This is a genomic window from Novosphingobium panipatense (assembly GCF_900182875.1).
GTDB lineage: Bacteria > Pseudomonadota > Alphaproteobacteria > Sphingomonadales > Sphingomonadaceae > Novosphingobium > Novosphingobium panipatense.
Genome location: NZ_FXUI01000005.1, coordinates 109,806 through 294,556, shown reverse-complemented (window position 1 = coordinate 294,556; position 184,751 = coordinate 109,806). Strand labels below are relative to the sequence as shown.

The window sequence follows — 184,751 nt, the reverse complement described above, 5'->3', positions numbered from 1 at the left end:
CGTTCCAGCAGGGACGCCCCGACGCCGACCCGATGTTCTCCGGTCCTGCGCGGTCCTCCTTCCGGCGTTACCCCGCACTCGCCAGCGGGCGATGAGCTGCGCCCTCCTCCCTCCCTGGGACGGGCGGCGTTACGGTATGACCGGAATGCGTGTGGGCGTCGGCGTGGGCCGCGGGACCGGCACTATGCGCGGCTGCGGCGGTCGTCCCGGCGGATAGGGGCCCGCGCCCTGCCCCGGACGCAATCCCGCATCCTCGCTTCCCCGACCGGTCGCGCGGTCCAGCAGTTCGCTGCCGGCAGCGGGCGGTGGGCCTTGGGGACCGTAGTCCGGCGGCACCGGCCCGTCAGGCCCGAACTCGTCGCCGAAGGGGGCCTGATCGGGGCCGCCGCCGTCTGGACGGACCAGATTGCCGTTCTCGTCGGTGTAGTAGTAATCCTCGGGACTGCCCTGCATCGCCTCGTCATCCGGCTCCAGCTGCCACTCGGGAAGCTTGAGCTGGGTGTCGAACTGTTCGACGGGGCGCTTGGCGACCGCGACCTTCATGAAATCCGCGAAGGCGCGCGCCGGGGCATGACCGCCCGAGAGGCCGCCGACCCGCTTGGCGTCGTCGCGGCCCATCCACACCCCGGTGGTCACCCCGCTGGAGAAGCCCAGGAACCAGCCGTCCTTGTTGGAGCTGGTGGTGCCGGTCTTGCCCGCGACCGGGCGGCCGATCTGCGCGGCGCGGCCGGTGCCGGTGGCGACGGCCGTCTGCAGCAGGTCAGTGATGCCGGCAGCGACGTAGTGCGGCACGAGCACCTGCCCGCGCACGGACTTGTGTTCATAAAGCAGCTCTCCGGCGGTGGTGGTCACCTTCACGATGCCATAGGGCTCGACCGACGTGCCGCCGGCCGAAACGGCGGCGAAAGCGCGGGTCATGTCGATCACACGCACTTCCGACGTGCCCAGCACCATGGCGGGTTTGGTGTTGATAGCGGTCGTGATGCCGAAGCGGCGCGCCATGCTGGCCACGGTGCCGAAGCCCACTTCGTTGCCCAGCTGCGCCGCAACCGTGTTCTTGGAATAAGCGAAGGCGGTGCGCACGTCGATCGCGCCTGCAAAGTTGCGGCCGTCGTTCTGCGGGCTCCAGCCCTGGATCGTCACCGGCTCGTCAACGACGCGATCCTCTGGCGTGTACCCGGCTTCCAGCGCGGCGAGGTAGACGAACAGCTTCCACGCGGATCCGGGCTGGCGCAGCGCGCTGGTGGCGCGGTTGTAGTTCGAGTTCACGTAATCGGTGCCGCCCACCATCGCCAGGACCGCGCCGTCGCGGTCAAGGCTGACGAGCGCGCCCTGCGCGCCGCCGGGCACGTTGCGGGCAACGGCCTTGGTCGCCGCGTCCTGCATGGCAGGGTCCAGCGTCGTCCAGACCTCGATCGGCTCGTTGTTCTCGGGCAGCAGCAGGTCGAGCTGCGGCAGCGCCCAGTCCGTGAAGTAGCGGACCGAGTTCTGGCCCTTCTCGCGCACGATCGCGACATCGGAGAAGTCGATCGATTCGGCCTCGCCGCTGCTGATCACGCCTTCGCGGGCCATCAGCTTGAGCACGACACGGCCACGCCCCTTGGCGGCGTCGATGTCCGCCGTGGGCGAATAGTTGGAAGGCGCCTTCACGAGACCCGCGATGATGGCGGACTCCGCCGTCGAAAGTTCAGTCGCGGGGTGGCCGAAGAACTTGCGGCTCGCGGCGTCGATGCCGTAGGCGCCGCCGCCGAAATAGACCTTGTTGAGGTACAGTTCGAGGATCTGGTCCTTGGTGAACTTGCGCTCCAGCGCCAGGGCCAGCACCATCTCGCGCGCCTTGCGGGTCCACGACCGCGTGTTGGTGAGGAAGATGTTGCGCGCCAGCTGCTGCGTCAGCGTGGAGGTTGCCTTGGCGCGGCTATCCGTTGAGAAGGACACGTAGACGGCGCGGGCCAGGCCGACGGGGTCGATGCCCGGATGGCTGCGGAAGCGCCGATCCTCGACCGAGACGATCGCATCGCGCATGATGACGGGAATTTCGTCGTAAGGCAGCCACTTGCCGTAGCTTGGCCCCAGCGAGACGAGTTCACGTCCGTCGCGCGCGCGGACCACGATCATCTGGCCGTTCTGGCTGCTCTTCAGCGCGCCGTAGTCCGGCAACTCGCGCATCGTGAAGAATACGGCCGTTGCCAGGAAGATGGCGCCCAACAGCGCCAGCGAGCCGCCCCAGACGATGACGCCGCGTACCACGCGGCGCCAGAGGGGCTTGCTGGGGGTCTTGGACGATGAGCCGCGGGGCGCGCGGCTGCGGCCGGAATTGTTGGCCATTGGTAGAATGCAAACCCCAATGAGGACGGAAGTGTCGGGTTGCTCCTACACTTTGCACGCCGATTTGTAACCCGGAGTGAATACCCCCGGGTTCGCGGCGATCACTCCTTCGGCTGGAAGTCGAGCGAGGCGCTGTTGATGCAGTAGCGCAGGCCGGTCGGCCCCGGACCGTCGGGGAAGACATGGCCCAGGTGTCCTTCGCACCTCGCGCAGGTCACTTCGGTGCGGATCATGCCGTGCGAGGTGTCGCGGTGCTCCTCGACCGCCGCATCCGCCACCGGCGCGGTGTAGCTGGGCCAGCCGCAGCCGGAGCTGTACTTGGCGTCGGATTCGAAGAGCGCCGCGCCGCATCCGGCGCAGGTGTAGAGGCCTTCCTGCTTGTTCTTGTCGTACTTGCCGGTGAACGCCCGCTCCGTTCCCGCCTGGCGCAGGACGTGGTACTGTTCGGGCGAAAGGCGTTCGCGCCACTCGGCATCCGTGAGATGGATCTTGTCGGTCATCGGGGAAACTCTCCTTCGAGGTCCCAATATGGGAAGACAGGAGCGTCCATACCAGATCGCCCGCCCCGGATCGATCGCCCGATCGGTCGACGCTATGGTGTTGAACCGCCTTTTCTGCGATGGCGCCTGCCTTATGTCCCAGACCACTCCTACCGCGCCCAGCGTCGTCGACCTTGCCGAAGCGCTGATGGCCTGTCCCAGCGTCACCCCCGCGACGGGCCCGGTGTTCGATTGCCTGGAAGGCCAGCTCGCACCTCTCGGCTTCGAGGTGACGCGCTTCCTTGCGGGCGAAGCGCCGGACGGGCCGGTGGAGAACCTTTTCGCCATCCGCCGTGGTCCGGCGGGCTCGCGCCACTTCGCCTTCGCCGGTCACCTCGACGTGGTACCGCCGGGCGAAGGGTGGACCAGCGCCCCCTTCCAGCCCGAACGCCGCGGCGTGGGCGAGAACGCGCTGCTTTACGGTCGCGGCGCGGTCGACATGAAAGGCTCGATCGCCGCCATGGTCGCCGCCGTGGCGCAAATCCCGGCCGAAGCGGGCACCGTCAGCTTCGTCATCACCGGCGACGAGGAAGGACCGGCCCTTCACGGCACCCTCGCGCTGATCGACCTGATGAAGCAGAAGGGCGACATCCCCGACCTCTGCCTCGTCGGGGAGCCGACCTCGGTGAATCGGCTGGGCGACATGATGAAGGTCGGCCGCCGCGGCTCGGTCAACATCTGGCTGGAGGTCGACGGCGTGCAGGGTCACGTTGCTTACCCCCACCTCGCGGACAACCCGATCACGCGACTTGTGGCGATGCTTGCCGAACTCGACGCGCTCGTCCTCGACGAGGGAACCGACTGGTTCCAGGCCAGCAACCTGGAAGTCACCGACGTTTCCTGCGGCAATCCCGCCACCAACGTCATTCCCGCCAGGGCCAGCGCCCGGATCTCGATCCGCTTCAACGATCTGCACACGGGGGACAGCCTTTCCCGGCGCGTGACGGACATCGCGCAGAAGCATGGCGGCAGCGCCCGTCCCATCGTTTCGGGCGAAGCCTTCCTCACCCCGCCTGGCGCGTTCTCGGCCATGCTGGCGGAGGCGATCCGCGCAGAGACGGGCGTGGACCCGGAATTGTCGACCAGCGGCGGCACGTCGGATGCCCGCTTCCTCAAGGACTTGTCGCCGGTCATCGAGTTCGGCCTGTGCAACGCCACGATGCACAAGCGCGACGAAGCCGTGGCGATCGCCGATCTGGACGCTCTTGCGCGCATCTACCGCCGCGTGACGCTGGCTGCGCTTGCCGGCGGCTGAGATCGGACCGGCAGAAAACGGCAGTTCATCGCGGCCCGGTGCGGATCGGGCCGGCAAAACCGCGTCCGGCGTCGTTGACCCCTTGCGTCACGATGTTAGGTTCCGCGGCAATTTCATTACGAGGTGTGAATGGGCAGGCGGCTGACGCTCTTTATCATGGTGGGTATGGTGCTCGGCATCGTTGTGGGCTGGGCCTTCCATGCGCTCCTGCCCGAAGGCGACCCGCGCATCGCTCAGTGGGCGGATTACTTCAAGCTGCTGCCGGACGTCTTCCTGAAGCTCATCAAGATGATCCTCGCACCGCTCGTCTTTGCGACGATCGTGACGGGCATCGCCGGAATGGGAGACAGCACCGCGCTGGGGCGCATCGGCGGCAAGGCGCTCGCCTGGTTCATCACCGCCAGCCTGATCTCGCTCGGGCTCGGTCTCATCCTCGTGAACCTGTTCAAGCCGGGCATCGGAGTCGGCCTGGAGACGGCGACCGACATCGGTGACCTGCACACGGCCGAACTGACGCTCCGCCACTTCATCCTCGAGATCTTCCCGGCCAGCCCGTTCGAGGCAATGGCCGAGAACCACATCCTGCAGATCCTCGTCTTCTCGCTCTTCGTCGGCGTGGGCCTGACTGCCATCGGCGAGAAGGGCGCGCCTATCGTTCAGGGGGCCGAAGCCCTGGCCCAGCTGATGCTGCAAATCACCGGCTACGTCATGCGCTTTGCGCCCTTCGCGGTCTTCGGCGCCCTGGCCGGCGTGATCGCGACACGGGGTCTGGGGATCATCGTCACTTACGGCGTGCTGGTCGGCGAGTTCTACTTCGCGATGACCCTGCTGTGGGTGCTGCTGTTCTGCATCGGCGGGCTGTTCCTGGGCAAGCGCATCGTCACCCTGTTCCGCTACATCCGCGAACCGCTGCTCCTCAGCTTCTCGACCGCCTCCTCCGAGGCGAGCCTGCCCAAGCTGTTCGAGCAGCTTGACCGGTTCGGCGTCCCGCGTCGCATCTCGGGCTTCATCCTGCCGCTTGGCTACAGCTTCAATCTCGACGGCTCGATGATCTACATGAGCTTCGCGGCGATCTTCATCGCGCAGGCCTATGGCATCGACGTGCCGGTGATGACGCAGATCCTGATGCTGCTCACCCTGATGGTGAGTTCCAAGGGCATTGCCGGGGTTCCCCGCGCGAGCCTCGTGGTGATCGCCGCCACCCTCACTCAGTTCGGGCTGCCGGTCGAAGGCATCGCCCTCCTGCTGGGCGTCGACACTTTCCTCGACATGGGCCGCTCGGCCACCAACGTGGTGGGCAACGCGGTGGCAACCGCCGTCATTACCCGCAGCGAAGGCATGCTCCAGCCGCTGATGGATCCCGACGCGGACGTGCCCCACGCGCCCGCACACACGGTCGCCGCCGGCCGCCGGGGCCTCAATATCGATCCCGAGCAGTACGAACGCTGAGACCGCCCCGGATCTGGTCCGGGGCGTGAGCGGCGCCTTACTTCTCCAGCTTCACCGGCACGAACGGGCCCATGCCGCAGCCCCCCATGCGCTGCCACGAGCCGCCGAACTGCTGCAGCGGGTAGATGATGTCCTGACGGCACAGCTGCGTCAGTGAGGTCTCGTAGGTGAAGGTGTCGGCCGCCTTCAGCCCGTTGCAGGTGTTCGGCAGCGTCACCCGCCAGACCCGGCTCCCGATCCCGCTGATGAAGTCAATCGTGCGGTCATCGCGGATCCGCGTGTTGCTGAACTGGTGAAGGGGAAGGCAGTCCTCGGCCGGTCCGAGGGCCTGCGCGGCCGGGCTAGGAGGAGGCGTGTCCCGGGGGCCCTCCGGCGTACAGGCGGCAAGGGCGGCGGCGCTTAGCGCCAGCATCACGGCGGCAGGCTGCTTCATGGTTCTCTCCTCTCGCTGCGCGAACGATCCGGCAGGCCGATTGGCTCCCGGAACGCCCGCCTTGTCAAGGAGACGAAGACCTCAGGCTGCAGCCTTCTTCGCGCCCTTGCTCAGGACCTTGTCCCGGAAGCCGCAGAGGTCCACCACCGGACAGCGCCAGCATTCCGGCGTCCGGGCCTTGCAGATGTAGCGCCCGTGCAGGATCAGCCAGTGATGGGCGCCCACCCGGAACGGCTGCGGCACCTTCTTCTCGAGCTGCTTCTCGACGGCGAGCGGCGTCTTGCCCTTCGCCAGCCCGGTCCGGTTTCCGACGCGGAAGATATGCGTATCGACCGCGAAGGTTTCCGCCCCGAAGGCGCAGTTCATCACGACATTTGCCGTCTTGCGACCGACACCGGGAAGCTCGACCATGGCGTCCCTGTCAGCCGGAACCTCTCCGCCGTACCGGTCGACCAGTATCTGCGAGAGCGCGATGACGTTCTTCGCCTTGGTGTTGAACAGGCCGATCGTCTTGATGTGCTCCTTCAGCCCCTCCTCCCCAAGGGCGACCATCTCGGCCGGCGTGCGCACTTCGCGGAACAGCGCACGCGTCGCCTTGTTCACGCCCACGTCCGTTGCCTGCGCCGACAGCGTCACCGCGACCAGCAACTGGTAGGTGTTGCCGAATTCGAGCTCCGTTTCGGGCGCCGGGTTGGCTTCGGCTAGACGGCGAAAGAACTCGAAGATCTGGTCCTTTTTCAACGCCCCGCTCCTAGAGGCCAAGGACCTCGGGCATGGTGTAGCGGCCGGGCTGCTTCCCCATGAGCCACTGCGCGGCCCGGACGGCGCCCTTGGCGAAGATGCCCCGGTTCTCCGCCAGGTGCGAGAACGAGAGCCGCTCGTTGTCAGCCAGGAAATGAACGGTGTGATCGCCCGCCACCGAGCCGCCCCGCAGTGCCGCGAACCCGATCGTGCCCGCCTCCCGGCGGCCGGTGATGCCGTCCCGCCCGCGAACCGCATGATCCGCCAGCGAAACCTCGCGCCCCTTCGCGGCCGCCTCGCCCAGCAGGAGTGCGGTGCCCGAAGGCGCGTCCACCTTCATGCGGTGATGCGTCTCCACGATCTCGATGTCCCAGTCGTCGCCAAGCCGCGCGGCCGCCTCGCGCACCAGATGCGCCAGCAGGGTGACGCCGAGCGAGGTGTTGCCGGTCTGCAGCACCGGGATCGCCTGAGCCGCGGCATCGATCAGCCAGTGGTGGCGCTCTTCAAGACCGGTGGTGCCGATGACGATAGGCAGGCCCGCCGCCATCGCGGCATCGAGGTTGCCCTCCAGCGCGGCGGGACTGGAAAAGTCGATCAGCACGTCGGCCGCCTGCGTGATGGAGGAGACGTCCTCCCCCTTGTCGACGCCGCCCGCGAACTGCTCGCCCGCCTCGCCGATGGCCGCGGCGATCGCCTGCCCCATGCGCCCCTGACTGCCGATGATTCCAATCCGTGCCACGTTCACTTCTCCGTCGGCACCTCACGCTACCCTTGTTTCAGCAGCGCTCGTGCCCCAATCTTACCCCCGCGAATGGCGCACAATGGCCCTTGAAACAAGTTCGGGCTGAGGAGAAAGGCTAAGTCTTGGCTGCAATCCGCAACATCGTCATCCTCACCGGAGCCGGCGTTTCCGCCGAAAGCGGTATCGACACCTTCCGTGACGCCGGCGGCCTGTGGGAACAGCACCGGGTGGAAGACGTCGCCACGCCTGAAGCCTTCGTGCGCGATCCAGATCTCGTGTTTCGCTTCTACGACATGCGACGCGCGGCCATCCAGACCAAGGAGCCCAATGCCGCGCACGTCGCGCTGGCGAGGCTCGACCGCGAATGGCCGGGCGAGTTGCTCATCGTCACGCAGAACGTGGACGATCTTCACGAGCGCGCCGGGGCGAAGCGGGTGCTGCACATGCATGGCGAACATCTCAACGCCTGGTGCCTCGCCTGCGACGTGCGGTCGCGCTGGACCGGATCGCTGATCGACCGCCCGCCCTGCCCCCGCTGCGGAGAAAGGGCGCTGCGCCCTGACGTGGTGTGGTTCGGCGAGATGCCCTACCGGATGGACGAGATCTTCGCCGCGCTGCGCGAGGCCGACCTGTTCGTCTCGATCGGCACCTCGGGCGCGGTCTATCCCGCAGCCGGCTTTGTTCGCAACGCAAGGGAACTCGGCGCGCGGACGCTGGAACTCAACCTGGAACCCAGCCAGGGCACCGCATGGTTCGACGCCGCTCGCCATGGCCCCGCCACCCGGCTGGTGCCGGAGTGGGTCGAGGAGGTTCTCGCCGCCCCGCGCGGCTGATGCTGCCAGCGCGCCTATCGGAGCTTGCAACCCTTGCAGGCGGGATCCTTGGCGATCTTGAGGCTGCGCATCGACGGCGCCATGCCGTCAATCAGGTGCAATGTACCGAACTGCGGCACGCCCAGCGCGGCATGGCCTTCCAGCAGCACGCGCATGGCGTGCATGGCTGCGAAAGTGCCGACCATGCCCACCATGGCGCCCAGCACTCCATCGGCCGCGCAGGTGTCGCAATCGGCAGCATCGAAGGCGTCGCCCACGAAGCAGCGATAGCAGGGCTGGTCCGCCAGATGCCCGGCGAAGTTGGCGACCTGCCCCTGGAAGCGGCCGATTGCCGCCGTCGTCAGAGGGACGTGCGTCGCTACGCAGGCATCGGACACGGCAAGCCGCGTCGCGAAGTTGTCACAGCCGTCGATTACGAGATCGGCAGCGCCGACAAGGTCCGCCGCGTTGACCGTATCCACTCTTGCCCGGACGGCCTCGACCTTGAGTTCCGCATCGAAGCGTCTCACCCAGTCGGCCGCCGCTTCCGCCTTGGATCGCCCGAGGTCTGAGGTGGCGAAGATGGTCTGGCGCTGGAGATTGCTGGCCTCGATCACGTCGTCGTCCACCAGGGTAAGCCGGCCGACACCGGCTGCGGCGAGGTACTGCAGCGCAGGGCTCCCGATCCCCCCGCAGCCGACGAGCACAACGTGGGCACGGCTCAAGGCGACCTGGCCGGCGCCGCCCACTTCGGGAAGGACGATGTGTCGCGCGAAGCGGTCAAGGCGGGCGGCAGTCAGGGTCATCGTGAACTCTCATCCTGTGAAGGCGCTTCCGGGAGGCGCTCGCGAACAAAGCCGTGCATCCCGAACCACCATTGGGTTGCGATCACCCCGCCCTTGGCGGGCTGCAGCATGCCCAGCATCATGACGATGGCCAGCGGCACGGCGATGGCAAGCATGGCGACAGGCCCCAACTCGTAATCGACAGCCAGCGCGATAATCAGAGGCGCCATGAAATGCCCGGTGACGATCATCGCGATATAGGCAGGGAAGTCGTCCGCCCGTTGCGGGAGAAGATCCAGTGCGCAGGCGGAGCATTGCGTCTGCGGCTTCAGCCACTTGCGGAACAGCCGCCCCTCACCACAGCGGGGGCAGCGACCGCGGATGCCGCGAAGCGCGGCCTGTGAAAAGGAGGCGGGGTTCATCGTCCCGCGGTTACAGGAAGGACAAGGCCCGGTGAAGCCGCAAACCATCGCCGCCATGCGCCCCCTGCGCCACGACATGAGGTCCGCTCAGGCGAGAAGACAGACAGGGGCCGAGCGCATGCCCGACCCCTGTTGATAATGTCGTGGAAAGCCTGCCGATCAACCGGCAGAACGGGGGAAAACGCGATCAGCTCTCCAGCTGGCGCAGGAGCGAACGGACGTCCCCGTCCATATCCGCATCGCGCGTACGCAGTTCCTCGATGAGGCGGACGGCGTGGATGACGGTGGAGTGATCCCGGCCGCCGAACTTGCGGCCGATCTCGGGGTAGGAACGCGGCGTCAGCACCTTGGCGAGATACATCGCGACCTGTCGGGGACGAACCACGGCGCGAGCGCGCCGCTTCGAACTCATCTCCGTACGATCGATACGGTAGAACTGGCAGACGGTGCGCTGGATCTCGTCGATCGTGATACGGCGGCGGTTCGCGGACAGGATGTCGGTCAGCTGCTCTTCGGCGAGCTGGAGCGACACGGCCTGACCGGTCAGCTGCGCATAGGCGATCAGCTTGTTGAGGCCGCCGACCAGTTCGCGAACATTGCGGTTGATCGTACGTGCCAGGAATTCGATCACATCGGCCGGCACCTCGATGGAGGCGAAGCGCTGCAGGCGGTTCTCAAGAATCGAACGGCGCAGTTCGATGTCAGCCGGCTGGATGTCGGCGACGAGGCCCATCGACAGGCGCGAGAGCAGGCGCGGCTCGACGCCGTCGAGTGCCTGGGGCGCACGGTCGGCGGCGAACACCAGTCGCTTGCCTTCCTGCAAGAGGGCGTCGATCGTGTAGAGCAGCTCTTCCTGCGCAGAAGCCTTGCCGATGATGAACTGGATGTCGTCGACCAGAAGGAGGTCGAAGCCGCGCAGTCGCGCCTTGAACTCGATCATCTGGTTTTGGCGAAGGGCCTGCACGAACTCGACCATGAAACGCTCGGCCGAGCAGTAGAAGATCCGCGCATGCGGATGAGCGGCGAGATAGGCATGGCCGATCGCGTGAAGAAGGTGCGTCTTGCCCTGCCCGGTGGCCGCCTTGAGGTACAACGGCGAGAACTGCGGCGTCTCCGTCGCGGCCATGCGCTGCGCTGCGTTGCACGCCAGCACGTTCGAGGCGCCGGTCACGAAGCTCGAGAAGGTCTGCGAGGCGTCAATGCCGGCCGGGCCCTGCCCCAGCGAGGCGAACGATTCGCCGGCAAGCGCCACCGAAAGCGGATCCGCCACGCCCGCGGCCGAATCGTTGGCCGGGGCGCTCGCGGGGCGACCGCCGCTGCCAAGGCGCAGTTCGGGAAGCTGACGGCGACCCGGGTGGACGAGGATGCGCACGTGCCGCACGTCGGGACGCGCGATCTTCCAGGCGAGCGAGAGGCGATCCGCAAACCGGTCGTTCACCCAGTTCGCGGAGAACTCCGTCGGCAGGTAGAGGTCCAGCGTACCGGTTTCCTTGCACCAGTTGCCCGGCTGAATCGGCTTGATCCACTGGCTATGCGCCTGCTGGCCAAGATCCTTGCGGAGACCCTGACTGATGTCAGCCCAGTCCGCCGCCAGGTTTACGGCTTCCTGATCCTCTTCCATCGCCACTCGCACTGCCTTCGACTTCCTGTTCAAGTTCATACCTTCGGCCATGGGACTCACGGATGGGTGTCCTGCAGACGTGTTCGACATCGTTTTTGAACCCCCTAGTTCGCGTGATCCCCACCTGCTGCGACAAGCCGGGCGCCATTTTCACAGAGTAAAACTCTCCCAACCGCGAACACCTGCCCGCGGCCGTAGTTCTACTCTGAATCGCTGTTTGCCCGGCCAGTTCCGCAACGGCCGGGAACCCTTTTAGGAACCGCTTTGCACTGCAGGCAAGACGGCCCTCCTCAAATAAAAAAAATTATGAAGGTTGACTTGGCAGGAGTGGCGAAAAACCGTCGCCAAAGCGTAATAAGCCATATTTTCAAATGCTTACGCGATGCAGCAGTCCGAATCACAAGCTTTTCGGCGGTTTAACGCAGAGCACATTGCGCTGCAGCAAAAACGAGAACGGAGCCGAGGTCGCAGGACCCCGGCTCCGTTCTCGTTACGTCCTGAGACAGGTGTCTAGCAACCTGCCTCCAGATGCGAATCGCCTCTCGATCAGAGAGCGGCGACGCGCTTCGTCAGACGCGACAGCTTGCGCGAAGCTGTGTTCTTGTGAAGCACGCCACGAGCCACGCCACGAGCCAGTTCCGGCTGTGCTTCCTTCAGGGCAGCGGCAGCGGCAGTCTTGTCACCACCGGCCAGTGCGCTTTCAACCTTCTTGATGAAGGTGCGGATGCGGCTGACGCGGTTGGTATTGATCTCGGCGCGGCGCTCGTTGCGACGGATGCGCTTGCGGGCTTGCGGCGTATTGGCCATCGAATTTCCTCTGTCTGGGCGGCCAACACGTGACTGGGCGGCCCCATTGCCTAACGAATCTGCTGGCGAGCGGACTCGCCGGAAAGCGCGCCCCTTACAGTTGAAGCACGATTGCGTCAAGCCGAGGGGGCCTGCGCAAACGGCTCATTTCTGGCACTTGCGGCACCAGAATGTGCTCCGCCCACCCTGCACGAACCGCAGGACAGGCGCTCCGCAGGAACAGGCATCGCCTTCGCGACCGTAGACCCGCCACGAAGCCGCGAAGTACCCCAGTTCCCCGTTTGGCTGGGCGTAGTCCTTGATGGTCGAGCCGCCTGCCGCAATCGATTCGGCAAGTACCTCCTTTATCGCCGGCACGAGCCGCTCGAGCGCCGGCCGGCTCACGCGGCCGCCCGGTTTGTCGGGACGGATGCCGGAGCGGAACAGCGCCTCGCAGACGTAGATGTTGCCGAGGCCCGCCACGATGGCCTGATCCAGCAGAAGCTGCTTCACCGGTGCGGTCCGCCCCGCAAAGGCGCTGCGCAGGTGCGCGGCGGTTAGTGCGTCCCCAAGCGGCTCCGGCCCCAGCGCCGCGAAAGGCCCCCACGCATCAAGCCCCGGGGTGGAGACGAGATCGACAGAACCGAACCTGCGGGCATCGTTGAGGGCCAGAACATGACCGGAGCCTGTCTCCAGCACGAGATGGTCATGCCTGTCGGGCGCTTCGGGTTCGATCCTCCAGCGCCCGGACATTCCGAGATGAAAGACCATGGTCTGCTCACGATCGGTGTGGATGAGGCCGTACTTGGCCCGGCGCCCGAGCGTGGTGACGCGAGCCCCGGTCAACGACTGGACGAGGTCGGACGGGAATGGCCGCCGCAAGTCCAGCCGGTTGAGCGAGACACGGGCGATACGCTCTCCCTCCAGGAAGCGGGCGAGACCGCGCACGGTCGTTTCGACTTCGGGTAATTCTGGCATGAGGGCCTCAGATAGGTACGGGCGCGCTCACGTCCAAGCGTCAGAGGAAATGCCCGGTACGGTCGCGCTTCGTCTCCAGATAGCGGGCGTTGTGCGGGTTAGGCGGCAACTGGTGCGGCACCCGCTCGACGACCTCGACGCCAACCTCCTGCAGGGCGGCAACCTTGGCCGGATTGTTCGTCATCAGCCGAATCGCGTGAACGCCGAGCAGTTCAAGCATACGCGCCGCGACCGGGAAGTCGCGCGCCTCCGTAGGAAGGCCGAGCCTGTTGTTCGCGTCGACCGTGTCGTAACCGAGGTCCTGCAGGCTATAGGCGCGCAGCTTGTTCACAAGGCCGATTCCGCGGCCTTCCTGACGAAGATACAGGAGCACGCCCCATCCGCCGTTCTCGGCTTCCTTCGCCATCGCGCGCAGGGCGGCTTTCAGCTGCGGCCCGCAATCGCACTTGAGACTGCCGAGGATGTCTCCCGTCAGGCACTCGGAATGGAGCCGCACCAAGGGCGCGCGCTCGCCGTCCTGAGAGCCGATCACCAGAGCCACATGCTCACGCAGATCATCGAGCGCCCGGAACGCCACGATCTCGGCGCTCTCAGTGGCCTCCACCGGAAGGTGAGCGCGGGAGGCGATTCGCAGGTGGCGCGTGTCCTTCCATTCCGCCAAGTCCTCGCTGGACACGGCCTGCGCTTCCCCTTCCGGCGCGGGTTCGAGCAGGTAGGCCGGGAGGATGCCCGCAAGCCGCGCCAGTTCCATCGCTGCGCACGCCGCGGCGCGATCAGGAATGGGCTCGGCCACAAAGGGGCCCTTCATCGGATACGCGAGGTCAAGGGCGGGATCGGCAACGGCACGGGCGGCTTCAAGATCGAACGGCTCCGCCGCGCGGATCAGGACGGGCGCTTCGGGAACCGCAGCCTCGCGCTGGTTGGCCAACTTCAGCGTCACCGCGCGCGCCGCGGATATGAGCATGCAGGGCGCGCTTACCCCCTCTGCGAACGCGGTTTCCGCCGGCAGCAGCCGCAAGCCGGCCACGTCCACCGGCCACCCGTGCCGCAGCGCATCAAGCGCCAGTGCCACCCGGCGCGGTCCCGGCCCCGGCAGGGCGGAGGCAGCGGTCTGGCTCAGAGCTCGAACTCCGTGATCAGCGGCACATGGTCGCTGGGCTGCTCCCACCGCCGCGTCTCTTCCACGAAACGGTGCGCGCGCGCCCGCCCGGCCAGTTCGGGCGATGCCCACATGTGGTCCAGACGTCGGCCCTGGTCCTTCTGCCGCCAATAGCTGCGGTACGACCACCAGGAGTAGTTCCGCTCCGGCGCCGGGATGAAGCGCCGGCCGAGATCCTCCCATCCGTGCGCATCCTGAAAACGCCTGAGCGTCTCCACCTCGACCGGTGTGTGACTCACGACCTTCAGCAGGGCCTTGTGGTCGTAGACGTCGCATTCCAGCGGTGCGATGTTGAAGTCGCCGACGATCAGCGTCGGGCGGTCAATCCGGTCGGCCCAGCGCGTCATGCGTTCGAGAAAGTCGAGCTTCTGGCCAAACTTGGGGTTCACCTCGCGATCGGCGACGTCCCCGCCGGCGGGGATGTAGACGTTCTCCACGATGAGCCCCTGGCCAGCGCCGAGGAGTTCGACCCCAATGTGCCGCGCCTCACCGTTGTCCTGCCAATCGTGCTTCGAGAAGTCCCGGAACGGCACTTTCGAAACGGTGGCGACGCCGTGATAGCCCTTCTGCCCATGAACCGCCCGGTGAGTGTAGCCGAGGCGCTCGAACATAGCATGCGGGAAGAGGTGCTCGGCAACCTTGATTTCCTGCAGACAGAGGACATCGGGCGCCTGTTCGGTCAGCAGCCGTTCGACCTGATCGATGCGCAGGCGAACGGAATTGATGTTCCAGGTGGCGATCTTCATGAGGCGGCTTTAGGCACCCGTGGAGGGAATTGCCAGAGGCTGTGCCGCCTATCCCGGACCCGACCGGAACGACAGCCGGCGAACCCCGAACGCAGAAAACCCCCGAGCCGGGGGCAGAGGCTCGAGGGTTCCTGTAAGCGTTCGTCACGCTAGTATCAGACCGACCACTCAGGAGGCGCGGGCAACAGGGGGGAAAACCCGCCTCAAGCCGTTCTGACCCTCCCTATGTAGGGTGCTTCGCCTTGCTGCCAAGTGAACGAGATTCAGAAAAGTGTCGCTATCTGTCGCGAGGGCCGAACGGCTTGCGCTCGGCCGTGCGGCATCATCGACGGTTGCGCGGACGAGGGTCGACCCAGCGGAAATCGGCATCCGTGACCGGCACGCCGTAGCGCTGGTTGCTGAGGCTGATCGTCGTCCGCTTGTTCTGCGAATCGAGGGCTACCCAGTACGACAGTTCCAGACCGCCCGGGGCCGAGGCCTTGCGCGTGAAGATGAGCGTGATGATCCCGTATTCGGGATGCGAGCGGTCGCGCACTTCGATGCTGATGACGTTGGGATTGCCGGTGCTCAGCACTTTACCGAACTTCGCCACGTCACGGCTGGGATCGAGCAGCGCGCCGAGCGGGCTGTTCTTGATGGGCCAGCGCTGGACCTGCCGCACGTCATAGTCGATGAGCGTCAGGGCCTTGCCGTCCCCGACGATGAGCATGTTCGCGCTCTTCTCGTACTGGAAACGGATCTTGCCGGGGCGCTTCAGCGTCAATTCGCCGCGAACGGTCTGCCCGGACCGATCGGTCTGGACGAAGTTCGCCTTCATCGAATCGATGCTCCGGAGCGCGGCGACCGCCTGATCGAGCTGCCTTGCTTCAGCCTCACCGGCGGCAAGCGCCGGAGCCGGCGCAAGGACGGCAGGAACGGAAAGCGCGGCCAAAACGGCCGCGCCTACACAGGATCGAAAGGTTTTCATCGTGTGGTTCATGGTTTTCCCGTTGGGTCCACCGCGTTGAACCGGCAGTGAACCTTACTTGATCTTGGCTTCCTTGAACTCGACGTGCTTGCGCGCGACGGGATCGTACTTCTTGAAGCTGAACTTTTCGGTCGTGTTCCGGGGATTCTTCTTCGTGACGTAGAAAAATCCGGTGTCGGCGGTCGAGACCAGACGGATCTTGACGGTTGCGGGCTTCGCCATGGCGGTTTCCTGTACTCTCTAAGTTTCAGCCGCCCTGGCAGGCCGGCGTTTCGACAAACCACAGAGGGCGGCACCGGAGCACCGCCCTTTCAAGGTTGCGGCCCTTGCTGGATCAGGGCGGCAAAGTCAAGTGCGGGAGCGCAAATCAGGAGAGCGGGAATGGCGGGATCGGCTGAATAAAGCCGAATTCTTCAGGCTGCAGCTTTCCTTCCAGAGGCGGGAACTCGTATTCAGGCGGGCTGCATTGCGTGTCCGGCAGGCGGTCCAACAGATCGCGAATCAGGGTCAGTCTTCCACGGCGCTGATCGTTGAAATCGACGAGCGTCCAGGGGGCCTCTGTCGTGTGAGTCGCCTTCAGCATCGCCTCACGGGCGCGCGTGTATTCCGCGTACTTCTCGCGGGCTGCGATATCGACGGGTGACAGCTTCCAGCGCTTCAACGGATCTTCCAGCCTTTCAGCCAGACGCTCCTCCTGCTTGTCCTGATCGCAGGCCAGCCAGTACTTGAAGAGGAGGATGCCATCCGCGATCAGCATGTGCTCGAAAACGGGCGCGTCGCGCAAGAACGCTTCCACCTGCGCCTCGCTCGCATAGCCCATGACCCGTTCCACTCCCGCACGGTTATACCAGGACCGGTCGAACAGCACGATCTCGCCGCGCGTAGGCAGATGCGTGATGTAGCGTTGGAAGTACCACTGCCCCTGTTCTCGTTCGCTGGGCGCGGCAAGGGCAACGGTGCGGCACTGGCGCGGGTTTAGCTGGCCGGAGACGGCTTTGATCGCGCCGCCTTTCCCCGCAGTGTCGCGCCCCTCGAAAATGACGACGATCCGCGCGCCCGTGACCTGCGCCCACCGGGCGGCGCCGACAAGCTCCCGCTTCATCGGCTCGAGCAGCTTCTGATAGTCCTTGCGACCGATCTTCCTTGTCGAGTCGTCCATCGTGCTCAGGCCCGGCCGAGAAGGATCAGCGCCACGGCGCCCGCAACGATACGGTACCAGGCGAAGGGTGCGAAGCCGGAGCGGCTGACGAAGGCCATGAAGGCCTTGATGACGACGAGAGCCACGATGAACGAGACGACGAAGCCGATGGCGATCTCCGTCCAGCCTACGGGACCGGCTCCGGCCATCAGGGTTTCGTGATGCTTCACGAGTTCAAGCGTTGTCGCCCCCACCATCGTCGGAACGGCGAGGAAGAAGCTGAATTCGGCAGCCGTACGGCGCTCGATGCCCATGGCCAGCGCCCCCATGATCGTCGCGCCCGACCGGCTGACGCCCGGAACCATCGCCAGGCATTGCGCAAGCCCGACGCCAAGACACTGGCGCGCCGGCAGTTCGGCCACGCCCGTCAGCGGCCCCTGCCGGGCCACCTTCTCAACCCCGAGAATGGCGATGCCGCCGATGATGAGCGCCCAAGCGACGACTCCCGGTTCGCCCAGCAGCCCTTCGATCCAGTCATTCAGCAGCAGACCCAGGATGGCCGAAGGGATGAAGGCGAGGAGGACGTTGCGCACGAAGCGCAGGGACGACGGGTGCCATTTGAGCAGCCCCTGCCCCACCGCCCAGAACGTGCGCCAGAACTGCACTATGACGGCAAGGATGGCGCCAAGCTGGATGACGATGTTGAACGTCGACCACTGGCTTGCGTCATACCCGAAGAGCCGGGTGGCAAGGATGAGGTGCCCGGTCGAGGAGACCGGCAGGAACTCGGTGAGGCCCTCGACGATGCCGAGGAGTATTGCGGTTAGTGTCAGATCCATGGACCGCAGGTCATGACGCCCAAAGCGGCCAAGTCAACGCCGGACGCACTTTGGATCGCAATAAGTCGCGAATGGCCTGAGAGCACCGGGGCCGTCAGGCATCGCTGTCACCAGCGGAAACGAAGACGGCGGCAGACATTCGCCCGCCGCCGTCCTGTTCATCCACCGGTCCTGCCGGCGAAAGAATGCTTTCCCTTACCAGATGCGCACGCGCTCCTTCGGGGGGATGTACAGCTTGTCGCCCGGCTTCACGTTGAACGCCTTGTACCATTCGTCAAAATTGCGAACGACGCCGTTGATGCGGTACTGCGGCGGCGAGTGCGGGTCGGTCACGAGGTACTGACGAGCCTGCGCCTCGCGTACCTTGGAGCGCCACACCTGCGCCCAGCCCATGAAGAAACGCTGGTCGCCGGTGAAGCCGTCGATCACGGGCGCTTCCTTGCCGTTGAGCGAAAGCTTGTAGGCGCGATAAGCCAGGCTGAGGCCGCCGACGTCACCGATATTCTCGCCCATGGTGAGGCGACCGTTCACGCAGGTCTTGCCCTCATCGAACGGGCAGAAGGAGTCGTACTGGGCGGCCAAGCGATCCTGCAGCTTTTCGAAGGCTGCCTTGTCCGCCGGAGTCCACCAGTCGCGCAGGTTGCCCGTGCCGTCCGACTTGGCGCCCTGGTCGTCAAAGCCATGGCCCATTTCATGCCCGATCACCGCGCCGATACCGCCGTAGTTCACCGCCGGATCCGCCGAGAGGTTGAAGAAGGGCGGCTGCAGGATCGCCGAAGGGAACACGATCTCGTTCAAGGTCGAGTTGTAGTAAGCGTTCACCGTCTGCGGCAGCATGCCCCATTCCGACCGGTCGACGGTCTGGCCGATGCGGTTGACGTTGAAGTTCGTGTCCCACTTCTGCGCCGCGATGCCGTTGGCGAGCGGGTCCGTCGCCGAAAACGTAAGGCCCTCATAGGTCTTGAACTGGTCCGGAGCACCGATCTTCGGCGTGAAGGCGTTAAGCTTCTTCTCGGCCTCCACACGCGTTGCGGGGCTCATCCAGGCCAGGTCCTGGAGGTTGGCGGCCATGGCCTTGCGCAGGTTCGCCACAAGCTCGGTCATCGCCGCCTTGTGCTCGGCCGGGAAGTAGCGCTCGGCGTAGATCTTACCGACGAGTTCACCCGCCATGCCTTCGACCGCCGCGATGCCGCGCTTCCAGCGAGGGCGCTGCTCCGGCTGCCCGGAAAGCGTCTTGCCGTAGAAGTCGAACGTCGCCGCGTCGATGTCCGAAGGGAGCGCCGCCGCGTTGCTGCGCAGGAAGTGCGCGGTGAGGTAAGCCTGCCAGGTGGCCACCGGAGTGCTTTCGATCAGCTTGACCACTGCGGGCATGCCCGGTCCGAACTGGGACTGGGCCTTGGCCGGATCGACGCGCGCCGCCTTGAGTTCCTCCGCTGTAGGGGGGATCTCGCCGATGATGAAGTAGCTTGCCTGTCCTGCACCCAGCGCGTTCAGGAACGCACGCACCACGCCCGGCGAACCCATCGCCTCGAACTCGGCCACTGGCACCTTGTTGTAAGTGAGGTCGGGGTTGCGTGCGGCCGCGCGGTCCCAATCGGCCTTCGCGATCTGAGTTTCGAGAGCGAGCACCGACTGGGCGGCGGCCTGCGGATCGGCGTAGCCGGCCTTGCCCAGCAGGAAGGTCAGGTAGCTCTTGTACTTGTCCCGAAGGGCGACCGAACGCTCGTCCGTCTTCAGGTAGTAGTCGCGGTCGGGCAGGCCCATGCCGGACACGTTGGCATAGACGGCGTAAATGTCGCTCTGCTTGTCATCCGCGCCAACGTAGATGCTGATCGGCGACGCGTAGCCGGGCGCGCCGAAGAGAGCCGCCACGTCAGCCGGCTTCTTCGCGGCCTTGATGCGATCGAGGTAAGGACGCGCCGGAGTGAGGCCGGCCTTGTTGATGGCGTCCACATCCATGAACGCGGTGTAGGCTGCGGCGATGCGTGCAGCGTCCGTCCCGGCTGCCGGCTTCGAGGCCACCAGTTCGTCCATGATGGAGCGCACGCGCACTTCCGAAAGGTCGTTCAGTTCCAGGAACGAACCCCAGCGGGTGCGGTCGGCCGGAAGTTCGACGGTCTTGTTCCAGACGCCGTTCACATAGGCGTCGAAGTTGTCGCCGGGCTTCACCGAGGTGTCGATCCACTGCGTCTGGACCCCGAACTTGCCCCAGTCGGCCGTCGGCGCGAGAGCGGGCTTGGCAGCCTGTGCTGCCGGGGCCGTGTCCTGGGCGATGGCAGGAGCATTGGCGGTGAGGACGGAGAGTGCGACGCCTGCAAGAAGCGCTTTCCCGGAGATGCGGAACATGTCGTAGCCTTTTTGGAAAGAAATGCGGCAAGAAGATTTCGCTGGGTCCAAGCGGCCCCACACTAACGCGCAACTTAGTTGCATATAAACGCAATGCCAGAGAAAACTGCGTTGACTTCGGAGTGAACCTGCATCCCCCAAGGGGCGCTATCCCCGCGTGGGTAGCGCCTCATTGTCGAATTGCAGCGAGGCGAGACGAGCGTAGAGACCGGCGGCCCGGATCAGCGTCTCGTGCGTGCCTTCCTCGACGATGCGACCGCCGTCCATGACGACGATCCGGTCGGCCCGGCGAACGGTCGCGAGCCGATGAGCGATCACCAGCGTCGTACGGTTCGTCATCAGGGTTTCGAGCGCCTCCTGCACCAGACGCTCGCTCTCGGCGTCAAGCGCGCTGGTGGCCTCGTCGAGCAGAAGGATCGGCGCATCGCGCAGCAGGGCGCGAGCTATGGCGATCCGCTGGCGCTGACCACCGGACAGCCGCGCCCCGTCCTCTCCGAGGAAAGTGTCCAGGCCCTGGGGCAGGGCGCGCAGGAAGCTCTCGGCGTTGGCGGCCCGCGCCGCGTCCCATATCGCCGCATCATCCGCCTGCCAGTTGCCGTAACGCAGGTTGTCGCGCGCGGAAGCGGCAAACAGCACGCCCTCCTGCGGCACGAGGGCGATGCGCTCGCGGACCTCGGCCGGATCGGCAGAGGCCAGGGGCACGCCGTCGATCTTCACGACGCCCGCCTGCGGATCGTAGAACCGTTCCGCTAGCTGAAACAGCGTCGACTTGCCCGCGCCGGACGGCCCGACGATCGCCACCGTCTCGCCGGGTTCGACCGTAAGGTTGAAATCGTGCAGCGCAGGCAGTTCGGGCCGGGCGGGGTAACGGAACGTCACCCGCTCGAACGCGAGCTTGCCCCGTGCCGGCCGCGGCAAGGCAATCGGCCGCGCCGGGGCGGCAATGACCGGCCTCTCATCGAGGAGCTCCGCCAGGCGGCTGGCCGCGCCGGCTCCACGGACGAGGTCACCGTAGACTTCCGTGAGCGAACTGAAGGCCCCCGCCACGATACCCGCCGTGACGACGAAGGCCGCGATGGTGCCCCCCGTGATCGTACCTTCGGCAACGCCGATGGCGCCTTGCCACATGATCGCCGTGATCGACCCGAAGATGAGGAACATGATGACGGCGGTCATGATCGAGCGGATCAGGATGCGGTGCCGCCCGGTCTGGAACGTGCGCTCCACCGCCGCCGCGAACCGTTCATGCTCACGCGGTTCCTGGTTGAACGCCTGCACCACGCGGATAGCACCAAGAGCCTCGGCCGTCAGGGCACCGATGTCGGCTACGCGGTCCTGACTTGTGCGCGAGACGACCCGCAGTTTGCGGCCGAAAGCCGCGATGGGCAGGATGATGACGGGAATGGCCACGATAAGGCCCGCCGTCAGCCGGGGTTCGAGGGCGAAGAGATAGATGACGCCGCCCAAGGCCATGATCGCGTTGCGCAGCGCGACCGAGACGGTCGTTCCCACGATCTGCTCGATGATCGCGGTGTCCGCCGTCATTCGCGACGAGATCTCCTTGGGGCTGTTCTCTTCGAAGAAGCTCGGGGCGAGGATCAGGAGATGGCGCTGCACCCGCAGCCGGATGTCGCCTACCACTCGTTCTCCCAGCCAGGAAACGGAGTAGAAGCGGACGGCCGTGGCCACGGCGAGCACCGTCACGATCGCCATGAGCATGAGAAACCACCAGCGGATCGCCTGCGGGTCGGCACCTTGCGCAAACCCCTGGTCGATGATCTGGCGAAATCCGTAGGGGATCGCGAGGGTCGATGTCGCGGTGACGGTCAACGCCACCCCCGCCGCCGCCATGCGCCCCGGGTACTTGAGCATCTCACGCCAGACCATGCGCAGCGGCCCGAGGCTGCGGCGCGGCTTCGGCTCGTCGGTGGTACCCGCTGCGAGGGAATTGCCTTGCGTCCCGTCCATACGCGCGCCCTTACAGACTCCCGGGCCAGAGGAAAAGCCTCGTTCACAGTACCCGGGCGCCTCTGCCAGGCAACGGCACGTGCCCCCGGCTCACCGGCAACCGCGCGAAACGCGTTTGCCGCATTGCAGCAATCCGCTATAGCCGTCCGACATAGCCGAGGCTGCGGGGCCACGCCTTAGCCGGAGGCAGGAGAACGAACTTGCTCTATAACGCTTACGAGCTGCAGCGCGCCATGCTGAGCAGCGCGGCCGCATGGGCCTCGGTCGGGGCTGAACTGCTCAGCAATCCTTCCCTTCCGTTCGGCTACTCGGGCGTGGGCCCGGTCATGGCCTCCGCCCTCGACGTCTTCGCTCATGCGGCTGCGCCCCGGGGCAAGCCAGCCTTCGGCATCGAGACCGTCACGGCAGGCGGGAAAGTGCAGCCCGTCACCGAGGCGATCGTGATGCACCGCGCCTTCGGCAACCTCCTCCGGTTCGAGCATCCGGGCCTGAGCGCTGATGCGCCTCGCCTTCTGATCGTCGCACCCATGAGCGGCCACTACGCCACGCTCCTGCGGGGCACGCTGGCCCGCATGCTCGAAAGCGCGGTCGTCTACATCACCGACTGGGCGGACGCGAAGATGGTCCCACCCGAGGCAGGCCGCTTCGACCTTGACGATTATATCGATTATCTGGTCGCCTTCCTGGAACATATCGGCCCCGGCACGCATGTGCTTGCGGTCTGCCAACCCTCGGTCCCGGCCTACGCCGCAACCGCCATCATGGGCGCCAAGGACCATCCCTGCCGGCCGGCAACGCTGACGATGATGGGCGGCCCGATCGACACGCGCGAAGCTCCCACCAGCGTCAACGACGTGGCGATGCAGCAACCTCTGTCCTGGTTCGAGCAGAATGTCATCGCAACGGTGCCCATGACCTACCCGGGCGCCGGGCGCCGGGTCTACCCCGGTTTCCTCCAGCTCGCGGGCTTCATGGCGATGAACCTGGGCAGCCACATGATGAGCCACTACGGCATGTTCAAGCATCTGGTGGAAGGTGATGGCGAAAGCGCCGCCGCTACCAAGGCCTTCTACGACGAGTACCGCTCCGTCTGCGACATGACCGCCGACTTCTACCTGCAGACCGTCGAGCACGTATTCCAGCGCCATTCGCTCCCTAAGGGTGAATTCGTGCACCGGGGCGAACGGATCGATCTTGGCGGGATCAGGGATACCGCGCTCCTCGCCATCGAGGGGGAGAAGGACGACATCTCCGGCATCGGGCAGACGCGGGCCGCGTTGCACCTCGCTGGCCAGCTCCCGGACCAGCGCAAGAAGTACTACCTCGCCGAGGAGGTCGGCCACTACGGCATCTTCAACGGAAGCAAGTGGCGGACGCGCATCGCGCCTGTCCTTGAGGACTGGATAGCGCAGCATAACAAGGCGCCGGCGCAAGCCGCGAGCTGACGGCATGGGCGCTTTCGACGGCCATTTCGAGGCGGGACGCGCCGGCTTTCCTGCGCCGAACCGCGCCCGTCTTGCGCTCGCCTTGCGACAGGAAGATGGATTGGAACGATTGTCTGTGCTACCTGCGGGCCATGGATCGGGCGCAAAGTAGACGCAAAATTCTGAAGGGCGGGATCGCCGCAGGTATCGGACTAACATTGCCGGGTCGCGTTTTCGCGACGGAGGGCGTGTCGATTCCGGGGGAGAGCGCTGCAGGGCTTGCAGGGCAGTTCTCGACGGGATTTGCGTCTCTTCCGGCGTCGCCCTCGGGTCAATCGCTTTACCAGCGACGGCTGCTCGAAGTGGCCTCGCGCCAGGTTGCGCGGGTGCGCAATCAGCTCTGGCGAGCGGACCTTGTAGGTATCGTCGACTTTGCCCAGCCGTCGTGGAAGCCGCGGCTCCACTTCGCCAATCTGGAAAACGGCACCGTCCGCTCGTTTCTCGTCGCGCATGGCCGCGGGTCCGATCCCGCGCACAGCGGCTGGCTCCGGAGCTTCTCCAATGTCCCCGGCTCCGAAGCGACCTCCCGCGGGGCTTACCTGACAGCCGAATGGTACAAGGGGAAGTACGGCACCTCGATCCGCCTCCTCGGTCTGGACGAGGACAACTCGATGGCGCTCCCTCGTGCGATCGTGATGCACCCGGCGTGGTACGTCGACCCCACCATGATCGAGAAATGGGGCAAGCTCGGCCGAAGCGAGGGCTGCTTCGCCATGAGCAACGCGGACTTCAATGAGGCCCTCTGGCACCTTTCCGGCGGCCGACTTCTGTTCGCTGACCGCATCGGCGAAGTCTGACAACCGGCACCCGCCGCAAATCGGTGCTGCTCGTGCCCGTTAGACAGGCTCCCGCCGCGATGATACGGGGTGACAATGGACAACAGCCTGACCGGCCTCAAGCGCGAGGCTCCAACCGACGCCCGCCAGGTACGCTCGCGCAACGCGCTCACTTCGGCTCTGCTCGCGCTGCTGGAGGAGAAGCCGTTCGACCAGCTTACAATCCGTGAGATAACGGCACGCGCGGGTACAGGCTACGCCACGTTCTTCCGTCACTATCCGACCAAGGAGGCGCTGCTTGCCGACGTGGCGGCTCACGAGATCGAAGATCTGCTGGCGCGCGCCATTCCCGCTCTCTACGCGGCCAACAGCTTCGAATCGACGCTCGAGCTGTGCCGGCATGTCCACGAGCACGCAATGCTGTGGTCGGCACTGCTGACCGGCGGCGCGGCCGGAATCGTCCGGAAGGAGTTCATCCGCCAGGCGCTCGGCCTCGCCGCCACTACGCTTGCCTCTCATGAGTGGCTGCCGTCGGACCTGGGCACGATCCACGGCACTGGTGCTACGATAGACATACTGGCCTGGTGGCTGACGCAAGGAGACAGCGCGCCCGCGTCGAAGCACACTCCTGACGAAGTGGCGACGATCCTTCATCGGCTGGTGATCGCCCCGCTGATCGGCGACACGGTAGAGCGTCACGCGGCCGCTCTCTGATGACGGACGCTGACCAGCCGGTCGCCGCCGGTGAGATCGAAGGCGCGGCGTGGCCCGAATTCGGCTGGATCGACGATGTTCGCGGCGCGCTCGCGGATGCTTTCGCCCAAAAGCGACCGGCCGCGCTGGCGACCCTCTTCCAGGTCGCGGGAAGCGCGCCGCGCGGCCCCGGCGCGCAGATGCTGTTCGCGCCGGGCCCTGACGGAAACCTGACGGCGAGCGGGTACTTCTCAGGCGATTGCATCGAGGGCGATGTCGCCAACCACGCCGCGCAGGTTCTTGCCGATGGCGTGCCCCGGCGCCTGCACTATGGCATGGGCAGCCCCTGGATCGACCTGCGCCTGCGCTGTGGCGGCGCGCTGCACGTACTGGTTGAGCGGATAACGCCCGACAGCGCTGCGGCCACCGCCCTTCTCCGGGCCGCAGCCGAGCGGCGGTCCTGCCGGTGGATCACGGACGGCCTTCGCCAGACCCTCGGCGACGGCAATGGGCCGCTGCTCGATCTCAAGCAGGAGCCATTCCAGATCGCCCGTCGCCACGACCCCCGCCGTCGTCTCATCGTCTCCGGCGGTGATCCGGGCGCGCTGGCGGTCGCGCGGCTCGGGGCCATGGCGCAGTTCGAAACCATTCTGCTGCGTCCCGGCGGCCCGGACGCTGCGCCCCCCTTTCCCGTTTCGCAGTACCTGCGGGAGGAGCCCGCTGACGCTCTTGCGCGGCTGAAGGTGGATCGCTGGACCGCCTACCTCGGCGCGACGCACGAGGATCACCATGATCTCGGAGGCTGCCTGGCAGCGCTGCGCGGCGGAGCCGGTTACGTGGGCATGATCGGCGCCAGATCGCGCGCGCCCCAGCGTATCGCTGCCCTCCAGGCAACGGGAGCCTCGGCGGAGGAACTGACGCGACTGCAGCTGTCGCCTGGGATCCCGGGCCTGGGCAAATCGCCATGGGAAGTGGCGACCGGGATCGTCGCCGAGATCATGCAGGCGCTGAACCCGGATCGCGAACGCGCTTGAGATACGTCGCCCTCGTCCTCGCCGCCGGGCTGGCCACGCGCTTCGGTGGCGACAAGCTGTCAGCGCCGCTGGAGGGCGAACCGCTGCTCTTCCACGCCATTCGCGCCGCGCGTGCCGCACCCGTCGATCGGGTAATCGTCGTCACCCGTCCGGGTGTGGAAACGGGAGAGTGGCCCGGCAGCCCACGTGTGGAGACACTCGCGCTCGAAAGCCGCAGTCTCTCGGAGACGCTGAAGGCTGGGATTGCCGCAGAGGCCAGCGCTGACGGCGCCTTCGTCTTTCTCGGAGACATGCCCCGCGTTCCGCCCGAACTTGCCGGTCAGCTGGCGGGCACCATCGGATCTGCCTATGCCGCACTGCCCTGCCGCCACGGCACTCCGGGGCACCCGGTCCTACTGTCCCGCGCCGCCTTCCCCGCCATCGCAAGGCTGGCCGGGGACGAAGGCGCGGGTCGGCTGCTGCGCGGCCGGGATGATGTCGTCCGCGTGGAGTGGGACAGCCCTGCGATCCACTTCGACGTGGACCGCCCTTCCGATCTTGCCCGCGCGTGACCTCGACCCGGTCCAGTCAGGGCCTCAGCTCGACCAACCGACGCACCTGCTCCAGCCTCGCCCGGGCAAGCGCCACGCTCTCCTCCGCCTGAGTCAACAAGTCCGTGAGGCCACGCTCCTGCCGTGGTGGCGCCCGGTCACTCACGCCATGCAGGAACAGGCGCACGGAGAAGCGGATGTGGCGCTCTACGGTGGAGGGCTCGAAGCGCTTTCCCCACGCAGCATTGCTGGCGGGGCCACCCACGACGAGATTGAGGAACGCCTGCGCCGCCTCTTCCGCTTCGGCAAAGTCGCGTTCAGCCCCGCCCAGATGCAGCCGGAACAGATCGGCGAGGTAGAACAGCGTCGGCTCCGTGCCGAGACGGACATTTTCCATTGCGATTTCCGGCATGGAAACGGATTCGGCATTGGTCAGCCGCAGCAGGCGCAAGCCTGCGGGACTCAGGACGTTTTCGACCAGAATCGTGCCGATGCGCACAAGGGTGTCCTCCAAATCGTCGGTCTCCTGCGCACGCAAGGTTTCCACCGGGACCAGCCACTCCTCAATGGCGCGATTCAGCGCCGCTTTGAACAGCGTTTCCTTGTCGCCGTAGCGGGCATAGACGGTGCGTTTGGCCATGCCGGCAGCGGCGCAGACCGCGTCGATGCTGGTGCCGGCGAAGCCTTTTTCAAGAAACAGGTCTAGCGCCTTGTCGAGCAATTCCTCGTTGCTCAGCGACGGCCGCCCTGGGCGACGGCGAGCCCCTGCGGGCGTGCTTTCGATGATGCCGCTGTCAGGCACTGGCAACGCCGTGTCTCCCTTTGTTAACGCTCTGCCGAAGCCCTAGCGCGCGGGCGGCGCTCCTGCAATTCACGTTTTGAAACGCATCAGGTATTTAAAGCTATATTTCTTACGTGACTTCTTTTCAATGAAGGGGTATTGAAACGGCATAGGTGACATACGTGACGTATCCTCGAAAAGGGGAACGCCCTGCCTTTGGAGAGGTATGCCGTGGCACTTGAGACGTTTGACCTTACGCCGCGGATCGGCTCGGAAATCCGCGTCGACAAAGCCGCCCTGCTGAGCGGCGAGCATGCGCAGGAACTCCGAACGCTGTTGACGGCGCGCGGTGTTCTCGTGCTGCGGGGTCTGCATCTGGATGACGAGGAGCTGCGCACCGTCGCTCGCTCCCTCGGCGATCTCAGGCTCGGGTCCGCCAAGCGCGGAGCCGACGGGAAGATCCTGAAGGAAGGGGACGGCGGGATCCTGAAGGTCAGCCTGGACCCGAAGGTGAACCCGGACTACGCGCGGTTCCTCTTCGGCAACCTTCTGTGGCACATGGATGGCACGTACGAGCCGATCCCGCCCTTCGCCACGCTGTTCACGCCCCACCGACTCTCCCGCGACGGCGGCGACACGATGTTCGCCAGCACTTACGCGGCGTTCGAGGACCTGCCGCGAGACGAACAGGACTACCTCAGCACCCTGCGGGTGGTTCACACCATGCAGGCGGCCTTGTTCCCGGCCAAGCGGGACTGCACTCCCGAAGAGTTCGCCATCTGGTGTTCCTACCCGCAGCGCTCGCACCCGCTGGTGTGGCAGCACAAGTCAGGGCGCCGCTCCCTCGTCCTCAGCACCTCCGCCTCTCACGTAGAGGGCATGCACGCGGCGGAGAGTCATGATCTGCTGCAGCGGCTCATGATGCACGCGACGCAGGAGCGATACACCTATCGACACACGTGGTCTTTGGGTGACCTCGCGATCTGGGACAACACCGGCACCATGCACCGCGCGATGCCCTTCGAGGCGGGCAGCGCGCGTGAATTCCATCGATGCACGCTCAACGGCGAGGAACCCATTTTAGCGCCGCGACCGCTCGCGCACGCGGCCGCCTGAAAGCAGGACGGAAGGAGAGAGACTGATGCAGGTCGGCATTCACTTGGGCTACCAGAACCTTCATGGTCTGCCGGATTACGAATTCTTCCGCCGCGAAACGCGACTGGCGGTGGAGGCGGAAGCCATGGGCTTCGACTTCGCGGCGCTGGTGGAGCACCATTTCACCGACTACGCCGCCTGCCCGGATCCACTTCAGGCCCTGAGCTGGATCGCGGCGAAAACCAAGACCATCAAGCTGATGCCGGCGGCCGTCATCCTGCCCTGGAACGATCCGCTGCGGGTCGTCGAGAAGGTGGCGATGCTGGATGCCCTTTGCGAAGGTCGCCTGTACCTCGGCATGGGGCGCGGCGCGGCGCGGCGGGAGTTCGAGAAGTTCGGCGTCGAACTCGCCGACAGCCGAGAGATGTTCGACGAGGCCGCGCTCATCATCATGAACGGCCTGGAGACTGGCATCGTCGAGGCGGACGGCAAATGGTACAGGCAATCCCGGACCGAGATCCGCCCGCGCCCCGAAGGCTGGAATCGCGACCGCTGCGTCATGGTCTCCATGTCTCCGGGCTCTTGCGAAGTGGCGGCGGACTACGGCCTCAAGGCGCTGCGCTTCAGCCAGGGTGACTGGTCGAAGGCGATGCCGGAGATCAACGCCTATCGCGACACCTTCAGACTGAAACACGCGAAGGCCGCGCCGCCCTTCATCATCTCCGACTTCATGGTCTGCTTCGAGGACCGGGCCAAAGTGACGGAGTATACCGACAAGTACTTTGCCGCGCAGTTCCTGCAGGTGGCGAACCACTACGAATTCATGAGTCCGCACTTCAAGGAGCTGCCGAGCTACGCGACATACGCCTACATGGGCGACATGGCCGCCGCGCGCGGCGGGCCCGACAAGGCCTACAAGGACTATGTCGGCGGCAATCTCATCGGGACTCCCGAAGAGCTCTACGACAAGCACCTCGAACGCAAGGCGATGGTGGGCGACTACGAGATCATCGCCAACTTCAGCTTCGGCGGCATGCCTTACGAAGATGTGTACGAGCAGATGAAAGTCTTTGCCGACAGGGTCATGCCGCTGCTCAAGGCAGAAGAGCCGGTCCTCGCGTAAAAGAGCACCCGGAGAGGAGAGGAGCATGACCGAAATCACGGGGCGAACGGCCGTCATAACCGGAGGCGGCAGCGGGATCGGCATGGGTCTGGCACGGGAATTGGCGCGCCAGGGCGCGCGTGTCGCCATAGCCGACATCATGGTCGCCAATGCCGAGGAGGTGGCCGCTTCTATCCGCGCCGAAGGCGGCGAGGCGCTGGCGCTGGAGTGTGACGTCTGCGACCGCGACTCGATCCGTGCGATGAAAGCGGCGGTGGAGGTGGCATTCGGCCCTGCCCGGCTCCTTTTCGCCAACGCGGGCGCCACCTCTTTCGACCCGCTGGTCGAGATGAGCGACGATGACGTGGACTGGATCCTGCAGGTCAACCTTCACGGCGTGATGAACACGACCCGCGCCTTCCTGCCCGGCATGATCGCAGCAAAGGAGGGGCACATCTGCGCAACCGCCTCGATGGCGGGCCTGCTGCCCGGGTGGATCCCCGTTCACGCCCCCTATTCGGCAGCAAAAGCGGGCATCATCGGCCTGATGATGAACCTCGGCCTGGAACTGGCCGAGCACGGGATCCATACCACAAGCTACTGCCCGGGCGGCGTGGCGACCGGCATGAAGGACAACAACGCCCGCTACCGCCCTGCCCGCTTCGGCGGCCCCGGGGAGGAGCAGCTTGAGGTATCGGAGGCCTCCAGTGTCGCGCATTCCCACGACTTCTACACACCGGAAGCCGTAGCCCCCATGGTGCTCGACGCGGTGCGCCACAACCGCGCCTTCGTGTTCGATCATCCGGATCAGCGGGCGCACTTCCGCCGTACCTATTCGGGAATTGTCGAAGCCTGCTACGATGCGGCAGACGAGTGGCACGCGAGTCACGGTACGCCGAAGGCCAACCCCGAAGGCGCCCGGCTGGTGCACTCGCAAGGGAGAGAGAAGCTATGGCAGAACTGAATGTTCGCCCGTTGATCGACGACCGGGATTTCGGCGTCCGCATCTCCGGCCTTACCCTTGAACAGACGAAAGACGATGCGGTGCGTGCCGGCATCAACGCGCTGTTCACCAGACATGGCATGATCGTGTTCGAGGACGTCGACCCTTCATCCGCCATGCACGTGGCCCTGTCGAATGTCTTCGGACCGCTCAAGGACCACCCCAGCAAGGCCGTGCCGCGGGTAGACCAGGACGGCATGCCGGGAGTGATCGACATGGTCTGCGAACCCTGGCCGGAGGGGCGCATCGCGATCGGTGGGCGCGAGGTTACGCAGTGGCTGCCCTGGCATTTCGATCATGCCTACAACAACGAACTCAACCGCGCGGGCGTCCTTCGCGCGATCGACATTCCGCCTGAAGGCGGGCTGACCGGCTTCGTCGACGGCGTGGAGCTTTACCGCGCCCTTTCGCCGGACCTGCGGGATGCCATCGAAGGGCGCAACGTCCTGTACCGCATGAACGTCATCATGAACGATTTCCACTTCGGCGCGCCGGAGGGTTACCGTTGCCTTGCGGAAAATCCCAGTTCAGCGGCGGTGATGGAGGCGGCGAAGGACACGCCTCGCGCTGTGCATCCCGCAGTCTGGGTGCGCGACAGCGGCGAAAAGGTGCTCCATGTCTCGCCCTGGATGGCCGAAGGCATCGAAGGCGACGAAACGCCGGAAGGCGACGCCCTGCTCGACCGCGTGAGCCGCGCTATCTTCGAGCGTGCGGAAGAGCTCTCGTACTGGCATCGCTGGAAGCCGACCGACATGCTGATCTGGGACAACTGGCGGGTGCTTCATGCCGTCAGCGGGCATGATCCCCAATATCGGCGCCGGATGCAGCGCACCACGATCAAGGGCGACTACGGCCTCGGCTACTTCGAAGGCGGCGCATCGAACGACAACAGGATCCTTGAACGCACCTATTGACAGGCCGCTGCCCCGCCTCAGGCTCTTCCGGTCTCGTTGGAAAGCAGGGCGGGGTCTATGCCTTCTGCCCGCCAGGTCGCCATCCAGCGGCCTTCCGGCGGCGTTTCGAAGAGAACCTTGCGATGCCCCTCGGCGGCGTACCAGCCGTGGTGCCGCATCTCCCCCTCCAGTTGGCGCGGACCCCAGCCGGCATAGCCAAGCGCCATGATCCAGTGAGCGGGGCCACGCCCTTCAGCGATGGCACGCAGCACGTCCATCGAAGCGGACAGCGCGCAAAGCGGCTGCACGGCCAGCGTGTCGCTCCCGCCCCAGTCCGTCGAATGGAGGATGAAGCCGCGCCCCGGCTCCACCGGCCCACCGTTCATGATCTCCCGGTTCGGGGACACGCCAGGATCGAGGCCAAGTTCCTCCAGCACGTCGTGGAACCGCACGCCCTCACGGACATGGCCGATGCCGATCCCAAGAGCGCCGTTCTCGTCGTGGACGCAGATCACGTTGACTGACCGCTCGAAGCGCGGGTCAAACATGCCAGGCATGGCAAGCAGGATGCGTCCGGAGAGGTATTGTTCCGTGGTCACCCTCATAATCTAGGCATATGCGCCGCCACGGCAAGAGCGAGGGGAGAGAGCACTTTGCCGATGCGACATAGCAGCCTATGCCCTTCCAGAAGAGGAGCCCGCACTTCATGACCTTGCTTTTCGATCTGCCTGACACCCCTTCCGTCCCGGTGCTGGGGAACACGGCGGCCTATCCGGTCCGCCGCGTGTTCTGCGTGGGGCGCAACTATGCCGCGCATGCCCTGGAGCTCGGCAATGCGGTGGACCGCGAGGCGCCCATCTGGTTCACGAAGGCCCCCGCCGCCCTGTGCCTGTCGGGTGCGACCATCCCGTATCCCCCCGGGACCCAAAACTGCCACTACGAAATGGAACTGGTCGTGGCGATCGGCGCCCCGGCATTCCGGGTGGCGCCGGAGCAGGCGATGGAGGCGGTCTTCGGCTACGCCTGCGGGCTCGACATGACGCGGCGCGATCTCCAAAACGCCGCCAAGGGCAAGGGCTACCCCTGGGATACCGGCAAGGACTTCGAGAATGGCGCGATCATCGCAGCCATCACGCCCGCCCGGCAGTTCGCGTTGAAGGATCAGCGAATCGCGCTCAGCCAGAACGGCAGCATTAAGCAGGACAGTGTTCTGGCGGACATGATCTGGTCGATCCCCGAACTCATCGCGGACCTCTCCCGGCTCTACCACCTCGCTCCCGGTGACCTGATCTACACCGGCACCCCTGCCGGTGTGGGCGCTGTGCAGGCCGGGGACGTGCTCGTCGGAACGGTCGAGGGCCTCGAACCGGTTCGCCTGGAAATCGCCGCCGCCGAATGAGGGTATGGCTCGGGCATGTCCCGGCGGCTCTCCCAGCAGCTCTCCCCCAGGCCGGTCCCACGGCGGCTGCTCTCCTGTTTGCGCCTGCGGGCAAGTTTGAGATCACGACGATGCGATATCTGACAGCCACCGCCTTCCTCGCCCTTGCGCCGGCGGCACATGCGGCCGACGAAGCGGATGCGCCCCCCCGTGAGCCCATCGTGGTTACGGGTACCGGCCTGTCGGAAGGACCGGCAACGCCTGCCTACGACGTCCAGAGGATCGAGCGCGAGGCGCTCGTGTCAAGCGCATCCGGGCGAATCGAGGACGTCCTGTCGTCAGTCGCAGGTTTCCAGCAGTTCCGCCGGTCCGACAGCCGGGCGTCCAACCCTTCCAATCAAGGCGTGACGCTCCGGGCGCTGGGAGGCAACGCTTCGAGCCGGGCGCAGGTGCTTCTGGACGGCGTGCCGGTCGGCAACCCCTTCTTCGGCTATATTCCGCTGAGCGCCCTTTCGCCCGATCGCCTGAGCGCCGTGCGCGTCACGCGCGGCGGCGGCATGGGCGCGTTCGGTTCGGGCGCCGTTTCGGGCACGATCGAACTGGAAAGCGCCGGCCCGGACGAACTCGCGGTGATCGGCGGGCAGGCGCTCGTGAACGACAGGGGCGAAACGCAGGCGTCGGCCACGCTTGCCCCCCGTCTCGGCCAGGGCTTCGTGGTCGCCGGTGTGCAGTGGGATCGAGGCAAGGGCTTCTGGACCACGCCCGAGGATCAGCGAGTCCCCGCCAGCGCACGCGCCCGGTACGAGAGCTGGTCGGCATCGCTGCGGGCCGTCGCCCCTCTCACGGATACAGTGGAAGTGCAGGCATCGGGCCTCGCTTACGATGACCACCGCACCCTGCGCTTCCATGGCGCGGATTCCACGTCGTCGGGACAGCAGGGTTCGCTTCGCCTGGTAGGGCGGGGTGACTGGCAGTTCGACGTTCTGGGCTTCGTGCAGGCGCAGGACTTCTCCAACGTGGTGATCAGTGCCACCAGCTACCGCAAGACGCTCGATCAGGCGAAGACACCGACGCTGGCGGTCGGCGGCAAGGCGGAAGTGCGCCCCCCCATCGGCCCGGACCACGTCCTGCGCATCGGCACGGACATCAAGCTGTCGAGGGGCAACCTTGTCGAGATGCCGTACAACGCCGGTACGGGCGCGCGAACCGCTTTCCGCCGGGCCGGCGGGCGGCAATCGGATCTTGGCATCTACGTGGAGGACGACTGGACCGTTGGACGCCTCGTCCTCACCGCAGGCGGCCGCCTAGACCGGTGGACGATCCGTGACGGTTATTACCACGAACTTGCCGCGTCCGGCGCCGTGGCGCAGGACACCCGCTTCGCCGACCGTGATGGCTGGAGCGGCAACGCGCGCGGCGGCGTGGTGTGGAATGCAAGCTCGGCGGTCTCGCTGCGCGCAGCCGCATATACTGGGCTGCGTTTGCCGACCCTCAACGAACTCTATCGGCCGTTCGTCGTCTTTCCCATCACCACCCGCGCCAACGCGGACCTCAAGCCCGAGCGCCTGCGCGGCTTCGAGGCGGGCGTGGATCTCCGCCCGGTTCCGGAATGGCAGCTCTCGCTGACGGCGTTCGACAACCGACTGAAGGATGCGGTTGCGAACGTCACGCTCGATGCCACCACCCGCGAGCGCCAGAACGTCGACGCCATTCACGCGCGGGGCCTGGAGGCCAGTACCGAAATCCGGCTGGGGCAGGTCGACCTCTCCGGTTCGCTGTCCTGGACGGACGCTGAAGTAAAGGCACGGGGAGTGCAGTCGGCCCTCGACGGCCTTCGGCCTGCACAGGTGCCGAAACTGGCCGCCAGCGCTACACTGGCCTGGACTCCGGTTGAGGACTGGCGCCTTGCGGCGACGCTGCGCCACACCGGGGCTCAGTTCGAGGACGATCTGGAAACCGATGTCCTGCCGGCGGCGACGACGCTCGACCTTTATGCCCAGGTTCCCGTCACCGGCTTTGCCTGGCTCGTCCTGCGCGCCGAAAACCTGACCGATGAGACCATCGTCACGCGGAACGCGGGGGGCTCTCTCGATCTGGGACAGCCGCGCACCCTGTGGGCGGGGCTGAGGCTGGGCTTGCGCTGAAGATGAGAGTGAGGCACCGCGACAGCATGGCCTGTGTGTCCTTCCCGAACATTCGCGGCCGGTCGCAGTCGATCGCCCGTTCCGCAGCCTTGACCGCCCGGCAGGACTGACGGATGGCGCGCCTTACCATCAACGCACGGCCGGTCGCCTTCGACATGGATCCCCGCACGCCTCTGCTGTGGGCGCTACGGGACGGAGCGAACCTGACCGGTACCAAGTACGGCTGCGGCGTCGGTGATTGTGGCGCCTGCACCGTGCTTGTGGATGGCGCGGCGCTGCGCTCATGTCTGGTGACCCTGGCCGAGTGCGAAGGCCGTGTGGTCGTCACGATCGAGGGTTTGTCCCGGGACCGCTCGCACCCCGTACAGCAGGCGCTGGTGGCCGAACAGGCGATCCAGTGCGGCTTCTGCACCCCCGGCCTCGTCATGAACGCGGCCGCCCTTCTGACCGCGAATGCGAACCCGAGCGAGGCGGAGATAAAGGCTGCGCTGCCGAACCTGTGCCGCTGCGGCGTCCAGCCCCGCCTCGTCCGCGCCATCCAGAGAGCCGCCTCCATCAGTCGCCGTGAGGAGACGATCGACGCCGCGCCGCCGCCTGGCGGTTCGGGCCGCATCCCGGCTATGACGACCACTTTCCAAGGAGACACGCCATGAAAGCCACGATCTGGCACAACCCCAAGTGCGGCACGTCGCGCAAGACCCTCGAGATCCTGGAGCAAACCCCGGGCGTCGAGGTCGAGGTGATCGAGTATCTGAAGACCCCGCCCAGCGCCGAAAAGCTTGCCCAACTCTATCGCGATGCGGGCATGACGCCCCGGCAGGGCCTCCGCACGAAAGGCACCGACGCAGGCGAGCGCGGGCTGCCCGATGCCGATGATGCCACCGTGCTGGCGGCCATGGCGGCCGAGCCGATCCTCATCGAACGGCCCTTGGTCGAAACCGCCAGGGGCGTACGGCTGTGCCGACCGCAAGACACGGTCCATCAGATTATCTGACCGGCTGTCCCCATTCACCCACCGCATGCCCCCTTCCATCGCCTTGCAATGACGGGGACAATCTGCCACCGCAGGCGGTCCGTGACATGATAAACTTGCGAGAGCTTCCCTCAGCATGACCAGTACCGAGCTTGCCCGAGAGCCTCTGCCCCAGCGGATCATGCGCAAGATCAAGCACGGGATGGGTCCCTGGGGAGTGTTCCTCGAAGGCTTCATCCGCAATCCGGTGATGGTCGGCTCGATCGTCCCGTCCTCGCGCTTCACGATCAACCGCATGCTCGCTCGCGTCGATTGGGCGAACACCAAGCTTTTCGTCGAGTACGGTCCGGGCGTGGGCACCTTCTGCCAGCCTGTGCTCGACAGGCTGCCGCGTGAGGGCACGCTGCTGGTGATCGACACCAACCCGCTCTTCATCGACTACCTGCGCCGCACGATCACCGACAGCCGCTTCATCGCGGTTCACGGCTCGGCCGCCGACGTCGAGGAGATCGTTCGCGCTCACGGGCACGAACAGGCGGACTACGTGCTGTCAGGCCTTCCCTTCTCCACTCTTCCCGACGGTGTAGCCCCGGCAATCGCGGCGGCCACGCATCGCGTCATCCGCGAAGGCGGAGCGTTCCTCGTTTACCAGTTCCGGCGGAAGGCGCGCAGCTACATGGCGCGGCACTTCCACCGAATAGACGAAAAGTACGAGGCCCGGAATGTCCCGCCCTGCTTCCTCTGGTGGGGCTGGAAGGACGCCGATTGAGCATCGGAGGGCACGCACCGCGTGCCCTTTTTTCTGGGCTCAGTCGATCAGGTCGGCCATCGTGCCAGCGGGAGCACCCGCCAACTGGCGATGGACCTGCGCGATCACCGCTACGAAGTAGAGCGCCATCAGGCTGGTGAGCACGGATTCGAGCGCCGCAGCCACGAAGCGCGCCGCCTCTGCCGGTGCCAGCAGTGCGACCGGAAGCGTCAGCACGTTCGCAAAGATGAGCAGCACGATCATGGCGATCACCAGGAGAGCGTAGAAGCCCAGCAGGCGCGCCGTGTGCCCTCGTGTCAGTTGCCAGGAACGCGCCAGCGCCGAGAAGGGGTTGCTCATATGCTCGACCGCCACGACCACAGCGGTCAGCGACAGCCGCACTGCAGCAACCATCCCGATCAGCATGACGACAGCCAGGCCGATGACGCCGCCAACCGCGCCTCCGACTGCTCCAAGGATGCCCGCCACCAGCAGGACGGCTATGACGAGTGCCAGCGCCGTCAGGATCTGGGCTCCGAGGTACGGCAGGATGCCGCGCGCGCCGATGCGAATCGCCTCTCCCACGGTTGGACGTCGCCCGGTGTCGAGAAGCGTCAGCAGCGCCAGCGTACCCAGCGCCTGAAGCAGCGCCATCGGTATGAGCACCGGCGCGATCGACAGATAGTATTCCCGAACCATCGCGATCATCTGCGCCTCGTTCATCCCGGCTCCGGTCTCCGGGGGCGGGAAAAAGATCGCGAAAACGAGCTGTGGGAGGAGGAAGAAGACCCCCGCCACCGCGATCACGACTTCGCGATTGGCGGATACCGCCTGGGACGCTCTTGCCCATGCCTGGCTGCTGTCGAACTTCATCACCTGCTCCTGATACCGCCGGAATGAGCCGGCGGTCTCGAATACACTTGATAACCGCAGGGAATGACGCCACGCAACGCGCCATGAGTGTTCCCTCCACGCTTCCCGATGAATTGGCGGGTGATATCGAACTGCGCATCTCCACCGAGCCGGTGCCGTACCGGCAGGCTCTGGAAGAGATGACGCTGCGCAATGCGGCCATCGCCGCCGGTGAAGCGCGCGAACTGATCTGGCTGCTCGAACACCCTCCGGTCTATACCGCAGGCACCAGCGCCGCCCTGGACGAACTTCTCGACCCCCGCTTCGAAGTTGTCGAGGCAGGGCGCGGCGGTCGGTACACTTATCACGGGCCGGGCCAGCGCGTGGGCTACGTCCTGCTCGACCTCAAGAAGCGCGCGCGCGATGCCCGTGGTTTCGTGCACGGCCTTGAAGGCTGGGTGATCGAGACGCTCCGCGACTTCGGTGTGGAAGGGTTCCGTGCGGAGGGCCGCATCGGCATCTGGACCAGGGATATCGACGGAAGCGAGGCAAAGGTCGGCGCCATCGGCGTGCGCATCCGCAAGTGGGTGACGATGCACGGCTTTGCCGTGAACGTGAACCCCGATCTGGCGCATTTCACAGGCATCGTTCCCTGCGGCATCGAGGAGTTCGGCGTCACCAGCCTCTCGCGCCTTGGCAAGGATGTGGATTTCGCGGCGTGGGACGCGGCCCTCGTGGCGCGCGCGCCCGCGTTCCTTGCCTCTCTGGAAAGCCCCTGCCCGCCCACAACGTCTCCGGAGGAGGACGCATGAAGACGGCATACCGCCTGATCCTGCCGCTGGCGCTCTGCGCCCTCGGCGCGACCGCCTGCAAGAAGGATGACCAACCCAAGGCGGCGGCGGGCGGCGAACTGCTGCCGCGTTCGGTCAGCGACGACATGCTCCCCTATGACACCGTTCGTTCCCAGCCGTCGCTGTCAGATCCGGACGGCGGCCTTGGCATACCGGAAGTCGGCGGTCCGCGGGTGTCCGCCACTGCCGTCGTCGAAGATGAGGACGACAGCGGCCCTGTCGAGGAGGCGCCGCCCGTCATCGACATCCCTCCACCGCCCGCACAATAAGGCAGGCCGCCGGGGCGGCCCGCCCTTGCAGCTGTCAGAGCGCCTTGTCGTAAATCGCGTATTCGCGGTTCACGCGGCTCTGGATGGCGTCCGCGATGGCCACCATGCCCTGGTTGTCCTCCAGAATCCAGCCGATCTCCCCGCGGCTCGCGCCGAACTTGGCGACCGCCGCGCGGCGGATGTACTCGATCATCATGAAGGCCAGCTGGCTTGCCAGACGTGAGGACTGCAACTTCTTGCGAACGCCCATCAGAGGCACCCGCATGTCCGCCCTCTTCGGCTTGCGCAGCCACAACAGCAGCTTGAGAAGACCAAGGAGCGAGGGTTTCCCGTTCCGCCTGTTCACCCGCATCTGGACGCCGTTCAGGTCCGGCAGCGTCATCATGAAGGCAACAGGCTCGCCCTCGTACTCGGCGATCAGGATGAGTTCGGGATGCACCAGCGGCTTGAGCGCCTTGCCGATGTGCTCGATCTCCTTGTCAGTGAAGGGAACGAAGCCCCAGTTGTCAGCCCAGGCGTCGTTGAGGATGTCGCAGATAATGGCGGCATCGCGCTTGAAATGCTTGAGGTCCGCGCCCCGCACCACGATCTTCGCGTTCTTCTCCCCTGACGCGACGATCCGCTGGATCAGGGGCGGGAAGGACTTGGTAACGTCGAGTTCGTAGGTCGAAAGGGTTTTCACGCGGCTGTAACCCGCGCGTTCGATCCAGCCCTGATAGGCCGCGTTGTGATGGGCCATCATGACCATCGGCGCATGGTCGTGACCCAGGACCTGAATGCCCGGCTCTTCCCAGACCGAAAGGTTCATTGGCCCAAGAGCGCGCGTCATGCCCTGACTGCGCAGCCACTCTTCCGCCGCCGCGATCAGCGCGCGCGCCGTTTCCTCGTCTTCGGCCTCGATCGCGCCCCAGTTGCCGGTACCCGGCCCCATCCCCTGCTCCGGCGGCTGTTTCAGCGCCAGTTCATCGATGTGAGCCGAAATACGACCGACCACCCGGTCCCCCCGCCGCGCCAGGTACATCTGGACCCGGGCATGGTCGAAGAACGGGTTTTTGCTGGGGGTGAACTTCGCCAGCTCCTCTGAGCGAAGATTCGGTACCCAGTTTTGATCTGACGCATTGAGGCGATAAGCGAGATCGACAAAAGCGGCGATGTCGGCCTTGCTGGAGACGGGAGTGATGACTAGTTCGGCCACGATGCTGCCTTTGTTCTGGCGTAAGGACGATGAAGCGCGACGTGCTGCCGCTGGCGGTCCGTTGTCAAGCCGGACCCGGTGGCGACTCGTGGTGGAGCCGCTCGTCGCGCGGGCTTATGCCCGGAAACACTTTGGAAATCTCGTAAGATGAATGCCCATAAGACGATCGAACTGCCCACTGCCCTGCTGCGCGACTCGGCGCAGGGGTCGACGTGGCATTCCCAGATACCGGACGACAAGGCGATGCTGCGCGCAGCCGTCGAGCTGACGCGCGACATCGCCGTGGCCCGTCCCGGCATTTACTGGCCGGACATGATCGCAAGCGCGCTGCTCGGCTATGCGGCGCTGGCAGCCGCCATTCTGGTCGACAACACGGCTGCGGCCGTGTTGCTGGGCGTGGTCTCGTCGCTCGCGCTCTACCGGGCGCTGCTGTTCATTCACGAGCTGACTCACATGCACAAGGATGCCCTTCCCGGCTTCCGCTTCGGCTGGAACCTGCTGGTGGGCATTCCGATGCTGATTCCCTCCTTCATGTACGAAGGGGTCCACACCCAGCACCACGCACGCACGCGCTACGGCACAATCGAGGATCCCGAATACCTGCCGCTGGCGCTGATGAAGCCGTGGAGCCTGCCCGTCTTCGCCCTGACCGCGATACTGCTGCCGCCGGCGCTGCTGATCCGTTCCGCGATCCTCGTGCCGCTCGGCCTTCTCATTCCGCCCCTGCGCACGCTGGTGTGGGAACGCGCCTCGGCCCTGGCGATCAATCCGCAGTACCGCCGCCGCAAGCCGGAAGGGGATTTTGCCCGCATGGTGTTCTGGCAGGAACTGGGCTGCTCGGCCTGGGCCATCGGCATTCTTGCCGCCAGCTTTGCCTGGGGATGGCGCCCGCTTGCCATCGCACTGGGCGTGGTTGCGCTCACCGCCTTGCTCAACCAGGTCCGCACGCTCGTGGCACACCTGTGGGAGAATGACGGCGAGGCGATGACGGTCACGGCGCAGTACCTCGATTCGGTGAACGTGCCGCCGCCGGGCTTCTTCGCCGCGATGTGGGCACCTGTGGGGCTGCGCTACCACGCCCTGCACCACCTCCTTCCCTCGATGCCCTATCACTCCCTTGCCGAGGCGCACCGCCGCCTGATGGGGCATCTCGCCCCCGGCTCCACGTATGGCAGGGCCAGCTACTCCGGCCTTGCTCCGCTCCTCGCCCGGCTGGCGCGCAGCACCATGACCGCCGGGCGCAGGCGCTGAGGGAGCGTTACTCCTCGGTCCGTATCAGGACGGTCTCACCGATGAACGCGAAAAGCACGAAGGGTGCCCAAGCGGCAAGAAACGGCGGATATCCGCCGAAGTTGCCCATGGCGAGCGCCGCATTGTCGAAGACGAAGTAGGCGAAGCCCAAGGCCATCCCGATTACGGCGCGAATGAGGAGCGCGCCGGAACGCGCGAGACCAAAGGCCGCAACCGCGCCGAGCAGGGGCATGAGCGCAGAGGACAGCGGGCCGGACAGCTTGTGCCACCAGGCGGCCTCAAGTTCGCTGGTGCGGCGCCCAGCGCCCTCCACCGCCTCGATCGAATGCGAAAGCGTGAAAAGGTCTTCCGCGTCCGGATCGACCTTCGACAGGAATATCTTGGCCGGCGTGATGCCCGGCGCCACGGTTGCCGATGGTGCCGTGGTCGTGGTGGTCGTTGCGACGTCGAAACGGGTAGGCTGGTGCAGCTTCCAACCCGGATCGGCGAACGTCGCCGTCGCTGCGCGCATCTGCTCGACGATCATGTCCTCGGCATCGCGGCGATAATAGGTGACGCCGTGCAGGGTCATGGAACTGCCTTCGCCGGACAGAGACTGCGCCAGCAGGAGATCCCGCCCGTCCGCCAGGTAGAGGTTCGCCTTCGGACTCGCGTTCCTTGGAATGGGTCCGTAATCCACCGCCTCCCACGCGCTCAGCGTACGGGCGGCTCGCGTGACTACGCGCTCATTGAAGGCGAAGCTCAAGGCGGAGATGATCAGCGCCGTCAGGATCAGCGGAGCAAGCACCTGATGCGCGGAGAGGCCCGCAGCCTTCATCGAGATCACTTCGCTGTTTTGGTTCAGTGTCGCCAGCGTGATGATCGTCGCCAGAAGCACCGAATAAGGCAGGAACCGCGCCACGAGCTGCGGCACGCGCAAACTGACGTATTGCAGGAGTTGCATCTGCCCGTTGCCCGGATAGGCCAGGATATCCCCGCTCTCTCCGAGAAGATCGAGGACCTGAAGCACCAGCACAAGCATGATCAGCACCGCAAAGATGCGGATCACGAAGAGGCGCGCCAGATAAAGCGTCAAAGTGCGGGAGGGAAAGAATTCTAGGTTCATCTCAGGTCTGGTCCGCAGGCGTCGGCAGGATCGGTCCGCGCCGGTTGCGGCGCAGCAGCGACTTGATCCGCTTCACGATCTTGTCCGAAGCGGTTTCCAGCCACCCGATCGCCTGCCCGCCCGGAACGTAGGCCACCCTCCAGTACATCCACAGGATGATCGCGCCGAAGACGAAGAAAGGGCCCCAAAGGCCAAGGATGGGGTTGATCCGACCGAGGGAGGCGACGTCGTTCGCGTACTGGTTCACCTTGTGGTAGGCGACAACCATCACGATGGACACGAACAGCCCCAGCGCCGACGTCGACCTCTTGGGCGGGATGGCAAGCGCCACGCCAAGCAGCGGCAGCAGCAGCATCATTACGACCTCGACCATACGGTAGTTGAAGTTGGCCTGGCTCGACGCGCGTTCCGCGGTTGGCGCGTCCTTGTTCCAGCCCAGCTTGAGCAGTTCGGGCAGCAGGTACTCGCGCTCCTGGCCTCCCCGCTCGCGGAACTTCTCGATCGCGGGGAGTTCGATGGGCAGATCATGGCGGGTGAAGGTGAGCACGCGCGAAGGCGAGCCGGGCTGATCCTGGATGATCTGCCCCTTCTCCAGCCGGAAGATGATGGTGTCCGGATTGTCCTTCAACGCCAGGAACCGACCTTCGCGTGCCGAGATCGAGAGCACCTGCCCCTTGTCGTTCGCGAGACGGGCGAAGATGCCCATCAGCTTGCGGCCGTCATCCTGACTTTCGTCAATCCGAAGGGCAATACGGTCCTTCAGCGCCGTGAACTCACCCACCTTGATGGAAGCGCCCAGGGCACCGGACTTCAGTTCGTAGTTGAGCTCTTCGTAGTAGTACCGGGCAAGCGGCTGCAGATAGCCGACGATCGCGAAGTTGCAGACCACCAGGACGAAGGTGATGATGTAAGGCACACGCAGCATGCGCGTGTAGCTGAGCCCCACCGCCCGCATGACGTCGAGTTCGCTGCTCGTCGCCAGTTTGCGGAAGGCCAGCAGGATGCCGAGCATCAGCCCCAGCGGAATGGCCAGGCTGGCATACTCAGGCAGCATGTTCGCGAGCATCTTGAAGACGACGCCCACCGGCCCGCCTTCCGTCGCAACGAAATCGAAAAGGCGCAGCATCTTGTCGAGCACGAGGAGCGATGCAGCCAGCAGGAATATGCCCAGCATCGGCATCAGCACGAGGCGAAAGATGTAGCGGTCCAGGGCGCTGATGAACTTCACTTAGGCGTCGTCACTCAACCGTTCTCCCCCGCCCTTAACGGCTTGCGCCGGGAGGGCAAAGCGATTTGTCGCACGTCGCACCACGATGCGGCGCACGTCCGGTGAGCGGTTCAACGTGAAGGAAGTGGGAAGGTTTCAGCCTTGGGGAAAAATCGCGGCGGCCGATCGGCTCACGCGCAGAGGGCTTTCAGGCCTTTTCGAGGGTGCATTGAAGGGGGTGCTGGTTCTGCCGTGCGAAGTCCATCACCTGGTTCACCTTCGTTTCGGCGATCTCGTAAGGGAAGATGCCGCATACGCCGACGCCCTTCTGGTGAACGTGCAGCATGACCCGCGTCGCCTGCTCCAGATCCATGTGGAAGAAGCGCTTCAGCACGAGGACGACGAACTCCATCGGGGTGTAGTCGTCATTCAGCATGAGCACCTTGAACTGGCTCGGCTTCTTGGGTTTGGCACGGGTCTTGGTCGCAATGCCGATCTGATGATCGTCGCCCGTGCCCTGATCGGAATCGCCGTCGCTCGCCTCTGCCGCGCGAATGAGCGCGTGCAGGAGTGGGGTCGTGTCGGAATCAGCGATCGGGGGAATCATGGTGCCCAGAATATCGTACCGACGCACCTGATAACAAGATGCGTCGGTTCATATTCTCGTTGGATGGTACACCCCGGCCGGTGAGGTGCTCACCGGCCGGGGTGTTCATCCGGAAAATCAGAAGGCCGACGCGGACCGCGCCTTTTCAACCGCGATGCTCATGCGGCCGGAAAGGGGGGCGAAAGCGTCGCTGAACAGCTTGAGCATGGCCTCGCTGTTCTTCGAACTGTAGGCCACGGCCGTGTCGAAGTTCTTGCGGACGAGATCGCTCTGCAGTTTGAAGAAGTCCGTGGGGGACTTAACAGCGGCAAGCTCCTTGATGTCGCCCGTCATCACCTCGAAGGCGGCACGGCTCTCGCTCACGAACTCCGTACCGAGGTCCTGAACGCCTTCCGCGAAGATCTTGCCTGATTCGACAGCGGCTTCGACATTGCCCTTGGCAAAGTCGCTGACTTCGCCAAGCACGCTCGTGCTCTTGTCGAAAGCAGCCTTGGCCTTCGCCTGCGCTTCGGTGATGGCTTCCTGGAAGCCGCTGAAGTTTGCGCTCATGTCCATTGTCGTTTCCTCGAGCATGAAATTCGAAAACAGTCCCTTTCGGACTGGCGGGTTCGGAGCGGCCGCAGGCATGGTCGGCTTGTCCCCGGCGAGGGCGGCGGGCGGAGCAGCTTCCACGGCCTCCTCCTTTTCGTCCTTCGAAAGAGCCTCTCCGGACGCGACCTGGAGCACGCTTGCCGCCAGAGGCACGGAGGCCACCGCAGCCGCTACCTGCTCCAGATCCGGCATGACGTCACCCGAAGGACCAGCCGGTTTCACGACCTTGCTGGCCTGTGACTCATCTGACTGGACCTTGCCGACCGGCAGGCCGGGCAGAGTCTCCCCCGACTGCGCAGCCGCCCTCGGGGGGCGTACCGGAGCCTTGGGTGCGGCACGAAGTTCGCGCATCTTGGCCGGTACGGGAGAGCGAGCGTTCTTCGGGTCTTCATTGTCGGCCATTGGATGATCCAGCCTCGTTGAAAACGTCAGGTGCTGCGTAGCGCACCCATGCCAGTCAAAACGATTCGTGAACCGCCTTGTTGCATCGCAAAATAGATTTTTGCAGGCGCGAAGTCAATTGCCGATTGCTGCACTGCACAAGGCGGCGCGATAGCGCTTCCGCACGAGGCCGGAGCGGATCACCGCAGCGCTACGTACCGACCGGGCGCTGGCTCGAGGACCTTGTCTCCACGCCCACCCGGACGCCGCTTTCCGGTGGCCGGAACCTGCACCGTGTCCCGTTCGCGCAGCCAATCCATCCAGTGCGGCCACCAGCTGCCGGGATGTTCGATTGCGCCCTGCACGAATTCCTCAAGCGAACCGGGCGCACGGTCGTTCGTCCAATACTGGTACTTGCCAGCGGACGGCGGGTTCACCACACCGGCGATGTGACCGGAGCCCGCCAGGACGAAGGTCCATGGTCCCGCGACGTAGCGCGTCAGCTTCCAGACGCTGCAGGGCGGTGCGATGTGGTCCTCCCGCCCTGCCTGGATATACACCGGCGTGGCGATGCGGTGGAGATCGATCGGAGTGCCGCACGCTTCAAGCGCATCCGGCACGGCCAGCCTGTTGTCGCGATAGAGATCACGCAGGTAGTCCCGATGCCAGCGCGCAGGCAGGTTGGTCACGTCTCCGTTCCAGTGGAGCAGGTCGAAGGCGGGGTAGTCCTCCCCCTTCAGATAGTTCTTTTCGACATAGCTCCAGATGAGGTCATTGCCTCGCAGAAGATTGAAGGTCGCCGCGAGATAACGGCCATCGAGATAGCCTTCCGGCGACAGATGCCCGAGAGCCTCGATCTGTTTGTCGTCGATGAAATGCTTGAGATCGCCGGCTTCCTCGAAGTCGATCTGCGCGGTGAAGAAGGTCGCGCTTGCAATCTTCTCGCCTTCGCCGTTCCGCGCAAGGATGGCGAGCGTAGCAGCCAGCGTGGTTCCCGCCACGCAGTAGCCGATGGTATGCACGGACGGGACTTTCAGCCGCTCCCGCACGGTGTCCACCGCTTCTATCTGCGCGGCGATGTAATCGTCCCACACAAGGTTTGCCATCGTCGCGTCTGCGGACTTCCAGGAGACCATGAAGACGGTGACCCCCTGGTCGACCGCCCAGCGCACGAAGCTCTTCTTTGCGTTGAGATCGAGGATGTAGAAGCGGTTGATCCAGGGCGGGAAGATCAGGAGCGGCGTCTTCAGCACCTTTTCCGTCGTCGGCGTATACTGAATCAGCTGGTACAAGGGCGTCTCGAAAACCACCCTGCCCGGCGTCGCGGCGATGTTTTCGCCAAGAACGAAGGCATCCGATCGGGTATGCGTCAGCTGCCCGCGCCGCAGGTCCGCCAGAAAGTTCTCGAAGCCGCGCACCAGGCTTTCGCCGCCGGTTTCCACCGCCTTGGCCAGCGCAACGGGATTCGTGAGCGGGAAATTGGCGGGACTGAGCGCATCCATCATCGCCCGGGTGGAGAAGACCAGTTGCGCCTTGCGCTGTTCATCCAGCCCTTCGACCCCTTCGGCCAGCCCCGTGACCTGCTCGCTCAGCAGGAGGTAAAGCTGGTGCAGGACGGCAAAGAACGGCTGACGGCGCCATTCGGGATCGGTGAAGCGGCGGTCCTCTCGCGGCAGCGCCGGCTCGTCCTGCTTCTCCGCACTGCGGGGACCGAGGCCGTATTGTCCGAAGACGGCATTGGCAAGCGCCACCCCTTCGTTCCAGAGCCTGTTCTGGATTTCCGGATCGGTCAGCGGCAACTGGCGCATCAGCGCCTCCGCCGTGCCGATCCACGCCACGGGGTCAGCGAAAGCCGGAGGGCGCTGCGTGGCAAGCTTGCCGATCTGCTCGATCTGGTAATCGGTCCAGAGCGACTGGATTCGCCCTGCGATCTCGGTCCACCGAGCCGACATCTCTGCCCCCGCAGACCCTTCCGCCGGCACCAGCGGCCCGACGAGCGTCGCCAGCCCCTGCATCTGCGCCTTCATCACGTCGCTGAAAAGATCGGCGTCGCTGGACATGGGCACTTCGCTCTCCTGGGAATAGCTTCTGATTTTGGCGAGCGGGAACGCCCCTGTCGACCCTTCTTGCGCATCCGTCAGCATGAAATCGGGCAATTATCTTTCGCCAGACCCCATTTGCGCGAACGGCGTAATCCCCTACAGGGGCGGGGCGGCGCTCCTGCCGCCAACGCTACTGGATATCAGAGGTCATGGAAGACGAGTTCTACCGCATCAAGCGACTGCCGCCCTATGTCATCGCCGAAGTAAACGCGATGAGGCACGCGGCGCGTCAGGCGGGTAAGGACATCATCGACCTTGGCATGGGCAATCCGGATCTGCCGCCGCCCCAGCACGTGCTCGACAAGCTGTGCGAAGTCGCCCAGAAGCCGAGCGCGCATGGCTATTCGCAGTCGAAAGGCATCCCGGGCCTGCGGCGCGCACAGGCGAACTATTACGCCAACCGCTTCAACGTGGAACTCGACCCGGAAAACGAAGTCGTGGTGACTATGGGCTCCAAGGAGGGCCTCGCCAGCCTCGCAACCGCGATCACCGCACCGGGCGACGTGGTGCTGGCCCCCAACCCCAGCTATCCGATCCACACCTTCGGCTTCATCATCGCCGGCGCGACGATTCGTTCCGTGCCGACCACGCCCGACGAGCATTACTGGCGCTCTCTCGACCGCGCGATGGCCTTCACAGTGCCGCGCCCGTCGATCCTGATCGTCAACTACCCGTCCAACCCGACTGCGGAGACCGTCGACCTCGCCTTCTACGAGCGGCTCGTGGCCTGGGCGAAGGAAAACAAGGTCTGGATCCTTTCGGATCTCGCCTATTCGGAGCTGTACTACGACGGCAACCCCACGCGCTCGATTCTGGAAGTGCCCGGCGCGAAGGACGTGGCCGTGGAATTCACCTCGATGAGCAAGACCTACTCGATGGCGGGCTGGCGCATCGGTTTTGCGGTGGGCAATCAGAAGCTGATTGCCGCACTCACCCGGGTGAAGTCTTATCTCGACTATGGCGCTTTCACGCCCATTCAGGCCGCAGCCTGCGCGGCACTCAACGGCCCCCAGGACATCGTCGAGCGGAACCGCAACCTCTACCAGAAGCGCCGCGACGTCATGGTGGAAGCGTTCGGTCGCGCAGGGTGGGACATTCCCCCGCCCAAGGCCTCGATGTTCGCCTGGGCCCCGCTGCCCCCCGCCCTGCGGGAGATGGGCAGCCTCGAATTCTCCAAGCAGTTGCTCACGCACGCCGAAGTCGCGGTCGCGCCCGGCGTCGGATACGGTGAGGACGGCGAGGGTTTCGTCAGAATCGCTATGGTAGAGAACGAACAGCGTCTCCGGCAGGCGGCCCGCAACGTGAAGCGCTATCTCACTTCCATGGGCGTTAACATTCCTTCATCCTGAAAAATCCCAACTGAAAGTTCAGGAGTTCTGCGGATTTATGGTTACCGCCGGAGTAAGGCTGTAAAAATATAGGTGTTGTTACAAAGTGTAAAAATACGTCATCTGCCCACCTAGTTTTTTGTCATGTCAAGAAATCTGGGGGGCAGATGACGGACACTTTCATGAGGCGGGAAACGCCTCATAGCTTTGTATGGCTTGGCTCGGGACGGATCCCGGCCTAATTTGATCTCACCTCATGCGGATGGACGCTCGACGTCAGAGGAGAAGCGTCGGGCGGCTGCATCGGCATCCTTCCCGCCGGTCCTCTCGAAGACACCGCGTGGGAGCGCCTTCTGGCGGTGCGCGAAGAGGACCGCCGGTTCATCCTCGTCATCACCCCTTCCACGGCGCATGAGGGTGCGGAACTCCTTCGCGTCGGCTTCGGAGAGGCCGTGGCTGAGGCGATCGAGGGCGGAGAATTCGCGGCGCGTGCAGGACGCCTGGCGGAACTGACCGGGTGGGTCCTTCGGCACCGGCGCCTCGGTGATCTTGAGCTCGATCTCGTCGCGCGCGAAGCGTATGGTCATGGCAAATCGCTCAACCTGAACCCGCGCGAGTTCGCCCTGATCTGGCGCCTTGCCGACGCGCCAGGCGAAACCGTGAGCAAGCAGGACCTCATCCACGATGTCTGGCGCATGGGGTTCGTGCCGGAGACGAACAGCATCGCTGTCCACATGTCCCGCCTGCGCCGCAAGCTCGGCTTCGTGGGCCTGTCGGGCATAATCGCAACTTCACCCAACGGTGGCTACTGCCTGATGCGGGCCGACGACGTTCCTCCCGCGCCAGACATTGCGTTCACTTCCGTTCAGCCTCCCCGCATCGCTCCTGCACAGGCCATGCTTTGACGCTCAGCGCTCCTCGTTGGGCAACAGAGCGGCGAGATCGGCGGGCGTATTGATGTTGGCTACGGGCGAGGCGGTCTCCACCTGCCTCGCCCCGATCGTCGTGGCGAACCGCTTCAGCGAATGAACTACGGGGCTCGAAAGCAGGGCCTCCAGTTGCGGAAGGGCTGCGGTCGGCCAGAGCCCGACAACCGGCTGTGCCGACAGACAGGCCGGGGCCTTCCCGAGCAGAACCGGCAAATCCTCGGGAAGCAGGGCGGCATCGACGCTGCAACTCAGCACGGCCTCATAGCCTTCGTCCGCCGCCAGCCGCATTGCGGCGGCCAGGCCCCCGAGCGGCCCCATGCCAGCGCGCGGCCAGTCCGGAACCGTGCGCGCCGGGGCCGTTTCGCGGCCGGTCACCACCACAAGTTCGCACCACCCGGAGAGCATGTCCACCGCGAGCGAGAGCAGCGTGCGGCCGCCGATCTCGGCCAGAGCCTTGTCACTGCCGAAGCGGGTTGATTGCCCGCCAGCCAGAACCGCTCCAAGAATCATTGCGAAGACCTTTCGGACAGACAGAACAAAACTGCCGCTTCAGATGCAGCCGGGGACGTGACAAGAAGCCAACGCTGGCGCCACCGGTTCCGCGCGGCCTCACGCGCACGCTCAACAAAAATACGGCGGATTAGCCAAAATGCCATTGCGCTCCCCGTGATCGGTTGCTAGGCGCGCATTCCTCCACACGGATGGCCCGATGGCGGAGTGGTGACGCAGAGGACTGCAAATCCTTGCACGCCGGTTCGATTCCGGCTCGGGCCTCCATCTTTCCCGTTCTTGAGAGCGACGGTTTTCCAGAGCTTCCCGCGCCGGCGTCAGCGGCGCTTCCTGAGCACCAGGTAAAGCGCACCCGGCCCGCCGTGTCTGCGGTGCGCGGCGCGGATGGCGACGATGTCCGATGCATGTTCGCTCGCCGCCAGCCAATCGGCCACTTTGGCACGGATCGCCCCTCGCGCAGAGCCGCGATCGGCGGCATCGACAGGCCGTGCTTTTCCGGTCACGAGCAGCACGACGCGCGCGCCCATCGCCTTTGCCTGGACCAGACCGTGCATCAGGCGCAGGTACGCCTGGTCAAGACTGGCTCCATGAAGATCGAGACTGAAATCGGGGACCAGCGTGCCTTTGGAGATGCGCTTTTCCCATGAGCCATCGAGGTTCACCGGACCTGTCGCCCCCAGCGGCTTCGGCGGTACGGGCTTGGGAGGTAGCGGCGGCGGCACTCGGCCCTTGACTTTGGCAGGCGGAGCCGGCGGCATCACATCGCCGGATGTCGGCGCCCCGTGCGCTTCGCCTCCTTGGGCCTCCGTCCTTGTGCGCCGGGCCTCGGAGGGGAGCGGCTTCACGGTCCGGACGACCTGCGCCCACACGGCCTGCTCCTGCGGTGTCAGGCGCCGCCCCTGCCGCGTTCCCCGGCTTGTCATCGCGCACCGAGCCGGCTGAGGACGCCCTTGGGCAGCAGCACGAGTGCGCTTCCCCGCCCGCTCATGCCGCCGGCGGTGACCCTCGCCTGATCACCTGCACCCCAGAAGGTGTCGAAGCGGTTGGCGCCTTTGATGGCGCCGCCAGTGTCCTGCGCGATCCACAGGCCGCTCGCCTCGCGCCTGTCGAGGTCAAGCCATACGGGCGCCCCGAGAGGCACGAAGCGGGGGTCGGCCGCCACCGAATTGCCGGCTCGCACCGGCACGTTCAGGGCGCCCAGCGGACCGTCGCCGGTCAGTACGCGGAAGAACACCCAGGAGCGATTGAGGTCCATCAACGCACGCCCTTCGGCCGGATGCTCCCGCAGGTAGCGCATGATGCCCTGCATGGAGGCGGGATAGTGGCCCGGCCCCGATCCCACGAGGCCCCGGTCACGCATTACCCCGCCGATGCCGATGTAAGGCAGCCCGTTCTGACCGGCGTAGCCGATCCGTGTCACCGTCCCGTCGGGAGCGACAAGGCGGCCCGAACCCTGCACCTGCAGGAAAAAGAATTCCACCGGATCCGCCACCCAGGCAATCTCCAACCCCTTGCCCGCGAGCGCCCCGGCGTTGATCTGCGCCCGATCGTAGTAAGCGGTGAAGGTGCCGTCCGGAGCATAGCGCCCCAGAGGCATGCGTCCGTCCGTAAGGGGCGGCGCATCCCCCGGGCGCGCTCGGACAAGGTCGCGCGGCAGCGCGTAGACGGGCACATCGTGGCCCGCCAGTCGCGTGCGCGATCCGGCGATTTCGGGCTCGTAGTATCCGGTGGTAAACGCCACTCCGTCACTCACTTGCGCCGTCTCGAAGAATGTGACGAAGAAGGCCGCCGGAGAGCCGGCACCCCAATTGGCCGCCGCAGTGCACGCCTGCCGCCAGTCGTCCGGCTTCGTCAGCGCGCTGACATCGGCACGACGGATGAGGCGGGGACAGCTTTCGCGAAAGGACGAGAGCGCGCCGGCGGCATCGCTCGGGGCCATCTGCAGCGAGGTGACAGGCGGCCCGCGCCGGACTCCCGCAAGCAGGGCGTTTTGCGGCGGGGGCGGAAGCTGCGGCTGTTCCACCGAAGGCTGCGGCGGCCGAGGCCCTCCCGTGGAGGGGACAATGCCCCCGCAGGCGGCCAGAGCGGCAGACAGGAGGCCGGCGGAAAATGCCTGAAGCCCTCGGCCAACGAGCCGCCTCACCCCGGATCCTTCCCGCACGATCACCCCTTCAGAAAGCAGAAGCCCCGCGCCAGGGGCGCGGGGCGAACAAGGATCGTTCGGTTAGCAGGTGTCGCGCAAGCGGATCAACCTTCGTCGGTTTCTTCCAGCAGCCAATCCGGATCAGCCGAGTTGACGGAGCGACCGAAGGTCCACACGTCGATCGCCTCGATGGCGTCGTCGAGCGATCCGGCCACGACCAAACCTTCTGCGTTGCGAGTCACCGCAGCGATATCGGAGCGGAAGCGCAGCGTGATGCGGGCGTGACCGTTCTCCACGCCAGCCGCGACGAAGGCGACTTCTTCGATGCGGATCAACCGGTTATCCAGCATCTCCCCCGCTTCAAGGCGCGCGTCCACCGCGCTGGCGAAGCTGGCATAAACGTCATTGTCGCAAAGATGGCGCAGTTCTGCCTTGTCGCCCTTCCAGAAGGCTTCGAGGATCATGCGATAGGCGCCGCGCGCGCCCTCCACGAAAGTTGCGGGATCGAAGCGCCGGTCAGCCTGCGCAATTTCCGCAAGCCCCCGCTCCACAGCCGGAGGAGCAAGCGGAATGGTGCGCTGCCGGGGCTGCTCGCCACGGGCGCGGTCATCGCTCCGCTGATCCGGGCGCGGCTGCGCTGCCACCCGCGGAGCACCCGGCTTCTGACCCGGACGGCCATCGAAGCGCCCCTGGATCGGCTCCTCCTCATGCTCGGCCCTGCGGCCAAGCACCGAGTAGAGCCGCAAGCCCAGGAAGGCTGCAATCATGGCCAGGATCACTATTTCCGGTGTCACGTCCCTAAATCCATCCTTCTAAGCACCATCCGGCGATCGTTCCCGATCATCGGAACGGCGGACCGGCTTCGATGGCAGGAAGTCCTGAAGACTCTCGCGCTTCGACCGGCCTCAGCGCCCGAACATAGCCTGAGATAGGTACGCTTTACAAATGAACAACGAATGACCCGTTCGTCCGGGGCATTTTTTCGCCGGGCGGAGGGGCTCTTCGAATCCGCTACTCCTTATCGAGACGAAGGCCTCTGCATTTTCCGGAAGCTCGGGTGTTCCACGCAGGCTCAAAATGCTTTAGGCGCGCCCCCTGACCTCTTTCAAATTTCCATTGCGGGACACAGACCAGATGGCCGACGAAGGCAACGTCATTTCCGACCTCAACCTTGACAACGGCGAAGATGCCGCGCCTGCTGCAGGCATCATCTCGCAGTACGTGAAGGACCTTTCGGTCGAGAGTCCCAACTCTCCGGAGAGCTTCTCCTGGCAGGAACAGCCGCAGATCGACGTCCAGTTCAACATCGGCGCGCGCGCGATCGAAGGCGAGGTCCACGAAGTCGAGCTCAAGATCATGTGCTCGTCCACGACTGGCGCCGGCACCGCCTGGGCCGTGGAACTGAGCTACTGCGGGCTCGTTGGCATGCGCAACCTCGAAGAGGGGCAGGCCCATGCGTTCCTGTTCGCCGAAGCCCCCCGCATCCTCTTCCCCTATGCTCGCCGCGTGATCTCGGACGCGGTGCGCGATGCAGGCTTCGCGCCGCTGATGCTCGAGCCCATCGACTTCAACGGCCTCTACCTGCAGCAGCTTCAGGCGCAGGCGCAGCAGGCCGAAGCCGGCATCGGCGAGCCTGCCGGCCACGCCTGATCCACGACCGGGCCGCAAGCCTCATGCGCAAACGCATCGAGGCTTCTCCCCTTGGTGAGGCGGGGTGGCGGGTCCGTGTGCTCGCGCCCCTCGCCGCCCGACCTGACGCGGCCCCACGTGACGCCAGCGACCGGCTCATCGCCGGAGCGAAGCGCGGGACGCCGGGTGCCGGCAGCCAGAAAGGCGTGACATGAACCTCGCAAAGGCGCTTGCCAGTGTCGGTGGGCTGACGCTCGCCAGCCGTATCCTCGGTCTCGTGCGCGACAGCCTGTTCGCCCGCTTCGTCGGCGCGGGCTTCGCGTCCGACGCGTTCCTGATCGCCTTCCGGCTGCCCAACATGTTCCGCGCGCTGTTCGCGGAAGGTGCCTTCGCATCGGCCTTCATTCCGATGTTCAACAAGAAGGTGGCCGACCCGGACGGTCCTGGCCTCCCCGCCGGGATCACCTTCGCCGAGCAGGCCCTTTCGGTTCTCCTGCCTGTCCTCATCATCATGACGGTCCTGCTGGAGATCTTCGCCTGGCCGTTGACCCTGCTGCTTTCCGGCAGCTTCAACGGCGTTTCCACCGAGCAGTTCGCCTACGCGGTGACGCTCAGCCGCTTCACCATCCCATACCTGGCCCTCATCAGCCTGGTGTCCTTGCTGGGCGGCATCCTCAATTCGCTCAACAAGTTCTGGGTGAATGCCGCCGCGCCGATCCTGCTGAACCTGACGCTGATCGTCGCGCTGCTGGGCTTCCACTCGGACGATCCGCTGATGACGGCGCGCAACCAGGCCATCGGCGTTTCCGTTTCCGGCGCCCTGCAGCTCGCCTGGCTCATCGCCGCCTGCCGTACGAACGGTGTTTCGATGCGGCTGCGCATGCCGGTTTGGAACGCCGACGTTAAGCGGTTGCTCAAGCTCATCCTGCCCGCCGCCGCCGGCGCGGGTGCCGTGCAGATCAACCTCGTCATCTCGACCGCTCTGGCCGCGTCGCTCCTGGCGCATGGCTCCGTCACGTACATCTACATGGCGGACCGGCTGAACCAGCTGCCGCTTGGCCTCATCGGCATCGGTCTGGGCACCGTCCTGCTGCCCACGATCTCGCGCCAGCTCGGCGGCGGCGAGGAAGCGGCCGCGATGGATACCCAGAACCGCGGGCTCGAGCTGGCGCTCCTGCTGACGCTTCCGGCAGCTGTCGCTCTCATCGTCTGCGGCGAGCCGATCGCGGCCGCGCTGTTCGGCTACGGCAAGTTCGACGCCAACGACGTGGCGCGCACGGCAGAGGCGCTCGCGGCGTTTTCGATCGGCCTGCCCAGCTACATCCTCGTCAAAGTGCTGACACCCGGCTACTACGCCCGGCAGGACACGAAAACGCCAGTGCGCTATGCCATGATTTCCATGGGGGCGAACCTTGTGGGCAACCTCATCCTCATCGTGCCGCTGCAGCACATGGGCCCGCCGCTGGCAACGGCGCTCGCCTCCACGCTCAATGTGGCGATGCTCTACGGCACGCTGGTCAAGCGAGGGCACTTCCGCATGGACGCGCGCCTCAAGCGAAGAGCGCCCCGGCTCGCGCTGGCCGCTGTCGCCATGGGGCTCGCTCTTTGGTTCGGACAGGGTCTGATACTGCCCTACGTGAGCGGCACCTGGCTGGTGCGAGGGCTGGCATTGACCGCGCTCGTCTCGGCAGGTGGCCTCGTCTATGCGGCGGCCACGTTCGTATCCGGAGCATTCACCCGCGCGGACCTTGCGCTGCTGCGTCGGCGGCGCTCGAGCGGCCCTTCAGCCTAAGGCTTCCATCCGCGATCGACTGTGCTATGAGCCCACGCCATGCAGACTCGTTCGCCCCTGAACACGCGCATCGCCCGCCAGGCCTGGCGATGGCGCGCGCCCGTGACCCGCTGAACGCACCTTTGCATCGCGCCCCACGGCGCCTTTCTCAAAACCCCTGACAACTGACTAAGGACGCGACCATGCGTATCGTCTCCGGCATCCAGCCCACCGGCAACCTGCACCTCGGCAACTACCTGGGCGCGATCCGCAACTGGGTGAAGATGCAGGACGAGGTCACCGCAAGCGGCGGGCAGTGCCTCTACTTCCTTGCCGATCTTCACGCGATCTCGATGCCGCACACGCCCGCGGAGCTCGCGGCCAACACCCGCGAGATGGTGGCGGCGCTGGTCGCCTGCGGCATCGACCCGGATCGTTCGATCCTGTTCAACCAGGCGCAGGTTCCGCAGCATGCCGAGCTGCAGTGGCTGCTGAACGGCACCGCGCGCATGGGCTGGCTGAACCGCATGACCCAGTGGAAGGACAAGGCCGGCAAGAACCGCGAAGGCGCCAGCGTTGCCCTCTTTACCTACCCCGTGCTTCAGGCTGCCGACGTCCTCCTTTACCAGGCCACGCACGTCCCGGTGGGCGAGGATCAGAAGCAGCACCTGGAGCTTGCCCGCGACATCGCGCAGAAGTTCAACAACGACTTCTGCCCCGAGGAAGCGCCGCTGTTCACGCTGCCCGATGCGTTCATTCCGCCCGAAGCGGCCCGCATCATGTCCCTGCGCGACGGCTCCTCGAAGATGAGCAAGTCCGACCCCTCCGACATGAGCCGCATCAACATGACGGACAGCGCCGACACCATCATGCAGAAGGTCAAGAAGGCCAAGACCGATCCCGAGCCGCTGCCAGCTGAGGCCGCCGGCCTGGAAGGACGCGCCGAGGCCCGGAACCTCGTCGCGATCTACGCGGTCATGGCCGGCACCACCGTCGACGCGGTGCTGGCGGAGTTTGGGGGCGAAGGCTTCGGCAAGTTCAAGCCGGCACTGGGCGAATTGCTGGTTGAGACGCTTGCGCCCATCAACGCTCGCTTCCTGCAACTGCGGGAAGACAAGGCCGGGCTCGATGCGATCCTGCGCAAGGGTGCCGAAAAGGCGCGCGCGCTGGCGGTGCCGACGCTTGACAAGACCTACGAGGCGCTGGGCCTCGTTCGCGGCTGATCACAGGCGGCGCGGGTGCGGCCGGCACCCGCGTCAGCCGGCGAGCAATTTCTCCCGGCGCCGCATCCACGGCTCGGCCAGGGCGGCAACGGAGCCAAGCGCCTCGAGCCCGGGCCGGTCATGCCTGTGCTCCCCGGCGATCAGCAGCCCGAACACGCGCAGCACGCTCCATTCCGGGTACGGCCGCTCGACGAGCACGAGATGGTCGCCTGCTCCGACAGAGCCCTCTTCCAGAACGCGATAGTACCAGCCAGCGCGGCGCGATCGCACGACGCCCGCATTCACCCGCGCGCCATCAAAGCGATGGTCGAGCTTCCAGCAGGGCTGGCGACCCTGGCTCACCTCCACCAGTGCGGTGCCGAGCCGCCAGCGATCGCCGATGCAGACTTCCCCTTCGGTGAGGCCGCGCGTGGCGATATTCTCTCCGAAGGCCCCAAAGTTTGCCAGCAGCGGATGCTGTCCGATCGTCTCGGCCCAAAAGCCGTAATGATCGTGCGGGTAGTGATGAATCGCCTTGTCCGGTCCGCCGTGAACGGCGCTATCGGCCTGCTCGTCGCCTTCCAGCCCAAGCCGGCCCACCGCGACGTGCCCGACGGCGGGAGACTTGGCTATCGCGCTGGGCTGCCCGTCGCCGCGAAACGGGGCAACCTTTCCGCAAAGCACGGATAAAATTGGGAACGGACTCGTCATCGGGCAGCTTCCTACCTACATGACCTGCAGGCGATCAACCCGTGTTGCCCGCCCGGGCGGTGGATGTTCACGAGGACGCGGCAGAACGGTCCGTCGCGCGCTTGCGTCTGTTCAACCGCTGTTCAGGGCTGTTGATAGACGAAAAGATGGTTTCAAAAACGAAGGCCGCGCCAGAGTGGGGCGTCAGCGCTCTTCGCCTTGGTGGAGCAAAAATGATGACGTATCATTCCGGATCGCAGCTCGGCAGGCTGAGGATGGCCGCCGCCGCGCTGCTGCTGGTGGCGCTTGCCGCTTGCGCAACGCCCTTCAAGGCCGACGTTTCCCGTTTCACGACGCAGCTTCCGGCGCCGACCGGCCAGAGCTTCGCAGTCGTCGCCGACGATCCCAAGCTGTCGGGTGGACTGGAGTTCAACCAGTACGCTTCGCTGGTGCGCGATCGCATGGTGAAGCTCGGCTACACCGCCGTCGACGATCCTGCCCAGGCGACGCTCATCGTCCGCTTCGACTACGGCGTTGACAACGGTCGCGAGCGGGTGCGTAGCACCAACATCGGCCCGGCCGGACCGTGGGGCCCGTGGGGTTACGGCGGCTTCTACGGACGCAGCTGGGGTGGCTGGGGTGGCAGCTGGGGTGGCCCCTGGCGCTACGGCTGGTATGACCCGTTCTTCGACAACAGCATCCAGTCCTACACGATCTACACCAGCGGCATCGGCCTGAAGATCGATCGCGCGGTCGACGGCCAGCGGCTGTTCGAGGGCAAGGCAGAAGCCGTGTCCACATCCAATCGCCTGCAGTATCTCGTTCCCAATCTCATCGAGGCGATGTTCACGAACTTCCCTGGGAACTCCGGGGAGACCGTGCGCATTACAGTCGCGCCCGAGAATAAGTGACGCTTGTATTCTGACAGGCTCCCCCCTGCAAAGAGTGGGAGACACCGAGGGGCGGGTCCGCTGAAACAGTGCGGGCCCGTCCTTTCTGTGTTGCCGGATCGCTTCCAGGCAGCCACGGTGGACTGACGATGCACAATTTCATGGCCATCCTCTCGCAGCTTTTCTGGGGCGTCACGATCGGCGCTCTCAGCGCTGCTTTCGAAACGCTGGCGAAGGGCGCGATGATGCTGTGCGGCCTGGGCGGCGCGGGCTGGTACGGCCTGCGCTGGCGCAGGAACCGCCGCATGCGGATCCGTTCGCAGGACGCCGACAGGCATTCCTGACCCGCCACGCCGGCTCAGTTGCCGAGCGCGGCCACGCCCCCCGTGGAGCCGAAGCCGCCTTCGCCGCGCATGGTGGCGTCAAGCTCGTCGACCTCCACCCACGACGCCCGCGTCACGGGCGCGAGCACGAGTTGGGCAACCCGGTCGCCGCGACGGATGTCGAAAGCTTCCGCTCCATGGTTGATCAGGATGACCTTCAACTCGCCGCGGTAATCGGAATCGATCGTGCCCGGCGTATTGGGAACGGTGATGCCGTGCTTCAGCGCGAGCCCGGAGCGCGGACGCACCTGCACCTCGTAACCATGCGGGATCGCGAAGGACAGGCCGGTGGCAACGGCATGACGCCCGCCGGGGGGAAGGGTGACGTCTTCCGCCGAGACCACATCCATACCGGCGGCGCCTTCGGTGGCGTAGGCAGGCAGTTCAAGGCCTTTGCCATGGGGCAAGACCTTGACGAGGACGGGAACTTCAACGGGGGAATGCATCGGCGATCCTTTCGATGAGGACGCGTGCCACGTCCTCCTTGGGCATTTCTGGCAATGAGATCACGTCATCGCCCGTCACGATGTGGATGGTGTTGGAGTCCCCGCCCATCACATCGCCACTGACATCGTTGGCCACGATCCAGTCCGCCCCCTTGCGCACGCGCTTGTCGCGCGCGTAGCGGATCACGTCCTGCGTTTCAGCGGCGAAGCCAACCACGAGCCGCGGTCGCCTCAGCCCCTTGGCAAGCCCTGCAAGGATGTCCGGGTTCTCCGTCAGCTCGAGCGGCGGAACGCCCTGCCCGGTCTTCTTGAGTTTCTGGTCGGCTGATCGGGCAACGCGCCAGTCGGCCACCGCCGCGACCATGATCGCAGCATCGGCAGGCAAGGCGGCATCGACGGCCGCCGCCATCTCCAGCGCGCTTTCCACGTCCACCCGGTCGACCCCTGCGGGCGTCGGCAGGTTGACGGGGCCGGACACCAGAGTCACCCGCGCGCCGGCCTCCGCCGCTGCAGCAGCGATGGCAAAGCCCTGTTTGCCGGATGAACGGTTCGCGATGTAGCGCACCGGATCGATCGGTTCGTGGGTAGGCCCGGCGGTAATGAGGACATGCCTGCCGGAGAGGGGCAGCGGCTTCCCTGCCGGGACCCGGGGCGCCGTCGGGACCGGCGTGAGCCCTCTCCCGCCGTGGCCCAGGTGGCGGGCCATGCGATGCCAGATCTCCACCGGTTCAGGCAGCCGGCCCGGACCATATTCCCCGCAGGCCATCGTGCCTTCGTCCGGTTCCATGACATCCATGCCCGAATCCCGCAGCGTCTGCACGTTGCGCATGGTGGCCGCGTGCTGCCACATGCGCACGTTCATCGCCGGCACCGCCATGACAGGCTTGTCGGTGGCGAGCAGGAGCGTGGTCGCAAGATCGTCGGCCATGCCTGCCGCCATCCGGGCGAGAAGGTCGGCGGTAGCGGGGCAGACGACAACGAGGTCGGCCTCCCGACTGAGCTGGATATGCCCCATCTCCGCCTCGTTCTTGAGATCCCACAGCGTGGTGTGGACAGGATTTTCGGAGAGGGCCGCGAGCGTCATGGGTGTGACGAACTTCGCCCCCCCCTCCGTCAGCACGCAGGTGACCGAGCCGCCTTCCTTACGGATGGTGCGCACGAGTTCGCAAGCCTTGTACGCGGCGATTCCGCCGCCCACGATCAGCAGGATCCGAGGTCCGTTCATAGCTGCGGCTTTTGCAACAGCGTGCGGTGTGGCGCAATCAGTTTGGCGCTGGCTTCATGCGCGCCCTCAGGGCCAGCTGCCGCAAGGCCCGCGGCGCGAAGACGAGGCCGACGAACAGGGTTGGCGCGATCATGGCGCCCCAGTAGAAGTTGTCCCACCGCCCCGCGATCATGAAGGCGAGCCCGTAACCGGCGCCAAGCAGAAAGCCGACCAGACCGGAAGGGCTGCGCCACCCCAGCCATCCGAACGTCATCAGTACCACCGCCGGTCCGGCGAGAAACGGCGGGAGCCAGCGCAGGTTGCTGGATTGCACCACGTTGACCAGCCAGCCCGCCATGCCCCGCATCACCAGCCAAGGCGGCCCGTGCGCGTCGCTGGGCACGACCTCCCGCGCGATGATCGTCAGGTGCCAGGCCAGGCCGGCGAGGAACACCAGCGTCAGGAGGATCCAGGCAGCCGCTTCGTACCAGCTGCGCCGCCATACGGCGAACGCCGCCATCAGCAGCACGTAAGGCAGCGCCAGCTCGCGTATGGCGAGCGCCAGCGCCGCCGCCACGAATGCTCCTCTCCACGCTCCTTCCCGGCCGCCCCCTTCGGGACGATGCAAAGCAAAGGAGAGGGCGATGAGCCCACCGGCCCACAGTTCATGCAAGGGAAAGTAGTGACGGTTGAGCCCCAAAGATGCGGCCACGAAAACGAGCGCCGTGCCCAGGCGCTGCACGCGCCCCCGGTCCTCGGGCTCTTCGCCGAGCCGTCGCCACCAGGCGGCGACGATCGCCAGCATGAGCGCGATCGCCGCCGCCATCTGCCCCCCTCGCCCAGCGCGGCGTTGATGTAGGCCAGGGTCGGCAGGCGCACCGCCAGGCCGGGATTCACGGGGTAATGGCGGCTTCGCTGCTCGGGTACGATGAAGTCGTAGTAGTGTTCGCCCTTGCGGATGCGTTCCGTCGCCACCTCGTAGAGGGCGATGTCTTCATCGTAGGGCTTGGTAGCGTCGGAAAGGGAGGCGCCTGCGCGGTCCACCGGACCCTCGACCGCGCCTTCCCAGGGTGAGCGGGTGCCGGGCTTCATGGTCGGCGCGATCAGAGAGGCCAGCAGCACCAGAAGCAGCGCAGCCAGCGCCAGCCGGGCTGCCGAAGGCGAGAGCCGCTCGAGCCGGCCCTTGCCGATCATCACCCCAGCATCGTCAGATACGTCAGTCCCCAAGCCGCAGCACCTCCAAGTGTCGCCGCCAGAGCATAGCCGCCCCATCGGTCACTTTCGCGTGTACGACGCTCCCAGATGATTTCGATTTCGGGAAGGGGGGCCTGTTCCGGTGCTCCGCCCTTGGCGGGGAAACGCTCCTCGATGCGCCGCACCAGCGACGGGAGGCGCAGCAGAGTGTCCAGATCCTCACGCACCCGGTCGACGATCACGGCCTCGGGGCCGAGCTCGTCACGGATCCAGTCGCGCACGAAGGGGCTTGCAACGTCCCACATGTTGATGTCGGGATCGAGCGCGGTGGCGAGGCCCTCCACCATGACCATCGTCTTCTGCAGCAGCAGCAGGTGCGGCTGCACGGCCATGTCGAAGTCACGGGTGATGGCGAACAACCCGTCAAGCATCTGCCCGACCGAAAGCTCCGAAACCGGCTTGCCGCGCATCGGCTCTCCGACGGCGCGCAGCGCGGTCGCGAACTCCTCGACCGTGTGATAGCTGGGGACGTATTGAGCTTCGAAATGGATTTCAGCGACGCGCCGGTAATTGCCGGTCGTCAGACCATAGAGAATCTCGGCGAGCCACAACCGCGCCTGCCGATTGATCCGGCCCATGATGCCGAAATCGATGGCGACGATCGTGGGATGCTCCGGCCCGCCCTGCACAAACAGGTTGCCCTGGTGCATGTCGGCATGGAAAAATCCGCAGGAGATGGCCTGGGTGAGGAATGTAATCACCAGCCGGCGGGCAAGCGCGGGCAGGTCGTAGCCGGCCTCGACCAACCCGGCGATGTTGCTCATCTTGATGCCGTCGATCCACTCGACCGTCATCACCGAGCCGTTGGTGCGATCCCAATCGATGTCCGGCACGCGGTAATCGTCGATCCCGCGCATCGCGGCGGCCAGCTCGGACGCCGATGCGGCTTCGCGTCGCAGATCGAATTCGCGCGAGGTCCAGCGCTTGAGATTGTCGATCACCGCGCGCGGCCGCAACCGTGCCGCCTCGCCGCCAAGCGCCTCCAGATGTGCGGCGGCCCACTCGTACGTCTCCACGTCGCGCGCGAACTGCTCACGAATGCCCGGGCGCAGGACCTTCACTGCAACCGCTCGGCCGTCCGGTGTGACGGCACGATGCACCTGCGCGATCGAGGCGGCCCCGACCGGCGCCTCCTCGATCGTGGTGAACAGCGTCTCGAGCGAACGCCCGAAGGTGCTTTCGACCTGGTTGCGGATCAGCGCGAAGTCGACCGGCGGCAAGCTGTCCTGCAACGCCAGCAGATTGCGCGCCGGCCCTTCTCCCACCAGATCCGGACGAGTTGCCAGCGCCTGGCCGAGCTTGATCGCGGCAGGCCCTATGTCCTGGAAGGCGCCTGCATAATCCGGGTCTACAGGCTGGCGGGCACCAAGGCGGGCGACGCGGCACAGGCGCTTCACGGGCGCAGGCGCGTTACGGTCGTTCTCGATTCCGCGCAGGGCGCCGTGCCGCGCGAGGACGCGGCCCCACTTCAGGAGGCGCCAGATATGCTTTGCGGTGCTTGTCACCGGGTGATCAGACCTTCCAGCCCGAATGAATGGCGACGAGGCCGCCAAGGATTGGCTCGACCTTGGTGTGCTTGAACCCTGCCGCGCGGATCATGCCTTCGAACTCGGGCATGGGCGGGAAGCGGCGGATCGATTCGATGAGATACCGGTAGGATTCGGCGTCGCCCGCGATCATCGAGCCGATCTTGGGGACCAGCCTGTGCGAATAGGCGTCGTAGACTTCCTTGAAGCCCGGCCATTCCGTCGTCGAGAATTCGAGGCAGAAGAAGCGGCCGCCATACTTGAGGACACGGTGAGCCTCGGCCAGGGCCTTGTCGATGTGCGTGACATTGCGGATGCCGAACGCGATCGTGTAGGCATCGAAGAAGCGGTCAGGGAACGTCAGTTCCTCGGCGTTCTGGCGCGACCACACCAGCGTGTCGATGCCCCGTTCCATGGCTCGCTCGATGCCGACGTCGAGCATGTCCTGGTTGATGTCCGAGACAGTGACGGTCGCCCCCGCCGCTTCCATGCGGAAGGCGATGTCGCCGGTACCACCTGCCATGTCGAGGATCTGCTCGCCCTCGCGCGGTTTCACGCGGCGCACGAACTTGTCCTTCCAGAGACGGTGCATGCCTGCGGACATGGCATCGTTCATGATGTCGTACTTGCGCGCGACGGACGAGAAGACCGCGCCGACGCGGCCTTCCTTGTCCTCGGGGGCCACGTCTTCGTAGCCGAAGGAAACGGTTTCGCTCATCTTGCAGTCCTCTAGCCGTACGGCAGCCCGGGCGCCACCGGTTTTACCTGTGAAGTACACCCGCAGATCGCGCGCCGCCGCGCACCTCTGCCGCAGGCGAGGGGCAGCCGTCTACGAGCCTGCCGACAGAAACGCCCAGGCCAGTCCCGCGAGCAGGACGCCCTGCAGGAGGGCGATGGCGTGAAGCTGCGCGACGAAGGGTTGCTTGCGCGTTTTGTGGCGAAAGAGCCGGCGGGCGGCGTAAGCGCCTGGGCTTCCTCCAAGCACGGCAAGCGCGAGCAGCGTGGATTCCGAAATCCGCCGCCGCCCTCCCTTCGCGAAGGTCTTGTCGAGACCAAAGGCCGTGAACGCCGCAAGGTTGAGCGCCGCCACGGCCATGGCCGCAGCGTGAAGGCTGGATAACATCGCGGCTCAGAGGCGAGCGAAGATGGACAGCGCAAGGTTGATCCACAAGGCCAGCGTGAAAAGCACGCCCAGCACGAAGGCGCCGCCGCGGTGCGCCGGGTTGTTGTAGGTCATGTGAATGACGCTCTGCAGGACCCGCGTGGCCACGTAGCCCCACGCGAAGATCAGCGTCCAACGTCCTACCACGGCCATCGAAAACGCGGTGAGGCAGGCTGCGTAGAACAGCGTCGGCAGCTCAAACAGGTTGTCGTAGTGACGCACGGCCGCGCGGACCCGCTCCGGCTCCGGGTCGCCGATGTGCGCCCTGTAGTACCTCGGGTCCATCGTCTTCACCGCCCCGGCGCGGGCGCCGGCCATGCGGATGAACGCGACGAAAGTCAGCGCGACGACGGCGAGCATCGGCAGGAAGATCAGTGTGGGATTGTGCGACATTGGCGGCTCTCCTTGGTGACGGGCGCGCGGACGATGCCCGCACGGCGTATCCGCCGCAAGCGGCACCGCGCGCGGTATCGAAGCGAGGGCGCGTCAGTTCGCCGGAGCGTTAGGTTCGCGATGCAGCTTCTGCTTGGGCGTGCGGCTCGCGTAGTGATCGGCGCCATCCTTGCTGAAGGCGTAGATCTGCGTGAACGGCACGCGGTACTCTGCCGTCCCGTCAGAGACGATGACGTCGTTCCCCGCAACGCGCTCCACGTTGCCGATCGCGATGCCTTCATCATCCATGATAGGCAGCCCGTAGACGAGTTCCGCGCGCGTCACGTTGCGGACGGTCACGACGTTTTCATCAAGCAGCGCGCGTTCGCCCGCCTTGGTGTCAGCGCGGACGGGCTGCTGGGCGAGCGCCGGAGCCGCCATGCCAATGGCGGCGGCTGTCAGCAGGATCAGCGTAGTGTGCATGGCCTGTTCTCCAGGGTGTCTCCTGGGGAAATGCTCATGCGCAGCCCCGGTTTCCACAACCTGCCCGGCGCGGTCCGGAAAAAGGGGCTCAATCGGCACCGCCACTTCACGAAGGAAGCTGCGGCGCCGGGACAAAATGCTTACTCTGCGGCCACTTCGCCGAAGAGGCCGGGCTCGCTGCCGTCGTCCAGCAGATCCTCGTCGTTCGCCTTGGCCTTGCGACGCGAGTCAAAGTTCGCCCAGACCGTGTTCCAGTCGCCGCGAGTGGCGCCCTTCGAGTATTCCGTCGCGCGGGTTTCGAAGAAATTGGCATGCTCGACACCGTTCAGCAGCGGCTGCAGCCACGGCAGCGGATGCTCGTCGATCAGGTAGATCGGCTTGAGGCCAAGCTGCCCGAGGCGCCAATCGGCGATGTAGCGGATGTACTTCTTGATGTCCTTGGGGGTCATGCCCGGCACCGGACCCAGCTCGAACGCCAGGTCGATGAAGTTGTCCTCCAGACGGATGGTCGTCTGGCACTGGTCGGCGATGTCGTCCTTCACCGCCTTGGTCAGGCAGCCACGCTCCTGCACGAAGGTATGGAACAGCTTGATGATGCCTTCGCAGTGCAGCGATTCGTCGCGCACCGACCACGAGACGATCTGGCCCATGCCCTTCATCTTGTTGAAGCGCGGGAAGTTCATCAGCATCGCGAAGCTGGCGAAGAGCTGCACGCCCTCGGTGAAGCCGCCGAACATGGCGAGCGTGCGCGCGATGTCCTCGTCGTTGTCGACCCCGAACTTCTGCAGGTAGTCGTGCTTGTCCTTCAGTTCCGAGTACTCGAGGAACGCGCCATATTCGCTCTCGGGCATGCCGATGGTGTCAAGCAGGTGGGAATAGGCCGCGATGTGCACCGTCTCCATGTTGGAGAAGGCGGTAAGCATCATCTTGATCTCGGTCGGCTTGAATACCCGCGCGTACTTCTCGTGATAGCAGTCCTGCACCTCGACGTCGGCCTGCGTGAAGAAGCGAAAGATCTGCGTGAGCAGGTTGCGTTCATGCTCCGAAATGTTCTGCACCCAGTCGCGGCAGTCTTCGCCGAGCGGCACTTCCTCGGGCAGCCAGTGGACCTGCTGCTGGATCTTCCAGTAGTCGTAAGCCCAGGGATATTCGAAGGGCTTGTAGGTCTTGCGGGCTTCGAGAAGAGGCATGGCGCAGCTCCGGTGGATCGGCTGAATCTGATTCGCCAGCGCGCTCTCGCGCTCAGGCGGAGACTGCAGAGATAGTGAAGATCGCGCCGATTGGGAGAGGCCGAATCAAGTTATGTACAGGGTAGATATGGGGCCGGGTTTTTCCCGACACCCCAAGGTATAGTGGGTCAGCGCTCCGCAGCACCCCAAGCTCAGGCGTCCACCTCGGCGTAGTGGCTGGGCGGCTGGATCACTTCCATACGCTCCGACAGCAGCGGCCGGAACGAGGGACGGGACTTCATCACCAGATACCACCCGCGCGCCTGCTCATGGCTCGACCAGTCGAGGCCGCCCAGGTAATCCGCCACCGAAAGCTGCGCCGCGGCCGCAAGATCCGCCAGCGTCATCGTCGCGCCGGAAAGCCAGGGCCGGTTGTCGATCAGGTAATCGATGTAGTCGAGGTAGTCGTGCGCCAGCTTCATCGATTCGCGCAGCGCCTTCGCATCGGGTGACTGGCGCAGGACGAGGCGCTTCTTCATGCGTTCCAGCAACAACGGCCCCGAGACGTCGTGGTAGAAGTTCTCGTCGAACATGGCGATCAGGCGACGGATCTCCGCCCGCTGCTGCGCCGTGCCGCTGATGAGCGGGTTGCGGTCCACCGTTTCCTCGAAATACTCGCAGATCGCGCGACTGTCGGAGAGGACGAGCGCCTTCTCCGTTTCCCGGATGACGGGCGTGCGACCGGCCGGGTTCATCGCGAACAGGCGATCCTCGCCTTCCCAGGGACGTGCCGTCTGCAGTTCGTAGGCGATGCCCTTCTCCGCCATGAGCAGCCGGACCTTGCGACTGAAGGGGCAGAGGGGAAACTGGTAGATGTGCCACATGATGATTTCCGAATGCCGAACCGGGACGCGAAGGTCTATTTCAACATGGCGGGAATCAGGTGGATAAGTCCTCGCTCCATCCTCGCGGAACATATCGCGAGGGCGCGTTGCCTCTCGATTGACCCGCGCCTTTCCCCTCGACAGCCTCCCATGGAAAATCATGATCAGGGAGAGTTGCCATGGTACTAAAGTCCGTCCGCCTCGGATCAAACGATCTGGCCAGAAGCCGTGCGTTCTATGACGCCACCTTTGCGGCGCTGGGGCTTCCCCCCTGCTCCACCCCGGACCAGTACCCTGTCGTGATGTGGGATCTGGATGGCACCCGCTTCGTGCTTGGGCCGGCTCGCGACGGGGAGCCCTGCACACCCGCCAATGGCGGCACCATCATCTTCGAGGCACAGGGCGACGAAGCGGTCAGGGCCTGGCACGCGGCCGGCCTTGCGCGGGGCGGGACCTGCGCCGGTGCGCCCGAACCCAAGCCCCAGGCGCGCGGCGCTTTCGGCGCTTACCTGCGTGATCCCGACGGCAACAAGCTGGCGGCCTATCACGGCCTGTCCATGGGATAGGGCGCAGCCTCGCTCCCGGCGGCGGGGCGCGGCAGCGGTTGCGTCCGGCCCTCCCGGCTCCTAGAAGCCGCCCGCTGCGGCAGAAGGACCGAAACGTGACGCTTCATACCTGGTGGATCTTTGTGGCTGCCACCTTCGTCATCTCCGGCACGCCGGGACCAAACATGCTCCACGTGCTGGCCCGCAGCGTCGAGATGGGAGCGCGGCGCAGCGTTGTCGCCATGGCGGGCTGTCTCAGCGCGATCTTCCTGCTGATGGCAGCCTCTGCCGCCGGATTGACCACGCTGCTGCTGGCCCTGCCCGGTTCGTTCGAGGTGCTGCGCTATGCGGGCGTGGCCTACCTGATCTACATCGGGATCCGGTCCTGGCGCGCGCCGATCGCTTCCGCGCAGCCGGACGATGCGCCGCTGCCGCCGGCCCTGTCCAACCTCGCGCTGTTCCGGGGCGGTTTCGCCATCGCTATCAGCAACCCCAAGGCCATCCTTTTCGCGGCGGCCTTCTTCCCGCAGTTCATCGACCCGACAAGACCGCAGGCCCCCCAGTTCGCGATCCTTGTCGGAACCTTTGCCGTCATCGAGACCGCGTGGTACTGCACTTACGCGCTTGGCGGACGCTCGCTGAAGCGCCACCTGACGAAGCCTGCGATGAAACGCCTGTTCAACCGCGTGACCGGCGTCTTCTTCATCGGCTTTGGCCTGGCCCTGCTCGGCGCCAAACGGGTCTGACCGTCAGTCCGGGCGGGCCAGCAGGAAGACGGCGTGCTCTGCCCGAAAGTTTGCCGCCGCCGCGCTGCACTGGGCGTCGCCGGACAGGAACCACTGCCCCTCAACCGCGATACCGCGCTCCTTCAGCAAACCGCGAAAGTCATTGATCGTCAGGTGGTGGATGTTGGGCGTCTCATACCAGGCGATCGGCAAAAGGCGCGTCACCGGCATCCGTCCGTTCCACAGGAGCGAGGTGCGCACCCGCCAGTGCGCGAAGTTCGGGAAGCTGACGAAAGCCTTGCGGCCGATGCGCAACAGCTGCTCCAGCACGACGTCGGGGCGCATCGTGGTCTGCAGCGTCTGCGAGAGGATGGCGTAATCGACCGACTTGTCGGGATAGAACGACAGGTCGGTGTCCGCGTCTCCCTGAATGACCGAGAGCCCCTTGGCCACGCAGGCGCCGACATTGAGCGCGTCGATCTCCATGCCGCGCGTCGCGCAGCCTGAACCATCGCGCAGGGCCTGCATCAGAGTGCCGTCACCGCAACCGACGTCCAGCACGCTGGACGACGCCGCCACGTTGTCGGCAATCACGGCAAGGTCAGGACGCAGGCCCGCTTTCATGGCGGTGTTCATCCGATGAACCCCTCGACGACGCGATCGAGGGCCGGAACGTCGAGCAGGAAGGAGTCGTGGCCGAACGGAGCGGACAGTTCGACGAAGCTCACCGGCAGACCGGCTGCATTGAGCGCATGGACCACGTTGCGCGATTCCGCCGTGGGATAGAGCCAGTCCGTATCGAAGCTGACAAGGCAGTAGCGCGCCTTCGATCGTGCAAAGGCGTTCGCCAGCAGGCCGCCATGCTCCTCGGCAAGGTCGAAGTAATCCATGGCCCGCGTGATATAGAGGTACGAGTTCGCGTCGAAGCGGTCGGTGAACGAAAGCCCCTGATAACGAAGATAGGATTCGATCTGGAAATCGGCGTCGAACCCGAAGGTCTTTTCCTCACGGTTCTGCAGGCGCCGCCCGAACTTCTCGGTCAGCCCCGCCTCGGACAGGTACGTGATGTGCGCAGCCATGCGCGCGACGGCAAGCCCCTTCTCCGGCCCCTTGCCATGGGCGTAGTAATTGCCCTCGCGCCACTCCGGATCGGCCATGATCGCCTGGCGGCCGACTTCGTGGAAAGCGATGTTCTGCGCTGAGTGACGCGCCGTGGAGGCGAGAACCAGCACGGCACGGGTGCGCTCGGGAAAGTTGGCCGCGAGGCTCAGCGCCTGCATGCCGCCCATCGATCCGCCCACCAGCGCATGCAGGCTGTCGATGCCCAGCGCGTCCAGAACGGCGATATGCCCCTTTACCATGTCGCGGATGGTGATGACCGGGAACCGCATACCCCAGGGCAGACCATCAGGACCCTGGCTCGCCGGCCCGGTCGATCCCATGCAGGAGCCGATCACGTTGGCGCAGATGATGAAAAAGCGATTGGTGTCGATGGGCTTGCCGGGACCGACCATGCGTATCCACCACCCCGGCTTGCCGGTCTTGGGATGGTTCGAGACGACGTGCTGGTCGCCTGTCAGGGCATGGCAGATCAGGATGGCGTTGTCCTTGGCCGCATTGAGCGTGCCGCAGGTTTCATAGGCGATCCGGGCACCGGGCAGGCTCTGCCCGCCGTCCAGCACCAGCGGCAGGTCGAGATCGAGGAACCGGTTTTCGATAGGAAGAGTAGGGGCCGTCGCCATGATGGGAGACCCAATAGAGCCTCAATCGGCCTCTGTCATTAGCCGCCGCGCTGGGTTATGGGGCCGCCCGTCATGAGCGAAACGATCACCACCTCGACCGCCGGCGCGAAAGCCCCCACCCCGAAGCCGTGGATCGAGGGTATTCACGCCTATGTTCCCGGCAAGTCCAAGGGCAAGGACGGACGCCCGCTCATCAAGCTGTCCGCCAACGAGAACCCGCTGGGCACTAGCCCTGCAGCGCTGGCCGCGAAGGCGCAGGCACCGGCCCTCTACCCCGATCCTGACAGCGCGGCTCTGCGCGCCGAGCTGGGTGAGCGTCACGGCATCGATCCGGCGCGGATTGTCATGGGCACCGGCTCGGACGAACTGCTGAACCTCATCGCACAGGGCTATGCGGGGCCGGGCGATGAAGTCATCTACGTGCGCTACGGGTTTTCCGTCTACGACATCGCCGCAAGGCGCTGCGGCGCCACGCCCGTCGTCGCGCCGGACCGGGATTACGGGACCGACGTCGACGCCCTCCTCGCGCTTGTGTCGGAGCGCACGCGCCTGGTCTTTGTGGCGAACCCCAACAATCCCACCGGCTCCTACCTGCCCGCCGGTGAGATCGCGCGCCTGCACGCCGGCCTGCCCTCGGACGTGGTGCTCGTTCTGGATCAGGCCTACGCCGAATATCTCGCACCCGAGGACGAAGACGGGTCGCTGGCGCTTGCCGCCGCGCATGAGAACGTCCTCGTCACCCGCACATTCTCGAAGATCTTCGGCCTTGCCGGTGAACGCATCGGCTGGGCCACCGGCGCACCGGGCCTTGTCGCCACGCTGAACCGCATCCGGGGCCCCTTCAATGTCCCCAGCACCGGGCAGGCGATGGCTCTTGCCGCCCTTGCGGACCCGGCCTTCGTCGAGGCAAGCCGACAGCACAACCTCGAACAACGTGCCCGTTTCGTCGAAAAGCTGGAGGCGCTCGGCAACCACGGGCTTCGTCCCCTGCCAAGCCAGGCTAACTTCGTGCTGGTCCTGTTCGAAGGAGTCCTGACCGCCGAGGCGGCTTTCGAGGGGCTCGCCGATCGCGGCTACATCGTTCGGTGGCTGCCCGGCCAGGGCCTGCCGCAGGCCCTGCGCATCACTATCGGCACGTCCGAGGACATGGACGCGATCGCCGCAGCCCTTCGCGAGATGGCGGAAGACGCGAAATGACCTTTGCCAATATCGCCATCATCGGGCTCGGGCTGCAGGGCGGCTCCATTGGCCTGGCCGTACGCGAGTTCCTGCCGGAAAGCCGCACGCGCGGCTATGACCTCAGCGCGCAGCACCGCGCCCGCGCCGCGGAGCGCCGCCTGGTCGACGAGGTATGCACGACCGCTGCCGAAGCCGTCCGCGACGCCGATCTCGTCATCTTCTGCGTGCCGCCCGGTGTGATGGGCATCGCGGCCGAGCAGGTCCGCGCGGGACTTCCGGCCAATGCGCTCGTCAGCGACGTGGGATCCTCCAAGCAGGCCGTCGCCAAGGCACTGGGTGACGCTCTTCCGGAACATGTGGTGATCCCGGCCCATCCGGTAGCCGGTACGGAGAATTCAGGGCCGGACGCGGGCTTTGCTCACCTCTTCCGCAACCGATGGTGCATCGTCACTCCGCCCGCCAAGGTCGATATGGTGAAGCTGTCCGGCCTCGTCAGCTTCTGGGAAGCGCTGGGGGCCAACGTCGAGATCATGACGGCCGAGCACCACGACCTCGTACTTGCCGTCACCAGCCATCTGCCGCACCTGATCGCCTACACCATCGTCGGCACCGCCTCTGACCTCGAGGACGTGACGCAAAGCGAAGTCATCAAATATTCGGCGGGCGGCTTCCGCGACTTCACCCGCATCGCCGCCTCCGACCCCACCATGTGGCGCGACGTCTTCCTGTCGAACAAGGAGGCGGTGCTGACCATGCTGCAGCGCTTCACAGAGGATCTGACGGCCCTGCAGCGCGCCATCCGGATCGGTGACGGCGACCAGTTGTTCGATCATTTCGCCCGCACCCGTGCCATTCGCCGCTCGATCATCGAAGAAGGCCAGGACGACGCCCGCCCCGACTTCGGTCGCGGCGATCACGAAGGCCGGTAAGAACGGCGCGGCCGCGCCCCGGCGGTGGGCTTGCGCTTCAGGTGTTCAGGGCGTTGATGGCGGCATGGACCCGTGCCTCGACGTCGTCGCGCGGGAGCCCCGGGGCGATGCGCTCGCCCACCCGGAAAGTGATGGTCCCGGGCTTCTTCCAACGCCGATGGTAAAGGCGGCCGCTGTTGACCGCGACAGGAACGATCGGCAGGTCGAGAAGCTTGTAGAGCCCTGCGAAGCCCGACTGCAGCGGCGGCCTGGCTCCGGTCGGGACCCGTGTGCCTTCCGGGAAGATGGCGAGCGGCCTTCCCTGCGCTGCGAAACCGCGCGCGCTGGAGACCATCGCCCGCAGCGCCTTGGCGCCTTCCCCGCGCTGGACCACGACGGCCCCGTAGCGCCGCGCGGCCCAGCCCCAACCCGGTATCTCGGCCAGTTCGGCCTTGGGAAAGGGTGCGGGATAGAGCATCTGCGCCGGCAGATCGATCGCCTCGAAGAAGCTTTCATGCTTCAGGGCCACCAGAACGCCTTCGTTCGGGAACTCCCCCTCCACGACGATGCGGATGCCCAGTATCCAGCGCGCGCACCAGCGATGAAGCCGCGACCAGCCCCTCACGGTTCGCCGCAGCGGCTCGTCGCCGAAGAGGGAGGCCACGAAGCACGCACTGACCATGACGACAGTGCCGCCGTAGAACACCACATAGAACAGAAGCGAGCGCACCACATCCAGCGCCGTCGCTTTATCGGACTTCATCGAAATCTTTCCCAAAGGTTGAGCGCGTGGCGCGCCAGCAGCTTGTGGTATTCCAGAAACAGTATGCTGAAGCTGGGGTGCGAAGGCACGCCGTCCAGCTCGAGCCGGACGTCGGCCGGCAGCGCCCGCGCGATTTCCAGCGCGGCGCGGCGCATGTGCCAGTCCGCCGTGACGAGCCGTACGGACTTCGCTTCATGCTCGGCCACCCACTGCGCCGCCTCCACGGCGTTCGAGCGCGTGTCGTACGCGCGGTAGCCCAAAGTCACGCAGCAGCGCATCAGCTGCGGGGGCACCTTGAACTGGGCAGCGAACTCACGCGGGCGCACTTCGCGATCGACACCCGATACGAGCACGGCCGGGGACTTGCCCCGCGCCAGAACATCGATCGCGTGTTCGATCCGCCCCCGGCTTCCGGTCAGCACGATGATCGCGTCCGTCCGCACCGTTCCGGGCAGCGGACCGGGAAGCGCGACGGCGAACCATACGAACCCAAGGGCCCATATCAGCACGACGGAGGCTGTGAGACGACGGAACATAGGCGATCGCTATATAGGGGTTCGCGGATGTTACAGCATCTTTCGCAGGGCATGCAGAACGGTGAGGCGCGCGGTGAGCATGGCGAGCAGTGTCGCCAGCACCGGCACGGCCGCCAGCCACAACCAGTCGCTCCACAAAAGCGCGCCGTAATCCACCAGTCCCGCACCCAACCCCTCGAACCGCCGACCCAGCGCGAGCACGACCACCAGCGCAAGCGCGAGGCCGACAGCCCCGCCCCCTGCGGCGTCATACCCGATCGAGCGCTGGAACACCCGGGCGACCTGTGCATCCGTGCCGCCCAGCAGATGAACGATCTCGATCGTATTGCGGTTGGTGCCCAGCGCCGATCGCGCCGCCAGAAGCACCGCGGCGGCAAGGGCTACCGCCAGCAGCGCCACGACGACCATCGCCAGCACCTGCAGCGAGAGCATGGCCTCGAACACAGGCTTGAGCCAGTTGGACTGTGCATCGACCCGTGCGGAGGGAGCGACCTGCTCCACCCGCTGTGCGATCTGCGCCAGCTTCGCCGGCGTAACCGCACCCTCGAGACGTACGTCGATCAGGGAGGGAACCGGTATGCCCGGCATACCCGCCGCAGCCCCTGTCACGCCGGTTCCAAGCCACGGTTCTATCAAGGCATCGAGTTCGGCCTGCGGAACCTGCCTGAACCCTGCCACCCCCGGCATCGTTTCGATCGCCCTGATCGCCAGCGCCGCCTGCTCCGCGCGGACCTCCGGGCGCGGCTCGATGATCTGCACCGTCACCCCGCCTTCGATTTCAGCCCTGGCCGCCGACACGGCGTTACCAAGTGCGAGGCCGGCGGCGAGCGCGATGGCGGTCATCGCCACCATGATCGCGATGACCCACGGCATAGGCCCTGACATGCGCCCCTGCGGGATCAGCTCCACGCGGCCGCTTCCCGCCAGCCGGCGCATCCATCCCGGCCGCACGGTCACGTCAGCTTCCTTGGCGGATAGCGCAGGGCGCCCGTCGGATCGGAGAGACGCCCCTTGTCCAGCCGCATGATGAGGCTGTCGGGCACCTTGCGAAGCAGGTCCAGGTCGTGTGTCGCCACGACCACCGTAGTGCCCTGCCGATTGAGCATATCGAACAGCCGGATCAGCTTGGCCGCCATGTCCGTGTCGACGTTGCCCGTCGGCTCGTCCGCGACCAGCATTGCCGGGCGGGCGATCACGGCCCTGGCGATCGCCACGCGCTGTTGTTCGCCGCCGGACAGCGTCGCGGGCGGCGCGTCCATGCGGTCGGCAAGCCCCACCCATTCGAGGATGTCCCGCACGGGACCGGCAAGATCCTGCTCCGAATGGCCGGCCACCCGCAGCGGCAGCGCCACATTGTCATAGGCGGAAAGATGATCGACCAGCCGGAAGTCCTGGAACACGACGCCAACCCGCCTCCGCATGACGGGCAGTTCCGCGCGCGGCAGGGTGATCACATCGGTACCAAACATCCGGATCCCGCCTCGGGAGGGCCGCTGGGCAAGGTAAAGCAACCGCAGAAGCGATGTCTTCCCGGCCCCGCTCGCCCCCGTCAGGAAGTAGAAGCGCCCGGCATGGAGCGTGAACGTCAGGTCGCTCAACACCTCGCGATCGGTGCCGTAGCGCAGGCCGACATTGTCGAAGTGGATGATTTCGCCGTCTGCGGTCATGCTCTTGAAGGATCGTGTTGCAGTCGTACCGAACGGGCGACAAGCCTCTATAGCGAGACGCCTGCGCTCGCAAAAGGCATGTGGAAAAAAGGGTGGTCCGACGCGATGCCAGGATGATGGCGCTTGTCGTGCCCGGACAAGCCGTGCTTATGGGAAGGTCATGATCATAGCCTGTCCCGCCTGCTCCACGCGCTACGCCGTTCCGGACAGCGCCATCGGCGTGGAAGGCCGGACGGTACGCTGCGCGAAGTGCCGCCACAGCTGGTTCCAGCACAATTCGGAGGATGCAGGCCAGCCGGCGCCCGCTTCTGAAGCCCAGCCACCCGCAGCCCAAACGCCTTCCGCCCCGACGCCTTCCGCTCCGATGCCGACTGCTCTGGCGCAGCAGCCTGCATCGGGCATACCCGACACCGCCCCGCCTCCACGCCCGACGCCCCGACCCGCCGTCGTGATCCCTCGCGCCGCAGCCGATCCGGGGGAGGCCGCGCGCGATAACGCCCCGCCGCCGCCCCGTCGAACGAACCCGCCCTTCTACGACGACACCTCCAACAAACCCTACGCGGACGAGGGCCCGTCGAACTTCGACTTTTCCCCGCCATTCCGTCCCCGTCGCAACTGGAACCGGATCGGAACCTTCGCGGCGGTGGCCTTCGCTGTCGCGACGCTCGGGATTGCGACGGCGGTAGCCTTTGGCGGGCTGCCGGACTGGCTGCCGGTGCCCCGCCCGACCTTCCAGCAGGCGCAGCCCGACCTCAAGCTCGACTTCCCCCGCAGTCGGCAGGATCGCAAGCCGCTGCCGGACGGAACGGAATTCTTCAGCGTCAGCGGCACGATCACTAACATTGGCGCCCGTAGCCGGAAGGTGCCGTCGCTGCTCGTCGTCCTGCGCGACCGGCGCGAGACGGTAGTCTACGAGAAGGAAGTCGTGCCTGCCCGTCGGGAGCTGGCTCCGGGCGAGACGATCACCGTGAACGAGGCGCTGATCGATATTCCGAAGGCAGCCGCTGCGGCGGAGATCGGCTGGAAACCCGACTGATCGGGATGACCCGCGCCGCTGGGCGCGGCGTGACAAATCGTTCATTTGCCGCCAGCGGATCGCCCCCGCAAAGACCTTGAGAGGGCATCAACCCTCTCGAGGGCGATCAATCGTGAAGCGTGGGCAAGCTTGAAGCGCAAAAGCGGATGGACGGCAGGTCGGTTCCTCCCGAAGGCCGGCCGCGTGCCCGTCCTGCTCTGCATTTTCGGAGCCTGTGCAGCTTCGGCCGCGCAGGCGCAGGAGAGGAGCACGGCCGATGGCGCGATCTCCGTACAGAAACGCGCGCGTCCCGATCTCGATCCCTCTCCCCTTCGCTTCGGCGGGTTCGAGGCGCTTGTGTCCTTGGAGACACGGCTGACCTATGACGACAATATCTATGCCTCACGCAAAAATGTTGTCGACGACGCCCTGGCGGCGGTTGCAGGCGACGTATCCGCCCGCTCCACCTGGAGCCGCCATGCTTTGGCGTTCGATGCGTCTGCTGCTCTGACACGCGGGCTTTCCCAGGACGACGAGAACACCGGGACATATGAGGCGCGGGCATCCGGCCGGCTTGATTTGGGGGTGGGAAGCCAGGTCACCGCGCAAGCCGGGTACGCGCGTGCCTACGAACCTCGCGGTTCCATCGGCGACGTCGACCGGCGCGGCCCGCGAACAGCGTACGACACCGTCAATCTGGAACTTGCCGCCAGCCACGCCACAGGGCGCCTGACACTGGAAGCAGAGGCGGGAATGGATCGATACGTTTACGGCCGGCATCCGGACTGGGAGGAGGCGATCAGCGCCGCGCGCGATTATCACACGTGGAACATCGGCCTTCGCGTGGGCTACGCTGCCGCACCGGGCATCCTCGCCTTCGCGGAAGGCACGTACAACGAGGCCCGCTACCCTGACGACCTCGCCCGGTTGGACCGCAGTTCGGATGGCTGGTCCCTGCGCGGCGGTGTCGGCTTCGGGCTTAGCCGGCTAATTCGCGGGCGCGCCGCCATCGGCTATCAGGATCAGAGCTTCGCAGACCCGGTGTTTCCTCGCATCCGCGGGCTCGATTTCAGCGCGGAGATCGAATGGAGTCCGACCCGCCTTACCACCTGGTCGATCGAGGCACGACGCTCGATCCAGCGCTCTCCTCTCGTGAGCATCGCCGGCATCCGGCAGAGCCGCTACGGCGCCCGGGTGGACCATGAGGCGCTGCGCAACCTGCTTGTCTGGGCGCGGGTCGACTACACGACCAGCGAATACTCCGGCTCGGTCCGCGCTCAAAACGATCTGGCGGGGGGGCTTGGCGGAGACTGGCTGCTGAGCCGCAGGGTCAAGCTGTCCCTGGCGAGCAACGTCCAGCGAACCCGCAGTCACGGCGCGCCGCCGCTTCCCGATCTGGCCCGCGCATTCGACCGCAGCCGCACGACGGTGTCCCTTCGGTACGCCTTGTGATCGCGCTTCAAGGCCCGGGCCTTTCAAGCGGGTCCGGATGCAGTCCTGGCGGTGCCCCTCTCCGCGCCCCGGTCTCCGCCCGCAGCAGAGCCGTGAACTCCGCAGATGGCGCTCTCAGCCGCCCTTACGGCCGACAACCGACACTGCTCCCAGAGGCGCGCGGACGGAGGCGTGGTGTTCTCCGCGTCTTTACGGCCAGGTGCTCGCCTTTGCCGACCCTGGTGCCATAGCCGCGATCAGGAGCGTCACAGGCGGATACCGGGGATCGGCTCTCGAGACATCCGCCTCTGAAAAGCCGGGTGAGCGGACGCGCGGCACGCGCAGCGTCAGAAGTGGCGCTCCAGAACCCGGATGGTGTCGCCGGGCATGACCATGACCATTTGGTTCCCGCGCAGCCCGACCGATTTTTCCGGCGCATCGGCCGTCCTGCGCAGATTTACCCGCGCGGAGTTGGCCCGATAACCGAACCCCCCTGCGGCGGCCACGGCCTGTTCGATCGTCATGCCTGCGACGTACGGATACTGCCCCGGCCTCTGCACTTCGCCAAGTATGTAGTAGGGCCTATAGTTCAGCACTTCCATGCTGACCCTCGGATCGGTCATGTACCCATCCGCCAGGAGGGCTGTCAGCACGCCCGTCATTTCCTCGACGCTGCGTCCTGCCGCGTCGATCATGCCGACCAGCGGGAAGGCGATCCGGCCTGCGCTTGAAACGGCAAATTCGCCTGAAAGGCTGGGCTCGTTGTAGACGGTCACGCGCAGCCGATCCCCGGCACCGAGCTTGTACGCCCCCAGACTCATCCGGCTTTCAGCCGCACTGAGGGGTGGCGCACTTGAAGTGGCGCACCCCTGCACGAGCAGCCCCATCGCTCCTGCGGCGATCGCAAGGAACAGAGCGCCGTACGGCTTCAAGTTCACCGTCACTGCAAAAATCTCCTCGGGCTGTGTCACGTGCCGCAACGTCACGGCACCAAAAGCCTCATTCGACCTCCATACTCCAATTACAAAAATGAAAGTCGACGCACCGCTAAATACAGCTGCACAATTTTCGCTGAAGGATTCGATATCAGTACGCTTCTTGTGCCTGTTACATTTTTGAAAACCGTCAACTGATACTTGCGCTACAGCCGAAAGAGCGCCGACAAGCCACGCGATTCCGGCTGCCTGACATGGACCGGGAAACAGGGGTGGTAATCACGTGAATCAGTCCATTGTCCTTGCGCCCCCGCCAGGGCAGATCGCACCAACGGCGGGGACGCGCGTTCCGCACACCACGGCTGACCGGGTCGATGCAGGTGCGCTCATCGCCTTCCTGCGGCGTCGCTGGCCTCTTATGCTGGCGCTGACGCTGGGCAGTCTCGCTGCGGGGTTTGTCATCTCTGCGCGCCAGACGCCCACCTATCTGTCGACTGCGGACGTCACCCTGGACCCGAAGGTCGCGCCTGTAGCCCCGCTCACCGACGAGGACCGCCTTGCGGCGCAGGGCGCCATGGGCGAAACGTGGATCGACACGCAGGTGGAGGAGATGGCGTCGAGCCGCAACGTGGCCGCTGTCGTAAAGCGCCTCGATCTGGCTCGCGACCCCCGCTTTCTGGTCGAGGGCGCTACGCAAAAGCAAGCACGAGACGCCGCGATCGCATACGTGGAAGGCGGAGTGACGACAGCGCGCACCGGCGCCACGTACACCCTGTCCATCAGCTTCGAGAGCGAGGACGCCCGGGAAGCCGCACGCGTCGCGAACGCCTTTGCAGAGCAGTACACGCAAGGGTCAGTCACGGAAAAGGAAGCCGCCGACGCGCGGTCGCTGAAGGAAATCGGCAGCCGCATGGAGCAGGCGCGGCGGCAGGCTTCGGACGATGCAGCCGCGCTTGCGCGCTATCGGCTGGCATATAACCTGCCCAGCACCAGCGACCGCTCGCTGACGGAGCAGGAAATCTCCGCTTACAACCAGGAAGTGACGTCAGCACGGGCGCAAGCGGCCGAAGACGCCGCCCGGCTCGCGATCGCACGCCAGCAACTCGGTTCCGGCTCGAGCGGCGAAGACGTGGGTGAAACGCTTGGATCTCCCGTTATCGGTTCGCTGCGCCAGCAACAGGCCCTGCACGCCGCCGAGATTGCATCGCTCTCCAGCAAGTACGGTCCCCGCCATCCCGACCTGCAGCGCGCCCGCAGTCAGCTTCAGGCCGTGGATGCGCAGATCCGCGACGAAATCGGCCGGGTTATCTCCAATCTCTCCGCCAGGGCCGCCGTATCGCAGCGCCGGGCGGAATCGCTCAGCGGTTCGCTTCAGGCGTCCGAAGGCGCGCTGCGCCGCGACAATATCGCCATGGTTGCCCTGCAGGATCTGGAGCAGCGCGCGCAGGCCTCGCGCCAGCTGTATGAAAGCTATCTCGGCCGTCACCGTGAACTGGCCGCCCGCTCCGGCATCCGCAGACCCGAAGCCCGCGTGCTTCACCCGGCGCAACCAAGCGACGTTCCTGCCCGGCCGAACATCTTGCTGAACCTGACCCTCGCGGGAGCGATCGGGGTCGGCCTTGGCCTCATCTGCGCCCTCTTCGCCGAGCTGCAATTCAGCGGCTTCTCCAGCGGGGAAGAGGTCGAGCAGCGTCTGGGCCTGAACTATCTCTGCTCGATTCCGGAACTTGCTTCGGTCACAAGCCGGAAGGCGCGGGGCAACCCGGTCGACGCCGTGATAGACCAGCCCCGGTCGGCTTTTGCGGAGGCCTTCCGCAATCTTCGCACCTCCATCGCCTTTTCGGTGGAAAGCCCGAAGATCATCGCCATCACCTCTGCTCTGCCGTCAGAGGGCAAGACGACAGTGGCCTTGTGTCTGGCGCGGTCCATGGCGGAGGCTTGCGACGCCATCCTGCTGATCGACTGCGATGTGCGCCGCCGGGGTGTCAGCCGCTGGATCGGCAGCCCACGCGCGGTCGGCCTGCTCGAGGTCCTTCGGGGGGAGGCCAGCCTTGAGGAGGCAGTCGTGACCGACCCGCGCACCGGCCTTGCGATCCTGCCGCTCAGCGCCGCGCAGGAGGATCACGCCTTGCTCACCGGGCCTGCGATGGACGCGCTGCTGGCCAGAGCCGCACCGGCCTTCGATGCGATCATCATGGACACGGCACCGGTGCTGCCCATGGCGGATGCAAGGCTGCTCCTGGGCAAGGCGGATGCCGCCGTCATTGCCACCCGCTGGCGCCATACGCCCGAAGCGGCCATCCGCTCGCTCCTGCGGCTTCTGCCCGGCGGCGCCGTCGGGCTGGCCGGGCTCATCCTCACGCGCGTGAACGTTCGCAAACAGGCTGCCTTCGGCCTTGACGAGAACGCCTTCTACAAGGCGTACAAGAGTTACTATGCTTAATCTTCGGCCCGTCGCCGAGGGTGAGGACGATGCGCTTCTCGGCCTTGTCCGGCAGAAGTTTCGCCGGGTGGCGATCGTCCACTACTGGCTCGTCACCATGCGCGGCGGCGAACGAGTCATCGAACGGCTTCTGAGCATGTTTCCTGAGGCTGACATCTTCACGCACGTCTATGATCCGAGCCGGGTTTCGCATGCGATCGCGAGCCGGAAGGTGACGACGAGCTTCATCCAGAAGCTTCCCGGCGCGCGACGGCACTACCAGAAATACCTCCCCCTCATGCCTCTGGCGCTCGAACAGATGGACCTGCGCGGCTACGATCTGGTCATCAGCAGCGAGAGTGGCCCTGCGAAGGGCGTCATCACGGATCCCGACGCCACGCACCTTTGTTACGTCCACTCGCCGATGCGCTACCTGTGGGATCACTACCATCAGTATCGGGACACTGCCGGCGCCCTCAACCGTGCGGTCATGCCCTACCTGTTTCACAAGCTGCGCACGTGGGACGTGGCATCGGCGTCACGCGTGGACCGCTACATCGCCAACTCGCACTTCATCCAGCGGCGTATCGCCCGCGCCTGGCGTGTCCCCTCCACCGTGGTGCATCCACCGGTCGACGTCAGCCTGTTTGATCGGTCGGAGACGGTGGAGGACAGCTATCTGTGGGTCGGCCAGCTCGTCCCGTACAAGCGGCCTGATCTTGCCGTGGAAGCCTTCAACCGGCTGGGCCTGCCCCTGACGGTCGTGGGAGACGGTCCCATGGCGGCCGGCCTCAGGCGCGCGGCGCGCCCCAACGTGACGATCGTCCCAAGGCTCGATTTCACCAGCCTGCGCAGAGTTTACGCGCGCTGCCGCGGCTTCCTGTTCACCGCCGAAGAGGACTTCGGCATCGCGCCTGTGGAGGTCATGGCTTCGGGGCGCCCGGTGATCGCCTATCGCAAGGGCGGGGCACTCGACACCGTCATCGACGGGCAGACCGGCATCTTCTTCGACGACCAGACCGTGGCGTCGCTCATGGACGCCGTGTCGCGGTTCGAGGACTGGCTTTCCGGTTTCGAGCCGGAACTGGCCATGCTTCAGGCGAGCCGTTTTGCCCCCTCGGTGTTCGACGCGGGCATACTGCGATCGTTGCTCTGACCGGAAGGCTGGCTTTATGGAACTCACCGCCGTTGGCGCCCTTCAGCTGCTACTGGCGCTTGCCCTCTTCGGCTTCGGATCCCTGACCCCGCTCTTCGCGCTCGTCGTAGCGTCGACCCTGCTGGGCGGATCGGCCGCCGTGTTCCTGCCTGCGCTCGGCGGCTCATCGGTGTCCCCTGCCCACTTCGCGCTGGGTCTCCTTCTGCTGCGTTGTGTGCTGCCGGGGGGCGTCGCACCGGGCGCCATGAGAGCGGCGGTCGAGGGCAACGCGTGGCTCGTCCTTTTCGTGGCCTATGGCATTCTTGCGGCACTGGTGTTGCCGCGCCTTTTCGAGGGCGCGCTGGACGTCACGCCGCTGCGGGGGCAGCTTCGCGAACGATACGGATCGGAGACAGCCCGCATCCTTGCTGCCGCGCCACTTCGATTCACGGCTCAGAACCTGACCACGGCCATCTACATGGCCGGGACGCTAGGCATGGCGCTTGCCGCTCATGCCGTCGTACGCATGCCGCGCGGAAGCGAGGCCCTCGTCAGGACGGGAGCAACGCTCGCCCTCGTCCACGGGATCACCGGTTTCGCCAGTGTCGCCTTGCGCGACACGCCCGTCGACACCGCTCTCGGCTTTTTCCGAAACGGCGCCTACGCCCAGCTTGATCACCGTTGGGAAGGTTTCGTGCGTATGAACGGGATCTGGCCCGAAGCCTCCTCCTTCGCCGCATTTGGCGTCGGCTGGTTCGTCTTCAACTTCGAATGCTGGTTGAGGCGGGTGGAGCCACATCTGACCGGGCCGGCTGCCCTTGTACTGGGGCTCGCCCTCCTCGCCAGCACATCGACCACGGCCTACGTCGGCCTCGCCCTGTCCGGGGGGGCGTTGCTCGTCCGCGCCGCGACCACCCCGGGCCTCATCGCCCCCGACCGACTGGCCTGGCTTTCGCTGGTCGCGATCGGCGCCGTCATCGCCGTCAGCGCGCTGCTGGTGCTCGACCCGCTCCTTGCCGCCGCGATGCGCAAACTGCTCGAGCACACGACAGTTGACAAGGCCGCCTCATTTTCCGGACGGCAGAGGCTGTTCTGGGCCCGGCAGGGCATAGACGCCTTCGTCATCTCCCACGGGTTGGGCATCGGGCCCGGATCGTTCCGCTCATCGAGCCTTGCCACTGCGATCCTGGGGTCGACCGGCGTGGTCGGCGCGGTCGCGTTCCTGGCGCACCTTCTCAGGACCCTCGGTCCTCTTGCACTCTCGACTTACCGCCCTGTCGGTGACCGGCAATGCGACATCGGCGCCTCGGCGGCATGGGCGGTGCTTGTCGGCGCCGGCGTAGCGTCTGTTTCGGCGCCGAGCTGCGATCCCGGGCTGACTTTCGCCATCCTTTCCGGCTCCGCCATCGCGCTACGCGGCCGGACGCGGCCCCTGACGAGCAGCAGCGCTGCACCTGCAGCACCCGCGCAGGCGCCCGCCTGACACTTGGGACACCCGCGTCAATCAGGATGCCTGGGTGCCGATGCTGAAGCCCCGTGCAAACTGCACCAGTTCCAGGCACCGCCTGCGGCCCATGAACGTGAGGAGCACCGCAGCATAAACCAGTGTGCCCTGCAGGATGAGAAACGCGATGGGTAAAAGGGACGCCACGCTGTCGAACGGGCCCTGCGGCATCGTGTCGGCCGTGGTCCATACCACAAGAGCCATGACCACTGCGGCGCCCACGGCAGGTGCCACGCCAACCGCCACGTCCCGCGCGCGGATGCCTGCACTCCGCTGCAGGAGGACCATCTGGAGAACCATGGTGAGGTAGGCCCTGGCGACGTAGGCCGCGGCGAACCAGACGATGCCGTAGGGCGCCGCCACCAGGCAGAACAGCAGTGTGACCATAACCTGTGTGGCCGCCAGTCGTGCGATGATGCCTGCCTTGCCGAGCACGGTCAGCGCAGGATCCGCGAAGAAGTTGAGCACCACAGGCAGCGCAAGAAGGCACAGGACGCGGGCCACAGGGACGCTCTGCTCCCAATGCTCCCCAAAAAGCAGCGGGATCAGGCGGTCCGCCATCACGCCCACCCCGGCCATGGCGGGCAAGGCGATCATCGCGGTCAGGGACACCAGCCGAACATAGCAGCGCCGGAAGGCAGGCATATCGTGCTGCAGCTTGGCGAGCGTGGGCACCGACACCGTCGAAACCGGTGTAATGGCGCCCTGCGCAATCACGTCCATGGCCTTCCAGGCAGTGCGATACACCCCGACCGTGCCGGGACCGAGAGTACGGGCGAGAATCACGTCCTGCATGCGATTGAGCGTCACGATCAGCACTTGCGAACTGGCCACGCTCACACCCAACCGCCATTGCTCCCGCAGCGTTCGCCATGAGAAGGCAAACCCCGGTCGCCAGCGAAAGGCGCGCCAGGCCACGAGCGTCCCGATGGTTTCGCTGGCGAAGCGCTGGAACACCAGCGCCCAGACACCCCAGCCGGCATCGGCCGCCCACAGCGCAAGGCAACCGCCCACGATTCCCGCGCCGAGCGAGCGGGCCGCAAGCGCCCGATGGCCGAATGCGCGCAAGGTGCGGCTCATATGGGACGCGCCGGCCGCCGAAATGGGCACCACGAAGCCCATCGCCGCGATGACCGGCGCAGCCTCGGCGCTTCCCATGGCGCGCGCCAGTGGATGCTGCAGCACAAGGCAGGCAAGTGCCACGACAACGCCCATGCCCAGATTGGCCCAGAACACCGTGTCCACCAGCTGCGGCGTCAGCGCGGGTGCCCGGTAAAGGCTGCTGACAAGACCACCCTGCGCGACGATCTTGCCGACTTCCGCCACGGCGAGGCCAACTATGAAGATGCCCAGGGTTGCCGGATCGAGGGTCCGCGCCAGAGCCGCGAATACAAGGAAGCCAAACAACTGGTCGCCGGCTATGCGCGCGATGCTCCACCCGACGGCACGAGCCGCGCGCCGTCGCAGTGCCCCGTCGCGATTGTCCTCATGCTTTATGCTCATCACCCCTTGCGTAGAATCCCCTAAGATGCGAGGCAATAGAACATGCAAATACCCGAGGAAGAGATCACGTGAATGCGGGATTAAAATCCGTTAACGACTTGATCACGAGACTCGAAGCTCACCTGCTTGACGTACTTTCTCCCCATTCTACGTCATCGTTTGCTCTTATCGACTTCCCGAACCATGCCAATGTCGGGGATTCGGCGATATGGATCGGCGAACTTCAGCTTCTGCGCCGGCTTACCGGTGCGAACCCGGATTACGTCTGCGCGTTCCACAACTTCGATGAACAGGAACTGCGCGCCGCCGTCGTCCCGGAAGGGACGATCTTCCTCCACGGCGGCGGCAACTTCGGCGACATATGGAACCATCACCAGACGTTTCGGGAGGACGTGATCCAGCGGCTGCGGGACCGGAAGATCGTCCAGCTGCCCCAGTCCATCCACTACACCGACGCAGCGCGCATCGCGCAGACCGCTCGCGCCATCGCAGGTCACCCGGACTTCACTCTTCTGGTGCGGGACGAACCATCCCTGAAGCTGGCGCAGCGCCACTTCGACTGCGCGGTGCACCTGTGCCCCGACAGCGCCTTTGCTCTTGGCCGGCGGCGCCCTCCCCCTCCGGCAATGGACGTGCTCGCCATGCTGCGCACAGACCGGGAGCGCGCGACATCGGCCCCATGGCGCCCGATGGGACTGGCTGTCGAAGACTGGCTCCTGGAGGACACGGGGGCGGTTCGCCGGGCAAAGGCGGCAGGTGCGCTCCAGGCGTGGGTTCGCCTTTCCCCGGCGAATGCCCGCGCCCGCTCCTACGAGGCCGCCGCGCGGCATCGCGTGGAGCGAGGGTTCCGCCAGCTCGGCCGCGCCCGTGCGATCGTGACGGACAGGCTGCATGTCCATATCCTTTCGCTGCTGCTGGGCCTGCCTCACGCCGTGCTCGACAATCAGTACGGGAAGATCGGACGCTTCATGGAAGCCTTCACCGGAGAAACGCCACTGGTCATCCGTGCAGCGGACATCGAGATGGCGGCGGACTGGGCACGAAGGGCGGCACGCGCGCGGCAGGCGGCCTGAAGCTCTATCCTGCCTGCACAGCGCCTTTTGCTCGCATGGCGATGTCCTTCAGCACCCTGTCTACGGTCACATGGACGTGCGGTTCCAGTTGGAGAGCGATGCTCCACGCGACCAGCAACGAAACAAGGCACGCCAGAACCGATGCGGCCAGGACGCCAAGAGCTGAGAACGCAGCGAGGGCTGCACCGCCCGTATGGATATGCGTGAGGTAAAGGGGGTACGTCGTCATTCCCGCCATGCGCAATCCCTTCGCATGGCGCGCAACCCTGAGCTCAATCGCAGACCGCCATCGAAACGATGCTCCCACGGCTGCCGCAAGGATGAACCACACAGCATAAGGCACCAGCCACTGCGCTGACAGTTCGGCCCGGCTACCCATTTCCCAGCCCGCGGTCGTGCGGACCTGAACGGCAGCGGCACCCGCACAGACCAGGGCGAGCAGGCCGTGCCGGTGCGCGAGGGTGCCCGTGCCCAGCTGCGCGCAGAGCATTCCCAGCGCGAAATACACGCCATGGCTCACAAGCAGCAGTTCGGCCAACCTCCCGCCGGGCTGCAGCCCGCCGAAAGCCGCGCCAAACCAGTATCCGGCGCTCGCAAGCCCAAGCCCCCATGGCAGGGTCCGCAGCCCCCGCTCCGGCATGCCGGATGCAAGGATTGCGCAGACCGCCGCGTAGAACGCCAGTTCGATGGAAATGGTCCAGAACTGGCCCATGATCCACGGCCCGACCGGTGCGAAGGCCACCGTTTTCAGGCCCAGCATCAGGGCTGCGGCGGGCGGGGTACGAAACAGGAGCACCGCCAGCGGCAATGCGAGCGGCGTGGCGATGAGGATTGCAGGAAGAAGACGGGCGAGACGGCGCCTGGCAAAGGATCCGGGGCGCGCCCCCTCGGCCGAGTAAGCAATCACCGCGCCCGACACCACGAAGAACACCTGCACACCGATCCAGCCGCACCACGTGAGGCCGTAGCCGGGCGGATGCGTGACAGGCGCATCGATCACGTGGCGCAGGCTGCTGCCCGGGAGCGCCCAGGCCTTGAAGCCGAGATGGTAGATGACGACCAGCATCGCAGCGATGAGCCGCACGACGTCCAGACCGTGAACCGGTCTCCGCCGGGCGGGACAGGAAATATGCGCGGTGCTCATGACCGGACTTTGGAGGCATTCGGCGCGTGGCCAAGTTAACTCGCGGTCACGGCCTGAAGGATCGTGCGGGCCTGCGCCCGCCATGAATAGCTTTCCGCTTGCCGGAACCCCTCGCTCCGCAAGGCCGCGCCAAGCTCCGGTTCGTTGAAAACCCGCCGCACGCAGCTCAGGATATCCGCGCTGTCCAGCGGATCGCAGTAGAGCGCCGCGCGGCCGCACCGCTCCGTCATCGATGGAATGGCCGACGCCACGACGGGGCACCCCAGGCTCATGGCTTCGATGGGCGGCAAGGGCGAAGCTTCGTACAGGGAGGGAAACAGCAGGCACCCGGCGCGCCGGTAGTAGTCGGCAAGGGTGTCCAGAGATGGCACCTGGCCCACGAACTCCAGCATATGCGCCACGTCCGGCGCCACGCTCGACCGCACGGGCGCGAGGATGGAACTGCCGGCTCCGACAAGGACGGTGCGTATGCCGTCTTCCCGCGCCAATGTCTCGGCCACTTCAATGACGCGCTCCACGTTCTTGCGCCGGGACAGCGAGCCTACGTAAAGCACCATCCGCTCGCGCGCGGCGGGACTGGCGCGCTCCACCCGGTCGTTGCTCCAGCCACCGTTCTGCGCCGCCACGAACCGTCGCTGCGGTCGCAGCCGCTGCAACCGTTCGGCTTCGGTCGTGGAGACCGTGACGATCTGCTCAGCCCCGCGAAGAAGGAGCGGGAGGAGAGCACTGTGCACCATTCTGTAGCGCCGCGAATAGGCTTGCGGCTGCGACAGGTAGGACACGTCGTGAACCATGACCGACACGCCTCCACCGCCGAGCACCGACGCGACAGGCGCCGTGTTCCCCAGACAGAGGAGCCGCCTGCCGCTGACCATGCGCGGCAGGACGAACTGTTCCCACGCGTGACCCGCCGCACCGCCCCGACGCTCAACCGCGATGTACTTCAGAGAAAGGCCATCGAGGTCCGCCCCCGGCTCACAGGCGAGGGCAAGTGGCACACCGATCTCGCCGGCTCCGGCCAGCCGGTCCATTTCCGCCACGAGTTCGCGCGCGACCCGCTGCACCCCGGTCACCGGCTGCATCAGGAAACGCCCGTTGATCAGGATCGCGCGCGCACTCTGCGACATCGTTGCCCCCCACTCTTGTCGCAGCCTCATTGCCGCGCCGCCTGCGATGCAGGAAGCGCCTGCATGCCTGTCGCCCGTTAAAACCCTGCAAGTTCGACGATGCAGCGTCGAATTCGAAGGCCGCCGCCTTTAGGCTGCGCCGGGTGTTGCGGGGATGGCGATGCTGCCGATTTACATCAACGGGAAGTTCTACTCCGGCGGCCTGAACGGCGTACACCGCGTGGCGGACCGGCTCGTTCGGGAGCTCGACAGGCAGCTGGAGGGTGCGGGCGGCCCCAGCGTGACACTGCTCCTGCCAACCCGGCATTCCGGCACGTGGCGACCGGCCTTGCGCACCATCGCCATCCGAGACTGCGACGAGGCGCCCTCGCAGGTCTGGGAGCAGCGCCGCCTCCCCTTCTTGGCGGCCGACGGTGTGCTGGTAAACCTGGCCAATCTTGCCCCGCTGCGGCACCGGCGCAAACTGACCCTGATCCACGACGCGCAATTCCTCTTCCCAGACAGCTCCTATCCGCTGCGCCAGAGGCTTGGATATCGTCTGCTCGCACCGCGCATCGCGCGATCGAGCCAGGCCGTTCTCACGGTTTCCAACTACTCGCGCCGCATGCTCGACGTGATGGGGGTCTCTGCCGGGGCGCGTACCGGCGTCCTGTACAATGGTGCCGACCACATCCTCGATGTGGAACCGGACGTGCAGGTGCTTGCCGACCTGGGACTGGCGCCGCGCAGCTTCGCCCTGATGATCGGCAGTGGAAAGGCTTACAAGAACAACGCCGTCGTCCTTGCCGCCTTTGGGCGTCATGCACCGCCCGGAGTGCCTCTGGTCGTCGTCGGACCGGGCCGTGCGGAGCTGGAAGCGGCCGGCCTGTCCGTTCCGCCGGGAGTCATCTTCGCCGGCACGTGCGACGATCGCCGGCTACGGGCGCTTTACTCTGCGGCACGGTGTGTGTTGTGCCCGTCGCGGACGGAGGGTTTCGGTCTCCCGCCGCTGGAGGCGATGCTTTGCGGGACACCCGTGATCGTGGCGCCCGCAGGGGCCTTGCCGGAGATCTGCCGGGACGCGGCGGTCTATGCCGATGTCGACGATCCCTCCTCCTGGCGTGACGCGATCGCCGCCCTCGATCCTGCCGCCGCGCTGTTCGCGCAAAAAGTCCTCAGCGGCATGGACCGGGCGCGGCGGTTCACCTGGAGAAGAGCCGGCGAGCAGCTGCGCGACACCCTGCTGACGATGAGCGACGCCGCGCTGCGGGATGCGGCATGACCCGCCGTCCCCCGCGCGTCTCGGTCCTCCTGCCTTGCTACAACGGGGCGGCCTACCTGGAGGAGGCCGTCCGGTCGATCCTCCTCCAGACCTTCGCGGACTTCGAGTTGATCGTGGTCGACGATGGCAGCACCGACGCCACGGCGGACATCCTGGCCAGGATGGGTCGACGCGATCCGCGCCTGCGGGTGGTGCGGCAGCCCAACGGCGGGATTGTCGCGGCTCTCAACACCGCCATCGCCCATGCCCGGGGAGAGTACATCGCGCGCATGGACGCCGATGATGTCTCTTTCCCGGAGCGGTTCGCCTTCCAGGTCGCCTGGCTTGACGCCCATCCCGCAACCGTCCTCGTTGGCGGCTACGCCGTGGGAGACCCCCGACCGACGCCTGCCAGTGTCCGCACGACCGGGGGGCGCCACGCGCGCACCGATCTGGTGGTTTTCCCCCCACGCGTCGCCGTCTCGATGCACCCCCTCATCATGATGCGTGCCACCACGCTCAAGGCCATAGGAGGCTACCGTGAAGGGTATCGGCACGCGGAAGACTACGATCTCTTCATCCGCGCCGGCACGCTCGGCCGGATCGACAACCCACCAGTCGATGTCCTGTTCTATCGGCGACACGAGGGGGCGGTCTCGATCGCCAACGTGGAAGAGCAGGAGCGGTCGGCGGTTCGCGCCGAAGTCGACGCGATCGGGCGGGCGGGCCTCACATCCCCGCCACTGCCCCTGATCGAGGCCTACACACTCCTGCGCATCTTCCGCCGCTATCGCGCGGTTTCGCGGGAACGCGCTCGCGCCCTGCGCCCCCGCATCGTGGCCAGCCTTTTCCGGGTAGGGCCCCGAGCAGTGGCGGCAAGGCGGTTTCGCCGCCTGCCCCTGGTGATGGCCGCTGCCCTGCTTCGCTCCTTCAAGGCTGCCCGAGGGGCAGTTCCTCAGGCAGCCTGCACGGCCAGAGTGGCGGCGACCCAGTTTCCGCCGGCAGATGCTGTGAACGGCCCGGGATCCTGCGCGCCGTAGCCCACCGTCCAGGCGGTCGCGTTGGTGGACTGGCCGCTGGTGCTGGAAGCCCGGGCCGTGAACCCGGCGAAACCCGCAGGCCCGGAACTGACCGCCGCCGTACCGTCCAGCGCCAGCGCCGCGATGTAGAGGCCCGCCCCGGTCCAGGCCGGCGTCACGACCGGCGGATCGGCCGCAACCGCGTTGCCTCGCGCATAGGCGGAAACCTCAACCGAGCCACTTGCGCCCCGCACCCGCAGTACCCGCGCCACCGCCTGTTGCGGCGCCGAAAGCCCGAGGTTCAGCACCTTGCCGCCTTCGGTCCCGTCCGCCGTTCGCGTGAAGATAGCCAGCAGATGCTGGTTTGCGTTCGCTGCGTAGGCGGCCCGCTGGACCCAGCCACCCGCCGTGGCGTCGTCCCAGGCGATCGCGACCGTGCCGTCGACGCTCAGCACCGCAACGAGCACATCGCCCGCCATGACCTCCGCGGGCAGGTTCACCGCGAGGGTCGATGCATCGCTGGTGCTCCAGCTCTCGATCTGGTCGGCCACCGTGATCGCAGCGGCGGCCGCCATCGCCAGTGTGACAGAGGTCTCCGCAGTCGCGCCCGTGCTATCCGTAACCCGCAGGAGCACGCCGGACACGGTGCCCGCCTGCGTGGGTGTTCCCGAGATCACGCCCGTCGCCGGGTCAAGGACAAGACCGGAGGGCAGCGGCGCCGACCCCGGAGCCAGGGCGAAGGTGAAGGGCGCCTGTCCCTTGATCACCGCAGGGCGTTGACCGGCGTAAGGCAGGCCCTGCTGCGCCGGTGCGGCGATGTACCGGAGCCCGAAGGGGATCGCCGCATACGTGGCGAGGAGATGGGCGGCTCGGACCCCGGCATGGACTTCGTTGGGATGCACCCCGTCGGATGAGTTGGCCGTGAGCGCCATACCCCGCCCCGCCGCCGTTTCCGCGTCCGACAGGACGAAGTCAGGGTCGCTGGCCACCCGGTCCACCGCATCGAAGCAGGGAAGCCCATCGTCAGCCTGCGGATCGGAACGCAGCCACGCGTTCCAGGCATTGCGCGCCTTCTCCTGCGCCGCTGTAAACGACGCGTCGGCGTAGGCTTCCTGCCAGATCACGATATCGAAACCATAAGCCCGCAGCCGTGCCGCCATGTGACGCGCCTGCCGCTTCATCGTCTCCACCGTCGAATCGGCGGTCGCGTCGTCGACGACGGAGGTCTTGATGTCGTTGTGAGCGTAATTGGCGAAGAACACATTGGGCACGCCCGGTACGACGTAAGCGGCGGAAGGCCTGTCGAAGTCATTGTAATGCTGCTCCAGGCGATGGCCGGCGATGCCGATATTGCGGAACAGGACACCGGGCGCAGAGCGGTGGTGCATGGCCGCCGTGATGGTGCGGTTGTTCGCGCCGCCGGTCCCGAAGACGATGCTGTCACCGGCGCCGAGGAACGACAGCGTGGCAGCCTCGCTCGCGCCGAAGATGGCCTTGAGGGCTTGCCTGATCCGGACCACCTCCCCCTCCGCGGGTGCCGAGGAATAGAGGACGAAGGCGCGCCAGTCCGTCCTGCCGCCGTACTCGATCGCTTCGCCGACCTCGCCGCCGCCGTCCAGCCTCGCCGCGCTGGCCGGCGGATAAAGCACCTGCTGCTCGTCGCGATGCACCGTCTGCCCCGCAGCCGTGGAGACCAGCCCCAGCACGGACATGTTCGCCACGCCCAGAGCCTGCGCATTGGTCGTCGCGGCCGAAATCGAAACGCCCGAGATCATCGGCTGCATGGCCAGATTGCCGGCGATGCGGGCGCTGGTGAGGCCGTATTCCGTTGCTCCGGCGCCGAAGGCCCAGTAACCGCAGGTGGCGGCCTGTCCGGGCGTGCGCGCCACCATGAACACGGCGCAGTCATCCCGCTCCATGGTGAGGGACGGCGGGATCATCATGGGGCAATCGGTGTCGTAGTTGGTGATCGTCGGCCCGCCCTCTCCCAGCCAGAGCTGCGGCTGCGAGGACGCCTGCGGCTGCGTGAGATGCCGCCCGCTCCCGGTCTGGTCGTAGATCACGACGAGGCGCAGGGATGACACTCCTTGGAATCCGGCCGCCGCATCGGTGTCCAGCGCCTGACCTGCAAAGCCGATGTCGGCCTCCGCTCCATCGGACACTCGCCGCACCCGCACGGCCGGCCCCGCGTAATCGGCCACCATCCTCCCCAGCCCGTAAGCCGCGGCAAGGTTCGAGGCGGCTGGCAGCCAGGTTCCGGATGGCTGCGCCCGCGCGGCCTTGAGCGTCAGGGTGTACTCGGCCGCCCGCTCCGCCGCGCCGGCACCGGCAACCTCCCGAATTCGCGCAATCTGGGTTTCGCCGGGGAAGAGCGGTATCTGCGCTGCGAGACGCTCACCCGACAGGGAGAGGTTTGGATGGCTGCCGGTTTGCAGCGCCAGTGTCGAACCGGCGCCGAGCAGGCGTTGAAGGGTCAGAAGAGCACCGCTGCCAGTGACGATGCGCGTGATGTTGGCGATCCCGTTGCCACGGCCGCCGGACACGAGGCGCGCCATGCTCACGCCTCCGCGATAAGGTCGGCGGCAGTCGTTCCGGTGGCACGGACGAACAGCGCCCGCACGGCCACGTAGCTGGCATCGGGCAGGTTTCGGTACGTGACATCGGTTTGCCCGTCGACGCCGCGCAGGACGATGTCGCCGCCGGTGCCGACGTAGATTCCCCTGGGCACCAGCGCCAGCGCCTGAGTGTCATGAGGAACGATAGGATAAGGCGCGCGCGAAGGTGCGAAGGGCGCGTCGGAGTGACTCTCGAAAGGATCGGACATCGCATAGTTCCCGGATTGGAGAGGAGGAGCGCGCCGTTTTTCACGCCGCGATGTTTCCTTTATGTTCCAGCCAGGGCGATGTAGGAAAGTGGTTTCTTGCGTAGTCAGACGGTCAGATTTCCCGCCGCCCGCCGCGCCATCTCCTCCCGAACACTCTGCCGGGCCGCGCGGTCATAGGCGAGGGCCTGCTGCACTTGCGCCCTTGCATCGCCGGTATCGTCACGGGCGCGAACCGGGACCGCAAAGGGATCGGCGACACTGCGGACCTTGGCCGTACCGTCATCGACGGCAATGACCGGCGCATCGGCGAGGATCGCGAAAATCAGCGCATGAAGCCGGTTGGTGATCACCAGGGCAGCATTCCTGTACAGCCGGAAAAGCGCTTCGAGATCATACCCGTCGTGCACGCCGATTTTAAGGTCGGACCAGCGGCTCACAAGCCGGGCTGCGACCGCCTTGTCCATATGGGCCCGGGGATCATGGCAGGCGATCACGACATGCACGCCGGGCAGCGCGGTCACCGCCGCCCGAACGATGGCGTCAGTCGCGGCGCCTTCGAACGAACGGCCTTCGCTGCCATCGGCGCACGGGGCGATCACCAGCCATGCCTGCGCGCGGGGAGGCGCTTCAACCGCCGGACCGGTGCCCGTCTCCAGGAGCACCATGTCCGCGTGTACCGCGCAGTCCTTGTTCGGCAGGAGAGCCTTGAGGTTTTCCGTCGACGCCGTGTCGCGAACGTGGATCGTCTTTGCGGCGCCCAGGATGCGGCGCCACCAGAACCGATGATGCGCAGAGCGGATGCGGCTGATGCCGAGGCCCCGCGTCGTCAGGCGTCCTCCTCCCAACCTTGCGCTGATCACCGCCAGCCACAGGCCGAACAGCGCGGCGCAGGACACGTTGTCCCGCACGAGCTGGCCGCCGCCAAAGACGATCTCGGCTCCGTAACATCGACGGGCGCAACCCAGAATCCTGCGCCCGGCAATCAGTTCACCCCCCGCCGCCGCCACCTGCCTTTCGATTTCCGGAGGAAGCGCGGCCCAGCGGCGGACCAATCCTCCAGCTCCGCACGACAGTGCCAGGTTCTGCAGCAGAAGCTTCAGGTCCCCGAGATTGTGCAGGTCGCCACAGACGAATACCAGCCTTCGAGCCATCGGCCCTGCTCCCCCACCCTCGGCCGGAACCGTCGTCACATCTCGAGGATGCGACGCGGATCGACCCGGCCCCTCAGCCAGTCGAATATCGCAAGGGAGTTGCCGAGCAGCCGCCCGCGCCTGTCGATGGACCGCTCCGGTCGCAGGCTCCGCACCAGGTTGGACGCAAGATTCTGCAAAAGGAGCCGGTGCCCGAAACTTCGGCGGATTGTACCCTTGCGCCGCAGGTAGATGATGTTGGCGACCTGAGAGTACCCGAGCCGCTTACCTGACGTGCGTCCTCCCGTGACCCCCAGATGAACGCCGGTTACCGCGCCGGTCGAAACCTGCCGCCCATGGCGGCCGAGGCGCCTGGTGAAGTCGATGTCCTCCTGCCACCCATAAAGCGGCAGGTTCTCGTCGAACCGCATGCCCTGCGCGGCGCTCATGCGGATTGCCATATTGCAACCGTAGAGTTCGTGCCGGTCGCGCAGCTGGAGGCTGTCCCGAAGCGGCGCAGCGGCAAGGATACGCTGCGCTTCCTCGACGGTGAACCCGCCGCCGCGCACGCCGTCGGCGCGCAGTTCGCCCGTGATTCCCACAAGATCCCGATGCGTTGCGAAAAGCGCCTCCACGTTCGCCAGATAGTTGGGTGCGGGCACGAAATCATCGTCGAAGAAGACCACGATGTCGGCCGTGCCTTCGACCGCTGCCAGTGCCGTGTTGCGTTGACGGCAGAGACCTTTCGCGGCGAAGAGCACCCGCGCGTTGCAACGTGCGCTTTCCAGCCCGGCCACGTCATCCGGGCTCACCGCGATCACGAGCACATCATCGGCTGGACGGGTCTGGTCCGCCAGAAGGTCCACCGCCTGCCGCACCGCCTGCGCCCGTCCCACCGTGGCGATCACGACATGGATGATGGACACGCCTTGAATAGCCTCCGGTTGAATGCCGACCGCCAGAAGGTGCAGGAGGTCGTGCTCACGAAGTCGTGCTCACGACAATGCCTGCACCGCCTGTTATCCCGCTGGGGAGCAAGCGATAGGAGCATGGTTTCGAACCGTATTGTTAAAATGCCTTCACCATCTGCGAAGACGTGTCGGCTTCTGTTACTTAAGCGCCATCCCGCAGCATCTACGGCATCGCGGCAACCGTCCACGCCATGGAGCCGCCTTGAGCATGACTTCCCTGCCAGACGCTGCCGAAAGGACTCTGCCAAGGGGCAGGTCCTTGCCGGTTCCGCGGCGGGTGGTCCTCTTCAACGTCAAATACAGTCCGAATCTCGGCGACGGCCTGCTGAGCGAGTGCCTTGAGCGCGAACTGGGCCGCGCGTTGCCCGGCTGTGACGTCGTTTCCGTCGATCTCGCAGGCCGAAGGCACTATCCCCTCGTCCATGGGCCGGCACGCGGCGCCGTACTCGCCCTGCTTGAACGGTGCCCGGCATCGCTACGCCGCCTGCTGGCCGGAGCCATGCTGCACCTGCTCCTCGCCTTCCGGCTTCGCGCACACTATCGCCGGGCTCTCCGGGGTGCCGAGGCCGTCGTCGTGGGCGGCGGCAATCTCTTCACGGACGCCGATCTCAATTTTCCGGTGAAGATCTGGGGCGCGCTTGGCGAAGCGTCCCGCAAGAGCGTCCCCGTCGCCGTCTTCGCCGTTGGCGTGGCGCGCACGTGGTCACGCCCCGCCGCCAGGTTGTTCGGCGGGGCGCTCGGTCGCACAGCGATCGTGGCCGCCTCCGTCCGGGACGAGAAGTCGCGCGAAACCTGGTCCTCGCACTTTCGGGGGACGACGGCACCGCTACCCGATGTCGTGGTCGATCCGGGAGTGCTGGCGAGCCTTCATTTTCCTGTTGCCCTCCGCCGGAAGGGAAGCCGCAAAATCGGCCTTTGCGTGACCGACCCTCTCGCGGTTCGCTATCATAGCACCCGTGCGTCTGCGGCTAATCTGGAAGCATGGTATCCTGCGGCCCTGCAGTCCCTCGTGGCCCACGGCTTCGAGGTTGCGCTGTTCACCAACGGCAGCCCTGAGGACAGAGGATACCTCTACCGCCGGTTCGAGGAGTGGATCCGCCGCGCGAAAGGTCCGGTCACTCTCAGCCGCAGCTTCGACGATCCTGCAGCGCTGACCACTTTCGTCTCGGGGTGCGACGGCATCATCGGCCACAGGATGCACGCCTGCATCGCGGCGTTTTCCTTCGGTGTTCCCGCCGTCGGCTTGCGCTGGGATCCCAAGCTCGACAGCTTCTTCGACATGTCGGGCCGAAGCGCTCACATGCTGGACCCCGCCCGCGTCAGTGGCCGGGAAGCGGGAGAACGCATCCTTGCCGCGCTGGCCGATCCTTTTGACCCCCGGCCGCTCATCGCACGCGCGCAGGCACAGGTCGCGGGCCTCGCCGCCAGCCTGCAAACCATCCTGGCGGAACGAGCGCTGGCCCGCCGATGATCGAACGCATCGTCCAGATCAACGATCTCAGCGACCCCAAGGGCGGTGCCAGCAAGCTCGCCGTCGATGCGGCCTGCGCTCTCGCCGCGCGCGGTCACCAGGTGACCTTCATCACGGGGGATGAGGGTTGCAGCCCGCGTCTGGATCGGGCGGGCGTGGAGATCGTCGCGCTGGGACATGAGCGCCTGCTTGCGCGCGGCCGACTGCGCGGAGCGGTGACGGGGCTCTGGAACCGGGCGGCACAGGCCATGGTGCGCAACTGGATCGACGCCAATGATACAGGCCGCACGGTCTATCACCTTCACGGCTGGTCTCAGATACTCTCGCCTTCCGTATTCAGCGCCCTTGAGCCAGTTCGCGGACGCCTCGTTCTCTCGGCGCACGACTTCTTCCTCGCCTGTCCGAACGGCGCCTTCGCCTCGATGAAGTCAGGCGCAGTCTGTCCCCATGCCCCGTTGAGCCGAGCGTGTCTCACCACGCCGTGCGATCGGGATGGATCGGCGCAGAAGATCTGGCGCAGCGTGCGCCATCTTCTCCAGCACCACGCGTTCGATGCGCCCTCATCGCCGCCGATCCTCGCCATTCACGAAGCCATGCGGCCCTACCTTATCCGAGGTGGCATCCCATCGGGTGCGATCACCGCGCTACCCAATCCCGTCACCCCGTTCTCGAGCGAACGGATCAAGGCGGAGAGCAACAGGGCGGTGCTATTCGTTGGCCGCCTGGAGGAAACGAAAGGGCCCGATCTGGCGGCCGAAGCCGCCGCGCTGGCAGGGGCGCCGCTGACGATCGTTGGCGAGGGCCCGCTTGCCGCGAAAATCCGAGCGCGCCATCCGAGGGCGCAACTCCTTGGACGGCGCAGCCCGGAGGAGATCCGGGCGATCGCCAACGCGGCCCGGCTGCTGGTCATGCCCAGCCGCTACCCTGAACCCTTCGGACTTGTGGCGATGGAAGCGGCCTGGAGCGGGTTGCCCGTGCTGCTCGCGGATACGGCGCTGCTGGCACCGGACCTGGTGCGATGCGGCGCCGGACTCGCCGTGGATCCCCGCGATACCGCAGCCTTTGCCGATGCGATCCGACGCCTCGCCACCTGCGATGCCACGACACGCGCGATGAGCCGGGCAGCGTTCTACAAGACGCGCTCCCTCGCCTTAACGCCCGAAGCGTGGATCCAACGGATAGAGCAGGCCCTTTCGGCGCAACTGCCCCCGACCGGAGTTCTTCGTCAGACGACGAGACCGACTATCGCCACCCAGATCCCGAGGCTGACGGCTGCGGCCAGCACCCACCACTTCCACACGATCGGCTTGCCGCCGATCGCTGCCGAGTGGCGCGACAGCCGTTCGGGCGACGCAGGAGCAGCGGAGGAGCGCAGCCCGCCCGCTCCCTCGTCCGTGAATTCACCCTGGGACATATTCAACCGCTTTCGTCATTCCTCGCCGTAGAAACAACCCGAACACTCCTGAAAACGTTCCAAGCCTACCACGGCGGTCCGAAAGCGTCGAGCCGCGCAGGAGATGAGGGTGTCGGCCTCTCTCCACCTCTCGAACTCGCAGGTCTCGCGACAACACATGGCCACCTACAGCTTGGCGGCATTCGGCGCCTGCGCGGCCCTCCGCGTCAGCGACCTCCGAAACTGCGACCCGAAACGCAATCTTCAGCATTCCCCCTTATTCGTTGACGCATGAGGTCACCCAATCCCACCGCCCATCATCTGGTCACCGCCGCAAGAGCCATCCTGCCGATGGCGGCCGCCATTCTGGCCTGCGGCGTCGTCCATCTGGAATGGGCGGTGTCGACGGCGGCGTGCTGGACCCTCATTTGCGGCGTGATCCTGCTGATGGCCATGCCGCGCCTGAGGGCCGGCGATGGGCTTGGCTTCCTTGCGCTGTTCGTCACCCTGCTGGAATGCATCGGCGCCGCTTCCAGCGGCATCGCAGACGCGCAGCGCTGGCAGGCGTGCATCGCCGTGACAGGCGCCATGGTTCTCCTGCTCAAGGTACAGCATCTGCGGGCGCTCGCCCGGCAGGACGGCTACGTCCCTCTTCGCCACCTTGAACGCCGCAGCGCCGTGCTGAACCGCTCGCCCGCGCGCGGGTGCGACTCCGTCCCCCCTCGACGCTCGCGCTAGGCGGCCGCGCTCATCACCGGCGTGCCCAGCCCGGCAAAGCGCTCAACCACGTCGGCTGCGGCCTGGACGGGCTTCGCGTGCTGGAAGGTCGGCGCGCCACCCGGAAGCCAGGATAGACCTTCCATCGCACTGGCCATGCGCTCGCGCTGCCAGCCGACATAGGCGGCATGGCAGGCGAAGGCGCGGTCGATGGCGGCGATCGGATCCTCCTGCGGGGTGACCACGTCGCCGAAGTGCCACATCGCGTAGTCTTCACTGTTCCGCCAGGCGACGGCATGGGCATCGACGAACAGGCAGGGCCGCGGATAGACGAGGAACTCGTAGACCTGGCTGCTGACGTCCCCGACGTACAGGTCGGCGCCGAGGGTGTAACTCATGTCATTGCAACGCATGGAGCCGAGGTCCACTTCGACCTGCCCAGGCACGGCAAGGGATTGCCAGTGGCGTCGTCTGGCGGCGGACCACGTGCGCGCCAGCCGGACATGAGGCGCCACGATCAGGTTGTAGCGTCCGTCGGCGACCACCGCATCGACCAGCTTTTCTCCGAAAGCGTGGATGGAGGAATGAGCGGACGAGAAATGCGGATTGTAAAGGATCGTGCGGCGCTCGTTCCGGAACAGCGGCGGACGCTCTGCGGCACGGGCAAGGACGGTGGAAAGTTTGATGGGGCCGGTCACCGTACACTTCTCCGGCGGCACGACGCCGCTCTCGACCAGCCGGTCCCGATCCTTGTGGCCTGCGACCATGACGTGCTCGAACAGGCGGAAACGATCCTCGAACCCCACCGCACGGTCGCCCGCGCCATGGGGAATGTGAAGGATCGGCGGACAGGCACCCGAAAGCCGTTTCAGAAGCGTGGATGTGCGCTCGGCGCAGAGGATTACGGCGGCGCTCCGCACCCTCCCGGCCCAGGCTATCAGCCGAGCGCTCTTGTGCATGCCTTTGGGCAGGAGCGCGGCGCCGGCGGGCAGATCCATGACCACCACCTCGGGCAGCGGCTCGCCACCTGCCTGCTGCCGCGCCGCCTGCGCCTCTGCGTCGGTGGATACGAAAAGCCGCACGCAGCCGGGGTGCCGCCGCTCCAACTCGCAGGCCACAGGCAGGATATGCCCCAGCTGATGAACGCCTCCGATGGCAAGCACATGAACAGGACGGGATTGAAAAGCGGAACTGGTCGCGGACATCCGGCGCCCCTTGCCGAACCGAAATGTTTGCAGAGTGGGCGCATCATGTAGATTTGCCCATGTGATGATTAGCCGTTGCCCCGGCGGGCCAAAACTCGACGCCGGAACAGCTCCGGGTTATGGATGCCGCCTGATGCATATACTTCTAGTCGAGGACGACGCCGCCCTTGCCGCGCACATCATGGCCGGCGTTCGGGAGGCCGGGCACGTGGTGGAACACTGCGCGGACGGGCGCGACGCTCTCGTCCGCGCGACATGCGAATGCTACGATGCAATCATCCTCGATCGCATGCTGCCGACCCTCGATGGCCTCAAGATCCTCGCGGCGCTGCGGGCGACGGACGATGCGACGCCCGTGCTCATCCTCAGTGCTCTGGGGGATGTGGATGAACGAGTGCGCGGTCTGCGGGGCGGCGGGGACGACTACATGGCAAAGCCTTTCGCCATGTCCGAACTCTTGGCGCGGCTGGAAACCCTTGCCCGCCGCAACGCGCCCGTGGCCGAGACCACCAGCCTCCTGCGGGTTGCGGACCTCGAGATCGATCTGGCCGCTCACTCGGTCACCCGCGCAGGAAGACGCATAGCGCTCACTCTGCGGGAGCTGAGGATCGTCGCCTATCTGGCACGCAACGCCGGGCGCGTCGTCACCCGCACGATGCTGCTCGAGAATGTGTGGGACTACAATTTCGACCCCCAGACCAACATCATTGACCAGCACATCAGCAAGCTGCGCCAGAAGATTTCCGAGGACAACGAAGCGGAGCTGATCCACACCGTCCGGGGCGTCGGCTACATGATGCGCGGGGCATGAGGCGGCTTCTCCGCAGCTTCTCGTTCCGTCTGGCCTTGATCTATGCCGGGCTGTTCTGCCTGTCGGTCGCACTCCTGGTCGGCACGGGTTACTGGCTGCGGGTCACGGTCCCCATGGACGAGGTGCGCGGCAGGCTGGAGCGCGAGGCCGAGCAGTTGCAAACCGCCTATGGCCGGGGTGACCTGCCCCCGCTGGCCGCCGCGCTCGAACGCCGGGCCGCTCGCCTGGACGGCCCCATGGCCTTTCACGCGTTGCTGACGCCGGAAGGGCGAACGGTCGCCGCCAACCTTCCCAGCTGGCCGCTGCAACCGCGCCGGGACCTGTTGTTCATCGAAGCCGATGCCTTCGCGGACGGGGTGGAGATCGATCACACGGCGCTGGTCCGGGACATTCGTCTCCCGAATGGCGCCCGCCTCCTGGTCGGCCGCGACGTGGAAGAACTGATCAACGAAGGCGAGATCCTACGCACGGCCGCCGTGTGGATCCTGGGTGTCACGTTGCTTCTGGGGCTTGGCGGCGGTTGGCTGATGAGCCGCGCCATCGGCCGGCGCATCGAAGCCCTGACGGTGACGGTCCGTCAGGTGATGGAGGGAGATCTCACCGGCCGCGTCCACGTTCGTGGCACGGCAGACGATTTCGACCGGCTCGGCGAAACGCTGAACATGATGCTGCACCGCATCCAGACCCTCTTTCAGGCCGTGCAGCGCGTGTCGGACAACGCGGCTCACGAACTGAGAACCCCTCTTGCCCGGCTGATCGGTCGGCTCGAAGCGTTGGAGCACCTGGCGCCTGATGCCTCGCCGGCGCGGCTTGCGGCAGGAGACGCCATCGTCGAGGCCAACCGGCTGCAGCAGATCCTTTCCGCGCTCATGCGGATCTCGCGCCTGGAGAACGGGCGTCATCCTCTTCACCTGCAACGCACGGACGTCGTCCAGTTGCTGGAGGACCTGTTCGAGTTCTACCAGCCCGAGGCAGAGCGGATCGGGACAAATCTCATTGTCTCGGCCCGGCGCCCCCTTGTTGCCGATCTGGACCTCGATCTTGTCTTCCAGGCGTTGTCGAACCTCCTCGACAATGCCCTGAAGCATGCCGGCGCAGGGTGCCGCGTAGAGATTTCCGCCATGCGAGAGGCCGGGGGGCTGGTCCTGAGCGTCCGTGACGATGGCCCCGGAATCGCTGACGAAGACGCCGCGCGCGTGACCGAGCAATTCTACCGCGCTGCGAAGGCATCGGCCGTTCCCGGCGAAGGGCTGGGCCTGAGCATGGTTGCCGCCATTGCGCACGCGCATGGTGCGACGCTTGAGCTGGTTGCGGCACAGCCGGGACTTCGTGTCTCACTCATCATCCCGGAGCACCACGCGACCGGCGCGGAGCAGAGGGGCACGATCTGACGATCATGCTTCCAGGTGTGAACCCGCGCAAGTTCCGGCTATTTCCAAGTGCGGGTGATGATCGAGCCGACCTGCACAGTGACGGTCCAGCGGATCCGACACTGACCTGCTCCCGAAGACGGCCAGCGCGTTTGCCGCACCGACCGTTGGGGGGGAGGTGATCAGATCCGAATGCGGCATGATGCACGCCGCCACCGCGCTGATACCTACACACAGCGCTCCCGGTTCGCAGAAAACACCCCGCAGCCCCGCCCGTCATGCCCAAAGACTGCGCCTGACACCCTCAGACTCATACCCATACCGAGTAAATCAGGGTGTCCAGCAGCCGCAAACCAACGCCGAAAACCGGCAGAACTGCGCGCGTTCGCACAGGCCGGGTGCCCGAAGGCAATGATCAATGCTATTCAGAAACTGCCTGGTGCGGTCGAGAAGACTCGAACTTCCACGGGCTTTCGCCCACAACGACCTCAACGTTGCGCGTCTACCAATTCCGCCACGACCGCTAAATCAACGGGGAAGGATTTGCATCCGCCCCGTGGCAGGAGCGCGCCATTAGCAAGGGGATTGGGATCTAGCAAGCGGCTCGTGAAGATTATTTTCGAAAAAAGGCATTTTCTTTTCGCCCACTCCTGCGCAGCCGCTGCACGGACCGCCACCCCGGCTCAAAGCATCCGCCGCAGAACGCCGTCCTTGAGGATGAAATGATGGCGAAGGGCTGCAGCCACATGCCCCAGAACAAGCGCAAGCATCAGCCAACCCGCCGTCTCGTGGAACTGTGCGCCAAATTCCTGCAGCACGCTGCCCCGTGGGACAGGCAGCTTGGGCCATTCGAACAGGCCGAACCAGGAGATCGGGTACTTGCCACCCGACGACATGATCCAGCCGCTCAGAGGCATGGCTATCATGAGGAGGTACAGCAGCCCGTGGACGCTGTGGGCGAGCCCCCTCTCGAGCCGCCCCATCGTGGCGGGATAGGCAGGCGCCCGCCAGGTCAGTCGCCAGCCGAGCCGGATCAGGGACAGCGCAAGCACCGTCACGCCTGTCGCCTTGTGCACCGGCATGATCGGGACGACATCGCTCAAGCTTTCCTTGAGCAACCCGCCAGCAAGGTTTGCGACGATGATCACGGCGGTGATCCAGTGCAGGGCCCGCGCGCCCGCATTGTACTTCGCATAATCCATTCACAGGCTCCCCTTGCAGCAGAACCGCGCGGCTAACCCATGACCCTTTTCAGTGTCCACAAGTGAAGCACTGGAAAGGCGGGCCGGCAACACCTACTCCAGCCGGATGAGCCGTATCCCGCTGCGCCCGCGTGCCGCTTACCGCACCTTCGTACCGATCACGACGCGATGGCACGACAACGATGCCTATGGCCACGTGAACAACGTCATCTACTACGCCTTCTTCGACACGGCAGTGAACACCTGGCTGATCGAACAGGGTTTGCTCGACGTTCATGCCGGCGATCCGATCGGGCTCGTCGTGGAAACGGGCTGCCGCTATGCCGCGCCGGTCCACTTCCCGCAGACGCTTAAGGTGGGGCTGGCGGTGGCGTCCCTCGGCACCAGCAGCGTGACCTATCATCTCGGCCTGTTCGTGCAGAACGAGGAGTACGCGGCTGCGGAAGGCCACTTCACCCATGTCTACGTCGGCAGGGAGGACCGTCGGCCGGTTGCCTTGCCGTCACCATGGCGCCAAGCGCTCAGCGCTCTTCACGCCCACCAGTCCACCGCCCGGGGCGAGCCAGCGCGCTGCGCCTCCAACGCAACCTCTGGATAAAGCATCGGGGTTGCTTGCCCTGCCCCCCGTGGCTTTGGCAGGAGCCTCCGCGTGAGCGCCAACATCCTTATCGGCACCGCCCCGCGCGGCGAACCGGTCGAAATCGACATCAAGGAACTTCTTGCGACCCGCCTGCTTGTCCAGGGCAATTCCGGGTCCGGCAAGTCGCACCTGTTGCGCCGCCTGCTTGAGGAAAGCGCCTCCATCGTCCAGCAGGTCGTAATCGACCCGGAAGGCGATTTCGTGTCGCTGGCGGAGGAGTTCGGCCACGTCGTGATAGACGGTTCGGCCTATGGCGAAGCGGAGATCGCCCGGCTGGGGGCCCGCATCCGGCAGCACAGGGCATCGGTCGTCCTGGCGCTCGACGAGCTGGAAATTGACCAGCAGATGAAATGCGCGGCGCAGTTCCTCAACGCCCTGTTCGATGCGCCTCGCGAACAGTGGTATCCCGCGCTTGTCGTCGTCGATGAAGCGCAGATGTTTGCACCGGCTGCGGCAGGCGAGGTGTCGGAGGAGGCACGCCGCGTCAGCCTTGCCGCGATGACCAATCTGATGTGCCGTGGCCGCAAGCGCGGGCTGGCAGGCGTGATCGCCACCCAGCGCCTTGCCAAGCTGGCGAAGAACGTGGCGGCGGAAGCCAGCAACTTCCTGATGGGCCGCACTTTCCTTGACATCGACATGGTGCGCGCGGCTGACCTGCTGGGGATGGAGCGGCGGCAGGCGGAAACGATCCGCGATCTTGCCCGGGGGCAGTTCCTGGGCCTCGGGCCTGCGATCTCGCGAAAACCGGTGTCCGTCAACATCGGTGCCGTCAAGACCGGCGCCAAGTCGGTCACGCCGGGGCTGGCCCCGCTGCCCACTGCCACGACCGAGGAACTGCGGGAGCTTCTTTACGACAACCTTCATGTCGAACCGGAACGGACCGAATTTCATCGCCCCGCCCCCCGCGTGGATGATGCGGAGACGCTGGCGCGCCGGATTGCCGCGAACGAGCTGCTGGAACCGACAACCGCCCAGGCCCGCGAACGTGAGCGGGAGAGAGAGCGGAACGAGCCGGGAGCGGAGGAAAGCCGTGCGGCCATGATCGAAATCATGAACGCCATGGCCGAGGAGGATGACTGCACCTTCCAGTCCTCGACCACGCTGTTCCAGGACTTCACCATACGCTGCCGCATGAAGGGCATTTCAGTCCGGGGCCTTGACGCCACCATGTTCCGCCGTGGCTTCGCAGCGGCGCTTGCCGGCATCGAAAACCCGGACGATCCCCGTTGGGAAGACCTGATCAATCTGTCCAAGCATGTGCCCGACGACGCCCTGGCGCCGTTCTACGTCATCGCCAGAGCCGCGATGGACGGCAAACCCTGCCCGGACGACATGGATCTTGCCCGCATCTACGGCACCAGTTCCCCCCGCCGGGTGCAACGGCTGCTCGACTATCTGGAGAAGGACGGGCTGATCGTCGTGCGGACGGACTTTTCAGGCAAGCGCTCCGTCGCCTTGCCGGACCTCGGGGTCACGACCAGGCCGGAAGAGGCCTAGACCTACGCAACCACAGGCGGTGTCGCACAGGTATCCTTCCACCAGGCGGCCGAATCGCGTATCGGCGACGTATGGCCGAGATCATAAACCTGCGGATGGCACGAAAGGTGCGTGAACGGGCGGCACACCGGGCCGAGGCCGATGCGAACCGGGCAAGGCATGGCCGCTCGAAGGGTGAGCGGGAGCGGCTCGAAGCTGAACGCGCGCGGTCCGAACGCACCCTTGACGGCGCAAGGCTCGAGAAGGACTGATGCGGTCAACTTATCAGGAGGCCAGCGTGCGCCTTTATCATCTGGACGGCGGGGCTGAGGGCGGCGCCGTCAACACGCTGTTCTACGGCGCCCTGTCCGAAGCGATGGCGATCGCTGCCCGGCAGAGCGAGGATGTGCAGGATGGTCTGTTTATCGCCACTGACAACGACGTCGTCGCCTACCTCGACCTGCTGGACAGCTGACGCACCCGGGCTGCATCCAGATCTGAGCCCCTGAGTCGGGTAGCCTGCCCTCCTTCCTGAACCAACGCGCCGTTTCGCGGACCGAGCGCCTCCGGTCCATGTCTCGCGAGGCTCGATTGCTCCGGCGTGGATGCAGGTGCGGCAGCATCTCTCACGGCATCTGATACACTTCCTCCATTGAATGAGGCTGTTCGGCCTGGGGGGATCCGGTGCGTTGACGACGATGAACAAGACCACGTCACAAACGATTGCCGTGGCCCGTGTGCTCTGCATCGCTTGCGTTATCTACGTCCACGTGCCGCCCTACGGCACTGCGCTGACGGCAAAGCCCGATGTGCACGACCTCATCGTCTGGTTCGTGCGGGAGGTCGTGGGTCGTTCGAGCGTTCCCCTCCTCAGCATAATCTCGGGCTTTCTGGCGGCGCGGCTCTCTCAGGAGCGATCTTTCCAGCGCACTCTTGGCCGCAAGACGATGACCCTTCTGGTGCCGCTGCTGGCGTGGAACGCGATGGCCCTTGCGAAGGACATCACCTTCGCCCCGACCACAGCCATTCCGCACGCAAGCGATCTGCCGCGCCTCCTCCTGGGGTTCGACGGCTATCCTCGCGTCATCCCCCTCTACTTCCTGCGCGACGTGTTCCTGTGCAGCCTGCTGGCGACCGCGCTCCGCGTCGGTCTGCGCCTGGCGCCGTGGATGCTGATGGCGGCGCTCCTGGCGAACGCCGTCATGGATCTGGACGGGCGCATCTTCCTGTCGAGCGCAATTCCATTGTTCTACGCGATCGGGCTGGGACTGGGAGACCGGCAGTGGTCAGCCCGTGCGATAGAGGACTACCGGCGCCCCTGCCTTGCGATCGCGGTGACCGCCCTTGTCCTGATCGCGACGCTGCCGTTCATCGCGCCCGGCAGCATGATCGTGGACGAGGGAACCCCGCTCGCCGCGTTTCGGCTCATCGTGCAGCGAGCCGCCGGAGCGGTAGCCTTCTGGTGCCTCGCCGCAGAGATCGTGCGGCGGGGAGAGCACGCGCGGCCGCTGTTGCTGCTCGAACCGGCGATCTTCTTCGTTTTCTGCTCACATCCCCTGATCATCGGCCTGATCCGGCGCCTTCTGGCGCCGGAGGCCGAAGCGGCACAGGGGCCTATGACGACAGCCGCGTTCCTCGCTTCCCCGCTGATCGTGATTGCAGCTGGCCTGGCGGCGTTGCTGGCGCTGCGCCTTGGCGCGCCAGGCCTGTTACGGCTGCTCACGGCCGGGAAGCCGCCGCGCGATGATCAGCTTCGAGCATTGCTGCATGCCTTGCGTCCGGCTCGCACCACGAAGGCGACCGATCCCGGATAACCCTGTCAGAAACGGGCCTGGACGCCAGCCGCCAGGTAGTTGTCGCCGATGTTGACCTTTCCGTCGATGAACGGAACTAACGGCATTGCCGCCGTTCCGTAGGCGCGAAGGTCATTTCCGATGAACCGCGCGCCCACACCGAAGGCAAGCGCCATCGGCAGGCGATAGGTCGCCTCCACCTTGCCGAAGATCTTCGTTCCCGAATCGTCGCAATGCCCGTCGCCGACCCGCTCGCCGTCGGAGCGACGGAAGCACTGTGAATCGTCCTCGAAGTAGCCGTCGTGATCGCGCTTGTGGAAGAATACGCCTACACCCGGCGTAATGGCGAAGCCGCCATCCTCGATCACCGGCATACCCACGGCGAGTTCACCGCCCCAGCTGCCTTCGGAACGCGCGACATTGGCATCGGCGGTGATCGTGGCGGCCGCCGGCGTGGCGGCCACCGTGGCAAGAGCGCTTACAAGGAGGATAAGGTGGAATTTCATCAACGGGCTTTCATGCATTCTTCAGCGGATGAGCCCGGCTAGGATCCTTGCTCCACCGGGACAAGGGCGGGATGTTCCGTCCGTCCCATGACGGAGTCGCCCCGGCGCGTCAGGCCTGAAAGATCACCTCCGTATCCGTGTGAACCATCTGCGCGAGGCGTGCAGCGTCCCAGTTCGTCAACCGCACGCATCCGTGACCTTCGCGGCGAGCGATGGCCTGCGGGTCCGCTGCCCCGTGGATACTGTGATGCTCCCCCGGCAGGTCCATCCGAACCACACCGACCGGGCCATTCGGCCCCGCCGCCAGGTGTATCTCCTCTTCCCCAGGCTGTTTGCTCCTGCCTTGGGTAGGAAGCGGATCATGTGCACTCCCGGTCGTAATCGGGAACTGGGCGATAAGCGTGCCTCGCGCATCGTATGCTCGCAGGTAGCGCTCCGAGGTGTGGACCACCACACGCGCCGCCTGTGGCTGCGCGGCCGCGACGCCCAGTTTCTGAAGTGTCTCCATCCACCCGCGTCCGTCCTCTTCAGCCGCAGCGGGCGCCACCTTGGCGATGGCCGGTACACGGACGATACTGCCCGCGCCGATGCGAGTGCCACGACCGTTGAGGGCGACCAGCGTTTCAGGCGTCGTATGAAACCTTTCGGCCAGCGCCTCGGTGAGTGAGCGGTGGCCAGGTTGCTCACTCGGGGCCTGCTCGGCGACACCTGCCTGAAGCTTCGGCACCAACACTCCCTTCGCGAATGCATCGGGAATGATCACAAGGCTCGTGGCGGTGCTGCCCTGCCCCTTGAATAGGGCTTCCTGCGTGACGGCATCGAGCGTGCCGGTGACAGGAAGGCCGCGCGCCTCCTGGAAACCACGCAGGGCCATGCTGTAGAGCGGGCTCTGCGCTCCATCGATGACGCCCGGCGAAAAACCCATCCGGTCGAGGGCGACCTGAGCGCGCATCGGCAGGCTGTCGGCCGCTTCGGTCTCTCCGCCCCCGGGCGCGTCCGCGAAGGTCAGGGTATCGGCCCTCCTCGACTGCCCCGGCCGCGGCTCTTCGGTTCGGCCACAGGATGCAAGCAGGATGAAGCAGGAGAGGCTGAGAGGGACAAGGCGTTTCAAGCATCCACCATGTTGTGTTCTGACACATGGGAAACGTCCCGCCCTCCCGAAGGATGCCCATGAAAAAAGGGCGGTCCCCGCAGGGCCGCCCTTTTCCCGGATCTCGTCAGCGCCGATCAGCCTTCGCTGATGGTCGCCTTGACGATCTTGCCCGGCTCGCGCGGCGGCTCACCCTTGGGCAGCGCGTCCACGTGGTCCATGCCTTCGACGACCTGGCCCCAGACGGTGTACTGCTTGTCGAGGAACGTCGCGTCGTCGAAGCAGATGAAGAACTGGCTGTTGGCCGAGTGCGGGTAGCTGGTGCGCGCCATCGAGCACACGCCGCGCACGTGGGGCTCGGCGTTGAATTCGGCCTGGAGGTCAGGCTTGCTGGAGCCACCCATGCCGGTGCCGTTGGGGCAGCCGCCCTGCGCCATGAAGCCGGGGATCACGCGGTGGAACTTGATGCCATCGTAGAAGCCCTCGTTGGTCAGCTCCTTGATGCGTTCGACATGCCCGGGGGCGAGGTCGGGGCGCAGCTTGATCTTGACGTCGCCGCCACCGCCGTTGCCGGTGTCGAGCGTGAGGGTGAGGAATTCATCAGCCATTACCTGTCTCCTATAGCCGGCACCGGGGCGCCGGTCGGCTTGGGCCCCGATATAAGCCATGGCGCGCCAATGTCACGCCGCGACGCCCTGAACCGACACGTACCATCCTCCCGTTCGACGCGAATCAGCGCCGCTTCGGCAGGCTGGTCATCACGGCTCGGGGAAACTCGTGCAGCGGCTTGCACCATCGGTTGCAATTGAGGAACAGCCGCGTAGACCGCCTTCATGAGCGAAGCGGATCTCAAGGACGAAGAGCAGGCCGGCGAGGAGGAATCCGCGCGCGCCGAAGCGGCGGAGTCGGAGAGCCTGGATGAGGACAACCGGCTCAAGCCGGAGTTCGTGCGCAGCGTCAAGGAAGCGCTCGATCAGGAAGACGCCGACCGTGTCTACGACCTTGTAGAACCGCTCCACCCCGCCGACATCGCCGATCTCTTCGAGCTGGTGGACGAGCGCGAGCGCCTCACACTCGCCCGCGCGATCCGCGATCTCATGGGTGTGGAAGTCATCGCCGAACTCAACGATTGGGTTCGCGAGCTTCTCGTCGAAGCGCTACCGGCCGATGTCATCGCCGACATCGCCGAACAGCTCGACACGGATGATGCCGTCGCGATGCTGGAAGACCTCGACGAGGAAGACCAGCAGGCCGTCCTCGCCGAGATGGAGCCCGAGGACCGGGCCGCGATCGAATCAGCGCTGGCTTATCCAGAGGAGTCCGCCGGCCGCCTGATGAGCCGCGACTTCGTGGCAGTGCACGAATCGATGACGGTCGGAGATCTCATCGATTTCCTGCGCGAACACCGCGAATTGCCGACCGAGTTCTGGGAGGTGTTCATCGTCGACCCGATGCACCGTCCTATCGGCACCTGCTCCCTGTCCTGGATCCTGCGCACCCCGCGCCATATCCCGCTCTACGACGTCATGGCCCGCGATCAGACCCTGATCCCGGCGGCGATGGACCAGGAAGAGGTGGCGCTGCGGTTCCAGAAGTACGCCCTGATCTCGGCTGCGGTGGTGGACGCATCGGGGCGGCTCATCGGCCAGATCACCGTCGATGACATCGTCCACATCATTCAGGAGGAAGCGGGGGAGGACGCACTGCTGCTGTCGGGCGCAGGCGATGGTGACATCAACGAGCCGATCCTGCTGACCGTCCGCGCCCGCCTCACATGGCTGGTCGTCAACCTGGCGACGGCGATGCTGGCGGCTTCCGTCGTCGGGCTGTTCCAGGGTGCCATCGCCCGGTTCGCCCTGCTCGCCGTCCTTATGCCGATCGTTTCAGGAATGGGCGGCAATGCCGGTACGCAGACCCTCGCGGTTGCCGTGCGCGCTATCGCCACAAACCAGCTCACCGAATCCAACACGGTGCGCATGATTTTGCGCGAACTGCGGATCGCGGTGGCCAACGGCACGGCGCTGGGCCTGCTCATCGGGGTGGGAACATGGCTGATCTTCGGGAACCCGCTGCTGGGTGCGGTCATCGCCTCCGCCATGGTCATAAACAACCTCATCGCGGGATTGATGGGCATCCTTGTGCCCGTCACGCTGGACAAGTTCAACGTCGATCCGGCCGTCTCCTCCGCCGTCTTCGTGACCACCGCCACCGACACGATGGGCTTCTTCTCCTTCCTCGGCCTGGCGGTGCTGACGGGTCTGGCCTGACCGCACTCCCGATCCTATCTAGCGGCCATGCCGCTCCACATGACCAAGATCGCGTTTTCCGCCGAAAGTCCTGCTTCCCTTCGCACCTGGTTGGAGAGCCATCCGGACGAAGCGCTGATGACCACGCGCTATCTTCCCAAGCGCCACGAAGAGATGATCGGCGGTTCGCTGTACTGGATCTTCGAGCACGCGCTGATCGGCCGCTCCCCCATCATCGGCTTCGAACAGAGGCCTGACGGCCGCTGGCACATCCGGCTTGAGCCCCGGCTGGTTCCTGTCGTCACAAAACCCAAGCGGGCGCATCAAGGCTGGCGCTATCTCACGGAGGAGGACGCCCCGCGCGACCTTGCGGACGGCGAGACCGCCGGGGACGCGATGCCGCCCAAGCTCGCACGCGAACTGGCGCGGCTCGGGCTGGTCTGATCTGGCCGGATCAGGGTCTCCCCTGCGCGACCCACCAGCGAAGCAGGGCATGGGCCACGGCATGGCGCGGCGGGGCGCCAAAAGCGCGGCCGACCTCTCCGTTTTCCACCGCTTCAAGCGCATCGATCACATCGTCCCGCGTGAACCAGCGGACGTCCTCAAGCTCCGTTACATCGATGGTGATGGCCGGATCGTCCGCAAAGGCGTGGCACCCGATCATCAATGAGGACGGGAACGGCCAGGGCTGGCTGGCCACATAGGCCACGTCCCGGACCCTCACGCCGGCCTCCTCGAATACCTCGCGCGCAACCGCTTCCTCGATGGTTTCGCCCGGCTCCACGAAGCCGGCGAGGGCGGAGTAGCGCCCCGCCGGAAAGCGCGGCTGGCGACCCAGCAGCAGCTTCCCGTCGTATTCGACGGTCATGATCGTGACCGGATCGACCCGCGGGAAGTGCTCGGCCCCGCATCGGGTGCAGGTGCGCTGCCAGCCGCCCTTGGCAAGGACGGTGGGGTGGCCGCAGACCGCACAGAACCGGTGCCGCGAATGCCAACCGACCAGCGCCCGCGCTCCGCCATAGGCCGCCAGTTCGCCTGGATCGAGCACGTTCATGGCATTCCAGCTTGCCGGGCCAGCATGAGGGCTGCCCTCCGGATCAGGGGCCGGCACCTGCACAAAGCAGGCCGCATCCCCATCCAGCCCGAGGAACACCAGTTCCGCTCCGGGGCCGACATCGGCAAGGGTGCCCCAGGCAAGACCGCCACTGGCCGTCATCACGGGGTCGAGCCCGTCAAGCTTCAGAAGCCGCGCACGTGGGCCCATCAGCCCCGCGATGGCTTCGGGATCGGCGCGCACGTGATCGGCGCGATCGATATGTGAACCTGCAAAGGCAATGGGGGTCGTCGGGGTACGAAGCACGTCAGCGTCTCTCCAGAAGCGCGACGATGTCGGCTCTCAGGGCCTTCTGGAATTCGGGCAGCAGGTCGAACGCGTTGGGCGGCATGAACTGCACGAACAGCTGTGATCGCAAACCGTGGATCATGTCGACCATGCCGACGGTCCCGGCCGCTCCCGACCAGCCAAAGACACCCGCTTCAGCCCCGTGACCGACGCGGCCACCGGCGCCGAAGCCGCTTGGACCGCCAAAGGTCGCGGGCATCAACACGCCCTCGGGCAGCATGTTCGCTGTACCCACGGTCACCGCTTTTTCGCCAAGGACGCGCACGCCGTCGATGGTTCCGCGCTGCGCCAGCATGCGCAGGAATCGGTCGTAGTCGCGCGGGGTGCTGACCAGCCCCGCGCCGCCGAAGGGGAAAGCCGGCTTGTCGAGATAGATGGAGTTGCTGGCCTCATCGATCGGCACGAGCACCTTGCCAGCGGCGCCATAGTTCGTCGTAAGGCGATGGGCTTCGGCAGCGGGCACCTGGAACCAGGTGCTCGTCATGCCCGCCGGCCTGAACAGCGTCTCGTCGAGGTACTGGTCGAAGGGCTTGCCCGCGACCACCTCGATCACCCGGCCCATGAGGTCGAGGCTCATCGAATAGATCCACTGCGTGCCCGGATCGGCGACGAGAGGAACCTCGGACAGGGCCTGGGCGAAGCGGTCCAACCCCACAACCGCGGCCTGGCTGAACAGGCTGGGCACGGCCATGCGGCTGACCTGCCCCGGGACGAGACCCTTGCTCTCCATCAGCGCCTTGATCGGACCTCGCTGGATGATGGTGTAGCCGAGCCCGGAGGTGTGCGTCAGCAGGTGGCGCATCGTGATCGGGCGGGGCGCCGGATGAAGCGCGGTGACGGAGCCGTCGTACGTGTCCTGCACCATCATGTGCCGGAAGGCCGGCAGAACCTCATGAAGGGGCTGATCCAGGCCCATCCGACCCTCGTCGATCAGTTGCATCGCCGCCATCGCGGTGACCGGCTTCGTCATGGAATAGATGCGAAACAGACTGTCGGGCGTGATCGCGTCGGCGTCGGTGAAGCCTTCCGCGCCCCGCGCGACGAACTCCGTCGCGCGCCCGGGCAGCCCCAGCGATGCCACCATGCCCGGAAACTTCCCCGGCCCCACCCAGCGCTCGACCACGGCGCGCACCCCGGCCAGCATGTCCGGCCTCTCCAGCGCGTCGGCAAGTCGCGGCAGGACGGCCACAAGGCCCGCACCGAAGCCGGCCTGAGCCGCCATTCGCAAGATCATGCGGCGGTCCACCGCTGCCTTCATGCGCTCGATCATGCGTCCTCCTTCTGACCCAGCGCCAACCGCGCCGCCTTCGCAAATACCGTAGGCAATCCCGCCTCGTCCAACCGCTCGAGGGGCCACCACTCGCCCTCGCCCATGGCCTGCACGCGCGTACCGCAATGAAGGGCCACCTCGAGTTCGAGGGCAAAGTGCGAGAACACGTGGCCGACCCTGCCAGCGGTCCGCCACAAGCCCTTCAGCGGCTCCCCGCCACTTCCGTCCGCGCGCGCGTTCCAGCCGTCGTCCGGCAAGGCCCTCATGCCGCCCAGCATCCCGGTCGCGGGTCTTCGCACCAGCCATACCTCGGTTCCTGCCGCCCCGCAGTCGCGCTCGATCCAGAAAGCGCGTCCCTGCCGCACCGGCTTGCTCGTCTTCGGCGCCTTCACCGGATAGCGCCCGGGGTCTCCCATCGTTCGCGCAGCGCATCCGGCCGCAAGCGGGCACAGCAGGCAGCGCGGATTGCGGGGGGTACAGACGGTGGCGCCAAGATCCATCATGGCCTGCGCGAAGTCGCCGGACCGGCCATCAGGCGTGATGGCATCGGCTTTCTGCCGGATCAGCGGCCGCGCCGCCGGGATGGGCGTGTCGATGGCGGACAAGCGGCTGACAACGCGTTCCACATTGGCGTCCACAACGACGGCCCGCCGTCCGAAGGCGATCGCAGCCACGGCAGCGGCGGTATAAGCGCCAAGCCCGGGCAAGGCCCTCAGCCCCTCCTCCGTATCGGGGAAGCGTCCTCCACTGGCAGCCACTTCGCGCGCGCAGGCGAGGAGATTGCGGGCCCGGGCGTAGTACCCCAGCCCGGCCCAGGCTGCCATGACATCTTCGTCAGGAGCAGAGGCAAGCGCCGCCACGTCCGGCCAACGGGTTGTGAATGCGGCAAAGTAGTCCTTCACCGCGGCCACCGTGGTTTGCTGAAGCATCACCTCCGAAAGCCAGACGCGGTAAGGATCGGGGGCGGGCGTACCCGGTGGCGCACGCCAGGGAAGCGAGCGGGCATGGATGTCGTACCAGTCAAGCAGCAGCGTTGCGATTGCAGTATCCGAACTGGCGTCCATGCCGTTGCTATGGCATTGGATCGCCGGCAATGGAACGGAATAGCGGCAAACAACCGAATGAATTGAAAGCGCGCAAGCCGCGGCTGAAACCGTTCGAGCGCGCTCGCGGCGGGCCGGCGCGGCAGATCGCCGACCTCATGCCCGAAGTGGGCCGCACCGCGTTTCGCCGCTTCGGCTTCGTGCAATCCAGCGTGGTCTCCCGCTGGCCCGAGATCGTCGGCACGCGCCACGCCCGGGTCTGCGCTCCGGAATCGATCCGCTTCCCGCCCGGCGAGAAGAGCGACGGCATCCTTCAGCTCGTGGTGGTCCCCGCGCATGCGCCCGTGATCCAGCACGTGATCCCGGAAATCGTGGAGCGGGTGAACCGCTTCTTCGGCTACAATGCCGTCGCCCGCGTGAAGCTCCGGCAAGGCGAGGTTAAGACCCCGTCCGGCATGGGGCCGGGTGCTCGGCCCCGCCCTTCGGCCCCGCCGTCGCTCAAGCCGGTGCCCTTTGAACTGGGCGAATCGCTTCGCGACATCGGCGACCCGGAGCTTCGGGCCGTGCTCGAATCGCTGGCCCGCAGCATGACCGCCAGAGAGAACCAGGAAGACCAGTGATGAAGAAGATCGCGTTTCGTCTGGCAGCCATCACAGCCTGCGCCGTCCTGAGCATGGCTGCAGCCCCGAAGAGCACAGCTCCGGCAAAGTCCCCTTCCGGCGGCAGCTGGGCGCGCACCACGGCAATGACGGCGGACGGCAGCCACCGACTCGGCAACCCCGAAGCGCCGATCAAGCTGGTGGAGTTCGTCAGCTACACGTGCCCCCATTGCGCACACTTCCACAAGGAGGCGGATCCGGTCCTGCGCATGGCCATGGTGCCCAAGGGCCAGATCTCCGTTACCGTCACGAACTTCGTGCGCAATCCCGTAGACCTCACCGTTGCGATGCTGACGAACTGCGGTGATCCTGCCCGGTTCTTCGTGCGCCACAGCGCCTTCTTCGCGTCACAGGACAAGTGGCTCGCCAAGGCCCAGGCCACCACCCGCGAGCAGCAGCAGCGCTGGTACCAGGGTGAGTTTGCGGCACGGATGCGCGCGATCGCCGGGGACCTGGGCTTCTATGATCAGACCGGCGCCTGGGGCCTCACCCGCGCTCAGACCGACCAGTGCCTGACGGACAAGGTGATGCTTGAGCGGATCAAGAAGCAGCAGGCCGAAGTTCAGGCGCTGGGGCTGGAAGGCACGCCGAGCTTCACGCTTAACGGGCAGCTTCTTGACGGCCACGACTGGCAGACGGTGTCCAAGGCAATCGTCGACAAGCAGGCCGAGCTGCGCGCCGGGAACATCTGATCGTCCTTGCGGCTGTGGAAGACCCGGCCCAAACCGCCTGTTCCACGCTTCGTTTTCCAGCCCCTATGGGCTAGCCCCGCGTCACGTCCATGCAAAGGATTCGCCTGCCGATGACCCGCACCCGCTTCCGCTCCATCACGCTCGGCCTGCTTGTCGCGCCCCTGGCCCTCGGCCTTGCCGCCTGCGGCAAGAGCGACGAAGCGGCCGCTCCCACCTCCGGGGAGCCGGTCGCCAGGGTTGACGCTCCGGCCGGCAAGTCCTGGACCGATGTGGTCGAAAAGACCGCCGAGGGCGGCTATCGCGTCGGCAACCCGCAGGCGCCGATCAAGCTGATCGAATTCGCAGCCCTCAGCTGCTCGCACTGCGCCGAGTTCTCCAAGGAAAGCGCAGAACCCCTGCGCCAGACGTACATCTCCAGCGGCCGCGTCAGCTACGAGCTGCGCTACTTCATGCTGAATGCCCTGGATATCCCGGCATCCCTGCTCACGACCTGCGGCGCGACCGAAGCCGTCATTCCCCTGAGCGAGCAGTTCTGGGCCTGGCAGCCCAAGCTGTTCGAGAACATGCAGGCGGCCAGCAAGGAGCGCCTGGCGCAGCTGGATGCCCTGCCCAAGGACCAGCAGCTCGGCGCCATTGCCGATGTGGCGGGCATGACGGAATTCTTCGCCTCACGCGGGATCGCCCGCGACCAGGCCGCAGCCTGTCTCGCGGACACCGCCAAGGCGAAGGCTTTCGCGGATCAGACGCAGAAGGCCAGCGAGCAGTACAACGTCACCGGCACCCCCACCTTCGTCATCAATGGCAGCAATGTCGGTTCACTGAGCTGGAAGGAGCTTGAAGCCAAGCTCCAGCAGGCCGGCGCCCGCTAAGCCCAGGAATCCGACTGACTTCGATGCGTATTCACCGGCTGAAGCTGAGCGGCTTCAAGAGTTTCGTCGAACCCGCTGAACTGCGCATCGAACCGGGGCTGACGGGCATCGTCGGCCCCAACGGCTGCGGCAAGTCGAACCTCCTGGAAGCCATCCGCTGGGTGATGGGCGAAAGCTCGCCCAAGTCCATGCGCGGCGGCGGCATGGAGGATGTGATCTTCGCCGGCACGGCCCACCGCCCGCCCCGCGCCTTTGCCGAGGTGGTTCTGAAGGCCGACACAGTCGCAAGGGGCGACACGACGCGGGAAGAACTCGAGGTCGTTCGCCGCATCGAACGCGGCGCTGGAAGCGCGTACCGCATCAACGGCCGGGACGTGCGCGCCAAGGATGTCGCGCTCATCTTTGCCGACGCCGCCACCGGTGCGCACAGCCCTGCGCTCGTCAGCCAGGGCCGGATCGCTGCCGTGATCGCCGCCAAGCCGGCAGAGCGGCGCGCCATGCTCGAAGAAGCTGCCGGCATCGCCGGGCTCCATGTCCGCCGCAAGGACGCCGAGCAGCGCCTGCGGGCAACCGAAGCCAACCTGGCCCGGCTGGACGACATCATGGCCGGTCTGGACAAGCAGGTCGGCGCTCTCAGAAGGCAGGCCAAGGCAGCCGATCGCTACAAGGCGCTGACGGACCAGATCCGGCTGGCCGAAGCCCGCCTCCTGTTCGCGCGCTGGCGGGACGCCGCGGAAGCGGCAGACGCCGCCCGCAAGGATGCCGAGGCCGCCGAGGCCCGGGTCGCCGCAACGCAGGCGCTGGCCGCCAAGGCGCAGGCACAGCAGGCGCAGGCAGCCAAGGCTCTGGCCGCCGCGCGTGACGAACTCACTGACCGCCGGGACGACGCCAACGCGCAGGGCCATCGCCTCGCGACGCTCACCAGCCAGCTCGAAGCGGCCGAACAGCGGATCGCGGATCTTGAACGCCAGCGCGTGCGTCTGGAAGAAGACCGCCACGACGCGGATCGCCTGACGCGTGATGCGGCAGAAGCACTGGCCCGGCTGGAGCGCGAGCTTGCCCAGGGTGAGAAGCAGCTTGCCGCCGACGAAGCGCTGCGCCCGCGCCTGGCTAACGCTGTCGAAGGGGCGGAGCAGGCCTCTCGCGCGGCGGAGCTCGACTTGGCGCAGGCGACAGCGAAGCAGGCCGGCGTGGAGGCGGAATGGCGCATCGCCGAATCGGAACTGACCCAGGCTCGTAACCGGCAGGCCCGGGTCGCTCAGGACGCAGCGCGAATAGAGGCGCAGATGGCCGCGCTTGTTGATCCGGCCGAACTGGCGGCTGCCATCGCCGCGGCCCGTGGCCGCGCGGAAGCCGCCACCCTGCAGCTTGCCGAAGCCCGGGAGGGGCTGGAGGAACTGCAGGCGCGCAAGGCCGCTCTTCAGGCTGATCGCGACGCGGCGGCATCGGCCCTCTCTGGCGCCAGGGCCGATCTTACCGGCATCGAGCGGGAACACGCTGCTCTGCTGCGCGACCGGGACGCGCGCGCGAAGAGCGCGAAAGCCGCGCACGGTCTACCCGCCGCAATCGACGCGGTGCGAGCGGCGCCGGGCTACGAGCGTGCCGTCGCGGCCGTGCTGGGGCGCGATGCCAGGGCGCCGCTCGGCAGCGTGCCCGGAGCAGACGGCCGCTTCTGGACAGGGGCCGACGCGCCGCCGCGCGTGCCTGACGCCCTTGATGCTCATGTCATCGATTGTCCCCCGGCCTTGGCCGCGCGCATGGCTCTGGTCCACGTGGCGGATGAGGATGACGGCCGCACGCTTCAGCCGGGGGAATGGCTGGTGACGCGCGCCGGTGTACTGCGCCGCTGGGACGGTTTCATCGCGCGCGGCGAAGGCGCGGCCGAGGCTGCGCGGCTCGAGGCGGAAAACCGCTTCGCCGACCTCGACGCGAGGCTGCCGCCCCTGCGCGAGGCCGTGGCCGATGCCGAAGCAAGGCAGGCGGGCGTGCAGCAGGAACTGGCGGAGACCGCCGCCCGAGTCGTTGCGGCAGAACGTGCGATCGCCGCCTCTGCCGATGCGGAGCGCGGCGCGCTGCGCGAGGTCGACCGGGCTGAGGACGCGCGGTCACGCCAGCAGGCTCGCCGGGCCGAGCTGGACAGGACGCTTGCGGACATGGCCGAGCAGCGAGCCAACGTGGAGGCCGATTTCGCCGTGGCCGAGGCGAAGCGCGCGGCTCTGCCGGACCCCGAAGCGGGCCGCGACGCGCTCAAAGCCGCACAGGAGCGGAATGGGGAGGCGCGCTCTGCGCTCCAGCACGCCATGGCGGCTCTGGCCAGTCACGACCAGGCGCTTGCCGTCGGGCAGGAGCGCACGGCGTCACAGCGCGGCGATATCCGGGGCTGGCAAGCGCGCTCCGGGGACGCCGCCAACCGCCTCGCTCAGATGGCGGGCCGGCTTGAGGAGATCGAAGCCGAACGCGCGATCATGGCAGCAAAGCCGAAGGCGTTGCTGGAGCAGATCGAACAGGGTGAAGCGATCCGGCTGCGCCTGGCGGAAGAACTCGCGAAGGCCGAAGCGGCGGTCAGTGCCGCCACCGAACAGGCGGGCAAGGCGGATGCCGCTCTGGCAGCCTCGCAGGAGACGCTGGCCGCCGCCCGTGAAGGCCGCGCCGGCGCGCTGGCACGGGCCGAGCATGAGGACGGACGGCGCTCGGAGCTGAACCGCCTTTCGGGCGAACGCTTCCAGTGCCCGCCGCCGCTTCTGGCCGGAAAGTTTCCCTTCAGCCCGGCGGACGTCGGCACGGCGGAAGCCGAAGGCGCGGGCATGGACCGGCTCGTCGCGGACCGGGAGCGGATCGGCCCCGTCAATCTCGTTGCGGCTGACGAACTCGCTCAGGCGGAGGCGCAGCTTGGCCTCAGCGTCAGCGAAAAAGCGGAGCTGACGGAAGCCGTGAACCGGCTGCGCGGCTCCATCGGCAACCTCAACCGGGAGGGCCGGGAACGGCTGCGCGCCGCCTTCGAAGCGGTGGATGGGCACTTCCGCCGCCTGTTCACGCAGCTGTTCCAGGGTGGGCAGGCCCATCTCGCGCTCGTCGATTCGGATGATCCGCTGGAGGCAGGGCTGGAAATCTACGCTCAGCCGCCCGGCAAGCGGCTGCAGTCGCTGACGCTGCTCTCCGGTGGCGAGCAGGCGCTGACGGCGATCGCGCTGATCTTCGGCCTTTTCCTCACCAATCCGGCCCCGCTGTGCGTGCTGGACGAGGTGGACGCACCGCTTGATGACGCCAACATCGAGCGGTTCTGCGATCTGCTGGAGGCGATGACGCGCGAAACCGATACGCGCTATCTCGTCGTCACGCACAACGCTGTGACGATGAGCCGGATGCATCGCCTGTTCGGCGTCACGATGGTCGAAAAGGGAATATCGCGGCTGGTCAGCGTCGATCTGGGCGGCGCGGAAGAGTTGCTTGCCGCCGCGCAGTGAGGCTGTTCGCAGGACGCGCCCGCTTGCGCCGGCGCTGCGTCAGACGATGCCGGCGTTGCCCACCACCCAGCACGCCAGTGCCATGACCAGGCCGGCATCGCGGTTGGAACGGAAACGTGCGAGCGCGTTGTCGCCATCGGCAGGATCAAGCGTGACGACCTGGAAGCCCAGATGCGCCCCCATGGGCACGAGGGCCAGCAGCGCGACCCAGTCCGGCCGGGTCAGCCAGAATGCCAGCGCCCACAGCGCCAGCGCGCCGGTGTAGAAGCCCGCGACACCTCCACGTACCCGTGTGCCGAGACGGCGGGCGGAAGAGCGGATGCCGACGATGGCGTCGTCCTCGATGTCCTGGATCGCGTAGATCGTGTCGTAACCGATGCACCACAGGATCGAACCGAGGTACAAGGCACCCATTGCGAGGAGACCGTCGCTGCGGATCTCGATCCATCCCACAAGCACGCCCCAGGTGAACACCATTCCGAGCCACGCCTGCGGCCACCAGGTGATCCGCTTCATGAAAGGATAGCCTGCGACAAGGGCGAGGCTCGCCAAGGCGACGAGTTGCGCTTCCAGCCGCAGTTGCAGAAGCACGACAAGGCCGATGAGGCAGAGCAGCACCAGCCATGTCCAGGCGGCGGGCTTGCTGACCCGGCCACTTGCCACCGGCCGCTTGGCGGTTCGCGCCACACGCCGGTCGAGATCGGCATCGACGATGTCGTTGAAGACGCAGCCCGCCCCGCGCATCACGATGGAACCGAGCAGGAGCCAGCCAAGAAGCATGAATTCCTGTTCGCCGCCCGCGAGCAGCACGCTCCAGGCGCAGGGCCAGAACAGCAGCCACCACCCGATCGGGCGGTCGAACCGCGCCAGCATGGCGAAGTCGCGGAACGGCTGGGGCAGTAACGAGACCAGGCCGCGGTGCTGACTGTCTGGAACGAGCGCAGGTTCGATCATTATACGATGAATAGTGCAAAGCGGACGCCGTGTCATGCGCGAACGTGACTGGTGAACGTAGAGGCCCCGGCGTTGCATCGCCGCGTGCATGCCGCAAGAAGGGTTTTCCGAAGCTCCGCATCCTTGAGGAACGCCGTCCATCATGCCCGCTACACCCGCATGGCCACCCCGTTCGGCTCCCCGCCTCTTCGTCCCCGGCCCTCTTACTGAAGGAGAGCGGATCACGATCGAAGGACAGCAGGCACACTATCTGGGCAGGGTGATGCGGGTAAGCGCTGGCGACGCAGTGATCGCCTGCGACAACCGAACCGGCGAATGGGTCTGCGAAGTCGTGTCGGCGGGTAAGCGCGACGTCCTGCTCGATGTTCGCAAGTTGCTGCGTGCCCGGGAAGACGTGCCGGACTTCGTGCTGTGCGCCGCCCTGCTCAAGAAGCCGAACTTCGACCTCGTGCTGGAGAAGGCCACCGAGCTGGGAGTCTCCGCCGTGCAGCCGCTGATTACCCGCCGATGCGTGGCGGACAAGCTCAATCCGGAACGCGCCCTCACCATCGTGATCGAAGCCGCCGAGCAATGCGCCCGGACAGCACTGCCCCGCGTGGAGTCCGTCGTCCGCCTTGAAGCCATGCTGCGCGCCTGGCCCGATACGCGTACGCTGTTCTTCGCCGATGAGCAGGGCGGAGCACCCGCAGCCGCCACCTTCGCGGCAAACCCGGGGCCGGCCGCGCTTCTGGTAGGACCGGAAGGCGGCTTCGACGAGGACGAACGCGCGCTCATCCGTGCCCTCCCGCAGGCGCGCGCCATCACCCTTGGGCCCCGCATCCTGAGAGCCGAAACCGCCTGCATATCCGCCACCGCCTTGTGGATGGCCACGGCCGGAGACTGGGCTGTCGACGCTTTCTGAACCGCGCGGAACAAAAAACAGTGGCGCAGCCTCGCGCGCGGCTCTAATTCCGCGGCCATGAGCACCCGTGAGGTTTCGGATCGTGAAGATCCGACGATCGAAAGCCTGGATCAACTTGCCACGCCGATGGCTGCGGGTGAAAAGCCGCGCGAGGCTTGGCGCATCGGCACCGAACACGAAAAGTTCGTGTATGACACCGCCGATCATCACGCTCCGTCCTACGGTGAACAGGGCGGCATCCGCGATCTCCTCATGAACCTGACTGAGTTCGGCTGGGAACCCATCGTCGAAGGCGGGAACGTCATCGCGATGAAGGGATCGGACGGCACCGTCAGCCTGGAGCCCGCCGGCCAGCTCGAGCTCTCGGGTGCCCCGCTGGAGGATCTTCACCAGACCTGCGCCGAAACGGGGCGTCATCTGGCCCAGGTGAAGAAGATCGGGGAGCGGATCGGAAAGGCCTACCTCGGCCTCGGCATGTGGCCGGACAAGACCCGCGAAGAGCTGCCGATCATGCCGAAGGGCCGCTATGACATCATGCTGCGGCACATGCCGCGCGTCGGGTCGATGGGCCTCGACATGATGCTGCGCACCTGCACGATTCAGGTGAACCTCGATTATTCGAGCGAAGCGGACATGGTACAGAAGTTCCGCACCTCGCTGGCGCTGCAGCCGCTGGCGACCGCGCTGTTCGCGAACTCGCCGTTCACCGAGGGGAAGCCCAACGGCTTCCTTTCGTATCGAAGCCACATCTGGTCGGACACCGATCCGGCGCGCACCGGCATGCTGCCCTTCGTCTTCGAAGACGGCTTCGGTTACCAGCGCTATGTCGAATACATGCTGGACGTGCCGATGTACTTCGTCTTCCGCGAGGGCAGGTATATCGATGCGGCCGGCCTGTCGTTCCGGGACTTCCTCAGGGGTGAACTGTCGGTCCTGCCCGGCGAGAAGCCGCGCCTGTCGGACTGGCAGGACCATCTTTCCACCGCATTCCCCGAGGTTCGCCTAAAGTCGTTCCTGGAAATGCGGGGAGCCGACGGTGGCCCGTGGAGCCGCATCTGCGCCCTTCCCGCCTTCTGGGTCGGCCTGCTCTACGATCAGGGCGCACTCGACGCGGCGTGGGACCTGGTGAAGGGCTGGGACATGGAGGGGCGCGAGGCGCTCCGCTCCGCCGCACCGCGCCTTGGCCTCGATGCTCCGCTGCCGGGCGGCGGCACCCTGCGCGACATCGCCGGCGAAGTCGTCGGCATCGCCCGCTCCGGCCTGGCCGCGCGGGCACGGCTGAACGCTGCCGGCGAGAACGAGACCGGATATCTGGACCCGCTCGCCGAGATCGTGGCCAGCGGCAAGGTGCCCGCGCAGCGGCTTCTCGATCTCTACAACGGCGAATGGGCTGGCGACTTGTCCCGGATCTACGCGCTCAAATCCTTCTGAGCGAATCCGCCGCGCCCACGGCGGCCGTCACTCTCCTCACTCTGCGGGTTGCATTTGCGGCCCGCGGGGCAGCAGGAGGCGGCTCACAGCTCTCAGCGCGCGGGTGATGGATGCGTTTTCGCTCATCCAGGCGTGGTACTCGCGGTACTTGGAATCTTCGGCCAGAAGGTGTGCCTCTTCCGTCCGGGCGCGCCAGTAATAAATGCCGCTGACGACGGACAGCATGACCGTGTTTCGCACCGCGTCCGTAACCGACCCGTTAGTGACCAGAAACGGAACGGCGGAGGCCCACCAGAACAGGTTCTTGGAAAGGTAGGCGGGGTGGCGCGTGAAGCGGTACGGACCGTTCGTGAGCACGCCCCGATAGGTGAGGTTGGAAAAACGAAGGCCGAAAGCAAAGGTGGCCCAGGCGTACACGGCGGTCAGCAAGACCAGGAGCGCCGCCCACGCCCACAACATACCGTCGTAGGCAGCGGCCCAGTGTGCCCAGCCGCCGGTATTGACCTCGTAGCCGAGAACGTCCGCTCGTCCCATCGTGCCCCAGACGAACGGCGGATAGCATATAAGGGCAGCGACCCAGCCCGCCAGCAACGGATTTCCGCTGCGGATGTGCGCGTCGAGCGGCCGGAAGGTGAAGAGGTATCCTACGGTGCCGATCTGCACGTCGATGAGGAAAAGCCCCTCGATCAGGAGAGAAGCGAGCTCGACCGGCTGGTTCAGGACAGCGCTGAAATCCGCCTCGACGATACGCGCGAATCCTCCTGGCAGGATCGAGATCATGAAGGCGCCGAAGAACCCCTTGATCGCCCATGCTCGCCAGTGCCTGCGCACCTCCACCGCATCCCAGGCTTCCCGGCCGATCAGCATCGCTCCGAAATGCCACGCCGAGTCGCGCGGGTTCACGAGAACACGGTCGATCCACAGGACATAGGGAATGGAAAGCACGACGAGAGGTATGGCAGCGGAACCGATGACCTGCATGGCGAAGAGGTACTGTCCGTCCCAATACCAGCGGCACACCCAGTAGAAGCCCCCGATCAGTGCCCAGGTCGCCCATAGGGAGACGATCTTAGTTATTGATGTGTCCAGCGTCTCCGCAAATGCCCGCTGCGCGGTCCAGTCGATACCCGTGGAGGGACGCAGGTGAACCTTGTCCACGCACAGGGACCACAGCGTCATGGCCGCACCGGTGAAGAACAGAGTTGCCACCGATGCATAAGGGCCACTCAGCGGCGCCCGTGGCCCGGGCAATGACAGCCCCTCTGCGATCGAAGCCCAGTTGCGGCAGAGCACGATCCAGAAGGCCAGTGCGGCCAGCCCCGCAAGGCCGACGCCGGCAGAAACATCGCTGGCGGGCCGCGCACCGGTTTTTCTAAAGGCTGTGCTCATGAGAGCGGCCCTACCCGCGATAGGTTAAGGCACCGCAAACCCTCCTCACCGCAGGCGAGGAGGAGGCACGCGGCATCAACGATACGCCGTGATCCGGCCGGAGTCGTCAAGGATGTAGAGCGTCTGGTTCGCGACGACCGGAGCCAGCGATACCGCCTCATCCAGTCCAGTGAAGGGCGTCATCGCGCCGCTGGTGGGATCCACGGTCGCCACCAGGCCCTCCGAGTTCGCGATCCACAGCTTGTTGCCCGCCATTACGGGACCGACCCAGAAGATCGGACCCTTGCGCTTCTTGGCGTTCTTGTACCGATCGAGCTCGGTCAACCAGCGCACCTTCCCGGTGGAACGGGCAATGGCGAGGATTTCGGCATGATCGTCCAGCGTGAAGACCCAGTCCCCCACCACCGCCGGTGTCGAGATCCCCGCGAGGTTGAGTTCCCAGATCCGCTGGCCGGTGACGAGCTCGTACGCCGCCATGCGTCCGCCCTGTCCCAGCGCGTAAACGCGGCCGGCATCGATGATCGGGTCAGCGTCGACATCGGTGAGGCTGCCCACTTCCGTCGAGATCGAGGTGCGTGACAAGGCGTCGGACCAGACCTGACGGCCGTTCTCATAACGATAAGCCACGAGCTCGCCCGACGAGAAGCCCGCGATCACCGTGCCCTGCCCCAGCGCCGGAGAGGCGACGCCGAACACGCCGGACTGCGTCAGCGAAGCGGACTCCTGCCATACGGTCGCTCCATCGCCCGCATTGAGGGCGATGATCTGGTTGTCCTGCGTCATCACGAAGACCTGGTTGAACCCGATCGTCGGTGCACCGCGCAGTGGCCCGCCCGGCTTCTTGCTCCAGATCTGGCTACCGTCCGCCGCGTTCAGGGCCGCAACTTCGCCCAGCCCCGTCGTGACGTAGACACGATCGCCGTCGAAGCTGACGCCGCCGCCAAAGACGGAATTGGCGTTGTTGCCGCTGACGGAAACGCTCTTCGTCCAGATCTTTGCGCCGCTCTGCGCGTCGAAAGCGTGAACGGTGCCTTCGGTATCGATGACGAAAAGCTTGCCGTCCCCGACGACCGGTGCAGCCGCAAGGCGCGCCCGGTTCGACGATCCGGCGATCTGCACGGACCAGGCCTTCGTCGGGTTGTCGGCAAGGGCGAGGTGGCCGTAGGCCTTGCTGGCGGTGTTGCCTCCCTGCGCCCACGTGGGGTTCACCTGCGCGGGCGGCAGGATCACGGACACGGCGCCGAGCGTCGGATCGACCTTGGCGCCACTCTCGATCCGGGACAGGATCGGCACGCGCTCTCCCACGGTCGGCGTCTTGGCCGGCCCCTTGCCACCGCCGAAGACCTTGCAGCCGGAAAGACCCGCGACCAGCGCGAGGGCGATCAGCGGCATGACCTTGCGCGCACGGGGCCGCGAAGTCGTGTTGCGTGCTGCGTTCATGCGAATGTCCTCACGTGCCATATCTTATCTTCAGTTCCCGGCTTCCGCGCGCTTGACGATTTTGGCCGCCGCAGTGTCCAGAGGCTCACCCTGCTCATTCACCTGATCTTCCACTGCGTCCACGCCCAGCGTGGCGGCGAGCTGGCGCGCGCGGCTGCGCAGGCCGTTGTCGACCGCTTCGTCCTTGGCGATGGCGGAGAAAAGCGGGCCCGCCTGGCTGTCCTTGCCCTGCTTGAGGTATGCCATGCCAACCAGTTCAGCGGCGGGACCGAACCAGGGGTTCCCGGGAGCGGCCATGGGCTTCAACCGGCTGACGACATCGTCCGGCTTCATCGCGTCGAAATCAGCGGCTACCTGTCGCACCGTCGCAAGGTCGCGCAGCGGTTGCGGCGCCTTTTCGTCGGCTGCCACCTCACGGTAGATCTTCAGCGCATCCGCCTTGCGGTCCTGCTGCAAGGCGATCCCGGCAAGCATCAGCCGCGACGAGACGACCGTCGCGTCCGAGCCGCTGGCCGAAGCGATCGGGGACAGTTTTGCCTTGGCCGCGTCAAGATTGTTCGCCTGAAGGGCATCCATCGCCTGAACATAGGCCTCGGATCGCTGCTCACGCTCCTGAGTCTGGCGGTGACTCCAGTAGATCCAGCCGCCGAAGGCCAGGAGCGCGATAAGGATGAGCGCCAGCAGCGGCTTCCCGTAGCGGCTCATGAAGCTTTCGAGCTGGTCCTGACGCACGGCGTCATCGACTTCGCGCAGGAAAACGTCCTGCTGGGCCGCATTGCGAGCGGCGCCCGCAGGGTTGGTGGCGGAAGTTGTGTCGGGAGGCAGGGCCAAGATCGGGCGCTTTCTGCGGAAAATCGGGAAGGTTGCGGGCTGTTTAGCGAATGGGTGGTGCTTTTCAACGGGGATGTCGGTGCCCGGCTCCCGGTGAAGCAGCCCTGAATAGACTCTTTGTCAGGGAAAACGCTCCCGGCCCAGCGCGGCGGCGTAGGTTTGCACATAGGCACGGACCATTGCGTCCTCGTCGTAAAGCGCCCGGGCCCGCTCACGGTTTGCCTCGCCGATCGCCTTGCGCAGGGGCTCGTCCGACGCAAGCAAGGCCATGGCCCCGGCCAGAGCCGCTTCATCCCCGGGGGGTGTGATCGCCTGCTGATTCTCAGCCGCCACCATGTCCGCCACGTCGCCGACGGCAGGCGAAGCGACGGCGATTCCCGATGCCATCGCCTCCACGACGGAGATCGGAAACTGCTCACTGTCGGAGGACAAGGCGAAAAGATCGAACAGCCCGACCGCCCGCGACGGGTTCGGCACGAATCCGGGAAGGTGTACGCGGTCCGCCACCCCGGATGATGCCGCCTGTGCCAGGATCGTCTCGCGCTCCGGCCCCTCTCCGAGAATCACCAGATGCCATTCGGGCGGAAGGCCGGCGAAAGCCCGCACCAGCCGGGGGAGATTCTTGACGGCCCGCAATCCGGCCAGCGTCCCCACCCACTTCTGCCCCGGCGCCTTCGTCAGCCCTGGGACCATGCCCTCCATAGGCGCCCTGGCGTAGACCCCGGTCGGGATGCCATTGGTGATCAGCCGCACCCGTTCGCGCGGCTGCGCCCACCGCTCCAAGGCCACCGCTTCCAACCGCCGGGAGGGCACCACCAGCGCGCGGGCACCGCCAAGCGCCACGCGGCGAAAGAGATTGCGGCCGGGCTTGAGGCGCCGGGCTTCGTCCTCGTTGAAGCCGTCTTCATGATGCACCAGCGGCGGCAGCCCGAGCACGCCTGCCCATATGCGGTGCGCCAGCACCCCATCCATCGCGCCCCAGTTGTAGCTGAGAACGAGATCGAACCCCTTCATGGCACGGGCGAGGCGCAGGAGACGCCGAGGCGTCGGACGGCCCTGCAGGCTCGGGAAATCGGCCGGGAACGCGACGTCAAGATCGCGATCCAGGGCCTGCCTTGCCCCGAAGGCGCCGGGCTGGGCAGAAACAACCGTGTGCTCGATCGCTTGACCGAACAGGTTCATCAGGCGAACGGCGCGCAGTTCCTTACCGCCCGCCGCGAAGCTCGAATGAAGATGGAGGACGCGCAACGCCTCAGACCGCGCGGTCCAGCAGCCGCATTATGGCAACCACCGACTCCGGCTCGTCCAGCGTGGGAGCATGGCCGATGCCTTCGAGCGTCAGCGCTTCGGCTCCCGGGGCGCGGCTCAGCATCTTCGCCAGCGTCTCTGCGGAAAGGAGGTCGGACAGGGCGCCACGGACGACAAGGACCGGCACCCGCGCAAGCGCATCCCAGGCGTCCCACAGGTCGGGCTGCGCCTCGACGTCAAGGGCGATGATGGGCTCCGCAACCTTCATGTCGTAATCGAAGACGATGCGGCCGCTGCCGCTCACCGTCATCAGGCGCTTCGCGATGCCGATCCAGAAGTCGAGCGGCTGGTTGGGGTGCGCGCGTCCCTGAATGTCCTCCAGCCCCCGCGCGGCATGGACCCACGTCGGCCAGCTACGTCCCTGCCCCACATAGTCCTTGATCCGCCCCAGACCGGTCGGCTCGAGCGAAGGACCGACGTCGTTTATGACGGCGCCGGCGATCCGGCCGGGCAGCATGGTCGCCAGGCTCATCGCCACGAGGCCGCCGAGCGAAGTGCCGATCACCACGAACCGATCCAGGTTCTCCTGCTCGATCAGGGCGAGGACGTCCTCGGCGTACTGGGCGGGATTGTACGTGCCCGAATCCTTGGCGTACTCGCTGTCGCCGCGACCGCGCAGGTCCGGGCAGATCACCCGCCGCCCGGCCGCAACACGCGGCGCCAGTACGTCGAAGTCGCGAGCGTTCCTCGTCAGGCCATGGAGGCACAGAACGGGCAGGCGGCTGCCTTCGCTCCCGGGCCCCGGGTAATCTCGAAAGTGCAGTGTTAGACCGTCGCGGCTAGACCAGAAGCGATCTTCGAAAACCTTCATGCCGGGGCGGCAACCTCTTCGTTGGCAAAGACAAGTATCCGGCCGTCAGCAAAGCCGTTGGACGGCCACTATCGCGGCATGCCCTTCGATCCGCAACCCATCCTGCCCCGAAAGGCGCAGCACGCCGCTCTGCCATCAGCGGAGCGCCCAGCCCTGAACGCGCGGCATGGATTCCAGACGGTGGGGCCGGCCCGATTCACCCCATGTTAGGAGCGTGGTAGCAATAGCTGTGCCATGCAGGTGAAATGTTGAACCCGATCGGCTAACGAGCGTTAGCCCCCGCAAGATGCTGAAGAAACGCTGAGGGCGGGCAGTCGCACCAGGAAAACGGATTCGTGAGCGGACAACTCCACAGGGCAACAGGCCGATTCGAAGCCACGGCGGAGATCGTCTCCTACGAACCGGCAACGGGCGCGGAGATCTGGCGTGGCGCTGTCGCCGATGTTGACGAGACGGTCGCGCGCGCCCGGCGCGCCTGGCCGACATGGGCCGCACAGCCATTGTCGACCAGGATGGAACTGTTGCGCCGCTTCGCCAACGAAGTGCGCAAGGACGCCGAGGCGCTCGCCACGTGCATCGCCCGCGAAGTGGGCAAGCCGATGTGGGAAGCCCGGTCCGAAGTCGACGCCGTCGTCGCGAAGGTGGAAGTCTCGATCCGCGCCTATGCGGAACGGACGGCCCAGCGCCGGCTCGATTCCGCCCTGCAGGGCGTGATGGCCGTGCGCCACAAGCCGCATGGCGTGATGGTCGTGCTGAGCCCGTTCAATTACCCCGCACACCTTGCCAACACCCATATCGTCCCGGCCCTGATCGCCGGCAACGCCGTCATCTTCAAGCCCAGCGAGCGCGCTCCTGCCACAGGCGAGATGCTGACGCGATGCTTCCACCGCGCAGGCATACCGGCCGCAGCCATACAGTTCGCGCCGGGCGGACCGGCTGAGGGCGAGGCGCTCGTCGGCCATGACGGGGTGGATGGCGTCCTCTTCACAGGCTCTGCAGCCAACGGGATCGCCATCAACCGCCGCCTCGCCGCACGCCCCGACCGGCTGGTTGCGCTCGAGATGGGCGGAAACAATCCGATGGTGGTCTGGGATACTCCGAAGCTGACCGACGCGGCCGCGATCGTCGTGCAGTCCGCCTTCGCTACGGCCGGCCAGCGCTGCACGGCCGCCCGGCGGCTGATCGTCCGGGACACAGTGTACGACGCGCTCATCGGCGAAGTGAAAACCCTGGCCGATCGCCTCATCTGCGGAGGACCTTTCGACGAACCGGCTCCGTTCATGGGGCCCGTCATCGACAATGCGGCCGCCGACGGACTGACGGAGCGGTTTCTTCACCTGCTCAGTCACGGCGGTAAGCCGATCAAGCACCTCGTGCGCTATCATGATGGCCTTCCTTTCCTCAGCCCCGCGATCATCGACGTGACCGGGATGGAGGAACGGCCGGACGGGGAGATATTCGGCCCCATCCTGCAGGTCGTGCGCGTGTCCGACTTCGACGAGGCGATCGCAGAGGCCAACGCCAGCCGCTATGGCCTCGCCGCCTCGCTGATCGGGGGGACCCCGCAGGAATACAATCGCTTCTGGGCCAATGTGCGGGCCGGCATCATCAACTGGAATCGCCCCACGATCGGCCCCAGCCATTCGGCCCCTATGGGCGGCGTCGGCCTGTCGGGCAACAACCGCCCCAGCGGCTTCTATGCGGCGGACTACTGCGCCTATCCCGTCGCCTCGGGCGAAATGGACCAACCGCGCGCAGTGATCGGCGTCGGCCTTCGCTGACGGTCGCTACCTGCCGCTCGTCACCAGATCGACCTCGGTCAGGGCGCCCGACCGGCTCCTTGCATAAATCACGTAAGCCCGGCCCGCCTTCCGCCCGCCGAGCACATGGTCCTTGCCTTCGGTGCGATGAACGGCGGTGTAGCCAGCCGCCGTCGCCTTCGTGAAATAGAAGCTGAGCACATCATCCACGCCCACGGGAGTCATGAAGTTGACGACGCGCAGAGCGCAGTCTTGTCCATCGACTCCCGCAGCCTCCTGAACCGCGCCGCGCGGGTACACCGGCATCGCATCGGGCAATTTCGCCGCCCATGTGTTCGAATACTGCACGCTGGCGGAACAGTCCGTTTTGGCGAGCCTTGACTGCTCCGCCACCTGCGCCGCCGTTGCCGCATCCTGGGCAAGGGATACGCTTCCGCCGCCGACCGGCGCGGGCACCGGCCTGAGAGTGCCACCCGCGCTTTGAAGCGCCGCCTTGCGCGCCGCTTCCACCGCCTCGGGGGAGCGGTCCTGTGGCGGTATCGTCACCCGCCCGCCCTCGGCCGAAAGAGCCGCGCCCTGCTGTCCGGAAAGGTCGGGGTCGACCATCAGCGGCTCATTCAAGGCATCGGCAAGCGCCGGATCGCTCTCGGCCGGCACCGTCGCCTTTTCCGCCGGACCACAAGCCGCAACGCACAGCGCCCCCAACAAGGCCAGACCGGGTAACGGGGCTACGAGCTTCATGCGGACGATCCTTCTTCCTGCGCCTGTGTTCTTCGCGACGCTTCAGGAAGACGGCAAACCGGCGACGAACGCCAGCCCCGAGAACAAGGCGTCCCATCGCGGGATACCGGGGAAAAGAACGCGCTTCATACCTGCACATACGTCAGAGGGCGCCCGCAAGATGCGAGCGCCCTCTCCGTCCATGCGCTGATGGCAGGACGGTTCCCCCGCACGTCGCCGTTCGCGCGGGGAAACCTGCTTGTGTCGGAACTTAGCGGCAGCGCGATCCGCCGCGGTCGACCTCACGGCCCAGCAGGGCACCGGCAGCCGCGCCGATCAGGGTACCGGCCGTGCGATCCCGGCCGCCATCGACCTCGCGGCCCAGCAGGGCGCCCGCCGCGCCGCCGATCAGCAGACCGGTGGTGCCGTTGCTGCGACGGCAGTAGTACCGACCGTCATTGCCGCGCCAGGAGCTGTTGCGATAGTTGTCCCCCCGGTAGCGGTTGTCACGATAGCCGTAGCCGCGACGGTAATCCTCGCGCGAATAGCGGTAACGGTCCCGACCCTGCTCGTAGGTCTGCTCGCCCGGGGCGGTGAAGCCGACCGGGTGGCTTGAAACGGCAGCGGTTGCGGGCAATGCGGTGACCAGGCTGGCAGCAGCGGCAGCGATGGCCGAGGCCTTGAAGAATGCGTTCATCTCAAATCTCCTCTTCTCGGAAGCGAACCGGCCATCTGAGTCGATCCGCGTTACGCATTCATCTTTAGGCCACCTATCCTGAACGGCTCGCAACACGACGGTCAGAATTGAACTTTGCGATGAACCGAGTACAGCCCGGCGGCGGAACGAGCGTTGCCGCCGGAAAGAGCCCGGCCTAAGAGCGCCCCCGGATGGCAAGTCGCTGTCCGGAGACTTGAAGATGCCGCCATCCAGTCAACGTCAGGGATCGCTCCTGTCCGGCCTTCTGCCGGCGATAGGAGCCTATGGCATCTGGTGCCTCTTTCCGTTGTATTTCGCGCTTCTGAAGGAGGTTGGGCCGTTCGAGGTGGTGGTCTGGCGCCTGATGTGCACCCTGCCGTTCTGCCTCGTGATGATCGTCATCCTGCGGCAGGGCCCGGCCTTGCGCGCCGCTCTCAGCAGTCCACGAATCGTAGCCGCTCTTGCACTCAGCGGGGTGCTGATCGGCACCAACTGGCTGATTTACGTGATCGCCGTCATGGAAGATCATGTTCTGGCGGCAAGCCTGGGCTACTACATCAACCCGCTCGTCAATGTCCTGGCCGCAACGATCTTCCTGAAGGAGAAGCTGACACGCCGCCAATGGATCGCCGTGGCGCTGGCTGCCGTCGGCGTGGCCTTGCTGGCGAAGGGAGCGCTGGACACGCTCTGGATCAGCATGGCGCTGGCCCTTTCGTTCGCGGGCTACGGGCTGACCCGCAAGCTTGCGCCGGTGGACGCCCTCCCCGGCCTCACTATCGAGACGCTGGTGCTGCTCCTGCCCGCCACGGGTCTGCTGGCCTGGCAGTGGCAGACCACCGGCAGCCTGGCGATGGGATCGTCGCCGGGCATCAGCCTGCTCCTCCTCTGCGCAGGACCGCTCACGGGTATTCCGCTGATGCTGTTCGCCAAGGCAGCCAGACGGCTCGATTTCTCGGTCCTCGGCTTCATCCAATTCGTGACGCCGACGGGCCTGTTCCTGCTCGGCATCCTTGTCTTCGGCGAGCCCCTGAAGCCGGTCCAGCTCGTCTGCTTCGCCTTCATCTGGAGCGCGATCGCGGTCTTCTGCTGGGATCTCCTCGCCCGCCGCAAGGTGGCCTGAGCGGCCGCCGCTCCCGCTGATTCGGGGTACGGCAACCACTCCGAAGGCTTGCGGTCAGAGGGCTCCGGCGAAGCGCAGCGGTTCGCCCACGGCCCGGTCGGCCAGTTGTCCCTCCCACATCGCGGAGTGCCCCCGCACGATCGTGCCGACGACGCGCCCTTCCAGCTCCATGCCGGTGAACGGGGACCAGCCACAACGGCTCTCACCCCAGTCCTCGGTAACGGCGAAACGGCCCTTCCGGTCGATCACGGTGAAGTCAGCGTCGTAGCCAACGGCGATCCGGCCTTTGCACACAAGGCCGAACACCCGCTGCACGCCGCTCGAGGTCATGTCGATCAGCCGCTCCAGCGTCAGCCGGCCTTTGGCGACATGATCGAGCATCAGGGGAAGCAGGGTCTGCACGCCCGGCATGCCGGACGGGCTCGCCGGATACGTCTTTGACTTTTCCTCGCGTGTGTGCGGGGCGTGATCCGACCCAAGCACGTCAGGCACGCCCGCACGGAGCCATTCCCAGAGGCCGTCCCGATGCGCCGCGGACCGGATGGGCGGGTTCATCTGCGCGAAGGTTCCCAGTTTGGGATAAGCCTCTTCGGCCGCCAGCGTGAGGTGCTGCGGCGTGACCTCGCAGGTCGCGACGTCGCGGTGCTGGGCGATCAACTCCAGTTCGGCCGGCGTCGTGACGTGAAGGATGTGGATCGGCCGGCGCGCCTCCCGCGCCAGGCGCAGGATCCGCTTCGTGGCAAGCATCGCGCTCTCGTCGTCGCGCCAGACCGGGTGGCTCGAAGGGTCGCCCTCAACCCGCAGGTCCTTGCGCGCGTTCATCCGCGCCTCATCCTCGGCGTGGATGGCGACGCGGCGGCGGCCATGGGCCAGCACCCGCGCGAGCTGTTCGTCCTCCGCGACGAGAAGGCTTCCGGTCGATGCCCCCATGAAGATCTTGACCCCGGCCGTACCGGGAATCCGCTCCAGCTCCGCCAGCGACGTGGCGTTGTCCGCAGTGGCGCCGACGTAGAAGGCGTGATCGCAGTGCATACGGTGATGCGCGCGCGCCAGCTTGTCACGGACACGCTCCTCCGTGTCGGTGTTGGGATTGGTGTTGGGCATTTCGAACACCGCCGTGATGCCGCCCATGACGGCGGCGCGGCTTCCGGTTTCGAGGTCCTCCTTGTGTTCCAGCCCCGGCTCGCGGAAATGGACCTGGCTGTCGATCACGCCGGGAAGGACGTCGAGACCCGTGCAGTCGATCCGCCTTCCAGCGTCGGGGTAGGATCCCACTCCGATGATCCGCCCGTCCCGAACCGCCACATCGGCCTGCACAGGGCCGCTTGGCGTATGAACCGTGCCACCGGAAAGGACGAGTTCGGGTGCGGGTGCGCTCATCGAGGGGAGGCCTTTTCTAGGGGAACATCACGGACGCCGCCGACCTAGTCTCCTCGCCTCCCGCTTTCAAGGCGCCGGGGCAATTCAGGTCCTGAGGCGCCCCGCCAGTCGGGCGATGAGGCTATCCTGCGCCTCAAGCAGCGCTGCGACCTGGCTGCGGGCATCGCCAATTGCCGTCGCCGAGGGTGACTCCTCGACGGGAGCGGCGTTCCGGGCTTCGGCATAAAGCAGGTCGAGCTCCGCCAGCGCCGACATCGCGGAGGAGCGGCTCGATTCCAGCCGTGCCAGCGCGACGCTCGCGGTACTCCACGAATCGGTGCCGGTGGAGCCGGCAGCTGATACCGCCCGCTCGGCCGCCGCACGGTTGGACTGGAAGCGACCGTCGGCATCGCGCGCGGCCTTCACCAGTCCGGCCAGCCGCGTCAGCAGGTCGGCACTTGCAGGGGGCAGCGCCGGAGGCACCGCCGATCCTTCCCCGTCCACAGGCGTGCCAGTGCCACTCACGCGCTCGACGTCCCGTATCGCCAGTGAAGGGTATCCACCGGCAGAGGAGCACGCGGACAGGCCCAGGGCCACGGAGCCGCAAAGAAGAACGGGGGCGAGCAAACGAACTTTCGCGCTGATCATGGCCGTGCCATAGCATGACCTCGCCGGAGCGGGAGAGGCTTTAGACACGCCGTCTTCAGCCAAGTCCGCGGTTGACACGAATCGGGTCATCCCTTAACGGCACCCATCTTTCCGGCCCCTCGCGTAACAGCGGGACGGACGGCGCGTCGCCCGAAAAGCTCGGCATTTCGATTGCTCTCTCTTTGGGGAGCACTTGAAGCGGAGCGGCCGGGGCAAGTTTGTTTCGGCTCGTTTCGGGCATTTTGATATTAGGTAAGGGCACCATGTTCGCAGTAGTGCGCACGGGCGGCAAGCAGTACCGGGTTGCCGCCGGAGACAAGATCGCGGTCGAGAAGCTGGCTGGTGAAGCCGGTGACAAGATCACCCTGGGCGACATCCTGCTCGCCGGCAAGGATGGCGAGATCGCCGACGTCGCTAACGTGACCGTCGCAGCCGAGATCATCGCTCAGGCCAAGAGCGAAAAGGTCGTGGTGTTCAAGAAGCGCCGCCGCCACAACTACCGTCGCAAGAACGGCCACCGCCAGCAGATGACCCTGCTGCGCATCGTGTCCGTCGGCTGACCCAGATTTTCGGAGTAACCAGAAATGGCACATAAGAAAGCAGGCGGTTCGTCGCGCAACGGTCGCGACTCAGCAGGCCGCCGCCTTGGCGTGAAGAAGTTCGGCGGTCAGGAAGTGATCGGCGGCAACATCATCATCCGTCAGCGCGGTACCAAGGTGTACCCGGGCGTGAACGTCGGCATCGGCAAGGATCACACCCTGTTCGCGCTGGCCGAAGGCCGCGTGCGCTTCCATGACGGCAAGCAGGGCCGCAAATACGTCTCGGTAGACGTGATGGCTGAAGCAGCCGAGTAATTGGGTGGTCTGTCAAAGGGCCATCCTGACGGGATGGCCCCGCCGATCCGCTTAGGACCGGCAGAATGAGGGAGAGGCCCCGCCCGTCTCCCTCTTTTCGTTTCTCCCTCCCGCGTGCCCGGAAACGGTGCCGCGCATGCGCCCCCGCATGCCGTGCTCTTCGGGCCTTGTGCGACTGCGCCCGACACCGGGCGTAATCGCAGTGTCACGCCGGCGCGATAGGCGGCGGCGGGGGATGGAGTACCGATGATGTTCATACGCAGTGAAAGATTGTTCCTGCGCCCTGCCTGGCCCGAGGACCGTGACGAACTGCTGTCACGGATCGCTGATGAACGCGTCGTGCGCAATCTTGCCCACGCGCCTTGGCCCTACACGGGGGAGGACGCCCGCACCTTCATCGAGGCGCCGCAGGTTCACCGCCTGCCCAGTTTCCTCGTCACCGTGCCGGACCCGCATGGCGCCCGGATCATCGGCGGCTGCGGACTGTCGCCGCACGACGATGAAGTGAACCTTGGATACTGGATCACCCCCGCCGAGCAGGGGCGCGGCTATGCTACAGAGGCTGCCCGCAGCCTGCTGGGCCTTGCCCGCGTGCTCGGCCATCAGCGGATCGTGGCGCACCATTACATCGACAACCTTCCCTCGGGCCGAGTGCTCGAGAAGGTCGGCTTCCGCCGTACCGGGCGAGTCGTCGAACGGTTCAGCCAAGGCCGCGGCTACGCAAGTCCCTCGCGCGAGCATGAAGTCGTCTTCGAGGCGCCGGCAGACTGCGACGGGAACGATGCCATGAGCCGCCGACGGGCTGCCTGAAAGACGCGGAAGGCAACGTGGCGGCACCGGCTGCACGGCCTTCCGCCCGCGTTCTCCCGCCGGTTACGTCGCACATTGCTGCAGATTGGAACCAAAGCGCGTGCAAGCTCTGCTGCATGCGTGCATAATCCGATTCGCAAAAAGCACGACGGAGAACCCTGTAATGTTCGTCCGCACGGAGAGACTGTTTCTGAGGCCCGCGTGGCCGGAAGATCTCGGCGATCTTGTCGAGATTTTGGCGGAGGAGGACATCCAGCGCAACCTGGGCGTCACACAGCTGCCCCGCACGGCTGATGAGCTGCGCGTGTATCTGAACCGACCGCGCGATCTCCACCTTCCCCACTTCTTCATGTATCTGCGATCCCCCACCGGCGCAGAGCTCGTGGGCGGCATCGGCCTTGGCCGAAGCGACGACGACGTAGAGGTGGGCTACTGGATCGCCCCCCGCTACCGCGGCCGAGGCTTCGCCAGTGAAGCCTTGCGCGCGGTGATCAACCAGGCACGGACCCTGGGCCACAGACGCATCGTGGCGTGCCACTTCGCCGACAGCTGGCGTACGGGTGACGTGCTGGAAAGCGCAGGCTTCAGGGACACGGGCGAGCTTCGGCCGCGCCCCAGCGCCAGCCGAGGACTGGACACCCCCGTACGCGTCTATGTTGCCGATCTCTCCAGCTCAGGCCGGGCGGCCGGGCCGCCAACCGCGCTCAACGCCGCGTAGCCGGTCGCCTCAGGCTTTTTCAGTCAGCCATGACGGCATCAGGTCGGGAGCGATATCCTCGACTCGCAGGTGGTCGACCGCAAATCCCAACTCGGGATAGGACGCACGCCGCCGCTTCTCGTCGGAACGATCCAGCGGCACGACGACCAGTCGCCGGTTGATCTTCTGCCGCCAATTCATGCGTGCGGTGTTTTCCTGCCCGACATAGCAGCCCTTGGTAAAGCTGACGCCGTTCAGCTCGGCGGCGTTGCATTCCAGCCAGAGGGTTTCCCCATCGCCGAGTTCGCCCCGTCCCTCCGGGACGCCAAGGGCGAGACGGTGTGCAAGCCACGCCGCGTCCGCTCCACCACCCTGCACACCGGTGTCCTCGACAGGGGCTATCCAGCGTTCGCCCAATGCCGCAAGACGCGGATCGGGCGCTGCCCCGTCGCCCACATGCGGCCGCCACTGGACGGTAAGACCGTCGTCCCGGGCTATATCAATCGCCTTGCGCAGGCGGTAGAGGGAAAGGCGTTTCACCAAAGCGTCGGCGCCATCGGCCTCACAATCGAGCAGCAGGCCATCCCCTGCAGGCCAGACGATGAAGTCGAACAGCGCCTTTCCCTGCGGCGTCAGCAGGCCCGCCCACACCGGCAGCGGTCCCGACACATCGGCGGTCACCAGTCCCTGCAGGAAATCGACGACGTTCTCCTGCGAACCGGAACGCGGGGAAAGCCGGACCAAGGCGCGGCCGAAAAGGCGGGTAGCAGTCATGGCTCTTAAGTGGGGGAAGAAAGCCGGCGCGGCAAGAGCAGGGCGTCAGCCTGCAGGCGCACAGGCCGCCAGCCGATCGCGCAGTTCATCCAGTACCCACACGGCGGCCGGTCCGGGCAGGCAGTCCTTGCGCCACATGGCGACCAGCGCGTAATTCAAAGTCGTGCTTTCCGGCAGCTGCAGCTCGACGAGGGCGCCCGACTCGATGTCGCCGCTCACCACATGCCGGGGCATCGACCCCCAGCCGATACCTTCCTTCAGCAGCGCATGCTTCGCGCCGAGATCGGCCAAGCGCCACGAACGGGGACTGAATACCGAGAAGTCCCGCCCTTCGGTGAGAGGTGAGCGATCGGTCAAGACCAGCTGGAGGTGCTTGCGCGTTTCGCCCGGCACGATGCGATCCAGCTTGGACAGTGCATGGTCGGGGGCTGCAACCGGGACCATCTCGACACTGCCGATCCGCTCCCGCTCGATCTCGGGCATGTCCATGATATCCGGGCCGGCGATACCTAGCGTTGCCCGCCCATCCAGCACCAGAGCCGCTACGGCACCCAGCGCCTCGATGTGCAGGCGCAGCGGCACGGTCGGAAAGCGGGCCTGGAAATCCCGCAGGAGACGGGCCAGCACGCTGCCCGGTACCATCACGTCCACTGCGATGGACAGCTCCGGCTCCAGCCCCTGCTTCAGGCTGCGCACCTTGGCAAGCAGCGCGTCGACATCGTCCGAAATCGCATGAGCTTCCGAAAGCAGCGCTCTACCGGCCGGGGTGAGCTGCGGCCGGCGCGACCCTTCGCGATCGAAGAGGCGGACATCGAGCTGGCTTTCGAGCTGCGCGATCGCATAGCTGACGACGGATATGGCACGGCCAAGACGGCGGGCCGCCGCGTTGAAGCTTCCTTCTTCGACTACGGCGAGAAAGCAGCGCAGGTGATCCAGACTGGGCGGTACAACGTCGACCATTCAAAATTTCCGAACATGTTTCTGCAATTTATAACAGTTATCCTGGACACCGCAAACCGCTAACCAGGCTTCAAGAGGGAACGCTACCTCGGCATACCTCAAGGAGTGTACCATGATAGAACTTCGTCCTTTCGGCAGCATCGGCGCCGCAAACCACGGCTGGCTCGACGCGCATCACCACTTCTCCTTCGGAGACTACCATGACCCGGCCCGTACCAACTGGGGACGGCTGCGCGTGTGGAATGACGATACCATCGCTCCCAGGACCGGCTTTCCTCCGCATCCGCACCGGGACATGGAGATCGTCACCTATGTCCGCAAAGGGGCGATCACGCATCGCGACAACCTTGGTAACACCGGCCGGACCGAAGCCGGCGACGTTCAGGTAATGAGCGCCGGAACCGGCATCCAGCACTCCGAGTACAACCTGGAGGACGAGGACACCACGCTGTTCCAGATCTGGATCATGCCGGACCGGCGGGGTGAGGATCCCAGCTGGGGCACCCGGCCCTTCCCGAAGGACGACCGGACTGGACGTTTCGTGACACTCGCCAGCGGCATGACGGGCGATGACGAGGCGCTGCGGATCAACGCCGACGCCCGCGTCCTGGGTGCCACGATCAAGGCCGGCGAAACGGTCACGTACAGCACCGATGCGGCTCGCCACAGCTATCTGGTCGCTTCTACCGGCCGCATCCGCGTTGGCGACGTCGAAGCGGGCGCTCGTGACGGGGTTGCCATCACCGGGCTCGCCACCATCACCGTGACCGCTCTCGAGGACGCGGAGCTGGTTCTGGTAGACGCAGCCTGACCAGCCGCAGGAGGGCCGCAGCCCGTGCCCTCCTGCCTGTACTTTTTTGCACGCAGAAGAAGGATCAATCCAGATGACCGGACGTATCGCCAATCCCCGGATCGAAAAGCTCATCGTCGACCGCTGGTCTCCCCGCGCGTTCGACGGCAGCGAAATACCGCAAGAGGACCTCGACACGATCCTGGAAGCAGCCGGGTGGGCCCCGTCGGCCTACAACGTCCAGCCCTGGACCCTGCTGTATGCAAGGAAAGGGGATGAAAACTGGGAACTGTTCCTCTCGCAGCTGATCGACTTCAACGCAGGGTGGGCCAAGGATGCCTCCGCGCTTGTCTTCGTGGTGTCCGACCGGCTCATGCGGTCGGACAAGGGAGACTCGGCGAATCACAGCCACAGCTTTGACGCGGGCGCAGCCTGGGCGCTGGCGGCTATTCAGGCGCAGGCGCTGGGGTATCACACCCACGGTATGACCGGCCTCAAGTTTGGCGAGGCGGAAGCCGCGCTGGGCATCCCGGACGACCACCGTCTCGAAGCTGCCTTTGCCATCGGCCGCATGGGCGACAAGACCTCCCTACCCGCATTTCTCCAGGAGCGTGAGGTGGCGAGCAATCGCAAGCCGCTCGCCGAGATCGTCCGGGCAGGAAAGTTCGCCTGAAAAGGCGGCTGTTCCGAAGTTGCCGCAGCCCGGTTCTCCAGACGAGGACCGGGTTTTCTCGCGTCATCAATCCGCCTTGATTGCGTGGCGTTCTTGCAAGGCCCTTCGCTTTGCACGGACACGTTCATGCCGCCTGCCGACCACGTACCGACGCCGCCCGTTCTTACGGCTCCGCTGTTCGATCTTGCCGAGCTTCCGCAGACGGGGGAGCGCGTAGACCTTCGCGCGGTGAAGCCTCGCTGCCCGCAGGGGCGCCCCGGCGAAATTGTCGTCTGCGCACCCGACGCCGAAAAAGAGCGGGTCCGCCCGCTTCCCGACACTTACGTAACGGCAGAAGGCCTGCCCCGCGCGGAGATGTCGCTGAGCGAAACATCGACGCTCGGCGTCGAGCTCGAATCGGCGGGAATAGGCGGTGGTCAGGTCAGCCAGCGGGCGATGGTGCGTTATAAGCTCAAGTTCTGAAAAGCTCGGCTATTCCCCGGCAAGGGAAGTCTGCCCTCGCAACCGGCGGCATCCTGCGCCATAGGGCGCGGCATGATCGGGCCATCGGACGCTACACCGCACTTGCCCCGGCGCCTTCCCGCCGTGGGACAGCTTGGATGGATACGCGGTGCCCTGGGCGGTGTCCTTGGCATTGCCCTCGCCGGTGCCGTTACCTGGATGCTGCTGGGCCGCCATGGCGATGCGCTCCCCTTCCTTGTGGCTCCACTCGGCGCATCGGCGGTCCTGGTGTTCTGCGTACCGGCAAGCCCCCTTGCGCAACCCTGGGCCGTGCTTGGCGGCAACCTGCTGTCCTCCGTGCTTGGCCTCGTGATCGGCCATCTCTTCGGCAACCCGTGGCTCGCAGCAAGCGTGGCGGTCGGTGCGGCGATCGCCGCCATGTCCCTTCTGCGTTGCCTGCACCCGCCGGGCGGAGCCTGCGCCCTTCTCTGCGCGCTCGGAGCCACCGGGCCGTCGCCGTGGGACGCGACGATGCTGCTTCCGATCATCGCCAACGTCCTTGTCCTGTGCGGATTCGGATGGGTCTACAACAACAGCACTGGCCATCCGTGGCCTCACGTCGCACCCGCAACGCCGCAGCCTCTCTCCATTCGGGAGGATGTCGAGGCTGTGCTGGAGGACTGGGACGAAGTGCTCGACGTCGATGCCGAGGACCTCGAGGCCTTCGTGCAGGCGGTGCTACGCCGTAGACGGTCTGGTTGAAAAGTCCCGCGCAGGCCACTCCCCTCGCGCGTTCACTGCCAGCGGGCGATGTCTTCGAAGTCCTGTTCGCGCGGTTCGATCCAGCGCCACTCCCCGGCGACTTTTTCGCGCTTCCAGAACCACGATTCGCTCTTCAGGTGGTCCATGGCGTAATCGGCGGCGGCGAAGGCATCGCGGCGGTGGCGTGCGGCCGCGGCCACCAGCACGATGGGCTGCGCAGGCAGCATCACTCCGCTGCGATGGAGGATGAGCAGGCCGTCAAGGTTCCAGCGGGCCCGGACCTGTCTCGCCAGCGCTTCCATCGCCGGAAGGGTCAGGGGCGCGTAGTGCTGCAGTTCAAGCGCTTCCACGCCCCCGCCTTCACGCACCTGGCCAAGGAAGCTGACGACGCCCCCCGACCCGGGATGAGCCTGGGCAAAGGCGCGCAGTTCCTCCGCCGGATCGAAGGAGGAGGCAAGGAGGCGCACATCTGAAGGCACCGGTGCGTCCACCACATCAGCCCCCTGAAACGGGCGGCAGGAAGGCGATCTCGTCGCCATCGGCAAGGACCAGTGCGGTCTTGTCGGCGATCAAGACGCCATTGACGGCAATTCTGACCTTGTCCGCCTGAACCGCATCCACAAGCGCCTGCGAATGCCGTTCACCAAGTGTCGCCAGAAGATCGTTCCAGGCCAGCGGCCCCGCTTTGGCAATGTCCTGGGAGGGACCCCCTGCGAGATCTTCGAGACGCCCCAGGAACACCAGTTTCTTCGGCAATGTCACCCCCCGGTCATCGACATGTGGCGGGCCAGCGCCGGCGCGGCGCCGCGTTCATCAATGGCGAAGTGGTGGCGCGCGGGCTTTATGCGCATGGCGGTGTCGAGCGCTTCGGCCAACGCCCGATCCGGATCGTCCGAACGCAGAGCCGCGCGCAGGTCGACCCGCTCATTGCCGCCGAGGCAGGCGTAAAGCTGGCCGGTGGCGGTCACCCGGATCCGGTTGCAGCCTTCACAGAAGTTGTTCGTCAACGGTGTGATGAGGCCAAGCCGCCCGCCCGTTTCGGCAACATCCCAGTACCGCGCAGGCCCGCCGGTGCGGTGCGCGCTTGGCGTCAGGGTCCATCGGCGGGACAGGTCGTCGTGCACGTGCATCAGCGGCAGGTAGTGATCGATGCGATCCTCCTCCACCTCGCCCAGAGGCATGACCTCGATCAGCGTGACCCCGAACCCCTGTCCGTGAGCCCAGGCGATAATATCGGCGATTTCGTGCTCGTTGATGCCCTTGAGGGCGACCGTGTTGATCTTCACCTCGAGACCGGCCGCCTTTGCCGCGGCCATGCCTTCAAGCACCTGCGGAAGCGAATCGCGCCGCGTCAGCCGGGCGAACGTCGCACGATCCAGTGTATCAAGCGAGACGTTGATGCGCCGCACACCCGCTGCACGCAGCTCATCCGCGAACTCCGCGAGTCGCGTGCCGTTGGTCGTAAGCGTCAGTTCCTGAAGGTGGCCATGGCCTTCATCGTTGCCGATCCGCCGCCCGAGTGCCCGCACGAGGTCCATCATGTCGCGGCGCACAAGCGGCTCTCCGCCGGTGAGGCGCAGCTTGGTGATGCCGCGCGCCATGAATCCCAGTGCAAGGTCGTGCATCTCGTCGAGCGTGAGCACCTCCTTCTTCGGCAGGAAGGTCATGCGCTCGGGCATGCAGTAGGCGCAGCGCAGGTCGCAGCGATCCGTCACCGAAAGGCGCAGGTATGTGATCCTGCGCTGGAACTGATCCACAAGAGGCTGCGGCGGGCTCATTCTTCCTGATATAGCACTCCGGCGGCGCCGGTTCCATCCAGCGGCAACAATTGCCCCGTGACGCCGCCCGCGCCCTCGATCCAGCGCTGCGCCGCGCGTATCGCGTCCGCTTCGTCGCTCACGATCGCGTTGACCCGGGAGGGTGCAAAGCGCCGCGCCAGCCCCTGCACGGCGGCGAGGCGCCAGGCGCGGTGTTCGTTGCCAGCCGGCAGAAACACCAGCGTCAGCGGATCGGCGCCGCCCGCGAGCGTGGCCTCGATACCGGGCAGCAGCCGTGCGTGGAAATCGACCGCAGCCTCGAGCGCGTCCTCAGACAGCGGCCCAAGATGCAGAAGCTCCTTCACCGGCGTACCCGGGTGAGCGTCATCCCGATCCGCTCGTTCACTTCGGTCAGCGCAAGCTTCACGATCTTCACCGTCACCGCTTCGACACGCTCGTCCTGGAGGAACAGCGTCTCGCAGATGTGATCCGCCACCGCTTCGATCAGCTTGAAATGCACCCCCTGCGGCAGCGCCTCGGACGCCGCGAACTTCAGGTCCATGTAGTTTTTGCTCGCCGTCAGCGGCGTATCGGGGGCGTAATGATCCGCCGGCCTGAGCTTCACGGAAATCGTGAAACGCAGGGGCTGCGGCTTGCCGGTCTCCTCGGAGTAGATGCCCGTAAGGACATCCTGCTCAAAGTCGGCAACTTCAAGAATAAGCGAATCGGCCATCATGCGCGCCCCTTAGCCGGGATTCGACCAGCGCGCGAATATCGCCGTTGGCAGGAGACGGCCCCCCTCGTCCTCGCGAACTGCCAGATCACCGTGCTCGATCGTGCCCGGCAGCTCCGCAAAGAGTTCGTTCATGAGACCGGCAAGGGCCAATGAGGACATCCGCACTGCATAGACGGTAAGGAAAAGGAACCGGCTTTCGCTATCGAGCAGGCGCCGGCAGTCCGCCAGAAGCGCGGGCAGGTTCTCTTCCAACCGCCAGGTTTCGCCCCCGGGGCCCCGCCCGAACTTGGGCGGATCGAGAATGATGCCATCGTAGCGCTTGCCGCGCCGCACCTCGCGCGCCGCGAACTTTGCGGCATCGTCGATCATCCAGCGCACCGGCCGGTCCTGCAGGCCTGCCAGCGTGGCGTTCTCGCGCGCCTGCGCCACCGACTTCTTGGACGCGTCGACGTGAGTCACGGGACCATGCGCGGAAAGCGCCATGGTGCCCACGCCCGTGTAGCCGAACAGGTTCATCGTGCTGGCGTCGGTTCGGTCGGCCAGCATGGCGCGCATCCAGTCCCACACGGGTGCCATATCCGGGAAGAAACCCAGATGCCGGAAGGGGGTACATTGCGCAGTGAACGCCACTTCGTTCCAGGCCAGGGGCCAGCCCTCACGCGGGACCGGCTTGTCGAAATGCCAGCGCCCGCCGCCGTCCTCGTCGGAGCCGGGGACGAATTCTCCGTGCGCATCCCAGTCTGCCCTGCGCGGCGTCCACATGGCCTGCGGTTCGGGACGAACGAAGCGGTAGTCGCCGTAGCGCTCCAGCTTGCGACCATGCCCCGAATCGACGAGCCCGTAGTCCTGCCATCCTTCGCCAGCGAGGACGAGGGGTTGAGAGACAAGCTGTGCCATCAGACCTTCGGACTGGCGTGTTCCGCCACGAAAGCGGCCACTGCGCCGTACTCACCCGCTATCGAGGCGTACCGCTCCTCACGCTCGAACAGGTCTCCGACGCGGGTGGGGAGCGTCGGCCGCTGGCCCGTTGCACGCTCAACCGCTTCGGGAAACTTGGCAGGATGCGCGGTCGCCAGCGTGACGACGGGAATGCCGGCCCCAATGCCCGCGCTGCGCGCTGCGAAAAGGCCGCAGGCGGTATGAGGATCGATCAGTTCGCCACAGTGTTCGTACGCCCAGCGAATGGTCGAAGCCATCTCGTCCGCATCCGCGCGGGCCGACGAAAACAAGGCGGAGGCCCCCTCCCGCTGCGCGTTGGTCAGCTTCATTGCCTTCGTCGCTTCGAAGCCGGCCATCTGCTCGGCCAGGGCCCCGCCATCACGGCCGCCCAGATCGAAGAGCAGCCGCTCGAAATTCGACGAGACCTGAATGTCCATCGACGGCGCTGCGGTCGGCGTCACCGTGCCTTGCGAATAGTCGCCTTCTGCCAGGGCGCGGTGAAGAATGTCGTTCACGTTCGTGGCGACGATCAGCCTTTCGATCGGCAGACCCATCTGAGCGGCCACATAGCCGGCGAAGACATCGCCGAAGTTCCCCGTCGGCACTGAGAAGGCGACCTTGCGGCCGGGCGCGCCAAGCTGCAGGCCGGCCGCGAAGTAGTAGACGACCTGCGCCATCAGCCGTGCCCAGTTTATGGAATTGACCGCGCCGATGGCGAACCGGTCCGTCATGCCCTTGTCGTTGAACATGCGCTTCACGATGGCCTGCGCATCATCGAAGCTGGCGTGTTCCAAAGCCAGATTGTGCACGTTAGGCGCCAGCACGGTGGTCATCTGGCGGCGTTGAACGTCCGACACCCGCCCCTTGGGGTGGAGCATGAAGATGTCCACCTTCGCGCGTCCGGCAACCGCATCGATCGCGGCCGAACCGGTATCACCCGATGTGGCGCCAACGATCGTCAGGTTGCGATCCGATCGTCCGAGGAACTCCTCGAACAACAGGCCCAGAAACTGCAGCGCCACATCCTTGAATGCCAGCGTCGGACCATGGAACAGTTCGAGCAGCCATTGCTGCGAATCGAGTTGCACCAGGGGTGTAACCGCGTCGTGAGCGAAACGGCCATAGGCCTGTGTCGTCAGCTCCAGCAGCCGCTCTTCGGTGAGGCTGCCTTCCACGAAAGGCGCCATGACCTTGGCGGCGAGTTCCGCGTAAGGCAGTCCCGCCCAGCTCGCGATCTCCTGCTCGGAAAACCGGGGCCATTCGCGCGGGACATAGAGCCCGCCATCCGATGCGAGGCCGGCGAGCGTCGCGCCTTCGAAGTCAAGCGCCGGTGCGCTGCCGCGGGTGCTGATGTAGTCCATGGGAAAGCGCGGTTACCCGTGAAGTGGCGAAATGAAAAGGCTGTCCTTGGCTGAGGTCGTGAAAGAAACGATTTCAGCGGCTCCAGCCGGACTCTTGCAGAGCCGCCGGGCGGCCCCCTACCGCCTGCGACGAAGCGCCACCACGAAGATCACGAAAGCCGTCGCCGCGAAGAAGAACCATTGCATCGCATAGGACAAGTGGTTGTTGGGGAGCTCCGAGGGATCCGGAAGGGCGTTGGCTTCAAGTCCGCCGACCGGTGGTATCGCCACGAGCCGCGGCCCCGGGGCGATGACCCCGGTCACGTGCCCGCCCCGCCATTCACCCCGGTTGACCTGGCGGGACCAGCCAAGCACGACCAGCGCCGAGACCCCGCCGGGCAGCGCACATCGGGCGGTCTGCGCCAGCCCGGGTTCTCCCGAGGCGTTGCGACCGGCGATGCTGCTGCGGTTCGTCACCGAATGGCAGGTCAGCCAGGCCCGGCGGTAGAGCAGCTCCGGTCCCACGCCCACCGCCGTCCAGTGGACCGGTGCCGGGTTGGACTGCGCAGCCGCATACTGCGCCAGCAGCGCTTCCTTCTCATGCATGCGGCGCAACTGCCAGAAGCCCAGCGCGATCATGGTCGCCACTGCGGCGAGCACAACGAGCGTGGCAATGATGGGGATGCGGCGCATAGGCGTTTCCTGATGCGAAAAGGGCAGCCGAAGCGTGTCCGGCTGCCCTTTTCGGATGTCGTGGCGGGTCGATCAGTGCGTGGGATAGCCCCAGCCACCCCAGACGTAGACGGCGACGAAAAGGAACAGCCACACCACGTCGACGAAGTGCCAGTACCACGCCGCAGCTTCGAAGCCGAAGTGCTGGCGCGGCGTGAAATCGCCGTTGTAGGTACGCTTGAGGCAGACGATCAGCATGATCGTGCCGACAATCACGTGGAACCCGTGGAACCCCGTCGCCATGTAGAAGGCCGAGCTGTAGGTGTTGCCGCCAAAGCCGAACGGCGCGTGCATGTACTCGTACGCCTGAATGAACGAGAAGAGCACGCCCAGCAGAATCGTCGCCCACAGGCCTTTCTTCAAGCCATCCCGATCCCCGTGGATCAGCGAGTGATGCGCCCAGGTGACCGTGGTGCCGGAACACAGCAGGATCAAAGTGTTGAGCAGCGGCAGCGCAAACGGGTCCATGACGGCTTCGATAGCCTTGGGGGGCCACTGGCCGCCGATGGTCTCCGCAAGTTCCGAGGGAAACAACGAGAAGTCGAAAAACGCCCAGAACCAGCCGACGAAGAACATCACCTCCGAGGCGATGAAAAGGATCATGCCGTAGCGCTGGTGGAGCTGCACGACCGGGGTGTGGTCGCCCGCATGCGCCTCCTTGACGATTTTCGAGAACCACATGAACATCGCGGCGATCAGCAGCGCGAAACCGGCCCAGGGCACGAAGCTGCCGCCCGGCATGTCGTGCATGAACAGGACCATGCCCGAGGTGAACACGAAGGCGCCGACCGTCGTCGCCAGCGGCGCGATGTCAGGCGGAAGGATATGGTAATCGTGGTGCTTCGTGCCTGCCATGCTGCCTTCGTCCCCGTTCATCCAGTCTCAATTGCCGCCTGCCGCCCCTTGCATCCGGGCAAGGCATTGTACGCGCAGGCGCTTCCCGTGTCGGCCTTAACCGCCAGTTCCTGCTTGGTCCAGAGCCTTTCCACCGGCGTCGCCGTCACTTACCGACGTCACGTGGAAGGTGTAGCTCAGGGTGATCTGCTCGACGTCCTTGTTGTTCACGTCGTTCAGGATCGCCGGATCGATGTAATAGAGAACCGGCATGCGCACTTCTTCGCCCGGTTTTAGGGTCTGCTCCGTGAAGCAGAAGCACTGCACCTTGTTGAAATACCGCGCCGCCTGTTCCGGTTCGACGTTGAAACTTGCCGTGCCGACGATGGTCTTGTCTGAGGTGTTCTTCGCCCAGAACAGCGCCATGTCGCGCCCGCCGATCGTCACCGTGTCCGTGCGCTGCAGCGGCTTGAACTCCCAGGGCATCCCCCGCTCGACGTTGGCATCGAAGCGCACGGACATCGTCCGGCCGCTATCCTGAACCGTGGCGGCCCTCGCCTCGTCGACGCGTTGGGTGGTGCCACCGAAACCCGTCACCTGACAGAAGATGCGGTACAGCGGCACTGATGCGAACCCCAGTCCAAGCATCGCCACGGCAGCCGAGGCCGCCATCAGCGCAACCTTGCGGTTGCTCGAAGCCCTGCCCGCGCTCATCAGCCCATCTTTGCGATCGATATGAAGAACACGAGGATCACGAAGCCGGCAAGGCTCAGTGCCAGCACGCGGTTGCGGCTGCGACGGATCTGCTCGAAAGTCTGCTGGTCCTTGGGTTCCGACATGGTCCTGTCCGTCAAAGCGCTTGAATCAAAGAGGGATGTAGCGGTCAACGACCAGCGCGGCAAACAGGGCGAAGAGGTAAAGCACGGAGTAGGCGAACAGTCGCTTTTCCGGCTTCATGGCGTCATCCTCGCCACTGCGCTCGCGCAGGCCCACACGAATCGAGAGCACAAGAAAGATGCTCGAGAGGACGAGCGCCGAGACGCCGTAGATCGCGCCGGCATGCTCGTCGCCAGGCAGCCACCACGGGAGAGCGCTCAGCGGAAGGAGGAGCACAGCATAGGCGAGGATCTGGCGGCGAGTGGCGCGTTCCCCCGCCACGACCGGCATCATCGGGATGCCGACCTTTGCGTAGTCCGTCTTCACGAAGAGCGCGAGCGCCCAGAAGTGCGGCGGTGTCCAGAAGAAGATGATGGCGAACAGCACGACCGGCATGGGTGTGATCTGTCCGGTCGCGGCAATCCAGCCGATCAACGGCGGGAAGGCACCCGCCCCGCCCCCGATGACGATGTTCTGCGGCGTACGCGGTTTGAGCCAGATCGTATAGACCACCGCGTAATAGACGATCGATATCGCCAGGATCGCCGCGGCAAGCCAGCTGATCGCAAAGCCCATCAGGAACACGGATGCGGCGCAAAGCACGCCCGCGAAATCCCGGGCTGTCGTCCGGTCGAGCCGTCCCTGGGGCAGCGGCCGCTTGGCGGTGCGCTTCATGCCCGCGTCGAGATCCGCTTCCCACCACTGGTTCAGCGCCGCCGCGCCGCCCGCGCCCATGGCAATGCACAGGATCGCCGTGAACCCGAGAACCGGGTGGATGGTCTGCGGCGCGGCAAGAAGGCCGCACAGGCCGGTGAAAATCACCAGGCTCATCACCCGTGGCTTCGTCAGCGCGATGAGATCGCGCCAGTCGGCGGGCATGGGCGTGGCGGCAGATGAGGGACTCGTCGGATTCATGATCATCGCTCTTACACCCGCGTCCGCCTGAAAAGCGAGGGGGCCGGATGCAAGCAATCCAGGGCTGCCCGCGCGAGTGGCCCTGGATTGCTGGTTCAGGCTTGGCGGGAGGCCTTGCCGATCAGTGGTGCGCCGTCTCGCCGATGACCGGGAGGGTTTCGAACTGGTGGAACGGCGGCGGGCTGGACAGCGTCCACTCGAGAGTGGTGGCGCCTTCGCCCCAGTAGTTGTCTGCTGCGCGCTTTCCGGCGGTGAACGCGTAGATGATGTTGATGAACCAGACCACAAGGCTGGCCGCCATCACCATGTAGCCGATCGTCGCGACGTGGTTCCACTGGGTATAGGCGTCCGCGTAGTCGGGATAGCGGCGCGGCATACCCTGCAGGCCCAGGAAGTGCATCGGGAAGAAGATCATGTTCACGCCCACGAAGAACACCCAGAAGTGGACGTGCGACAGGAACTCCGAATGCATGCGACCGCTCATCTTCGGGAACCAGTAGTAGAACCCTGCGAAGAGCGCGGTGACGGCACCGAGCGACAGCACGTAGTGGAAGTGCGCCACCACGTAGTAGGTGTCGTGCAGCACGTCGTCGACACCGCCGTTGGCGAGCACCACGCCGGTGACGCCGCCTACGGTGAAGAGGAAGATGAAGCCGATCGCCCAGACCATCGGCGACTTGAACTCGATCGAACCGCCCCACATGGTCGCGATCCACGAGAAGATCTTCACGCCGGTCGGCACCGCGATGACCATGGTCGCGGCGGTGAAGTACATCTTCGTGTTTACCGACAGTCCGGTCGCATACATGTGGTGGGCCCACACGATGAACCCGACCACGCCGATCGCGACCATGGCATAGGCCATGCCGAGGTAACCGAACACCGGCTTCTTCGAGAAGGTGGAGACGATCTGCGAGATGATGCCGAAGCCCGGCAGGATCATGATGTACACTTCGGGGTGGCCGAAGAACCAGAACAGGTGCTGGTACAGGACTGGATCGCCGCCGCCCGACGCATCGAAGAACGTGGTGCCGAAGTTGCGGTCGGTCAGCAGCATGGTAATCGCCGCAGCAAGTACCGGGAGCGACAGCAGCAGCAGGAACGCCGTGACCAGCACCGACCAGACGAACAGCGGCATCTTGTGCAGGGTCATGCCCGGCGCGCGCATGTTGAGGATGGTGGTGATGAAGTTGATGGCGCCAGTGATCGAACCCGCACCGGCGAGGTGCAGGGCGAAGATACCGAAGTCAACCGCTGGCCCGGGCGAACCCGAGGTGGAGAGCGGGGCGTAGACCGTCCACCCGGTGCCGGCGCCATTGCCCGTGCCGCCCGGAACGAAAGCCGAGAACAGCAGCGAGATGAAGCCGAAGAACGTCAGCCAGAACGAGACGTTGTTCATGCGCGGGAACGCCATGTCCGGCGCACCGATCATGAGCGGCACGAACCAGTTGCCGAACCCACCGATGATGGCCGGCATCACCATGAAAAACACCATGATGAGGCCATGGGCAGTGATCAGAACGTTCCACGTATGCAGGGTGGAGTTGAAGTCCGGGTTCACGGCCCCGAACCACGTCGCGAACGTATCGAGATACTGGATGCCCGGTTCGGCAAGTTCGACGCGCATCATGCCGGAGAAGAGACCACCGACAATCCCCGCGAAGATCGCGAAGATGAGGTACATCGTGCCGATGTCCTTGTGGTTGGTCGACATGAACCAGCGCGCGAAGAAGGCCGGCTTGTGATCGTGGTCGTGGTGACTGTGGTCTTCCGGATGCGCCTGGAAGTGGTCAGCGGTGGTTGCCATGGTTCGGGACCCTGTCCTCTAATTCGCTATTATTCGGCTTCGGCGGTCGCATCGACCACGGGGGCTTCGGAGGCATCCGCCGTCGGAACGGGGGCTGCCGTAGCCGGAGCCGGCTTGTCCTGGCCGTCGATTTCGCCGCCGGCATGCGTGAGGACCCAGGCGTTGTATTTGTCGCGCGGAAGAGCTTCGATGGCGATCGGCATATAGGCATGCTTCACGCCGCACAGCTCGGAACACTGGCCGTAGTAGACGCCCGGCTTCTCGATCACGAGCACCTTCTCGTTGATACGACCGGGCACCGCGTCCAGCTTGAACCAGAGGGAGGGAATGGCGAACGAGTGGATGACGTCTGCGGCGGTGATCTGCAGGCGAATCGGTTCACCCACCGGCACCACCATGCGGTTGTCCACTTCGAGTTGCGAAGGGCCGTCCCAAGGCTGCGAGCCCACTTCGCGCACGCCGTTGTTGATGACAGGCGCGCCCGGCACGTTCAGCATGTTCGAGATGACTTCAAAGTCACCGTTGTCAGGGTAGCCGTAGGTCCAGAACCACTGATTGCCCGTGACCTTGATGGTCAGCGCATCCTTGGGAGCGGGCTTGTACTGCTTCGCGATGAGGTCGATCGAAGGAACGGCGATGCCGACCAGGATGAGCACCGGCAGCAGCGTCCACACCACTTCGAGAAGCGTGTTATGGCTCGTCTTGGAGGCAATGGGATTGGAGCGGCGGTTGAAGCGCACGGCCACGATCACCAGCAGAAGCAGGACGAACAGGGTGATGAGGCCGATCACCCAGAGCAGCCCGTGGTGAATGGCATGGCCGTATTCACCCACCTTGGAGAACTGTTCCTGCAGACCGATGCCGCCATCGACCGGCATGCCGATCCCCGGCGTGGGTGCCATGGGCGTGTAGCTGCCCGCGCCGGACGCCTGCGCCGCGCCATTGGCGGCGCCGGTAGCCAAAGCGGACGGAGCGGCAGGCGCTTCCTGCGCGAAAGCCGGCAATGCAGTGGTCAGAGCAGCGGCGAGGGAGAGAGCGAGCGACGAGACCGCCCTTCCCACGCCGAACGAAGTCTTGCCGGATGTCATGGTTTTTTGCGCTTCCACTTCCTTCGAACGCGCGGACCGTATCGACCGCTCTCGCGCGCACCCCTGTTATGAAGGCGTTCTGCCCCCTTTGGGCGGGGCTATACGCGGCCTTGCCGCCCGTCTCAAGCGCCTCTAGGGGAATTTTTGCCGTAACGCGCAGGCGAACTGCGCGACATCGCTCGAAAAACGCTCCAGAGGTAAGTCATCCATGCTCGAAGAAGAGGTCCTCGCCGAATTTCGCGCCAGCAAGGCGCTGTTGGAAGGGCACTTCCTGCTCTCGTCCGGTCGCCACAGCGCGCATTATCTTCAGTGCGCGCGTGTCCTGATGAACCCGGATCGTGCCGCTCGTCTTGCCGTGGCCATCGCCGCCAAGTTGCCGCACGATATTCGCAAGCAGATCACCAAGGTCGTCTCGCCCGCAATGGGCGGCGTCATCATCGGCCAGGAAATGGGTCGTGCGCTGCAGGTTGACGCAATGTTCGTCGAACGCCCCACCGGCACCTTCGAGCTGCGCCGCGGTTTCTCGCTCGAGCCGGGCGACAAGGTGCTCATGGTCGAGGACGTGGTGACCACCGGCCTCTCCAGCCGCGAAGCCATCAAGGCCATCGAGGAGGCCGGTGGCATCGTGATCGCGGCGGCTTCGCTGGTCGATCGCTCGGCCGGGGCGGTCGATCTCGGCGTGCCGTTCTTCCCGCTCGTGGCGCTCAACTTCCCGACCTATGCTCCGGACGAACTGCCGCCCGAACTCGCCGCCACGCCAGCCGTGAAGCCGGGCAGCCGCGCCCAGTAACGAACCGATGGGATAAGCCAATGAACGTCCACAACCCCGCGCGCCTGCGCCTCGGCGTCAACATCGACCACGTCGCGACGATCCGCAACGCGCGCGGGGGCGAGCATCCCGATCCGGCGCGTGCGGCGCAGATCGTGGCGGCTGCCGGTGGGGACGGGATCACCGTGCACCTGCGGGAGGATCGGCGGCACATCCGCGACGAGGACCTGCAGCGCGTGGCGGACGCCACCGGGTTGCCCATCAACCTCGAGATGGCCGCGACCGACGAGATGCTCGATATCGCCCTGCGGCATCGCCCGCACGCCGCCTGCATCGTGCCCGAACGGCGCGAGGAGCGCACGACCGAGGGCGGACTTGACGCGGCGGGTCAGCACAACCGGCTGGCGCCCATCGTCGGCCGCCTGTCCGATGCAGGGATCCGCGTCAGCCTGTTCATCGCGCCGGAGCCGCGTCAGATCGAGGCGGCCATGAAGCTCGGCGCACCGGTGGTGGAATTCCACACGGGCGAGTACGCGCACGCGCAAGGCGAGCAGGTAGCGCACGAATTGCGGCGCATCGTCGACATGGCCGCGCTCGCGGCCAAGAACGGGATCGAGCCTCACGCCGGACATGGCCTGACCTACGACAATGTGCAGCCCATCGCCGCCATACCGCAACTGGCGGAACTGAACATCGGCCACTACCTCATCGGCGAAGCGATCTTCACCGGCCTGGAGGCCAGCGTGAAGAAGATGCGCGCGTTGATGGACGAGGTACGGTGATGAAGGCGCGACCGCGGGCAACGGCATGATCATCGGTCTCGGCTCCGATCTGTGCAACATCGAGCGCATCCAGAACTCGCTCGACCGTTATGGCGAGCGGTTCCTCAACCGCGTGTTCACACAGACGGAGCGGGCGAAGGCCGCGCGCCGTCCGCATACGGTCGCCGGGACGCTCGCCAAGCGGTTCGCGGCCAAGGAAGCCTTTTCCAAGGCGGTCGGCACGGGATTCAAGGCGGGCGTGTTCATGAAGGACATCGGTGTCGTCAACGCGCCCTCCGGTGCTCCGACTCTTGCGCTCACGGGCGGAGCCCGGGCCCGGCTCGAGGCGATGGTTCCCCGCGGGCACGAGGTGGTGGTGCATTTGACCCTCACCGATGATCACCCCTGGGCGCAGGCGTTCGTGGTGCTCGAAGCGCGTCCGCTTCCTTGATTACATTCAACTCTCACGCGAGTTTTCTCTCCGACATGACGGAACAGACCGCCCGGACGGACAAGCATCCGGCCAACCAGGGCACCGTTGAAGCGAGCCAGCCGCAGGCCCGGGCGACGCACTGGCTGCAGGAACTGCGCGGCCTTGCCTTCATGCTGCTGGGCGTCCTGGCCTTCCACTCTCTGGTCGCCAAGCCGTTCTACATCCCCTCGATCTCGATGATGCCAGGACTTCTGGTCGGGGATCGGCTGGTCGTGTCGAAGTATCCCTACGGCTGGAACTGGTCCTCACTGAGCTTTCACCTGCTCCCCCGCTCGGCCACGCGCATCCTCGGCAAGGTGCCGGAATACGGCGACATCGTGATCGTGGTTCCGCGCAACCGGAACGCTGACCTCATCAAGCGCGTGGTCGCCCGCCCGGGAGACCGCATCGCCGTGATCGACGGACGTATCCGCCTCAACGGCCGCTTCATCCCTCGCGAGATCGAGCCGCCGGTGCAGATCGCCGCCGACGATCACCTGACCTGCGAGGGTCAGGAGCCCGGCCATTGCTACGACGGCTTCGAGCAGTACCGAACCCGCTTGCCCTCCGGGCACGAGGTCTACGAGCTGCCCACCTACCGAGAAACGCTCCCGAACGGCGCCAGCTACCAGACCATCGACTACATCGACCAGCGCCTCGACAACTATCCTGAAACGATCGTCCCGGAAGGCCATGTCTTCCTGATGGGAGACGACCGGGATCGCTCCGCCGACAGCCGGGCGCCCTTCTACACCAACAGCCGCGGGCAACCCGATGGCGGCCTGGGCGGACCGGTCCCGCTGTCGGACATCGGTGGGCGGGCCGAGTTCATCACGTTCTCGCTCGACGGTTCGCAGAGCTGGAACCCGCTCTCCTGGTGGTCGGCGCTTCGTGAGGGGCGGGCCTTCACAAGCCTGCGGCCCCGGACGGACGCGGCAAAGGCGTACTGATCCCATGGCGCGCAAGTTCCTCTACCTGATCGCGGGTCTGACCGTAGCGGTTCTGGCGCTGATGCTGGCCTTGTGGTTCTGGTCCGACGACCTGACTGAGATGGCCTTCGTGCCGACCACGTCCTTCGCTGAGCAGCAGGCACTGCCGCCCGAAACCTGGGAGAACCCGTCCATGTGGGTCGCCCGTCCCGGCAAGAAGGACGATCCGTCACGCTGGCTGCCCCCGGGGTTCGCGGCTCCCCAAGCCAGGCTCCCCGTGGCGGTGTTTTTCCTGCATCCGACGAGCTACATAGCGCGGGACGCCTGGAACGCCTCGCTGGATGACGGCGCAAGCCGAGAGCGGGCCGACCTCTTCGTGCAGGGCATGGCGAGCCCGTTCAACACAGCGGAGGCGGTATGGGCTCCGCGCTATCGCCAGGCGGCGGTCGGTGCCTTCCTGACCGCCAAGCAAGAGGCAGGACAGGCGATCGACCTCGCCTATGCGGACGTGCTGGCATCCTTCGAGATCTTCACACGGCACCTGCGGCCGGGGCAGCCCATCGCCCTTGCCGGTCACAGCCAGGGTGCCTTCCTCCTCCGCCGGCTCCTGCGCGATCGCGTGGCGGGCAAGCCGCTCGCCGAGCGGCTGGTCGGCGCCTGGGTGATCGGCTGGCCCGTGTCGCTCACCCATGACCTGCCGCGCATGGGCGTGCCGGCATGCACGCGGGCCGACCAGCCCGGCTGCATAGTGAGCTGGCTTTCGGTCGCCGATCCTGCCGAAACGGGAATGTTGCTCAAGGCCTATGCCCGCCGCACCGGACTCGACGGCCAGCCGGTCGGCGGCAGCGCGTTCCTTTGCACCAATCCGTTGAACGGCACGCCCGGTTCCAGCGCGGGCGCAGCATCGAACCTGGGAACGCTCGTCCCCGATTTCGAGGCGCGAACCGGCAAGCTCGTTCCCAAGGCCGTGCCCGCAAGCTGCGGTGCCGACGATTTCCTGCACATCGGTCCGCCACCCAAGCTCGAGCTTGGCGCTTACGTGCTTCCCGGAAACAACTACCACCTCTATGATATGACCCTGTTCTGGGCCAATCTGAGGGCTGACTTCGAAAGGCGAACCCAAGCGTGGCTGGCGAACCAGAAGTGATCATCACCACCAGCGCGCTCGCCTTTCGCGACGCCCTGCCCGACGCAGGCACGCTGCTGGGGCTGGACCTTGGAACGCAGACCATCGGCACCGCCTTCTGCGATGCCGGCTGGCGCTTCGCCTCTCCCGGCAAGACAATCAAGCGCGGCAAGTTCGGCGCGGACAAGGCCCTGCTCGAAGCCCTGATCCGCGAACGCTCGATCCGGGGCGTTGTGATCGGATTGCCGCTCAACATGGACGGCTCAGAAGGTCCCCGCGCACAGTCGAGCCGTGCGTACGCGCGCAATCTGGGCGTGCTGAACCTGCCGATCCTCTTGTGGGACGAGCGCTGGTCCACCACCGGCGCGGAGCGCGGCCTGATCGAACAGGACATGAGCCGCGCCAAGCGGGCCACGCGGATCGACTCGGCTGCGGCCGCAGTGATCCTGCAGGGCGCGATCGACGCTCTGGCCGGTGGAATGTTCTGAAAAGCGCCTAGAGCGGGCGCCGCAGGATAACCGTCAATGCACGCGATGAAGCGGGAGGTGTCCCTTCGGCTAGACTGCGGCGGACGGCGTCAGCACGCACGCGATCAAGAATTTGCGCTCCGATGTCTTCGTCATGCAGCACCACGTCCGCCGTGCCGAGGAGCCGCGCCTCACGAAGGGTGAGATCGTCCGGATCCTCGCTGCGCAGGCGAATTTCCACACTGCCGCCGCCCGTCGCGCGGGCACCCGCGAGCCACTGTTGCACGCGCGACGCGCCGTTCTCCGCCAGGGGATCGAGCACCCCTCCGGTGGCAAGCGCATCATCAATGGCGCGCCGTCGGGCAACCGCATCGGGGAAGCGTTCCCGCAGCGCCGCCCGCGCGCCTCTCAGCCCCGTCGCGAGAGATCCGAGCGACTGAGGGAGCAAGACCTCCAGACGCAGGCGCAGCTGCTTCGCGAGCCCGGCCGATGCGCCGCCGGTTCCCACCGCCACCAGCACGGGGGAGCGGTCGAGAATGGAAGGAACGGTAAAGTCGCACAGGGCCGGTCGATCCGTCGCGTTCACCAGCATTCCGGCCCGGCGCGCCCGGTCCACATCCGCCTGCGCCGAGGCATCGTCCTCGTGTGCGACGAAGGCGAGCCGCGCCCCTTGCGCCTCTCCGTCCTCGATCGTGGTCAGGACGAGCGCCCCGGCCCGCTCCACCAGCCGCCGCTTGGCCTCGGCGGCGTCCCCGTCACCCAGCACGACCACCGGCTTCCCGGCGATCCGATGAAATAGGGGCAGCGCGTCGATCATGCGCGAGCCGGCGGCAGCGGCAGCGGCATCAGGCGAGCCAGTCCGGCACCTGCTCGGCCGCCAGGATCGTCGCGGGATCGATGCGGTTCGCAACGATCGCCCACTTGTCACCGTCGACCATCACCTCGGGCACCAGCGCACGGCTGTTGTAGGTGTTCGCCATCGTCGCGCCATAAGCGCCTGCCGTCCGGAATACGGCAAGATCCCCCGCCTTCACGGCGTCGATCGTGCGTCCCATTGCAAAGGTGTCGGAGCTTTCGCAGATCGGGCCGACGATGTTGGCCGTCATGCTTTCCCCGCTGGGCTGCACGGCCGCAAAGTCGTGCCAGGCGTCGTACATGGCAGGCCGCGCAAGATCATTCATCGCCGCGTCCACCACCACCCACGGGGCGTTCGTGCCCTGCTTGACGCGCACGACTTCGGTGACGAGCACGCCCGAGTTGCCGGTGATCACCCGGCCCGGCTCGAACATGAGCGTTACGCCCCAGTCGGCGGCCACCTCGGCGACCATGCGGCCATAGTCGGCCGGTGTCGGCAGGGCATCACCCGCCTTGTACGGCACGCCAAGGCCACCGCCCAGGTCCATGTGCGTGACCGAGAGGCCGTCTGCGCGCAGCGCTTCCATCAGCGCCCCCATCTTGATGAAGGCCTGACGGGAGGGTTCGAGATCGCTGATCTGGCTGCCGATGTGAACGGCAAGTCCGCGCATCTCCAGGCCGGGCAGGGCCGAGAGCCGCGCGTAAATGCCCGGCGCACGATCATAGGCGATGCCGAACTTGTTCTCCGCCTTGCCGGTGGAGATCTTGGCGTGGGTGCGCGCATCCACGTCCGGGTTGACGCGCAGCGTGCAGGTGGCCCTGCGGCCCAGTTCGAGCGCGATCCCGGAGAGTTCGACGCCCTCCTCCTCGCTTTCCAGGTTGAACTGCCCGATCCCGGCGCGCACAGCCGCCGCAAGTTCGGAGCGGGTCTTGCCGACGCCGGAGAAGACGATGTCCTCCGCCTTCATCCCGGCCGCCAGTGCGCGGTTCATCTCGCCTTCGGAGACGACGTCAGCGCCGTAGCCTTCCGAAGCGAGCAGGCGCAGGACGGCGAGGTTCGGGTTGGACTTGACCGCAAACGCGATGTGCACCGCCGGAAGTGCGGACAGCGCCTCACGGAAGACGCGTGCGTGGCGTGACAGGGTCGCGCGGGAATAGACGTAGACCGGCGTACCCACTTCGCGGGCGATGGCGGACAGAGGCACCTGTTCGGCGTGGAGTTCGCCGGCGACGTATTCGAAATGATCCATGGAAAGGCTTACTCGGGCTGGGGCGCTTCGGGCGGCGGCAGGTCGAAGGGATCGTCCTGCCGCTCCTCCGAGCGGGTGCGCAGTTCGACGCTGCGCTCGGGAATGGCGATGGTGGGTGTCGTGAGCAGTTCCGTGGCCCCAGGTTTGTCCGCACGCCCATAAGGCGCCGGCGGCAACTGCTGCCCCGGTTTCAGGCCGAGTGCCGAGCGTTGCCCGCACGCGGCGAGGCTCAGAAGCATCACGGCGATCACGACCTTCTTCATCGAATTACTCCAGACCGAGGGCGGCGCGGGCTTCGGCCACCCGCAGGCGCACCTGATCGGGCGCGGTCCCGCCGTGCGACTTGCGGGCGGCGACCGAAGCCTCGACCGACAGCGCCTTGAATACGCGGTCGTCGATGCGGTTGTCGATGGCCTGGAGATCCTCCAGCGGCAGCGCGTCGAGCGCGATCCCGCGCTGCTCCGCCAGTTTGACCGCAGCGCCGGTGATGTGGTGCGCTTCACGGAAGGGGATGTCGCCTTCGCGCACCAGCCAGTCGGCAAGGTCGGTCGCGGTCGCGTAGCCCAGTTCGGCGGCAGCGCGCATCCGTTCGGTGCGGAAGCGGGTGTCCGCGACCATCCCCGTCATCGCCGCGATGGAGAGCGCCAGCAGGCCGGACGCTTCGAACACCGGCGGCTTGTCATCCTGCATGTCCTTCGAATAGGCGAGCGGCAGGCCTTTCATCGTCATCATCAGCGACATGAGGCAACCGGAAATGCGGCCCGCATGGCCGCGGACCAGTTCGGCCGCATCCGGGTTCTTCTTCTGCGGCATGATGGAACTGCCGGTCGAAAGCGCGTCCGGCAGGGCGACGAAGCCGAAGGGCTGGCTCGCCCAGATGATGAACTCCTCCGCCAGGCGCGACAGGTGCAGTGCGCACTGGCTGGCTGCCATCAGGTAATCGAGCGCGAAGTCCCGGTCCGACACCGAATCGAGGCTGTTGTCCGTCGGCCCATCGAAACCGAGCGCCTGGGCGGTCATCTCGCGGTCGATCGGGAAACCGGTCCCGGCCAGCGCCGCAGAGCCAAGCGGGCTGCGGTTCATGCGCGTGCGGGCATCGGCAAAGCGCGAACGGTCACGCCCGATCATCTCGTAATAGGCCATCAGGTGATGGCCGAGAGTGACTGGCTGGGCAGTCTGCAGGTGCGTGAAGCCCGGCATGATCGAATCGGCGTGTTCGGCCGCACGGGTGACGAGCGCCACCTGTAGCGCTTCAAGCCCGGCATCGGCCTGATCCATGGCGTCGCGCACCCAGAGACGGAAATCCGTCGCCACCTGGTCGTTGCGCGAGCGTGCCGTGTGGAGGCGTCCCGCAGCAGGCCCGATGAGCTCTGCAAGGCGCGACTCGGTGGTCATGTGGATGTCCTCGAGGTCCCAGTCCTCGGGCACGCCGTTCGCCTCGTACTCCGCGCCAACAGCGTCGAGGCCGTCGCGGATCGCCACCGCATCGGCATCCGAAACGATGTCGCAGGCGGCCAACATGGCGACATGCGCCTTGCTCGCCGCGATGTCCTGCCGCCACAATGCCTTGTCGAAGGGGATCGAGGCATTTATCTCGCGCATGATCGCAGACGGTCCTTCCGCGAACCGTCCGCCCCACATAGCATTGGAGCTGCCCGTCTTGTCTTCCCGTTCGCTCAAGTCGCTGTTCCTGTATTCGCTCGTCGGGGCATCGGCCCTCATGATCGCCGGCTGCGATAGTAAAGGCGGCAAGGACGCGCAACCGCAGGCTTCTCAAGAAGCGAGCAGGGGCGCACCGGCAACGGTGCCGGAGACCGATGGCAAGCTCGACCGATCCCACAAGGGCGAGCCGATGCCGACGGTCAGCCTTGTCGACAACACGGGCGAAAGCCTGGAGCTTTCGTCGTTCAAGGGCAAGCCGCTGCTCATCAACCTGTGGGCGACCTGGTGCGCGCCCTGCATCGCCGAAATGCCCACGCTCAACGCGTTGATCGGCCGCGAGGCCGAACTTGGCATCACCGTCCTGCCGATTTCGCAGGACATGGGACAGACGGACAAGGTTGTTGAGATCCTGCGGAGGCGTGAACTGGAGCAGATCCAGCCCTGGGTCGACGAACAGGGGGATCTCGGCTTCCAGTACGGGGGTAACCTGCCCGTCACGGTTCTGTTCGATGCGCAGGGCAAGGAAGTCTGGCGCTACACCGGGGGGAACGACTGGTCCTCGCCCGCAGCGCTCAAGCTCATCGCCGAAGCCAGGTAACGGCCGCCTCCTGGGAAGGACCGGCTCGGACCACGATCGCGAGCGGCTGCAACCGCGATGCGGCGCTATGCCACCTCTGCATCGCCGATGGGTATGGCCGCGCTTCTGCGCGCCGAAGAGAAGGCCGCGCGGTCAATCACCTTGCGGGGGGCTGATGGTGCCCACCTGCGACCCGACGGCCGGGTAGCCGGGCGGCGTCTCCTGGGTCAGCCAGATGAGCCGGCCGTGCGCCGCGCCCGGATCGATGGCGAAGCGTGTGCTCACCTCACCGATCAGCGGCAGGCCCCGGCTCTCCAGCCACGCGGCGGCGGCCGCCGCGTCGCGCACCTTGAAGACAAGATGGCAGATCCCCTTTACCTGTGCCGCGTGCTCCGCGATGGCCGAGCCGGGCGAGCCCGCAATCGCCTCCAGAGCCGTGTCGCCCATGGCGAAAGCCGTGCAGCACCCCTCCGGGAGTTCCCGCGTCCCGAGTTCCGGCCACTCCAGACGTTCTGCGAAAAGCGCCCGGGCCTCGGTCTCGGAGGGCGTGCTGACGCCGACGGCCTGAAGCCCCTCGATGCCAAGCGGGTGATCCGCAGCCGGGCGCCAGTGAGGAGCCCGGCGCGGATCGTTGGGCATGTCCTGCCGCACGATCTCCAGCCGGACACCCAGCGCCTGCCCGCGCGGTACCAGGAAGTAGTGCGTCTCCATTCCCGGATCGTAGTGGCGCTTGAAGCCGCGAGCGGCGAACCAGGCATCCGCCTCCGCAAGATCGCTCACCTTGAGCGCCAGTCCGATCCAGCGCATGGGTGCGGCGGACCGGCGGAGCATATCACCCAGAGGTGAACCTTCCCGAGCGCCGCCCCCGGCCGGGGCGATGGGAATGACCATGGTGTCGCCGATGAGCATCAGCGACTCCTCCCGATCGAAACCGTACGACTCCGTCTCGGGCGTGATCAGCATCTCGTAGACGGTCCGCGCCCCGAAGATATCCCTGAAGAAGGCGTCACAGGCAGGACGACCGGCGTTGTCCGCCAGCGCCCAGCTGACATGGACGAGGGGAAACTGCACGTCAGTAGGTCCTTGGCGCACCCGTTCCCATGAATCTTGCCAGGTTCATATGCAGCGAGGCGACGGAACGCTCCATATAGGGGTTGGGCTGTCCGCCCCGGAAGCCGACGTTCTTCATTCCCTGCTGCACCGCCGCCATGTTTGCAAAGTCCTGCTGAAGCACCGGCGGCCAGTCCTGCGGTTCGGTATACTCCCACTCTGTTGCGGGCGCTTCGCCTTCGGGCCACAATTCGTAGACCGCCGCCTCGAAGATGCACTTGTCCGGGTCCGTGCCGTAAGGACGTGCCTGGTAGCACAGCATGTTGTTGACGGCGTGACCGATCTGGAAGTTCGGAAAGATCTGCCAGGCGGTGCCAGCCTGCGCCGTATGGGCCGGGTCGACCTGCGCCCAGACGACACCGCGTGCCTCGTCCTCGGCGCGAGCGGTCTGCAGCCAGTACTTCGAAACGTCCGCGGCGGGGGTGCCCTCGGGCAATTCGTCCTTCAGGCGGTTGGCGACGCTTACCAGCGTCATCGTGGTGTTGGTATTGGCATTCGCCCAGGTGAAGTTTTGCATTTCCGCCGTGGTCGCGCGCGGATCCTCACCGGTCCCGAGGCGAAGCTTGCCGGAATCCTCCTCCTGCCCCTTGGGCGCGTCATAGCCGATGTTGGAATGCAGGCCCTGATTGCGCGCCCAGCCCCGGAACTGGCCGAAATCCATGAACTCGGGATGCGTGGTGGAGACGTGGTAGGTTTCGCAGAACGCCTCCATCGCCACCTTCCAGTTGCATTCAAAGATCACCCACTTGCGCCACCGGGGGCGCATGTTCTCCAGCCCGTACGGGTCGAGCATCGCGGCTGCCGGGTTGAGGTATTCCGCCAGCGGCCCTGCCTCCGCATCGAGGTTGATCCAGATCCAGCCGCCCCAGGTATCGACGCGAACAGTGCCAAGGTCGGCCAGCCCACCGCACAGGTGTCCCTGCCAGTCCTCCTGATGTTCCACATAGGTGTTCGCGCCATCGAGGCCGAACGTCCAGCCGTGATAGCCGCAGATGAAGTTCTTGCGAGTACCGCGCGCGTTGCGCTTGCCTGCAGGAACGTCCACCAGCTTGCGGCCCCGGTGCGGGCAGACATTATGGAAGGCGCGTATCTCCTGAGCAGAGGCGCGCACGATGATGACCGAATCGTGGACGATGTCGAAGGTGATGTAGTCACCGACTTCGGGTATATCCTCCAGACGTCCGGCCTGGAGCCAGACCTTGCGCCAGAGCCGGTCGACCTCGGCGCGGGCGTAGTCTGGCGAGATATACGCCTCTGCCGGGACGTTCACAGGAGCGACCAAGTCTTCGGGCGCCTGAACGATCTTGCCGATTTCGCCCATGGGTATCCTCATCTTGCTTGTGCGATTTTCCGCTCGTTATCTCACTATCAGAACGGAGGCGCAAATCGCCGGAGCGGTTAGCGGACCCGGCGCTGCGTCAGTGTTCCACCGTTGAGGTGCGAGGCAGCGTGCCGATCGCCACGCTGCTCGCCGCCATGAAGGCCATCGCGAGCCAGAGGAACCCGGCGTAGCTTCCCGTCCGGTCGTACACCTGCGCGGCGGCGAGAGGCCCGATGGCCGTGCCGATCGACAAGGCCGCCAGCAGCCCTCCGTAAAGGCCGCCGAAATTCTTCAGGCCGAAGTGGCGGGTGAGCAGGTAGACCACCACGTCGATCTCCGCCCCCAGGGTGAGCCCGATCAAGGCTGAAGCGAACCCCATCGCCACGAACGAGCCTGCGCCCAGGAGAAGAAGCAGGCAGCCGAGCACCGGCAGCAGGAACACCGCTGCCCCGACGAGAGAGGCCGGCAGACGGTCCAGCAACGCGCCGGTGCCAAGCCGGCCCGCAAGCGAGAACCAGCCGACGAAGGAGGCGATGCCTGCCGCCAGCATCGGCGATGCGCCCGAGTCGCCCAGGATCGCCGTGAAGTGCACCACCAGCGCAATGACCGTGAAGGTGAAGAGCAGGCTGGCGATGAAAAGGCGATGGTAGACGTTGGAAGTCAGCCCTTCCCGCAACGTGGCGCCCGGCAGGTCCGCTGGCCTTGTCCCTGCGTCTTCCACCTTCTGCATGCGCCCCTTGTCGTAGCGGCCGTGGAAGAACAGGAAGATCACCGGGAACGAAACGGCGAGCCAGATCAGCGCCTGGACCGGGAATGCCCCGCGCCAGCCGAAGCTGCCGATCAGCCACATTGCCATGGGCGGAAAAACGCCAGCCGCTATAGACGCCCCGCACAGGGTAACCGCGAAGGCCATGCCGCGCGAGGCGGTGAAACGCGAAGCGACCGCGCTTGTCCAGACCGAGGCCTGCACGGGCAGCGCGGCAAGGGCGACCAGCCCCCACGAGAGATACCAGTTCAGAAGCGAACCGTCGGCCGTCCCCAGCAACGCGAAAGCGATCCCAAGCAGCGCCAGCCCCGCCACGCCGAACCGTCGGGGGCCGAAGCGATCCACGGCAAGACCGATGAAGACGCCGCCCACAGCCTGCACAAGCGTTGCCAGCGTCAGGCCAAAGGTCACCTCGGTGCGGCTCCAGCCGAATTCCTGTGCGACAGGACCGTAGAAGGGGCCGATGCCATAAATGTGAATGACGCTGGTTGCGTACCCCAGCCCCGCCGCCACCGGGAGGAAGGGGTAGGCGCGCCATTCGTCGCGAGCAGTGGGAGTTGCGACGGGTACGGCGGCAGAAGGCGCGTGCATCGTCACCCTTCCCGCGCCGCCGGCGGATCAATCTTCATAGCGCAGGTCCACGCAGGTCTTCTCACCGTTCGGCCCCATGGGGGAATCGTACTCTTCGATCACGGAGACGACGGGATTGTCGTGACTTGCAAAGAGCCGCGCCTCGTCCTCCTTCACGAATTCCAGTCGCGACGGGTCGGAAATGATGGCCTGGCTGCGCTCGAAATCTTCGCGGCTGTCCCACCAGATCTCCATCAGGCAATCGTAGCCCGGATCGATGACCTGTCCCGTCACCGGGTTCTTCTCGGGCTTGAGATAGCGGCGCACGTAACGGCGCGCGCCAGGGATCGAAGGCGCCCTGCCCTGTCGCTTGGACAGCTGCGAATGCTGGTTCTCATAGTAATCGAGGAACGCTTCCATGGTCATGTCGGGGCGTTTGCGGAAGAAGCAGATCTGCTTGAACATCGGCTGGCTCCTTGGCCTAGAGGCGCCGCAGCGCGATGACGCTGCCCTCTGCGTCGGCGGAAAGATAGACGGTGCCGTCCGGAGCCACGGCAACGCCGCAGAACGTGTTCATCGGCCCGCACATGTCCCCGACGCCGCCAAGCTGTACCAGCTGTGTCCCCTGCGGACCGCCGATCGGAAGATCACTCGCCACCGTTTCCCGCGTACCGCCGGACAGATCGCAGGCGACAAGCGCATTGGCCCCGGGATCGACGACGAAGAGCGTGCCGCCCGCGATCGCCAAACCCTCAGGCCGGGCAAGCCCGTCGAGCACCGTTTCCGCACGGCTGCCGACCAGCTTGACGACACGTCCCGCCCCGCTTTCCGCTACGAACACCGTACCGTCGGCGGCAGTGGCCACACCCATGGGGCGATCAAGCCCGGCCGCCAGTTCCGAAACCCCGGCCCCTTCGATGACGTGGACCTTTCCGGTCCCGAACTCAGCGAAGACGATGCCCTTCTCGCTCATTGCAATCCCCATCAGGCGGTCATGCCCGCTCGACAGGACTTCCATCTCGGTAGCAGCAGGCTTCCAGCGGGCCACATCCCCGTTGGCGGTGGTCACGATCCACTCGTCCGGCCCGCTCGCCGCAACGTCGCGCACCCAGCCCGGAAAGCCGGGAGAGAACAGCATGCCCGCAAGTTGCAGCGGTTCGCCAGGGCGGAGGAGGTAGGTGAAACCGCCATCCGCCACGAGGACGTGTCCATTGCTGTCCACGGCCAGGCCCAGCGGCCACTGCAGGCCCTTTTCCACCAGAGCACGGGTCTGCCCCGACCCGGTGATTTCCGTGATGGAGCCGTTGATGTGGCTGACGAACGTGCGCCCGTCCACGAAGGCGACGTTGTCCAGCCCCGGGCCGATATCGGCCAGCACCGACTTGTCACCGGTGCGGGGGTCGATCTTCAGGACCTGCCCGGAATAGACCTGTGTTGAAACGATGTAGCCGTCCGGGTGGAACTTCACCGAGTCCGGAACCCCAAGGTCGCGTGCGACGACCTCAGGCTCCCCGCCATCAAGCGAGATGCGCCAGATCTCGTTGGCGCCTTGTGCGGGGAAATAGAGCTTGCCGTCGGGCCCCACTTCGAAAGCGTTGGCCATCGGCACACCCTCGAAGATCACACGCGGAGCGCCTCCGTTCCGGTCCAGTTCGAGGATGCGTCCGCCCATCCGCAGTTCACCGGCTATGAGGCGGTTCTGATGGTACGTGATCGGGTTGGCCACCGGTACGTCGCCGTGAATGACCTTGTACTCCCCGGATGGCGTCATCATCGAGACTCGCCCTTCCGTGATCTCGGTGCAGTAGAGGTTGCCAGCTTCATCGAAAGCAAGGTCGTCTGGCCCGATGATGCCCCCACCATTGGGCGAGATCGTCTCGATCGCGCCGGTATTGACGTCGACAGCGCTGACCTTGCTGCCCGCGACCTGCGCCACGTAGATGCGCCCATCCGCACCTGTACGGATGCCGTTGGCACCGTTGAGGCGGCTGGCGGGCGTCATGCGGTGGAGCCCCCATCCCTCTCCGGGCGTGGCGGTGATCGCATTGGCGTTTCGACCCGCAGCTTCGAGCATGTATACATCCCTCTCCGCCGGCCTGTGAAGCCGGTCGATCCAGGGTTCAACGGTAGAGCCCGATCGCCCCGCGCGCAACGCGATGACGAACAGCCCCTATGCCATCGCTCCGGCGACGTGCCCGCCGTTGCCAAGAAAGGTCGTGGGCGCATATTCGTGGCTGGACACAGCCAACACGCCATGGCCGAAAATCCCCACTCGCACGGAAAAACCGTCGCTTCAGGGGAGTGTCCATGCCTGCCCGAAGAAGGAACCCTGCCAATGTCCGATGGTGAACTGCGTTTCGACGGCCGGGTGGCCGTTATCACCGGAGCCGGACGCGGCCTTGGCCGTTCCTATGCTCTCCTGCTGGCCAAGCGCGGATGCAAGGTGGTGGTCAACGACCTGGGCGGCGCGATCCGTGGCGATGGACCGGATACAAGCGTTGCCCAGCAGGTCGTGGACGAAATCATCGCGGTCGGGGGCGAAGCGATCGCCAATGCCGATACGGTGGCGACACCCGAAGGCGGCCGCGCGATTGTTCAGGCCGCGATCGACACCTGGGGACGTATCGATGTGCTGATCCACAACGCGGGCAACGTGCGGTACGGCTCCATCCGCGATGTGTCCTACGAGGACTTCCGCGCCGTCGTGGATGTGCACCTGCTCGGCGCCTTCCATGTCGTCCAGGCGGCCTTCGGCCCGATGTGCGATGCGGGGTTCGGCCGAATCGTCCTGACCAGCTCAGTCGGCGGCCTCTACGGAAACGCCAACTGCGTGAATTACGGCATGTCCAAGGCCGGGATGGTCGGCCTCAACGCCATCGCTGCGCTGGAGGGTGAGCCGTTCAACGTGCGGTGCAACGTCATAGTGCCGGGCGCCGTCACCCGCATGGCCGAAGGGCTCGACATCTCGCAGTACCCCCCGATGGAGCCGGAACTCGTCGCTCCCGTCGTGGGATGGCTGGCGCACGAGAGTTGCTCGGTCACAGGCGAACTGATCGCGTCCATGGCGGGCCGGGTGGCACGCATGTTCGTTGCTGAAACCAGGGGTGTCTATCAGCCGAACTGGACGATTGAGGACGTGGCGAAAGCGTCACCGACCTTCCATGACGCTGCGGAAGTGCTCGACTTCGGGCTTCACGGGCATGTGGATCACATCACGTACAGCTTCGCCATGGCGCGTTCTGATAGCTAATAGGCAACATTGTTGACAACTATAGTGGTGAGATCCACAGACACTCACAACGCGGGCACCAAACAGGGCCGCCGCACCGCTACGAAAATGGAACCGACATGACCTGCCACAAGACTGACGTGCCCTCGCCGGAGGAACTCGACATCGCCGCTCTTAAGGCGAGATACCTTGCCGAGCGCGACAAGCGCCTGCGCCGCGAAGGTGGCGAGCAGTACGTGCGGCCGACCGGGGATTTCGCGGACAACTACGCGCACGATCCGTTCACGCCGGTAGCCGACCGCGCGCCGCTTTCCGAAGAGATCGACGTGGCGATCCTGGGCGCCGGCTTCTCGGGTATCCTGGCGGGCTATCACCTGCGCAAGCAAGGCGTCACCAGCGTGCGCAACATCGATCACGCTGGCGGCTTCGGCGGCGTCTGGTACTGGAACCGCTATCCCGGCGTGCAGTGCGACAACGACGCGTACTGCTACCTGCCCCTCCTCGAGGAAACGGGCTACATGCCCACAAAGAAGTTCTCCGACGGGTGGGAAATCCAGGCCTACTGCCAGAAAATGGCCGAGGATTTCGAACTGGCCGACAAGGCGCTGTTCCACACCCTCGTCGAAAGCATCGTCTGGGATGAACGGATCAAGCGCTGGCACCTGAGGACCAATCGGGGCGACGACATCCGCGCTCGGTTTGTGGTCATGGCCGGCGGCGTCATGAACATGCCCAAGCTCCCGGGCATCCCGGGCATCCATGACTTCAAGGGCAAGATGTTCCACACCAGCCGCTGGGAACACGAATACACCGGCGGTTCGTGGAACAACCCGGTCCTCGACAAGCTCAAGGACAAGAGGGTCGCGATAGTTGGAACCGGGGCAACCGCGGTTCAGGCGGTGCCTTTTCTCGGCAAGTACGCCAAACAGCTCTACGTGCTGCAGCGCACGCCCTCGAACATCGACGAGCGCCCCAATCCGCCTACGGATCCGGACTGGGCGGCTTCACTGAAGCCCGGTTGGCAGCAGGAGCGCATGGCCAACTTCCATCGCGGTGCGCAGCAGTTCTTCATCCCTGGCGAACCGGACCTCATCTGCGACATCTGGACCGAGATCAGCCGCAATCTCAATCTTGACCTGGAGGCGGAAGGATTCCCTGAACTCGGCATCGAAGACCTGATGGCGCGCCGCGAAGTCGTGGACTTTCAGGTCATGGAGCGCCTGCGCCGCCGGGTCGATTCCATTGTGGAGGACAAGGGAACGGCTGAAATCCTGAAACCCTGGTTCCGCTTCATGTGCAAGCGTCCGCTCTCGAACAACGATTACTATCCCACCTTCAACCGCGACAACGTAAAGGTGATCGACGTTTCCCCCACCCAGGGCGTGGAACGGATGACAGAGAAGGGCTTCGTGGCTGACGGCGTCGAGTACGAGGTCGACCTGATGATCTTCGCCTCGGGGTTCGAGGTCACTTCGGACCTGCGCCGCCGATGGGGCATCGACACAGTCGAGGGGCGCGATGGCCTGTCGATTTACGACCATTGGGCGAACGGGCCGAGCACGTTTCACGGCGTCACCACGAACAACTTTCCGGCCATGTTCTACATGGGCTACATCCAGGGCGCGACAAACTCGAGCACGACCGAGCAGTTTGGCCGACAGGCCGAGCACCTCGCCTTCATGATCGGCGAGACCGTTCGCCGCGGCGCCGATACCTTCTGCGCCACGGCCGAAGGTGTGGCGGGCTATGTCGCCCACTGCCGCGAGAACGAGGTCGACATGAGCGAGTTCCAACAGGGCTGCACGCCCAGCTACTTCAACAACGAAGGGGACAAGGAACTCAAGTGGGCCCTGTTCAAGGGCTATCTTCCCGGATGGGACGCCTGGCGCGACATGCTTGCCGACTGGCGCACGTCTCCGGATCTGCCCGGCGTCGCCTTCGAAACACGCGAAATGGTGAACTGAAGGCGATCACCTGACAGGGTGGGGCACGGTGGCGCGACGCCCGCCGCCCTGCTCCTTGTCCGGGCGGCGACCGCAACGGCAGCCGCCCCGCCGGCGAACGCGCGGCCTCCACAGCCGTGTTCCCCATCCATTCTTGACGGGGCGTTCCGGCCCGCCGCATAATCCGCCCTCGAAACCCCGAGGGAAATTCCACATGGCCACCCGCCCCATCGCGCCCGGTCGGCGTATTGCCAAACCGGACTGGCGAGCCGTCCTCAAGCGCTCGCTGCGCCGCGCCGGAGAGCTTTCCGGCGCGCTCGTGCTGTTCGCGGCGATGGTGTTCCTGGCCCTGGCCCTGATCAGCTATCACCAGACCGACGCGTCCGCCTCAACGGCAGCTGGCGGCGACGTGCAGAACTGGATGGGACGCACCGGCGCCTGGACGGCGGAGCGCGCCCTGTTCTTTTTTGGCCCCGTGTCTGCCCTGTTCGTGCCGCTGCTCTATGTGTTCGGCCGCAAGCTGTGGCTGCTTGTCGAAGAGGACGATGGCGAGATCGAGCACACGAACCAGCGCTGGTGGGTTCCCGTCAGCGTGCTCGCGGTGTCCATGCTGCTGATCGCGACCGTGCTGTCCTTGTGGTTCACCAAGCCGGGCGGCTCCCTGCCGGCATCGATGGGCGGGATTTCAGGCCTGCTCGGCGCGAAGGCAATCGGTGCCCTCGCCGGCCTCGCCCCCGAGGCCGCGCAGAACTGGATCAAGTTTGCGCTGGCCCTCATCTGCCTGGGCATCGGCGTGATGCTCGCAGGGCGGGTCTTCGCCCTCGACTGGGCGGGGCTGCTGACGCTTCCCGGCCGGATCGGCCGCGTTCCTCTCAACCTTCCGTCGACCGAGGACCTGCCGTTCAAATCCGGGCGCGAAAAGGAACCTTCAAAGCCGGAGCGCGCCGAGAAGGTCGAGAAGCCGGAAGCACCGCTGCGCATCGCGGAAATGGCCGCACCTGTCTCGGCGGCGGCACGCAAGGTGCCTGAAATCAGCGACCCCAAGGCCGCCCCGATCCCGGCGCAGTTCGGTTCGGAAAGCCGCCAGAAAGACATGTTCGACAAGTACGAGCTGCCCGGCCTCGACCTGCTTGCCGATCCGCCGCCGAACTCGCAGCCCAAGATCGACAAGCTCAGCCTGGAGCGCAACGCGCGGCTGCTGGAAACCGTCCTCGATGACTTCAACGTCAAGGGCGAAATCACGGCCGTCCGCACCGGCCCTGTCGTCACCATGTACGAACTGGAGCCGGCACCCGGCATCAAGGCCAGCCGCGTCATCGGCCTGGCGGACGACATCGCCCGCAACATGAGCGCGATCTCGGCCCGCGTGTCCTCGATTCCCGGCCGCACCGTAATGGGCATCGAACTGCCCAATGCCGATCGTCAGATGGTTTCCTTCAAGGAGATGGTCGCCTCCGAGGCCTTCGCGCATCACAAGGGCATGCTGCCGATCATCCTGGGCAAGGACATCGCCGGTGAGCCCGTGGTCGCCGACCTTGCGACCATGCCTCACCTCCTGGTCGCGGGTACGACGGGTTCGGGCAAGTCGGTCGGTCTCAATGCCATCCTGCTCTCGCTGCTCTACCGCCTGACGCCGGCGCAGTGCCGCCTGATCCTCGTCGATCCCAAAGTGCTGGAGCTCAAGAGCTACGACGACATCCCGCATCTTCTCTCGCCCGTGGTCACCGAGCCACCGAAGGCGATCCGGGCCCTCAAGTGGGCCGTCGAGGAGATGGAGCGCCGCTACCGTCAAATGAGCGAGATCTCGGTTCGCAATCTCGCCAGCTTCAACGAAAAGGTCCGCAGCGCCGCGGCCAAGGGCAAGCCCCTCGGCCGCAGGATCCAGATCGGCTTCGATCCCGAGACGGGCGAGGAACTCTACGAGGACCGCCAGCTCGACTACGAGGTCCTGCCGCAGATCGTCCTCATCGTCGACGAGCTGGCCGACCTCATGGTCACCGTGGGCAAGGAAATCGAGGTGCTCATCCAGCGGCTGTCGCAGAAAAGCCGTGCGGCCGGCATCCACCTCATTATGGCGACGCAGCGGCCCTCGGTCGACGTCATCACCGGCGTCATCAAGGCCAACCTCCCGACCCGCGTCTCTTTCGCGGTGACGAGCCGCATCGACAGCCGCACCATCCTTGGCGAACAAGGCGCCGAACAGCTTCTGGGCAAGGGCGACATGCTCTACAAGCCCAGTTCCGACCCTATCAAGCGCGTCCACGGCCCCTTCGTCTCCGACGAGGAAGTCGAGCACGTGGCGAACTACTGGCGATCGCAGGGCAAGCCCGACTACGTCGACGCCGTCACGAACGAGCCGGAAGAAGGCAGCTTCGGATTCGATGACCTTGACGCAACGGCCTCGGATGCGCCCGAAGAGCGCAAGTACCGTCAGGTGTGCCAGCTGGTGTTCGAAAACCAGAAGGTCTCGGTGTCGTGGCTGCAGCGCCAGATGGGCGTCGGCTACAATACGGCGGCGAAGTGGGTGGAGCGGATGGAGAACGACGGCTACGTCGGCCCCGCCAACCATGTCGGTCGCCGCGACATCTACCGCGATGAGAACGGCAACCCGCTTTGAAGGCGCTCGGCACGCTCGCGCTCGCCCTCATGCCCGTCACGGCGGTGGCGGCAACGTCCGCACTCAACGGCCCAGGGAATTGGATTCGCCTGTTCAACCGCGACATGGAGATTCTGATCGGCCGCACGATTCATATCGATGCGGCGAGCGTCAAGGCCGGCGGCCTGGGGCGCACGTTCCGGGAAATCGACGTGCTGGTGAAAGCCCGCGGCCGCCTGCCCCGGGGCACCACCCAGTACATGCTGCGCAGCGTCGATTGCGGCACGGGCCGGGTACGGCTGGAGCAGTGGCAACTTTTCGCACCCGATGGCTCATCCCTTGGAAATTCGAACACGCCCGGCGCTGCCCAGCGTGTCCGCTGGAACAAGGAGGACGGCATGGTGATCCGTTATGTCTGCCAGGGAATCCTGCCCCGCTGATACAGACTGCGGCGCCTGACTGCGCAGCTGGGGCAACGCCACGGCTGCAACGCTGCCGCCGGTCGCTGCTGTTGCCTGTTGGTGTCATCACCTTGTCCCTCTAGGAAGGGCACCTTGCTCCTGCTGAACTGAAAAAGGCTTCGATGGAAGAACACGCTCAAGCATTCCTCCTGCGGGACGGGTTCCTTCTCCTCGGAACGGCGCTCGGCTTTGTTCTGCTTTTCCGGCGCCTCGGCCTCGGCGCGACGCTGGGCTTCCTTGCCACGGGTGCCGTCCTCGGCCCCTACGTCCTGAACCTCGTCGGTGATCCCGAAAGCAAGATGGGCTTCGCGGAACTGGGGATCACCTTGCTTCTGTTCATCGTCGGCCTTGAACTCGCGCCGGGGCGGCTCTGGCGGATGCGTCATGAAATCTTCGGGCTCGGCCTGCTCCAGGTCGTGCTTTGCGGACTGGCGATCAGCGGCGTCATCTATGTCTTCACGGGTTTCAGCCCCGAAGCGTCACTGGCGCTGGGCCTGCCGCTCGGCCTTTCGTCGACCGCACAGGTCCTCCCCATGCTTCAGAGCGCAGGGCGCCTTCACACGTCTTTCGGTGAACGGTCCTTCGCCGTCCTGCTGTTCCAGGACCTGTCGATCATCCCCCTGATCACGATTATCGCCGCCATGAACCGCAACCCCGCCCTACCGGAGGGTCCGCCGGGATGGCTGCTGGGGCTGGAGACCATAGCCGCGATCATCGGCCTGATCCTTGCCGGCCGCTTCGTCATCCGCCCGGTGTTCCGCCTGATCGGCAACCTGGGCGAGCGCGAGATGTTCGTCTTCGCTGCCCTGTTCACCGTGATGGCTTCGGGCGCGCTGATGCAGGCGCTCGGCCTCTCGACGGCACTGGGCGCCTTCATCGCCGGGGTCATGCTGGCGGATTCGCCCTACCGCCATGAACTCGAAGCGGACGTCGAACCGTTCCGCGCGATCCTGCTGGGCCTCTTCTTCATGTCGGTGGGCATGCTGCTTGACCTGTCAGCCATCGCCGAGCGCCCGCTTTTCGTGGTCGCCATGGCTCTGGCTCTGATCGCTGTCAAAAGCGGCATCATCTTTCTCCTGGGACTCGCCTTCCGCATGGAGTGGCGCAGCGCGCTGGCTCTTGGACTCCTGCTCAGCCAGGGTGGTGAGTTTGCCTTCGTGCTGTTCGCACAGGCCAGCACGGCCATGCTGATCAGCGCCGAGGCGACCAGCCTGTTCAGTGCGATCGTCACGCTTTCCATGGTGACGACACCCTTCCTGATGATGGCGACGCGCGGCATCCGGGAGCGGCCGGAGGGCAGGAAAGAAGTGCGCGACGGCCCGGACGCGGACGGCGCCAAGGCGATCATCGTGGGCTACGGCCGCTTCGGGCAGACCGTGGCCCAGATGCTGATCGCCGCGGACATCGAGGTGACGCTCATCGATACGGACATCGAAATGATCGACGTCGCCCGCAGTTTCGGTGCGCAGGTATGGTTCGGTGACGGTACCCGCGTCGATCTTCTGCGTCAGGCCGGCGCGGCAGACGCGGAACTGATCGTCTTCTGCATCGATGGCGACCAACTGACCGAGGCCTTTCTCCAGGCTGTGCATCAGGCGTTTCCGGATGCGCAGATCCATGCCCGCGTATTTGATCGCCGCGCACTCGTCCGCCTCAAGGATGCGCCGCTCGCCTCCCTCTCGCGCGAGGTTCTGGAATCGGCCGTCGTCCTTGCGCGCCGGGCGCTGAAGGGCCTCGATATGGGATTGGCCGATATCGACCGTGCGGAGAAGATCTATCGCAAGAGCGACAAGGAACGCCTGACCCTGCAGTACGAGACGGGCGACATCGAGGCGGCGCGTGAACACATCATCACGCAGCCCCGCCGGCGCTCACGCCGGAAAAAGGAGGAGGATTGAGGATGAAAGATGCAGCCCTGCGCACAGTCCTTACAATCAGTTGAAACTTTCCGCGCTTGGTGTCTATTTTAGACGATCAGATTAGGCCAGGAGAGATGCGATGCGCGTCGGCACCGTCAAGGAAATCAAGAACCACGAGTATCGGGTCGGACTGACGCCCGAAAGCGCCCGCGAGCTTGTCGCAAACGGCCACGAAGTCTGGGTCGAGGCTGGCGCCGGCCTTGGCATCGGTGCCACCGACGCTGACTACGCCGACGCCGGAGCGAAGATCGTCGCCACGGCAGCCGAAATCTTCGCCGAGTGCGAGATGGTGGTGAAGGTCAAGGAGCCGCAGGCCGGCGAACGCGCCATGCTGCGCGAAGGCCAGATCCTCTACACCTATCTCCACCTCGCTCCCGATCCGGAGCAGACGGCCGATCTCGTGGCCTCCGGCGTCACCGCCATTGCCTACGAGACGGTCACCGGTACGGGCGGTTCGCTCCCCCTGCTCAAGCCGATGAGCCAGGTGGCGGGTCGCATGTCGATCCAGGCGGGCGCGACGGCCCTTGAAAAAGCCAACGGCGGCCGCGGCGTCCTGCTGGGCGGCGTCCCGGGCGTGCTTCCCGCGCGCGTAATGGTCCTTGGCGGCGGCGTCGTGGGGTTCAACGCGGCGCAGATGGCCGTAGGTCTCGGTGCCGACGTGACGATCCTCGATCGCAGCCCCGAGGTTCTGGAGCGCCTTGGCATCCACTTCGAAAGCCGCGCCAAGACGCGCTTCGCGAACAGCAGCAACATTCGCCAGATGCTGTGCGAGGCAGAGCTGGTGATCGGCGCCGTGCTGGTGCCCGGCGCGGCGGCGCCCAAGCTCGTCACGCGCGAGATGCTGTCCTGCATGAAGCCGGGCGCGGTCCTGGTGGACGTCGCCATCGACCAGGGCGGCTGCTTCGAGACCAGTCGCGCCACCACGCACGAGAACCCGACCTACACCGTCGACGGCATCGTCCACTACTGCGTGGCCAACATGCCCGGCGCCGTCGCCCGGACCAGCACTTACGCTCTCAACAACGTGACGCTGCCGCACGCGCTGGAGATCGCGAACAAGGGCTGGAAGGCTGCCCTGAAGGCTGACCCGCACCTGGCCAACGGCCTCAACGTCCATGCCGGAAAGGTGACGTATGAAGCCGTCGCCCGCGAACTCGGCTACGATCATGTGCCGGTGAGCGCCGTTATCTGAGCTCCGCTTCCCGCCTGAGCCGGGCTCTCCGGCTCAGGCGATGAAGGGTGCCGCCACTTCGGCAGGCACCCGCATCAGGCGGCCGGTGGCGATGTCGATCATCGCCCAGGTCGTGCGTGCGGCAACGATTACCTTGCCGTCAGCGTTGCGGAAATCGACACGACGGTCGAACCGCGCGCCGCTCGGGCCTTCGGGGATGAAGGTCTCGCCCGTCACGCTCTCCCCCTCGCGGATGTTCCCGCGATAGTCGATCTCGTGGCGGGTCACGACCCAGGCATACTTCGCCTGATGCTCCGGCGAAGCGACGGCCTCCCAATGCGCGGTGGCCATCGCTTCCATCCATTGCACCCAGACGGCGTTGTTGACGTGCCCCATGACATCGATGTCCTGCGGCTGCGCCGTAAAGGTGAGCCGGAAGGTCAATCCTCCACACCCAGCTGCCAGAGAATGAAGGCGAACTCCTCCGCCGTTTCCTTCAGGCTCTCGAACCGGCCCGACTTGCCGCCGTGCCCCGCGCCCATGTTGGTCTTGAGGATCAGCTCGTTGCCGTCCGTCTTCAGCTCACGCAGCTTCGCGACCCATTTCGCCGGCTCCCAGTACGTCACGCGCGGATCGTTCAGGCCCGCCGTGACCATGAGCGGCGGATAGGCCTGCGCCTTCACCTGATCATAGGGGCTGTAGCTCCGGATGAGTTCGAACGCGGCCTTGTCCTTGATCGGATTGCCCCATTCAGGCCATTCGCCCGGCGTGAGGGGCAAGCTGTCATCCAGCATCGTGTTGAGCACGTCGACGAAGGGCACGTGCGCCACCACAGCGCCGAACAGGTCGGGATCCGAGTTGATGACCGCGCCCATCAGTTCGCCGCCCGCCGATCCTCCGGAAATGCTGATCCTGCCCGGAGCCGTGAATCCGCGATCGATCAGCCCCCGAGCCACGTCGACGAAGTCATTGAAGGTGTTGGTCCGGCGCTCGAGCTTGCCCGCCTTGTACCAGGCGCGCCCGAGATCGTCGCCGCCGCGGATATGCGCAATGGCGTAGGCGAAGCCCCGATCGACGAGGCTGAGGCGCGAGGTCGAGAAGCCCGGATCGATGCTGATGCCATAGGCGCCATACCCATAGAGGTGGAGCGGCCCCGCGCCCGTCCGGTCCTTGCGGTAAACGACCGAGACCGGAATCGCAGTGCCGTCGCGCGCGGTGATCTCCAGTCTTTCCGTAGCATAGAGCGAGGCATCGTAGCCCGAGGGAATTTCCTGAACCTTCAGGGTTGTCAGGCTGCGCGTCGCCACGTCGTAATCGAGCACCGAAGAGGGCGCGACCATCGATTCGTACGACAGGCGCAGCGTCGTCATGTGCCACTCGGGGTTGTTGGAAAGCCCCGCCGAGTAGCTGGCCTCCGGAAACGTGATCGGCTCCACGCGCGCGGGATCGTCGTAGTAGCCCACCTCGATCTGGTCGAGCCCGGCACGGCGGCCCTCGATCACGTAAAAGTCGCGGAACAGATCGACGCCGGTGAGATAGAAGGCGTCGGTGCCCTCGATAAGCGTAGTCCACTCCCCCGGGCTCTCCAGCGGCGCGGTGGCCAGGCGGAAGTTCTCGTGCGTGTCGTTGGTGTGGATGTAGAGCACGCCCTCGCGCTCATCCACATCGTACTCCACGCCCTTGGCGCGGGGCTTCACCAGGATCTGCTCGCCCAGCGGGTCGTCCGCCGGGACCATGCGGCACTCGCTGGTTTCATGGTCGCTGGAGCCGATCAGCAGCCACTTTTCGTTCGAGGAAAGCGACGAGCCGACGCGGAAGCCCTCGTCGTCCTCGTGGTAAAGCTCGACATCCTTCTCGATCGGCTCACCCAGCCAGTGCAGGCGCGCGTTATCCGTGCGCCACTGCTCGTTGGCGAGCGAGTAGACCAGGCCCCTGTCCTGCGCGACCCAGACCAGCGCGGACAGTGTTCCCGGGATCTCGTCGGGCAGCAGTTCGCCGGTCTCCAGGTTCTTGATGCGCGCGGTGAAGCGTTCCGACCCGTTGTCGTCGTAGGCATAGGCCAGCAGCTTGCCGTTGGCGCTGGTCGAGATGGCCCCGAGGCGGAAGTATTCCTTGCCCCGCGCAAGCGCCACTTCGTCGAGGATCAGTTCATCCGGGCCACCCGCAACCGGGCGACGCCACCACTTCTTGTATTCGGCGCCGTCCTCGAACTCGATCCAGTAGAGCCAGTCACCGTCCTTCTGGGGAACCGAGTTGTCGGCTTCCTTGATGCGCGCGCGCATCTCCTTGAACAAGGCGTCGATCCGGCCCTTGTGCTGGTCCATGCGGGATTCGAACCAGCGGTTCTCGGCCTCGAGGTGTTCCAGCACCTCCTTGTCCTTCACCTCGGGATAGCCCGGATCGCGCAGCCAGGCGTAGTCGTCGCTGACTGTGATGCCGTGGCGGGTGAAGGAATGCGGCTTCTTCGCCGCGCGCGGAGGACCGATCAGGGTCTGGATGAGGTCTGCCATGCCAACCATCTAGAGTCTGTCGCGGCCGAGTTGAAGGCGTGCGAAAAAAATCCTGCCTCCGGGCGAGCCCCTGCGCCGCCACTGGCCCCACCCCTGATGACGGGCGGAGAACCCCTCGCTTTCCCTTCGGTGCGACTGGGCCTATGCTGCAACGATTGCCCCGAAAGCCGGATACCTGATGACATGTTGATGAATACCCATGAAGCCCGTCTGGATGCCCTGCGCAAGGAACTTGCCGCGCGCGGCCTCGATGGATTCGTGATCCCCATCTCCGATGAGCACATGAGCGAATACGTCGGTCACTATGCCCAGCGGCTTGAATGGCTGACCGGCTTCAACGGCTCGGCCGGCACGGCCGTCGTGCTGACGGACTCGACGCTGTCTCCTGCCGCGGCCATGCTCGTCGACGGACGCTATACCCTGCAAGTCCGCGACCAGGTGGACGGGACCCGTTACGCATACGCGAACGTGCCGGCCACGAGCGTCGCCGCCTGGCTCGCCGAGCATGCGCCGGAGGGTGCCCGCATCGGGTACGATGCCTGGCTGCACGGCTCCAAGTGGGTGCAGGCCGTGGAACAGGCGCTGGCTTCCAGGGGCGGCGCGCTCCTTGCCGTAGAGGGCAATCCGATCGACGCCGTCTGGCACGACCAGCCCTCGCCTTCGGCAGCCCCGGCGATGGTTCACCCCGATGCCTTCACGGGCGAGAGCAGCCAGACCAAACGCGCGGCGGTTTCCGCGTGGCTCACCTCTCGCGGGCTTGAGGCCACAGTCATCACTGCCCTCGATTCGATTGCCTGGCTGCTCAACATTCGCGGCACCGATGTGGAGCGCACCCCGGTCGCGCTGTCGTACGTGATCGCGCGGGCGGATGGCACCGCCGACCTGTTCATCGCGGGCGAGAAGGTCACCGATGAACTGCGCCGCCACCTCGGAAACGCAGTGACCATCCGCGAACGCGCCGCCTTCGTCGACGGTCTGCGCGAACTCGCCGGGAAGCGTGTGGCCGTGGATCCGGAACGTGCCGTGGACGCCATCTTCAAGGAACTGGCTCGGGCCGGTGCCTCGATCGTCGAGGAACGCGACCCTACCGTGCTCCCCAAGGCGGTGAAGAACCCGGTCGAGCAGGCCGGTCATCGCGCGGCCCAGTCGCGGGACGGCGCCGCTGTCTCACGCTTCCTTCACTGGCTTTCGGTGGAAGCGCCGAACGGCACCGTCACGGAAATGTCCGCCGCTGACAAGCTGCAGGCGTGCCGCCAGGAAGCGGGTGACCTGCGCGACCTCTCGTTCGACACGATCTCGGGCGCAGGCCCGAACGGTGCCGTCGTCCACTACCGCGTGTCTGACGAGACGAACCGGACGCTGGAGCCGAACTCGGTATACCTCGTCGATTCGGGCGGCCAGTATCCCGATGGCACGACCGATATCACGCGCACCGTCTGGGTCGGCCCCGGCGAACCGCCGGCCGAAGTGAAGGACCGCTTCACGCGCGTGCTGAAAGGGCACATCGCGCTTGCCACCGCCGTGTTCCCGGCCGGCACAATAGGCAGCCAGCTCGACATCCTCGCCCGTGCCGCCTTGTGGCAGGCCGGCCTCGATTACGCGCACGGCACCGGGCACGGCGTCGGCAGCTTCCTTTCGGTCCACGAAGGCCCGCAGCGCATCGGCAAGCCCGCAGGCGGACAGGCGGGCACGGACCAGCCGCTGCTGCCTGGCATGTTCCTCTCGAACGAGCCCGGCTACTACAAGACCGGGGAGTACGGCATCCGCATCGAGAACCTCGTCCTCGTCGAGGAACGGGTGATCGAGGGAGCTGAGGGCGCCTACTACGGCTTCGAGACCCTAACCCACGTCCCGATCGAGCGCCGCCTGCTCGACACCACGCTGCTGACGCGCGCCGAAGTGGCATGGTGGAACGCCTACCACGCCCGCGTGCTGGAGATCGTCGGCCCGCAGCTCGACGGCGCGGCCAGGGCCTGGCTTGAGGCGCAGTGCGCACCGGTGTGACATGACGGGCGAGCGCGACCTTCGTACTTGCCCGGTCCACCTGGGCCTCGGCGGCCGGGTCGAGGCCCAGCCGCCCTTCGTGGCCGCGGACTGGTACGAGGCCTATGCGAAGCGCACCGCCGCCGACGGTGGCGAGGGACGTCTCGTCAGCCTCTTCGACTTCTCGTCCGACTGGGATACCTGGGAGATGCACCCGCACGGCGATGAACTCATCGTGTGCATCTCGGGCGAGATGACGGTCATACAGGAGCGTCCCGACGGCGCCATCCACGCCGAAACACTGGGCGCGGGACAGTACCTCATCAATCCTGCCGGTGTCTGGCACACCGCGAACATACTTGGCCGGGCCAGCGCCCTTTTCGTCACCGCTGGCCAGGGCACCCGGCAGCTGCCACGGTGACGCAGCTTCGCCCTTTCTCCGCCCGCTGAAATCTGCCTTTTGCAACGGCTTGCGCTGCTTACGTCGGGATGAATGACCGGCGCCAACTGTGACAATTGACGACAATAAACGTGTCTCCCGGCACAACTGCGCGACAAGGTGCGTTTAGAAAGACCACAAGAGAGCCGCAGGACAGTTCTTCCCTCCTCCTTAGGTCCTGCGTCTCTCGCCCTTTTTTGATTACGGGAAAAGACAGATGACCAGGATGAAGACTTTGATGCTCGGCCTTTCGGCTGCGGCTCTGACCATCGGCGGCGTCGCTGGCGCCCAGGCACAAACCCCTGCGGAGAAGCCGCGCATGGAGCGACCTACCATGGACGCCAACGGTGACGGCGTCACCTCCCGCGCTGAGGCACAGGCCGCTGCGGCGCAGATGTTCGCGAAGTTCGACGCTAACAAGGACGGCAAGCTGGACAAGGCGGACCGTGAACTTGCCCGCCAGCAGGGCCGCGAACGGGCGTTCGATCGCCTCGATACCAACGATGACGGCTCGATCTCGCAGACCGAATTCACCGCCGAGCGCTCGCGTGATCGTGGCGACCGGCCAGCGTCCGGCATGACCCGCCCCACGTCGCAAAACGAGGCGGGCCAGGCCCCGCACCATGGCGGCAAGCACAAGCGCGGCCATCATGGTTCCGGCGGGATGCGCGGCGGCATGACGATGATGCAGCAGGCCGACACCAACAAGGACGGCGCCCTGTCACAGGCGGAATTCACCGCCGCCGCCCTGCAGCGCTTCGATGCCCAGGACGCAAATCGCGACGGCAATGTCACCAAGGAAGAGCGTCAGGCACACCGCGAGAAGATGCGGGCCGAATGGCAGGCGAAGAGGGCTGACAAGAAGGCGGTCAACTGACAGGAAGGCGCGGCGAGTACAGGATAGCTTCAATGAACGACACCGCGCCCTCCCCCGCAGCGGCCAGGCTGCTGCTGGTCGATGACGAATCTTCACTTCGTGAACCCTTGGCCGACTATCTGGTCCGCCAGGGGTTCGCGGTCGTCCAGGCATCCAGTGCTGCCGAAGCGCGCACCCGCCTTCGCGATGCGCAGGACGGGTTCGATCTGGTCCTCCTCGACATCATGATGCCCGGGGAGGACGGCCTGTCGTTCTGCCGCCACCTGGTAGAGGCGCAGGAGATCCCGGTGATCTTCCTGACCGCGCGCGGCGAAGCCACCGACCGTATCGTCGGCCTCGAAATCGGGGCCGACGATTACGTCGTGAAGCCCTTCGAGCCGCGTGAACTGGTAGCCCGCATCCGCAGTGTGCTGCGGCGGGCCGCGCGGAGCGCCACCCCGCCCGTCGAGAACGAGGCGTTCGAGTTCGAGGAATGGCGCCTCGACCCGCTGAAGCGGCGCCTGATCGATCCCGAAGGCGCGGTAGTGGCTATCTCCTCCGTCGAATTCCGGCTCCTCATGGCCTTTCTCGAACATCCCCGACAGGTTCTGAACCGCGATCGGCTGCTCGACATGGTACAGGGACGCGAGGCCCATTTGTTCGACCGCGCCGTGGATAACCAGGTCAGCCGCCTTCGGCGCAAGATCGAGGTCGACAGCCGCAATCCGCAGATCATCCAGACGGTGTGGGGCGGAGGCTACATGCTCGCGGCAGACGTTCGCCGCGTCGCTCTCGAAGACTGATGCGGCTTCCAGGCGTGTCGTCGCTGCAGCCGCGCAGCCTGATGGGGCAGATGTTGCTGGCGGTCGCCGCCGCTCTTCTGCTCGTGCAGGGCCTGGGCGCGCTGCTCGTCTATCGCGCGCA

At 65.8% G+C, this 184,751-nt stretch carries 187 protein-coding genes and 2 tRNA genes (1 of these 189 only partly in view); 87 read left to right on the top strand and 102 right to left on the bottom strand.

Translation table 11 applies throughout. From position 1 onward, the window contains the following. Positions 1–129: 129 nt before the first annotated feature. Entirely contained in the window at positions 130–2,328 is a 2,199-nt protein-coding gene (locus QOL62_RS10915; RefSeq protein WP_283406240.1) for a PBP1A family penicillin-binding protein, read from the bottom strand. A 101-nt stretch (positions 2,329–2,429) separates the two neighbouring features. After that, positions 2,430–2,828: a peptide-methionine (R)-S-oxide reductase MsrB gene (msrB, locus tag QOL62_RS10910; RefSeq protein WP_283406239.1), complete on the bottom strand. Its 399-nt coding sequence runs from the start codon at positions 2,826–2,828 to the stop codon at positions 2,430–2,432. Positions 2,829–2,961: 133 nt separating this feature from the next. On the opposite strand from msrB, the gene dapE reads away from it, so the two are divergent. Together dapE and QOL62_RS10900 are read left to right on the top strand one after the other, a co-directional pair. Next, positions 2,962–4,122, top strand: coding sequence for a succinyl-diaminopimelate desuccinylase (gene dapE / locus QOL62_RS10905; RefSeq protein ID WP_283406238.1), 1,161 nt, complete (start codon positions 2,962–2,964; stop codon positions 4,120–4,122). A 129-nt stretch (positions 4,123–4,251) separates the two neighbouring features. Continuing rightward, positions 4,252–5,571: a dicarboxylate/amino acid:cation symporter gene (locus QOL62_RS10900; RefSeq protein WP_103728186.1), complete on the top strand. Its 1,320-nt coding sequence runs from the start codon at positions 4,252–4,254 to the stop codon at positions 5,569–5,571. Positions 5,572–5,608: 37 nt separating this feature from the next. On the opposite strand, the gene QOL62_RS10895 is transcribed toward QOL62_RS10900, so the two are convergent. The 3 genes from QOL62_RS10895 to dapB form a co-directional block, all read right to left on the bottom strand. Further along, the gene (locus QOL62_RS10895; protein ID WP_283406237.1) at positions 5,609–6,004 is read right to left on the bottom strand and encodes a hypothetical protein; all 396 of its coding nucleotides are present in this window, start codon (positions 6,002–6,004) and stop codon (positions 5,609–5,611) included. Positions 6,005–6,085: 81 nt separating this feature from the next. Beyond that, complete coding sequence (gene nth / locus QOL62_RS10890) at positions 6,086–6,745, bottom strand: endonuclease III (protein ID WP_103728184.1); 660 nt, start codon at positions 6,743–6,745, stop codon at positions 6,086–6,088. Between the two features lie 10 nt (positions 6,746–6,755). Beyond that, positions 6,756–7,484, bottom strand: coding sequence for a 4-hydroxy-tetrahydrodipicolinate reductase (dapB, locus tag QOL62_RS10885; RefSeq protein ID WP_283406236.1), 729 nt, complete (start codon positions 7,482–7,484; stop codon positions 6,756–6,758). Between the two features lie 125 nt (positions 7,485–7,609). Here dapB and QOL62_RS10880 point away from each other — a divergent pair, with 125 nt between their 5' ends. Further along, positions 7,610–8,320 carry an NAD-dependent deacylase gene (locus QOL62_RS10880; RefSeq protein WP_103728183.1) on the top strand — a complete coding sequence of 237 codons (711 nt, stop codon included), beginning with the start codon at positions 7,610–7,612 and terminating at the stop codon, positions 8,318–8,320. A gap of 14 nt (positions 8,321–8,334) precedes the next feature. Here QOL62_RS10880 and QOL62_RS10875 read toward each other — a convergent pair whose 3' ends face one another. The 13 genes from QOL62_RS10875 to QOL62_RS10815 all read right to left on the bottom strand — a co-directional run bounded on the left by QOL62_RS10875 (position 8,335) and on the right by QOL62_RS10815 (position 22,054). Continuing rightward, on the bottom strand, positions 8,335–9,105 hold the full coding sequence (locus QOL62_RS10875; RefSeq protein ID WP_283406235.1) for a HesA/MoeB/ThiF family protein: 771 nt from the start codon (positions 9,103–9,105) through the stop codon (positions 8,335–8,337). Next, a complete protein-coding gene (locus tag QOL62_RS10870) occupies positions 9,102–9,506 on the bottom strand; it encodes a DUF983 domain-containing protein (protein WP_103728596.1) in 405 nt (134 codons plus the stop codon). Before QOL62_RS10870 ends, QOL62_RS10875 begins: the two co-directional genes overlap by 4 nt. A gap of 187 nt (positions 9,507–9,693) precedes the next feature. Beyond that, the gene (dnaA, locus tag QOL62_RS10865; protein ID WP_369825691.1) at positions 9,694–11,166 is read right to left on the bottom strand and encodes a chromosomal replication initiator protein DnaA; all 1,473 of its coding nucleotides are present in this window, start codon (positions 11,164–11,166) and stop codon (positions 9,694–9,696) included. Between the two features lie 507 nt (positions 11,167–11,673). Further along, positions 11,674–11,934, bottom strand: a complete 261-nt coding sequence (gene rpsT, locus QOL62_RS10860; RefSeq protein ID WP_103728182.1) for a 30S ribosomal protein S20 — start codon at positions 11,932–11,934, stop codon at positions 11,674–11,676. A gap of 144 nt (positions 11,935–12,078) precedes the next feature. Beyond that, the gene (gene mutM / locus QOL62_RS10855; protein WP_283406234.1) at positions 12,079–12,891 is read right to left on the bottom strand and encodes a bifunctional DNA-formamidopyrimidine glycosylase/DNA-(apurinic or apyrimidinic site) lyase; all 813 of its coding nucleotides are present in this window, start codon (positions 12,889–12,891) and stop codon (positions 12,079–12,081) included. Positions 12,892–12,931: 40 nt separating this feature from the next. Further along, positions 12,932–13,963 carry a GTP cyclohydrolase II gene (ribA, locus tag QOL62_RS10850; protein ID WP_283406233.1) on the bottom strand — a complete coding sequence of 344 codons (1,032 nt, stop codon included), beginning with the start codon at positions 13,961–13,963 and terminating at the stop codon, positions 12,932–12,934. A 44-nt stretch (positions 13,964–14,007) separates the two neighbouring features. Beyond that, positions 14,008–14,796 (bottom strand): exodeoxyribonuclease III, encoded by a 789-nt coding sequence (gene xth, locus QOL62_RS10845; RefSeq protein ID WP_103728180.1) that lies wholly within the window; start codon positions 14,794–14,796, stop codon positions 14,008–14,010. Between the two features lie 322 nt (positions 14,797–15,118). Further along, on the bottom strand, positions 15,119–15,763 hold the full coding sequence (locus QOL62_RS10840) for a LolA family protein (RefSeq protein WP_283406232.1): 645 nt from the start codon (positions 15,761–15,763) through the stop codon (positions 15,119–15,121). 54 nt (positions 15,764–15,817) lie between these two features. Next, on the bottom strand, positions 15,818–15,985 hold the full coding sequence (rpmG, locus tag QOL62_RS10835; protein WP_103728178.1) for a 50S ribosomal protein L33: 168 nt from the start codon (positions 15,983–15,985) through the stop codon (positions 15,818–15,820). Positions 15,986–16,130: 145 nt separating this feature from the next. Beyond that, positions 16,131–16,922: a polyphosphate kinase 2 gene (ppk2, locus tag QOL62_RS10830; protein WP_283406231.1), complete on the bottom strand. Its 792-nt coding sequence runs from the start codon at positions 16,920–16,922 to the stop codon at positions 16,131–16,133. A gap of 5 nt (positions 16,923–16,927) precedes the next feature. Next, positions 16,928–17,740: an undecaprenyl-diphosphate phosphatase gene (locus QOL62_RS10825; RefSeq protein WP_103728176.1), complete on the bottom strand. Its 813-nt coding sequence runs from the start codon at positions 17,738–17,740 to the stop codon at positions 16,928–16,930. A gap of 195 nt (positions 17,741–17,935) precedes the next feature. Beyond that, positions 17,936–20,086 (bottom strand): M13 family metallopeptidase, encoded by a 2,151-nt coding sequence (locus QOL62_RS10820; protein ID WP_283406230.1) that lies wholly within the window; start codon positions 20,084–20,086, stop codon positions 17,936–17,938. Between the two features lie 147 nt (positions 20,087–20,233). Continuing rightward, positions 20,234–22,054, bottom strand: coding sequence for an ABC transporter transmembrane domain-containing protein (locus QOL62_RS10815; RefSeq protein WP_283406229.1), 1,821 nt, complete (start codon positions 22,052–22,054; stop codon positions 20,234–20,236). Positions 22,055–22,254: 200 nt separating this feature from the next. Here QOL62_RS10815 and QOL62_RS10810 point away from each other — a divergent pair, with 200 nt between their 5' ends. The 5 genes from QOL62_RS10810 to QOL62_RS10790 all read left to right on the top strand — a co-directional run bounded on the left by QOL62_RS10810 (position 22,255) and on the right by QOL62_RS10790 (position 26,592). Continuing rightward, a complete protein-coding gene (locus QOL62_RS10810; protein ID WP_103728173.1) occupies positions 22,255–23,499 on the top strand; it encodes a polyhydroxyalkanoate depolymerase in 1,245 nt (414 codons plus the stop codon). 227 nt (positions 23,500–23,726) lie between these two features. Further along, entirely contained in the window at positions 23,727–24,335 is a 609-nt protein-coding gene (locus QOL62_RS10805; RefSeq protein WP_346770687.1) for a murein L,D-transpeptidase catalytic domain-containing protein, read from the top strand. 75 nt (positions 24,336–24,410) lie between these two features. Next, positions 24,411–25,028, top strand: coding sequence for a TetR/AcrR family transcriptional regulator (locus tag QOL62_RS10800; RefSeq protein ID WP_103728171.1), 618 nt, complete (start codon positions 24,411–24,413; stop codon positions 25,026–25,028). Further along, entirely contained in the window at positions 25,028–26,041 is a 1,014-nt protein-coding gene (locus tag QOL62_RS10795; RefSeq protein WP_283406228.1) for an XdhC family protein, read from the top strand. Before QOL62_RS10800 ends, QOL62_RS10795 begins: the two co-directional genes overlap by 1 nt. Further along, entirely contained in the window at positions 26,038–26,592 is a 555-nt protein-coding gene (locus QOL62_RS10790) for a nucleotidyltransferase family protein (RefSeq protein WP_283406227.1), read from the top strand. The genes QOL62_RS10795 and QOL62_RS10790 overlap by 4 nt, the downstream gene beginning before the upstream one ends. 16 nt (positions 26,593–26,608) lie before the next feature. Here the strand turns inward: QOL62_RS10790 and QOL62_RS10785 are convergent, their stop codons facing one another. Beyond that, positions 26,609–27,373, bottom strand: a complete 765-nt coding sequence (locus QOL62_RS10785) for a TetR/AcrR family transcriptional regulator (protein WP_233203810.1) — start codon at positions 27,371–27,373, stop codon at positions 26,609–26,611. A gap of 210 nt (positions 27,374–27,583) precedes the next feature. Here QOL62_RS10785 and QOL62_RS10780 point away from each other — a divergent pair, with 210 nt between their 5' ends. Genes QOL62_RS10780 through QOL62_RS10765 form a run of 4 tightly spaced genes read left to right on the top strand, consistent with a single transcriptional unit; the run spans position 27,584 to position 31,466 of the window. Further along, positions 27,584–28,468, top strand: a complete 885-nt coding sequence (locus QOL62_RS10780; RefSeq protein ID WP_283406226.1) for a TauD/TfdA dioxygenase family protein — start codon at positions 27,584–27,586, stop codon at positions 28,466–28,468. Between the two features lie 25 nt (positions 28,469–28,493). Then, positions 28,494–29,570 (top strand): LLM class flavin-dependent oxidoreductase, encoded by a 1,077-nt coding sequence (locus tag QOL62_RS10775; RefSeq protein WP_283406225.1) that lies wholly within the window; start codon positions 28,494–28,496, stop codon positions 29,568–29,570. A 25-nt stretch (positions 29,571–29,595) separates the two neighbouring features. After that, on the top strand, positions 29,596–30,513 hold the full coding sequence (locus tag QOL62_RS10770; RefSeq protein WP_283406224.1) for an SDR family NAD(P)-dependent oxidoreductase: 918 nt from the start codon (positions 29,596–29,598) through the stop codon (positions 30,511–30,513). Beyond that, positions 30,501–31,466 (top strand): TauD/TfdA dioxygenase family protein, encoded by a 966-nt coding sequence (locus tag QOL62_RS10765; RefSeq protein WP_283406223.1) that lies wholly within the window; start codon positions 30,501–30,503, stop codon positions 31,464–31,466. The genes QOL62_RS10770 and QOL62_RS10765 overlap by 13 nt, the downstream gene beginning before the upstream one ends. A 17-nt stretch (positions 31,467–31,483) precedes the next feature. Here QOL62_RS10765 and QOL62_RS10760 read toward each other — a convergent pair whose 3' ends face one another. Beyond that, the gene (locus QOL62_RS10760) at positions 31,484–32,050 is read right to left on the bottom strand and encodes a YqgE/AlgH family protein (RefSeq protein ID WP_199183768.1); all 567 of its coding nucleotides are present in this window, start codon (positions 32,048–32,050) and stop codon (positions 31,484–31,486) included. Between the two features lie 101 nt (positions 32,051–32,151). On the opposite strand from QOL62_RS10760, the gene QOL62_RS10755 reads away from it, so the two are divergent. The 5 genes from QOL62_RS10755 to QOL62_RS10735 all read left to right on the top strand — a co-directional run bounded on the left by QOL62_RS10755 (position 32,152) and on the right by QOL62_RS10735 (position 36,709). After that, the gene (locus tag QOL62_RS10755; RefSeq protein WP_283406222.1) at positions 32,152–32,844 is read left to right on the top strand and encodes a fumarylacetoacetate hydrolase family protein; all 693 of its coding nucleotides are present in this window, start codon (positions 32,152–32,154) and stop codon (positions 32,842–32,844) included. A gap of 110 nt (positions 32,845–32,954) precedes the next feature. Further along, on the top strand, positions 32,955–34,967 hold the full coding sequence (locus QOL62_RS10750) for a TonB-dependent receptor (RefSeq protein ID WP_283406248.1): 2,013 nt from the start codon (positions 32,955–32,957) through the stop codon (positions 34,965–34,967). A gap of 113 nt (positions 34,968–35,080) precedes the next feature. Next, complete coding sequence (locus QOL62_RS10745; protein WP_283406221.1) at positions 35,081–35,620, top strand: (2Fe-2S)-binding protein; 540 nt, start codon at positions 35,081–35,083, stop codon at positions 35,618–35,620. Then, entirely contained in the window at positions 35,617–35,961 is a 345-nt protein-coding gene (locus tag QOL62_RS10740) for an arsenate reductase family protein (protein ID WP_103728163.1), read from the top strand. The genes QOL62_RS10745 and QOL62_RS10740 overlap by 4 nt, the downstream gene beginning before the upstream one ends. 115 nt (positions 35,962–36,076) lie before the next feature. Then, positions 36,077–36,709, top strand: coding sequence for a class I SAM-dependent methyltransferase (locus tag QOL62_RS10735; protein WP_283406220.1), 633 nt, complete (start codon positions 36,077–36,079; stop codon positions 36,707–36,709). Positions 36,710–36,748: 39 nt separating this feature from the next. Here the strand turns inward: QOL62_RS10735 and QOL62_RS10730 are convergent, their stop codons facing one another. Continuing rightward, positions 36,749–37,561 carry a DUF7847 domain-containing protein gene (locus QOL62_RS10730; protein WP_283406219.1) on the bottom strand — a complete coding sequence of 271 codons (813 nt, stop codon included), beginning with the start codon at positions 37,559–37,561 and terminating at the stop codon, positions 36,749–36,751. A gap of 83 nt (positions 37,562–37,644) precedes the next feature. On the opposite strand from QOL62_RS10730, the gene lipB reads away from it, so the two are divergent. Next, on the top strand, positions 37,645–38,352 hold the full coding sequence (gene lipB / locus QOL62_RS10725) for a lipoyl(octanoyl) transferase LipB (RefSeq protein WP_283406218.1): 708 nt from the start codon (positions 37,645–37,647) through the stop codon (positions 38,350–38,352). Continuing rightward, positions 38,349–38,660: a hypothetical protein gene (locus QOL62_RS10720; protein WP_103728159.1), complete on the top strand. Its 312-nt coding sequence runs from the start codon at positions 38,349–38,351 to the stop codon at positions 38,658–38,660. Before lipB ends, QOL62_RS10720 begins: the two co-directional genes overlap by 4 nt. A 34-nt stretch (positions 38,661–38,694) precedes the next feature. Here the strand turns inward: QOL62_RS10720 and QOL62_RS10715 are convergent, their stop codons facing one another. Beyond that, positions 38,695–39,855, bottom strand: coding sequence for an N-acetyltransferase (locus QOL62_RS10715; protein WP_283406217.1), 1,161 nt, complete (start codon positions 39,853–39,855; stop codon positions 38,695–38,697). Between the two features lie 147 nt (positions 39,856–40,002). On the opposite strand from QOL62_RS10715, the gene QOL62_RS10710 reads away from it, so the two are divergent. Then, on the top strand, positions 40,003–41,106 hold the full coding sequence (locus tag QOL62_RS10710; protein ID WP_283406216.1) for a fatty acid desaturase family protein: 1,104 nt from the start codon (positions 40,003–40,005) through the stop codon (positions 41,104–41,106). Positions 41,107–41,113: 7 nt separating this feature from the next. Here QOL62_RS10710 and lptG read toward each other — a convergent pair whose 3' ends face one another. The 5 genes from lptG to QOL62_RS10685 all read right to left on the bottom strand — a co-directional run bounded on the left by lptG (position 41,114) and on the right by QOL62_RS10685 (position 47,057). Beyond that, positions 41,114–42,211, bottom strand: a complete 1,098-nt coding sequence (gene lptG, locus QOL62_RS10705) for an LPS export ABC transporter permease LptG (RefSeq protein WP_103728156.1) — start codon at positions 42,209–42,211, stop codon at positions 41,114–41,116. A gap of 1 nt (position 42,212) precedes the next feature. Beyond that, positions 42,213–43,439 (bottom strand): LPS export ABC transporter permease LptF, encoded by a 1,227-nt coding sequence (lptF, locus tag QOL62_RS10700; RefSeq protein ID WP_103728155.1) that lies wholly within the window; start codon positions 43,437–43,439, stop codon positions 42,213–42,215. Positions 43,440–43,626: 187 nt separating this feature from the next. Further along, entirely contained in the window at positions 43,627–44,025 is a 399-nt protein-coding gene (clpS, locus tag QOL62_RS10695) for an ATP-dependent Clp protease adapter ClpS (protein WP_199183767.1), read from the bottom strand. A 117-nt stretch (positions 44,026–44,142) separates the two neighbouring features. Further along, a complete protein-coding gene (locus QOL62_RS10690) occupies positions 44,143–45,018 on the bottom strand; it encodes a phasin family protein (RefSeq protein WP_283406215.1) in 876 nt (291 codons plus the stop codon). Positions 45,019–45,197: 179 nt separating this feature from the next. Next, entirely contained in the window at positions 45,198–47,057 is a 1,860-nt protein-coding gene (locus QOL62_RS10685) for a PHA/PHB synthase family protein (RefSeq protein WP_283406214.1), read from the bottom strand. Positions 47,058–47,248: 191 nt separating this feature from the next. Between QOL62_RS10685 and QOL62_RS10680 the strand changes: the two genes are divergently transcribed. Next, positions 47,249–48,448 (top strand): LL-diaminopimelate aminotransferase, encoded by a 1,200-nt coding sequence (locus QOL62_RS10680; RefSeq protein ID WP_283406213.1) that lies wholly within the window; start codon positions 47,249–47,251, stop codon positions 48,446–48,448. 338 nt (positions 48,449–48,786) lie between these two features. After that, a complete protein-coding gene (locus QOL62_RS10675; RefSeq protein WP_283406212.1) occupies positions 48,787–49,332 on the top strand; it encodes a winged helix-turn-helix domain-containing protein in 546 nt (181 codons plus the stop codon). A 3-nt stretch (positions 49,333–49,335) separates the two neighbouring features. Here QOL62_RS10675 and mobA read toward each other — a convergent pair whose 3' ends face one another. After that, complete coding sequence (gene mobA, locus QOL62_RS10670) at positions 49,336–49,866, bottom strand: molybdenum cofactor guanylyltransferase (protein ID WP_283406211.1); 531 nt, start codon at positions 49,864–49,866, stop codon at positions 49,336–49,338. A 193-nt stretch (positions 49,867–50,059) separates the two neighbouring features. Between mobA and QOL62_RS10665 the strand changes: the two genes are divergently transcribed. Continuing rightward, positions 50,060–50,133, top strand: a tRNA-Cys gene (locus tag QOL62_RS10665). A 50-nt stretch (positions 50,134–50,183) separates the two neighbouring features. Here QOL62_RS10665 and QOL62_RS10660 read toward each other — a convergent pair. The 3 genes from QOL62_RS10660 to QOL62_RS10650 all read right to left on the bottom strand — a co-directional run bounded on the left by QOL62_RS10660 (position 50,184) and on the right by QOL62_RS10650 (position 52,803). Further along, entirely contained in the window at positions 50,184–50,789 is a 606-nt protein-coding gene (locus QOL62_RS10660; RefSeq protein ID WP_283406210.1) for a Smr/MutS family protein, read from the bottom strand. Beyond that, on the bottom strand, positions 50,786–52,009 hold the full coding sequence (gene mltA / locus QOL62_RS10655) for a murein transglycosylase A (RefSeq protein WP_283406209.1): 1,224 nt from the start codon (positions 52,007–52,009) through the stop codon (positions 50,786–50,788). The genes QOL62_RS10660 and mltA overlap by 4 nt, the downstream gene beginning before the upstream one ends. Positions 52,010–52,113: 104 nt before the next feature. Continuing rightward, positions 52,114–52,803 carry a Tim44/TimA family putative adaptor protein gene (locus tag QOL62_RS10650; protein ID WP_103728149.1) on the bottom strand — a complete coding sequence of 230 codons (690 nt, stop codon included), beginning with the start codon at positions 52,801–52,803 and terminating at the stop codon, positions 52,114–52,116. A gap of 340 nt (positions 52,804–53,143) precedes the next feature. Between QOL62_RS10650 and secB the strand changes: the two genes are divergently transcribed. The 4 genes from secB to trpS all read left to right on the top strand — a co-directional run bounded on the left by secB (position 53,144) and on the right by trpS (position 56,632). After that, positions 53,144–53,659: a protein-export chaperone SecB gene (gene secB / locus QOL62_RS10645; protein ID WP_103728148.1), complete on the top strand. Its 516-nt coding sequence runs from the start codon at positions 53,144–53,146 to the stop codon at positions 53,657–53,659. Between the two features lie 23 nt (positions 53,660–53,682). Continuing rightward, positions 53,683–53,853, top strand: coding sequence for a hypothetical protein (locus QOL62_RS10640; protein WP_283406208.1), 171 nt, complete (start codon positions 53,683–53,685; stop codon positions 53,851–53,853). Then, complete coding sequence (murJ, locus tag QOL62_RS10635; protein ID WP_283406207.1) at positions 53,850–55,430, top strand: murein biosynthesis integral membrane protein MurJ; 1,581 nt, start codon at positions 53,850–53,852, stop codon at positions 55,428–55,430. Before QOL62_RS10640 ends, murJ begins: the two co-directional genes overlap by 4 nt. Before the next feature lie 182 nt (positions 55,431–55,612). Next, complete coding sequence (gene trpS / locus QOL62_RS10630) at positions 55,613–56,632, top strand: tryptophan--tRNA ligase (RefSeq protein WP_283406206.1); 1,020 nt, start codon at positions 55,613–55,615, stop codon at positions 56,630–56,632. A 33-nt stretch (positions 56,633–56,665) separates the two neighbouring features. Here trpS and QOL62_RS10625 read toward each other — a convergent pair whose 3' ends face one another. Next, positions 56,666–57,322, bottom strand: coding sequence for an MOSC domain-containing protein (locus tag QOL62_RS10625; protein ID WP_283406205.1), 657 nt, complete (start codon positions 57,320–57,322; stop codon positions 56,666–56,668). 215 nt (positions 57,323–57,537) lie between these two features. Between QOL62_RS10625 and QOL62_RS10620 the strand changes: the two genes are divergently transcribed. Beyond that, entirely contained in the window at positions 57,538–58,212 is a 675-nt protein-coding gene (locus tag QOL62_RS10620; protein WP_283406204.1) for a DUF4136 domain-containing protein, read from the top strand. 128 nt (positions 58,213–58,340) lie between these two features. After that, positions 58,341–58,535, top strand: a complete 195-nt coding sequence (locus QOL62_RS10615) for a hypothetical protein (RefSeq protein ID WP_103728144.1) — start codon at positions 58,341–58,343, stop codon at positions 58,533–58,535. A 14-nt stretch (positions 58,536–58,549) separates the two neighbouring features. Here QOL62_RS10615 and dut read toward each other — a convergent pair whose 3' ends face one another. From dut to QOL62_RS10565, 10 genes are all read right to left on the bottom strand, one after another. Beyond that, the gene (gene dut / locus QOL62_RS10610) at positions 58,550–59,020 is read right to left on the bottom strand and encodes a dUTP diphosphatase (RefSeq protein WP_283406203.1); all 471 of its coding nucleotides are present in this window, start codon (positions 59,018–59,020) and stop codon (positions 58,550–58,552) included. Then, positions 59,004–60,245: a bifunctional phosphopantothenoylcysteine decarboxylase/phosphopantothenate--cysteine ligase CoaBC gene (coaBC, locus tag QOL62_RS10605; protein ID WP_283406202.1), complete on the bottom strand. Its 1,242-nt coding sequence runs from the start codon at positions 60,243–60,245 to the stop codon at positions 59,004–59,006. Before coaBC ends, dut begins: the two co-directional genes overlap by 17 nt. A 37-nt stretch (positions 60,246–60,282) precedes the next feature. Further along, the gene (locus QOL62_RS10600) at positions 60,283–61,050 is read right to left on the bottom strand and encodes a hypothetical protein (RefSeq protein ID WP_283406201.1); all 768 of its coding nucleotides are present in this window, start codon (positions 61,048–61,050) and stop codon (positions 60,283–60,285) included. Positions 61,051–61,417: 367 nt separating this feature from the next. Further along, complete coding sequence (gene ubiB / locus QOL62_RS10595) at positions 61,418–62,983, bottom strand: 2-polyprenylphenol 6-hydroxylase (protein WP_283406200.1); 1,566 nt, start codon at positions 62,981–62,983, stop codon at positions 61,418–61,420. 7 nt (positions 62,984–62,990) lie between these two features. Next, a complete protein-coding gene (locus tag QOL62_RS10590; protein WP_103728122.1) occupies positions 62,991–63,722 on the bottom strand; it encodes a class I SAM-dependent methyltransferase in 732 nt (243 codons plus the stop codon). Between the two features lie 111 nt (positions 63,723–63,833). Continuing rightward, positions 63,834–64,127, bottom strand: a complete 294-nt coding sequence (locus tag QOL62_RS10585; RefSeq protein ID WP_283406199.1) for a DUF1294 domain-containing protein — start codon at positions 64,125–64,127, stop codon at positions 63,834–63,836. Positions 64,128–64,133: 6 nt separating this feature from the next. Further along, entirely contained in the window at positions 64,134–64,559 is a 426-nt protein-coding gene (locus tag QOL62_RS10580; protein WP_103728120.1) for an MAPEG family protein, read from the bottom strand. A 93-nt stretch (positions 64,560–64,652) separates the two neighbouring features. Then, positions 64,653–65,021: a hypothetical protein gene (locus tag QOL62_RS10575; protein ID WP_283406198.1), complete on the bottom strand. Its 369-nt coding sequence runs from the start codon at positions 65,019–65,021 to the stop codon at positions 64,653–64,655. Positions 65,022–65,161: 140 nt separating this feature from the next. Beyond that, a complete protein-coding gene (locus QOL62_RS10570) occupies positions 65,162–66,211 on the bottom strand; it encodes a ribonucleotide-diphosphate reductase subunit beta (RefSeq protein WP_103728118.1) in 1,050 nt (349 codons plus the stop codon). A gap of 191 nt (positions 66,212–66,402) precedes the next feature. Then, entirely contained in the window at positions 66,403–67,074 is a 672-nt protein-coding gene (locus QOL62_RS10565; RefSeq protein WP_103728117.1) for a glutathione S-transferase family protein, read from the bottom strand. 179 nt (positions 67,075–67,253) lie between these two features. Between QOL62_RS10565 and QOL62_RS10560 the strand changes: the two genes are divergently transcribed. Together QOL62_RS10560 and QOL62_RS10555 are read left to right on the top strand one after the other, a co-directional pair. Then, positions 67,254–67,640 (top strand): VOC family protein, encoded by a 387-nt coding sequence (locus tag QOL62_RS10560; RefSeq protein WP_283406197.1) that lies wholly within the window; start codon positions 67,254–67,256, stop codon positions 67,638–67,640. Positions 67,641–67,735: 95 nt separating this feature from the next. Continuing rightward, positions 67,736–68,365: a LysE family translocator gene (locus QOL62_RS10555; protein ID WP_283406196.1), complete on the top strand. Its 630-nt coding sequence runs from the start codon at positions 67,736–67,738 to the stop codon at positions 68,363–68,365. Between the two features lie 3 nt (positions 68,366–68,368). Here the strand turns inward: QOL62_RS10555 and metW are convergent, their stop codons facing one another. Both metW and metX read right to left on the bottom strand, forming a co-directional pair. Continuing rightward, the gene (gene metW / locus QOL62_RS10550; protein WP_103728114.1) at positions 68,369–68,980 is read right to left on the bottom strand and encodes a methionine biosynthesis protein MetW; all 612 of its coding nucleotides are present in this window, start codon (positions 68,978–68,980) and stop codon (positions 68,369–68,371) included. Continuing rightward, entirely contained in the window at positions 68,977–70,086 is a 1,110-nt protein-coding gene (gene metX, locus QOL62_RS10545; RefSeq protein ID WP_283406195.1) for a homoserine O-acetyltransferase MetX, read from the bottom strand. Before metX ends, metW begins: the two co-directional genes overlap by 4 nt. Positions 70,087–70,143: 57 nt before the next feature. On the opposite strand from metX, the gene hisC reads away from it, so the two are divergent. Further along, complete coding sequence (gene hisC, locus QOL62_RS10540; protein WP_379511602.1) at positions 70,144–71,283, top strand: histidinol-phosphate transaminase; 1,140 nt, start codon at positions 70,144–70,146, stop codon at positions 71,281–71,283. Then, positions 71,280–72,194 carry a prephenate/arogenate dehydrogenase family protein gene (locus QOL62_RS10535; protein ID WP_103728111.1) on the top strand — a complete coding sequence of 305 codons (915 nt, stop codon included), beginning with the start codon at positions 71,280–71,282 and terminating at the stop codon, positions 72,192–72,194. The genes hisC and QOL62_RS10535 overlap by 4 nt, the downstream gene beginning before the upstream one ends. 37 nt (positions 72,195–72,231) lie before the next feature. Here the strand turns inward: QOL62_RS10535 and QOL62_RS10530 are convergent, their stop codons facing one another. From QOL62_RS10530 to ftsE, 4 genes are read right to left on the bottom strand one after another with little or no spacing between them, the layout of a single operon-like run. After that, positions 72,232–72,936, bottom strand: coding sequence for a lysophospholipid acyltransferase family protein (locus tag QOL62_RS10530; protein ID WP_283406193.1), 705 nt, complete (start codon positions 72,934–72,936; stop codon positions 72,232–72,234). Continuing rightward, the gene (locus tag QOL62_RS10525) at positions 72,933–73,472 is read right to left on the bottom strand and encodes a YdcF family protein (protein ID WP_103728109.1); all 540 of its coding nucleotides are present in this window, start codon (positions 73,470–73,472) and stop codon (positions 72,933–72,935) included. Before QOL62_RS10525 ends, QOL62_RS10530 begins: the two co-directional genes overlap by 4 nt. A 30-nt stretch (positions 73,473–73,502) precedes the next feature. Next, positions 73,503–74,408 (bottom strand): cell division protein FtsX, encoded by a 906-nt coding sequence (locus QOL62_RS10520; protein ID WP_283406247.1) that lies wholly within the window; start codon positions 74,406–74,408, stop codon positions 73,503–73,505. A gap of 17 nt (positions 74,409–74,425) precedes the next feature. Continuing rightward, entirely contained in the window at positions 74,426–75,139 is a 714-nt protein-coding gene (ftsE, locus tag QOL62_RS10515; protein WP_103728108.1) for a cell division ATP-binding protein FtsE, read from the bottom strand. Between the two features lie 160 nt (positions 75,140–75,299). Here ftsE and QOL62_RS10510 point away from each other — a divergent pair, with 160 nt between their 5' ends. Further along, complete coding sequence (locus QOL62_RS10510) at positions 75,300–76,175, top strand: MJ0042-type zinc finger domain-containing protein (protein ID WP_283406192.1); 876 nt, start codon at positions 75,300–75,302, stop codon at positions 76,173–76,175. Between the two features lie 129 nt (positions 76,176–76,304). Next, positions 76,305–77,606, top strand: a complete 1,302-nt coding sequence (locus QOL62_RS10505; protein ID WP_283406191.1) for an outer membrane beta-barrel protein — start codon at positions 76,305–76,307, stop codon at positions 77,604–77,606. 326 nt (positions 77,607–77,932) lie between these two features. Here QOL62_RS10505 and QOL62_RS10500 read toward each other — a convergent pair whose 3' ends face one another. After that, on the bottom strand, positions 77,933–78,529 hold the full coding sequence (locus QOL62_RS10500; RefSeq protein ID WP_283406190.1) for a polysaccharide biosynthesis/export family protein: 597 nt from the start codon (positions 78,527–78,529) through the stop codon (positions 77,933–77,935). A gap of 274 nt (positions 78,530–78,803) precedes the next feature. On the opposite strand from QOL62_RS10500, the gene QOL62_RS10495 reads away from it, so the two are divergent. Genes QOL62_RS10495 through QOL62_RS10485 form a run of 3 tightly spaced genes read left to right on the top strand, consistent with a single transcriptional unit; the run spans position 78,804 to position 83,560 of the window. Beyond that, positions 78,804–80,963, top strand: a complete 2,160-nt coding sequence (locus QOL62_RS10495; RefSeq protein ID WP_283406189.1) for a GumC family protein — start codon at positions 78,804–78,806, stop codon at positions 80,961–80,963. Beyond that, positions 80,956–82,098 carry a glycosyltransferase gene (locus QOL62_RS10490; RefSeq protein WP_103728104.1) on the top strand — a complete coding sequence of 381 codons (1,143 nt, stop codon included), beginning with the start codon at positions 80,956–80,958 and terminating at the stop codon, positions 82,096–82,098. Before QOL62_RS10495 ends, QOL62_RS10490 begins: the two co-directional genes overlap by 8 nt. A gap of 16 nt (positions 82,099–82,114) precedes the next feature. Continuing rightward, positions 82,115–83,560 (top strand): hypothetical protein, encoded by a 1,446-nt coding sequence (locus QOL62_RS10485; protein WP_283406188.1) that lies wholly within the window; start codon positions 82,115–82,117, stop codon positions 83,558–83,560. A 21-nt stretch (positions 83,561–83,581) separates the two neighbouring features. Here QOL62_RS10485 and QOL62_RS10480 read toward each other — a convergent pair whose 3' ends face one another. After that, positions 83,582–85,084: a lipopolysaccharide biosynthesis protein gene (locus QOL62_RS10480; RefSeq protein WP_283406187.1), complete on the bottom strand. Its 1,503-nt coding sequence runs from the start codon at positions 85,082–85,084 to the stop codon at positions 83,582–83,584. A gap of 98 nt (positions 85,085–85,182) precedes the next feature. On the opposite strand from QOL62_RS10480, the gene QOL62_RS10475 reads away from it, so the two are divergent. Beyond that, complete coding sequence (locus tag QOL62_RS10475) at positions 85,183–86,157, top strand: polysaccharide pyruvyl transferase family protein (RefSeq protein WP_283406186.1); 975 nt, start codon at positions 85,183–85,185, stop codon at positions 86,155–86,157. A gap of 4 nt (positions 86,158–86,161) precedes the next feature. Here the strand turns inward: QOL62_RS10475 and QOL62_RS10470 are convergent, their stop codons facing one another. Together QOL62_RS10470 and QOL62_RS10465 are read right to left on the bottom strand one after the other, a co-directional pair. After that, positions 86,162–87,301 (bottom strand): acyltransferase family protein, encoded by a 1,140-nt coding sequence (locus QOL62_RS10470; protein WP_283406185.1) that lies wholly within the window; start codon positions 87,299–87,301, stop codon positions 86,162–86,164. A 35-nt stretch (positions 87,302–87,336) separates the two neighbouring features. Beyond that, positions 87,337–88,428: a glycosyltransferase family 4 protein gene (locus QOL62_RS10465; RefSeq protein ID WP_283406184.1), complete on the bottom strand. Its 1,092-nt coding sequence runs from the start codon at positions 88,426–88,428 to the stop codon at positions 87,337–87,339. Between the two features lie 160 nt (positions 88,429–88,588). Between QOL62_RS10465 and QOL62_RS10460 the strand changes: the two genes are divergently transcribed. After that, positions 88,589–89,689: a glycosyltransferase family 4 protein gene (locus tag QOL62_RS10460; protein ID WP_283406183.1), complete on the top strand. Its 1,101-nt coding sequence runs from the start codon at positions 88,589–88,591 to the stop codon at positions 89,687–89,689. Next, positions 89,686–90,708: a glycosyltransferase family 2 protein gene (locus tag QOL62_RS10455; RefSeq protein ID WP_283406182.1), complete on the top strand. Its 1,023-nt coding sequence runs from the start codon at positions 89,686–89,688 to the stop codon at positions 90,706–90,708. The genes QOL62_RS10460 and QOL62_RS10455 overlap by 4 nt, the downstream gene beginning before the upstream one ends. On the opposite strand, the gene QOL62_RS10450 is transcribed toward QOL62_RS10455, so the two are convergent. The 4 genes from QOL62_RS10450 to QOL62_RS10435 all read right to left on the bottom strand — a co-directional run bounded on the left by QOL62_RS10450 (position 90,624) and on the right by QOL62_RS10435 (position 95,567). Beyond that, positions 90,624–93,242 (bottom strand): putative Ig domain-containing protein, encoded by a 2,619-nt coding sequence (locus QOL62_RS10450; protein WP_283406181.1) that lies wholly within the window; start codon positions 93,240–93,242, stop codon positions 90,624–90,626. The genes QOL62_RS10455 and QOL62_RS10450 overlap by 85 nt on opposite strands. 2 nt (positions 93,243–93,244) lie before the next feature. Next, positions 93,245–93,511 carry a spike base protein, RCAP_Rcc01079 family gene (locus tag QOL62_RS10445; RefSeq protein WP_103728095.1) on the bottom strand — a complete coding sequence of 89 codons (267 nt, stop codon included), beginning with the start codon at positions 93,509–93,511 and terminating at the stop codon, positions 93,245–93,247. 104 nt (positions 93,512–93,615) lie between these two features. Next, complete coding sequence (locus QOL62_RS10440; RefSeq protein ID WP_283406180.1) at positions 93,616–94,662, bottom strand: polysaccharide pyruvyl transferase family protein; 1,047 nt, start codon at positions 94,660–94,662, stop codon at positions 93,616–93,618. Positions 94,663–94,697: 35 nt separating this feature from the next. Continuing rightward, on the bottom strand, positions 94,698–95,567 hold the full coding sequence (locus QOL62_RS10435) for a glycosyltransferase family 2 protein (RefSeq protein ID WP_103728093.1): 870 nt from the start codon (positions 95,565–95,567) through the stop codon (positions 94,698–94,700). A gap of 304 nt (positions 95,568–95,871) precedes the next feature. On the opposite strand from QOL62_RS10435, the gene QOL62_RS10430 reads away from it, so the two are divergent. The 3 genes from QOL62_RS10430 (at position 95,872) to QOL62_RS10420 (ending at position 99,214) form a co-directional block, all read left to right on the top strand. Further along, positions 95,872–97,083 (top strand): polysaccharide pyruvyl transferase family protein, encoded by a 1,212-nt coding sequence (locus tag QOL62_RS10430; RefSeq protein ID WP_283406179.1) that lies wholly within the window; start codon positions 95,872–95,874, stop codon positions 97,081–97,083. Continuing rightward, the gene (locus tag QOL62_RS10425) at positions 97,080–98,528 is read left to right on the top strand and encodes a glycosyltransferase family 4 protein (RefSeq protein ID WP_283406178.1); all 1,449 of its coding nucleotides are present in this window, start codon (positions 97,080–97,082) and stop codon (positions 98,526–98,528) included. The genes QOL62_RS10430 and QOL62_RS10425 overlap by 4 nt, the downstream gene beginning before the upstream one ends. Before the next feature lie 239 nt (positions 98,529–98,767). Next, on the top strand, positions 98,768–99,214 hold the full coding sequence (locus QOL62_RS10420; RefSeq protein WP_283406177.1) for a hypothetical protein: 447 nt from the start codon (positions 98,768–98,770) through the stop codon (positions 99,212–99,214). On the opposite strand, the gene QOL62_RS10415 is transcribed toward QOL62_RS10420, so the two are convergent. After that, positions 99,211–100,356, bottom strand: a complete 1,146-nt coding sequence (locus QOL62_RS10415; protein ID WP_283406176.1) for a glycosyl transferase — start codon at positions 100,354–100,356, stop codon at positions 99,211–99,213. The two genes, QOL62_RS10420 and QOL62_RS10415, sit on opposite strands and share 4 nt — an antisense overlap. Before the next feature lie 175 nt (positions 100,357–100,531). On the opposite strand from QOL62_RS10415, the gene QOL62_RS10410 reads away from it, so the two are divergent. Continuing rightward, positions 100,532–101,209, top strand: coding sequence for a response regulator transcription factor (locus QOL62_RS10410; protein ID WP_283406175.1), 678 nt, complete (start codon positions 100,532–100,534; stop codon positions 101,207–101,209). After that, positions 101,206–102,600, top strand: coding sequence for a sensor histidine kinase (locus QOL62_RS10405; protein WP_283406174.1), 1,395 nt, complete (start codon positions 101,206–101,208; stop codon positions 102,598–102,600). The genes QOL62_RS10410 and QOL62_RS10405 overlap by 4 nt, the downstream gene beginning before the upstream one ends. Before the next feature lie 416 nt (positions 102,601–103,016). Here QOL62_RS10405 and QOL62_RS10400 read toward each other — a convergent pair. Both QOL62_RS10400 and QOL62_RS10395 read right to left on the bottom strand, forming a co-directional pair. Next, positions 103,017–103,103 (bottom strand) — tRNA-Leu (locus QOL62_RS10400). Between the two features lie 159 nt (positions 103,104–103,262). Beyond that, on the bottom strand, positions 103,263–103,781 hold the full coding sequence (locus QOL62_RS10395) for a cytochrome b (RefSeq protein ID WP_283406173.1): 519 nt from the start codon (positions 103,779–103,781) through the stop codon (positions 103,263–103,265). A 106-nt stretch (positions 103,782–103,887) separates the two neighbouring features. Between QOL62_RS10395 and QOL62_RS10390 the strand changes: the two genes are divergently transcribed. From QOL62_RS10390 to QOL62_RS10370, 5 genes are all read left to right on the top strand, one after another. Further along, positions 103,888–104,379, top strand: a complete 492-nt coding sequence (locus QOL62_RS10390; protein WP_283406172.1) for an acyl-CoA thioesterase — start codon at positions 103,888–103,890, stop codon at positions 104,377–104,379. Positions 104,380–104,430: 51 nt separating this feature from the next. Then, positions 104,431–105,918 (top strand): helicase HerA domain-containing protein, encoded by a 1,488-nt coding sequence (locus QOL62_RS10385; protein ID WP_283406171.1) that lies wholly within the window; start codon positions 104,431–104,433, stop codon positions 105,916–105,918. A gap of 71 nt (positions 105,919–105,989) precedes the next feature. After that, positions 105,990–106,169: a DUF4169 family protein gene (locus QOL62_RS10380; RefSeq protein WP_283406170.1), complete on the top strand. Its 180-nt coding sequence runs from the start codon at positions 105,990–105,992 to the stop codon at positions 106,167–106,169. After that, positions 106,169–106,372: a hypothetical protein gene (locus tag QOL62_RS10375; protein WP_103728082.1), complete on the top strand. Its 204-nt coding sequence runs from the start codon at positions 106,169–106,171 to the stop codon at positions 106,370–106,372. The genes QOL62_RS10380 and QOL62_RS10375 overlap by 1 nt, the downstream gene beginning before the upstream one ends. Before the next feature lie 181 nt (positions 106,373–106,553). After that, positions 106,554–107,711, top strand: a complete 1,158-nt coding sequence (locus tag QOL62_RS10370) for an acyltransferase family protein (RefSeq protein WP_283406169.1) — start codon at positions 106,554–106,556, stop codon at positions 107,709–107,711. 5 nt (positions 107,712–107,716) lie between these two features. On the opposite strand, the gene QOL62_RS10365 is transcribed toward QOL62_RS10370, so the two are convergent. The 3 genes from QOL62_RS10365 to QOL62_RS10355 all read right to left on the bottom strand — a co-directional run bounded on the left by QOL62_RS10365 (position 107,717) and on the right by QOL62_RS10355 (position 109,894). Next, positions 107,717–108,196 carry a hypothetical protein gene (locus tag QOL62_RS10365; RefSeq protein ID WP_283406168.1) on the bottom strand — a complete coding sequence of 160 codons (480 nt, stop codon included), beginning with the start codon at positions 108,194–108,196 and terminating at the stop codon, positions 107,717–107,719. A gap of 109 nt (positions 108,197–108,305) precedes the next feature. Then, complete coding sequence (locus QOL62_RS10360; protein WP_283406167.1) at positions 108,306–109,307, bottom strand: L,D-transpeptidase family protein; 1,002 nt, start codon at positions 109,305–109,307, stop codon at positions 108,306–108,308. 116 nt (positions 109,308–109,423) lie between these two features. After that, positions 109,424–109,894: a peptidylprolyl isomerase gene (locus QOL62_RS10355; protein ID WP_103728079.1), complete on the bottom strand. Its 471-nt coding sequence runs from the start codon at positions 109,892–109,894 to the stop codon at positions 109,424–109,426. Positions 109,895–110,119: 225 nt separating this feature from the next. Between QOL62_RS10355 and mgtE the strand changes: the two genes are divergently transcribed. Next, a complete protein-coding gene (gene mgtE, locus QOL62_RS10350) occupies positions 110,120–111,553 on the top strand; it encodes a magnesium transporter (RefSeq protein ID WP_283406166.1) in 1,434 nt (477 codons plus the stop codon). 27 nt (positions 111,554–111,580) lie between these two features. Beyond that, positions 111,581–111,976 carry a DUF1489 family protein gene (locus tag QOL62_RS10345; protein WP_283406165.1) on the top strand — a complete coding sequence of 132 codons (396 nt, stop codon included), beginning with the start codon at positions 111,581–111,583 and terminating at the stop codon, positions 111,974–111,976. Between the two features lie 10 nt (positions 111,977–111,986). Here QOL62_RS10345 and nudC read toward each other — a convergent pair whose 3' ends face one another. The 3 genes from nudC to QOL62_RS10330 are packed head-to-tail and all read right to left on the bottom strand — an operon-like array spanning position 111,987 to position 115,268. Further along, positions 111,987–112,892 carry an NAD(+) diphosphatase gene (nudC, locus tag QOL62_RS10340; protein WP_283406164.1) on the bottom strand — a complete coding sequence of 302 codons (906 nt, stop codon included), beginning with the start codon at positions 112,890–112,892 and terminating at the stop codon, positions 111,987–111,989. A 1-nt stretch (position 112,893) separates the two neighbouring features. Next, entirely contained in the window at positions 112,894–114,204 is a 1,311-nt protein-coding gene (locus QOL62_RS10335) for a serine hydrolase domain-containing protein (RefSeq protein ID WP_283406163.1), read from the bottom strand. Next, entirely contained in the window at positions 114,201–115,268 is a 1,068-nt protein-coding gene (locus QOL62_RS10330) for an A/G-specific adenine glycosylase (protein ID WP_283406162.1), read from the bottom strand. Before QOL62_RS10330 ends, QOL62_RS10335 begins: the two co-directional genes overlap by 4 nt. 29 nt (positions 115,269–115,297) lie before the next feature. On the opposite strand from QOL62_RS10330, the gene QOL62_RS10325 reads away from it, so the two are divergent. The 4 genes from QOL62_RS10325 to QOL62_RS10310 all read left to right on the top strand — a co-directional run bounded on the left by QOL62_RS10325 (position 115,298) and on the right by QOL62_RS10310 (position 120,931). Continuing rightward, entirely contained in the window at positions 115,298–115,867 is a 570-nt protein-coding gene (locus QOL62_RS10325) for a DUF721 domain-containing protein (protein WP_283406246.1), read from the top strand. Further along, positions 115,867–116,598, top strand: a complete 732-nt coding sequence (locus QOL62_RS10320) for a thioredoxin domain-containing protein (RefSeq protein WP_283406161.1) — start codon at positions 115,867–115,869, stop codon at positions 116,596–116,598. The genes QOL62_RS10325 and QOL62_RS10320 overlap by 1 nt, the downstream gene beginning before the upstream one ends. Positions 116,599–116,687: 89 nt before the next feature. Then, positions 116,688–117,467, top strand: coding sequence for a thioredoxin domain-containing protein (locus tag QOL62_RS10315; RefSeq protein ID WP_283406160.1), 780 nt, complete (start codon positions 116,688–116,690; stop codon positions 117,465–117,467). 23 nt (positions 117,468–117,490) lie between these two features. After that, positions 117,491–120,931, top strand: a complete 3,441-nt coding sequence (locus QOL62_RS10310) for a chromosome segregation SMC family protein (RefSeq protein WP_283406159.1) — start codon at positions 117,491–117,493, stop codon at positions 120,929–120,931. Between the two features lie 39 nt (positions 120,932–120,970). Here QOL62_RS10310 and ubiA read toward each other — a convergent pair whose 3' ends face one another. Next, positions 120,971–121,885: a 4-hydroxybenzoate octaprenyltransferase gene (ubiA, locus tag QOL62_RS10305; protein WP_103728581.1), complete on the bottom strand. Its 915-nt coding sequence runs from the start codon at positions 121,883–121,885 to the stop codon at positions 120,971–120,973. 142 nt (positions 121,886–122,027) lie between these two features. Between ubiA and QOL62_RS10300 the strand changes: the two genes are divergently transcribed. Together QOL62_RS10300 and QOL62_RS10295 are read left to right on the top strand one after the other, a co-directional pair. Beyond that, the gene (locus QOL62_RS10300) at positions 122,028–122,786 is read left to right on the top strand and encodes a 16S rRNA (uracil(1498)-N(3))-methyltransferase (RefSeq protein WP_283406158.1); all 759 of its coding nucleotides are present in this window, start codon (positions 122,028–122,030) and stop codon (positions 122,784–122,786) included. Between the two features lie 57 nt (positions 122,787–122,843). Beyond that, positions 122,844–124,217 (top strand): glutamate--cysteine ligase, encoded by a 1,374-nt coding sequence (locus QOL62_RS10295; protein ID WP_283406157.1) that lies wholly within the window; start codon positions 122,844–122,846, stop codon positions 124,215–124,217. 36 nt (positions 124,218–124,253) lie between these two features. Here the strand turns inward: QOL62_RS10295 and QOL62_RS10290 are convergent, their stop codons facing one another. From QOL62_RS10290 to QOL62_RS10270, 5 genes are all read right to left on the bottom strand, one after another. Further along, complete coding sequence (locus QOL62_RS10290) at positions 124,254–125,606, bottom strand: methyltransferase family protein (RefSeq protein ID WP_283406156.1); 1,353 nt, start codon at positions 125,604–125,606, stop codon at positions 124,254–124,256. 75 nt (positions 125,607–125,681) lie between these two features. Next, positions 125,682–127,046: an outer membrane protein assembly factor BamB family protein gene (locus QOL62_RS10285; RefSeq protein WP_283406155.1), complete on the bottom strand. Its 1,365-nt coding sequence runs from the start codon at positions 127,044–127,046 to the stop codon at positions 125,682–125,684. A 30-nt stretch (positions 127,047–127,076) separates the two neighbouring features. Further along, positions 127,077–127,877, bottom strand: coding sequence for a tetratricopeptide repeat protein (locus tag QOL62_RS10280; RefSeq protein WP_103728067.1), 801 nt, complete (start codon positions 127,875–127,877; stop codon positions 127,077–127,079). A gap of 120 nt (positions 127,878–127,997) precedes the next feature. Beyond that, positions 127,998–129,125: a glycosyltransferase gene (locus QOL62_RS10275; RefSeq protein WP_283406154.1), complete on the bottom strand. Its 1,128-nt coding sequence runs from the start codon at positions 129,123–129,125 to the stop codon at positions 127,998–128,000. Between the two features lie 4 nt (positions 129,126–129,129). Continuing rightward, positions 129,130–129,996, bottom strand: coding sequence for an alpha/beta fold hydrolase (locus tag QOL62_RS10270; RefSeq protein ID WP_283406153.1), 867 nt, complete (start codon positions 129,994–129,996; stop codon positions 129,130–129,132). 335 nt (positions 129,997–130,331) lie between these two features. Between QOL62_RS10270 and QOL62_RS10265 the strand changes: the two genes are divergently transcribed. Then, positions 130,332–131,777 (top strand): succinylglutamate-semialdehyde dehydrogenase, encoded by a 1,446-nt coding sequence (locus tag QOL62_RS10265; RefSeq protein ID WP_283406152.1) that lies wholly within the window; start codon positions 130,332–130,334, stop codon positions 131,775–131,777. A 6-nt stretch (positions 131,778–131,783) separates the two neighbouring features. Here the strand turns inward: QOL62_RS10265 and QOL62_RS10260 are convergent, their stop codons facing one another. Together QOL62_RS10260 and QOL62_RS10255 are read right to left on the bottom strand one after the other, a co-directional pair. Further along, positions 131,784–132,497, bottom strand: coding sequence for a hypothetical protein (locus QOL62_RS10260; protein WP_283406151.1), 714 nt, complete (start codon positions 132,495–132,497; stop codon positions 131,784–131,786). Between the two features lie 250 nt (positions 132,498–132,747). Further along, entirely contained in the window at positions 132,748–133,173 is a 426-nt protein-coding gene (locus QOL62_RS10255) for a glycine zipper 2TM domain-containing protein (protein WP_103728062.1), read from the bottom strand. Between the two features lie 220 nt (positions 133,174–133,393). Between QOL62_RS10255 and rarD the strand changes: the two genes are divergently transcribed. Then, positions 133,394–134,293 carry an EamA family transporter RarD gene (gene rarD, locus QOL62_RS10250; protein ID WP_283406150.1) on the top strand — a complete coding sequence of 300 codons (900 nt, stop codon included), beginning with the start codon at positions 133,394–133,396 and terminating at the stop codon, positions 134,291–134,293. A 54-nt stretch (positions 134,294–134,347) separates the two neighbouring features. On the opposite strand, the gene QOL62_RS10245 is transcribed toward rarD, so the two are convergent. Next, positions 134,348–135,673 (bottom strand): dihydroorotase, encoded by a 1,326-nt coding sequence (locus tag QOL62_RS10245; protein ID WP_283406149.1) that lies wholly within the window; start codon positions 135,671–135,673, stop codon positions 134,348–134,350. Between the two features lie 84 nt (positions 135,674–135,757). Next, complete coding sequence (locus tag QOL62_RS10240) at positions 135,758–136,300, bottom strand: hypothetical protein (RefSeq protein WP_199183762.1); 543 nt, start codon at positions 136,298–136,300, stop codon at positions 135,758–135,760. Between the two features lie 263 nt (positions 136,301–136,563). Here QOL62_RS10240 and rplU point away from each other — a divergent pair, with 263 nt between their 5' ends. From rplU to QOL62_RS10220, 4 genes are all read left to right on the top strand, one after another. Then, entirely contained in the window at positions 136,564–136,860 is a 297-nt protein-coding gene (gene rplU, locus QOL62_RS10235; RefSeq protein WP_103728059.1) for a 50S ribosomal protein L21, read from the top strand. Positions 136,861–136,884: 24 nt separating this feature from the next. Next, positions 136,885–137,154, top strand: a complete 270-nt coding sequence (gene rpmA, locus QOL62_RS10230) for a 50S ribosomal protein L27 (protein WP_103728058.1) — start codon at positions 136,885–136,887, stop codon at positions 137,152–137,154. A gap of 249 nt (positions 137,155–137,403) precedes the next feature. Beyond that, positions 137,404–137,964, top strand: a complete 561-nt coding sequence (locus tag QOL62_RS10225) for a GNAT family N-acetyltransferase (RefSeq protein WP_283406148.1) — start codon at positions 137,404–137,406, stop codon at positions 137,962–137,964. A 163-nt stretch (positions 137,965–138,127) separates the two neighbouring features. Continuing rightward, the gene (locus QOL62_RS10220) at positions 138,128–138,682 is read left to right on the top strand and encodes a GNAT family N-acetyltransferase (RefSeq protein WP_283406147.1); all 555 of its coding nucleotides are present in this window, start codon (positions 138,128–138,130) and stop codon (positions 138,680–138,682) included. 9 nt (positions 138,683–138,691) lie between these two features. On the opposite strand, the gene ygfZ is transcribed toward QOL62_RS10220, so the two are convergent. Both ygfZ and QOL62_RS10210 read right to left on the bottom strand, forming a co-directional pair. Beyond that, positions 138,692–139,435, bottom strand: a complete 744-nt coding sequence (gene ygfZ / locus QOL62_RS10215; protein ID WP_283406146.1) for a CAF17-like 4Fe-4S cluster assembly/insertion protein YgfZ — start codon at positions 139,433–139,435, stop codon at positions 138,692–138,694. A 45-nt stretch (positions 139,436–139,480) separates the two neighbouring features. Further along, positions 139,481–140,395 (bottom strand): LysR family transcriptional regulator, encoded by a 915-nt coding sequence (locus QOL62_RS10210; protein ID WP_103728055.1) that lies wholly within the window; start codon positions 140,393–140,395, stop codon positions 139,481–139,483. 112 nt (positions 140,396–140,507) lie between these two features. On the opposite strand from QOL62_RS10210, the gene QOL62_RS10205 reads away from it, so the two are divergent. The 4 genes from QOL62_RS10205 (at position 140,508) to QOL62_RS10190 (ending at position 143,061) form a co-directional block, all read left to right on the top strand. Further along, the gene (locus QOL62_RS10205; protein ID WP_103728054.1) at positions 140,508–141,206 is read left to right on the top strand and encodes a pirin family protein; all 699 of its coding nucleotides are present in this window, start codon (positions 140,508–140,510) and stop codon (positions 141,204–141,206) included. Between the two features lie 73 nt (positions 141,207–141,279). After that, positions 141,280–141,858 carry a nitroreductase family protein gene (locus tag QOL62_RS10200; protein ID WP_103728053.1) on the top strand — a complete coding sequence of 193 codons (579 nt, stop codon included), beginning with the start codon at positions 141,280–141,282 and terminating at the stop codon, positions 141,856–141,858. 126 nt (positions 141,859–141,984) lie between these two features. After that, entirely contained in the window at positions 141,985–142,320 is a 336-nt protein-coding gene (locus QOL62_RS10195; protein ID WP_283406145.1) for a hypothetical protein, read from the top strand. 72 nt (positions 142,321–142,392) lie between these two features. Further along, positions 142,393–143,061: an HPP family protein gene (locus QOL62_RS10190; protein ID WP_283406144.1), complete on the top strand. Its 669-nt coding sequence runs from the start codon at positions 142,393–142,395 to the stop codon at positions 143,059–143,061. A gap of 32 nt (positions 143,062–143,093) precedes the next feature. Here QOL62_RS10190 and QOL62_RS10185 read toward each other — a convergent pair whose 3' ends face one another. From QOL62_RS10185 to coxB, 14 genes are all read right to left on the bottom strand, one after another. After that, positions 143,094–143,555: a molybdenum cofactor biosynthesis protein MoaE gene (locus QOL62_RS10185; protein WP_233203763.1), complete on the bottom strand. Its 462-nt coding sequence runs from the start codon at positions 143,553–143,555 to the stop codon at positions 143,094–143,096. A 1-nt stretch (position 143,556) separates the two neighbouring features. After that, entirely contained in the window at positions 143,557–143,823 is a 267-nt protein-coding gene (locus QOL62_RS10180; RefSeq protein ID WP_346770685.1) for a MoaD/ThiS family protein, read from the bottom strand. Further along, on the bottom strand, positions 143,820–144,839 hold the full coding sequence (gene moaA, locus QOL62_RS10175) for a GTP 3',8-cyclase MoaA (RefSeq protein WP_283406142.1): 1,020 nt from the start codon (positions 144,837–144,839) through the stop codon (positions 143,820–143,822). Before moaA ends, QOL62_RS10180 begins: the two co-directional genes overlap by 4 nt. Next, positions 144,836–145,183 carry a Rossmann fold domain-containing protein gene (locus QOL62_RS10170; protein ID WP_103728047.1) on the bottom strand — a complete coding sequence of 116 codons (348 nt, stop codon included), beginning with the start codon at positions 145,181–145,183 and terminating at the stop codon, positions 144,836–144,838. The genes moaA and QOL62_RS10170 overlap by 4 nt, the downstream gene beginning before the upstream one ends. Then, the gene (locus QOL62_RS10165; protein WP_103728577.1) at positions 145,180–145,551 is read right to left on the bottom strand and encodes a dihydroneopterin aldolase; all 372 of its coding nucleotides are present in this window, start codon (positions 145,549–145,551) and stop codon (positions 145,180–145,182) included. The genes QOL62_RS10170 and QOL62_RS10165 overlap by 4 nt, the downstream gene beginning before the upstream one ends. Positions 145,552–145,563: 12 nt before the next feature. After that, entirely contained in the window at positions 145,564–146,451 is an 888-nt protein-coding gene (locus QOL62_RS10160; protein WP_283406141.1) for a class I SAM-dependent rRNA methyltransferase, read from the bottom strand. After that, positions 146,451–147,854, bottom strand: a complete 1,404-nt coding sequence (gene thrC / locus QOL62_RS10155; protein ID WP_283406140.1) for a threonine synthase — start codon at positions 147,852–147,854, stop codon at positions 146,451–146,453. The genes QOL62_RS10160 and thrC overlap by 1 nt, the downstream gene beginning before the upstream one ends. A 117-nt stretch (positions 147,855–147,971) precedes the next feature. Next, positions 147,972–148,526: an SURF1 family cytochrome oxidase biogenesis protein gene (locus tag QOL62_RS10150; RefSeq protein WP_283406139.1), complete on the bottom strand. Its 555-nt coding sequence runs from the start codon at positions 148,524–148,526 to the stop codon at positions 147,972–147,974. A 72-nt stretch (positions 148,527–148,598) separates the two neighbouring features. Further along, a complete protein-coding gene (locus QOL62_RS10145) occupies positions 148,599–149,420 on the bottom strand; it encodes a cytochrome c oxidase subunit 3 (protein WP_103728576.1) in 822 nt (273 codons plus the stop codon). Between the two features lie 96 nt (positions 149,421–149,516). Then, on the bottom strand, positions 149,517–150,113 hold the full coding sequence (locus QOL62_RS10140; RefSeq protein WP_103728043.1) for a cytochrome c oxidase assembly protein: 597 nt from the start codon (positions 150,111–150,113) through the stop codon (positions 149,517–149,519). Next, entirely contained in the window at positions 150,113–150,238 is a 126-nt protein-coding gene (locus tag QOL62_RS10135; protein ID WP_255400403.1) for a hypothetical protein, read from the bottom strand. The genes QOL62_RS10140 and QOL62_RS10135 overlap by 1 nt, the downstream gene beginning before the upstream one ends. 25 nt (positions 150,239–150,263) lie before the next feature. Then, entirely contained in the window at positions 150,264–151,190 is a 927-nt protein-coding gene (locus QOL62_RS10130; RefSeq protein WP_283406138.1) for a heme o synthase, read from the bottom strand. A 121-nt stretch (positions 151,191–151,311) separates the two neighbouring features. Next, positions 151,312–152,997: a cytochrome c oxidase subunit I gene (gene ctaD / locus QOL62_RS10125; protein ID WP_103728042.1), complete on the bottom strand. Its 1,686-nt coding sequence runs from the start codon at positions 152,995–152,997 to the stop codon at positions 151,312–151,314. Positions 152,998–153,026: 29 nt separating this feature from the next. After that, entirely contained in the window at positions 153,027–154,085 is a 1,059-nt protein-coding gene (gene coxB / locus QOL62_RS10120) for a cytochrome c oxidase subunit II (protein WP_283406137.1), read from the bottom strand. A gap of 208 nt (positions 154,086–154,293) precedes the next feature. Between coxB and pyrE the strand changes: the two genes are divergently transcribed. From pyrE to ruvX, 6 genes are read left to right on the top strand one after another with little or no spacing between them, the layout of a single operon-like run. Further along, on the top strand, positions 154,294–154,875 hold the full coding sequence (gene pyrE / locus QOL62_RS10115) for an orotate phosphoribosyltransferase (RefSeq protein WP_103728040.1): 582 nt from the start codon (positions 154,294–154,296) through the stop codon (positions 154,873–154,875). 20 nt (positions 154,876–154,895) lie between these two features. After that, entirely contained in the window at positions 154,896–155,636 is a 741-nt protein-coding gene (locus QOL62_RS10110) for a pyridoxine 5'-phosphate synthase (protein ID WP_103728039.1), read from the top strand. A 25-nt stretch (positions 155,637–155,661) separates the two neighbouring features. After that, positions 155,662–156,066, top strand: coding sequence for a holo-ACP synthase (gene acpS / locus QOL62_RS10105; RefSeq protein ID WP_103728038.1), 405 nt, complete (start codon positions 155,662–155,664; stop codon positions 156,064–156,066). 35 nt (positions 156,067–156,101) lie between these two features. Next, positions 156,102–157,037, top strand: coding sequence for a signal peptidase I (gene lepB, locus QOL62_RS10100; RefSeq protein WP_283406136.1), 936 nt, complete (start codon positions 156,102–156,104; stop codon positions 157,035–157,037). Between the two features lie 4 nt (positions 157,038–157,041). Then, complete coding sequence (locus QOL62_RS10095; protein WP_283406135.1) at positions 157,042–158,163, top strand: DUF3089 domain-containing protein; 1,122 nt, start codon at positions 157,042–157,044, stop codon at positions 158,161–158,163. Beyond that, a complete protein-coding gene (gene ruvX / locus QOL62_RS10090) occupies positions 158,163–158,630 on the top strand; it encodes a Holliday junction resolvase RuvX (protein ID WP_103728574.1) in 468 nt (155 codons plus the stop codon). The genes QOL62_RS10095 and ruvX overlap by 1 nt, the downstream gene beginning before the upstream one ends. A gap of 7 nt (positions 158,631–158,637) precedes the next feature. Here the strand turns inward: ruvX and QOL62_RS10085 are convergent, their stop codons facing one another. From QOL62_RS10085 to argH, 4 genes are read right to left on the bottom strand one after another with little or no spacing between them, the layout of a single operon-like run. Further along, entirely contained in the window at positions 158,638–159,426 is a 789-nt protein-coding gene (locus QOL62_RS10085) for a precorrin-2 dehydrogenase/sirohydrochlorin ferrochelatase family protein (RefSeq protein WP_283406134.1), read from the bottom strand. A gap of 28 nt (positions 159,427–159,454) precedes the next feature. Next, on the bottom strand, positions 159,455–160,714 hold the full coding sequence (gene lysA / locus QOL62_RS10080; RefSeq protein ID WP_283406133.1) for a diaminopimelate decarboxylase: 1,260 nt from the start codon (positions 160,712–160,714) through the stop codon (positions 159,455–159,457). An 8-nt stretch (positions 160,715–160,722) separates the two neighbouring features. After that, positions 160,723–160,977 (bottom strand): hypothetical protein, encoded by a 255-nt coding sequence (locus tag QOL62_RS10075; protein WP_103728033.1) that lies wholly within the window; start codon positions 160,975–160,977, stop codon positions 160,723–160,725. A gap of 4 nt (positions 160,978–160,981) precedes the next feature. Next, positions 160,982–162,355 carry an argininosuccinate lyase gene (gene argH, locus QOL62_RS10070; RefSeq protein WP_103728032.1) on the bottom strand — a complete coding sequence of 458 codons (1,374 nt, stop codon included), beginning with the start codon at positions 162,353–162,355 and terminating at the stop codon, positions 160,982–160,984. Positions 162,356–162,374: 19 nt separating this feature from the next. On the opposite strand from argH, the gene QOL62_RS10065 reads away from it, so the two are divergent. Further along, complete coding sequence (locus QOL62_RS10065; RefSeq protein ID WP_233203762.1) at positions 162,375–162,974, top strand: TlpA family protein disulfide reductase; 600 nt, start codon at positions 162,375–162,377, stop codon at positions 162,972–162,974. A gap of 132 nt (positions 162,975–163,106) precedes the next feature. On the opposite strand, the gene QOL62_RS10060 is transcribed toward QOL62_RS10065, so the two are convergent. The 5 genes from QOL62_RS10060 to QOL62_RS10040 all read right to left on the bottom strand — a co-directional run bounded on the left by QOL62_RS10060 (position 163,107) and on the right by QOL62_RS10040 (position 168,794). After that, a complete protein-coding gene (locus tag QOL62_RS10060; protein ID WP_283406132.1) occupies positions 163,107–164,024 on the bottom strand; it encodes a glyoxalase in 918 nt (305 codons plus the stop codon). Between the two features lies 1 nt (position 164,025). Continuing rightward, positions 164,026–165,384: an aromatic ring-hydroxylating oxygenase subunit alpha gene (locus QOL62_RS10055; RefSeq protein WP_283406131.1), complete on the bottom strand. Its 1,359-nt coding sequence runs from the start codon at positions 165,382–165,384 to the stop codon at positions 164,026–164,028. A 97-nt stretch (positions 165,385–165,481) separates the two neighbouring features. Beyond that, positions 165,482–166,741: an MFS transporter gene (locus QOL62_RS10050; protein WP_283406130.1), complete on the bottom strand. Its 1,260-nt coding sequence runs from the start codon at positions 166,739–166,741 to the stop codon at positions 165,482–165,484. Positions 166,742–166,768: 27 nt separating this feature from the next. Continuing rightward, complete coding sequence (locus QOL62_RS10045; protein WP_283406129.1) at positions 166,769–167,185, bottom strand: EthD domain-containing protein; 417 nt, start codon at positions 167,183–167,185, stop codon at positions 166,769–166,771. Positions 167,186–167,201: 16 nt separating this feature from the next. Further along, positions 167,202–168,794 carry an NHL repeat-containing protein gene (locus QOL62_RS10040; RefSeq protein WP_283406128.1) on the bottom strand — a complete coding sequence of 531 codons (1,593 nt, stop codon included), beginning with the start codon at positions 168,792–168,794 and terminating at the stop codon, positions 167,202–167,204. A gap of 261 nt (positions 168,795–169,055) precedes the next feature. Here QOL62_RS10040 and QOL62_RS10035 point away from each other — a divergent pair, with 261 nt between their 5' ends. The 6 genes from QOL62_RS10035 (at position 169,056) to ald (ending at position 178,060) form a co-directional block, all read left to right on the top strand. Further along, positions 169,056–169,970, top strand: a complete 915-nt coding sequence (locus QOL62_RS10035) for an SDR family NAD(P)-dependent oxidoreductase (protein WP_283406127.1) — start codon at positions 169,056–169,058, stop codon at positions 169,968–169,970. Positions 169,971–170,068: 98 nt separating this feature from the next. Next, positions 170,069–171,913: a flavin-containing monooxygenase gene (locus tag QOL62_RS10030; RefSeq protein WP_283406126.1), complete on the top strand. Its 1,845-nt coding sequence runs from the start codon at positions 170,069–170,071 to the stop codon at positions 171,911–171,913. 193 nt (positions 171,914–172,106) lie between these two features. After that, entirely contained in the window at positions 172,107–174,509 is a 2,403-nt protein-coding gene (locus tag QOL62_RS10025; protein ID WP_283406125.1) for a DNA translocase FtsK, read from the top strand. Beyond that, a complete protein-coding gene (locus QOL62_RS10020; protein WP_283406124.1) occupies positions 174,506–174,928 on the top strand; it encodes a hypothetical protein in 423 nt (140 codons plus the stop codon). The genes QOL62_RS10025 and QOL62_RS10020 overlap by 4 nt, the downstream gene beginning before the upstream one ends. Positions 174,929–175,071: 143 nt before the next feature. Then, complete coding sequence (locus QOL62_RS10015; protein ID WP_283406123.1) at positions 175,072–176,847, top strand: cation:proton antiporter domain-containing protein; 1,776 nt, start codon at positions 175,072–175,074, stop codon at positions 176,845–176,847. 100 nt (positions 176,848–176,947) lie between these two features. After that, a complete protein-coding gene (gene ald, locus QOL62_RS10010; protein WP_283406122.1) occupies positions 176,948–178,060 on the top strand; it encodes an alanine dehydrogenase in 1,113 nt (370 codons plus the stop codon). A 33-nt stretch (positions 178,061–178,093) separates the two neighbouring features. Here ald and QOL62_RS10005 read toward each other — a convergent pair whose 3' ends face one another. After that, complete coding sequence (locus QOL62_RS10005) at positions 178,094–178,483, bottom strand: acyl-CoA thioesterase (RefSeq protein WP_146049611.1); 390 nt, start codon at positions 178,481–178,483, stop codon at positions 178,094–178,096. Next, positions 178,480–180,549: a S9 family peptidase gene (locus tag QOL62_RS10000; RefSeq protein ID WP_379511600.1), complete on the bottom strand. Its 2,070-nt coding sequence runs from the start codon at positions 180,547–180,549 to the stop codon at positions 178,480–178,482. The genes QOL62_RS10005 and QOL62_RS10000 overlap by 4 nt, the downstream gene beginning before the upstream one ends. A 183-nt stretch (positions 180,550–180,732) precedes the next feature. On the opposite strand from QOL62_RS10000, the gene QOL62_RS09995 reads away from it, so the two are divergent. The 5 genes from QOL62_RS09995 to QOL62_RS09975 form a co-directional block, all read left to right on the top strand. Further along, positions 180,733–182,553, top strand: a complete 1,821-nt coding sequence (locus tag QOL62_RS09995) for an aminopeptidase P family protein (RefSeq protein ID WP_283406120.1) — start codon at positions 180,733–180,735, stop codon at positions 182,551–182,553. A 1-nt stretch (position 182,554) separates the two neighbouring features. After that, on the top strand, positions 182,555–182,953 hold the full coding sequence (locus tag QOL62_RS09990; RefSeq protein ID WP_283406119.1) for a cupin domain-containing protein: 399 nt from the start codon (positions 182,555–182,557) through the stop codon (positions 182,951–182,953). 235 nt (positions 182,954–183,188) lie between these two features. Next, positions 183,189–183,848, top strand: a complete 660-nt coding sequence (locus tag QOL62_RS09985) for an EF-hand domain-containing protein (RefSeq protein WP_283406118.1) — start codon at positions 183,189–183,191, stop codon at positions 183,846–183,848. Between the two features lie 32 nt (positions 183,849–183,880). Beyond that, complete coding sequence (locus QOL62_RS09980) at positions 183,881–184,630, top strand: response regulator (protein ID WP_283406117.1); 750 nt, start codon at positions 183,881–183,883, stop codon at positions 184,628–184,630. Next, positions 184,630–184,751, top strand: the beginning of a protein-coding gene (locus tag QOL62_RS09975) for a sensor histidine kinase (protein WP_103728014.1). Its footprint extends 1,327 nt past the window's final position; only the first 122 of its 1,449 coding nucleotides appear in the window; it begins with the start codon at positions 184,630–184,632; its stop codon lies beyond the right edge, outside the window. The genes QOL62_RS09980 and QOL62_RS09975 overlap by 1 nt, the downstream gene beginning before the upstream one ends.

What these genes read in the sequence shown, in the direction of transcription:
- QOL62_RS10915 (WP_283406240.1), bottom strand. Translation starts at nt 2,328, where the DNA reads ATGGCCAACAATTCCGGCCGCAGCCGCGCGCCCCGCGGCTCATCGTCC.
- msrB (WP_283406239.1), bottom strand. Translation starts at nt 2,828, where the DNA reads ATGACCGACAAGATCCATCTCACGGATGCCGAGTGGCGCGAACGCCTT.
- dapE (WP_283406238.1), top strand. Translation starts at nt 2,962, where the DNA reads ATGTCCCAGACCACTCCTACCGCGCCCAGCGTCGTCGACCTTGCCGAA.
- QOL62_RS10900 (WP_103728186.1), top strand. Translation starts at nt 4,252, where the DNA reads ATGGGCAGGCGGCTGACGCTCTTTATCATGGTGGGTATGGTGCTCGGC.
- QOL62_RS10895 (WP_283406237.1), bottom strand. Translation starts at nt 6,004, where the DNA reads ATGAAGCAGCCTGCCGCCGTGATGCTGGCGCTAAGCGCCGCCGCCCTT.
- QOL62_RS10875 (WP_283406235.1), bottom strand. Translation starts at nt 9,105, where the DNA reads ATGACCCTGACTGCCGCCCGCCTTGACCGCTTCGCGCGACACATCGTC.
- QOL62_RS10870 (WP_103728596.1), bottom strand. Translation starts at nt 9,506, where the DNA reads ATGAACCCCGCCTCCTTTTCACAGGCCGCGCTTCGCGGCATCCGCGGT.
- dnaA (WP_369825691.1), bottom strand. Translation starts at nt 11,166, where the DNA reads ATGAACTTGAACAGGAAGTCGAAGGCAGTGCGAGTGGCGATGGAAGAG.
- rpsT (WP_103728182.1), bottom strand. Translation starts at nt 11,934, where the DNA reads ATGGCCAATACGCCGCAAGCCCGCAAGCGCATCCGTCGCAACGAGCGC.
- mutM (WP_283406234.1), bottom strand. Translation starts at nt 12,891, where the DNA reads ATGCCAGAATTACCCGAAGTCGAAACGACCGTGCGCGGTCTCGCCCGC.
- xth (WP_103728180.1), bottom strand. Translation starts at nt 14,796, where the DNA reads ATGAAGATCGCCACCTGGAACATCAATTCCGTTCGCCTGCGCATCGAT.
- QOL62_RS10840 (WP_283406232.1), bottom strand. Translation starts at nt 15,763, where the DNA reads ATGAAAACCTTTCGATCCTGTGTAGGCGCGGCCGTTTTGGCCGCGCTT.
- rpmG (WP_103728178.1), bottom strand. Translation starts at nt 15,985, where the DNA reads ATGGCGAAGCCCGCAACCGTCAAGATCCGTCTGGTCTCGACCGCCGAC.
- ppk2 (WP_283406231.1), bottom strand. Translation starts at nt 16,922, where the DNA reads ATGGACGACTCGACAAGGAAGATCGGTCGCAAGGACTATCAGAAGCTG.
- QOL62_RS10825 (WP_103728176.1), bottom strand. Translation starts at nt 17,740, where the DNA reads ATGGATCTGACACTAACCGCAATACTCCTCGGCATCGTCGAGGGCCTC.
- QOL62_RS10820 (WP_283406230.1), bottom strand. Translation starts at nt 20,086, where the DNA reads ATGTTCCGCATCTCCGGGAAAGCGCTTCTTGCAGGCGTCGCACTCTCC.
- QOL62_RS10815 (WP_283406229.1), bottom strand. Translation starts at nt 22,054, where the DNA reads ATGGACGGGACGCAAGGCAATTCCCTCGCAGCGGGTACCACCGACGAG.
- QOL62_RS10800 (WP_103728171.1), top strand. Translation starts at nt 24,411, where the DNA reads ATGGACAACAGCCTGACCGGCCTCAAGCGCGAGGCTCCAACCGACGCC.
- QOL62_RS10795 (WP_283406228.1), top strand. Translation starts at nt 25,028, where the DNA reads ATGACGGACGCTGACCAGCCGGTCGCCGCCGGTGAGATCGAAGGCGCG.
- QOL62_RS10775 (WP_283406225.1), top strand. Translation starts at nt 28,494, where the DNA reads ATGCAGGTCGGCATTCACTTGGGCTACCAGAACCTTCATGGTCTGCCG.
- QOL62_RS10770 (WP_283406224.1), top strand. Translation starts at nt 29,596, where the DNA reads ATGACCGAAATCACGGGGCGAACGGCCGTCATAACCGGAGGCGGCAGC.
- QOL62_RS10765 (WP_283406223.1), top strand. Translation starts at nt 30,501, where the DNA reads ATGGCAGAACTGAATGTTCGCCCGTTGATCGACGACCGGGATTTCGGC.
- QOL62_RS10760 (WP_199183768.1), bottom strand. Translation starts at nt 32,050, where the DNA reads ATGAGGGTGACCACGGAACAATACCTCTCCGGACGCATCCTGCTTGCC.
- QOL62_RS10755 (WP_283406222.1), top strand. Translation starts at nt 32,152, where the DNA reads ATGACCTTGCTTTTCGATCTGCCTGACACCCCTTCCGTCCCGGTGCTG.
- QOL62_RS10750 (WP_283406248.1), top strand. Translation starts at nt 32,955, where the DNA reads ATGCGATATCTGACAGCCACCGCCTTCCTCGCCCTTGCGCCGGCGGCA.
- QOL62_RS10745 (WP_283406221.1), top strand. Translation starts at nt 35,081, where the DNA reads ATGGCGCGCCTTACCATCAACGCACGGCCGGTCGCCTTCGACATGGAT.
- QOL62_RS10740 (WP_103728163.1), top strand. Translation starts at nt 35,617, where the DNA reads ATGAAAGCCACGATCTGGCACAACCCCAAGTGCGGCACGTCGCGCAAG.
- QOL62_RS10735 (WP_283406220.1), top strand. Translation starts at nt 36,077, where the DNA reads ATGACCAGTACCGAGCTTGCCCGAGAGCCTCTGCCCCAGCGGATCATG.
- QOL62_RS10730 (WP_283406219.1), bottom strand. Translation starts at nt 37,561, where the DNA reads ATGAAGTTCGACAGCAGCCAGGCATGGGCAAGAGCGTCCCAGGCGGTA.
- lipB (WP_283406218.1), top strand. Translation starts at nt 37,645, where the DNA reads ATGAGTGTTCCCTCCACGCTTCCCGATGAATTGGCGGGTGATATCGAA.
- QOL62_RS10720 (WP_103728159.1), top strand. Translation starts at nt 38,349, where the DNA reads ATGAAGACGGCATACCGCCTGATCCTGCCGCTGGCGCTCTGCGCCCTC.
- QOL62_RS10710 (WP_283406216.1), top strand. Translation starts at nt 40,003, where the DNA reads ATGAATGCCCATAAGACGATCGAACTGCCCACTGCCCTGCTGCGCGAC.
- lptG (WP_103728156.1), bottom strand. Translation starts at nt 42,211, where the DNA reads ATGAACCTAGAATTCTTTCCCTCCCGCACTTTGACGCTTTATCTGGCG.
- clpS (WP_199183767.1), bottom strand. Translation starts at nt 44,025, where the DNA reads ATGATTCCCCCGATCGCTGATTCCGACACGACCCCACTCCTGCACGCG.
- QOL62_RS10690 (WP_283406215.1), bottom strand. Translation starts at nt 45,018, where the DNA reads ATGGCCGACAATGAAGACCCGAAGAACGCTCGCTCTCCCGTACCGGCC.
- QOL62_RS10685 (WP_283406214.1), bottom strand. Translation starts at nt 47,057, where the DNA reads ATGTCCAGCGACGCCGATCTTTTCAGCGACGTGATGAAGGCGCAGATG.
- QOL62_RS10680 (WP_283406213.1), top strand. Translation starts at nt 47,249, where the DNA reads ATGGAAGACGAGTTCTACCGCATCAAGCGACTGCCGCCCTATGTCATC.
- mobA (WP_283406211.1), bottom strand. Translation starts at nt 49,866, where the DNA reads ATGATTCTTGGAGCGGTTCTGGCTGGCGGGCAATCAACCCGCTTCGGC.
- QOL62_RS10660 (WP_283406210.1), bottom strand. Translation starts at nt 50,789, where the DNA reads ATGACAAGCCGGGGAACGCGGCAGGGGCGGCGCCTGACACCGCAGGAG.
- secB (WP_103728148.1), top strand. Translation starts at nt 53,144, where the DNA reads ATGGCCGACGAAGGCAACGTCATTTCCGACCTCAACCTTGACAACGGC.
- QOL62_RS10640 (WP_283406208.1), top strand. Translation starts at nt 53,683, where the DNA reads ATGCGCAAACGCATCGAGGCTTCTCCCCTTGGTGAGGCGGGGTGGCGG.
- murJ (WP_283406207.1), top strand. Translation starts at nt 53,850, where the DNA reads ATGAACCTCGCAAAGGCGCTTGCCAGTGTCGGTGGGCTGACGCTCGCC.
- trpS (WP_283406206.1), top strand. Translation starts at nt 55,613, where the DNA reads ATGCGTATCGTCTCCGGCATCCAGCCCACCGGCAACCTGCACCTCGGC.
- QOL62_RS10625 (WP_283406205.1), bottom strand. Translation starts at nt 57,322, where the DNA reads ATGACGAGTCCGTTCCCAATTTTATCCGTGCTTTGCGGAAAGGTTGCC.
- QOL62_RS10620 (WP_283406204.1), top strand. Translation starts at nt 57,538, where the DNA reads ATGACGTATCATTCCGGATCGCAGCTCGGCAGGCTGAGGATGGCCGCC.
- QOL62_RS10615 (WP_103728144.1), top strand. Translation starts at nt 58,341, where the DNA reads ATGCACAATTTCATGGCCATCCTCTCGCAGCTTTTCTGGGGCGTCACG.
- dut (WP_283406203.1), bottom strand. Translation starts at nt 59,020, where the DNA reads ATGCATTCCCCCGTTGAAGTTCCCGTCCTCGTCAAGGTCTTGCCCCAT.
- coaBC (WP_283406202.1), bottom strand. Translation starts at nt 60,245, where the DNA reads ATGAACGGACCTCGGATCCTGCTGATCGTGGGCGGCGGAATCGCCGCG.
- QOL62_RS10600 (WP_283406201.1), bottom strand. Translation starts at nt 61,050, where the DNA reads ATGGCGGCGGCGATCGCGCTCATGCTGGCGATCGTCGCCGCCTGGTGG.
- QOL62_RS10590 (WP_103728122.1), bottom strand. Translation starts at nt 63,722, where the DNA reads ATGAGCGAAACCGTTTCCTTCGGCTACGAAGACGTGGCCCCCGAGGAC.
- QOL62_RS10585 (WP_283406199.1), bottom strand. Translation starts at nt 64,127, where the DNA reads ATGTTATCCAGCCTTCACGCTGCGGCCATGGCCGTGGCGGCGCTCAAC.
- QOL62_RS10580 (WP_103728120.1), bottom strand. Translation starts at nt 64,559, where the DNA reads ATGTCGCACAATCCCACACTGATCTTCCTGCCGATGCTCGCCGTCGTC.
- QOL62_RS10575 (WP_283406198.1), bottom strand. Translation starts at nt 65,021, where the DNA reads ATGCACACTACGCTGATCCTGCTGACAGCCGCCGCCATTGGCATGGCG.
- QOL62_RS10570 (WP_103728118.1), bottom strand. Translation starts at nt 66,211, where the DNA reads ATGCCTCTTCTCGAAGCCCGCAAGACCTACAAGCCCTTCGAATATCCC.
- QOL62_RS10565 (WP_103728117.1), bottom strand. Translation starts at nt 67,074, where the DNA reads ATGTGGCACATCTACCAGTTTCCCCTCTGCCCCTTCAGTCGCAAGGTC.
- QOL62_RS10560 (WP_283406197.1), top strand. Translation starts at nt 67,254, where the DNA reads ATGGTACTAAAGTCCGTCCGCCTCGGATCAAACGATCTGGCCAGAAGC.
- metW (WP_103728114.1), bottom strand. Translation starts at nt 68,980, where the DNA reads ATGAACACCGCCATGAAAGCGGGCCTGCGTCCTGACCTTGCCGTGATT.
- metX (WP_283406195.1), bottom strand. Translation starts at nt 70,086, where the DNA reads ATGGCGACGGCCCCTACTCTTCCTATCGAAAACCGGTTCCTCGATCTC.
- hisC (WP_379511602.1), top strand. Translation starts at nt 70,144, where the DNA reads ATGGGGCCGCCCGTCATGAGCGAAACGATCACCACCTCGACCGCCGGC.
- QOL62_RS10535 (WP_103728111.1), top strand. Translation starts at nt 71,280, where the DNA reads ATGACCTTTGCCAATATCGCCATCATCGGGCTCGGGCTGCAGGGCGGC.
- QOL62_RS10530 (WP_283406193.1), bottom strand. Translation starts at nt 72,936, where the DNA reads ATGAAGTCCGATAAAGCGACGGCGCTGGATGTGGTGCGCTCGCTTCTG.
- QOL62_RS10525 (WP_103728109.1), bottom strand. Translation starts at nt 73,472, where the DNA reads ATGTTCCGTCGTCTCACAGCCTCCGTCGTGCTGATATGGGCCCTTGGG.
- QOL62_RS10520 (WP_283406247.1), bottom strand. Translation starts at nt 74,408, where the DNA reads ATGCGCCGGCTGGCGGGAAGCGGCCGCGTGGAGCTGATCCCGCAGGGG.
- ftsE (WP_103728108.1), bottom strand. Translation starts at nt 75,139, where the DNA reads ATGACCGCAGACGGCGAAATCATCCACTTCGACAATGTCGGCCTGCGC.
- QOL62_RS10510 (WP_283406192.1), top strand. Translation starts at nt 75,300, where the DNA reads ATGATCATAGCCTGTCCCGCCTGCTCCACGCGCTACGCCGTTCCGGAC.
- QOL62_RS10490 (WP_103728104.1), top strand. Translation starts at nt 80,956, where the DNA reads ATGCTTAATCTTCGGCCCGTCGCCGAGGGTGAGGACGATGCGCTTCTC.
- QOL62_RS10485 (WP_283406188.1), top strand. Translation starts at nt 82,115, where the DNA reads ATGGAACTCACCGCCGTTGGCGCCCTTCAGCTGCTACTGGCGCTTGCC.
- QOL62_RS10480 (WP_283406187.1), bottom strand. Translation starts at nt 85,084, where the DNA reads ATGAGCATAAAGCATGAGGACAATCGCGACGGGGCACTGCGACGGCGC.
- QOL62_RS10470 (WP_283406185.1), bottom strand. Translation starts at nt 87,301, where the DNA reads ATGAGCACCGCGCATATTTCCTGTCCCGCCCGGCGGAGACCGGTTCAC.
- QOL62_RS10465 (WP_283406184.1), bottom strand. Translation starts at nt 88,428, where the DNA reads ATGTCGCAGAGTGCGCGCGCGATCCTGATCAACGGGCGTTTCCTGATG.
- QOL62_RS10460 (WP_283406183.1), top strand. Translation starts at nt 88,589, where the DNA reads ATGCTGCCGATTTACATCAACGGGAAGTTCTACTCCGGCGGCCTGAAC.
- QOL62_RS10455 (WP_283406182.1), top strand. Translation starts at nt 89,686, where the DNA reads ATGACCCGCCGTCCCCCGCGCGTCTCGGTCCTCCTGCCTTGCTACAAC.
- QOL62_RS10450 (WP_283406181.1), bottom strand. Translation starts at nt 93,242, where the DNA reads ATGGCGCGCCTCGTGTCCGGCGGCCGTGGCAACGGGATCGCCAACATC.
- QOL62_RS10445 (WP_103728095.1), bottom strand. Translation starts at nt 93,511, where the DNA reads ATGTCCGATCCTTTCGAGAGTCACTCCGACGCGCCCTTCGCACCTTCG.
- QOL62_RS10440 (WP_283406180.1), bottom strand. Translation starts at nt 94,662, where the DNA reads ATGGCTCGAAGGCTGGTATTCGTCTGTGGCGACCTGCACAATCTCGGG.
- QOL62_RS10425 (WP_283406178.1), top strand. Translation starts at nt 97,080, where the DNA reads ATGATCGAACGCATCGTCCAGATCAACGATCTCAGCGACCCCAAGGGC.
- QOL62_RS10420 (WP_283406177.1), top strand. Translation starts at nt 98,768, where the DNA reads ATGAGGTCACCCAATCCCACCGCCCATCATCTGGTCACCGCCGCAAGA.
- QOL62_RS10410 (WP_283406175.1), top strand. Translation starts at nt 100,532, where the DNA reads ATGCATATACTTCTAGTCGAGGACGACGCCGCCCTTGCCGCGCACATC.
- QOL62_RS10405 (WP_283406174.1), top strand. Translation starts at nt 101,206, where the DNA reads ATGAGGCGGCTTCTCCGCAGCTTCTCGTTCCGTCTGGCCTTGATCTAT.
- QOL62_RS10395 (WP_283406173.1), bottom strand. Translation starts at nt 103,781, where the DNA reads ATGGATTATGCGAAGTACAATGCGGGCGCGCGGGCCCTGCACTGGATC.
- QOL62_RS10390 (WP_283406172.1), top strand. Translation starts at nt 103,888, where the DNA reads ATGAGCCGTATCCCGCTGCGCCCGCGTGCCGCTTACCGCACCTTCGTA.
- QOL62_RS10380 (WP_283406170.1), top strand. Translation starts at nt 105,990, where the DNA reads ATGGCCGAGATCATAAACCTGCGGATGGCACGAAAGGTGCGTGAACGG.
- QOL62_RS10375 (WP_103728082.1), top strand. Translation starts at nt 106,169, where the DNA reads ATGCGGTCAACTTATCAGGAGGCCAGCGTGCGCCTTTATCATCTGGAC.
- QOL62_RS10370 (WP_283406169.1), top strand. Translation starts at nt 106,554, where the DNA reads ATGAGGCTGTTCGGCCTGGGGGGATCCGGTGCGTTGACGACGATGAAC.
- QOL62_RS10365 (WP_283406168.1), bottom strand. Translation starts at nt 108,196, where the DNA reads ATGAAATTCCACCTTATCCTCCTTGTAAGCGCTCTTGCCACGGTGGCC.
- QOL62_RS10355 (WP_103728079.1), bottom strand. Translation starts at nt 109,894, where the DNA reads ATGGCTGATGAATTCCTCACCCTCACGCTCGACACCGGCAACGGCGGT.
- mgtE (WP_283406166.1), top strand. Translation starts at nt 110,120, where the DNA reads ATGAGCGAAGCGGATCTCAAGGACGAAGAGCAGGCCGGCGAGGAGGAA.
- QOL62_RS10345 (WP_283406165.1), top strand. Translation starts at nt 111,581, where the DNA reads ATGCCGCTCCACATGACCAAGATCGCGTTTTCCGCCGAAAGTCCTGCT.
- QOL62_RS10335 (WP_283406163.1), bottom strand. Translation starts at nt 114,204, where the DNA reads ATGATCGAGCGCATGAAGGCAGCGGTGGACCGCCGCATGATCTTGCGA.
- QOL62_RS10330 (WP_283406162.1), bottom strand. Translation starts at nt 115,268, where the DNA reads ATGGACGCCAGTTCGGATACTGCAATCGCAACGCTGCTGCTTGACTGG.
- QOL62_RS10325 (WP_283406246.1), top strand. Translation starts at nt 115,298, where the DNA reads ATGGAACGGAATAGCGGCAAACAACCGAATGAATTGAAAGCGCGCAAG.
- QOL62_RS10320 (WP_283406161.1), top strand. Translation starts at nt 115,867, where the DNA reads ATGAAGAAGATCGCGTTTCGTCTGGCAGCCATCACAGCCTGCGCCGTC.
- QOL62_RS10315 (WP_283406160.1), top strand. Translation starts at nt 116,688, where the DNA reads ATGCAAAGGATTCGCCTGCCGATGACCCGCACCCGCTTCCGCTCCATC.
- QOL62_RS10310 (WP_283406159.1), top strand. Translation starts at nt 117,491, where the DNA reads ATGCGTATTCACCGGCTGAAGCTGAGCGGCTTCAAGAGTTTCGTCGAA.
- ubiA (WP_103728581.1), bottom strand. Translation starts at nt 121,885, where the DNA reads ATGATCGAACCTGCGCTCGTTCCAGACAGTCAGCACCGCGGCCTGGTC.
- QOL62_RS10300 (WP_283406158.1), top strand. Translation starts at nt 122,028, where the DNA reads ATGCCCGCTACACCCGCATGGCCACCCCGTTCGGCTCCCCGCCTCTTC.
- QOL62_RS10295 (WP_283406157.1), top strand. Translation starts at nt 122,844, where the DNA reads ATGAGCACCCGTGAGGTTTCGGATCGTGAAGATCCGACGATCGAAAGC.
- QOL62_RS10290 (WP_283406156.1), bottom strand. Translation starts at nt 125,606, where the DNA reads ATGAGCACAGCCTTTAGAAAAACCGGTGCGCGGCCCGCCAGCGATGTT.
- QOL62_RS10285 (WP_283406155.1), bottom strand. Translation starts at nt 127,046, where the DNA reads ATGAACGCAGCACGCAACACGACTTCGCGGCCCCGTGCGCGCAAGGTC.
- QOL62_RS10270 (WP_283406153.1), bottom strand. Translation starts at nt 129,996, where the DNA reads ATGAAGGTTTTCGAAGATCGCTTCTGGTCTAGCCGCGACGGTCTAACA.
- QOL62_RS10260 (WP_283406151.1), bottom strand. Translation starts at nt 132,497, where the DNA reads ATGAAGCTCGTAGCCCCGTTACCCGGTCTGGCCTTGTTGGGGGCGCTG.
- QOL62_RS10255 (WP_103728062.1), bottom strand. Translation starts at nt 133,173, where the DNA reads ATGAACGCATTCTTCAAGGCCTCGGCCATCGCTGCCGCTGCTGCCAGC.
- rarD (WP_283406150.1), top strand. Translation starts at nt 133,394, where the DNA reads ATGCCGCCATCCAGTCAACGTCAGGGATCGCTCCTGTCCGGCCTTCTG.
- QOL62_RS10245 (WP_283406149.1), bottom strand. Translation starts at nt 135,673, where the DNA reads ATGAGCGCACCCGCACCCGAACTCGTCCTTTCCGGTGGCACGGTTCAT.
- QOL62_RS10240 (WP_199183762.1), bottom strand. Translation starts at nt 136,300, where the DNA reads ATGATCAGCGCGAAAGTTCGTTTGCTCGCCCCCGTTCTTCTTTGCGGC.
- rplU (WP_103728059.1), top strand. Translation starts at nt 136,564, where the DNA reads ATGTTCGCAGTAGTGCGCACGGGCGGCAAGCAGTACCGGGTTGCCGCC.
- rpmA (WP_103728058.1), top strand. Translation starts at nt 136,885, where the DNA reads ATGGCACATAAGAAAGCAGGCGGTTCGTCGCGCAACGGTCGCGACTCA.
- QOL62_RS10225 (WP_283406148.1), top strand. Translation starts at nt 137,404, where the DNA reads ATGTTCATACGCAGTGAAAGATTGTTCCTGCGCCCTGCCTGGCCCGAG.
- QOL62_RS10220 (WP_283406147.1), top strand. Translation starts at nt 138,128, where the DNA reads ATGTTCGTCCGCACGGAGAGACTGTTTCTGAGGCCCGCGTGGCCGGAA.
- ygfZ (WP_283406146.1), bottom strand. Translation starts at nt 139,435, where the DNA reads ATGACTGCTACCCGCCTTTTCGGCCGCGCCTTGGTCCGGCTTTCCCCG.
- QOL62_RS10210 (WP_103728055.1), bottom strand. Translation starts at nt 140,395, where the DNA reads ATGGTCGACGTTGTACCGCCCAGTCTGGATCACCTGCGCTGCTTTCTC.
- QOL62_RS10205 (WP_103728054.1), top strand. Translation starts at nt 140,508, where the DNA reads ATGATAGAACTTCGTCCTTTCGGCAGCATCGGCGCCGCAAACCACGGC.
- QOL62_RS10200 (WP_103728053.1), top strand. Translation starts at nt 141,280, where the DNA reads ATGACCGGACGTATCGCCAATCCCCGGATCGAAAAGCTCATCGTCGAC.
- QOL62_RS10195 (WP_283406145.1), top strand. Translation starts at nt 141,985, where the DNA reads ATGCCGCCTGCCGACCACGTACCGACGCCGCCCGTTCTTACGGCTCCG.
- QOL62_RS10190 (WP_283406144.1), top strand. Translation starts at nt 142,393, where the DNA reads ATGATCGGGCCATCGGACGCTACACCGCACTTGCCCCGGCGCCTTCCC.
- moaA (WP_283406142.1), bottom strand. Translation starts at nt 144,839, where the DNA reads ATGAGCCCGCCGCAGCCTCTTGTGGATCAGTTCCAGCGCAGGATCACA.
- QOL62_RS10165 (WP_103728577.1), bottom strand. Translation starts at nt 145,551, where the DNA reads ATGGCCGATTCGCTTATTCTTGAAGTTGCCGACTTTGAGCAGGATGTC.
- QOL62_RS10160 (WP_283406141.1), bottom strand. Translation starts at nt 146,451, where the DNA reads ATGGCACAGCTTGTCTCTCAACCCCTCGTCCTCGCTGGCGAAGGATGG.
- thrC (WP_283406140.1), bottom strand. Translation starts at nt 147,854, where the DNA reads ATGGACTACATCAGCACCCGCGGCAGCGCACCGGCGCTTGACTTCGAA.
- QOL62_RS10150 (WP_283406139.1), bottom strand. Translation starts at nt 148,526, where the DNA reads ATGCGCCGCATCCCCATCATTGCCACGCTCGTTGTGCTCGCCGCAGTG.
- QOL62_RS10145 (WP_103728576.1), bottom strand. Translation starts at nt 149,420, where the DNA reads ATGGCAGGCACGAAGCACCACGATTACCATATCCTTCCGCCTGACATC.
- QOL62_RS10140 (WP_103728043.1), bottom strand. Translation starts at nt 150,113, where the DNA reads ATGAGCGCGGGCAGGGCTTCGAGCAACCGCAAGGTTGCGCTGATGGCG.
- QOL62_RS10135 (WP_255400403.1), bottom strand. Translation starts at nt 150,238, where the DNA reads ATGTCGGAACCCAAGGACCAGCAGACTTTCGAGCAGATCCGTCGCAGC.
- QOL62_RS10130 (WP_283406138.1), bottom strand. Translation starts at nt 151,190, where the DNA reads ATGAATCCGACGAGTCCCTCATCTGCCGCCACGCCCATGCCCGCCGAC.
- ctaD (WP_103728042.1), bottom strand. Translation starts at nt 152,997, where the DNA reads ATGGCAACCACCGCTGACCACTTCCAGGCGCATCCGGAAGACCACAGT.
- coxB (WP_283406137.1), bottom strand. Translation starts at nt 154,085, where the DNA reads ATGACATCCGGCAAGACTTCGTTCGGCGTGGGAAGGGCGGTCTCGTCG.
- pyrE (WP_103728040.1), top strand. Translation starts at nt 154,294, where the DNA reads ATGCTCGAAGAAGAGGTCCTCGCCGAATTTCGCGCCAGCAAGGCGCTG.
- QOL62_RS10110 (WP_103728039.1), top strand. Translation starts at nt 154,896, where the DNA reads ATGAACGTCCACAACCCCGCGCGCCTGCGCCTCGGCGTCAACATCGAC.
- acpS (WP_103728038.1), top strand. Translation starts at nt 155,662, where the DNA reads ATGATCATCGGTCTCGGCTCCGATCTGTGCAACATCGAGCGCATCCAG.
- lepB (WP_283406136.1), top strand. Translation starts at nt 156,102, where the DNA reads ATGACGGAACAGACCGCCCGGACGGACAAGCATCCGGCCAACCAGGGC.
- QOL62_RS10095 (WP_283406135.1), top strand. Translation starts at nt 157,042, where the DNA reads ATGGCGCGCAAGTTCCTCTACCTGATCGCGGGTCTGACCGTAGCGGTT.
- QOL62_RS10085 (WP_283406134.1), bottom strand. Translation starts at nt 159,426, where the DNA reads ATGATCGACGCGCTGCCCCTATTTCATCGGATCGCCGGGAAGCCGGTG.
- lysA (WP_283406133.1), bottom strand. Translation starts at nt 160,714, where the DNA reads ATGGATCATTTCGAATACGTCGCCGGCGAACTCCACGCCGAACAGGTG.
- QOL62_RS10075 (WP_103728033.1), bottom strand. Translation starts at nt 160,977, where the DNA reads ATGAAGAAGGTCGTGATCGCCGTGATGCTTCTGAGCCTCGCCGCGTGC.
- argH (WP_103728032.1), bottom strand. Translation starts at nt 162,355, where the DNA reads ATGTGGGGCGGACGGTTCGCGGAAGGACCGTCTGCGATCATGCGCGAG.
- QOL62_RS10055 (WP_283406131.1), bottom strand. Translation starts at nt 165,384, where the DNA reads ATGGGCGAAATCGGCAAGATCGTTCAGGCGCCCGAAGACTTGGTCGCT.
- QOL62_RS10050 (WP_283406130.1), bottom strand. Translation starts at nt 166,741, where the DNA reads ATGCACGCGCCTTCTGCCGCCGTACCCGTCGCAACTCCCACTGCTCGC.
- QOL62_RS10045 (WP_283406129.1), bottom strand. Translation starts at nt 167,185, where the DNA reads ATGTTCAAGCAGATCTGCTTCTTCCGCAAACGCCCCGACATGACCATG.
- QOL62_RS10040 (WP_283406128.1), bottom strand. Translation starts at nt 168,794, where the DNA reads ATGCTCGAAGCTGCGGGTCGAAACGCCAATGCGATCACCGCCACGCCC.
- QOL62_RS10035 (WP_283406127.1), top strand. Translation starts at nt 169,056, where the DNA reads ATGTCCGATGGTGAACTGCGTTTCGACGGCCGGGTGGCCGTTATCACC.
- QOL62_RS10030 (WP_283406126.1), top strand. Translation starts at nt 170,069, where the DNA reads ATGACCTGCCACAAGACTGACGTGCCCTCGCCGGAGGAACTCGACATC.
- QOL62_RS10025 (WP_283406125.1), top strand. Translation starts at nt 172,107, where the DNA reads ATGGCCACCCGCCCCATCGCGCCCGGTCGGCGTATTGCCAAACCGGAC.
- QOL62_RS10015 (WP_283406123.1), top strand. Translation starts at nt 175,072, where the DNA reads ATGGAAGAACACGCTCAAGCATTCCTCCTGCGGGACGGGTTCCTTCTC.
- ald (WP_283406122.1), top strand. Translation starts at nt 176,948, where the DNA reads ATGCGCGTCGGCACCGTCAAGGAAATCAAGAACCACGAGTATCGGGTC.
- QOL62_RS10000 (WP_379511600.1), bottom strand. Translation starts at nt 180,549, where the DNA reads ATGGCAGACCTCATCCAGACCCTGATCGGTCCTCCGCGCGCGGCGAAG.
- QOL62_RS09995 (WP_283406120.1), top strand. Translation starts at nt 180,733, where the DNA reads ATGTTGATGAATACCCATGAAGCCCGTCTGGATGCCCTGCGCAAGGAA.
- QOL62_RS09990 (WP_283406119.1), top strand. Translation starts at nt 182,555, where the DNA reads ATGACGGGCGAGCGCGACCTTCGTACTTGCCCGGTCCACCTGGGCCTC.
- QOL62_RS09985 (WP_283406118.1), top strand. Translation starts at nt 183,189, where the DNA reads ATGACCAGGATGAAGACTTTGATGCTCGGCCTTTCGGCTGCGGCTCTG.
- QOL62_RS09980 (WP_283406117.1), top strand. Translation starts at nt 183,881, where the DNA reads ATGAACGACACCGCGCCCTCCCCCGCAGCGGCCAGGCTGCTGCTGGTC.